The 219,576-nt window shown below is 52.1% G+C and carries 263 protein-coding genes, 5 tRNA genes, 1 other RNA gene, 2 pseudogenes and 1 CRISPR repeat array (2 of these 272 cut by a window edge); of the genes and pseudogenes, 137 read left to right on the top strand and 134 right to left on the bottom strand.

The window, feature by feature from the left end; translation table 11 throughout:
* The 8 genes from purL to purD all read right to left on the bottom strand — a co-directional run.
* Positions 1–1,224: the 5' portion of a phosphoribosylformylglycinamidine synthase subunit PurL gene (gene purL / locus TK_RS00970; RefSeq protein WP_011249152.1), read on the bottom strand. Its footprint begins 918 nt before the window's first position; the window shows 1,224 of its 2,142 coding nt (coding positions 1–1,224); its start codon is at positions 1,222–1,224; the stop codon falls past the left edge of the window.
* Between the two features lie 89 nt (positions 1,225–1,313).
* Positions 1,314–1,835, bottom strand: a complete 522-nt coding sequence (locus TK_RS12275; protein WP_011249153.1) for an MFS transporter — start codon at positions 1,833–1,835, stop codon at positions 1,314–1,316.
* A complete protein-coding gene (locus TK_RS12280; protein ID WP_048053637.1) occupies positions 1,832–2,545 on the bottom strand; it encodes an MFS transporter in 714 nt (237 codons plus the stop codon). The genes TK_RS12275 and TK_RS12280 overlap by 4 nt, the downstream gene beginning before the upstream one ends.
* Before the next feature lie 28 nt (positions 2,546–2,573).
* Positions 2,574–4,070, bottom strand: coding sequence for a PEP/pyruvate-binding domain-containing protein (locus TK_RS00985; protein ID WP_011249155.1), 1,497 nt, complete (start codon positions 4,068–4,070; stop codon positions 2,574–2,576).
* 79 nt (positions 4,071–4,149) lie between these two features.
* Complete coding sequence (gene purQ / locus TK_RS00990) at positions 4,150–4,821, bottom strand: phosphoribosylformylglycinamidine synthase I (protein WP_011249156.1); 672 nt, start codon at positions 4,819–4,821, stop codon at positions 4,150–4,152.
* Between the two features lies 1 nt (position 4,822).
* A complete protein-coding gene (gene purS, locus TK_RS00995) occupies positions 4,823–5,065 on the bottom strand; it encodes a phosphoribosylformylglycinamidine synthase subunit PurS (protein WP_011249157.1) in 243 nt (80 codons plus the stop codon).
* Between the two features lie 10 nt (positions 5,066–5,075).
* Complete coding sequence (locus TK_RS01000; protein ID WP_011249158.1) at positions 5,076–6,218, bottom strand: formate--phosphoribosylaminoimidazolecarboxamide ligase family protein; 1,143 nt, start codon at positions 6,216–6,218, stop codon at positions 5,076–5,078.
* Between the two features lies 1 nt (position 6,219).
* Positions 6,220–7,515 (bottom strand): phosphoribosylamine--glycine ligase, encoded by a 1,296-nt coding sequence (gene purD / locus TK_RS01005; protein ID WP_011249159.1) that lies wholly within the window; start codon positions 7,513–7,515, stop codon positions 6,220–6,222.
* Between the two features lie 113 nt (positions 7,516–7,628).
* Here purD and TK_RS01010 point away from each other — a divergent pair, with 113 nt between their 5' ends.
* Positions 7,629–8,294, top strand: a complete 666-nt coding sequence (locus tag TK_RS01010; RefSeq protein WP_011249160.1) for a hypothetical protein — start codon at positions 7,629–7,631, stop codon at positions 8,292–8,294.
* Complete coding sequence (locus TK_RS01015; RefSeq protein ID WP_232500589.1) at positions 8,281–9,042, top strand: hypothetical protein; 762 nt, start codon at positions 8,281–8,283, stop codon at positions 9,040–9,042. Before TK_RS01010 ends, TK_RS01015 begins: the two co-directional genes overlap by 14 nt.
* 390 nt (positions 9,043–9,432) lie before the next feature.
* Here the strand turns inward: TK_RS01015 and purT are convergent, their stop codons facing one another.
* A complete protein-coding gene (purT, locus tag TK_RS01020; protein WP_011249162.1) occupies positions 9,433–10,722 on the bottom strand; it encodes a phosphoribosylglycinamide formyltransferase 2 in 1,290 nt (429 codons plus the stop codon).
* 117 nt (positions 10,723–10,839) lie between these two features.
* On the opposite strand from purT, the gene purM reads away from it, so the two are divergent.
* A complete protein-coding gene (purM, locus tag TK_RS01025; RefSeq protein ID WP_011249163.1) occupies positions 10,840–11,844 on the top strand; it encodes a phosphoribosylformylglycinamidine cyclo-ligase in 1,005 nt (334 codons plus the stop codon).
* Between the two features lie 32 nt (positions 11,845–11,876).
* Positions 11,877–12,041 carry a hypothetical protein gene (locus TK_RS12090; protein WP_011249164.1) on the top strand — a complete coding sequence of 55 codons (165 nt, stop codon included), beginning with the start codon at positions 11,877–11,879 and terminating at the stop codon, positions 12,039–12,041.
* Here the strand turns inward: TK_RS12090 and purC are convergent.
* Positions 12,013–12,720, bottom strand: coding sequence for a phosphoribosylaminoimidazolesuccinocarboxamide synthase (gene purC / locus TK_RS01030; RefSeq protein WP_011249165.1), 708 nt, complete (start codon positions 12,718–12,720; stop codon positions 12,013–12,015). The two genes, TK_RS12090 and purC, sit on opposite strands and share 29 nt — an antisense overlap.
* Before the next feature lie 176 nt (positions 12,721–12,896).
* On the opposite strand from purC, the gene purF reads away from it, so the two are divergent.
* Positions 12,897–14,246, top strand: a complete 1,350-nt coding sequence (gene purF, locus TK_RS01035) for an amidophosphoribosyltransferase (RefSeq protein ID WP_011249166.1) — start codon at positions 12,897–12,899, stop codon at positions 14,244–14,246.
* Here purF and TK_RS01040 read toward each other — a convergent pair.
* The 7 genes from TK_RS01040 to nadC form a co-directional block, all read right to left on the bottom strand.
* Positions 14,236–14,724 carry a DUF3368 domain-containing protein gene (locus TK_RS01040; protein ID WP_011249167.1) on the bottom strand — a complete coding sequence of 163 codons (489 nt, stop codon included), beginning with the start codon at positions 14,722–14,724 and terminating at the stop codon, positions 14,236–14,238. The genes purF and TK_RS01040 overlap by 11 nt on opposite strands.
* Entirely contained in the window at positions 14,721–14,981 is a 261-nt protein-coding gene (locus TK_RS01045; protein ID WP_011249168.1) for a UPF0175 family protein, read from the bottom strand. Before TK_RS01045 ends, TK_RS01040 begins: the two co-directional genes overlap by 4 nt.
* A 56-nt stretch (positions 14,982–15,037) precedes the next feature.
* On the bottom strand, positions 15,038–17,017 hold the full coding sequence (fdhF, locus tag TK_RS01050; RefSeq protein ID WP_011249169.1) for a formate dehydrogenase subunit alpha: 1,980 nt from the start codon (positions 17,015–17,017) through the stop codon (positions 15,038–15,040).
* Between the two features lie 111 nt (positions 17,018–17,128).
* Complete coding sequence (locus TK_RS01055; RefSeq protein WP_011249170.1) at positions 17,129–18,859, bottom strand: DUF4932 domain-containing protein; 1,731 nt, start codon at positions 18,857–18,859, stop codon at positions 17,129–17,131.
* A 195-nt stretch (positions 18,860–19,054) separates the two neighbouring features.
* Positions 19,055–19,648 (bottom strand): pyridoxal 5'-phosphate synthase glutaminase subunit PdxT, encoded by a 594-nt coding sequence (pdxT, locus tag TK_RS01060; RefSeq protein ID WP_011249171.1) that lies wholly within the window; start codon positions 19,646–19,648, stop codon positions 19,055–19,057.
* A gap of 32 nt (positions 19,649–19,680) precedes the next feature.
* The gene (pdxS, locus tag TK_RS01065; RefSeq protein WP_011249172.1) at positions 19,681–20,688 is read right to left on the bottom strand and encodes a pyridoxal 5'-phosphate synthase lyase subunit PdxS; all 1,008 of its coding nucleotides are present in this window, start codon (positions 20,686–20,688) and stop codon (positions 19,681–19,683) included.
* Between the two features lie 115 nt (positions 20,689–20,803).
* Positions 20,804–21,637, bottom strand: a complete 834-nt coding sequence (nadC, locus tag TK_RS01070) for a carboxylating nicotinate-nucleotide diphosphorylase (RefSeq protein WP_011249173.1) — start codon at positions 21,635–21,637, stop codon at positions 20,804–20,806.
* 129 nt (positions 21,638–21,766) lie between these two features.
* Between nadC and TK_RS01075 the strand changes: the two genes are divergently transcribed.
* The 4 genes from TK_RS01075 to TK_RS01090 all read left to right on the top strand — a co-directional run bounded on the left by TK_RS01075 (position 21,767) and on the right by TK_RS01090 (position 24,314).
* Positions 21,767–23,008 (top strand): nucleotidyltransferase family protein, encoded by a 1,242-nt coding sequence (locus TK_RS01075; RefSeq protein ID WP_011249174.1) that lies wholly within the window; start codon positions 21,767–21,769, stop codon positions 23,006–23,008.
* The gene (locus TK_RS01080) at positions 23,005–23,481 is read left to right on the top strand and encodes a hypothetical protein (RefSeq protein WP_011249175.1); all 477 of its coding nucleotides are present in this window, start codon (positions 23,005–23,007) and stop codon (positions 23,479–23,481) included. Before TK_RS01075 ends, TK_RS01080 begins: the two co-directional genes overlap by 4 nt.
* Positions 23,482–23,557: 76 nt before the next feature.
* Positions 23,558–23,971 (top strand): HEPN domain-containing protein, encoded by a 414-nt coding sequence (locus tag TK_RS01085; protein WP_011249176.1) that lies wholly within the window; start codon positions 23,558–23,560, stop codon positions 23,969–23,971.
* Positions 23,946–24,314 (top strand): nucleotidyltransferase domain-containing protein, encoded by a 369-nt coding sequence (locus TK_RS01090; protein WP_011249177.1) that lies wholly within the window; start codon positions 23,946–23,948, stop codon positions 24,312–24,314. The genes TK_RS01085 and TK_RS01090 overlap by 26 nt, the downstream gene beginning before the upstream one ends.
* A gap of 8 nt (positions 24,315–24,322) precedes the next feature.
* Here the strand turns inward: TK_RS01090 and TK_RS01095 are convergent, their stop codons facing one another.
* The gene (locus tag TK_RS01095) at positions 24,323–25,492 is read right to left on the bottom strand and encodes an MFS transporter (protein ID WP_011249178.1); all 1,170 of its coding nucleotides are present in this window, start codon (positions 25,490–25,492) and stop codon (positions 24,323–24,325) included.
* Positions 25,493–25,578: 86 nt separating this feature from the next.
* Between TK_RS01095 and TK_RS01100 the strand changes: the two genes are divergently transcribed.
* Genes TK_RS01100 through TK_RS01115 form a run of 4 tightly spaced genes read left to right on the top strand, consistent with a single transcriptional unit; the run spans position 25,579 to position 27,397 of the window.
* Positions 25,579–26,202, top strand: a complete 624-nt coding sequence (locus TK_RS01100) for a class I SAM-dependent methyltransferase (protein ID WP_011249179.1) — start codon at positions 25,579–25,581, stop codon at positions 26,200–26,202.
* 25 nt (positions 26,203–26,227) lie between these two features.
* The gene (locus TK_RS01105; RefSeq protein WP_011249180.1) at positions 26,228–26,674 is read left to right on the top strand and encodes an ArsR family transcriptional regulator; all 447 of its coding nucleotides are present in this window, start codon (positions 26,228–26,230) and stop codon (positions 26,672–26,674) included.
* Positions 26,675–26,684: 10 nt separating this feature from the next.
* Positions 26,685–27,179 (top strand): hypothetical protein, encoded by a 495-nt coding sequence (locus tag TK_RS01110; RefSeq protein ID WP_011249181.1) that lies wholly within the window; start codon positions 26,685–26,687, stop codon positions 27,177–27,179.
* Positions 27,176–27,397, top strand: coding sequence for a hypothetical protein (locus TK_RS01115; protein WP_011249182.1), 222 nt, complete (start codon positions 27,176–27,178; stop codon positions 27,395–27,397). Before TK_RS01110 ends, TK_RS01115 begins: the two co-directional genes overlap by 4 nt.
* Here TK_RS01115 and TK_RS12130 read toward each other — a convergent pair.
* Both TK_RS12130 and TK_RS12135 read right to left on the bottom strand, forming a co-directional pair.
* Entirely contained in the window at positions 27,394–27,726 is a 333-nt protein-coding gene (locus TK_RS12130; protein ID WP_011249183.1) for a hypothetical protein, read from the bottom strand. The two genes, TK_RS01115 and TK_RS12130, sit on opposite strands and share 4 nt — an antisense overlap.
* A gap of 118 nt (positions 27,727–27,844) precedes the next feature.
* Positions 27,845–28,051: a GNAT family N-acetyltransferase gene (locus tag TK_RS12135; RefSeq protein WP_011249184.1), complete on the bottom strand. Its 207-nt coding sequence runs from the start codon at positions 28,049–28,051 to the stop codon at positions 27,845–27,847.
* A 180-nt stretch (positions 28,052–28,231) separates the two neighbouring features.
* Between TK_RS12135 and TK_RS01130 the strand changes: the two genes are divergently transcribed.
* Both TK_RS01130 and TK_RS01135 read left to right on the top strand, forming a co-directional pair.
* Positions 28,232–29,098 (top strand): ABC transporter ATP-binding protein, encoded by an 867-nt coding sequence (locus TK_RS01130; RefSeq protein WP_048053639.1) that lies wholly within the window; start codon positions 28,232–28,234, stop codon positions 29,096–29,098.
* Entirely contained in the window at positions 29,088–29,804 is a 717-nt protein-coding gene (locus TK_RS01135; protein ID WP_011249186.1) for an ABC transporter permease, read from the top strand. The genes TK_RS01130 and TK_RS01135 overlap by 11 nt, the downstream gene beginning before the upstream one ends.
* Before the next feature lie 26 nt (positions 29,805–29,830).
* On the opposite strand, the gene TK_RS01140 is transcribed toward TK_RS01135, so the two are convergent.
* Entirely contained in the window at positions 29,831–30,652 is an 822-nt protein-coding gene (locus TK_RS01140; RefSeq protein WP_011249187.1) for a GNAT family N-acetyltransferase, read from the bottom strand.
* 72 nt (positions 30,653–30,724) lie between these two features.
* Positions 30,725–31,312 carry a GNAT family N-acetyltransferase gene (locus TK_RS01145; protein WP_232500630.1) on the bottom strand — a complete coding sequence of 196 codons (588 nt, stop codon included), beginning with the start codon at positions 31,310–31,312 and terminating at the stop codon, positions 30,725–30,727.
* A gap of 127 nt (positions 31,313–31,439) precedes the next feature.
* Between TK_RS01145 and TK_RS01150 the strand changes: the two genes are divergently transcribed.
* Entirely contained in the window at positions 31,440–32,060 is a 621-nt protein-coding gene (locus TK_RS01150) for a class I SAM-dependent methyltransferase (protein ID WP_011249189.1), read from the top strand.
* A gap of 127 nt (positions 32,061–32,187) precedes the next feature.
* On the opposite strand, the gene TK_RS01155 is transcribed toward TK_RS01150, so the two are convergent.
* On the bottom strand, positions 32,188–33,399 hold the full coding sequence (locus TK_RS01155) for an MFS transporter (RefSeq protein ID WP_011249190.1): 1,212 nt from the start codon (positions 33,397–33,399) through the stop codon (positions 32,188–32,190).
* Positions 33,400–33,440: 41 nt separating this feature from the next.
* Complete coding sequence (locus TK_RS01160) at positions 33,441–34,379, bottom strand: hypothetical protein (RefSeq protein WP_011249191.1); 939 nt, start codon at positions 34,377–34,379, stop codon at positions 33,441–33,443.
* A gap of 73 nt (positions 34,380–34,452) precedes the next feature.
* Between TK_RS01160 and TK_RS01165 the strand changes: the two genes are divergently transcribed.
* The 22 genes from TK_RS01165 (at position 34,453) to trpA (ending at position 51,036) form a co-directional block, all read left to right on the top strand.
* Entirely contained in the window at positions 34,453–34,791 is a 339-nt protein-coding gene (locus tag TK_RS01165) for a hypothetical protein (RefSeq protein ID WP_011249192.1), read from the top strand.
* Positions 34,760–35,431 carry a carbon-nitrogen hydrolase family protein gene (locus TK_RS01170; RefSeq protein WP_011249193.1) on the top strand — a complete coding sequence of 224 codons (672 nt, stop codon included), beginning with the start codon at positions 34,760–34,762 and terminating at the stop codon, positions 35,429–35,431. The genes TK_RS01165 and TK_RS01170 overlap by 32 nt, the downstream gene beginning before the upstream one ends.
* Before the next feature lie 34 nt (positions 35,432–35,465).
* The gene (metG, locus tag TK_RS01175; protein ID WP_011249194.1) at positions 35,466–35,795 is read left to right on the top strand and encodes a methionine--tRNA ligase subunit beta; all 330 of its coding nucleotides are present in this window, start codon (positions 35,466–35,468) and stop codon (positions 35,793–35,795) included.
* A complete protein-coding gene (gene speB / locus TK_RS01180; RefSeq protein WP_011249195.1) occupies positions 35,796–36,617 on the top strand; it encodes an agmatinase in 822 nt (273 codons plus the stop codon).
* A gap of 4 nt (positions 36,618–36,621) precedes the next feature.
* Positions 36,622–37,065 carry a protein-tyrosine phosphatase family protein gene (locus tag TK_RS01185; RefSeq protein WP_011249196.1) on the top strand — a complete coding sequence of 148 codons (444 nt, stop codon included), beginning with the start codon at positions 36,622–36,624 and terminating at the stop codon, positions 37,063–37,065.
* 221 nt (positions 37,066–37,286) lie between these two features.
* A complete protein-coding gene (locus tag TK_RS01190; RefSeq protein WP_011249197.1) occupies positions 37,287–38,168 on the top strand; it encodes an ATP phosphoribosyltransferase regulatory subunit in 882 nt (293 codons plus the stop codon).
* Positions 38,165–38,776: an ATP phosphoribosyltransferase gene (gene hisG, locus TK_RS01195; protein WP_011249198.1), complete on the top strand. Its 612-nt coding sequence runs from the start codon at positions 38,165–38,167 to the stop codon at positions 38,774–38,776. Before TK_RS01190 ends, hisG begins: the two co-directional genes overlap by 4 nt.
* Entirely contained in the window at positions 38,763–39,893 is a 1,131-nt protein-coding gene (gene hisD, locus TK_RS01200; RefSeq protein WP_011249199.1) for a histidinol dehydrogenase, read from the top strand. Before hisG ends, hisD begins: the two co-directional genes overlap by 14 nt.
* Positions 39,894–39,972: 79 nt before the next feature.
* Positions 39,973–40,506: an imidazoleglycerol-phosphate dehydratase HisB gene (gene hisB, locus TK_RS01205; RefSeq protein ID WP_011249200.1), complete on the top strand. Its 534-nt coding sequence runs from the start codon at positions 39,973–39,975 to the stop codon at positions 40,504–40,506.
* Positions 40,503–41,090, top strand: coding sequence for an imidazole glycerol phosphate synthase subunit HisH (gene hisH / locus TK_RS01210; protein WP_011249201.1), 588 nt, complete (start codon positions 40,503–40,505; stop codon positions 41,088–41,090). Before hisB ends, hisH begins: the two co-directional genes overlap by 4 nt.
* A 1-nt stretch (position 41,091) precedes the next feature.
* A complete protein-coding gene (hisA, locus tag TK_RS01215) occupies positions 41,092–41,793 on the top strand; it encodes a 1-(5-phosphoribosyl)-5-((5-phosphoribosylamino)methylideneamino)imidazole-4-carboxamide isomerase (RefSeq protein WP_011249202.1) in 702 nt (233 codons plus the stop codon).
* The gene (hisF, locus tag TK_RS01220) at positions 41,775–42,533 is read left to right on the top strand and encodes an imidazole glycerol phosphate synthase subunit HisF (RefSeq protein WP_011249203.1); all 759 of its coding nucleotides are present in this window, start codon (positions 41,775–41,777) and stop codon (positions 42,531–42,533) included. Before hisA ends, hisF begins: the two co-directional genes overlap by 19 nt.
* A gap of 9 nt (positions 42,534–42,542) precedes the next feature.
* Entirely contained in the window at positions 42,543–43,172 is a 630-nt protein-coding gene (hisIE, locus tag TK_RS01225) for a bifunctional phosphoribosyl-AMP cyclohydrolase/phosphoribosyl-ATP diphosphatase HisIE (protein ID WP_011249204.1), read from the top strand.
* Positions 43,169–44,179: a histidinol-phosphate transaminase gene (hisC, locus tag TK_RS01230; RefSeq protein WP_011249205.1), complete on the top strand. Its 1,011-nt coding sequence runs from the start codon at positions 43,169–43,171 to the stop codon at positions 44,177–44,179. Before hisIE ends, hisC begins: the two co-directional genes overlap by 4 nt.
* Positions 44,163–44,891 carry an HAD family hydrolase gene (locus TK_RS01235; RefSeq protein WP_011249206.1) on the top strand — a complete coding sequence of 243 codons (729 nt, stop codon included), beginning with the start codon at positions 44,163–44,165 and terminating at the stop codon, positions 44,889–44,891. The genes hisC and TK_RS01235 overlap by 17 nt, the downstream gene beginning before the upstream one ends.
* A gap of 97 nt (positions 44,892–44,988) precedes the next feature.
* Complete coding sequence (trpC, locus tag TK_RS01240; RefSeq protein ID WP_048053642.1) at positions 44,989–45,675, top strand: indole-3-glycerol phosphate synthase TrpC; 687 nt, start codon at positions 44,989–44,991, stop codon at positions 45,673–45,675.
* Positions 45,672–46,649, top strand: a complete 978-nt coding sequence (gene trpD / locus TK_RS01245) for an anthranilate phosphoribosyltransferase (RefSeq protein ID WP_011249208.1) — start codon at positions 45,672–45,674, stop codon at positions 46,647–46,649. Before trpC ends, trpD begins: the two co-directional genes overlap by 4 nt.
* Positions 46,631–47,932: an anthranilate synthase component I gene (locus TK_RS01250; protein WP_011249209.1), complete on the top strand. Its 1,302-nt coding sequence runs from the start codon at positions 46,631–46,633 to the stop codon at positions 47,930–47,932. The genes trpD and TK_RS01250 overlap by 19 nt, the downstream gene beginning before the upstream one ends.
* Entirely contained in the window at positions 47,929–48,507 is a 579-nt protein-coding gene (locus tag TK_RS01255) for an aminodeoxychorismate/anthranilate synthase component II (RefSeq protein WP_011249210.1), read from the top strand. Before TK_RS01250 ends, TK_RS01255 begins: the two co-directional genes overlap by 4 nt.
* On the top strand, positions 48,500–49,126 hold the full coding sequence (locus TK_RS01260; RefSeq protein WP_011249211.1) for a phosphoribosylanthranilate isomerase: 627 nt from the start codon (positions 48,500–48,502) through the stop codon (positions 49,124–49,126). The genes TK_RS01255 and TK_RS01260 overlap by 8 nt, the downstream gene beginning before the upstream one ends.
* Before the next feature lies 1 nt (position 49,127).
* The gene (gene trpB / locus TK_RS01265; protein WP_048053798.1) at positions 49,128–50,288 is read left to right on the top strand and encodes a tryptophan synthase subunit beta; all 1,161 of its coding nucleotides are present in this window, start codon (positions 49,128–49,130) and stop codon (positions 50,286–50,288) included.
* Entirely contained in the window at positions 50,281–51,036 is a 756-nt protein-coding gene (gene trpA, locus TK_RS01270) for a tryptophan synthase subunit alpha (RefSeq protein WP_011249213.1), read from the top strand. The genes trpB and trpA overlap by 8 nt, the downstream gene beginning before the upstream one ends.
* Here the strand turns inward: trpA and TK_RS01275 are convergent.
* Genes TK_RS01275 through TK_RS01330 form a run of 13 tightly spaced genes read right to left on the bottom strand, consistent with a single transcriptional unit; the run spans position 51,018 to position 61,378 of the window.
* Positions 51,018–51,788, bottom strand: coding sequence for a prephenate dehydrogenase/arogenate dehydrogenase family protein (locus TK_RS01275; RefSeq protein ID WP_011249214.1), 771 nt, complete (start codon positions 51,786–51,788; stop codon positions 51,018–51,020). The genes trpA and TK_RS01275 overlap by 19 nt on opposite strands.
* Positions 51,713–52,807: a pyridoxal phosphate-dependent aminotransferase gene (locus tag TK_RS01280; RefSeq protein ID WP_011249215.1), complete on the bottom strand. Its 1,095-nt coding sequence runs from the start codon at positions 52,805–52,807 to the stop codon at positions 51,713–51,715. The genes TK_RS01275 and TK_RS01280 overlap by 76 nt, the downstream gene beginning before the upstream one ends.
* Positions 52,770–53,081 (bottom strand): chorismate mutase, encoded by a 312-nt coding sequence (locus TK_RS12315; RefSeq protein ID WP_332370039.1) that lies wholly within the window; start codon positions 53,079–53,081, stop codon positions 52,770–52,772. The genes TK_RS01280 and TK_RS12315 overlap by 38 nt, the downstream gene beginning before the upstream one ends.
* An 18-nt stretch (positions 53,082–53,099) precedes the next feature.
* The gene (aroC, locus tag TK_RS01285) at positions 53,100–54,167 is read right to left on the bottom strand and encodes a chorismate synthase (RefSeq protein WP_011249217.1); all 1,068 of its coding nucleotides are present in this window, start codon (positions 54,165–54,167) and stop codon (positions 53,100–53,102) included.
* Positions 54,164–55,363, bottom strand: coding sequence for a 3-phosphoshikimate 1-carboxyvinyltransferase (aroA, locus tag TK_RS01290; RefSeq protein WP_011249218.1), 1,200 nt, complete (start codon positions 55,361–55,363; stop codon positions 54,164–54,166). The genes aroC and aroA overlap by 4 nt, the downstream gene beginning before the upstream one ends.
* 5 nt (positions 55,364–55,368) lie before the next feature.
* The gene (locus TK_RS01295; protein WP_394295118.1) at positions 55,369–56,190 is read right to left on the bottom strand and encodes a shikimate kinase; all 822 of its coding nucleotides are present in this window, start codon (positions 56,188–56,190) and stop codon (positions 55,369–55,371) included.
* Positions 56,165–56,983 carry a shikimate dehydrogenase gene (locus TK_RS01300; RefSeq protein ID WP_011249220.1) on the bottom strand — a complete coding sequence of 273 codons (819 nt, stop codon included), beginning with the start codon at positions 56,981–56,983 and terminating at the stop codon, positions 56,165–56,167. Before TK_RS01300 ends, TK_RS01295 begins: the two co-directional genes overlap by 26 nt.
* The gene (locus TK_RS01305; protein ID WP_011249221.1) at positions 56,976–57,617 is read right to left on the bottom strand and encodes a 3-dehydroquinate dehydratase; all 642 of its coding nucleotides are present in this window, start codon (positions 57,615–57,617) and stop codon (positions 56,976–56,978) included. Before TK_RS01305 ends, TK_RS01300 begins: the two co-directional genes overlap by 8 nt.
* Complete coding sequence (gene aroB, locus TK_RS01310; RefSeq protein ID WP_011249222.1) at positions 57,571–58,596, bottom strand: 3-dehydroquinate synthase; 1,026 nt, start codon at positions 58,594–58,596, stop codon at positions 57,571–57,573. Before aroB ends, TK_RS01305 begins: the two co-directional genes overlap by 47 nt.
* A complete protein-coding gene (gene aroF, locus TK_RS01315) occupies positions 58,584–59,498 on the bottom strand; it encodes a 3-deoxy-7-phosphoheptulonate synthase (protein WP_011249223.1) in 915 nt (304 codons plus the stop codon). Before aroF ends, aroB begins: the two co-directional genes overlap by 13 nt.
* On the bottom strand, positions 59,495–60,415 hold the full coding sequence (locus tag TK_RS01320) for a transketolase family protein (protein WP_011249224.1): 921 nt from the start codon (positions 60,413–60,415) through the stop codon (positions 59,495–59,497). Before TK_RS01320 ends, aroF begins: the two co-directional genes overlap by 4 nt.
* Positions 60,412–61,071 carry a thiamine pyrophosphate-dependent enzyme gene (locus TK_RS01325; RefSeq protein WP_011249225.1) on the bottom strand — a complete coding sequence of 220 codons (660 nt, stop codon included), beginning with the start codon at positions 61,069–61,071 and terminating at the stop codon, positions 60,412–60,414. The genes TK_RS01320 and TK_RS01325 overlap by 4 nt, the downstream gene beginning before the upstream one ends.
* Positions 61,064–61,378: a hypothetical protein gene (locus tag TK_RS01330; protein ID WP_011249226.1), complete on the bottom strand. Its 315-nt coding sequence runs from the start codon at positions 61,376–61,378 to the stop codon at positions 61,064–61,066. The genes TK_RS01325 and TK_RS01330 overlap by 8 nt, the downstream gene beginning before the upstream one ends.
* 246 nt (positions 61,379–61,624) lie before the next feature.
* On the opposite strand from TK_RS01330, the pseudogene proC reads away from it, so the two are divergent.
* Positions 61,625–62,412: pseudogene (gene proC, locus TK_RS01335) on the top strand (pyrroline-5-carboxylate reductase).
* Here proC and TK_RS01340 read toward each other — a convergent pair.
* The 11 genes from TK_RS01340 to TK_RS01390 form a co-directional block, all read right to left on the bottom strand.
* The gene (locus TK_RS01340; protein WP_011249229.1) at positions 62,404–63,438 is read right to left on the bottom strand and encodes a [LysW]-lysine hydrolase; all 1,035 of its coding nucleotides are present in this window, start codon (positions 63,436–63,438) and stop codon (positions 62,404–62,406) included. The pseudogene proC and the gene TK_RS01340 overlap by 9 nt on opposite strands.
* Entirely contained in the window at positions 63,425–64,513 is a 1,089-nt protein-coding gene (locus tag TK_RS01345) for an acetylornithine/succinylornithine family transaminase (RefSeq protein ID WP_011249230.1), read from the bottom strand. The genes TK_RS01340 and TK_RS01345 overlap by 14 nt, the downstream gene beginning before the upstream one ends.
* 5 nt (positions 64,514–64,518) lie before the next feature.
* Positions 64,519–65,274 (bottom strand): [LysW]-aminoadipate/[LysW]-glutamate kinase, encoded by a 756-nt coding sequence (locus TK_RS12140; RefSeq protein WP_011249231.1) that lies wholly within the window; start codon positions 65,272–65,274, stop codon positions 64,519–64,521.
* A 9-nt stretch (positions 65,275–65,283) separates the two neighbouring features.
* A complete protein-coding gene (gene argC / locus TK_RS12145) occupies positions 65,284–66,276 on the bottom strand; it encodes an N-acetyl-gamma-glutamyl-phosphate reductase (RefSeq protein ID WP_011249232.1) in 993 nt (330 codons plus the stop codon).
* A complete protein-coding gene (gene lysX / locus TK_RS01360; RefSeq protein WP_011249233.1) occupies positions 66,273–67,094 on the bottom strand; it encodes a lysine biosynthesis protein LysX in 822 nt (273 codons plus the stop codon). Before lysX ends, argC begins: the two co-directional genes overlap by 4 nt.
* A 26-nt stretch (positions 67,095–67,120) precedes the next feature.
* Positions 67,121–67,282: a lysine biosynthesis protein LysW gene (gene lysW / locus TK_RS01365; RefSeq protein ID WP_011249234.1), complete on the bottom strand. Its 162-nt coding sequence runs from the start codon at positions 67,280–67,282 to the stop codon at positions 67,121–67,123.
* A gap of 94 nt (positions 67,283–67,376) precedes the next feature.
* The gene (locus tag TK_RS01370; RefSeq protein WP_011249235.1) at positions 67,377–68,420 is read right to left on the bottom strand and encodes an isocitrate/isopropylmalate family dehydrogenase; all 1,044 of its coding nucleotides are present in this window, start codon (positions 68,418–68,420) and stop codon (positions 67,377–67,379) included.
* Positions 68,408–68,899, bottom strand: a complete 492-nt coding sequence (locus TK_RS01375; RefSeq protein WP_011249236.1) for a 3-isopropylmalate dehydratase small subunit — start codon at positions 68,897–68,899, stop codon at positions 68,408–68,410. Before TK_RS01375 ends, TK_RS01370 begins: the two co-directional genes overlap by 13 nt.
* The gene (locus tag TK_RS01380; protein ID WP_011249237.1) at positions 68,896–70,038 is read right to left on the bottom strand and encodes a 3-isopropylmalate dehydratase large subunit; all 1,143 of its coding nucleotides are present in this window, start codon (positions 70,036–70,038) and stop codon (positions 68,896–68,898) included. Before TK_RS01380 ends, TK_RS01375 begins: the two co-directional genes overlap by 4 nt.
* A complete protein-coding gene (gene lysS, locus TK_RS01385; RefSeq protein ID WP_011249238.1) occupies positions 70,035–71,120 on the bottom strand; it encodes a homocitrate synthase in 1,086 nt (361 codons plus the stop codon). Before lysS ends, TK_RS01380 begins: the two co-directional genes overlap by 4 nt.
* 225 nt (positions 71,121–71,345) lie before the next feature.
* Positions 71,346–71,909, bottom strand: a complete 564-nt coding sequence (locus TK_RS01390) for a nitroreductase family protein (RefSeq protein ID WP_011249239.1) — start codon at positions 71,907–71,909, stop codon at positions 71,346–71,348.
* Positions 71,910–72,009: 100 nt separating this feature from the next.
* On the opposite strand from TK_RS01390, the gene TK_RS12170 reads away from it, so the two are divergent.
* The 3 genes from TK_RS12170 to TK_RS12175 all read left to right on the top strand — a co-directional run bounded on the left by TK_RS12170 (position 72,010) and on the right by TK_RS12175 (position 73,379).
* Complete coding sequence (locus tag TK_RS12170; RefSeq protein ID WP_232500590.1) at positions 72,010–72,126, top strand: ATP-binding protein; 117 nt, start codon at positions 72,010–72,012, stop codon at positions 72,124–72,126.
* A gap of 75 nt (positions 72,127–72,201) precedes the next feature.
* Positions 72,202–73,221 carry an ATP-binding protein gene (locus TK_RS11795; protein ID WP_232500591.1) on the top strand — a complete coding sequence of 340 codons (1,020 nt, stop codon included), beginning with the start codon at positions 72,202–72,204 and terminating at the stop codon, positions 73,219–73,221.
* The gene (locus tag TK_RS12175) at positions 73,182–73,379 is read left to right on the top strand and encodes a hypothetical protein (protein WP_232500592.1); all 198 of its coding nucleotides are present in this window, start codon (positions 73,182–73,184) and stop codon (positions 73,377–73,379) included. The genes TK_RS11795 and TK_RS12175 overlap by 40 nt, the downstream gene beginning before the upstream one ends.
* Here the strand turns inward: TK_RS12175 and TK_RS01400 are convergent.
* Entirely contained in the window at positions 73,370–74,119 is a 750-nt protein-coding gene (locus tag TK_RS01400; protein WP_011249243.1) for an MBL fold metallo-hydrolase, read from the bottom strand. The genes TK_RS12175 and TK_RS01400 overlap by 10 nt on opposite strands.
* A gap of 142 nt (positions 74,120–74,261) precedes the next feature.
* Here TK_RS01400 and hypD point away from each other — a divergent pair, with 142 nt between their 5' ends.
* The 5 genes from hypD to TK_RS01425 all read left to right on the top strand — a co-directional run bounded on the left by hypD (position 74,262) and on the right by TK_RS01425 (position 79,440).
* Positions 74,262–76,721: a trans-4-hydroxy-L-proline dehydratase gene (hypD, locus tag TK_RS01405; protein WP_011249244.1), complete on the top strand. Its 2,460-nt coding sequence runs from the start codon at positions 74,262–74,264 to the stop codon at positions 76,719–76,721.
* Between the two features lie 35 nt (positions 76,722–76,756).
* Positions 76,757–77,677, top strand: coding sequence for a glycyl-radical enzyme activating protein (locus tag TK_RS01410; protein WP_011249245.1), 921 nt, complete (start codon positions 76,757–76,759; stop codon positions 77,675–77,677).
* Positions 77,670–78,218, top strand: a complete 549-nt coding sequence (locus TK_RS01415) for a DUF4125 family protein (protein WP_011249246.1) — start codon at positions 77,670–77,672, stop codon at positions 78,216–78,218. The genes TK_RS01410 and TK_RS01415 overlap by 8 nt, the downstream gene beginning before the upstream one ends.
* 65 nt (positions 78,219–78,283) lie before the next feature.
* On the top strand, positions 78,284–78,748 hold the full coding sequence (locus tag TK_RS01420; protein WP_011249247.1) for a Mut7-C RNAse domain-containing protein: 465 nt from the start codon (positions 78,284–78,286) through the stop codon (positions 78,746–78,748).
* Positions 78,745–79,440, top strand: a complete 696-nt coding sequence (locus TK_RS01425) for a 6-hydroxymethylpterin diphosphokinase MptE-like protein (RefSeq protein ID WP_011249248.1) — start codon at positions 78,745–78,747, stop codon at positions 79,438–79,440. The genes TK_RS01420 and TK_RS01425 overlap by 4 nt, the downstream gene beginning before the upstream one ends.
* Here TK_RS01425 and TK_RS12180 read toward each other — a convergent pair.
* The 3 genes and pseudogenes from TK_RS12180 to TK_RS01445 all read right to left on the bottom strand — a co-directional run bounded on the left by TK_RS12180 (position 79,431) and on the right by TK_RS01445 (position 83,290).
* Positions 79,431–80,756: pseudogene (locus TK_RS12180) on the bottom strand (sodium-dependent transporter). The gene TK_RS01425 and the pseudogene TK_RS12180 sit on opposite strands and share 10 nt — an antisense overlap.
* 162 nt (positions 80,757–80,918) lie before the next feature.
* Entirely contained in the window at positions 80,919–81,827 is a 909-nt protein-coding gene (gene nadA, locus TK_RS01440) for a quinolinate synthase NadA (RefSeq protein WP_011249251.1), read from the bottom strand.
* A gap of 62 nt (positions 81,828–81,889) precedes the next feature.
* Entirely contained in the window at positions 81,890–83,290 is a 1,401-nt protein-coding gene (locus TK_RS01445) for an L-aspartate oxidase (RefSeq protein WP_011249252.1), read from the bottom strand.
* 205 nt (positions 83,291–83,495) lie between these two features.
* On the opposite strand from TK_RS01445, the gene TK_RS01450 reads away from it, so the two are divergent.
* The gene (locus TK_RS01450) at positions 83,496–84,791 is read left to right on the top strand and encodes an RNA-guided endonuclease InsQ/TnpB family protein (protein WP_011249253.1); all 1,296 of its coding nucleotides are present in this window, start codon (positions 83,496–83,498) and stop codon (positions 84,789–84,791) included.
* A gap of 347 nt (positions 84,792–85,138) precedes the next feature.
* A complete protein-coding gene (locus TK_RS01460) occupies positions 85,139–85,453 on the top strand; it encodes a hypothetical protein (RefSeq protein ID WP_011249254.1) in 315 nt (104 codons plus the stop codon).
* Positions 85,454–85,474: 21 nt separating this feature from the next.
* Here the strand turns inward: TK_RS01460 and TK_RS01465 are convergent, their stop codons facing one another.
* From TK_RS01465 to pyrH, 6 genes are all read right to left on the bottom strand, one after another.
* Positions 85,475–86,803, bottom strand: a complete 1,329-nt coding sequence (locus TK_RS01465) for a hypothetical protein (RefSeq protein ID WP_011249255.1) — start codon at positions 86,801–86,803, stop codon at positions 85,475–85,477.
* 12 nt (positions 86,804–86,815) lie between these two features.
* Entirely contained in the window at positions 86,816–88,135 is a 1,320-nt protein-coding gene (locus TK_RS01470) for a hypothetical protein (RefSeq protein ID WP_011249256.1), read from the bottom strand.
* Between the two features lie 210 nt (positions 88,136–88,345).
* On the bottom strand, positions 88,346–88,888 hold the full coding sequence (locus TK_RS01475) for an RNA 2'-phosphotransferase (RefSeq protein ID WP_011249257.1): 543 nt from the start codon (positions 88,886–88,888) through the stop codon (positions 88,346–88,348).
* Between the two features lie 31 nt (positions 88,889–88,919).
* Positions 88,920–90,671, bottom strand: a complete 1,752-nt coding sequence (locus tag TK_RS01480; RefSeq protein WP_011249258.1) for an endonuclease/exonuclease/phosphatase family protein — start codon at positions 90,669–90,671, stop codon at positions 88,920–88,922.
* A 145-nt stretch (positions 90,672–90,816) separates the two neighbouring features.
* Positions 90,817–92,136 (bottom strand): NAD(P)/FAD-dependent oxidoreductase, encoded by a 1,320-nt coding sequence (locus TK_RS01485; RefSeq protein ID WP_011249259.1) that lies wholly within the window; start codon positions 92,134–92,136, stop codon positions 90,817–90,819.
* A gap of 112 nt (positions 92,137–92,248) precedes the next feature.
* Entirely contained in the window at positions 92,249–92,926 is a 678-nt protein-coding gene (gene pyrH / locus TK_RS01490; RefSeq protein ID WP_011249260.1) for a UMP kinase, read from the bottom strand.
* 122 nt (positions 92,927–93,048) lie between these two features.
* On the opposite strand from pyrH, the gene ffs reads away from it, so the two are divergent.
* An RNA gene (gene ffs / locus TK_RS11730) (signal recognition particle sRNA) lies at positions 93,049–93,362 on the top strand.
* A 685-nt stretch (positions 93,363–94,047) separates the two neighbouring features.
* On the opposite strand, the gene TK_RS01495 is transcribed toward ffs, so the two are convergent.
* Positions 94,048–94,135, bottom strand: a tRNA-Leu gene (locus tag TK_RS01495).
* A gap of 110 nt (positions 94,136–94,245) precedes the next feature.
* Between TK_RS01495 and TK_RS01500 the strand changes: the two genes are divergently transcribed.
* Both TK_RS01500 and TK_RS01505 read left to right on the top strand, forming a co-directional pair.
* Positions 94,246–94,323, top strand: a tRNA-Lys gene (locus TK_RS01500).
* Between the two features lie 72 nt (positions 94,324–94,395).
* A complete protein-coding gene (locus TK_RS01505) occupies positions 94,396–95,616 on the top strand; it encodes a DEAD/DEAH box helicase (RefSeq protein WP_011249261.1) in 1,221 nt (406 codons plus the stop codon).
* A gap of 149 nt (positions 95,617–95,765) precedes the next feature.
* Here the strand turns inward: TK_RS01505 and TK_RS01510 are convergent.
* The 8 genes from TK_RS01510 to TK_RS01545 all read right to left on the bottom strand — a co-directional run bounded on the left by TK_RS01510 (position 95,766) and on the right by TK_RS01545 (position 102,882).
* Positions 95,766–95,852 (bottom strand) — tRNA-Ser (locus TK_RS01510).
* Positions 95,853–95,868: 16 nt separating this feature from the next.
* Positions 95,869–96,177, bottom strand: coding sequence for a 30S ribosomal protein S10 (gene rpsJ / locus TK_RS01515; protein WP_011249262.1), 309 nt, complete (start codon positions 96,175–96,177; stop codon positions 95,869–95,871).
* Positions 96,178–96,236: 59 nt separating this feature from the next.
* On the bottom strand, positions 96,237–97,523 hold the full coding sequence (gene tuf / locus TK_RS01520) for a translation elongation factor EF-1 subunit alpha (RefSeq protein ID WP_011249263.1): 1,287 nt from the start codon (positions 97,521–97,523) through the stop codon (positions 96,237–96,239).
* 234 nt (positions 97,524–97,757) lie between these two features.
* Positions 97,758–99,956: an elongation factor EF-2 gene (locus tag TK_RS01525; protein ID WP_011249264.1), complete on the bottom strand. Its 2,199-nt coding sequence runs from the start codon at positions 99,954–99,956 to the stop codon at positions 97,758–97,760.
* Between the two features lie 108 nt (positions 99,957–100,064).
* Positions 100,065–100,415, bottom strand: coding sequence for a toxin-antitoxin system TumE family protein (locus tag TK_RS01530; protein WP_048053649.1), 351 nt, complete (start codon positions 100,413–100,415; stop codon positions 100,065–100,067).
* The gene (locus tag TK_RS01535) at positions 100,390–100,662 is read right to left on the bottom strand and encodes a hypothetical protein (RefSeq protein WP_011249266.1); all 273 of its coding nucleotides are present in this window, start codon (positions 100,660–100,662) and stop codon (positions 100,390–100,392) included. Before TK_RS01535 ends, TK_RS01530 begins: the two co-directional genes overlap by 26 nt.
* Before the next feature lie 33 nt (positions 100,663–100,695).
* A complete protein-coding gene (locus tag TK_RS01540; RefSeq protein WP_011249267.1) occupies positions 100,696–101,769 on the bottom strand; it encodes an HD domain-containing protein in 1,074 nt (357 codons plus the stop codon).
* A 33-nt stretch (positions 101,770–101,802) separates the two neighbouring features.
* Positions 101,803–102,882, bottom strand: coding sequence for a M20/M25/M40 family metallo-hydrolase (locus tag TK_RS01545; protein WP_048053650.1), 1,080 nt, complete (start codon positions 102,880–102,882; stop codon positions 101,803–101,805).
* A gap of 153 nt (positions 102,883–103,035) precedes the next feature.
* Here TK_RS01545 and TK_RS01550 point away from each other — a divergent pair, with 153 nt between their 5' ends.
* Together TK_RS01550 and TK_RS01555 are read left to right on the top strand one after the other, a co-directional pair.
* Entirely contained in the window at positions 103,036–103,758 is a 723-nt protein-coding gene (locus tag TK_RS01550) for an MBL fold metallo-hydrolase (RefSeq protein WP_011249269.1), read from the top strand.
* On the top strand, positions 103,755–104,000 hold the full coding sequence (locus TK_RS01555) for a DUF504 domain-containing protein (RefSeq protein ID WP_011249270.1): 246 nt from the start codon (positions 103,755–103,757) through the stop codon (positions 103,998–104,000). The genes TK_RS01550 and TK_RS01555 overlap by 4 nt, the downstream gene beginning before the upstream one ends.
* On the opposite strand, the gene TK_RS01560 is transcribed toward TK_RS01555, so the two are convergent.
* A complete protein-coding gene (locus TK_RS01560; protein WP_011249271.1) occupies positions 103,995–104,972 on the bottom strand; it encodes a DUF835 domain-containing protein in 978 nt (325 codons plus the stop codon). The two genes, TK_RS01555 and TK_RS01560, sit on opposite strands and share 6 nt — an antisense overlap.
* A gap of 82 nt (positions 104,973–105,054) precedes the next feature.
* Between TK_RS01560 and TK_RS01565 the strand changes: the two genes are divergently transcribed.
* Together TK_RS01565 and TK_RS01570 are read left to right on the top strand one after the other, a co-directional pair.
* Positions 105,055–105,813, top strand: coding sequence for a YchF/TatD family DNA exonuclease (locus TK_RS01565; RefSeq protein WP_011249272.1), 759 nt, complete (start codon positions 105,055–105,057; stop codon positions 105,811–105,813).
* A gap of 10 nt (positions 105,814–105,823) precedes the next feature.
* Positions 105,824–106,123, top strand: coding sequence for a DUF3216 domain-containing protein (locus TK_RS01570; protein ID WP_011249273.1), 300 nt, complete (start codon positions 105,824–105,826; stop codon positions 106,121–106,123).
* Positions 106,124–106,218: 95 nt separating this feature from the next.
* Here the strand turns inward: TK_RS01570 and TK_RS01575 are convergent, their stop codons facing one another.
* Positions 106,219–107,751 carry a dihydropteroate synthase-like protein gene (locus TK_RS01575; protein WP_011249274.1) on the bottom strand — a complete coding sequence of 511 codons (1,533 nt, stop codon included), beginning with the start codon at positions 107,749–107,751 and terminating at the stop codon, positions 106,219–106,221.
* Positions 107,752–107,937: 186 nt separating this feature from the next.
* On the opposite strand from TK_RS01575, the gene TK_RS01580 reads away from it, so the two are divergent.
* The 7 genes from TK_RS01580 to TK_RS01610 all read left to right on the top strand — a co-directional run bounded on the left by TK_RS01580 (position 107,938) and on the right by TK_RS01610 (position 113,430).
* Positions 107,938–108,657, top strand: a complete 720-nt coding sequence (locus TK_RS01580; RefSeq protein WP_011249275.1) for a DUF72 domain-containing protein — start codon at positions 107,938–107,940, stop codon at positions 108,655–108,657.
* 247 nt (positions 108,658–108,904) lie between these two features.
* Entirely contained in the window at positions 108,905–109,258 is a 354-nt protein-coding gene (locus TK_RS01585; protein WP_011249276.1) for a hypothetical protein, read from the top strand.
* 47 nt (positions 109,259–109,305) lie between these two features.
* Complete coding sequence (locus TK_RS01590) at positions 109,306–110,385, top strand: hypothetical protein (RefSeq protein WP_011249277.1); 1,080 nt, start codon at positions 109,306–109,308, stop codon at positions 110,383–110,385.
* Complete coding sequence (locus TK_RS01595) at positions 110,382–111,452, top strand: hypothetical protein (protein WP_011249278.1); 1,071 nt, start codon at positions 110,382–110,384, stop codon at positions 111,450–111,452. The genes TK_RS01590 and TK_RS01595 overlap by 4 nt, the downstream gene beginning before the upstream one ends.
* Positions 111,453–112,220 (top strand): hypothetical protein, encoded by a 768-nt coding sequence (locus TK_RS01600; RefSeq protein WP_011249279.1) that lies wholly within the window; start codon positions 111,453–111,455, stop codon positions 112,218–112,220. It begins immediately after the preceding gene.
* Positions 112,217–112,675: a hypothetical protein gene (locus TK_RS01605; protein WP_011249280.1), complete on the top strand. Its 459-nt coding sequence runs from the start codon at positions 112,217–112,219 to the stop codon at positions 112,673–112,675. The genes TK_RS01600 and TK_RS01605 overlap by 4 nt, the downstream gene beginning before the upstream one ends.
* On the top strand, positions 112,672–113,430 hold the full coding sequence (locus TK_RS01610; protein WP_011249281.1) for an ABC transporter ATP-binding protein: 759 nt from the start codon (positions 112,672–112,674) through the stop codon (positions 113,428–113,430). The genes TK_RS01605 and TK_RS01610 overlap by 4 nt, the downstream gene beginning before the upstream one ends.
* A 122-nt stretch (positions 113,431–113,552) precedes the next feature.
* Here the strand turns inward: TK_RS01610 and TK_RS01615 are convergent, their stop codons facing one another.
* A complete protein-coding gene (locus TK_RS01615) occupies positions 113,553–114,209 on the bottom strand; it encodes a PHP domain-containing protein (protein WP_011249282.1) in 657 nt (218 codons plus the stop codon).
* Positions 114,210–114,331: 122 nt separating this feature from the next.
* Between TK_RS01615 and TK_RS01620 the strand changes: the two genes are divergently transcribed.
* From TK_RS01620 to mce, 3 genes are read left to right on the top strand one after another with little or no spacing between them, the layout of a single operon-like run.
* Positions 114,332–114,766: a cobalamin B12-binding domain-containing protein gene (locus TK_RS01620; RefSeq protein WP_011249283.1), complete on the top strand. Its 435-nt coding sequence runs from the start codon at positions 114,332–114,334 to the stop codon at positions 114,764–114,766.
* A 40-nt stretch (positions 114,767–114,806) separates the two neighbouring features.
* Positions 114,807–115,766 (top strand): methylmalonyl Co-A mutase-associated GTPase MeaB, encoded by a 960-nt coding sequence (gene meaB / locus TK_RS01625; RefSeq protein ID WP_011249284.1) that lies wholly within the window; start codon positions 114,807–114,809, stop codon positions 115,764–115,766.
* Complete coding sequence (mce, locus tag TK_RS01630; protein WP_011249285.1) at positions 115,763–116,161, top strand: methylmalonyl-CoA epimerase; 399 nt, start codon at positions 115,763–115,765, stop codon at positions 116,159–116,161. Before meaB ends, mce begins: the two co-directional genes overlap by 4 nt.
* Before the next feature lie 76 nt (positions 116,162–116,237).
* Here mce and TK_RS01635 read toward each other — a convergent pair whose 3' ends face one another.
* From TK_RS01635 to TK_RS01660, 6 genes are read right to left on the bottom strand one after another with little or no spacing between them, the layout of a single operon-like run.
* On the bottom strand, positions 116,238–117,089 hold the full coding sequence (locus TK_RS01635) for a GNAT family N-acetyltransferase (RefSeq protein ID WP_011249286.1): 852 nt from the start codon (positions 117,087–117,089) through the stop codon (positions 116,238–116,240).
* Between the two features lie 25 nt (positions 117,090–117,114).
* On the bottom strand, positions 117,115–118,110 hold the full coding sequence (locus TK_RS01640) for a biotin-dependent carboxyltransferase family protein (protein ID WP_011249287.1): 996 nt from the start codon (positions 118,108–118,110) through the stop codon (positions 117,115–117,117).
* Complete coding sequence (gene pxpB / locus TK_RS01645) at positions 118,107–118,793, bottom strand: 5-oxoprolinase subunit PxpB (protein ID WP_011249288.1); 687 nt, start codon at positions 118,791–118,793, stop codon at positions 118,107–118,109. Before pxpB ends, TK_RS01640 begins: the two co-directional genes overlap by 4 nt.
* A gap of 4 nt (positions 118,794–118,797) precedes the next feature.
* On the bottom strand, positions 118,798–119,187 hold the full coding sequence (locus TK_RS01650) for a type II toxin-antitoxin system VapC family toxin (protein WP_011249289.1): 390 nt from the start codon (positions 119,185–119,187) through the stop codon (positions 118,798–118,800).
* Positions 119,168–119,371 carry an antitoxin family protein gene (locus TK_RS01655; RefSeq protein ID WP_011249290.1) on the bottom strand — a complete coding sequence of 68 codons (204 nt, stop codon included), beginning with the start codon at positions 119,369–119,371 and terminating at the stop codon, positions 119,168–119,170. The genes TK_RS01650 and TK_RS01655 overlap by 20 nt, the downstream gene beginning before the upstream one ends.
* Before the next feature lie 38 nt (positions 119,372–119,409).
* Positions 119,410–120,177 carry a LamB/YcsF family protein gene (locus tag TK_RS01660; RefSeq protein WP_011249291.1) on the bottom strand — a complete coding sequence of 256 codons (768 nt, stop codon included), beginning with the start codon at positions 120,175–120,177 and terminating at the stop codon, positions 119,410–119,412.
* A gap of 59 nt (positions 120,178–120,236) precedes the next feature.
* Between TK_RS01660 and TK_RS01665 the strand changes: the two genes are divergently transcribed.
* Entirely contained in the window at positions 120,237–120,773 is a 537-nt protein-coding gene (locus TK_RS01665; protein ID WP_011249292.1) for a type II toxin-antitoxin system VapC family toxin, read from the top strand.
* On the opposite strand, the gene TK_RS01670 is transcribed toward TK_RS01665, so the two are convergent.
* The 9 genes from TK_RS01670 to TK_RS01705 form a co-directional block, all read right to left on the bottom strand.
* A complete protein-coding gene (locus TK_RS01670; RefSeq protein ID WP_011249293.1) occupies positions 120,740–121,273 on the bottom strand; it encodes an adenylate kinase family protein in 534 nt (177 codons plus the stop codon). The genes TK_RS01665 and TK_RS01670 overlap by 34 nt on opposite strands.
* A 178-nt stretch (positions 121,274–121,451) precedes the next feature.
* Positions 121,452–121,847 (bottom strand): hypothetical protein, encoded by a 396-nt coding sequence (locus TK_RS01675; RefSeq protein WP_011249294.1) that lies wholly within the window; start codon positions 121,845–121,847, stop codon positions 121,452–121,454.
* Positions 121,844–122,212 carry a HEPN domain-containing protein gene (locus TK_RS01680; RefSeq protein WP_011249295.1) on the bottom strand — a complete coding sequence of 123 codons (369 nt, stop codon included), beginning with the start codon at positions 122,210–122,212 and terminating at the stop codon, positions 121,844–121,846. Before TK_RS01680 ends, TK_RS01675 begins: the two co-directional genes overlap by 4 nt.
* Entirely contained in the window at positions 122,199–122,807 is a 609-nt protein-coding gene (locus TK_RS01685; protein WP_011249296.1) for a nucleotidyltransferase domain-containing protein, read from the bottom strand. Before TK_RS01685 ends, TK_RS01680 begins: the two co-directional genes overlap by 14 nt.
* A 59-nt stretch (positions 122,808–122,866) precedes the next feature.
* Complete coding sequence (locus TK_RS01690; RefSeq protein WP_011249297.1) at positions 122,867–123,187, bottom strand: hypothetical protein; 321 nt, start codon at positions 123,185–123,187, stop codon at positions 122,867–122,869.
* Entirely contained in the window at positions 123,184–123,642 is a 459-nt protein-coding gene (locus TK_RS01695; protein ID WP_011249298.1) for a type II toxin-antitoxin system VapC family toxin, read from the bottom strand. Before TK_RS01695 ends, TK_RS01690 begins: the two co-directional genes overlap by 4 nt.
* Positions 123,635–123,799, bottom strand: coding sequence for a hypothetical protein (locus TK_RS12100; RefSeq protein ID WP_011249299.1), 165 nt, complete (start codon positions 123,797–123,799; stop codon positions 123,635–123,637). The genes TK_RS01695 and TK_RS12100 overlap by 8 nt, the downstream gene beginning before the upstream one ends.
* A gap of 30 nt (positions 123,800–123,829) precedes the next feature.
* The gene (locus tag TK_RS01700) at positions 123,830–124,672 is read right to left on the bottom strand and encodes a DNA-3-methyladenine glycosylase family protein (RefSeq protein ID WP_011249300.1); all 843 of its coding nucleotides are present in this window, start codon (positions 124,670–124,672) and stop codon (positions 123,830–123,832) included.
* A complete protein-coding gene (locus tag TK_RS01705; protein WP_011249301.1) occupies positions 124,633–124,950 on the bottom strand; it encodes a hypothetical protein in 318 nt (105 codons plus the stop codon). Before TK_RS01705 ends, TK_RS01700 begins: the two co-directional genes overlap by 40 nt.
* A gap of 96 nt (positions 124,951–125,046) precedes the next feature.
* On the opposite strand from TK_RS01705, the gene TK_RS01710 reads away from it, so the two are divergent.
* From TK_RS01710 to TK_RS01735, 6 genes are all read left to right on the top strand, one after another.
* Positions 125,047–126,390, top strand: coding sequence for an NfeD family protein (locus TK_RS01710; protein WP_011249302.1), 1,344 nt, complete (start codon positions 125,047–125,049; stop codon positions 126,388–126,390).
* Positions 126,391–126,396: 6 nt separating this feature from the next.
* Complete coding sequence (locus TK_RS01715; protein ID WP_011249303.1) at positions 126,397–127,203, top strand: slipin family protein; 807 nt, start codon at positions 126,397–126,399, stop codon at positions 127,201–127,203.
* Positions 127,204–127,329: 126 nt separating this feature from the next.
* On the top strand, positions 127,330–128,109 hold the full coding sequence (gene minD / locus TK_RS01720) for a cell division ATPase MinD (protein ID WP_011249304.1): 780 nt from the start codon (positions 127,330–127,332) through the stop codon (positions 128,107–128,109).
* Positions 128,109–128,357: a hypothetical protein gene (locus TK_RS01725; protein ID WP_011249305.1), complete on the top strand. Its 249-nt coding sequence runs from the start codon at positions 128,109–128,111 to the stop codon at positions 128,355–128,357. The genes minD and TK_RS01725 overlap by 1 nt, the downstream gene beginning before the upstream one ends.
* A gap of 86 nt (positions 128,358–128,443) precedes the next feature.
* Positions 128,444–128,695, top strand: coding sequence for a hypothetical protein (locus TK_RS01730; protein WP_011249306.1), 252 nt, complete (start codon positions 128,444–128,446; stop codon positions 128,693–128,695).
* A gap of 113 nt (positions 128,696–128,808) precedes the next feature.
* The gene (locus tag TK_RS01735; protein ID WP_011249307.1) at positions 128,809–130,320 is read left to right on the top strand and encodes an AMP phosphorylase; all 1,512 of its coding nucleotides are present in this window, start codon (positions 128,809–128,811) and stop codon (positions 130,318–130,320) included.
* Here the strand turns inward: TK_RS01735 and TK_RS01740 are convergent, their stop codons facing one another.
* Together TK_RS01740 and moaC are read right to left on the bottom strand one after the other, a co-directional pair.
* A complete protein-coding gene (locus TK_RS01740) occupies positions 130,321–130,833 on the bottom strand; it encodes a hypothetical protein (protein ID WP_011249308.1) in 513 nt (170 codons plus the stop codon).
* A 64-nt stretch (positions 130,834–130,897) separates the two neighbouring features.
* The gene (gene moaC / locus TK_RS01745; RefSeq protein ID WP_011249309.1) at positions 130,898–131,368 is read right to left on the bottom strand and encodes a cyclic pyranopterin monophosphate synthase MoaC; all 471 of its coding nucleotides are present in this window, start codon (positions 131,366–131,368) and stop codon (positions 130,898–130,900) included.
* Positions 131,369–131,466: 98 nt separating this feature from the next.
* Between moaC and TK_RS01750 the strand changes: the two genes are divergently transcribed.
* Genes TK_RS01750 through TK_RS01760 form a run of 3 tightly spaced genes read left to right on the top strand, consistent with a single transcriptional unit; the run spans position 131,467 to position 135,442 of the window.
* The gene (locus TK_RS01750) at positions 131,467–132,396 is read left to right on the top strand and encodes an ABC transporter ATP-binding protein (RefSeq protein WP_011249310.1); all 930 of its coding nucleotides are present in this window, start codon (positions 131,467–131,469) and stop codon (positions 132,394–132,396) included.
* The gene (locus TK_RS01755; RefSeq protein ID WP_011249311.1) at positions 132,393–134,519 is read left to right on the top strand and encodes a COG1470 family protein; all 2,127 of its coding nucleotides are present in this window, start codon (positions 132,393–132,395) and stop codon (positions 134,517–134,519) included. The genes TK_RS01750 and TK_RS01755 overlap by 4 nt, the downstream gene beginning before the upstream one ends.
* Positions 134,489–135,442 carry an ABC transporter permease gene (locus TK_RS01760; RefSeq protein ID WP_232500594.1) on the top strand — a complete coding sequence of 318 codons (954 nt, stop codon included), beginning with the start codon at positions 134,489–134,491 and terminating at the stop codon, positions 135,440–135,442. Before TK_RS01755 ends, TK_RS01760 begins: the two co-directional genes overlap by 31 nt.
* A gap of 54 nt (positions 135,443–135,496) precedes the next feature.
* Here the strand turns inward: TK_RS01760 and TK_RS01765 are convergent, their stop codons facing one another.
* The 5 genes from TK_RS01765 to TK_RS12285 all read right to left on the bottom strand — a co-directional run bounded on the left by TK_RS01765 (position 135,497) and on the right by TK_RS12285 (position 138,939).
* Positions 135,497–136,936, bottom strand: a complete 1,440-nt coding sequence (locus tag TK_RS01765) for an RtcB family protein (protein ID WP_048053651.1) — start codon at positions 136,934–136,936, stop codon at positions 135,497–135,499.
* Positions 136,937–136,998: 62 nt separating this feature from the next.
* Positions 136,999–137,457, bottom strand: coding sequence for a methyltransferase RsmF C-terminal domain-like protein (locus tag TK_RS01770; RefSeq protein ID WP_083755798.1), 459 nt, complete (start codon positions 137,455–137,457; stop codon positions 136,999–137,001).
* Positions 137,444–138,382 (bottom strand): tRNA (cytosine(49)-C(5))-methyltransferase, encoded by a 939-nt coding sequence (locus tag TK_RS01775; RefSeq protein WP_011249315.1) that lies wholly within the window; start codon positions 138,380–138,382, stop codon positions 137,444–137,446. The genes TK_RS01770 and TK_RS01775 overlap by 14 nt, the downstream gene beginning before the upstream one ends.
* 9 nt (positions 138,383–138,391) lie before the next feature.
* The gene (locus TK_RS01780; protein WP_011249316.1) at positions 138,392–138,820 is read right to left on the bottom strand and encodes an archease; all 429 of its coding nucleotides are present in this window, start codon (positions 138,818–138,820) and stop codon (positions 138,392–138,394) included.
* Positions 138,817–138,939: a hypothetical protein gene (locus tag TK_RS12285; RefSeq protein WP_011249317.1), complete on the bottom strand. Its 123-nt coding sequence runs from the start codon at positions 138,937–138,939 to the stop codon at positions 138,817–138,819. The genes TK_RS01780 and TK_RS12285 overlap by 4 nt, the downstream gene beginning before the upstream one ends.
* Before the next feature lie 93 nt (positions 138,940–139,032).
* On the opposite strand from TK_RS12285, the gene panB reads away from it, so the two are divergent.
* On the top strand, positions 139,033–139,887 hold the full coding sequence (gene panB, locus TK_RS01785; RefSeq protein ID WP_011249318.1) for a 3-methyl-2-oxobutanoate hydroxymethyltransferase: 855 nt from the start codon (positions 139,033–139,035) through the stop codon (positions 139,885–139,887).
* Entirely contained in the window at positions 139,887–140,552 is a 666-nt protein-coding gene (locus tag TK_RS01790) for a glycosyltransferase family 2 protein (RefSeq protein WP_011249319.1), read from the top strand. The genes panB and TK_RS01790 overlap by 1 nt, the downstream gene beginning before the upstream one ends.
* Before the next feature lie 399 nt (positions 140,553–140,951).
* On the opposite strand, the gene TK_RS01795 is transcribed toward TK_RS01790, so the two are convergent.
* From TK_RS01795 to TK_RS01835, 9 genes are all read right to left on the bottom strand, one after another.
* A tRNA-Thr gene (locus TK_RS01795) sits at positions 140,952–141,028 on the bottom strand.
* A gap of 41 nt (positions 141,029–141,069) precedes the next feature.
* Positions 141,070–141,894, bottom strand: a complete 825-nt coding sequence (locus TK_RS01800) for a phosphatase PAP2 family protein (protein ID WP_048053652.1) — start codon at positions 141,892–141,894, stop codon at positions 141,070–141,072.
* A gap of 110 nt (positions 141,895–142,004) precedes the next feature.
* Complete coding sequence (locus TK_RS01805) at positions 142,005–142,580, bottom strand: 7-cyano-7-deazaguanine synthase (protein WP_011249321.1); 576 nt, start codon at positions 142,578–142,580, stop codon at positions 142,005–142,007.
* Between the two features lie 43 nt (positions 142,581–142,623).
* Positions 142,624–143,100 (bottom strand): DUF998 domain-containing protein, encoded by a 477-nt coding sequence (locus tag TK_RS01810; RefSeq protein ID WP_011249322.1) that lies wholly within the window; start codon positions 143,098–143,100, stop codon positions 142,624–142,626.
* Between the two features lie 85 nt (positions 143,101–143,185).
* Positions 143,186–144,331: a tRNA uracil 4-sulfurtransferase ThiI gene (gene thiI / locus TK_RS01815; protein ID WP_011249323.1), complete on the bottom strand. Its 1,146-nt coding sequence runs from the start codon at positions 144,329–144,331 to the stop codon at positions 143,186–143,188.
* 4 nt (positions 144,332–144,335) lie between these two features.
* Positions 144,336–144,656 (bottom strand): hypothetical protein, encoded by a 321-nt coding sequence (locus TK_RS01820; protein ID WP_048053654.1) that lies wholly within the window; start codon positions 144,654–144,656, stop codon positions 144,336–144,338.
* A 54-nt stretch (positions 144,657–144,710) separates the two neighbouring features.
* The gene (locus TK_RS01825; protein ID WP_011249325.1) at positions 144,711–145,319 is read right to left on the bottom strand and encodes a nitroreductase family protein; all 609 of its coding nucleotides are present in this window, start codon (positions 145,317–145,319) and stop codon (positions 144,711–144,713) included.
* Between the two features lie 196 nt (positions 145,320–145,515).
* Complete coding sequence (locus tag TK_RS01830; RefSeq protein WP_011249326.1) at positions 145,516–145,797, bottom strand: type II toxin-antitoxin system HicA family toxin; 282 nt, start codon at positions 145,795–145,797, stop codon at positions 145,516–145,518.
* A gap of 4 nt (positions 145,798–145,801) precedes the next feature.
* Positions 145,802–146,185, bottom strand: a complete 384-nt coding sequence (locus TK_RS01835) for a hypothetical protein (protein WP_011249327.1) — start codon at positions 146,183–146,185, stop codon at positions 145,802–145,804.
* Between the two features lie 181 nt (positions 146,186–146,366).
* Between TK_RS01835 and TK_RS01840 the strand changes: the two genes are divergently transcribed.
* From TK_RS01840 to pfkC, 4 genes are all read left to right on the top strand, one after another.
* A complete protein-coding gene (locus tag TK_RS01840; RefSeq protein WP_011249328.1) occupies positions 146,367–146,597 on the top strand; it encodes a type II toxin-antitoxin system VapB family antitoxin in 231 nt (76 codons plus the stop codon).
* On the top strand, positions 146,578–147,000 hold the full coding sequence (locus TK_RS01845; RefSeq protein ID WP_394295116.1) for a type II toxin-antitoxin system VapC family toxin: 423 nt from the start codon (positions 146,578–146,580) through the stop codon (positions 146,998–147,000). The genes TK_RS01840 and TK_RS01845 overlap by 20 nt, the downstream gene beginning before the upstream one ends.
* 100 nt (positions 147,001–147,100) lie before the next feature.
* On the top strand, positions 147,101–147,814 hold the full coding sequence (locus TK_RS01850) for a maleate cis-trans isomerase family protein (RefSeq protein WP_011249330.1): 714 nt from the start codon (positions 147,101–147,103) through the stop codon (positions 147,812–147,814).
* Between the two features lie 84 nt (positions 147,815–147,898).
* A complete protein-coding gene (pfkC, locus tag TK_RS01855; protein WP_011249331.1) occupies positions 147,899–149,284 on the top strand; it encodes an ADP-specific phosphofructokinase in 1,386 nt (461 codons plus the stop codon).
* A gap of 28 nt (positions 149,285–149,312) precedes the next feature.
* Here the strand turns inward: pfkC and TK_RS01860 are convergent, their stop codons facing one another.
* Together TK_RS01860 and serK are read right to left on the bottom strand one after the other, a co-directional pair.
* Positions 149,313–149,753 (bottom strand): DUF835 domain-containing protein, encoded by a 441-nt coding sequence (locus TK_RS01860; protein WP_011249332.1) that lies wholly within the window; start codon positions 149,751–149,753, stop codon positions 149,313–149,315.
* A 186-nt stretch (positions 149,754–149,939) separates the two neighbouring features.
* Entirely contained in the window at positions 149,940–150,668 is a 729-nt protein-coding gene (gene serK, locus TK_RS01865) for an L-serine kinase SerK (RefSeq protein WP_011249333.1), read from the bottom strand.
* A gap of 153 nt (positions 150,669–150,821) precedes the next feature.
* Between serK and TK_RS01870 the strand changes: the two genes are divergently transcribed.
* Positions 150,822–151,967, top strand: coding sequence for a DUF763 domain-containing protein (locus TK_RS01870; protein ID WP_011249334.1), 1,146 nt, complete (start codon positions 150,822–150,824; stop codon positions 151,965–151,967).
* On the opposite strand, the gene TK_RS01875 is transcribed toward TK_RS01870, so the two are convergent.
* On the bottom strand, positions 151,960–152,811 hold the full coding sequence (locus TK_RS01875; protein ID WP_011249335.1) for a damage-control phosphatase: 852 nt from the start codon (positions 152,809–152,811) through the stop codon (positions 151,960–151,962). The genes TK_RS01870 and TK_RS01875 overlap by 8 nt on opposite strands.
* A 1,014-nt stretch (positions 152,812–153,825) precedes the next feature.
* Here TK_RS01875 and TK_RS01880 point away from each other — a divergent pair.
* The 18 genes from TK_RS01880 (at position 153,826) to TK_RS01955 (ending at position 166,431) form a co-directional block, all read left to right on the top strand.
* Positions 153,826–154,623: an integrase gene (locus TK_RS01880; protein WP_232500595.1), complete on the top strand. Its 798-nt coding sequence runs from the start codon at positions 153,826–153,828 to the stop codon at positions 154,621–154,623.
* Positions 154,620–154,904, top strand: coding sequence for a hypothetical protein (locus tag TK_RS01885; protein ID WP_011249337.1), 285 nt, complete (start codon positions 154,620–154,622; stop codon positions 154,902–154,904). The genes TK_RS01880 and TK_RS01885 overlap by 4 nt, the downstream gene beginning before the upstream one ends.
* On the top strand, positions 154,901–155,041 hold the full coding sequence (locus TK_RS11975; protein WP_158298043.1) for a hypothetical protein: 141 nt from the start codon (positions 154,901–154,903) through the stop codon (positions 155,039–155,041). The genes TK_RS01885 and TK_RS11975 overlap by 4 nt, the downstream gene beginning before the upstream one ends.
* 173 nt (positions 155,042–155,214) lie before the next feature.
* Positions 155,215–155,391 carry a hypothetical protein gene (locus tag TK_RS01890; protein WP_048053656.1) on the top strand — a complete coding sequence of 59 codons (177 nt, stop codon included), beginning with the start codon at positions 155,215–155,217 and terminating at the stop codon, positions 155,389–155,391.
* Between the two features lie 142 nt (positions 155,392–155,533).
* Positions 155,534–155,710 carry a hypothetical protein gene (locus TK_RS11980; protein ID WP_158298044.1) on the top strand — a complete coding sequence of 59 codons (177 nt, stop codon included), beginning with the start codon at positions 155,534–155,536 and terminating at the stop codon, positions 155,708–155,710.
* Positions 155,707–156,060 (top strand): hypothetical protein, encoded by a 354-nt coding sequence (locus tag TK_RS01895; protein WP_011249339.1) that lies wholly within the window; start codon positions 155,707–155,709, stop codon positions 156,058–156,060. The genes TK_RS11980 and TK_RS01895 overlap by 4 nt, the downstream gene beginning before the upstream one ends.
* A complete protein-coding gene (locus TK_RS01900; RefSeq protein ID WP_232500596.1) occupies positions 156,038–157,951 on the top strand; it encodes a carboxypeptidase-like regulatory domain-containing protein in 1,914 nt (637 codons plus the stop codon). The genes TK_RS01895 and TK_RS01900 overlap by 23 nt, the downstream gene beginning before the upstream one ends.
* A 208-nt stretch (positions 157,952–158,159) precedes the next feature.
* Positions 158,160–160,094 (top strand): hypothetical protein, encoded by a 1,935-nt coding sequence (locus TK_RS01905; RefSeq protein WP_143598659.1) that lies wholly within the window; start codon positions 158,160–158,162, stop codon positions 160,092–160,094.
* Between the two features lie 152 nt (positions 160,095–160,246).
* Complete coding sequence (locus tag TK_RS01910) at positions 160,247–160,630, top strand: hypothetical protein (RefSeq protein ID WP_232500597.1); 384 nt, start codon at positions 160,247–160,249, stop codon at positions 160,628–160,630.
* 11 nt (positions 160,631–160,641) lie between these two features.
* The gene (locus TK_RS01915; protein WP_011249343.1) at positions 160,642–160,977 is read left to right on the top strand and encodes a hypothetical protein; all 336 of its coding nucleotides are present in this window, start codon (positions 160,642–160,644) and stop codon (positions 160,975–160,977) included.
* A 1-nt stretch (position 160,978) separates the two neighbouring features.
* Positions 160,979–161,209: a hypothetical protein gene (locus TK_RS01920; RefSeq protein WP_011249344.1), complete on the top strand. Its 231-nt coding sequence runs from the start codon at positions 160,979–160,981 to the stop codon at positions 161,207–161,209.
* Between the two features lie 3 nt (positions 161,210–161,212).
* On the top strand, positions 161,213–162,016 hold the full coding sequence (locus TK_RS01925; RefSeq protein ID WP_011249345.1) for a hypothetical protein: 804 nt from the start codon (positions 161,213–161,215) through the stop codon (positions 162,014–162,016).
* A gap of 11 nt (positions 162,017–162,027) precedes the next feature.
* Positions 162,028–162,510, top strand: coding sequence for a hypothetical protein (locus TK_RS01930; RefSeq protein WP_011249346.1), 483 nt, complete (start codon positions 162,028–162,030; stop codon positions 162,508–162,510).
* A gap of 5 nt (positions 162,511–162,515) precedes the next feature.
* Positions 162,516–162,983 (top strand): hypothetical protein, encoded by a 468-nt coding sequence (locus TK_RS01935; RefSeq protein ID WP_011249347.1) that lies wholly within the window; start codon positions 162,516–162,518, stop codon positions 162,981–162,983.
* Between the two features lies 1 nt (position 162,984).
* Complete coding sequence (locus tag TK_RS01940; RefSeq protein WP_011249348.1) at positions 162,985–163,785, top strand: hypothetical protein; 801 nt, start codon at positions 162,985–162,987, stop codon at positions 163,783–163,785.
* 133 nt (positions 163,786–163,918) lie between these two features.
* Positions 163,919–165,382, top strand: a complete 1,464-nt coding sequence (locus tag TK_RS01945; RefSeq protein WP_011249349.1) for a helicase HerA domain-containing protein — start codon at positions 163,919–163,921, stop codon at positions 165,380–165,382.
* A gap of 6 nt (positions 165,383–165,388) precedes the next feature.
* The gene (locus TK_RS01950) at positions 165,389–166,147 is read left to right on the top strand and encodes a hypothetical protein (protein WP_143598660.1); all 759 of its coding nucleotides are present in this window, start codon (positions 165,389–165,391) and stop codon (positions 166,145–166,147) included.
* Positions 166,147–166,431 (top strand): hypothetical protein, encoded by a 285-nt coding sequence (locus TK_RS01955; RefSeq protein WP_011249351.1) that lies wholly within the window; start codon positions 166,147–166,149, stop codon positions 166,429–166,431. Before TK_RS01950 ends, TK_RS01955 begins: the two co-directional genes overlap by 1 nt.
* 8 nt (positions 166,432–166,439) lie before the next feature.
* Here the strand turns inward: TK_RS01955 and TK_RS01960 are convergent, their stop codons facing one another.
* A complete protein-coding gene (locus tag TK_RS01960; protein ID WP_011249352.1) occupies positions 166,440–167,411 on the bottom strand; it encodes a hypothetical protein in 972 nt (323 codons plus the stop codon).
* Between the two features lie 86 nt (positions 167,412–167,497).
* Between TK_RS01960 and TK_RS01965 the strand changes: the two genes are divergently transcribed.
* The 5 genes from TK_RS01965 (at position 167,498) to TK_RS01985 (ending at position 170,955) form a co-directional block, all read left to right on the top strand.
* The gene (locus TK_RS01965) at positions 167,498–168,640 is read left to right on the top strand and encodes a hypothetical protein (protein ID WP_011249353.1); all 1,143 of its coding nucleotides are present in this window, start codon (positions 167,498–167,500) and stop codon (positions 168,638–168,640) included.
* A 134-nt stretch (positions 168,641–168,774) separates the two neighbouring features.
* Complete coding sequence (locus tag TK_RS01970; RefSeq protein ID WP_048053657.1) at positions 168,775–169,359, top strand: hypothetical protein; 585 nt, start codon at positions 168,775–168,777, stop codon at positions 169,357–169,359.
* Positions 169,328–169,807, top strand: coding sequence for a hypothetical protein (locus TK_RS01975; RefSeq protein ID WP_011249355.1), 480 nt, complete (start codon positions 169,328–169,330; stop codon positions 169,805–169,807). The genes TK_RS01970 and TK_RS01975 overlap by 32 nt, the downstream gene beginning before the upstream one ends.
* A gap of 21 nt (positions 169,808–169,828) precedes the next feature.
* Entirely contained in the window at positions 169,829–170,407 is a 579-nt protein-coding gene (locus TK_RS01980) for a hypothetical protein (protein WP_011249356.1), read from the top strand.
* 173 nt (positions 170,408–170,580) lie between these two features.
* Positions 170,581–170,955, top strand: a complete 375-nt coding sequence (locus tag TK_RS01985) for an AbrB/MazE/SpoVT family DNA-binding domain-containing protein (protein ID WP_011249357.1) — start codon at positions 170,581–170,583, stop codon at positions 170,953–170,955.
* On the opposite strand, the gene TK_RS01990 is transcribed toward TK_RS01985, so the two are convergent.
* Positions 170,948–171,388: a hypothetical protein gene (locus tag TK_RS01990; protein ID WP_232500598.1), complete on the bottom strand. Its 441-nt coding sequence runs from the start codon at positions 171,386–171,388 to the stop codon at positions 170,948–170,950. The genes TK_RS01985 and TK_RS01990 overlap by 8 nt on opposite strands.
* A gap of 17 nt (positions 171,389–171,405) precedes the next feature.
* Complete coding sequence (locus TK_RS01995) at positions 171,406–172,419, bottom strand: hypothetical protein (RefSeq protein WP_011249359.1); 1,014 nt, start codon at positions 172,417–172,419, stop codon at positions 171,406–171,408.
* Positions 172,420–172,641: 222 nt separating this feature from the next.
* Between TK_RS01995 and TK_RS02000 the strand changes: the two genes are divergently transcribed.
* From TK_RS02000 to TK_RS11990, 4 genes are all read left to right on the top strand, one after another.
* Positions 172,642–173,061, top strand: a complete 420-nt coding sequence (locus tag TK_RS02000; protein WP_011249360.1) for a hypothetical protein — start codon at positions 172,642–172,644, stop codon at positions 173,059–173,061.
* Positions 173,058–173,483, top strand: a complete 426-nt coding sequence (locus tag TK_RS02005; RefSeq protein ID WP_011249361.1) for an AbrB/MazE/SpoVT family DNA-binding domain-containing protein — start codon at positions 173,058–173,060, stop codon at positions 173,481–173,483. The genes TK_RS02000 and TK_RS02005 overlap by 4 nt, the downstream gene beginning before the upstream one ends.
* A gap of 408 nt (positions 173,484–173,891) precedes the next feature.
* Entirely contained in the window at positions 173,892–174,053 is a 162-nt protein-coding gene (locus TK_RS11985; RefSeq protein WP_158298045.1) for a hypothetical protein, read from the top strand.
* A gap of 219 nt (positions 174,054–174,272) precedes the next feature.
* A complete protein-coding gene (locus TK_RS11990; RefSeq protein ID WP_158298046.1) occupies positions 174,273–174,422 on the top strand; it encodes a hypothetical protein in 150 nt (49 codons plus the stop codon).
* Here TK_RS11990 and TK_RS02010 read toward each other — a convergent pair.
* Entirely contained in the window at positions 174,415–174,999 is a 585-nt protein-coding gene (locus TK_RS02010) for a hypothetical protein (RefSeq protein WP_011249363.1), read from the bottom strand. The two genes, TK_RS11990 and TK_RS02010, sit on opposite strands and share 8 nt — an antisense overlap.
* 253 nt (positions 175,000–175,252) lie before the next feature.
* On the opposite strand from TK_RS02010, the gene TK_RS02015 reads away from it, so the two are divergent.
* The 13 genes from TK_RS02015 to TK_RS02070 all read left to right on the top strand — a co-directional run bounded on the left by TK_RS02015 (position 175,253) and on the right by TK_RS02070 (position 180,576).
* Positions 175,253–175,690 carry an AbrB/MazE/SpoVT family DNA-binding domain-containing protein gene (locus TK_RS02015; protein WP_011249364.1) on the top strand — a complete coding sequence of 146 codons (438 nt, stop codon included), beginning with the start codon at positions 175,253–175,255 and terminating at the stop codon, positions 175,688–175,690.
* A 264-nt stretch (positions 175,691–175,954) separates the two neighbouring features.
* Positions 175,955–176,122: a hypothetical protein gene (locus tag TK_RS11995; protein WP_158298047.1), complete on the top strand. Its 168-nt coding sequence runs from the start codon at positions 175,955–175,957 to the stop codon at positions 176,120–176,122.
* Positions 176,123–176,244: 122 nt separating this feature from the next.
* Positions 176,245–177,156, top strand: a complete 912-nt coding sequence (locus tag TK_RS02020; RefSeq protein WP_158298048.1) for a hypothetical protein — start codon at positions 176,245–176,247, stop codon at positions 177,154–177,156.
* A complete protein-coding gene (locus TK_RS12185; protein ID WP_011249366.1) occupies positions 177,149–177,586 on the top strand; it encodes a hypothetical protein in 438 nt (145 codons plus the stop codon). The genes TK_RS02020 and TK_RS12185 overlap by 8 nt, the downstream gene beginning before the upstream one ends.
* The gene (locus tag TK_RS02030) at positions 177,583–177,771 is read left to right on the top strand and encodes a hypothetical protein (protein WP_011249367.1); all 189 of its coding nucleotides are present in this window, start codon (positions 177,583–177,585) and stop codon (positions 177,769–177,771) included. The genes TK_RS12185 and TK_RS02030 overlap by 4 nt, the downstream gene beginning before the upstream one ends.
* A 4-nt stretch (positions 177,772–177,775) precedes the next feature.
* Positions 177,776–178,096 carry a hypothetical protein gene (locus TK_RS02035; RefSeq protein ID WP_011249368.1) on the top strand — a complete coding sequence of 107 codons (321 nt, stop codon included), beginning with the start codon at positions 177,776–177,778 and terminating at the stop codon, positions 178,094–178,096.
* Positions 178,093–178,284, top strand: coding sequence for a hypothetical protein (locus tag TK_RS02040; protein WP_011249369.1), 192 nt, complete (start codon positions 178,093–178,095; stop codon positions 178,282–178,284). Before TK_RS02035 ends, TK_RS02040 begins: the two co-directional genes overlap by 4 nt.
* Positions 178,281–178,592 (top strand): hypothetical protein, encoded by a 312-nt coding sequence (locus TK_RS02045; protein WP_011249370.1) that lies wholly within the window; start codon positions 178,281–178,283, stop codon positions 178,590–178,592. Before TK_RS02040 ends, TK_RS02045 begins: the two co-directional genes overlap by 4 nt.
* A complete protein-coding gene (locus tag TK_RS02050; protein ID WP_011249371.1) occupies positions 178,592–179,167 on the top strand; it encodes a hypothetical protein in 576 nt (191 codons plus the stop codon). The genes TK_RS02045 and TK_RS02050 overlap by 1 nt, the downstream gene beginning before the upstream one ends.
* Positions 179,168–179,174: 7 nt before the next feature.
* Entirely contained in the window at positions 179,175–179,435 is a 261-nt protein-coding gene (locus tag TK_RS02055) for a hypothetical protein (RefSeq protein ID WP_011249372.1), read from the top strand.
* Positions 179,432–179,686 carry a hypothetical protein gene (locus tag TK_RS02060; RefSeq protein WP_011249373.1) on the top strand — a complete coding sequence of 85 codons (255 nt, stop codon included), beginning with the start codon at positions 179,432–179,434 and terminating at the stop codon, positions 179,684–179,686. The genes TK_RS02055 and TK_RS02060 overlap by 4 nt, the downstream gene beginning before the upstream one ends.
* Before the next feature lie 14 nt (positions 179,687–179,700).
* Positions 179,701–180,051 (top strand): hypothetical protein, encoded by a 351-nt coding sequence (locus TK_RS02065; RefSeq protein ID WP_011249374.1) that lies wholly within the window; start codon positions 179,701–179,703, stop codon positions 180,049–180,051.
* Positions 180,052–180,222: 171 nt separating this feature from the next.
* The gene (locus TK_RS02070; RefSeq protein WP_011249375.1) at positions 180,223–180,576 is read left to right on the top strand and encodes a hypothetical protein; all 354 of its coding nucleotides are present in this window, start codon (positions 180,223–180,225) and stop codon (positions 180,574–180,576) included.
* A gap of 254 nt (positions 180,577–180,830) precedes the next feature.
* Here the strand turns inward: TK_RS02070 and TK_RS02075 are convergent.
* Positions 180,831–180,908: transfer RNA gene (locus TK_RS02075), tRNA-Glu, on the bottom strand.
* Between the two features lie 137 nt (positions 180,909–181,045).
* Between TK_RS02075 and trm10 the strand changes: the two genes are divergently transcribed.
* Complete coding sequence (gene trm10, locus TK_RS02080) at positions 181,046–182,158, top strand: tRNA (guanine(9)-/adenine(9)-N1)-methyltransferase (RefSeq protein WP_011249377.1); 1,113 nt, start codon at positions 181,046–181,048, stop codon at positions 182,156–182,158.
* A 103-nt stretch (positions 182,159–182,261) separates the two neighbouring features.
* Here the strand turns inward: trm10 and TK_RS02085 are convergent, their stop codons facing one another.
* Positions 182,262–184,112: a prolyl oligopeptidase family serine peptidase gene (locus tag TK_RS02085; RefSeq protein WP_011249378.1), complete on the bottom strand. Its 1,851-nt coding sequence runs from the start codon at positions 184,110–184,112 to the stop codon at positions 182,262–182,264.
* 119 nt (positions 184,113–184,231) lie between these two features.
* Between TK_RS02085 and ribD the strand changes: the two genes are divergently transcribed.
* The 6 genes from ribD to ribH all read left to right on the top strand — a co-directional run bounded on the left by ribD (position 184,232) and on the right by ribH (position 189,567).
* Positions 184,232–185,293, top strand: coding sequence for a bifunctional diaminohydroxyphosphoribosylaminopyrimidine deaminase/5-amino-6-(5-phosphoribosylamino)uracil reductase RibD (ribD, locus tag TK_RS02090; RefSeq protein WP_011249379.1), 1,062 nt, complete (start codon positions 184,232–184,234; stop codon positions 185,291–185,293).
* Positions 185,294–185,295: 2 nt separating this feature from the next.
* The gene (locus tag TK_RS02095) at positions 185,296–185,850 is read left to right on the top strand and encodes a riboflavin synthase (protein ID WP_011249380.1); all 555 of its coding nucleotides are present in this window, start codon (positions 185,296–185,298) and stop codon (positions 185,848–185,850) included.
* 62 nt (positions 185,851–185,912) lie between these two features.
* Positions 185,913–186,680: a hypothetical protein gene (locus TK_RS02100; protein ID WP_011249381.1), complete on the top strand. Its 768-nt coding sequence runs from the start codon at positions 185,913–185,915 to the stop codon at positions 186,678–186,680.
* Between the two features lies 1 nt (position 186,681).
* A complete protein-coding gene (locus TK_RS02105; RefSeq protein ID WP_011249382.1) occupies positions 186,682–187,797 on the top strand; it encodes a hypothetical protein in 1,116 nt (371 codons plus the stop codon).
* 71 nt (positions 187,798–187,868) lie between these two features.
* Positions 187,869–189,029, top strand: a complete 1,161-nt coding sequence (locus tag TK_RS02110; RefSeq protein ID WP_011249383.1) for a bifunctional 3,4-dihydroxy-2-butanone-4-phosphate synthase/GTP cyclohydrolase II — start codon at positions 187,869–187,871, stop codon at positions 189,027–189,029.
* A 67-nt stretch (positions 189,030–189,096) separates the two neighbouring features.
* Positions 189,097–189,567: a 6,7-dimethyl-8-ribityllumazine synthase gene (gene ribH / locus TK_RS02115; protein ID WP_011249384.1), complete on the top strand. Its 471-nt coding sequence runs from the start codon at positions 189,097–189,099 to the stop codon at positions 189,565–189,567.
* On the opposite strand, the gene TK_RS02120 is transcribed toward ribH, so the two are convergent.
* Genes TK_RS02120 through thiC form a run of 4 tightly spaced genes read right to left on the bottom strand, consistent with a single transcriptional unit; the run spans position 189,551 to position 193,015 of the window.
* A complete protein-coding gene (locus tag TK_RS02120) occupies positions 189,551–190,147 on the bottom strand; it encodes an IMP cyclohydrolase (RefSeq protein WP_011249385.1) in 597 nt (198 codons plus the stop codon). The two genes, ribH and TK_RS02120, sit on opposite strands and share 17 nt — an antisense overlap.
* Positions 190,144–191,076 carry a formate--phosphoribosylaminoimidazolecarboxamide ligase gene (locus TK_RS02125; protein ID WP_011249386.1) on the bottom strand — a complete coding sequence of 311 codons (933 nt, stop codon included), beginning with the start codon at positions 191,074–191,076 and terminating at the stop codon, positions 190,144–190,146. Before TK_RS02125 ends, TK_RS02120 begins: the two co-directional genes overlap by 4 nt.
* Positions 191,073–191,732, bottom strand: a complete 660-nt coding sequence (locus tag TK_RS02130; RefSeq protein WP_011249387.1) for a phosphoribosylaminoimidazolesuccinocarboxamide synthase — start codon at positions 191,730–191,732, stop codon at positions 191,073–191,075. Before TK_RS02130 ends, TK_RS02125 begins: the two co-directional genes overlap by 4 nt.
* Complete coding sequence (thiC, locus tag TK_RS02135) at positions 191,729–193,015, bottom strand: phosphomethylpyrimidine synthase ThiC (RefSeq protein WP_011249388.1); 1,287 nt, start codon at positions 193,013–193,015, stop codon at positions 191,729–191,731. The genes TK_RS02130 and thiC overlap by 4 nt, the downstream gene beginning before the upstream one ends.
* A 95-nt stretch (positions 193,016–193,110) precedes the next feature.
* On the opposite strand from thiC, the gene TK_RS02140 reads away from it, so the two are divergent.
* From TK_RS02140 to TK_RS02150, 3 genes are read left to right on the top strand one after another with little or no spacing between them, the layout of a single operon-like run.
* The gene (locus TK_RS02140) at positions 193,111–193,866 is read left to right on the top strand and encodes a sulfide-dependent adenosine diphosphate thiazole synthase (protein ID WP_011249389.1); all 756 of its coding nucleotides are present in this window, start codon (positions 193,111–193,113) and stop codon (positions 193,864–193,866) included.
* Positions 193,866–195,161 (top strand): bifunctional hydroxymethylpyrimidine kinase/phosphomethylpyrimidine kinase, encoded by a 1,296-nt coding sequence (thiD, locus tag TK_RS02145; RefSeq protein ID WP_011249390.1) that lies wholly within the window; start codon positions 193,866–193,868, stop codon positions 195,159–195,161. Before TK_RS02140 ends, thiD begins: the two co-directional genes overlap by 1 nt.
* 39 nt (positions 195,162–195,200) lie before the next feature.
* Positions 195,201–197,102, top strand: coding sequence for a GNAT family N-acetyltransferase (locus tag TK_RS02150; RefSeq protein WP_011249391.1), 1,902 nt, complete (start codon positions 195,201–195,203; stop codon positions 197,100–197,102).
* 12 nt (positions 197,103–197,114) lie between these two features.
* On the opposite strand, the gene TK_RS02155 is transcribed toward TK_RS02150, so the two are convergent.
* The 5 genes from TK_RS02155 to TK_RS02175 all read right to left on the bottom strand — a co-directional run bounded on the left by TK_RS02155 (position 197,115) and on the right by TK_RS02175 (position 202,984).
* The gene (locus tag TK_RS02155) at positions 197,115–199,061 is read right to left on the bottom strand and encodes a hypothetical protein (protein WP_011249392.1); all 1,947 of its coding nucleotides are present in this window, start codon (positions 199,059–199,061) and stop codon (positions 197,115–197,117) included.
* A gap of 8 nt (positions 199,062–199,069) precedes the next feature.
* Complete coding sequence (locus tag TK_RS02160; RefSeq protein ID WP_143598662.1) at positions 199,070–200,317, bottom strand: hypothetical protein; 1,248 nt, start codon at positions 200,315–200,317, stop codon at positions 199,070–199,072.
* 76 nt (positions 200,318–200,393) lie between these two features.
* The gene (mrtA, locus tag TK_RS02165) at positions 200,394–200,981 is read right to left on the bottom strand and encodes a CPBP family archaeomyxosortase MrtA (protein ID WP_011249394.1); all 588 of its coding nucleotides are present in this window, start codon (positions 200,979–200,981) and stop codon (positions 200,394–200,396) included.
* 3 nt (positions 200,982–200,984) lie between these two features.
* Positions 200,985–201,887, bottom strand: coding sequence for a hypothetical protein (locus TK_RS02170; protein ID WP_011249395.1), 903 nt, complete (start codon positions 201,885–201,887; stop codon positions 200,985–200,987).
* A gap of 44 nt (positions 201,888–201,931) precedes the next feature.
* A complete protein-coding gene (locus TK_RS02175) occupies positions 201,932–202,984 on the bottom strand; it encodes an FKBP-type peptidyl-prolyl cis-trans isomerase (RefSeq protein WP_011249396.1) in 1,053 nt (350 codons plus the stop codon).
* Positions 202,985–203,152: 168 nt separating this feature from the next.
* On the opposite strand from TK_RS02175, the gene TK_RS02180 reads away from it, so the two are divergent.
* The gene (locus tag TK_RS02180; protein WP_011249397.1) at positions 203,153–204,058 is read left to right on the top strand and encodes a DUF4855 domain-containing protein; all 906 of its coding nucleotides are present in this window, start codon (positions 203,153–203,155) and stop codon (positions 204,056–204,058) included.
* Between the two features lie 26 nt (positions 204,059–204,084).
* On the opposite strand, the gene TK_RS12290 is transcribed toward TK_RS02180, so the two are convergent.
* Positions 204,085–204,207: a hypothetical protein gene (locus TK_RS12290; protein WP_269763428.1), complete on the bottom strand. Its 123-nt coding sequence runs from the start codon at positions 204,205–204,207 to the stop codon at positions 204,085–204,087.
* Position 204,208: 1 nt separating this feature from the next.
* Here TK_RS12290 and TK_RS02185 point away from each other — a divergent pair, with 1 nt between their 5' ends.
* The 3 genes from TK_RS02185 to cas2 all read left to right on the top strand — a co-directional run bounded on the left by TK_RS02185 (position 204,209) and on the right by cas2 (position 208,535).
* Positions 204,209–205,144 carry a hypothetical protein gene (locus tag TK_RS02185; protein ID WP_048053658.1) on the top strand — a complete coding sequence of 312 codons (936 nt, stop codon included), beginning with the start codon at positions 204,209–204,211 and terminating at the stop codon, positions 205,142–205,144.
* Positions 205,145–205,184: 40 nt separating this feature from the next.
* Positions 205,185–206,615 (top strand): cysteine--tRNA ligase, encoded by a 1,431-nt coding sequence (gene cysS, locus TK_RS02190; protein ID WP_011249399.1) that lies wholly within the window; start codon positions 205,185–205,187, stop codon positions 206,613–206,615.
* A gap of 38 nt (positions 206,616–206,653) precedes the next feature.
* A CRISPR array of direct repeats spans positions 206,654–207,761; the repeat unit is 29 nt; unit sequence TTTCAATTCTCCTAGAGTCTTATTGCAAC.
* A gap of 516 nt (positions 207,762–208,277) precedes the next feature.
* Entirely contained in the window at positions 208,278–208,535 is a 258-nt protein-coding gene (gene cas2 / locus TK_RS02195; protein ID WP_011249400.1) for a CRISPR-associated endonuclease Cas2, read from the top strand.
* Here cas2 and TK_RS02200 read toward each other — a convergent pair.
* The 14 genes from TK_RS02200 to TK_RS02265 form a co-directional block, all read right to left on the bottom strand.
* Entirely contained in the window at positions 208,528–209,229 is a 702-nt protein-coding gene (locus TK_RS02200; protein WP_011249401.1) for a CRISPR-associated protein Cas4, read from the bottom strand. The genes cas2 and TK_RS02200 overlap by 8 nt on opposite strands.
* The gene (gene cas6, locus TK_RS02205) at positions 209,230–210,003 is read right to left on the bottom strand and encodes a CRISPR-associated endoribonuclease Cas6 (protein WP_011249402.1); all 774 of its coding nucleotides are present in this window, start codon (positions 210,001–210,003) and stop codon (positions 209,230–209,232) included. It abuts the gene before it with no gap.
* Positions 209,993–210,670 carry a CRISPR-associated CARF protein Csa3 gene (gene csa3, locus TK_RS02210; RefSeq protein ID WP_011249403.1) on the bottom strand — a complete coding sequence of 226 codons (678 nt, stop codon included), beginning with the start codon at positions 210,668–210,670 and terminating at the stop codon, positions 209,993–209,995. The genes cas6 and csa3 overlap by 11 nt, the downstream gene beginning before the upstream one ends.
* On the bottom strand, positions 210,642–211,259 hold the full coding sequence (locus tag TK_RS02215; protein ID WP_232500632.1) for a CRISPR-associated endonuclease Cas3'': 618 nt from the start codon (positions 211,257–211,259) through the stop codon (positions 210,642–210,644). The genes csa3 and TK_RS02215 overlap by 29 nt, the downstream gene beginning before the upstream one ends.
* 41 nt (positions 211,260–211,300) lie before the next feature.
* Entirely contained in the window at positions 211,301–212,875 is a 1,575-nt protein-coding gene (gene cas3, locus TK_RS02220) for a CRISPR-associated helicase Cas3' (protein WP_048053659.1), read from the bottom strand.
* Positions 212,872–214,071: a type I-A CRISPR-associated protein Cas8a2/Csx9 gene (gene cas8a2, locus TK_RS02225; RefSeq protein WP_011249406.1), complete on the bottom strand. Its 1,200-nt coding sequence runs from the start codon at positions 214,069–214,071 to the stop codon at positions 212,872–212,874. The genes cas3 and cas8a2 overlap by 4 nt, the downstream gene beginning before the upstream one ends.
* Positions 214,061–214,783, bottom strand: coding sequence for a type I-A CRISPR-associated protein Cas5a (cas5a, locus tag TK_RS02230; RefSeq protein ID WP_232500599.1), 723 nt, complete (start codon positions 214,781–214,783; stop codon positions 214,061–214,063). The genes cas8a2 and cas5a overlap by 11 nt, the downstream gene beginning before the upstream one ends.
* 22 nt (positions 214,784–214,805) lie before the next feature.
* Positions 214,806–215,954 carry a DevR family CRISPR-associated autoregulator gene (locus TK_RS02235; protein ID WP_394295119.1) on the bottom strand — a complete coding sequence of 383 codons (1,149 nt, stop codon included), beginning with the start codon at positions 215,952–215,954 and terminating at the stop codon, positions 214,806–214,808.
* A 50-nt stretch (positions 215,955–216,004) separates the two neighbouring features.
* A complete protein-coding gene (gene csa5 / locus TK_RS02240; protein WP_048053662.1) occupies positions 216,005–216,361 on the bottom strand; it encodes a type I-A CRISPR-associated protein Csa5 in 357 nt (118 codons plus the stop codon).
* Between the two features lie 183 nt (positions 216,362–216,544).
* Positions 216,545–217,525, bottom strand: coding sequence for a type I-B CRISPR-associated endonuclease Cas1b (cas1b, locus tag TK_RS02245; RefSeq protein ID WP_011249410.1), 981 nt, complete (start codon positions 217,523–217,525; stop codon positions 216,545–216,547).
* A gap of 12 nt (positions 217,526–217,537) precedes the next feature.
* Entirely contained in the window at positions 217,538–217,927 is a 390-nt protein-coding gene (locus tag TK_RS02250; RefSeq protein WP_232500600.1) for a PIN domain-containing protein, read from the bottom strand.
* Between the two features lie 11 nt (positions 217,928–217,938).
* Positions 217,939–218,166, bottom strand: a complete 228-nt coding sequence (locus tag TK_RS02255) for an AbrB/MazE/SpoVT family DNA-binding domain-containing protein (protein ID WP_011249412.1) — start codon at positions 218,164–218,166, stop codon at positions 217,939–217,941.
* A 56-nt stretch (positions 218,167–218,222) separates the two neighbouring features.
* Entirely contained in the window at positions 218,223–218,735 is a 513-nt protein-coding gene (cas4, locus tag TK_RS02260; RefSeq protein ID WP_011249413.1) for a CRISPR-associated protein Cas4, read from the bottom strand.
* Positions 218,725–219,576: the 3' portion of an AAA family ATPase gene (locus TK_RS02265; RefSeq protein WP_011249414.1), read on the bottom strand. 258 nt of this gene lie beyond the right edge of the window; 852 of the gene's 1,110 nt are visible here — the last part of the coding sequence; its start codon lies beyond the right edge, outside the window; it ends in the stop codon at positions 218,725–218,727. The genes cas4 and TK_RS02265 overlap by 11 nt, the downstream gene beginning before the upstream one ends.

Raw genomic sequence — 219,576 nt, forward strand, 5'->3', positions numbered from 1 at the left:
GCCCTGAACCTCGTGGTCGTACTGCTCCCATACCCAGCGCTTGTTCAGAACGTTCGGACTGCTCCAGACGAGCTCGAAGGCGTCAGAAAAGCTTATCTTGGGTGTCTCAACGTCCCTTTCGAGGCTGTAGGGCCTCGTCTCCCACTCGATCGTTGGAACTTCCGTAAGGAGATCTATTGGGAGGTCAGCAACCTTCTCGCCCTTCCAGTAAACGATGTAGCGCGGTTCTTTTATAATCTCTCCAACGACCGTCCATTCGAGGCCGTACTTCTCGAAAATTTTCCCGATTTCTTCAACGTCCTCTTCCCTGACTGCAAAGAGCATCCTTTCCTGGCTCTCGGATATCATTACCTCCGTCGGTGTCATGTTTGGCTCCCTTAGGGGGACGCGGTCGGCGTAGATAACGGCACCGAAGCCCTTCTTCCCGGCCATCTCCGAGGAAGCGCAGGTAAGTCCGCCGCCGCCGAGGTCTTTGAGCGCTCTAACTTTCCCTGTGTAGACGGCCTCAAGCGTGGCTTCAATTAGAAGCTTCTCGGTGAAGGGGTCGGGAATTTGGACCGCCGAGCGGTCTTCCTCCTCCGCGTTCTCGCTCAGTTCCTCGCTTGCGAAGGTCACGCCGTGGATTCCGTCCCTGCCGGTCCTGTTACCGACGAGGACGAGCTTTAACCCGGCTTCCTCAACGTAGCTGTGGACGAAGTGCTCCGGCCTCATTATCCCAACGCAGGCAACATTCACGAGCGTGTAGTTATCCAGGCTCTCGTCGAACTCTGTCTCGCCGCCAACCGTCGGAACTCCTATCCTGTTGCCGTAGTCCGCTATGCCCTTCACGACGCCCTGGAGGAGGTAGCGGTTGCGCTCCTTCTCAAGCGGCCCGAAGCGTATCGGGTCGAGGAGGGCTATCGGACGGGCGCCCATACAGAGTATATCCCTGACAATTCCGCCGACACCCGTGGCGGCACCGCCGTAGGGCTCAACGGCTGAAGGGTGGTTGTGGCTCTCGATTCCAACCGCTATCCAGGTTTCATCGTCGAACTTCACTATTCCAGCATCCTCTCCCGGGCCCAGAACCACGTGCTCGTTCTCCGTTGGAAGGAGCTTAAGGAACGGCCTGCTAGACTTGTACGAGGCGTGCTCGCTCCACATTACTTCGAGCATGGCCTTTTCCACTTCGTTCGGCTCCCTCCCGAGCCTCTCCCGGATGAGCTTCTCCTCGTGGGGGAACATCGTGACACCTCCTTTATTATCAGAAAAATGTAAAAATTTTGAGTTTTTAAGGTTTATTTTGACGAAAAAATGTCAATACACGTTTGCTTCTAAACTCTTAAATCACGTTTAAAATAGGCTACAAGCCAGAATGCAGAGACCGCTATGGCCAATTCCATGATGCCTGCCGTGAGGAGCACGAAACTGACCCCCATTTTGTCTGCGAGCACTCCTCCCCCTGCCATTGAAACAAGGGAGAATGCCGAAGTCAGAAAGTACTCAAAGGACAAGACCCTCCCTAAAAGATCAGAGGGAACCGTCTTTTGGAACAGCGTCTGTAGGGAAATGTTGAGAACGCTGTTAGCGGCGCCGTTAAAGACTCCTATCGCTGCCGCCAGGGACAGATAACCCACCTGGCTCCACATTATTGGGGCGAGTGCCGTCATAAAGAGGCCAGCGATGAACGTCGTCTCATCAGAGAACCTGTCCCCAAGGAGGCTCATCAGAAAACTTCCTATGAAGAATCCCGCACCGAGGGCCGTGAGCAGGACGCCGTAGCCGACCTCGGCCGAAGCTGACAAGCCCGCCGAGTAGGGAACCAAAAGCACGTTTATTATTCCCCCGCCTATCATAAGCCCCCGGAGATTAAAAGAAGAGTTAGCACAGGCCTGGACGTTTTAACGAATGCCAGGCCTAATTTAACCTCCTCCAGAAAGCTGTCCTCCATGTCGGAGGACGGCTCTTCAACCACATCAAGCTTCTTTAGGAGTATCACCGAGATCCCAAAGATTATGGCCGCTAAGAGGGGCGTGCGTTCCCTACCAATCGCAAGGATCATGAGGGAAGCGAGCGTGGGGCCCAGAGTATCTATCAGGTCATCGGCTAATGTCAACAGCGAATTGGCTGTTTTAAGCTGGTCAGTTTTGACTATTGAGGGGATTATTGCGGAGCGGGCAGTTCCAAAAAACAGCGAACAGGCATCGAGCAGGAAGGTGACAAAGTACAGATACAGGAGAAGATAGATGCTGATGGAGGAGTTAAAAACCGCGGCGAGAGACAGCACGAAAACCGCTTTGAGAAGGGTTGAGGTTACCATAACCTTTTTTCTGCCGTGTCTGTCCACGATCACTCCAACTACTGGCGAGAGTAGTAAAAGCGCCAGTGTTTTTGCAATGAACACCCCCGAAGTGTCCGCTGTGGAAGACTGGTTGTAAATGTAGAAGACTACGCCGATGAAGAAGAGGTATTCGGCGATTCTTGAGATTAGCTGGTTGATAAGCAGATAGGGGAAGTTCTTCCGCGTAAGGAGGTCTTTTTTGGAGTTTAGGCTTGGAACTTCCATAATCAGCACCACACGCTCCAACCCTGCCTTAGACTCCGAACAGCAACCTTGGAATGTCCCTAACCCTCTCGTCCGTGTAGTTTATGAATGCCTTGAGGAGCCGGTAGATTTCGAAGAGCCTCTCCTCCTCATTGGTTCTTGGCTTTTCTCCCCTATCCGCGCGCGAAAAGATGTCTATAACATCGAAGCGCTTAGCTAAAAGCCTCGGCGTTTCCTCCTCCATAAGCCAGTTTATGAAGTAGTAGACGTTGAAGGCCTTTTCTCTGTCCATTAGATAATGCTCTCTAACGAGTGAAAAAGCCCCCACAATGACGTTCTCCAGTTCCTCCGACGAGAGTTTTTCCAGGGCCTTCAGGTACTCCTCTTTTAGCTCCCTCACGGTTTCATCCTCGCGGTAGCTTGATTTCCAGAGTTCAACACCCTTTAGCACCCTCTTTGGGTTCCTGACGTAAACAGCACCTTTATTTCCGTCGACGATTACCTCATCGCCGTCCCTTATCGCTTCAACGTCAACCCCGACCACGCAGGGAATTCCGAGCTCCCTCGCTATTATCGCCGGGTGGGAGAGAATGCTATCCACCTTCGTCACTATTCCTGCGGCCTTCGCGAAGAGGTTGTAGTGCTCGGCGTGGAGAACGTAGGTAACGAGAACCTCGCCTTCCCCAAAAATCATCTCGGCCTCTTCTGGGGGCTGGTCGTCCAGCACAAACCGCGCCCTACCTCTCGCCACTCCAGGGCTCGCCGGGATGCCCTTTAGAGCGTACCAGTTCTCGGTTTTTATATCTCCTGCTTCTCTGTTTTGCCCGAGCACCGTTATGTCCCTCGACTGGAGTATCCAGAGCGTCCCGTCGTAGGCCCACTCTATATCCTGCGGCCTTCCGAAGAGGGACTCAACTTCAAGACCCACGGTGAGAAGCTCCCTCATAAGCTCGTCATTAACCTCTTCCGGGTTTCTTGGAAGCAAAACCCGCTCAGCGCTTTTTCTACCACCCACAAGCTCCTCGCCGCTTCCTCTTACGAACTCGACTAAAGCTTTTTCCGGTTCTGTGGACGAGCGTGTAAAGAGCACACCAGCGAACTCGGGTGTTATCTCCCTCTGGACTATCGCCGCCATCCTCGACTGTCCACTTAGGCCCATCCGCTCCATGTAAGTCCTAACTCTCTTCGAACTGGCGCTCTTAAAGACCCTCTCTATTCCTTCGATTAAGTCGTTGAAGGAGTTTATCCCCGTAACGCTCTCGAAAACCCCTGCAAAGCTTGCCTTGGAGCTATCCTCGACTGTCGCGGAACTGCGCACGACTACTGGAAACTCTCCTTCGAGGAGGTAGGGAGAGGTGAAGTAGTCCTTCACTTCTTCCACGACTTCTTGGGGGAGCTTTCCTTCCTCTTTCCAGAGGTCGTAAGCCCTCGTGGTCACCACGAAGCCAGTGGGGACGTTGAAGTACCTTGCGAGGATCGAAAGACGGTGGGCCTTGTTCCCAATTTCATTCACGCTGCCCCCAGCGGAAAGCGAGCGGACGAACATTTATAATCCCCTTTAGTGAAGGGAACACTACACTAAAAAGGTTTTTGGCAAAGAGTGCAAAGAAGGAGAATTTGAGAAGTTACTTCCTCGCCCACTCCACCATGCTCCTGAACAGCTTCAGCCCGTCCTCACTGCCCAAAAAGCGGTCGCTCGCCCTCTCTGGGTGAGGCATCGTTCCGAGGACGTTGCCATTCTCGTTTGCTATCGCCGCTATGTTGAGGAGCGAGCCGTTCGGGTTCGCTTCCTCCGTGATGTTGCCTTCCTCGTCGCTGTACTGGAAGGCGATTCTGACCTTTGAGGGGTCGTCAGCGTAGTAGTTGCCCTCGGCGTGGGCTATCGGCATCCTGATGACCTCTCCGGGTTCGTAGAACTGGGTAAATGGGGTTTCGGTATCGGCGACCCTGAGGTGCACCCACCTGCAGATGAACCTCGGAACTTTGTTCGGCCTCAACGCCCCGGGTAAAAGGCCGGCCTCAGTCAGAACCTGAAAGCCGTTACATATCCCGAGGACGGGCTTCCCATCTCGGGCGAACTCCTTCACTTCCTCAATTATCTCCTGACGAGCTGCTATAGCCCCTGCCCTTAGGTAGTCGGCGTAGCTGAAGCCCCCGGGAAGGACGACGCCGTCAAAGTCCTTAAGCGAGGTCTTGTACCACACTCGCTCAGCTTCCGCCCCAGCCTTCCGTATAGCTCTCTCAGTCTCGAAGTCGCAGTTCGTTCCCGGAAAGACAACGACGGCAAACTTGACCATGTCAGCTCACCGGCTCTATGCTGTACTCCCACTCGTGGATGAGGGGATTGGCGAGTAGCTTCCTGCACATCTCCTCGACCTCTTCCTCCGGCCTTTCGCTCTCAAGCTCGAACTCGAAGTACTTGGGAACGCGCAGGTTCTCCACGCTGAACCCGAGGTTCTTCAGGGCGTTTCCTATGACCCTTCCCTCTGGGTCGTTGAGACCTTCCTTGAGCCTTACGATGACCTTAACCTTCCACTTCATCCTCATCACCTCACGTAACGACCTTCTCAAGCTCGTCCAGCTCAATTGCCCTCTTGATTTCGAGCGCAACCCTTCTTCCCGTGCTCATCTCCTTCCGCCAGAGGGCGTTGCCGTAGGGATGTCCCATCGCCATGTGGATGTTAGTTCCTCCCCCAGTTCTTGGTGCCACATCGTAGATGTAGAAGTTCAGATCCTTGTCCACAGCGGTCTGGAGCGTGAACGGCCCGATTATTCCGGGTGGATAGTATCTCTTTGTTGCCTCGACGTACTTCTCGGCCATGTCGAATACCTTCTCCAGAAGGGACTCACGGAGAGTTGAGGATGCATGACCTGTGACGGTATATTCGGGCTCGAACTGCCACTCTGGAAGTGTGAGCTGCTGGCTCGCTGGAAGCCTAACGTGGCCGTCAAGGCTCGTCTCGAAGCGCCAGTCTATTCCGAGGAGCTCTATCTCCTCATCGAGCGGCGAGTAGAAGAAGTCGAAGTTGAAGACCGGGCCGATTATGTAGCGCTCTATTCTAGCCTTGGCGAGATCTTCCTCTGTGATGACGCCAAGCTTCATTAAGCGCTCTGACTTCTCCCTGAACTCCCTGTAGGAAGCGGCCGTGAAGAAGCCCCTCTCAAGCCTCTTCTTTGCGTGGGGGAGCTTGACTATGACGAGGCCTACCTCGTCGATTTCTTCCGGCTTAACGGGTTCTGGGTAAGGCAGCCCTGCCTTCTCAAGGAGCCAGTAGTAACTCTTCTCCTCGCTCCTCTCCTCGCTTCTCAGAAGGTTTCTGCTCCCGAAGAGAGGCACAAGGAACTCGTTCTCAACCCTGTCAATGCCAGTGTAGACAACAAAGGAGCGGTTCGGAACGAAGATAACGTTCCTCTTCCTCAGCTCTTCCTGAACCTCGATTATCTGACCGAACTTCTCAAGAACGATTACATCATCAATGAAGCCCTTAGTCAGGCCGTCTCTCGTCTTCTTCTCCTTAAAGTACTCCGCATAAGTCCTGTGCCGCCCCCTCTGGGCAACCACGATTGTCTTAAAACCTTCGGCCTTGGCGCCATCGGCTATGTCAAGGGCCGAGTGGCTCCCGATGACGCCCACCTTTATCTTATCCTTCTCATACCCTTCAAGAACCTCAAGAATTTGCTTCCGTTCGATCATTTCACTCACCCCTCATAGCCCTAACAAGCTCTATTCTCCTTGCTATGCTCTCCCTCGTCCCCACGTCCTTCCTGTAGAAAATTTCCCCCCTTACGTGCCTTATTCCAGCTGAGGCTATTCTCTCGGCCTCCTCCAGCGAGTCAGCAATTCCAACAACGGCCAAAGCCCTTGAGCCGAGCATCCTGAAGTTCTCGTCGAGGGAAGCGTAGTAGACTCTAGCCCCTTCCTCCCTAATTTTGGCCTCATCCACGTGAAGCTTTATTCCCCTTACCGGGTTGGTTGGGTAGCCTTTTGGAGCGATGTACTTCACAACCGTTGCCTTCCGCTCAAATTCTGCTCCCTTCAGGTTGCCGTCCACTATTTCCTCGCCGATCTCAACGAGAGAACGCTTCAGAATCGGCAGGACGTTCATTGCCTCTGGATCGCCGAAGCGGGCGTTGAACTCTATTATCTTCGGCTCGTCCTTGGCGAGCATGAACTGGCCGTAGAGGATGCCCTTGTAGGGGGTTCCGTTCTTCCTCATGGCTTCCACAGTGGCTTTGAGTGTCTCAAGAGCTTTCTCGTAGTCTTCTTTAGTTATAAACGGTAGTCGGTGGTCTTCGCAGGAGTAAGAACCCATACCCCCTGTTATCGGTCCTACGTCGCCCTCGTATGCGTGGGGGTAGTCCTGTGCGAGGGGCATTGGGACGACTCTCTTCCCGTCGGTGAAGACCTGGAAGGTAAACTCCACGCCGTCGGTGCGCTCCTCGATGAGGACTTTTCCGTCCCTCTTTATCAGCTCCTCGGCGTAGGCTTTAGCCTCCTCGTTGTCCTTCAGCTGGTAGCCGACGACCTTGACACCCTTTCCACCCGTGAGGCCAAGGGGCTTGACGACAACTGGCCTTCCAAAGTCGTCGATCCAGGATTTCATCTCTGAAACGTCGTCGAAGACCTTGAAGAGCTTCCTTCCGGGAATCTTGTACTCTTCCATCAGCCACCTCGCGAAGGCCTTGTTGGTCTCGAGCATGGCCGCTTCCCTTGTGGGTCCTACCGTTGGAACCCCGTTCTCTTCCAGAACGTTGACGATGCCCTTCTCAAGGGGCGCCTCCGGACCGATGAAGGCCATATCTACTCCCCACTTGAGGGCAAAGTCGAGGACTCTCGGGACGTCGGTTTCCTTCGCGAGGGCGTAGTCCTTTGCGAGCCTCGCGATTCCGGGGTTTTTGTGGCCTGCCACAACGTAAAGCTCAGCATCTCTGGCAAGGACTTCAGCGATCGCGTTTTCTCTCCCACCTGCACCCACGAGCAGAACGCGCATGAGTTTCACCATTTTTGTGTAAAAAATTGAGGTTTTTAAGCTTTATTTTTACATTTAATTGGCAAAAAACTGTTTAATAGAAGTTGCTCCTAACTACTGGAGAGGGGACACCTATGGGGCTTTCAAGGTTGGTTGATTCTGTTCCTGAAAACGGAGTACTCACAGTTATTGCGAGGGGGCCCGATTCCAACGGGGACGTTATTGGGGTAAGGCTTCTCAAAGAGCTTATAAGGCGTGAAGAGCCTGTCTTTGTGGTTCTCTACGAGCCACTCCTCGTTTTCAGGTCTAACCTGGAAAGAGTAGGGATTTCTCTGGAAGATGTGCTTGGGGAGAAGTTTGTAGTTTTTGATGTCTTCGGGAGCTTTAAGGGGATAGATCGGAATCTCCCCCACGTTTATCAGCTGAGCGGGTACCTTGACGACGGTGTTTTTGTCACCAAGTACAGTGATTTTGTAAGAACTCTATCCGAGAAAATATCGGCCAGCCGTATCTGGCTCTTTACGTATTTGAGTTCTGGGACCTGCAAGCTCTTCAAGAACCCCAGGAAGACCTACCAGTTGGTATGGAGTACAAAAACTGAAGTGACGAGTAAAATCCCAGACATTAGGGCCATACTGGTCTATGACAGTACAGACTGCCCCGAGATAGAGGACTTTATCTACACGTTCTCCGATATTGTGGTCGAGGTTACGAGAGAGATGTTTAAGAGAAAGGCATACGTAACGAAGGGACTTGAACCCGAGGTTTTCGATCCTTTTGAGGGTGATGAACATGATTAAACTCGGGATAAAGCCTCTAGACGAGGCCCTTGGTGGGGTTAAGGAGCACTCATACATACTGCTTCACGAGGAAGACCCTCGCTCCCTCGGCCGTGAGCTAGTCTTTGAGTTCATGAAGAATAAGCTTGAGAACGATAACCTGGTAGGGTTCTTCAACATCAGCCATGCTCTTCCAATCCTCATTGAGATCATGAAAAAGAGGGGCATTAATGTTGATGAGTACCTTGATTCGCTCAACCTAGCAATAGTGGATACCTTTGGAAGTCTTTACGGCCCGAGGATAGAGAGGCGCGGTGTCTGGTACCTTTCAGGTTCCCTCTCCTATGAGCTTCTGTCCAGGAAATACGCTGAGGTCGTCAGGGCACACAAGGAGCTCTGGAAGAAGGAGAACATGTTTGAGGGCAGGGAGCTATGGGGAGTGGCTATGGACCTTTCGGAGTATTCAAATATTTTCGGGGAAGCCAACGCCCTGAGCTACTTCGAGGTCTCTGCTGAGATTAGGAGACGCCACAGGGCCTACAGAGAATACCCAACGGGCACTAACATATGGGTCTTTTCTGGAAAGCCCGATCGTGTGTTCTCGTCCCTTTACAGGAGGGTCGATTACGTTGTGAGAACGAGGAGCGAGCTCACCGAAGAGGGGGTAAAGCGCTATATGTGCATACTCAAGGCCCCGGGGGTGTCTGATGTTATATCATTCGAGTACTCATTCACCCGGAATGGCATTGAGATGAAGAGGACTGATTAGGATTTTGAATTTTTATCTCGAGCCTTTTAATCGGCAAAAACAAAGAAGAATTAAGAGTGGGGGAGGATCCCCATTCTCAATTTTACCTTCCTCTCCCATTCCACTCTCTTATTCGAACTTGATTCCTGGTTACATCCCCTTTACTTAACCCTGCTGATTTTAGTACACCCACGTAACTTACCAGCGTGTAGTGCTATTCTCCGGACTATTTAAATTTTTCGGATATTGTCCAAATCATTGGACTAATCAGCATATATGCTCATTTTGTTAATGGCCAGAACCGTATCTAAGGAATGCCCACATCACTTAATTTTTGCCATAGGTGTTCATAACTTTGTAATAACATTCAACAGTTCGAAGCGGAAGAAAATTGAAGAATCAAAACAGGCGTCAGAGTAAGTGCTTTCTCTTCTCGTAGTCCTGGGAGTGCCAGTTAGCTGATCTCGTCCTCAGCTCTATCGAGTGGGCCACCATTTCGGCCTTCCTCTTTGCCTCTCCCACGTCTTTGTCCCACGCTATTGCAACGCCGAGCCTCCTTCCAGGGTAGGCCTCGGGCTTGCCGAAGAGCCTCACTGTGGCGTTCGGGACGCTGAGAGCCTTTGCCAGCCCCCTAAAGCGCGGTGAATAACCGGAAACGTTGGCCTTTATGACGTGAGTGGCCGCTGGAGTAAGCATAGGGAAGAGCCTGTAACCGTCTACCCACTCGCCTGGAATCGGGAGTCCGAGAACTGCCCTAAGGTGAAGTCCAAACTCCGAAAATCCAGTGGGGTGAGATGCCAGAGTCACCATGCCGGTGTCGTGGGGCCTCGGGGAGACCTCGTTTGCCCATACCTTATCGCCTTTCACGAACATCTCGACGCCAAAGATGCCCAGTCCGCCGAGAACGTCCGTTATGCGCTTCGCTATCCTGTAAACTTCCCTCTCGGCCCTTTCGCTTATCTCGGCTGGCTGCCAGCTCGAGTGGTAGTCGCCGTCAATCTGATAGTGGCCAACGGGCTTGGGGAAAGTAGTTACTACCTCACCGTTTTCGTCGTAGTGCCTCACAGCTAACTCCGTAATCTCCACATCGAAGTCTATGTGCTCCTCCACGATGAGTTTCTCGGCACTTCCCCTGGCTTTCTTCTTGGCCTCCTCCCAGGCTTTCGGGACGTCCTCAGGGCCTTTGACGAAGTAGGAGCCCTTCCCCGAGGAGCTCATTATGGCCTTGGTGTGGCAGGGGTAGCCTATCTTTTCACAGGCCTCGTAGAGCTCGTCGAGAGTTGAGGCATAAGTGTATCTGGAAGTTGGAACCTTCGCTTCCCTTGCCAGGGTCTCCCTCGTCCTCTCGCGGTGCATTGCTATCCACGTTGCTTTGGCGTTCGGAACTACGAAGTAGCCGTCTTTCTCAAGCTCGAAGAGGGCATCTAGATTTATAGCCTCGATCTCTGGAATTATCGCATCCGGTTTCTCCCTCTCGACGACTGAAAAGAGAAAGTCTGCTTTCCTCATGTCTCCCACGTAGGAGCGGTGGGCAATCTGCATAGCTGGGGCGTTGGCGTAGCGGTCAACGGCGATGACCTCAACTCCCAGCCTTTGGGCCTCGATCGCTATCTCCTTCCCGAGCTCTCCGCTCCCGAGGAGGACTATCTTCTGAGCGGAATCAGTCGTGGCAGTTCCAAGTTCATCGCGGGGCCTTATCATGAGCACCACCCCTTGTTTTAACGTTTAAATGTTAAAAACTTAAGATATTTAAGCCTTTTTAGTCATGAAAATGGCAAACTTTTTAAGCCGTTTCTCCAACTCTCCCCGGTGGTGCTCATGCTGACCTACGCTCAGGCGGGAGTCGATGATGAAAAGACTTCGAGGGCCTTGAAAAGCATAATCTCTCTTGCCAAGGGGACTTTCGAGTTCAGAAGGGGTAAGCTCGGAGAGCCGGCCGAAGACCTCGGCCACTACGCGGCCTTAATGGACTTTGGTGACTTCTATCTTGCCATTACTACGGACGGAGTTGGGACGAAGGTTTTGGTGGCTGAGGCCGTCGGGAAGTTCGACACGATAGGAATAGACATGATAGCGATGAACGTAAACGACCTGCTCTGCGTTGGGGCCGAGCCGGTCGCTTTGGTTGACTATCTTGCCGTTAAAGAGCCGGATGAAAGAGTGTTCGAGGGGATAGCGCAGGGCCTATACGAGGGGGCAAGGCAGGCTGGAATAGCTATCGTCGGAGGCGAGACCGCTGTGATGCCTGATCTAATCAACGGCTTTGATCTGGCTGGAACGGCCATCGGAGTCGTTGAGAAGAGGAAGGTGATTACCGGGAAGAAAATCAGGCCGGGGGATGCTGTGATTGGAATAAAGAGCTCGGGAATACACTCCAACGGTCTTACTCTTGCTAGAAAGCTCCTCATCCCCAAGTACGGTCTCGACTACGAGTACGAGGGGAAAAAGCTCTGGGAGTGGCTCCTCGAACCTACGAGGATTTACGTCAAGGCCGTCCTTGAGCTTATCGAGAACGTTAAGGTGCACGGCTTGGCACACATAACAGGAGGGGGCCTTCTCAACCTCAAGCGCCTTACTTCCTTCGGCTTCTCCATTGAGATGCCGCCTATTGAGGGAATCTTCAGGCTAATCTATGAGAACGGCGTCCCTCTTGAGGAGATGTTCCGCGTTTTCAACATGGGCGTCGGGATGGTTGCCGTTGTCCCGCGGGAGGAGAAGGAAGAGGCCCTCCAGCTCCTAAACAGACACTTCGAGAGCTTCGAGCTCGGAAAGGTTGTGGGAGAGCCTGGAATAAGGGTCGAGAATTATGGGATAAAACTTTAACGTCTCATTCCTCTTTTTTCTTCGGTGATATCATGGAGCTGACGGTTAGGAAGAAGGCATTCCTTGAGGAGCTTCCGGACGTTGTTAAAACGGCCGTTGAGGAGTACGGCACTGCCCTGAAAGGCATAGAAATAAAAGAGGACGATAAGGGCTGCTACACCGTCATGATTACCTACGAACGGGAGCTTCGCCTGTGATCCTCTCATAGAGCCTCTCGTAGGCGGAGATGAGATCGCCCTTGCCGAAGCGGAAGACGTCCTTGTCGAGGCTCTCCTTGGTTTCGGCATCCCAGAAGCGGCAGGTGTCGGGGCTTATCTCGTCGCCGAGGACTATTTCGCCCCTCGTGTTCTTTCCGAACTCCAGCTTGAAGTCAACCAGGATTATCCCCCTCTCCGCGAAGTACTTTCTCAGGACATCGTTCACCTGAAGGGCAATTTTTTCCATCTCTTTAAGTTCGCTCTCACCCACACCCAGGACTCTGGCGTGGTACTGGTTTATCATGGGGTCCCCAAGGTCATCGTTCTTGTAATAAAACTCTATTATCGGCTCTGGGAGTTCAGTGCCCTCCTCAAGCGGGAGGCGCTTCTTTAGACTTCCAGCAACGACGTTCCGCACCACAACCTCAAGGGGATACATCTTCAGCCTCTCGACTATGAGCCTGTTGTCTCCGGCAACCCCAATGAAGTGTGTCTTTATGCCGCTCGCCTCAAGAACCCTGAAAAGATGGGCGCTTATCTGGGCGTTGAGCCAGCCCTTTCCTCTGAATTGGGCCTTCTTCTCGCCATTAAAAGCGGTCGCATCGTCCTTGAACTCCATAATGACCTTACCGTCATCGAGAGGGATTATTTTCTTGGCCTTTCCTTCGTAGACGTCCACGCTAATCACCATTTTTATGTAAAAACTTTGTTCTTTTTAAGAATTTTTTTGCCATTAGAATGTCAATCACTGGGCAAAGTTTTTAAACTTGAATCTGCAAAAGACTATCGCATGAAACGTTTAAATTAGCATGTTTAAATCAAAAACCCCTTTCAAGAAGGTGCCCGGTGAGAGCAATGCGCGAAAAGTGCGGGGTCTTTGCAGCACTCTCAGAGAACGCGCCGAAGAAAGCATACTACGCCCTGATAGCCCTCCAGCACCGCGGCCAGGAGAGCGCCGGAATAAGTGTATGGAAGCACAGGATAAGAACCGTCGCTGGCAGGGGGCTTATCCAGGACGTTTTCAATGGGAAAACCCTCTCATCCCTTCGCTCCAACCTCGCGATCGGTCACGTCCGCTACTCCACATCCGGCTCTCTCAGCGAGACTCAGCCTCTTGAAACGGAGTGCTGTGGAAAGAGGATAGCAGTTGCCCACAACGGCACCCTCACGAACTTTCTCCCTCTGAGAAAGAGTTATGAGAATAGGGGGGTTAGGTTTCACCACTCCGTTGATTCTGAACTTCTTGGGATTTCGTTTCTCTGGCACCTGAATGAGACCGGCGACGAGTTTGAGGCCATGAGAGAAGTCTTTAACGAGGTTAAGGGCGCTTATTCGGTTGCTCTGCTCTTCGACGGCAAAATCCTCGTAGCGAGAGATTCCGTAGGGTTCAGGCCCCTGAGCTATGGGATTGGAGACGGCCACTACTTTGCGAGCGAGGATTCGGCTTTGAGGCTTTTCGTTGACGAGACTGAGGGCGGGGAAATAAGGGACGTTCGGCCGGGTGAGGTCTTTCTACTCTCGGAAGGGAGTGTGGAGAGTAGAGTTCTGGCGAGGGAGAAGCACCACCACTGCGTCTTCGAGTACATCTACTTCGCCCGGCCAGACAGCACAATAGACGGCGTGAACGTCTATCATGCGAGGGTGAAGATGGGAAGGGAACTTGCTAGGGAGAGTCCCGCCGATGCAGATGTTGTGATAGCGGTTCCCGACTCTGGGAGGGCAGCAGCGTTGGGCTTTTCGATGGAAAGCGGGATACCCTACTCGGAGGGGCTGATAAAGAACCGCTACATCGGGAGGACTTTCATAACCCCCGGCCAGTTCTACAGGGAGCTTAAGGTAAAGCTCAAGCTCTCGCCCGTGAGGGAGGTCATCAACGGAAAGAGAGTCGTTCTCGTTGATGATTCCATAGTCAGGGGGACGACCATGAGGAGACTAGTCTCCCTTCTGAGGAAAGCGGGAGCGAAGGAAGTGCACGTGAGAATAGCGTCGCCGCCTATAAGGCACCCCTGCTACATGGGTATAGACATCCCGACGAGGCACGAACTTATAGCTGCCTTCGGGAGCGTTGAGAAGGTGAGGGGAGCGATAGGTGCTGACAGCCTGGCATATTTAAGCGTTGAGGGCCTTATCAGGGCTGTTGGCAAGAAAGACCTATGCCTGGCGTGCCTCACAGGGGAGTACCCTGAGTGGGCCTTCAGGTTTTAATGAACCGCTTCCTCAAAGCTTCAACAACCTTATCGCTGAAGCGGACTCCTTTGGTCCTGAGCTCAAGCAACAGGGGTTCGAGGTCTTCTTTTAGGAGGCCCCTTTCTTTGGCGATGAAAAGCAGCGCCAGGGTTCCCGCAACCTTTATTCCGAGGGACTTCGCTATGATCCTCGGGATCCTCTCATCGAGAACCAGCAAATCCGCGTTCAGCTCCCTGGCGAGCACTATGGCCTCGGCCTCTCCAATCTCGATCTCCTTCATGAGGATTTCAACGCTCAACCTGTCGTTTACGTCCTGAACCTTTATCCATTCTGCTTCGCTCACTTCCCGGGAGCCAGGACGGCCTCTGCCCTTCTCTACTACCTCTGCCCATACGGCTCGGGGGATGACAATCTCACCAAACAGCTCTCGTAGAAGTTCCAGTTTTTCAATCTTTGCAAGGGCTATTAGCGGTCCGGAGTCGGATACAACTATCATAGTAACCTCTCCAGGGTTTCTATGTCCTCCTGGAGATCTTCCTCAGTGTAGTTCAAAGGAACGCCCTTGGAGGCCAGAATTTCCATCATCTCTGCTTTGGTGACCCCAGCAATCTCTGCCGCCTTTCCAAGGCTAACTACGCCCTCCCGATAGAGTTCAACGGCGAGGTATATCCTGACAAGCTTTGGTAGCTGTTTCTCATCGACTCTGAGGATTCGCGAGAGGTCTGAGGGAATGACAACGGTGACTTCTCCCATCTTCCCACCATATCCAGTTGTTTTTGAGCCCTAAAAATATGTCGGCGACGGGGCGATTAGACTTTCCTAACCCTAGCCGCCGCGAACTTAAATTCTGGCGTTCCGGCCTTGTTTAGCGCATGGCTCGTCAGCTTGTTGGCCTTGAAGTGGAAGGGGACGGCGATAACTCCTTGGGGCACGTCCCCAATCTCCGCCGTCATTCTGATCTTCCCGCGCCTCGTCTCCACCTCTACCCAGTCCCCGTTCTGTATCCCGAGTCTCTCAGCATCTTCACGGCTTATCAGTGCTTTTGGCTCGCCCATGAGTCTGACAAGTGACGGGCTCCTCAGCGTCATCTCCCCGGTGTTGTAGTGACCTATAAGCCTGACCGTCGTGAGGACAAAGGGGTACTTATCGTCTGGGCCCTCCCAGGGAGGTATCCACTCAACTGCCATGAAGCGGGCTTTTCCATCCGGCGTTGCAAACTCCCAGGTGTGAAGCCTCTTCTTCGGCAGGAAGATTCCGTCCGAGTTCTTCAGCTCCTCTACGCTCTTCTCCTCAAGCTCCGGGAATAACCTGAAGTACTCGGCGGTTATTTCCTCAACTGAGGTGTAGTTAAAGCCAGGCAGACCGAGTGCCTTTCCGAGCATCGTCAGTATCTCCCAGTCGGGCTTTGAGTCGTATGCTGGCTCGCAGACTTTCTCGCTCCATTGAATTCTCCTCTCGCTGTTCATGTAGCTTCCAGCTTTCTCACAGAAGGCCGAAGCTGGAAGGAGATAGTGGGCATAGCGGGCCGTCCTCGTGGGGAAGATGTCCTGGACGACGAGTAAGTCAAGATTCCTTAAGGCCCTTCTAACCCTCATGAAGTCGGCCTCGCTGACAGCCGGGTTCTCGCCGACGATGTAGAGTGCCCTAACGTCGCCCTTCTCTATCGCATCCCACAGCTCGGTGAGGTAGAGGCCCCTCTCCGTCGGGAGGTCATCAACGCCCCAGAGCCCTGCAACTCTCTTCCTGAACTTCCCGTCAGTGAGCGGGACGTAGCCGGGTAAAAACTCGCTCAGAGCGCCCATATAAGCGGCCCCCTGCACGTTGTTCTGGCCGCGCATCGGGTAGAGGCCTCCCCTCTCGCCGATGTAACCGAGAAGCAGTGCGAGGTTTATGAGCGCGAGCACGTTCTCTACACCTGAAACGTGCTGGGTTAACCCCATCCCCCACATCTCTGCCCCGCTTCCGGCCAGGGAGAAATCCCTCGCCACTTCCTTGATCTTTTCTGCAGGAACTCCAGTTGCCCTCTCGGCGTACTCTGGAGTGTACTTTTTGACCGCCATTCTTACCTCAGAGAAGCCAGTTGTCCTGCTCCGGATGAACTCCTCGTTGTAGAGCTCCTCCTCGATTATGACATGAGCGAGAGCGTTGGCTAGGACTATGTCAGTCCCGGGCCTTATTATGAGCCTATGGTCAGCGAAGGCCATCGTCCTCGTTTCCCTCACGTCAACGACTATAATCTTGGCACCGCTCTTCTTTGCTCTCAGAATATAGTCCATGACGACTGGGTGGGTCTCGGCTGGGTTGTATCCCCAGATCAGGACGGATTTGAACTTCGGTATGTCCTCGTAGGGGTTGGTCTGCGCCCCCGTACCAACGGCCAGCTTGAGGGCATGAACGGAGGCCTCGTGGCACAGCCTTGCACAGTTGTCTATGTTGTTCGTGCCGAAGAGGCGCGCTATCTTCTGGAGCAGGTAGTTCTCCTCGTTGGAGACCTTGGAAGACGCCAGAAAGGCAACCGCATCGGGGCCGTAAAGTTCCCTTACCTCCAAAAGCTTATTCGATATCTCCTCCATCGCCTGCCCCCAGCTTATTGGAACTATTTTTGAGCCGACGCGCTTGAGCGGTCTTTTGAGTCTGTCTCTGGATTTGACGATCTCAGTAGAATATAAGCCCTTGGGACAGAGCTTTCCTTTGTTTGGCTCGCCCTTGTATGGCTTTACTTTAAGTGTGGCGGGATCAATGAGAAGTTTGCAGCCAAAGCCGCAGTAAGGACAGACGACCTTCTTCACGCTACCACCTGTTTGGCAAGAAAAAGTCAAAACTAAAAAGTTTTTTGGTAAAAATTGAAAAAGAATTGCTAATTAATTTCACGACTAAAAAATTGAGAAAGCTTCGCTGTGCTATCCTCCTTGTATGTAGAACCCAACCTCAAAGTAGTTGTCCCCAACCAGGACATAGCTTGGAAACCCCCGCCAAAATGCCTGCATTATTAAGGATTCGTTTGTCCCAGCTAATACTGTGATGTAAGTCCTGTCGTTCCAGGGGTTTCTTATGGTCTCTATAACTCCCCAGGGGGAGGGTGTTGGATACTCCAGTGGCAACTGCTTCACGGACTGGTTTGTAATTTCAAACGAGAAAAACTCTTTCACTGATGCGCTGTCTCTCTGGAGAATCCACGATCCATTGAAAACGAACTTCACCGGAAGTCCGTCGTTGAGCTCTTTCACTAGGTCGTTTGTCTGCGGCGTTCCAATGAGGATCAAGTTGGCCTTGGTATCCTCGGGAGTCAGCTCATCGTAGGCTTTTATCTCTATTGATGGTGCTTGGCCAAACTCCTCATTGTAAGAGTCCTCGAGGGCATCCTTAATGGTTTTAGCGGCTTCTCTTTCTTGTTCACTCGATCCGGGGACTATAACCACCCGACCGTAATGGAAGGCAGTGTTCCACTCATGGTCCCATGTTACTGGAGAGAGCTCCCAGTAGAGGGTGCTTATGTTGGTTGGAGTCGCCCACGTTCTCATGTGTTCGGCCAATGTGGGTGCGTACTGAGGCAAAGTGCTGTTGGTCTTCCACACAACATCGTACTCTTCGAGGAGTTTGGATAGTGGAGGGAAATACATTGACATCAGCAACGTTGAGTAAGTCATGTAGTCTTTGGGTATGCCACACTTTAGAGCCGCGTACTTTGCTATGCTTTCGGTTAATAACTCATTAAGATACCTAGAGAAGGAACCGTAATGGGGTGTATCGTAGGTGGTCAACGCTGGCAGTTCTTTTTTGATTTCGTCTAAGTAGTAGTCCATGCCCTCAAAAAGCTGGAAGTTTTCATCCAGGAACTCCCCCACGAAGGGATGTGCAAACTCATGGAACATCCTGCGAACCTGACCGTAAAGTCTGCGGGGAGTCGTATTATGCGAGATCCATCCGATGTAATAACTGGTTTCATTCTCCCAACTGGCGTGGGGGTGTATCCATACTGAGTACGAAGCTTCAATCCTGAACTTGGTGTACCACTTTCCGAAAAAACGCCAGTATATAGGGATTGCACAGTTTATGTATGCTGAGATATTGGAAGTCGCCTTTGAATATTCTTTCAGATGTGCCCGATAAAATGCACTGAAGTTGCTCTCTCTGGCAAACTCTGATAAGAGCCTCAAATCTACTGCCAACACACTATCGTTGGTTATGTTCCCAAGGTATTCTAACTTCGCCAATTTGTTGCCAAATTTCATTATTGAATAGTCCCTAGTGTAATACGGGAGTGACGGGCCAAATACATCACGAACATATCCAACGACTACACTGTCATTGTACGGGCCAAAATAAGTTAAAACATCCTGTATGTACTCCTTGGGGGCCATTATGAAAGGATCGCTTCCATTGAAAGCGAGAATGTACACGACCGAGAACAGCTCCAGATTTGGATTAATCTCGACAGTTATATCTGCGGTGTGGTTTGCTGTTGCGTAGCTCGCCGTATTTGTTGTGGAGTTGGAATCCCTCCCAAGTTCCGTGGTGCTGGTAGTACCAGTTTCGGTAGAAGGCTGGGTAGTGTTCGAAGAAATACATCCTGCTGCCACAACGATTCCAACGAGGAAAAACACCAACAGCGTCTCTATTTTGGGCTTCACTTTTATTCATCAGTATCTTATTTGAGCTGTTGTCTTTAATAGATTTTCTTATTTGGTTAAATAGTTGTTTAAAAAGAGTGCACGTAATTTTTGGAAACTCTTCTTGTAAACTGTTCGGGGGATGAGATCTTTGTTTAAAAGCTATGCAGTAAATGATGGCCTTCAAAAATTAAGTGAACGATCTAAAAAGCGAAATCAAACTGCCTTCCTCAAGAAGTACTCGTGCACCCTCGTGTCGTCGGTCAGCTCTGGGTGGAACTCAAGGCCGATGATGTTGTCCTGCTCAACTCCAACGACCCTGTCCCCAAGCCAGGCTATCGGCTTCACCCTCTCGCTGAGGAGCTCCACTATTCTCGGGGCGCGAATGAAGACACCCGGGAATGGTTCGCCGCTGAAGGCGAGCTTTATTGGGGCCTCGAAGCTGTCCACCTGCCTGCCGTAGGCGTTCCTGTTAACCTTCACGTCGAGAAGTTCGAGGAACTTCTGCTCCGGGGTAGCGCCGATAACCTCCTTTGAGAGCATTATCAGACCTGCACAGGTGCCCATGATGGGAAGACCTTCCTCGCCGAGCTTCTTTACAGGTTCGAAGAGGCCGTTCTTCACCATGAGTCTTGAGATTGTGGTGCTCTCTCCTCCAGGGATTATGATGGCCGAGATGTTCTCAAGCTGCTCCGGCTTCTTTAGCCAGATAACATCTCCAGAGACGCCGAGGTTTTCAAGGGCTCTCCTAGCAGCCCAGATATGCTCCTCCACGTCTCCCTGAAGGCCAATGACACCTACCTTGACCATACTACCACCCCAAAAGAGTGAAAGAAAAAGGCTCAGACGCCCCTCTCCTCAAGTCTTACCTCAAGCTCCTCGATGTCCTGGCCGCGCATTGGTTCGCCTATCTCCTTGCTGATCTCGACGAGAACGTCAGGCTCGTCCCAGTGGTTGACGGCTTCAACGATAGCCTTCGCCATCTTCGGCGGGTTGGAGCTCTTGAAGATTCCAGAGCCGACGAAGACACCGTCCATTCCCATCTGCATCATCAACGCGGCATCGGCGGGGGTTGCGACACCTCCTGCCGCGAAGTTGACAACCGGAAGCCTTCCAAGCTTCTTTATCTCAAGGAGTATCTTGTAGAGCCCGTCAACGATCTCGCGGTAGGTGTAGTGGCCGTAGATCGGCTCGTTGTCGAGGACTCTCTGCGGAAGTCCAGCTATCTCCTTGACGTTGAGCGAGAGCCTGAGGTAGGGTTCCGCGAACTTTTCAGCAACGGCGTAGACCTGATCGTCGGTCATGGCCTGGATCTGCCTGATGCCCTCAGCCACGAGGCGGACGTGCCTGACGGCTTCAACTATGTTTCCGGTTCCGGCCTCGCCCTTGGTTCTGATCATAGCGGCGCCTTCCCATATTCTCCTGACGGCCTCACCGAGGTTTCTCGCACCGCAGACGAAGGGTACTGTGAACTCGCGCTTGTCTATGTGGAAGAACGGGTCTGAGGGAGTAAGAACCTCGCTCTCGTCTATCATGTCCACGCCAAGGGCCTCGAGTATCTTCGCCTCGGCGACGTGGCCAATCCTGACCTTCGCCATCACCGGAATGGTTACCGCGTCCATAATCTCCTGTATCTTCTCGATAGGAGCCATCCTGGCGACACCGCCGGCCTTCCTGATGTCAGCGGGAACGCGGTGGAGGGCCATGACGGAAACGGCTCCTGCCTCTTCGGCAATTCTCGCCTGCTCGGCGTTGGTGACGTCCATTATGACGCCGCCCTTCACCATCTTGGCGAATCCCCTCTTCAGCCTCTCGGTACCCTTAGCCTGAATAACGTCCAGCTTTCCCATATCCCACACCTCGGTTATGAGAATTCTAAACTCTATAATATAAGTCTTCCCTTAACGAACGGTGAGTGATGTCGAAAGATGTTTAAAAAGTATTGGCGAAGAGCGAAAAAGTTCATCAAAGCCTGCCAATTATCTCAAGGCTTACATCAAAGTTCTTGACCGAGTGCGTGAGATACCCAAGGCTGATGACGTCAACGTCGAGCTTCGCGTATTCAGTTATGTTCTCGGGGGTTATCCCACCGGAAACTTCTATTTTGACCTTCTCCCTCAGGCCTTCGCGCTTGAGGGCTTCGATAACCTCCGCTATTTCAGCAGGCTTCATGTTGTCGAGCATTACCACATCGGCCCCTGCTCTCGCTGCTTTCAGGGCATCTTCAAGGCTCTCGACCTCAACCTCGACAACCTTGTAGACGGAGAACTCCTTGGCGCGTTTTATAGCCTCTTCAAGGGGAACTAAGGCAAGGTGGTTGTCCTTTATGAGTATCGCGTCGCTGAGAGAGAAGCGATGAGTCTCTCCGCCTCCAATGAGGAGTGCACGCTTGTCTATGGGTTTGAGGAGGGTCTTTCTCGTCCCGGCGACTCTGACTTTGGGGTTCACGCTCTTGACTTTCTCCACGAGCTTCCTGACCTCAGTTGCAATTCCGCTCATCCTCCCCATTACGTTCAGGGCGGTCCTCTCCACCAGGAGAATCGCCCTCGCGTTGCCCTCAAGCTCGAGTATAACGTCTCTCTTCCCAACTAACTCTCCGTCCCGTTTTTTAACCTCTACTTTGACCCCAAAGTGTTCGAAAAGCGCTTTGGCCTCTTCCACGCCGGCTATGACACCATTCTGCTTTGCTATGATGACTGCCCTTGCCTTCATATCTTCAGGAATCACGGCCTCACTTGTGACGTCTCCAAAGGGCGCGTCTTCCTCGATGAACCTGAGCAGATACTCGAGCGGAACCATCACTCTCACCAGTTCTCACTCTAGTTCTCTCTTTATTTTGTTTTCTGATTTTGCCTTAATCACTGCCATTTTCCCTTCGGAGGGGATACTTTTTTATTTACTTGTGACAAAGTTAAACGGTGGGCCACCATGATAAAGAAAGCCGTCATCCCCATAGGTGGAGACGCCACGAGGCTCCGCCCTCTCACGATAGAGACTTCTAAGGGCTTGGTCAGGCTTTTGAACAAGCCCATTCTGGAGCACTCCATTCTCAGTCTCGCGAAGGACGGAATTGAGGAGGTCTACCTTGGGGTTAGGGGCTATGTGAACTACACGACGCTCTTTGACTACTTTCGAGAGGGCTACTGGCTGCAGAAGAAATATGGCCTTGAAAAAGAAATTAGAATCCGCTACATGCCGCGCTATGAGAGCACCACCAACGGCGACGCTGTCTGGTACACAATGGAGTACTACGGGATAAAAGAACCTGTGGTAGTTATCCAGGGCGACAACATCTACCAGCTCAACATCCAGGACATGTACAAGTGGCACAGGAAGAAAAACGCCTTCATGACGATTGCCCTCCAGCCGGTTGAAGACGTCACAGGCTTTGGTGTGGCAAAGATAGACGATGACTACCGGATTGAATACTTCGTCGAGAAGCCAAGGCCGGAGCAGGCACCCAGCAACCTCGCCAACACAGGGATTTACATCCTCTCTGAGAACTTCTGGGAGTTCCTCAACGAGGGATGGGCAAAGGAGATGAAGGAAACTCGGAGGCTGGACTTTGGAGGTGACATAATCCCTGCCCTCATAGAGCACGGCTACGAGGTTTACGGCTATCCGATGGAGGGCTACTGGTTTGACGTAGGTACGCCTGAGAGGTATCTCAACGCCGCCATGTACCTGCTCCGTCACCTTTCACCCGAGGATATGGAGGCCGTTGAAATAACCCACGACGTTTACATGCAGGGCAAATCGGAGATGTCCGAAGACCTCCGGAGGAAGTTCCGGGAGATGATAAAGACTGGGAAGCTCATCGTGGAGGGTAAGGTGCTCCTGGGCAGGCACATCAGCATCGGAAAGGGGACTGCACTTGAGGACGCTGTTATAGACAACTACACGATCGTTGGGAGGAACTGCGAGATCCTCCACTCCGTTGTCATGGACAGGGTGAAGCTCGGAGACAACGTTAGGATAGTGAACTCCATAATAGGTCGCCACGTCGAGATTGGGAACAACGTGAGAATCGTAAACTCCGTAATCGGCGACAACGCCGTCATAGAGGACAACGTGAGGATGTACAACGTCAAAATCTGGCCACACGAGTTCGTGGAGAGGGGGGCAACGCTTGAGCACTACACCGTTAGGACGGGTGTGCCGAGAAGATGATTAAGATTGGAGTAAAGCCAGTCTTATTAGTGGCGTATTCCTTTTTCGTCTTTCTTGTTGAGGCATCCCTCGGAATCCACAGGAAGGTCGCTGACCTCTACCTGACTACCCAAAGGGTTGGCGGGATCCCCTGCGTTAAGTTTTACTGCGTTACCTCCACCTGGATTCTCGCCCTAGCCATTTTGATAGCCCCTCTCCTCCTCGGCTATCTCCTCCTTGAGCGCTACGAAGCCCTGAGAGAGCACGCGAAGAGCCACTTGCTTTTCGGTCTCCTCCTCGTCCCGGTCGGCCTCTGCAAGACTCTTTATGCTGGAGGCTTTGTAACGATGCTCTACTTCCTCTCCCTCGCAACCGACCTGTCGTATCTCCTTCAGCAAGACTACTACGAAAAACGCCTTCACGAGCTCGCTCTGGTTGTCTTCACGTGGTTTTTAACCACATCGGCACTGATGCTCAAGCCCTGGGTGTGCTGAGGGACTTGCATCCCCAGCTTTGACTCTCAATCGAAAGGTATTAATTTCTGGTACTCAAACTAACTTCGGTGGGACGATGCACTACGAAGAAGTTGAGGTTCTCCTTCAAAGATCAGAGGACTACATGGAGCTTGCTGATTCTGCTTTTGATGAAGAGAAGTACGACGCCGCGATTTTTCTGACAGAACAAGCGATTCAGTTTTACCTCAAAGCCCTTCTGATTAAATACGCTGACGTGAGACTCAGAACTCACTCGGTAAGGGAGCTTCTGGCGGCCCTTGGGAAAGCCCTTGAAGCGGAAGAGAAGGTAGCTGACTTCATAAGGTCGCACCGGAGCCTTCTCAGAGAGCTTGAGGATGCATACATAGGGGCGAGGTATGAGCCGCGGCGCTACTACCGCGAGGACGCGGAGGAGCTTATGGAGTTCGTGAGGGAAGTTAGGGACTTCGTGGAGGGTCTAGCGGATGAGTTCGAAAGGAAGAGCCATTGAGGCAATGATCGAGCGCGGGAGGAAGAGGTACCTAATGATAAAGAACTACAAGCGCTACCTTCCAGCGATAAAGAGGGCTTGCGAGGAAGTCTTTGGTAAGTGCGAGCTCTACGTCTTTGGCAGCGTCCTGACCGGGAAGTTCACCGCTGGGAGTGACGTTGATCTGATGATAAAGGTTCAAAAAGTCCCAAAAAGCCTCCGCGAGAGGGCTGAACTTGAGGCGAGGATCGAAGAGCTCGCAGGCCTGCCCGATTATCACCCCTTTGAATTCCACATCGTTGATGAAGAGGGATTCGAGCGGTACGTAAAACTGCTGAAAGCCGAGCTGAAAAAAGTGGAATGAAGCAAAACTTAAGGTCTTCCTCTCTTCTTTGCGATCCACAGGAGGAACAATCCAGCCACTATGAATCCAGCAAGGCTTGCACCGTAGGGCAGCGTGGGGTGAATGCTCGCAAGGAAACCGGCTGTGATCGGAGTTATGAGTCCAAGAACTTTCCGGTAGCTCGAAAGGGCCGCATGGAACTCTGTTGTCCTCTCCTTTGGAATGAGCTTGAAGAGCCACGAGCGGTAGAACGGGAACCAGAGCGCGTTGCCGAAGTCTCCGATGGCGTAAACGACCAGGGCGAGCCAGAAAGGTGGGGCAAGGGCCATCACGAAGGCGTAGAGGGCGTTTAGGAACATTCCCAAAGCTATCGCGTGGAAGCCCTTATTCTTTGGAACCCTCTCGCTGGCGTATGTGCCTGCTATTCTAAGAAGACTGCTCGCAACCGCTATCAGCGTTATCTCGAAGACCGTCTTGTGAAGAACGAAGACGACGTAGTTTATGAGGACGAACTCAGGAGCTAGCCCCCACGCCAGCGTTAATAGCGTTTCAAATGCAAGGAGGCGCTTAAACTCACCCGCTTTGAACGTGAACCCCTCCGGGGTTATCCTCTCCTCCTTGCCCACAGGGGGCAGGAAGAGCCAGAGGTAAGCGACAGTTACAACCGAGAAGAGGCCGAAGAAGAGGAAGGTCAGGCGGTAGTGCTCCGGCCTATTGTACACATATCCGAGGAGGTAGCCCATTATCGGAAAGCTCACCAAAGTAGCTATCTCGGGCAATCTTAGATGCCAGGCGAATATCTCCTCGTATTTGTCCTCAGGGTAGATTATCTGCTCGTAGGCCTGGTAGAGAGGGTATAACAGAGTGGAAAGCTTGTCGATCACCTTGCCGCCGAAGAGCATCAGCGGCGCTATCGCTCCCTTGGCGAGGCCGTACATGACGTAGGCTATTCCATCGAGGATGTCTATCACTATGAGGCCCTTTTTGATATCCCAGCGGTTGAAGAGCCTGCCGAAGAGGTAGGTGAGCGGGATCGAGGCGATGTTCACTATCGTGAAGAACACCCCGACCTCAAGGATGGAGTAGCCCGTCATCATAAGGTAGAGCGGGAAGAGAGTCCACGTTATTAGTCCCGGGGCTATGAGGGTGTGGTAGATCATATAGGCCTTGGCTTCCCTGGGAATTTCGCTCCAGCGCATAAAGAACCCTCCGAAGGCCTAAAGTGTCGTGCTTTGAGTGAAAAAACTTTAAATAATTTTCGGCGGGAGTAACGATGGTGCCATGGATGGAAGAAAGGTGGGACTTTGACTCGTGGGCGGAGAGCTATGACGAGGACGTTATGAGCGACGGCTGGATACACAGCGATTATGAGAGAGTCCTTCGGCTTGTCGCGGAGAGGGCTAAGGGAGTGGTCGTTGATGTGGGCTGTGGCACGGGCAACATCCTCCGCTTCCTCCGCTGTGAGCGCTACATCGGCGTCGAGCCCTCGGAGGGGATGCGGAAGGCTTTTCGCGAGAAGTGGGGCTTTGAGCCCATTGACGGCCACTTTCTCGAAATCCCTCTTCCGGAGGGGAGCGCGGATACAGTGGTGAGCACCTACGCCTTCCACCACGTTCCTGACGAGGAGAAGGGGGAAGCGATAAGGGAAATGCTCCGCGTGCTGAGACCGGGAGGGATCCTAATCATAGCCGACGTCATGTTTGAGTCGGAAGACGAGAAAAGGCGCATAGGCGAGGAGGACGGCATACTGGAAGAGGTTCTGGAAGAGTACTTCGCGACCCTCGACCACTTGGGGGCGATTTTTGAAAGGCTGGGGGTATATTGGGAGGCCGAGAGGGTGAACAGGTACGTCTGGGTGGTGGCGGTGGAAAAGCACTCCAACCTGCTCACCCCTGACCACAACCCCTAAATGGTTGAGCACCCAACTAACGAACATGCCCGACGAAGACCTAGCCAGGGAAGTCCAGGAGCTCAGGGAGGCCCTTGAAACGCTGAGGAAGAGCTTCGAGATAGTCTCCCAGATGGCCCAGTCCTACCTCCGGCTCCTCAACCTCTACGCGGAATACGGCGGGCTTAGCATAGACGTTGTTATTCCAGAGATAAAGCATGACCCGATAGCGAGGGAGATTGTGAAGATTCTCTTCGACCTGAGGAGGGCAAACGTGAGCCAAATAGCGCGGGAGCTCAAGGGGAGGCGTGGAAAGGCCTCGCGGAACACAGTCAGGGCAAAGCTTGAGGAGCTGGAGGAGCTGGGCGTCGTTAGAGAGGTGTCCTCCGAGGACAACAGAGGCAGGATATATACCCTCTCCCGCGATGTGGTCAGGAAGTGGTTAGAGCTGATCGGAATGCCGATTAGGTTTGAGCACGCTAATGATTATTGAGGTGATTGGTATGGTGAACGCGGAGAAGATTGAGAGGTTGATTGACGAGATCGTTGAGGAGATGAGGAACGCCAAGACACCGGAGGAGCTCGAAGCCCTCCAAAGGAAGGTGGAGATGCTCGAAGACCTCATAGAGGCCGTCGAGGGCGACAAGGACATCGAGAAAGCAGCAATTCTGATGGACAAGATCGGTCCCATAATGGAGGACATAATAGAGCCTATAAAGGAGCTCCTCAAGGAGCTATATAACCCTGAGAAGATGGCGGCAATGGGGAAGAGCGTCGCCGATTTCTACAAGAACCTCGTCGAGGCGGGAATGGACAAGGAGGCTGCTCTTGAGCTGACGAAGGAGTACATGGCCAGCATAAACGTCGTCAAGACCCTGACTGAGACCTTCGCAAACATGATGGCAAGCAAGGGCGGCAACGTGAGCGTTAACATCCCCCTCGGCCACAAGAAGGTCAGGGAAATAGAGATCGAGGAAGAGGAGGAGAAGGAGGAGTGAGCTTAGTCAGCTCTCTCCTTAAGCTTCTCTTTTTACATATTCCAAGGTCTCTATTCCAAATTGCGGGGTTAGTTAGGATTGTCCGCAGGGGAAGGAGGGCCTTTAGAAAGGCTTTGAAGAAGGAAGGCCTACCAGAAGAGGTTGTGGATGCTCTCACGGAGGAATTTTTCGTTGAGGTTGACTGGAAAGGGATGATTTTTAGAAAAGAAAGAGACTAAGTAAGGTCTTTTCTGAACACCAGCACGTTCGGCTCGTCGGTCTCGTCCCATAGGGACAGACCGAGCCGCTTGAGGCCGGGTAAAACTTCCCTCATGCTCGCAGGGAGCATGAGGTCAAAGGCTTCGTCCCTATCCTTCGCGACCCACGCCATAGCTGGAAGCATTGCCTTTATACAACCAAGCCCGAAGGAGAGCGGCGTGAACGTGGCCCTTCCTTTCTCAACCAGGAACTTGAAGCCGGCTATCTCGTAAACCTCGGCCTTCCTTCTCACCCACTCAAGGGCCTCCTCGCCCCACTCGGGGTAAGGGTCTATGAGGGCAACACTCACGAAGCCTTTCTTCTCGTAAAACCGCCTCGTCTCATCGTAGGGCCGGTAGGGAGGTCGCCAGAAGTCTTGGCGACGAGGACTTCAAAGCCCCACTCTCTTGCCAGGCTCTCGACGAACTTCAGGAGGGTGGAGCCAATATCTTCCTCCGGTGTTCCCTCTTTACGGCCATCCAGAGGATTTCGAGGGCCTTCTCGTTGGTGGGCTTTACCGTTATGGAGCCTAGAACGTTTCCGTTTTCAGCAGTCAGGTAAGTCTCCTCCTTCCTAAGGTCGCGTTCGATGAACCACTCCGGAAGGCCTTTCGCTATCTCGATGCATGCTTGCATCTATGTTTCCGTTTCGAAGGGGTTTGATTCTCATACCTGCATCTCACTTATGGTTCTCAGAAAGAGTTATAACTGCAGGTTAGTATTATTAAAACATGCCATTTAGCCCTTTCCACTCAGCTATGGAAATTACGCTCAATACTTCTCTGAATCAGGGTTAGTTTGGGGGAGGTGTTTCTGTTGATAGTTCTTGAGAACCTGTTTCACCGCTATGATTCGACCGTTGCTCTTAATCGAGTTAACCTAGAGGTTTTGGAAAAGGACAACATATTCTGCTTGATGGGTCCCAATGGTGCTGGAAAGACGACTTTGGTCAGGATACTCTCCACACAGCTGAAGCCGACAAGTGGAAAAGCTTATGTTTTAGGTTTTGACGTCATCAAAGAAGCTAATGAAATTAGAAAAAGGATAGCAATTCTACCCCAAGAGGCAAGACCCCTAAACGAAGCCACGCCATGGGAAATGGTCTATTGGTACTTGGTTTCAAGGGGAGAAAGCTTTTCCGAGGCAAAGAGGAGGACGGAGAGTGTTTTAAAAGAACTTAATCTGTGGGAATATAAAGATAAACCATGTCTCAGCCTGTCTGGAGGACTAAAGAGGAGAGTTCTCTTAGCTTTGACAGTTGCAACAAGTGCTGAGCTCATCTTCCTCGATGAACCCACTTTAGGATTGGATCCACTCTCAAAGCGTGAAACTTGGAGGCTGATTTCAGAGCTTAGGGAAGAAACATTCTTCTTTGTGACAACGAACGTCGGTTTAGAAGCAGAAAGTCTGGCCAAAACAGTTGCAATAATCAACAGAGGACGAATAATAGCCAAGGGGAATCCTGAGGAACTAAAAGGGGAGACTTACAAGCACAAGCTAATTTTCACAGACGATGTGCAGATTAAAGGGGCCATAAAGTTTGGGGACAAGAAAATTCTATACTTCAACGAATTTGATGAAATACATGAAATTTTGCGAAAATTAAACTCCTATTCAATTCAGCCAACGGATTTGGAAGATGTTTTTATAGCTTTTTTGGAGGGAGAGCGGAATGAAAGCTAGAGCTATAATTTCAATAGCCTATCTAAACATTACGGGACTTTTAAGAAGCCCCCTCTGGATTGTTCCACAAATTTTAACGCCGATAGCAATGGTTTTGATCCTGTTCATCTTTGGTGGAAAGGATTTAGCATTATACGCTTTGGTCGGTGCTCTGGTTGCTTTGACAGTATCAACGAGTATAAGCCTGTCCCGATTAGTGGTCTTACTCAAGTTTATAGGCTTTCAGGATATTTTTGTTGCCTCCCCCGTGAGCCCTGTAGAATACATGCTTGGCTTGGCTCTTTCACGGCTTTTGGGTGCTTTGCCATCGCTGTTAATCTTCATGGGAGTCTTAGCTTATTTGGGGGTTTTAACATTCTCGAATTTGGCTTTTGTAGTTGGAATTATAATATTTTCATGGCTTTTATCCTCTCTGCTGGCTTTCACGATATCGACAAACATCAAAAATGTTGTCCACGTTGATGCGCTATCAAGCTTGCTCTCAATGACTTTGGTTTTAATTCCTCCCGTTTATTATCCACTGAGCAGATTACCGGCCATATTCCAAAAGCTGGCTTTATTGATTCCAACGACATACATCGCTGAACTTATGAGGATTGTCTTTGGACTATCAAACTCCAGTGCTTCACTCTATGCAACCGGGGCAGCAATATACACACTTGCTTTCTTTGCACTGGTAGCAAAAAACATGAAATGGAGGGAGTGAATTAGGCCATTATCTTTGTGTAACTTTTATTCAAAGCGCCTCCTGAACACCAGTACATTGGGCTCTTTGGGGTTATCCCAGACCTCAAAGCCAAGCTCTTTTAGGGGTTCAAGCAATTCCTTCCTTTCTTCGGGCACCATAATTTCAATGTATTTTTGATTCGCGTTCAAAGCTTCTTGTGCCATGCAGGGGAGTAGTTGTTCTACATATGACTTTGAAAGGCGAAACGGTACAAAAGCACTCTCAGAGTCTTTGGGCATCATGAACTTGGCTCCATTGCATTCTTTGATAATAGCTTTCTCTTTGAGCCATTCTAAAGCTTCCGGGACTTTATGAACGAACTTCCATCCTACAGGAATATATTTCTCGTATTCAAGCTCTTCTAAAGAGGCTATTGTGCTGTCGGATGGCTTTGAAGGTTTAATTTCTTCTACAGCTTTCCCCATAATGTAGTAGCGCTTCACAATCTTGAATCCATTCTTCTTGGCCATTGCTATGCTCTCCCTGTTGAGGAAGTAGGTCGCGAACTCAAGGGCGTCTATCTTGCCTTCCTCTGCCAGCTCCTTTCCTTTTGAGACTATGAAGTTGTGGAGCATTCTTCCAAAGCCCCTGCCGCGGTAGTCAGGGTGTACCCTTAACCCTTCCATCCAGCCGACTCTCTTGGGCAGGAGGGTGAGCTTCGCCGTCCCGATTACCTTTCCTTCGAGCTCAAGGACGTAGAAGTTCCCGTCTCTGACCCACTCGTCGAAAACGCGCGCAAGGTAATCCTCCCCGCCCCAAGTAAGGCGCGCTATCTCCTCGATGAAGGGTTTATCCTCGGGTTTAGCCTCGCGGATGATGGGTTCCATTGTGGTTCACCTGATAGGACTTATCCCGCTTCAGGTTTTAGAGCTTTGGGCTTCTCTTCCACTCTTCTCGAATTAACTCGTAAAACAGCTCGTCCACGTATTTCCCATCGCTTCAGCCAAGGCCTGCCACTCTTCCCTCATTATGTCATAGAACAATACATCAACGTACCCCTCCGGCGTCCACGCATGTTTCCTTAATTTTCCCGTCAGCTTGAATCCGTTCTTCTCAAGAACCTTTATTGAGGCGGCGTTGTTCTCATAGGTTCTCGCAAAGACCTTGCGCAGGTTCATGTATTGAAAGCAAAATCTCAAGGCCAGCTTTACGGCCTCACTCGCGTAGCCTTTCCCCCAGTGTTCTTTTCCGATGAAATAACCTATCTCTGCCGTTCCGTTCCTGAGGTCTATCCCGCTCAAGATAACTGTCCCAACAAGTTCGCCATCATCATTAAGTACTGCAAAGGCCCTCTTGGTTAGCTTTTTAGCCGTCAGATTCTCGTACCACCTCATCCACTCTTCAAGCGTTGAAACATCGGATGGATCGGCGAGACTTTTGGCGACCTCTCTGTCGTTATTCCATTCCCATATTTTCTGAACGTCCTCCTTGATAATCACACCTAAGGCGACTTTCTCCCCCTTAAGGATGATGGGCCTCATAGCCATCCCCACGGTTACAACGCAAAAGAGTTTTTAAAAAGTTTTCATGCAAAGTTATTTTGGAGATGTGGGATGGAACGGTGGAGAAGGGGCGTTAGTTTGACACTGATTTCAGCTTACTAGGTGGTTCAAGATGAACATTCTAAAGCTCTACTATGAAGAGGCCCTCAGAACGTTTCGGGAATCGGGAGGGGGCGAGGAAGATTTCTACTGGCTCGTCGGCAGCTTACTAGCCAGATATCCCTCCTATAGAGAAGAGCTGGAGATCAGAAAGAGGCTCATGGAGATGATAACCGATGAAGTTAAGGGGAAGGTTCTCGACGTCGGCTGCGGGACTGGAGTTCTAACGTTCAAGATGGCCTTAAAAAACGGGGTTGAGATGGTCGTTGGCGTTGATAGGAAAGAGGAGGTAATCGAGTTCTGCAACCGCTTGGGGGATAGAGTTACGAAAAATGCCAAGTTCGTTCAGGGAAACTTTTTGGAAATGGGCCTTGATGAAAAGTTCGACTCCGTCGTGTTCTCGTACGTTCTGCACGACTTTGAGCCGGAGCCGTTTCTTGAGAGGGCCCTCGAAGTGCTCGAAGAAGGAGGGCGCGTCATCGTTGGGGACTTCGACATTAACGACCTGAGGAAGAGAATAAGGGAATTCGCAAGATGGAAGGGGGTGAAAATAGTCAAGGGCGTTACCGTTGGCCGGGCGGAGAGCCACGGCGATCTACGGGAGGCGTTTTTGATGGTTGTTGAGAGGTTGTGAGTTGAGACTTTGCAGCCATCACGGGAGTTAATGGTATCGATCGCCCAATAGTTGGCCACTTCAGAAGGCTTTCTAGATGTATGAGTTTGTGTCTGGCTTTCGATGTTGAACGGGGAAAAGATGTGAGCTAGTCTCCGCTTTCCTCCAGGTGGTGCAGCTTTAGATGCTCTCCCAGGAATCCCAGAACTTCTCCAGCCTTGAAGCCGGCACCGAGCACCAGCAGAGCTATTGCGAACATCAGTCTGGCCCCAGACAGACCCAGCTTGTCCACAGCAAAGCCGTAGACGGCATAGAAAACCGCCATCACCAATCCGGCGAGCATCCTGTCGAGGGAAAGGATGGTTGCCCTCTTCTCGCTCGGTATCCTGTGCTGGAACTCCACGTTCAGGTTGAAGCCGAAAGCCGCCGTTATGATGGTGAGGGCTATTCCAAGGGCGACTATCCAGAGAGGGTTGGTGTAAACCACGGAGAGAACCGTTAACAGTGGGAGGAGAACTGGGGCGAGGGAGTAGGCTTTCCTGCTCCAGGAGTCGCGGAGGCGGACGCCGATGAGCCTTGGAACCGTCCTGACTGTGACCTCGACGACACCGAGAAGTCCTAAAGTGCCCATGAGTGTTGTCCCGAGGCTTTTGGCCAGTACCCCTCCAAGGTAGGGCTCGAAGAACTTCCTGAACTGATTGGTTTGCATGCCAACGATTATAGATAGCAAAACCAGCCAGAAGAGCCTCGGCTGGAAGAGCTCCCTTAGTGAAGAGAGAGTGTGACCTAGGTAATTTCTCTCCGTTTTCTTGAACTCGTACTCCGGGATCGAGAGGATGAGGACTACCGCCAAAAGCTCAACTATGAGGCCCAGGACGATGGGCAGGGTGAAGCCGTAGAACTGCGCCAGAAAAGCCCCCACAACGAGGGTTGTCGCAGAGAGAGGAATCGTTATGCTTTTAGCTTCGCGCATAACCTTTCTGTATTCCCTCTCCCTCCCTATGTGCTTCAGGTCGTCGAAGAGCCACGCCTCAAAGCTTCCACTGACGAAGGAGGCGCCCAGGGCGGATATGAGCGCATATAGGAGAAGCATGGGGAAGTTGTGAAGGAAGAGGAGAACAACACTTCCAAATGCATGGATGGTAAAGCCGAGGAGGACGCTCAGCTTCCTGCTTATTTTGTCGCCGACGACCCCAGTTGGAACCTCGAAGAGAAAGCCACCAAGAACCATCACCGAGGTCTCAAGGCCTATCTGGGCGTAGCTGAACCCCTTGGAGAGGAAGTAGATGACGAGCAAGTTACCGAGGAAGCCAGTGCTCATCAGGGCCATCAGGAGCTTAAACTTCTTGATTAAATCCATACTTAATCCCTCCAAACGTTTTAAAGCATGCAACTTTGTTTTCACCATTCGCCTATCGATTCAACCATCATAACAGTCTTCCCGTCCTCCTCTTTCACACCCGCAGCGAGGTCTTTGCCCAGAACCTCCACCCAGCCGCGCTCCCAGAGGGACTTTTTCCAGAGGACTTCCCCGTTTGGGCTGAGCTCCATAACGGAGGCCGTTCCTTCGACCTCTCCTCCGACGAGAAGGCCATCTCCAAGCGGAAGGGGTGAGGTGGCGGCGCCGTTTGGAAGGGTTACTTCCCACTCCTTGCTCCAGACCCAGAGGTCATTTTCCTTGTAGCCGGCGAGGATAAGTTTGTCGTTCCAGAGGGCAGCGGTGAGCGCTATTCCTTCTTCCGTTATTGTTGCCCTATCCAGAAAGTTCCCGTCGGAATCAAAGTCAAAGGCGACGACTTTCCAGCGCTCCTCTTTAACGCTCCCGATGAGCCTCGGCCTTTCTCTGGAGAGAAGGGATGCCGTGACAACCTCCTCCCAGTTGCCAAAGTCCTTCAGCCACTCCAGCTCGCCCTCCATCGAGAACTTTCCAGAGAAAAAGCCCATGTTCCTGGGCCGTCCCGTGTCGCCGGCTATGAAAATTGAATCCCCCGCGGGAAGGATGGAGTAGGTAGCCTCGTTGCCCCTTATCTCAATCTTCCTCTCCCAGAGGACGTTTAAATCCTCATCGAGCCTCGCAACGTAGGCCTTCCACCCAACACCGCCGTCGGACGTTGCTTTCCCCTCGGCGGCACCCCCTATCATGTAGCCTCCCTCTATCCTCGCTATCGAATGCCCCTCCCAGTCGTTTTTTCCACTCAAGAAGTGAGTTTCGAGGATTTCTTCGCCCATAACTCTGGCCAGCAGGATTTTATAGTTCCTTCCGTCGTGGACGCTCCCGATGAGCAGGTCATCCACCAGAGCGACTGGAACTGTCTCAAAGCCGAAGGAATACCTCTTCATTTGAAGTCCTCCCGTTTAGCTAACCGTTTTTAAAGATAAAAGTTTTAAGGTTTTTGTGGGCGGTAGTAATTGTGTGGTCATAATGGGAAAGAACAGCTTCAACAGTGGAATCCTCACCCTCCTCGTGGTAATCATGATAATCCTCGCCTTTGTTCCTGCCTACTTCATCGGATACCTCTACTTTGGCCTGGTGGTCGTTTATCTTGCCATCCTCTACGTTGTCGAGAGGAGAGGGCACAGGAAGCTCTCTATGGTGATTTCCTACCTCTTTGGCCTTGTTGTGGTGTACCTCGTCATGAAAAAAGCCGAAAAGTGGGATGTCAGGCTTTTCACTTTGGTAGCGGTTCTGGGCGCGCTTTCACTCATCAGGAGGGTGAAGAATGAGGGTAGCACTAATCCCGATGCAGGTTGAGGACGGAAACTTCGGGGCCAACTGGAGGGAGTTCAAAAGGCGCTTTAATGAGGCCTTAGAGCACAGACCCGACTTCATCGTTTTTCCCGAGTACTGTCTGACTGGCTTCAGGGAATGGGACTTCAGCGGTGCAGAGCTCTACGACGAGATAACCGCAAGGGTGAGCGAGCTGGCGAGGAAAAACAACGTCTACGTCGTCTTTGGCCTGCTTGAGCCATACAAGAACTGCGTTTACAATTCCGCCTTACTCATCGGGCGGAACGGCGAAGTCCTCCTCAAGCACCGCAAGTTCCAGGAACCTTACAAGTTCTGCACGGGCAACACGGTTAGGACTGCCAGAACGGAGTTCGGGAAGGTTGCCATTATCATCTGCGGCGACCTCTACAACAGGCGCATAGCCAAGTGGGTGAGGAGGAAAAGGCCAGATTTTCTCTTCGTGCCCATGGAGTATTCGCCCGAATACGGAGAACCAAACGAAGAGGACATCGCGGCCATGTCGGAGCGCGTCGGACTCCTAGGGGTTAAGACTTTCATCGTGAACAGCTTTCCGCCCGGCGGTGCATGGGTCTTTGATGGAGACGGGACGCTAATCGGTGAGAGCAGGGGAGAGGAGCTCCTCCTCTGGGAGGGGCAACCCTAAAATACCCCCACTCCAACTTTTTTCGGTGGTTCCCATGGAGCTCTACGACGTTGATGAGTTCTGGAAGTTCGACCTCCGCGTCGGGCTGGTTAAGAGGGCCGAGAAGCTGAAGCGTACGAGGAAGCTCATAAAGCTCGATGTGGACTTTGGGGGCGAGGAGAGGACGGTAATAACGGGCATAGCCGACCAGTACTCCCCGGAGGAGCTCGAGGGTAAGAAGTTCGTTTTCGTCCTCAACCTCAAGCCGAAAAAGTTGAGCGGTGTTGAGAGTCAGGGGATGCTCATAGTTGCGGAAACCGAGGACGGTAAGGTCTACCTCCTGCCGGTTCCGGAAGAGGTACCGGTCGGGACGAGGGTGTGGTGAATGCTCTTCGGAATTCCAGAATCCAAAAACCCGAACCTCCTGCTCCTTGGAATCCGCTGGGACGGCTCTTCCTCCTACAGAAAGGGCGCGAGGGACGGCCCAAAGGCCATAAGGGAGGCAACATCAAGCGAGCTATACAACAGCTACACAGAGAATCTCGTCAACCTTGCGGAGAGATGGCGGTACAGAGACCTTGGCGACGTGGAGGGGAAATCCTTCGCGGAGGTTCTTGAGAGGGTGAGGAAGCTCGTGGGGGAGAACTACAGTGGTGAGAGGTTTCTCTTCCTCGGCGGCGACCACTCCATAACCTACGCCACCTTCAGGGCCCTCAGGGAGGCGAGCGGGAAAGAGTTTGGGCTGATATACTTCGACGCCCACCCCGACCTCTATCCCCATTATGAGGGCGACCCCTACTCCCACGCCTGCCCCGTGAGGCGCCTCGTGGAGGAGGGCTGGGTTAGGGGCGAAAACGTTGTTCAGGTGGGGATAAGGGCCCCAACTCCTGAACAGCTTGACTTCGCTGAGAGAGAAGGCATACTGATTTACTCCGCCTCGGAAGTGTGGAAGGGGGCCGAGGTGGAGGTTCCCTTCGAGAGGGCCTACCTCTCCTTCGACCTCGACGTCCTCGACCCGGCGTTTGCCCCCGGCGTTGGAAACCCGGAGCCTGGAGGCCTCAGCACGAGGGAGCTCATTGAGCTCATAAAAAGCATTGACGCCGAGGTTGTGGCCTTCGACGTGGTAGAGCTCAACCCGCGCTATGACGTGAGCAACGTAACGGCCTTCGCAGCTGCTAAGATAATCAGAGAAGTCCTCGGGAGGTGAGAGGATGTGGCCCTCCGCGAAGTTCATTGATGGGAGAGTGGCATTTTCGCGGATGCCGGCGGAGAGGGAGCTCGACGAAGTGGCTAGAGACTTTGACGCAGTGGTTGTCCTCGTTGAAGATTACGAGCTCCCCTATTCCCTCGACGAGTGGGAAAAGAGAGGCGTAGAAGTCCTTCACGGCCCCATTCCAGACTTCACGGCTCCAAGCGTTGAGCAGCTCCTCGAAATCCTCCGGTGGATCGAAGAGCGAGTTAGAGAAGGCAAGAAAGTTCTAATCCACTGCATGGGCGGCCTGGGAAGGAGCGGAACGGTGGGGGTTGCGTGGCTCATGTACTCGAGGGGTCTTTCTCTCCGCGAGGCCCTCATGGAAGTCAGGAGAAAGAGACCTGGAGCGGTTGAAACACAGGAGCAGATGGAGGTTTTGAAGGAGCTTGAGGAGAGAATCTAACGCCTGGATTTTTGCTTTTGTGGACAGCCTTTCCTGGCGACAGGTTTATATACTTTCACCATCACCCGGCCCCGGTGAGTACCATGGTAGAGAGAAGCATTAAATCCCGGGTTTTATCTATGGGCGCATCACTGCTTTTCAAGGTGACTTACTGCCATCATCTCTTCTGAAGATGTCCCTGGCCTAAAGGTTAGTGCAGACTTTTTCGGGGGGTGTTCTTCTTGAGGTACACACTCCGGGACTATTTGAGGCTAGCCGAGATTGGGAACCGGCTCAGAGGGGTCTTCGACCTCTGGAACTACCGCGAAATAGTGTTTCCCGCAGTAGAGGAGTACTCTGAGTCAATAAGGAAGGGAACGAAGTTCGCCCACAACAACGAGTTTTACGTGATATGCCCAGACGCCACGTCCAGGATAATAAGGGATTTCAACAACGGGGAAGCGAGGATCTACTACATAAGCGAGGTTCTCGATGGAGAAATCCACGGGGTCTGGGAGGCTGGAGTGGAGCTGATCGGCGGCAGAGAGCCGGATATGTACGTTGAGGTCCCGAGCGTTCTGATAACTGCCCTCGAATCACTCGGAATCGAGGACTTCTACATAGACGTTGGGAGCGTTAAGGTCTGGGAGGAGGCAACGAGGGGCATTGAACCCTTCAGGGAAGAAGTCAGGAGGGCCCTTTTAACCAGAAACTTCGGGATCATAGAATCCCTGCCGATATCCGCGGGCAGGAAAAGGGCTTTGTGGAGACTCTTCAACTTCAGGGGGAAGAGGTCGGGCGTCGAAAAGCTCGACGCGATAGCGGAGCTCCTCGGCGATGAGAGGGTTTTCCTGGACTTCGGGACCGTGAGGCCGCTCCCCTACTACACAGACGTCATCTTTGAGGTCTATTCTCCGAGGCTCGGGAAGCCCCTTGGCGGCGGCGGGGAGTACCTGGTGGGGAATAAAAAGGCCATAGGCTTTGCCCTCGACTTAGGAGCCCTCTTGAAGCTCTACAGGGGGCGGGAAAGGAAGAGGCAGGTGCTCACGGGAGAGCCTGGGGAAGTCTACAGGAGGGCCAGGGAGCTCGTGAAAATGGGCATTCCCGTGGAGGTGAGGCCATGAGGTTCGTTCTCCCGAAAGGAAGGCTCCTAAAGCCCAGCATAGAGTTCCTGAGGAAAGCTGGAGTTGAGCTGGAGCTCCCGAACGGGAGGGAGCTTGTTTCGGCCGATGGTAGGGTTCTCCTCGCGAGGGCCTTCGACGTTCCCGTTTACGTCGAACACGGGGTTGAGGTGGGGATAGCTGGCAGCGACGTGGTTTTGGAGAGGGGGAGCGACGTTTTCATTCCCCTGGAACTGCCCTTCGGAAAGTGCAGGATAAGCGTGGCCGTTCCCGGGGAGAGGAAAAGGTATCCTGAGGACATGGACTGCTTCAGGATAGCCACGAAATACCCACGGATAGCAAGCTCTTATTTCGACTCGATTGGCGTTGACGTTGAGGTTATGAAGCTCCACGGGAGCGTTGAGCTCTCCGTCAGGACGGGGATAGCCGATGCCATAGTTGACATCGTCGAGACCGGCCAGACGCTGAGGGAGAACGGCCTCGTCGAGGTTGCCAAGGTTATGGACGTTTCCGCGCTCCTTCTCGTCAACAGGATAGCGCAGAAGGTTCTGTTCGATGAGATAAACGAGCTTGTGATGAAGCTTAGGGGGGTTTTGGATGAAGGGGCTTGAAGAATACGTTAGGGAAATCCTGGAGGACATCAGGAGAAGGGGCCTTGAGGCCCTGAGGGAGTACTCGGAAAGGTTCGACAACTACTCGGGCCCGTTCAGGGTTTCGGAGGGGGAGTTCGAGGAGGCAGAGGAACTCGTGCCAGAGGAGGACAAGAGGGTAATCGAGGAGACGATGGAGCGCCTCTGGGAGTACCACGCGAGGCAGTTCAGGGATGTAGAGCTCTACATCAAGAGGGGCTCTCTCTACGGCCTTATATATCGCCCGATAGGGAGGATAGGGATATACGTTCCCGGGGGAAAGCCGCTCCCGTCGACGCTCATGATGGTCGGGATTCCAGCCAGAATAGCCGGGGTCAGGGAGATAGCAGTCACGACGCCGCCCAAAGACGGGAAGGTGAACCCCTACGTTCTCTACGTGGCAAAACTGCTCGGGATCGAGGAGGTCTACAAGCTCGGCGGGGTGGGGGCAATAGCGGCGATGGCCTACGGGGTTGGCATGAGGAGGGTTGACAAGATATTCGGGCCCGGGAACAGGTTCGTCAACGAGGCCAAGAGGCAGGTGTTCGGCATTGTTGGAATAGACAGCCTCGCAGGGCCTTCTGAGATAGCCGTGATAGCCGATGAGAGTGCAGATAAGGATTACGTGCTCGCCGATCTCCTCAGTCAGCTCGAGCACGGGAAGGACAGTAAGGCATGGCTCCTGACCACCTCCAGGGAGCTCGCAGATTACTGCTCAAGGGAGGGGATAGAGGTTCTCCTATGCAGGAACCTGGAGGAATGCGCCGAGAAGGCCAACGAGATAGCCCCCGAGCACCTTGAGATAATAACCGAAAACCCTGAGGAGCTCGTTGACCTCATCGAGAACGCTGGAGCCATCTACCTCGGCCCCTACACTCCCGTCCCAGCAGCCGACTACTTCCTCGGCGTTAACCACGTCCTCCCAACAGGAGGAGCGGCCAGGTTCAGCGGGGTTCTGACGGTGATGGACTTCATGAAGCCCATAACCCTCGCGAGGGTGAGCAGGGAGGAGTTTTTGGCCTACAGAAGGCTCGGGATGAGGCTGGCTGAGATAGAGGGAATGGAAGCCCACAGGAGGAGCCTGGAGGTGAGGAGATGAAGAGCAGCCCTTGCCTCGCAAGCGCTGGCGGAAATGGTTGGGACTATCTGATTGAAGAATCTATCCGGAGGGCCCTGCCATGAGGAGGACTACGAAGGAGACCGATATAGAGGTTGAGCTTGACGTCGAGGGAACCGTAGAGACGGGCGATCCAGTCCTGAATCACCTCCTGATGGCCCTCTTCCACTACATGGGAAGGAATGCCCGGGTTAAAGCGAACTACGACCTCAGGCACCACCTCTGGGAGGACGTGGGGATAACCCTGGGGCTGGAGCTGAGGGAGAAGCTCCCAGGGAAGTTCGCCCGCTTCGGGAGCGCTGTAATGCCGATGGACGACGCGCTCATTCTGGTTGCCCTTGACATCTCTGGGAGGCCCTACCTGAACCTTGAGCTCTTCCCGCTGGAGGAAGAGGAGGGATTCAGCGTAACACTCGTCAGGGAGTTCCTCTGGGGGCTGGCGCGCTCGCTCAGGGCAACGATACACGTCAAACAGCTTGGGGGAGTAAACGCGCACCACATAATAGAGGCCGCCTTCAAAGGGCTAGGAATAGCCCTCGCCCAGGCTATAGCGGAGAGCGAAAGGCTGGAGAGCACCAAGGGGGTCCTGGAATGATAGCCGTAGTTGACCTCGGGATAGGGAACCTCGCCAACGTGAGGAAGGCCCTCGGAGGGGTGATCACGAGCGACCCCTACGCGATAGAGGGGGCCGAGAAGATAGTCCTCCCGGGGGTCGGGAACTTCGGGGCGGTGATGGAAAAGCTGGAACCGCTCAGGGGAGTTATAATCGATGCGATAAACGACGGAAAGCCCCTGCTGGGTATCTGCCTCGGCCTCCAGCTTCTCTTCGAGGGGAGCGAGGAGAGCCCCGGAAAGCCTGGTCTGGGGGTCTTCAGGGGAAATGTCGTGCGCTTCCAGGGCGTTAGGGTGCCCCACATCGGCTGGAACCAGGTGTGGCAGAGGAAGGAGTGCCCGCTCTTCGAGGGCATAAAGGACGGTGCCTACTTCTACTTCGTCCACTCCTACTATGCTCTCCCCGAGGAGGACGTAACGGTGGGAGTGACGGACTACGAGTCGAAGGGGGCCAAGGTGGTCTTCACCTCGGCCGTCTGCAGGGACAACGTTTACGCCGTCCAGTTCCACCCCGAGAAGAGCGGGAGGAACGGGCTGAGGCTTTTGGAGAACTTCAGGAGGCTGTGAGATGGAGGTTTATCCTGCTATAGACCTGATGAAAGGAAGGGCCGTGAGGCTCTACAGGGGGAGGAGGGAGAGCGTTAAGGTCTATGGAGATCCAGTGAAGATCGCCCAGGGCTTTTCGGAGCTCGTGGACAAGATCCACGTCGTTGACCTCGACGGGGCGTTCGAGGGGCGGCCTAGGAACCTCGAAGTGGTGGAGAGGATAATCGAGGAGACCGGCCTGAGGGTTCAGGTCGGGGGAGGCTTCAGAACCTACGAAGCCGTGGGGAGGGCTTACGAGGTCGGCGTGGAGAACGTCATACTCGGCACGAAGGCCCTCGATACGGCTTTCCTCGAAAGGCTCACCGATGAGTTCGGCGGGATAACCGTAAGTCTGGACGTCAAAGACGGAAGGATAGCGGTGAAGGGCTGGGTCGAGGAGGGCTCGATAAAAGTGAGAGATGCCTTCGAGATCCTCAGGAACTACGTGAACCGCTTTGTGTACACTTCCATCGAAAGGGACGGTACTCTGACTGGAGTTGACGAGATAGGGCGCTTCTGGGGGGACGAGGAGTTCATATACGCTGGTGGAGTTTCCAGCGCTGAGGACATCGTTAGGCTTGCCGAGAGGGGCTTTTCTGGGGTTATTGTGGGGAAGGCCCTTTATGAGGGAGTTGTTAAGCTGGAAGACCTCCTGGAGGTGGCCAAATGCTTGCGAAGAGGATAATAGCGGCCCTGGACATAAGGGCGGGAAGGGTGGTCAAGGGGATAAAGTTCAGGAACATCCGGGATGCGGGCGATCCCGTTGAGCTGGCAAGGAGGTACGAGAGCGAGGGGATAGACGAGATAGTCTTCCTTGACATAACGGCATCGCACGAGAAGAGGGGGATCCTCTTAGACCTCGTTGAGAGGGTCGCCGAGGAGATATACGTCCCCTTCACCGTTGGCGGCGGAATCAAGAGCGCCGAGGAAGCGGGGGAGATAATCAAGCGAGGAGCTGATAAGGTCTTTGTGAACACTGCAGCGGTCGAGAGGCCCGAGCTGGTGGGGGAGATAGCCGAGCTCGTAGGGAGCGCGAACCTCGTGGTTGCCATAGACGCCAAGTGGAACGGCTCCTTCTGGGAGGTCTACACCCACGGAGGGAGGAAACCGCGGGGAATCGACGCGGTTGAGTGGGCCAGGAAGGTGGAGGAGCTGGGGGCCGGAGAGATACTCCTGACGAGCATGGACACCGACGGGACGAAGGAGGGCTTCGACATCCCGCTGACGCGGGCGGTGGCGAATGCCGTTGATATACCCGTCATAGCCTCCGGGGGAGCCGGAAGGCCGGAGCACTTCTACGAGGCCTTCAAGGCTGGAGCGGAGGCGGCATTAGCCGCTTCGATATTCCACTACGGAGAATACACGGTCGGTCAGCTTAAGGGGTTCCTGGCCGAGAGGGGGATTCCAGTTAGACTGGACTACTGAGGTGGGAGCATGAGCATCGAGGAGCTGGTAGAGAAGGTTGACTGGGAAAAGAACGGAGGGGTCGTTCCCGTTGTTGTCCAGGACACGGAGGGGGAGGTACTAACCCTCGCCTACATGGACAGAGAAGCGCTGAGGAGAACGCTCGAGACGGGCTACGCCCACTACTACTCCCGCTCCCAGGGAAGGGTGAGGATGAAGGGGGAGGTGAGCGGAAACCTCCAGGTCGTCAGGGAGATAAGGGTAGACTGCGACAGCGACGCCCTTCTCCTGAAGGTCGAGCCCAAAGGCCCGGCCTGCCACACGGGGAACTACTCCTGCTTTTACCGAAAGCTCGGGGAGCCCGAGAGGGTTCTCCCGATGGATTACTCGCTCACAATCCTCAGGGAGCTCGAGGAGCTGATAAGGAAGAGGAAGGAAAGCCCCGTCGAGGGTTCTTACACGTCGAGGCTCTTCAGGGAGGGCAGGGAGAGGATATACAAGAAGTTCGGGGAGGAGGCAGTTGAGGTTCTCGTGGCGGAAAACAGGGAGGCCTTGATCTACGAAACTGCAGACATGCTGTACCACCTCCTCGTTCTCCTGGCCTACAACGATGTTTCCCTCGGGGAGGTCATGGCCGAGCTCAGGAGGCGGCGGAAATGATAAGGAATGAGGTAAAGGCCTTCAAGCCCTACCGCGTCATAGAGGGGAACTACAGGATATGGCTGGACAAGAACGAGAGCCCCTACGACCTTCCCGAGGAGCTAAAGGAGGAGATATTTGAAGAGCTGAAGAGCGTTCCCTTCAACCGCTACCCCCACATAACCTCCATGCCGGCGAGGGAAGCGATAGGAGAGTTCTACGGGCTCCCGGCTGAAAACGTGGCCGTTGGGAAGGGAGGCGACGAGCTTATCGGCTATCTCGTCCGCCTCTTCGAGGGGGACTACATCGTAACCACTCCCCCCACCTTCGGGATGTACTCCTTCTACGCCAGGCTGAACGGGATTCCTGTGATTGAGGTGCCTCTGAGAGAGGACTTCACGATAGATGGAGATACCATAGCAGAGAAGGCGAAAAAAGCGTCGGCTGTCTTCATAGCATCGCCCAACAACCCGACCGGGAACCTCCAGCCGGTTGAGGAGGTCCTCAAAGTCCTGGAGACAGGGAAGGCCGTTGTGGTTGACGAGGCCTACGTCGAGTTCGCGGGGAAAGACCTCCTCGGCCTCCTGGATGAGTATCCCAACCTCGTCCTCCTGAGAACCTTCTCAAAGGCCTTCAGCTTAGCTGGAGCGAGGGTAGGCTACGCCCTCGCTAGCGAGGAGATAATTGAGGCACTCTACCGGATAAAGTCGCCCTTCAGCGTGGACATCTTCGCCCAGGCTGTCGTTAAAGTCGTGCTGAGGCACCCAGGGCTCTTCAGGGAGAGGATTAGGGAAATAGTGAGGGAGCGCGAGAGGGTGAGGAGATCGCTCGGAGAGCTGGCCTATCCGAGCGACGCCAACTTCCTCCTGGTTAAGGCGGACGCGCACTCCTTCCTCCTGGAGAGGGGAATAGTTGTGAGGAAGCTCTCGGGGAGGCTGAAGGGACACATAAGGGTCACGATAGGGAGGAGGGAGAACGACGCCTTCCTGAAGGCGATGGAGGAGTGGAAGGATGTGGCTGGTCTTTGACGTTGACGGGACGCTCATAGACGTGGGTGAAAGCTACGACATGGCAGTGAAGCTTACCGTCGAGTACCTCCTGGAGGAGCTTGGAAAGCCCTCGGAGGTTGAAATCGAGCTGGTAAGGGAGCTGAGGAGGAAGGGAGTCTTTGGAGACGACTTTAAGCTCAGCGAGGCCCTGGTGAGGGCGGTTTTCTCCGGCCTGAATGACTGGGAACAAATTCCAGAGGGAGTTGGGGTTGAGTACTTCAGGAGAAACTTCCCGCTTGGAATTGACCCGGGTCACGTTGAGAGGGTCTTCAACACCTTCTACCTGGGAGAGCTCTACGAGGACAGGCTCTTTGACTTCGAGGGCCTCTGGAGGCTTGAAAAGCCGCTCGTAGATGTCGAGCTCCTCCGGGAGGCGGGGGAGAGGTTCAAGCTGGGCGTTGTGACGGGGAGGAACAGACTGGAGATGGAGCTTGCAGAGAGGATCATCGGCTTCAGGTTTCCGAAGGTTGTGACGAGGGAAAGCGGTTTGAAGCCCGACCCCGAGCTCCTCCGATGCCTCGTAGGGGGTGAGGAGGGGGTTTACATCGGCGACACGGCAGGGGACGAGCTGTTCATCGAGAACTACAGGAAAAAATACGGGGACTTCGGCTTTCTGATGGTCGGAAGGGACGTGGAAAATGCGAACGAAGCGATAAAAATGTTTTTGGAGGAGGTTAAACGAGGGCCTTAACGCCCTCTCGGTCTTTTTAGCTACTCCCTTGGACACCTCAGCATGTCCAAAGCCTTATATCCCAACTCCCCCTTTTGACACCGGTGAGTTCAAATGGGTGATGGTTTTTGGATTAAGCAGGGCTATTAGAAAAGCCGAAAAGAACGCCATAATAGCCGAGCTGAAGGTCTATTCTCCGAAGTACGGGGATCTTCTGAAGGGCAGGAACCCCTTTGAGATCCTTAGGGCCTACGAAAGGGCAGGAGCGGTTGGAATCTCTTACATAACCGACCCGAAGTACTTCAGGGGAAGCTTTGAGTTCCTCAGGAAACTCTGCAGGGAAACGGAACTGCCAGTTTTGCGGAAGGACTTCATAGCCAGCAAGGAGGAAGTCGAAAGGACTGCTGAAGCAGGAGCTTCGGCGGTTCTCCTGATAACGCGGCTTCTGAAAGAGGAACTGCCCGAGTTCGTGGACTTCGCGAAGGAGCACGGCTTGGACACCCTCGTGGAGGTGCACAGCGAGGAGGAGCTGGCGATAGCACTCCAGACGGACTCAACGATGATAGGGATAAACAACCGCGACATAGGGAAGCTTGAGCTCGACGATGGCAACGTGAGCCTAACGGAAAAGCTGGCGCCGCTCATACCGAAAAGATACGTGAAGGTCAGCGAGAGCGGCATAGCGGGCACGGAAGACCTGAAGAGGGCTTTAAGACATGCGGATGCCGCTCTGATAGGCACCGCGCTCATGAAGACCCCGGATCCTGAGGAGTTTCTCAGGAAGCTCGTGGAGGTGGAAGTATGAGCCTTCTTGCGAAGATCGTCGATGGAAAGAACCTGAGCTTTGAGGAGGCCTACGAGCTCTTCAACGAGCTGAAGGGGAGCGATGGAGTGCTTATAGGGGCCTACCTGGCTGCACTCCAGACCAAGGGCTACACCGGCGAAGAGCTCGCGGGTCTGGCGAGGGCAATGAGGGACAGCGCAGTCAAGCTCGACCTCGGGAAGGTGGCCGATACAGCCGGGACGGGGGGAGACGGCAGCTCGACCATAAACGTCAGCACGGCCTCGGCTTTGATACTCTCGGCCTTCACGAGGGTCGCTAAACACGGAAACGTTTCCATAACATCGAAGAGCGGCTCAGCCAACGTACTTGAGGCGCTTGGCTTAAACATACGGGTTTCCCCGGAGAGGGCCAGGGAGATGGTCGAAAGCACGAACTTCACGTTCATCTTCGCTCCCGCCTATCACCCGGCACTCAGACCAATAATGCCCGTGAGAAAGGCCCTCGGGATAAAGACAGTCTTCAACGTCATCGGGCCGCTTGCGAATCCAGCGGATCCAGCATACCAGGTAGTCGGAGTCAACTCTCCAGAGCTTCTGGAACCCGTGGCAGAGGCCCTGGAGTTCCTTGGGGTTGAGAGGGCCCTGGTTGTCCACGGTTCGGGCATGGATGAGGTGTCCCCACACAGAGAGACCCTCGTCCTGGAGGTTGGCAATGGAGTTGAGAGGTACACGCTCTCACCTGAGGACTTCGGAATCGAGCCTGTGAAGCCCCTGCCGTGCTCCTCCCCGGAAGAGAGCGCCGCGAGGATAAAGGCGGTTCTAGGGGGTTCGGGAAGGCGGGAGGACAGGGACTTCATCCTCGTCAACGCTTCGGCGGCTCTCTACGCGTCAGGGGTTGCGGAGGACTTTAGGGAGGGCCTTGAGATGGCCAGGGAAGCCCTGGGCCAGGGAATGCTTGAAAAACTGGAGGAGATAGCATGCCTCTCAAAAAGCTGAAGCCCGTTGACCCTTTGAAGCTCTACAGCGCCCTTAGAGACTTTGGGATGCCATTCATGCTCCGCTCTGCCGAGAAGGACTCCAGGAAGGCCAGATTCACCTACATATCGGCCGAGCCGGAGTTCGTCGTGGAGGTCGGCGAGGGGACTGAGATCGACGGGGAGCGAGTTTCCGACGAGAGGAACCCCCTCAGAGCTCTTAAAGGGCTCATGGGGGAGAGGGTCGAGGGCAGGAGGTTCATGGGTGGCTTCGTTGGCTACGTCTCCTACGATTCGGTACACTCCATCATCGGGGGGAAGATCGAAGAGCCCTCGGTCTTCGGCTACTACCCCTGGACCTTCATCTACGACCACTCTACCGGCGCTCTTTCCTTCTTTTACCTCAGAGAGGCTCCTTTCGACCCCGAGGCCTTAGTTGAAAGGGCCAGGAGGGAAGAGTCACGGCTTGAAGACGGCGGTTCGGAGGTCATATCCACCGACGCGGGCATGGAAGAGTTCGTTGAAATCGTCAGGGCTGGGAAGGAGTACATCTACTCGGGGGACGTCTTCCAGGTGGTTCTGTCGCGCGAGTACAGGGTTAGAACGGATCTCGATGCCCTCGAAATCTACAAGCGGCTCGTGGAGCTCAACCCCTCCCCGTACACCTTCATCCTGGAGTTCGAGAAGACCGTCGTAGGGGCCTCACCCGAAACCATGGGTTCCGTCGAGGGGAGAACCTTCAAGATAAACCCCATAGCAGGAACAGCGCCGAGGGGAAGGACGGGGGAGGAAGACCGGGAGCTGGAAAAGGCCCTACTCTCCGACGAGAAAGAGCGAGCTGAGCACGTCATGCTCGTTGACCTTGCTAGAAACGACGTCAGGAGGGTTTCAAAGCCCGGGAGCGTTAGGCTAACCCGCTTCTTCGACGTCCTGAAGTACAGCCACGTCCAGCACATAGAGAGCGAGGTGGTCGGTGAACTCGATGAGGGGAAAAACGCGTTCGACGCCATGGAGGCGGCTTTTCCGGCGGGAACACTAACCGGAGCCCCGAAGATAAGGGCGATGGAGATCATAGACGAGCTGGAGAGGAGCAGGAGAAAGGTCTACGGGGGAGCAGTGGGTTACTTCTCCCTCACCGGGGACGCCGACATGGCGATAGCGATAAGGATGGCCGAGATCGAGGGCAGGAAAGCGAGCGTTAGGGCCGGGGCAGGAATAGTGGCGGATTCAGTTCCAGAGAAGGAGTTCTTCGAGACCGAGAACAAAATGAGAGCAGTTCTGAAGGCGCTGGGGGTGAGGGAATGATAGTCCTCGTCAACAACAGGGACTCCTTCGTCTGGAATTTAGCCGAGTACGCCTCCCTCTTCGACAGAGTGAAGGTCGTTCCGAACACTATAACCGTTGGGGAGCTCAGAAGGCTCGACCCCGATGGAGTGATAATCTCCCCCGGCCCGGGGCACCCGCTCGAGAGGAGGGAAGTGGGAAACTCGCCGGAGATAGTCCTCGAGGCGGGGGTACCTATCCTCGGGGTCTGCCTCGGCCACCAGATAATAGCGACGGCATTCGGCGGGAAGGTGGGGAGGGTAAAGCCCAGGCACGGGAAGGCCAGCCCCGTGAAGCACGACGGGAAGGGCGTTTTGAGGGGAATCAAGAACCCGCTGACCGCTGGAAGGTACCACTCCCTCGCCGTTCTGGAGGTTCCAAGGGAGTTTGATGTGAGCGCCGTTTCCCTCGACGATAACGTGGTCATGGGGATAAGGCACAGGAAGCTCCCGATAGAGGGCCTTCAGTTCCACCCTGAAAGCGTTCTGACCGAATGGGAGAGGAAAGAAGGCTTGAGGATCATCAAAAACTTCGTGGAGATGAGCAGAAATGGTTGAGTTCGTTAAGATATGCGGCGTAAAAACAATGGATGAGCTCAGGCTTGTCGAGAGGTACGCCGATGCAACGGGAGTGGTGGTGAACTCAAGGTCGAAGAGGAAGGTGCCGCTGAAGACGGCCGCGGAGCTGATTGAGATGGCAGAGATCCCAATCTACCTCGTTTCCACCATGAAGACCTTCCCAGAGTGGGCCAACGCGGTAGAGAAGACCGGGGCCGAGTACATACAGGTGCACTCGGACATGCACCCCAAGGCCGTCAACAGGCTGAAGGATGAGTACGGGGTGAGCGTTATGAAGGCCTTCATGGTCCCAAGGGAGAGCGACGACCCCGCGGAAGATGCGGAAAGGCTCCTCGAGCTCATAGGGCAGTACGAGGTTGACAAGATACTCCTCGACACAGGGGTGGGGAGCGGGAGGAGGCACGACTACAGGGTGAGCGCGATAATAGCCAAGGAGTACCCGATAGTCCTGGCCGGAGGTTTGACCCCGGAGAACGTTGGGGAAGCGATAAGGTGGGTTAAACCAGCTGGAGTCGACGTTTCGAGCGGCGTTGAGAGGAACGGCGTCAAGGACAGGGTTTTGATAGAGGCCTTCATGGCGGTGGTGAGGAATGGATGATATGTTCTTCGGAAGGTTTGGGGGCCAGTTCGTCCCCGAGACGCTTATAGAACCTTTGAAGAAGCTTGAAAGGGCTTACAAAAAGTTCAAGGACGACCCTGAGTTCAACGAAACCCTCGAGTACTACCTGCGGAACTGGGCGGGAAGGCCGACGCCCCTCTACTACGCGGAGAGGCTTAGCAAAAAGCTGGGAGGGGCGAAGATATACCTCAAGAGGGAGGACCTCCTCCACGGCGGGGCCCACAAGACGAACAACGGCATAGGGCAGGCCCTCCTCGCCAAGTTCATGGGCAAGGAGAGGCTCATAGCCGAGACCGGGGCGGGCCAGCACGGCGTCGCCACGGCCATGGCGGGGGCGCTCCTCGGGATGAAGGTAGACGTTTACATGGGCGCCGAAGACGTCGAGAGGCAGAAGATGAACGTCTTCCGCATGGGGCTGCTCGGCGCGAGGGTTATTCCCGTCGAAAGCGGCTCAAGAACCCTGAAGGATGCCATAAACGAGGCCCTCCGCGACTGGGTTGCCACCTTCGAGTACTCCCACTACCTAATAGGCTCGGTTGTCGGGCCCTACCCATACCCGGTCATCGTGAGGGACTTCCAGTCGGTAATAGGCAGGGAGGCCAGGGAGCAGATACTCGAAGCCGAGGGGACGCTACCGGATGCGGTAGTGGCATGTGTCGGGGGCGGGAGCAACGCAATGGGCATCTTCTACCCCTTCGTGAACGATAGGGTCAGGCTCATAGGCGTCGAAGCCGGGGGAAAGGGCCTCGAAACGGGCCTCCACGCGGCCTCGCTGAACGCCGGCGAGCTCGGCGTTTTCCACGGCATGCTCAGCTACTTCCTCCAGAACGAGGAGGGCCAGATAACTCCTACCCACAGCGTTTCGGCGGGGCTCGACTACCCGGGAGTTGGTCCCGAGCACGCCTACCTCAAGGATAGCGGAAGGGCCGAGTACGTCACGGTGACCGACGAGGAGGCTCTGAGAGCCTTCCACGAGCTTTCCAGGACGGAGGGAATACTTCCAGCGCTCGAATCGGCCCACGCGGTAGCCTACGCGATGAAAATAGCCCCAGAGATGGATAAAGACGAGATAATCATAGTCAACCTCTCTGGGAGGGGCGACAAGGACCTGGATATAGTCAGGAGGGTCGGGAATGTTTGAGAAGGGCTCGCTGATTCCCTATCTCACGGCCGGCGACCCGAGTGTCGAAAAGACCCTTGAGTTTTTACTAGCGGTCGAAGAGTTCGCCGGTCTAATAGAGCTCGGAATCCCCTTCAGCGACCCGATGGCGGACGGGAAGACGATCCAGGAGTCCCACTACCGCGCCCTGAGGAACGGCTTCAAACTCGATGATACCTTCAGGATCCTCCGCGAGTTCAGGAGGCACTCCTCTACCCCAGTAATTCTGATGACCTACTACAACCCGGTTTTCAGGACGGGCGTTAAGAAGTTCCTCGGAGAGGCTAAGGCCAGCGGGGCCGACGGGATCCTCGTGGTTGACCTTCCTGTGAGCCATGCAGGGGAATTCCTCGATGCGGCCAAGGAAGAGGGGCTAAAGACAGTATTTCTTGCAGCCCCAAACACTCCCGATGAAAGGCTTAGGGAGATAGATAAAGCCTCTACCGGCTTCGTCTACCTTATCTCCCTGTACGGGACCACTGGAGCCCGCGACAGACTTCCCGAGACGGCTTTCGAGTTCGTGAGGCGCGCCAGAAAGATATGCAACAACAAGCTGGCAGTCGGCTTCGGTGTTTCGAGGAGGGAGCAGGTGGAGGAGCTTTTGAAGGCTGGAGCCGACGGGGTTGTCGTTGGAAGCGCGCTTATAGAGCTAATATCCCGCAGTGAGAACCCCGTGGAGGAGCTGAGGAGAAAGGTGGCGGAGCTCTCGGGCTACTCCAGAGCTCTGTAGAACCTTTCGTAGGCCTCTTCTATTTCTTCCCATTCCAGTTTTTCCCTGAGTCTCTCCGGGTCCGGCGGGTTTTTCCTCATGAAGTCTAGGAACTCCTCTATCTGCTCCCTGGACATGCTGAGGACTTCCCTTATGAAATCGGGAGAATCGTGGAGCACCGCCTTTCCGTAGGTCTCCAGGAAGGCCCAGGAGGTTCCGCCAAACTCCTCCAGTCCGAGCTCCCTGGAGAGCGAGAGGTAGCTTAATCCGATGAAGTAGGGGACGCCTATGACGAAGCCCATGAGCCTGTCGTGGGTCTTCCAGTCGAGGAAGGACACGTTCCCCCCGATGGAGCGTATAAAGTCGGCGACTTCCTCCGCATCCTTCTCCCTTCCTGGAATGGGGACCGTTATGAACCTCTTCCCCTCGATGGTCTTCGCCCCGGGCCCGAACATCGGGTGAACGCTCGCAACTCTTGTTTCCTCGCCAAAGCCCGCGTAGGCTTCAACAACGCGGGACTTGAAAGTGGCTATGTCGAAGACGATCTTTTTCCCGCCGTGCTCCCTCGATATTTCCGCGAGCCTCTCCAGCCTTTTCGGGACAGTGTCGAGGGATGAGGCTACCATTATCACGTCCGACTTCAGGTAGAGTTCCTCCAGCGATCCAACGTCGCTCCGCCCGTGTTCGGAGTAGAAGATCACCTCGAACCTTCCGCCGAGACACCTCTCGAAGAGCCTTCCCATCCTTCCGTAGCCCGCGATTCCAATGCGCATTCCAACTCCTCCCTAATGACCCTTAATCCCCTCTCAAGCCCCTTCCCTGAGAGGGATATCCTTATGAAGTTGGGGTAGTCGCCAAAGGCCATTCCTGGAAAAACGGCAACTCCCCTTGAGAGCAGCCTCTCGGCGAAGGCCATCCCGTCCTGGGGCGTTCTGAGGAAGATGTAGAAAGCTCCCTCCGGCTCAACGAAGTCGAAACCCCTGAGCATCTTTGAGGCCATCCTGACCCTCTCAAGGTATGCCCTCCTGACTTCTTTGATGAGTTCATCCCTGAGTTCGAGTGCCTTTACTCCAGCCCTCTGAACGAAGGGAGGGACACATGTTACCGTGCTCTCTATGAACCTCTGTATCCTCCTGATCTCGTTCCGCTCTCCTATTGCGTAGCCGAGCCTGAAGCCGGTCATGGAGTAGAGCTTTGAAAAGCCCTTAACTGTAACGACGTTTTCGTAGAGCTCTCTCGCTGGCGTAAAGCGGGTGAAGCTGAGCTCAGCGTAAACCTCGTCCGAGAGCACCTTAACACCGTTCTCCTCGGCGACATCGAGCAGTCCCCTGATCTCCTTACCAGACAGAACCCTCCCCGTCGGGTTGTTGGGGTAGTTGATTATGATGAGGTCAGCTTTTATCTCCTCAACCCTCGGAATCCACCTCTCATCCAGGGTCGTTTTTATAACCTCTACCTCCCTCCAGAACTGGCGGGCTATCAGCGAATAGGCGTTCCAGCGGGGAGAAACGACGGCCACTTTTTTAGCAGACGCTATCTCCGCCGCTATGAGGATCTTCGCACCTGGGGCGACGATGACTTCATCGGCCGAAACCCCCTCGAACTCGGCTATCCTCTCCCTCAGCTCCCTTATTCCGCCGGTACTCGTGTAACCGGTTTCTCCCCTCCTGAGCGACTCTACAGCCTCCTCGATTATCTCCCTCCTGACCGGTATGTCCGGCTGACCGGCGTCGAGCCTCGACTCAGGCCTAACCTCATTTATCCTGTTGAAAAACTCGTAAACGTTGAACATCCCTGCTCACCTCAAGGATGGCTTCGAAAACCCTCCTAAATTCGCCTGCCCTGGATAGAACTTCTCTCTCCCTGTCCGGGTCGTAAACTGGCATTTCGAGCTTTAGCTTGGCTTCCCCTATGGCCTTTGCTACTTCCATCCTCCTCTGGAGAAGCTGGAGAATTTCCCGGTCAATCTCGTCTATCCTTCTCCTCAGAATGGCAAGTTCTACAAGATCAGGACTCGATATTGGCGGGACATCACCGTCACCGTTTTGAGCTTGAAGTTCGAAGATTTAACCTTTTGGACAGGTTCACCTAACCATCCCCTCCCAGGCCCTCCTCCTCAGGAGGTGGTCGGCTATTACGAAGGCAACAGAGCTTTCCACAACTGGGAGGGCCTTTGGGACTATGCAGGAATCGAAGCGTCCCCTAAGCTTGAGCGTGACTTCCTCCATCCTCCCCAGGTCAACCGTTCTCTGGGGGAGGTAGATGGATGGTGTCGGCTTGAAGGCAGCCCTCACCACGAGCGGCATTCCAGTCGTCATGCCCCCCAGAACACCGCCGTGGTTGTTGGTCTCGGTCACAACCTTTCCGTCCTTCAGGACGAAGGGGTCATTGGCCTGGCTCCCCCTGAGCTCCGCTAACCCGAAGCCCAGGCCGAACTCAACGCCTTTGACGGCCGGGATCCTGAAGAGGGCCGAGGCTATATCCGCCTCGATGTCCTCCTCCCAAGGCCCGCCTAGGCCCGGAGGAACGTTGAAGGCGACGGCCTCAACAATTCCTCCAACACTATCGCCGGCCTTTCTGGCCCTTTCCATCTCCTCAACCATGGCCTCGAAGGCCCCCTCGTCGGGGCAGTAGGGGTTTTCAGAGCTCAACAGCTCCTCGGGAGAAACATGAGCCTCCACGCGCCCTATCCGCTTGAGGTAAGCTCTCACCTTGATTCCTTCCCTTTCCAGGAGCTTCTTGGCGAAGTAGCCCGCTATAACGACCCCAACCGTCAGCCTCCCCGAGAAGTGGCCCCCGCCCCTGTAGTCGTTGTATCCGAAGTACTTTATCCCCGCTGGATAGTCCGCATGCCCCGGTCTCGGCGTGTTCCTTATCTCCTCGTAGTACGAGGAATCCACGTCCCTGTTCTCCACGATGACGGCGACAGGTGTCCCAGTTGTCCTCCCCCTGAAGACTCCTGAAAGGATCTTCGGCTCGTCAGTTTCTTTCCTCTTGGTTGCAAACCTCTCTATGCCCTTCCTCCTCTCAAGCTCCCGCTTGAGCTCCTCAACGCTGACCTCTATTCCAGGGGGGAGCCCCTCTACAAGGACTCCAACAGCTTTTCCGTGGCTCTCGCCAAACAGGGAAAAGCTCAGCAGTTTCCCCCTCATTCCAGGAGCCTCCTCAGGTCGTCGAAAAACCCCGGGTGCGACTTGGAGACGCTCTCCGTGTCCTCGATGATAGATGGCCCAGTAGCGCCGAGAGCCGCTATGCTCATCGCCATGGCTATCCTGTGGTCGTTGAAGGTCTCTACCTTAGCTCCCCTCGGCCGTCCGCCCTCTATCTCAAGCCCGTCCTCAAGCTCCCTCACCTTAACCCCCATCCTCGACAGGTTGACCGCCATCGCCCTCACCCTGTCGCTCTCCTTGAACCTTAGCTGTCTCGCCCTTATCACGCTCCTGCCCTCTGCGTAGGCCGCAACAACGGCCAGTATGGGGAACGAATCTGGAAAATCGGAGCAGTCGAGTGCAACAGCTTTAAGCTCGCCCCCCTCGACCTTCACGTAATCCCTCCCCCTCTTCACCCTCGCCCCGAACTCCTCAAGCGCATCCAGGAAGGCCATATCCGCCTGCACATCTTCCCTCAGGAGGTTGTTCACCCTAACTTTACCGTACAGGGCCCCAGCTGCCAGGAAGAAGGAGGCAGTTGAGTAATCTCCCGGAACCTTATACCTTGTCCCCTTAACTCCAGGATATACCTCGAAGGAGAAGCCCTCCCTCTCAAATTCCACTCCAAAGGCCTCCATCGTCCTGAGCGTCATCTCGATGTAGGGCTTTGAAACGGGGTTCCTGGCCTCGACCTTCAGCCCGACCTCCGCCCCCAGGAGGAGCAGGCCGCTGACGAACTGGGAGGACTTGGATGCGTCGACCGAGACCCTCCCGGACTTTACGGGGCCCTTCACGGTAAGCGGGAGGCTAAAACCATCAACCTCCGCCCCAAGGCCCTTCAGGGCTTTCACGAGCCCGTCCATCGGTCTCTCCCTCAGCCTTCTCGCCCCATCTATGAGGGTTTTCCCCCCAATACCCCCAGCGAGAGCAGTCGAAAACCTCGCCGTTGTCCCGGATTCCCTGGCGTAGACAAAGCCGGGGGAGGGCTCTTCTGGGGGCACAACGGTTTTTCCATCAACACCAGCACCGAAGGATCTGATGGCTTCTATAGTTGCAAGGGTGTCGTCGCAGACCAGGGGGTTCTCTATGGTGCTCTCCCCCTCAGCCAGCAGGGCAAGGAAGTAGGCCCTGTGAGTGTAGCTCTTCGAGGGAGGGGCGTTGAGTTCTCCCCTGACTTCATCAACGGGCCTGATTATCAACGCGATCACCTCAGCTCTGTTGTCAGGACTTTCCCAAACTGCTCCCACTCCTCGGCAAGCTCCTCTGGCTCATTCGTGACGGCAAAAACCGCCGGTCCCTTCCCGCTCAGCCCAACCACGGCCCCCCTCTCTAGGGCAATCCTGAAGGGCTCGATGGGGTGGCCGAGATACGTCGAGTAAACCAGACCGTTTATGAGGGCCGCTTTCCTCCACTCACCCTCAAGGGCCAGCCTCACGGCCTCCTCCACGTAAGGTCTGATTGGGGAGAAGTCCCTTCCGCCTAGACTCTCTGTTAGGAGGGTTTTTCCAGGGAGTAAGAGCACAACGGGAAGGGGCTCGACTTTGGAACTGTGGAGAACCCTCATCCCGAGGTTGTCGGTGACCCAGAGCGAACCGAAGTAGGAGGCGCAGGCGTCGTCAAAGGCCCCTGTTAGGGTAACGCCAGCCCTCTTAGCGGCCTCGACCCCGGCTTTAACCACTTCCATTTCGCTCATATCAAGCCCGAGGGCATCGGCCAGGGCCTTTGAGAGGGCGTTAGCCGCTGCGGAGCTGCTCTTGAGGCCCATCGCAATTGGTATCTCCGACTCTATCCTGAACTTGATACCGAACTCCTCGCCTGTTTTCTCCCTGAAAACATCAGCGACCGCTTTAACGAGTCTGAAATCCCTAACCTGCTCCCCTCTAACCCTGATCTCTCCCTCTATTCCATCACCCTTTAGCTTGACCTCCGCCCTCGTCCAGAGGTCTATCCCGATAGCTGAACCTACTCCCGTTGCGAAGGCGTTGACAACGGTAACGGCGCTACTCGCTGATGCCCTCAAGCGCAGCCCCCCTCATAAGCCCTTCATCTGGCTTAAATCCCGTCCAAAGCCTGAAGCTCTCGATGCCCTGATAGACGAGCATCCAGAGACCGTCAACTGTTTTACAGCCCCTCAGCTCGGCCTCGGTGAGGAGGCGCGTCTTCAGGGGCTTGTAAACTATGTCCATGACGACGAGGTCTCTCCTCAGCAGCTCGGCGGGAACAGGAGTTTCCCAGGAGTTCATTCCGACGGAGGTGGCGTTTATCAAAACCTCGGCCCATTCCAGGTACTCCCCAAGGTTCTCTCTGTTCAGAGCGTCCCCCGTTATTCCAAAGCGCTCCAGGGCCTTCGCCTTTTCGGGGGTTCTGTTGAGGACGACCACCTCGTTGTCCCTGGAAAGTTCGTAGGCTATTGCCTTCCCCGCACCGCCCGCTCCGATGATGAGTATCCTCCTTCCCCCCAGCTCGATGGCCCTTTCGAGGGCCCTCCTCGCGCCCAAGCCGTCGGTTGTGTGGCCTTCCAGCCTCCCTTTCCTGTTAACGACCGTGTTAACGCTCCCGATTTCTCCCGAATCCTCGGAGAGTGAGTCGAGGAAATGAATCACCGCCTCCTTGTGGGGCATTGTGACGTTCAATCCGGATATTCCGAGGGCTTTGGCGCCCCCAATAGCCTCCCCAAGCTCCTCCGGGGGGACTTCGAAGGCCAGGTATACCGCGTTGATTCCGAGGGCTCTGAAAGCTGCGTTGTGCATTACCGGGCTGAGCGAGTGTCTCGCCGGAAAGCCGATCACCCCGTAGAGCCTCGTTTCCGCGTCAGCCAAAGAGCATCACCCTCAGTCTGTCCAGTTCCTCCGCCCGGAGCTGTCCTGGGGCCACCTCCCCCTCAAGGGGGGCGTACGTGAACGGCGCCAGCTGGGCCGAAAAGACCCTGGAGATTCTCCCGAGGGGCCCCATGCAGAAGGCGATGAGGTTCTCAGCATGCTCGTAAAGCCTCAGAACCCTCAGGTTGTCGAGGGGGGAGTTTGCTGTGGTGACTATCTTTATTATCTCAGGCTCCAGCTCCTCCATGTCCTCGAGGAGCGTCAGGAGCTTCCCAAAATCCGGGGTTCCATTGAAGTCGTGGTAGGAGAGAATAACACCAACCCCCTTCTCTTTCGCAAGCTCCATAACTTCCTGGGCTATATCCGAGGCGAATTCCACGTCAACGTAGGCCGGTTTGAGCTCCATAACCCTTCTGTAGAGGCTCAGTCTTGTCCCGTCATCGAGGGGCCTGATTCCCCCTTCTTCCCTCCTCCTCGGCGTGAAGATGAGCTTTTTAGAATATTCCCCCAGCACTTCCAGTCCCTCAAAGCTCTCAAAGGAGTCGAGCCTGACCTCGTAGAGGTTAAACTTCGAGGTTTTTATCTTCTCAAGCGCTTCCCCCGGGTTTCTGGCAGTCACCACTCCCGCTATCATCCCTCGTTGCCTCCAGGGCCCTTTTCAAAACAGCCTCATCGACTTCCTCAACGACGACATCGCCTATTTCAACCGGGATGACGAAGGTTATCCTCCCGTACCAGGCCTTCTTGTCGAGCCTCATCTCCTCCAGTATCTCCTCCGCCCTAAAGGGGTGCCCCGTGGGGAGCCCGAGCTTCTTCAGGAGCTCTTCGGTCTTTCCAGAATCGAAGCCGTAGAGCTCTTCCCCGACCTTCGAGGCCACCATGAGTCCCATCGAAACCGCAAGCCCGTGCTTTATTCTGTAATTCGACAGCTTCTCGATCGCGTGTCCGGCTGTATGCCCGAGGTTGAGTATCCTCCTCAGCCCGCTCTCCCCCAGGTCCTTCTCAACTACCTCCACCTTGAAGAGGGCGCATTCCCTGATGAGGGTCTCGCTTATCCCTTCAAAGTTCCTGGCGAGGGCGTAGACCTTCCTGTCGAGCAGAGCATACTTTGCAACTTCCCCAAGGCCGTTCCTTATCTCCTCCTCTGGGAGCGTGGAGAGGGTTTCATGGGCTATCAGGACGAAGTTTGGAAGGTAAAACGTCCCTATCATGTTCTTCCCGTTGAAGTTCACCCCTGTCTTGCCCCCTATGGCCGCGTCCACCTGGGCCAAAAGCGTCGTTGGGACGAGGCCGAGGAGGGTTCCCCTCATGTAGGTCGAGGCCACGAAGCCCGCTATGTCTGTCACGACTCCCCCACCGAGGCCTATAAGGAGGGACTTCCTCGTGAAGCCCTCCTCCTGGAGCCTCTTCCAGATGGCTACGGCAGTCTCAAGGCTCTTGTACTTCTCGCCGTCTGGGATGACTATCCTTATCGGCTCCTCTATCCCTTCGGCGGCCTTTTCAAGCCAGAGCCTCTCCACCGTCGTGTTCGTCAGAAAGGCGACTCTGTGGGGGTTGAGCTCCTCCGCGAGGGAGGGAAGGATGGAGAGGGGGCCGAAGCTCAGGCCCTCCATCCGAGCCCCCCCAGCTCCATGAGGAAGACCTCGGTGTACCAGTCGTTCTCCTCGACCCTCTCCGAGAGCACGTACCTCGGAACGCCCTCTGCGGCCTCTCTCGATGTTGTCCCTTTCCATCCGAGCCCTTCAAGCTCCCCCAAAAGCCTCTCGAAGTCCTCGAAGGTCAGCTGCTGGGCAGAGTCCGAGAGGGCCTTATCCGGCTCGGGGTGAACCTCGACCATTATCCCGTCGGCCCCGACTGCATAAGCCGCTTTTGCCAGGGGTATCACGAGCTCCCTCCTGCCCGCTGGATGCGAGGGGTCAACTATTATCGGCAGGTGTGAGAGCTCCTTGACGACTGGGACGGCCGAGATGTCCAGGGTGAACCTTGTGGAGGTTTCGAAGGTTCTTATGCCCCTCTCGCAGAGGATAACGTTCTCGTTGCCCCCGCTTAGTATGTACTCGGCCGAGTAGAGGAGCTCCTGGACGGTGTTTGCCATGCCCCTCTTCAGAACCACGGGGTTGTCGACCTTTCCCACTGCCTTAAGCAGCTCGAAGTTCTGGGAGTTCCTGGCGCCGATCTGGAGCATGTCGGAGTACTTCGCAACCAGCTCCACCTGCGAAACGTCCATAACTTCCGTAACGGTTACGAGGCCGTATTCATCGGCTGCTCTCCTCATCCACTTCAGGGCCTCTTCCCCGTGCCCCTGGAAGGAGTATGGACTCGTCCTCGGCTTGAAAGCCCCTCCGCGGAGCACTTTAACGCCCATCTCGGCCAGGAACTCTGCAACCTTCATTATTTGCTCCTGGCTCTCCACCGCGCAGGGACCTGCTATTACCGTGAATCCGTCGCCGATTTTAACCCCTCCGACCTTAACGACAGTTTTCGGCTTGGAGCCCTTCTCGAATTTGAACCTCATGTCAGCATCACCTCAACCTTCTTCACGACGCTTTCCGCAGTCAGACCATAGCGCTCCAGGAGTGAGAAGTAGTCCCTGCTCGACCTGCCGAACTCCGTCGTCCCGATCCTGATGAGCCTCTTCGGCATCTTTTCCGAGAGAACCTCCGCTACCGCTCCCCCGAGGCCGCCGTGAATGCTGTGCTCCTCAAGGGTAACGACCAGGTCTACCTTAGCGGCCAATCTCAGCAGCGTTTCCTCGTCGAGGGGCTTTATCGTGTGCATGTCAACGACTCCAGCGCTTATTCCCCTCTCCTCAAGCTTCCTCGCCGTTTCGAGGGCCACCGACACCATAACGCCAGCGGCCACAAGGAGAACGTCGCTTCCCTTTCTGAGGACACTTGCCTTTCCCAGCTTCAGCTTTGGACTATCATAGACCCTTGGAGCGTGGTCCCTGCCGAGGCGCATGTAGACGGGCCCCTCGAGCTCGATGACCTGTTTGAGGAGGACGGGAACTGAGGGGGCGTCCGCCGGAACAACTACCGTCATGTTCGGGAGGACGCGCATGAGGGCTATGTCCTCAAGGCACTGGTGTGATGAGCCGTCCATGTGGTCTGAAAAGCCAGAGTGCGTTGGAATGAGCTTGACGTTGAGGTTGTCCCTGGCTATCGTGTTCCTTATCTGCTCCCAGGCCCGCATCAGGAAAGCCGCAAAGGCCGAAACAACTGGGATTTTGCCCCCTATGGCCAGACCCCCAGCCATCGAGACCATGTCCTGCTCGCTTATACCCACCTGGATGAACCTCTCGGGAAAGGCCCTCTCGAAGTAGGCCGTTTTCGTCGAGCTCTTGACGTCCGCATCTAGGACAACGATGTTCGGGTTCTCCTCCCCTAGCTCAACCAAAGCCCTCCCAAAGGCTTCCCTGAAGCTTTCTATCACACTTCCCACCTCGCTATGATGACCTTCGGCCTTCCCCCGAGTTTTTTGGCCGTTTCGAGGGCCTTCTTGAGCTCCTCCTTCCTGTTGGGAACCCCCATAACCTCCCAGCCGAAGGCCCTCCACTTGTCCGCCAGCGGTTCCTTGCTCAGTATCTCCTCTGTTCCTCCCGTGAGCTGGAAGTAGTTCCTGTCGACTATCGCTATCACTCTATCGAGCCTGTGGTGCGATGCTGTCATAGCAGCTTCCCAGACCTGGCCCTCGTCCAGCTCGCCGTCGCCGAGAATGACGTAAACGTATCCCTCTTCCCCGTCCATACGCTTGGCCATCGCTATACCGTTGGCCACCGAGAGTCCCTGGCCGAGGGAACCGCTGGAGACCTCTATGAAGGGCAGCCCCCTGATTACGTGGCTCGGGAGGCCGTCTATGTCCGCGAAGCTGTAGAGCTCCTCGTCGCTGAGAAGACCCATTTCGTGGAGCATCACGTAGAAAGCTGGAGCCGAGTGGCCTTTGCTGAGTATTACGACGTCTTTCTCTCCCTTCTCCTCGAGCACTGCTGAGAGAATTTCGAGGCAGGTCTCCGAGGACTCGAGGTGGAAGTTGTTGACGGGCTGGAGCATGCTCTGGAGCTTTGTCCTCGGATCGAGGGCCTCACTCATGGCCGTCCACCTCCAGAAGGCTGAGAATCATTCTCCCGTGCTCGGTAAGCCTAACGGGCCTGGGGTTTTCCTTAGTGCCGTAGTCTATGAGCCCGAGTTCCTTCAGAATTCTGGCGTTCAGCTTCAGCGTCGAGAGGGCTTTTCTTTCCTTTCTGCTGAGCTCCTCAAGGAGAGAATTCAGGGAGCGGTGTCTGCCGCTTATGCTCCTCAGTATCAGTCTCTGGTTCTCGTTCAAAGCCCTCAGAACGAGCTTCCTGATTACCTCTTCCCCGCCGGGGGTTACTAATATTGGCGGGGCATCACCCATTGGCGGGACATCACCTGGTTTGAAGACTTCATAAATTGGCGGGACATCACCGATCACCGGAGACGGATGAATCAGCAACCCTATTTAAACTATTCGCCAGGTTTGCCTGTCCAATTCCCAAAAAAGGACGTCCATCTCATCAATCTGTTAAAAATCAGTGTGAAAACTGGCGTATTTTTGTCGATTTGACAAACAGGCGTCCAAAAATGTTATCATACGGTTCAAAAATCGACACGCGGTGGTTAAATGCGGATAGCGGTGATTGGAGCTGGGATGATCGGTGGGGCTGTCGCGAGGGCCCTCGCCGAGAAGGGCCACGAAGTTATCGCCACGAGGAGGAACGTTGAGAAGGCAAAATGGCTTGGGGAATACGGGGTTAAGGTCATCAGGAACAACCTGGAGGCAGCGGATTGGGCCGAGGTTGTTTTTCTGGCGGTGAAGCCCAACAAGGTAGCGAAGGTGCTAGGAGAGATAAGAGAGGCACTTAACGGCAAGATACTCGTATCTTTGGCCGCTGAAGTTCCAATAAAGGCCCTAAAGGGGCTTGCCCCGGGGTAAAGGTAGTTAGGGCGATGCCCAACATAGCCATACTCGTGGGGGAGGCCTTTACAGGCTACGCCACGATCGATCTTGAGCCCGATGAGAGGGAGAAGGTCGAATCCCTTCTCAGGGCCTTCGGCGAGTGTCTTCTCGTCGATGAGGAGCACATGGACGCGATAACCGGGCTCAGCGGCTCCGGGCCGGCCTACGTTTCGGTGTTCGTTGAGTCGATGATCTACGGCGGTTTGAGAGTCGGTCTTCTGAGGGAGGTGGCAAAAATAGCCGCCCTCCAGACCCTCCTCGGCACTGCAAAGCTCCTGCTGAACTACGAGGGCCATCCAGCTGAGATAAGGGACATGGTGACGACCCCGGGAGGGACTACGATAGACGGCATCTTCGAGCTTGAGGAGGGAAAGATAAGAACGGCGATAATGAAGGCCATAGATGCTGCAACTAAGAAGTCCAGGATCCTCTCAACGAGAACTTTACCCTGAGAGGGCCTTTCCCGCTTCCCTCTCCCCGCTTTCTTCAGCGGCCCTTTCCTTGGCTCCTTTGAGTTCCTCGATGACGTCCACCAGAACGTCTATTGCCAGGAGGTATTCGCTGAGGCTGATGCGCTCGTGGGGTGTGTGGTCCAGCCTGGAATCGCCCGGACCGTAGGCGACGGCATCAACGCCGAACCTCGGGCCCAGGATGTTCATGTCGGCTGTTCCGGTCTTCTTCTTCAGTCTCGGCCTCATGCCGTTCCTCCTTATGCCCCTGACGAAGGCCCTGACGAGTGGACTCCTCCTGTCGACCTGGTAGGCGGGAACGAAGTCGAGGATCTCCCAACCCTTGGGCGGATTGTAGCCTGGGGGAGTGCGGAGGTTTATCACCATCTCGCCGTAGAAGTCGAAGTCCCTCTCGTAGGCGTGGAGCTCCACTATCCTGCCGCTCAAGGCGTCGAAGCCCTCTCCAAAGGAGGACTTTATCTCGAGCCATCTGTTTATCAGCCTCTCAGCGGCGTCAACCCCTAAACTCCCGTGAACTTTCTCGACGCTCTCAACGAATTTTGCAGTCAAACTGCCCTTGTATCCTATCGTGACGCCGTCGACGCCGCTCGGCTCGCCGATGATGATGTAGTCAGGTCTGGGAACGTCGAGGTTCTTGGCGCCCTTGGAAAAGCCCTCCTCGTCTACCAAACCGGCGAAGATTATGTTTGCGTTGCTCTCCAGCGTGGCGAAGAAGAAAGTCGCAAGCGGGCCCTTGGCATCGACGCTCCCCCTGCCCCAGAGGACCCCGTCCTCTATCCTGACCGGGATTATCCCCGGGACGGTATCGACGTGGCCGGCGAGTAGTATCCTCGGACCCTTCCCTTCCCTTATCGCTATCGCGTTTCCCACCTCATCGACGTAAGCATCAACCCCAAAGCTCTCAAAGGACTCGACGATGAACTTTACTGCCTCACTCTCCCTTCCGGTGGGGGAGTAAATCTCCACGAGCTTCCTCAGGAATTCAACCTTCTCCTCAGAGGATATCATTCAGAACACCCTCTATCTCTTTCCTTGCTTCCTCCAGCGTGTCCCCCTCGATTATCAGCGGCGGGAGGAGTCTTATCACCCTGTTTCCTGCCGTGTTGACGAGGATTCCCCTCTCCTGGAGGGCCTTAACGTAGTTCCCCGCGGGCCTTCTGAGGACTATCCCGATCATGAGCCCCCTTCCCCTGGTCTTGACCACCCTTTCGCCCGAGAACTCCATGAACTTTTCACCGGCCTTCTCAACGAGCCTGTCTCTCCTTAGTATCCTCAGCGTTGTCGCCACGGCCCTGCAGGCGAGCGGGTTGCCTCCAAAGGTGGAGCCGTGCTTTCCCCTCGGTATCTCCAGGTCGGTTAGAGTAAGGCTCACGGGGAAGCCGTTGCCTATTCCCTTTCCCATCGTCACTATGTCCGGCCTCACCCCGTAGTGCTCTATTGCAAGGAACTTCCCCGTTCTGAGGCCGCTCTGGACTTCATCCGCTATCAAAAGGGCCCCCACATCCTCCGTGAGGTCCCTGAGGGTTTTAACGAACTCCTCATCTGCCGGAACGATGCCGCCCTCTCCCTGGATGGGCTCGAAGATAACAGCGGCAGTTTCCTTTGTTATGGCCTCCTTAGCAGCTTCGACGTTGTTGAAGGGTATATGCTTGAATCCGGGGACGAGGGGTCCAAAGCCCTCGCGGTACTTCTTCTTCCAGGTGGCGCTGAGGGAACCGAGTGTTCTTCCGTGGAAGGCGTTGGTCATGGCCACTATCTCCGAACGCCCAGTTGCGAGGCGGGCGAACTTTATGGCGGCTTCAACGGCTTCGGTTCCCGAGTTGCCCATGTAGACGTACTCGTAGTCTACCCAGTGGGAGAGCTCCTCGAGCATCTCCTCCCTCTCGTCGTGCTCGAACATTGGACCAGCAACGACTATCTTCTCCAGCTGGCGGCTCATATCGAGTACCCACTCCGGGTGGGCATGGCCAAGGACGTTCACGCCTATTCCGGCTATGAGATCCAGGTAGCGTCTTCCCTTCTCGTCCCAGACGTAGACACCTTCGCCCCTTACGAGCCTGAGCCTCTTCCTGTAGAGCGGCATCTCCCTCAAGTTATCACCGTCCTTCCGTTGAGGCCCTGGATGACCACCCTTTCAACGCCGCTCTCAACTGCCTTTGCGGCCATCATGAGCTTCTTCCTCATCCCCCCTTTAGCGTATCCGAGGAGCTCTGGGAGCTCGTTCAGGTTCACCCTTTCTACGACGCTCCCATCCGCCATAAAGGCCGAATCTGAGACGAAGACGAGCTCCCTCGCCTTGGTGGCCAGGGCCATGTGGTAGGCCACTTTATCCCCGTCGACGTTCAGTGGGACGTTCTCAACGGGATCGTAGGCCACCGAGGCTATAACTGGCAGCCCGAGCTTCCTGAGCTCCATCAAAGCCCCAACGTTTATCCTCTCCACGGTTCCCGAGTAGTCGTCTCTTATTGCAACCGTTTTTCCGTTGATTACTGCCTTTACGAGCTTCTTCCTCCTCCCAATCACCAGCTCGTGCTCAATTCCCATAACGCCCACCGCGTTTATTCCCCTGACCTGAAGGAACTCCACGAGCTCCCTGTTCGCCCTCATCATAGCTGCCAGATAAACGTCGAGGACTTCCTTAGTTGTCCTCCTGAAGGTCACTCCGGAGGGGCTGGTGAGCCTTTTGATCTTCACCCCGAGCTTCCTTGAGAGCTCGTCGACGTGCCTCGAGCCACCGTGCACAACGACCGTGTCAGGGCTCCTCAGCGAGCTTGAGAGGCCGTCGCTTGCCCAGACCTCCTCAAACCTCACCAGTGCGGCCCCACCTATCTTAACGATCCTCATGGTACCACCTCACACGGGGTAGACCGGGTAGTAGTTCAGACCGGTCCTCTCGTCGAGTCCGAACATGAGGTTCATGTTCTGAACCGCCTGCCCGGAACCACCTTTGATGAGGTTGTCTATGGCCGAGAGGACTATCGCCCTGGAGTTCTCCTCGTCGTGGGCAAAGCCTATGTCCGCGAAGTTGCTCCCTATCACGTACTTCGGATCCGGAAAGCGCTGGAGGCCGCCTTTGTCGGTAACGAGCCTCACGAAGGGTTCATCCTTGTACACCAAAAGCTTCCTCAAGAGCTCCCTCGTGCTCCCCTCGAAGCGGAAGTAGATGGTGGCAAGAAGTCCCCTGATGATGTCAACGGAGTGGACGGTGAAGGCCGCCTTAACCCCGGTCTCCTGGATCACCTCGCCCTCGTGCCTGTGGTGGTAGGGCTTGTATACCCTGACGACGTGGCTCCTCTCCGGATGTATGCTCGCCACGTTCTCCCTCCTTCCCCCCGCAGACGAGCTAACCTTGAGATCGACTATCGCCTCATCCGTGAGCTCCCTGAAGGGGTAGAGCGCGAGGATCGTGGCGGTCGCGTTGCAGCCTGGGTTTGCGACCAGCTCGGCCTTCCTTATCTCCTTCCTGTGGAGCTCGGGGAGACCGTAGACGAACTCTTCTATGAGCTCCGGCCTCTTGTGCTCGCCGTAGTACTCCCTGTATAGATCTTCCCTCAGCCTGAAGTCCGCGCTCATGTCTATGATCTTCGCGCTCCCGAGGTAGTCGTCTATTATCTCCATCGAGGTCCCGTGGGGGACCGCTAAGAAGATAACGTCGGCATCGAACTCCTTGGTGTTGGTGAAGCGTAAGTCGAGTCCCCTGAGGTTGGGATGAACCTTGTGTACCTTCTGGCCGGCGAAGCGCCTCGATGTTATAGCCGTGATCTCGACCTCGGGGTGCATGGCCAAAAGCCTGACTAGTTCCCCACCAATGTAGCCGCTGGCACCGACAACCGCGGCCTTTATCATGTCTTAGCCACCTCCACAGCGTATTCCACCAGCTTTCCGGCCATGTCAGCGCCGGTGACCCTGGCGGCGTTCTTGAACTCCATGTTGGGGTTGACCTCGTTCACAAGGAGACCTTTTTCGCTCTCGAAGATGTCTATAGCCAAAGCTCCCTCGCCGAAGGCCTCCCAGGCCTTAACCGAGAGCTCCTCGACCTCGGGATCGCTGCAGGGCTCCGCTTTGCCGCCCCTCGCTGTGTTCGTTATCCAGTGGTTGGAATAGCGATAAATCGCCCCGACGAACTCCCCTCCTATGACGTAGCTCCTTATGTCCCTTCCGGGCTTCTCCACGAACTCCTGGAAGTAGTGGATTCCGTAGAGAGGGTTCTTCATCCACTTCCTGTGCTCCAGGACGGCCTCCAGCGAGTCCCTGTCGTTCACCTTCGCGAGGAGCCTTCCCCAGCTTCCAAAAACCGGCTTTGAAACGAGCGGATAGCCGAGGGAATCCGGAACTCTCAGGGCTCCTCCCTCGCTCAAAGCGGCCTTCCACTCGGGAACGGGAACCTTCCCGGCCAGCCTCAGAGTGGCGAACAGTTTATCACCTGCCTCGAAGATGAGCCTGGAGGAGTTAACTGTCGGAATCCCCTCGCTCTCGAAGAGCCTGGCTGTGTAGAGGGCCTTGAAGTGGCTTACGTTCCTTATTATGACGACGTCGAGGTCGTAGTTCCCGGGGAAGAGCAGGTCGTCCTCGTGGAGCATAACCACTTCCCCAAACTCGCCGGCCCTCTCCTTTATGGCCATTTCCTCCCTTCTGAGAACCGTGTAGGTGATCCCTATCCTCATCACCACCACCAAAAAAATTGAAGGGGTTACTCCCCCCAGTCCTCCTCGACCTCGGGGAGCTCCTCTAATGTTAGGGGCTCGAGGCTCACAACCTCAAGCTCCGCTCCGCAAACCGGGCATTCGACTATCTGGTGCAGTTCGACCTCTCCGATCTCTATTTCACTTCCGCATACAGGGCATTCCACCATTCTTCCCCACCTCCATTCTTCGCCGCATATCGGGAACTTAAAGGCTTCGTAACAAATGAAATCCGCTTTAAAGCTCAAGTTACGGATGCAACACTCACCCCGCCATTCGGCTTATGTCGCTCTCCAGTCTGCTCAGCCTGATCTCATCCCGCCAGACCTCATCCATAGACAGAAGGTCCTCTATCTCGCCGATTATTCCCCTGACGACGTCCTCAGTCCTCGCCCTTCCGCCCATGTCCGGCGTTAGCTCTCCGTTCACAACGTAGCCCCTCACAGCCGCCCTGATGAGCGAGCCGTCAAGTCCGAGGTAGTCGAGGAGCATCGCACCGCTCAGTATGGCCCCTATGGGGTTGGCTATCCCCTTTCCAGCTATGTCGGGGGCAGAACCGTGGACCGGCTCGAAGAGCGCTATTCCGTCCCCATAGTTCCCGCTGGGAACGATACCTATACTGCCCGCGTGAACTGTGGCGAGGTCGCTCAGTATGTCGCCAAAGAGGTTCTCGCTGAGAATTACTCCGTGCTCCCAGGGGTTCCTGACGAGCTTTATAGTGAAGGAGTCGATTATGGCATCCCTGACTTCAACGCCCTCCTCCCCCGCCACTTCCCTGACTATCCTCCTGAAGAACTTGTCGCCTGTGAGGACGTTGGCCTTGTGGACGAAGGTTATGAAGCTCCCCCTGGCCTTGGCCTGCTCCACGGCAAAGCGGGCTATTCTTTCGGCACCTTCCCTCGTGATGAGCCTGACGTCTACAGCTCTCCCGTTCACAACCGCGCCTATTCCGAAGTAGAGGCCCTCGCTGTTCTCCCTGACTATGACGATTTCCCTTCCCGTTCTAAGGTCGGGGATTATTCTCAGGTTGGCGTAGAGGCCGAGCTCCTTCCTGAGGGTGAGTATTAAACTCCTGTATCCAGGAAGGTCGAAGGGAGTCGTGGTAGCTCCAAATAGAACCGCGTCGCTCCTCCTTATCTCCTCAAGGTCCTCCTCCCTGATTGGGCTCCCGCACTCCTGGAAAACATCCACGCCGCCCTCGTAGTACTCGAACCTTACCCTGCCCGTTACGGCTTTCAAGACCCTCACCGCACCATCTATGACCTCTGGCCCTATTCCATCGCCGGGGATCACGGCTACTCTATACACAGGTCACCCCTCCTCGCTATGAAGCTCAGTATTCCTCCCTCCTCGACGATCCTGAGCAGGAAGCCGTCGAGCGGTTTGAAGTGGAAAACTCCGTTCTCGGTTCTCACCTCACCGGTCCGCCAGTTCACCTCGACTACCTCTCCGTCCCTGAGCCCGCTCGTGTCGCCGACGAGCAGGGGGAGGCCGAGGTTCACGGCGTTGCGGTAGAATATCCTTCCGAATGACTCCGCTATAACCCCCGCAACTCCCGCCGCTTTGAGCGAGAGGGCAGCGGATTCCCTGGAGGAGCCTATCCCGAAGTTCCTCCCGCCTACAACAACGTCCCCCGGCTTTACCTCCCTTGAAAACTCGGGGCGGGCCTCTATGAAGGCTATCCTTGCCAGCTCCTCCGGATCCTTCGTGAGGTTGTACCTCCCGGGGGTTATCGTGTCGGTCGAAACGTTGTCCCCGAAGCGCCACACTCTTCCCCTCGTTATCATGCCCCTCCCTCCGGGGTTGTTATCTCTCCATAGAGGGCGCTGAGGGCAGCGGTTACCGGACTGGCAAGATAGATCTCGGAGTTGGGCGAGCCCATCCTTCCCCTGAAGTTCCTGTTTGTAGTGCTCAGAATAACGTCGCCATCACCTGCAACACCCATGTGCCTTCCGAGGCACGGGCCGCAGCCCGGTGGGAGTATGACCGCCCCAGCATCTATCAGAACCTTTGCAATGCCTGTCTCGATCATCCTGCGGTAGACGTTGGCCGATGCTGGCCCTATTATCGTCCTGACCGCGACTTCCTCCCCGGCGAGTATCTCTGCTGCCCTCTCAATCTGCTCGAAGCGGCCGTTGGTGCACGAGCCGATGAAAACCTGGTCTATCTTCGTCCCCTCGACCTCTTCAACGGGAACGCCGTTCGAGGGATGGTGTGGTTTCGCCACCATCGGCGGGAGGGATGAGAGGTCAATCCCGAGCTCCAGGACGTAGCCGTCCCCGCTGTACTCCTCCCCGATGATTCCGGTCTTGGCGTTGGCCTCGACGCTGAAGTTGGTGAGAGTTAGTCTCTCGTCAAAGCTGAAGGGGACGTTGAAGAACTCGATAGCTTTGTAGTTCATCTCGAAGTCCCTCAAAGCGGTGATGATGTGTATCATCGCATCGGCCGCCATGACGTTTTTTCCGGGCCTTCCCTCGAAGACCACCGAAACGCTCTCGGGAACGCGGAACCAGGTTTTTCCGAGCCCCATGACGACGGCTGTATCCGTGGCCCCTATCCCAACGGCGAAAACCCCAAGGGCCCCCAATGTGGGCGTGTGGCTGTCGGCGCCCACAACTATCCTGGCGTTATCTGCCAGGCCCATCTCGACGGCAAGCTGGTGCGATATCCCCTGACCTTGAATCACCGGAATCCCCTGCTCCCCCGCGAACTCCAGGATTTCCTTCTGGAGGTTGGCTATCTTGACCGTTGGGGCTGGAAATACGTGGTCGAAGAAAACGTACGTTCTCGGCACAACCCTTGTGAAGTTCCTCCTGAAGGCCTCTATTATGAGGGGCATCGTGCCGTCGTGCGCGTAAACGAGGTCAACTTCCCTGACGACGACCTCACCGGTTTTGGCTCCGAGAAGTTCCTCAACGAGCGTCATGTCATCATCCTCCTCGCTTCTTCGGCCAGCATCTCGGGTGTGAAGGGCCTCCTTGAGGCCTTTACCCTCCTGAGGAGCTCTTCGATTATCTCCTCGTCGTGGATTCCGAATCTGGATAGATGGAAGCGTATCGTCTCCCTGCCTGCGAAGCGGTCGACGTAGATGGTCCTCTCCCTGCCGAATGTTTCAGCCGGAAGGAACTCGTAGAAAGACGGATCCCTGACGACCGCCGAAACGTGCAGGCCGGCCTTGTGTGTGAAGGCGTTCTGGCCGACTATGGGGTAGTTGACCTGGACCTGAAGGCCGGTTATCTCGCTCACGAGTCTGCTCAGCGAGTAGAGCTTCTCCAGCCTGTACTTTTTGACCCCGTAGTGGTAGTAGAGCGCCGCCAGAAGATGGGACAGGTCGACTATCCCTGCCCTCTCCCCAATTCCGTTAACGGTGGCATCCACCAGCGTAGCCCCGGCCTCGATTCCCATTATCGCGTTTGCCAGGGCCAATCCCAGGTCGTTGTGGCAGTGCACATTTACGGGAATCCCGAACTCGACGACGCGCTTGACGAGGTCGTAGAACTCGAGGGGATGAGCGGCTCCGGTTGTGTCCGCTATGCTCACCCTGTCGACCTTGAGCTCCCTGGCGAGGTTCAGAGCTGCTGTGAGGTTCTTCCACTCCGTCCTCGTGGTGTCCTCCGGTGTGAAGCGGATCTTCAGCCCGTGGTCCTTGGCGTATAGAATAGCATCCTCGACCCTGGTGAGGGCTCCGCTGAGATCCGTCCTGAACCTCCTTTCCAGGCACCTCTGAGAGAGGCACATGAAGATACCTATCCATTCTGCTTCGGCCTTCAGAACGAGGTCGATATCGCTCCTCAGGGCCCTTGAGTGCGCCAGAATGTTCGCGTTGAGGCCATGGGAAGCGAGAAGGCGTATCCCCTCAAGGATCTCCCCGCTTACTGCCGGATGGCCGGCCTCTATAAAATCGACTCCGACCTCATCGAGGGCGATTCCTATTCTAAGCCTGTCCTCCGGGCTGAAGTTTACCCCGGGTGTCTGCTCCCCTTCCCTGAGCGTTGAATCCAGCACCATTATTCCACCGCTTAATATGCATCACCCACTCAGCCGTGTGAGGGAGGGTATATAAATCTTTCGGCAATTTTGAAGTTTTGTCGAACAAATTTTTCAAAAATCGAAAAAATAGAAAAATTTTTCTCTAAAAACTTGTTTTAGTCGATTAAATTTCGGCAAAATTCAGAAATGTTGGCATTGTGCAAATTGCTAACTTTACAAATATCAAGGAGAAAAGAGAAAGACTCAGAACCCGTTGAAGCTCACTACATCTTCCAGCTTTTTCCTCTCGTACTTTGGCTTTGGATCGGCGGGATAACCTACCGGGAGTATAGTCTGGAGCTTGTAGTCCTTTGGGACATTTAGAAGCTCCTCCACCGGCTTGGGGTTCGGTGGTGTATAAGTCACCGTTCCCAGGCCGAGCTCCTCAAGCGCTAAAAGGAGGTATCCAATGGCTGTCCACGTCGACTGGAGCCAGTAGGGAGCTTTAGTGTGTCCGAAGACGAGTATCAGATACGGTGCCTCGCTCAGGAAAGGTTTTTCGGGAGTAAACCCTTTCTCTTTTAGCCACTCTCCCAGCTCACCGGAGACTTTCTCGTGGAACTTCTTCTCTACCTCCTCACAGACCTCGCGGATTTTAGCCTTCAGCCAGTGGTCGTCTATGATTACGAACTTCCAGGGCTGGGCGTTCATTCCCGAAGGGGCTTCCTTGGCAGCTTCTATGGCCTTGAGGATGTCTTCCTTTGGCGGTTTATCGGGTAGGAACTTTCTTACGGTTTTTCTATTTTTAGCCAGCTCGAGGACGCGCATTTGATCACCATACCATCTTAAGTGTTCTGCAAAAAAGCTTTGCGGGGTAGTGTGAGGGCTCTTAAAACCTTTAAATTTTATGCCAACAAAGATTATCCTGATGAGGATAATGTTTGTCAACCGCAGGGAAGAGCTGGCTTTTCTGGAGAGACTCCCTCGCTCCGGCAAAAAAGAAGTGCTGATAATTTACGGGCGCATGCGCGTTGGAAAGACCTAACTGATAAAGCGGTTTATTGCCGGGAAGAAGGCAGTCTATTTTTTAGCGGACAGGGGAGGGCTCGAAACTAACGCGATGCGATTCTACAGAGAGGCTGCCGAGATGCTCGGTCTCCCCGATGTTGAGGTGGGGGGCTTCAGAAGGGCCTTTGAGTTGATAAAGCTGAAGGCGCCCCGAAGGCTGGTGGTCGTCATAGACGAGTTTTCATACCTGCTACTGGCAGACAAAAACACTCCTGCCGTTTTTCAAGCGATAATAGATGAGAAACTCGATGACAGGTTCTTTCTGATACTGGGCGGCTCCCTCCTGGGTCTGATGGAGGGTCTGATGGGGTACACCAATCCGCTCTACGGGAGAAGAACGGCCCAGCTAAAGCTGAAACCCCTCGGCTTCTTCCACGTGGCAGAATACTTCAGGGATAAGCCCGTTGAGACAGTTGTTAAGATTTACTCCGTCACAGGCGGCGTTCCAATGTACTTCAGACTCTTCCGAGGCGATGACTTTGGGAGGGAGCTTTTAGAGACTGCGTTTTCGTCGACTTCCATCTTGTATGAAGAGCCTGAATTCATTCTCCGGGAGGAGCTTAGGGAAGTACACCGCTACTACATAATCCTTGAAGCAATGGCGAGCGGGAAGCACAGGTTGAGCGAGATCGCCCATTGGGCTGGGATAGAAGCAAAGGACATGCCCAAGTACCTGAGGACTCTCATTTCTCTTGACCTTGTGAGGCGGGAAGTTCCAGTAACTGAGAGCGAGAGGAGCAGAAAAGCGCGCTACTACCTCAAAGACCGCTTCTTTGAGTTCTGGTTCCGCTTTGTAAAACCAAACAGGGGAAGGGTAGAGATTGGAACTTTTGAAATGGACTGGGAGGCTTTCAACACCTACGTTGGGAAGGCCTTTGAAGAGATATCAAGGCAGTTTTTGCTCGAGCTGAACAAAACCAACGGGCTCCCGTTCAGATTCACCAAAATCGGCCGCTGGTGGCACAAGAAAGAGGAGGTTGACCTCGTTGCCCTCAACGAAAGGGAGAAGAAGGCGCTTTTCATCGAGGTGAAGTGGAAGGAACTGGGGAAAGGGAAGCGAAGGGAATTCTGAAAGACCTTGTGAGAAAGTCAACACTGGTGGGTCTGGACGGCTGGGAGACGGACTACGGGCTTATCGCCAGGAAGGTAGCTGGAAAGGAGGAACTAAGGAAAGAGGGATATCCAACCTGGGATCTTGGAGATTTCAAAAACCTCCGCTCTCAGACGTAGAACACCATCCCGTCGTACGCTACCAGAACCTTGTTCCCCCACCTTTTTCTCACATATTCAACGAGCTCAAGGAAAGGCAGGTTCTTATGGGAGATGTGGCTCAGAACGGTTCTCTCCGCCAGCTGAAGGCCTATTTCTGCTGCTTCATCCACGTTGTTGTGGTAGGGGTCATTAAAGCCCGGCGGATAGGTGGCGTCCACAACTACTCCCCTCAAGGGGGCTTTCTTCCTCAAAACCTGCCAGGTCTCTTCCGGAAGGCCTTTAGTATCATAGAGCAGGGCAAAACTCTTTCCGTCCTCTTCTATTAGGTAACCGAGGGTTTCTACCTGGTGGTTGAGCTTCAAGGCGGTGATTTTTAGAGTGTCGATTTTTATCCTGTCCATGGGCTTCAGAGTCTTTGGTTTCAGGTTCTTTGGCTCGTTGAGAATCAGCGCGTCGGCCTGCCCCTCAGGCGCGTAGAGTTCGGTCTCCATCGCCATCCAGCGGAGCTTGTAGAGGCCGTAGATGTGATCGTGGTGCCAGTGGGTCAGGAAAATAGCCTCAAGGGGGACGTTGAGGAAGTCTCTTATGTCCGTCCCAACGTCGAAGAGAACTGTTTTTCGATTTTCAGTGACTACGGCGAGCGTTGAGGGCCTTCTCTGGGCGAAGCCGAACTTTCGAGCTTCGTTGCAGGAGGAGCAGGTGCAGAGATGGGCAGGAATTCCCTCGCTACCGCCGGTGCCGATGAAGTAGACTAGCATCTCCCATCACCCATATTTTATGGCTATAAAACTTTGCCCCTCCTTATAAACATTGCTTACATCTTTGTGCACTAAAGTACCACTTCAGGTGAATCACTACTTTTATTAACACTGAGCATCAGTTTTGTTCGAGGTGTTGTTAATGAGTGAGGCTATTGAGACATGTTGTACAAACAGCCATGGCAAAATAGAGAAGGAGCTCGAGAGGAGGCGCTCCTCCATAAGGCCCATAAACGAGAGGGTCGCTAAACTCAGAGAAGAAAGCGTGAACACTGAGGTGAGAATCTCTTCTGAGAGGGCGAGGCTGATAACCGAGTTCTACAAGAGCGACCTGGCGAAGGGAAAATCGATCCCAGTTCAGAGGGCGCTTGCCTTCAAGTACCTCCTCGAGCACTGTAGCCTACCTGTTGAAGACGGGCAGCTCATCGTCGGGATTAGGGGCACTGGCGTTAAAGAGGTTCCAACTTATCCTGAAATCACCGTTCACAGCATAGAGGACCTTGAAATTTTGAACTCAAGGGAGAACATGCCATACAGGGTTGATGAGGAGACTAAAGAACTCTACGAGAGGGAGATAATCCCCTTCTGGAAAGGAAGGGCGATGAGGGATATAATTTTCGAGAACCTGCCCCAGGAGTGGATTGATGCTTACGAAGCCGGCGTCTGGACGGAGTTCATGGAGCAGAGGGCTCCGGGACACACTGCGGGTGGCGAGAGAATTTTCAAGATGGGCGTTCTCGACATCAAAGAGGAGATCAGGAGGAAGATGGAGGAACTCGACCCGAGCGACCCTGAGTATTACGAGAAGATGGAAGAGCTTAAGGCAATGGACATCGTTGCAGATGCGATTTTAATCTACGCCCGGAGATACGCTGAAAAGCTGGAGAAAATGGCGGAGGAGGAGACCGACCCCAAGAGAAAAGAAGAGCTGAAGCAGATGGCCGAGATATGCAGGTGGGTGCCCGCTCATCCCCCCAGAACCTTCTGGGAGGCCTTACAGCACTACTGGTTCATACACGTGGGAGTCACCTATGAGACCAACCCGTGGGACTCATTCAACCCCGGCAGGATAGACCAGCACCTCTACCCCTTCTACAAGAAGGACATAGAGGAGGGAAGGCTTACGAGGGAGAAAGCGAAAGAGCTCCTCCAGTGCTTCTGGCTCAAGTTCAACAACCAGCCTGCCGTTCCGAAGGTTGGGGTGACTGCGGAGGAGAGCTTCACATACAACGACTTCTCAAAGCTCAACGTTGGCGGACTGAAGGAGGACGGCTCCGATGGAGTTAATGAGCTCTCCTATCTGATTCTTGAAGTCCTCGGCGAGATGAGGACTTTGCAGCCAAACACTGCCGTGCTGGTGAGCGAGAAGAACCCTGACTGCCTCCTCATTGAAGCCCTGAAGGTGGTTGGGCCGGGATTCGGCGAGCCGCCGTTCTTCAACTTCGACGGCGTCATAGTGAAGATGCTCAGGCAGGGTAAGAGCCTTGAGGATGCGAGAACTTCGGGAGTGAGCGGCTGCGTGGAGAGCGGAGCCTTCGGGAAGGAAGCCTACATACTCACCGGCTACTTCAACCTGCCAAAAATCCTCGAGATAACCCTCAACAACGGCGTTGATCCAAGAACTGGCAAGAAGATTGGCCTTGAAACCGGCGACCCGAGGGACTTCAAGAGCTTTGAGGAGCTCTGGGAGGCCTTCATGAAGCAGGTCAAGCACTTCCTCGACATAAAGATGAAGGGCAACGACATAATAGAGGCCCTCTATGCCAAGTACCTTCCGGTCCCGTTCCTATCTCTGTGGATAGAGGACTGCGTTGAGAAGGCTAAGGACTACAACTGTGGGGGAGCGAGGTACAACACCCAGTACATCCAGGTTGTTGGTCTGGGAACTATCGCGGACAGCCTCGCTGCAATAAAGTACCACGTATTTGACAAGAAGACTTTCACAATGGACGCGCTTCTCAAGGCGCTGAAGAACAACTGGAAGGGCTATGAGATTATGAGGGAAATACTCCGCAACCCCGATAAAACTCCCAAGTTTGGAAACGACGATGACTACGTCGACGAGATAGCCAAGAGAGTCGTGGATGAGGTTGTTGACCTCATCGAGAGCTATCCACCTTCTCCGGTTAGGAAAGCATCAAAGAGGGCTTACTTCCTCCCGACGACTGTTCACGTTTACTTTGGGAAGGTCACGGGAGCAACGCCCGATGGCAGGGAGGCGGGGTTCCCGGTTTCAGAGGGAGTCTCACCGGTCCAGGGGATGGACAGGAAGGGTATAGCTGCAGTGTTCAGGAGCGTTGCCAAGTGCGACTGGGACAAGACAGGGGGAGCGTTGCTCAACCAGAAGCTGACGCCCGACATCTTTGACAGTGAGGAGAACATCAAGAAGCTGGCGCAGCTGATAAGGACGTTCTTTAGGCTTGGTGGCCACCATGTGCAGTTCAACGTTGTGAGTGCTGAGCTCCTCAGGGAGGCCCAGAGGAAGCCTCAGGACTTCCAGGATTTGATGGTGAGGGTGGCGGGCTACAGTGATTACTTCGTCAACCTTCCGGAGGGGCTGCAGGAGGAGATAGTTCAGAGAACCGAGCAGGAGCTCCTTTGATCCTTTAACTTTTTGAGTGTAACAGCTCATTAGGGGTGTTCAAATTGGTAAAGGGGATTATATTCGACATAAAGCGTTATGCAATCCACGATGGCCCTGGAATCAGGACGACGGTTTTCATGAAGGGCTGCCCATTGAGGTGCTGGTGGTGCCATAACCCCGAGGGGATATCACCGAGGCCCCAGCTGATGTACCTTGAGTACAAATGCATCCACTGCCACACTTGCGTTAACGTCTGTCCCCTCAGAGCCATCACCTTCGACGAGAACGAGGTTCAGCACATAGACCGGGAAAAATGCGACGTATGCGGTGTGTGTGCGGAGTTCTGTCCAACGAGTGCTTTGAAGCTCGTAGGAAGGACAATCACTGTCGATGAACTCATGAAGGAAGTTGAGAGGGATGTCAACCTCTACGACAGTTCTGGTGGGGGGGTTACATTCTCGGGAGGAGAGCCGCTTTTCCAGCCAAAGTTCCTGGTGGAGGCCTTGAAGGCATCTAAGGAGCGTCACATCAACACCGCACTGGATACTTCGGGATATGCACCTTTGGACGTTTTAAAGAAAGTTGAGCCACTTGTGGATGTGTTTCTCTACGACCTCAAGCTCTTTGATGAGGAAGAGCACATAAAGTATACTGGCGTAAGCAACAAAATCATCAAGAGGAACCTCGAATTTCTCGTTAAAATCGGGCGAGCCAAAGATGTGCTTCTGCGCTTCCCAGTGATTCCTGGAATCACTGACACGGAGAGGAACGTCAGCGGCTGGGCCCGTTTCGTCTCCTCCCTTGGCGGATTCGAGCGGATTCACCTTCTCCCATTCCATGATGTAAGTGAGAAATACAGACGACTGGGGATGGAATACAGGATGCCCACCCGTGAGAAGCCTTCGGAGGAGACCATGAAACGCATCGCCGAAGAGTTTGAGGAAATAGGCCTGGAGGTGGTGAGGGGTGGATGATAAAATGGAAGTTCTCAAGGAGATAGCGGAGAGGGAGTACCGGTTTTTTGAAAGGCTGCAGCCCACGAACCCCGAGTGCAAGAGGGAGAAGACGTTCAAGTTCATGCGCATATCCCGCTTTTACCCGTATTCCCTGGAGACCCTGCTTTCCTATCTGGACGATCTAATAGAGGCGGAAAAAGAGGGGAGGAATCCGCTATACGAGAAATACGCGTGCATGGAGGGCAGGATGGGAATCCCCGAGGATAAGAGGGGGTTGATAGAGAGGATAGTCCAGATAGAAAAGTCCTGGATTGAAGAGCTGCATGGGAAATATCCCCATGCTATAGAAAACAAGCCGGAGTTTCAGAGGTATCTCGCCTGTGAGCTCTCCACGTTTTCAGTTCAAACCCTGGAGCGATACCTTGAGGATGTGGAGAGGGCGAAGGAAGCTGGAAGAAACCTCGCTCTGGAGAGCTATCTTTACACCTTCTCAAGGCTGGGCTACTCCTCACTGGAGGAGGTTGAGGAGAAATTCAAAAAGCGCGCTCTTCAGAAGTGATTTTTAAAGGGGGTCCCGATCGAAAACTCCTTATTTTTCCTTTCTAACATTTCAGGGGAAGGTGAATGAAGTTCATCGCCGACATGATGCTCGGTCGCCTGGCGAGATGGCTCCGCCTCTACGGCTATGACACCCTCTACGGGATAGTTGAGGATGAGGTAATCATTAGGAAAGCGCTTGAAGATGACAGGATAATACTCACCCGCGACTCTGGCCTTGCCGAGAGGGCGAGGACTGCTGGGGCGAGGGTCTTTCTACTCTCCTCGAACTCTCTTGAGGGTCAGGTTGAGGAGCTGAAAAAGCTTGGAGTCGAGTTTAGAGAGCTCTTTCCAGCCAATGCTCGATGCCCCAAGTGTAACGGCCTGATAGTGAGGATTCCAAAGGAAGAGGTAAAGGGCAAAGTTCCGGAGAGCGTTTATGAGCGGTACGAGGAGTTCTACGTCTGCAAAAACTGCGGGCAGATTTACTGGCCCGGGAGGCAGTGGAGGGAGATGCTTAGAATTGACAGGAAGCTGAGGGGATTGAAATGAGGTGGGAAGACTGGAAGCCGTTCTATCTTCGGATTGTTCGCGAGATGGGCTACTCAATCGAGGAGGACAGAAAAGCCGCCCAAATACTCCGTGCTCTGCTCCTTGAAGGTGATGAATACATCCTTCGGGATGAGCTTGAAGCCATCGTTGAAAAAAAGGCCTACGTCTTCGGGGCTGGCCCGAGCCTTGAAAAAGCTTTGAAAGAGTTCGATTTCTCGGATGGAACTCTGATAGCGGCCGACGGGGCTACCTCCGCACTCCTTGAAAACGACCTCGTGCCCGATATTATAGTTACCGACCTCGACGGCAGAATTCCGGACCTAAGAATAGCTAACGACAGGGGTTCCTTCATGGTCGTCCATGCCCATGGAGACAACGTTGATAAGATGACGTCATACGTTCCGCTCTTTTCCAGAGTGCTCGGCACGACCCAGACCGAGCCGCTCGACATAGTTTACAACTTTGGCGGCTTCACCGACGGGGACAGGGCCGCGTTTTTAGCTGAAGAACTTGGGGCTAGGGAGGTTGTGCTTGTTGGCTTTGACTTTGGGAACGTTGTCGGAAGATGGAGCAAGCCGCACCTCAAAGAGCACTCCCCAGTCTGGGAGAGCAAGAGGAAAAAGTTCGAGTTCGCGAAGGAACTCCTCGAGTGGCTGGAAAAAAATGGAAGAGCCAGGCTGGTTTATCTGTAGTTAAAATACTGCCGCCTCCTAGTTATTCTCATCCTGTTTTTGATGGGCTTATTGCTTGCTATGACCAGCAGGAAGATGGCCAGAACAACAATGATAGAGACGTAGTTATGCTCCTTTATTGATACTGCAAGATAATAGACTCCAAACAATCCTACAATCCAAGAAACGATGTATCCACTGTATTTCCAGATCGGGGACACGTTGCTCCGCATAATTCCAAACGCTTCTATCACTGTCCCGAAGAACAGGAGTACTGCAACGGTTTTGTCAAGAATCCGAACAGCGTCTATGTTGTAGCTCAAGAGGAGTACGTTCAGGGTACCAAAGAATATCGTCATGATAGAAACTGCTATCATCCCATCGATTCTGTGCAACCCGGTTATTTTTGCGTAAACCGTTCCCGCTACTTCTCCCAGGGGCACCATGCTGGTTATCGCCACCAAAAGCACCGTCAAATTGAACCCGATCTTCAGGAGGGGCATCTGGAGGTACTAGCTCAGGATTAAGGGAGTTAGTTCAAATATTATGCCCGTGCTTGTGATGAGGGCGGTTGGAAGAATGGCCGAAACCAGAAGAAACAGGGCAAGCCCCATAAAGGATGCTAAGGTGTCAATAACAGCACCAGCAACCGCTATTAAGCCTGGAGATGCTTTTTTGGGTAGGAAAGACCCGAAAATGAGGTAAAAACCCAGGCCAACTCCCAGCGAGTAGGCGGCCTGAGCCATCATGTCCGTGATCATCTCAATTGTAAACCCTTTCCATGTGAACAGACTCTTAAGTGGGCCAAGGATTTCGCCCCCACTTCCGAGGTATGAGTACATCTCGAATATGACAAAACCCGCAAGGGCAAGAAATACGAGGAGTGAAATCGCCATGATGTCGAATACCCTTTTCTTCCCGGCTATCAGGATGACAAAGACTATGAGGATAAATGCCAACGAGCTTAGAAGCTTCCACAGGATGTTTTCTGGAGCGCTGTTGGTGATGAGACCGGATAGTGCTAATCCTCCCACTGTGGAGTAGTAGCTCATAAACAGTACGTTGAGCACGAGGAAGAAAAGGGTAAACGCCGGGAAGTTGAGTCTCTCGTAGTGCTCCAGGATACCTCCGACTTCGACGTGGGCCACTTTCAATACTGATGCTATCAAGATCGTCAAGAGTGCCACGGAAATCAAATATGTGATGAGTCCGCTTCCACCGTATTTCATGAGAAGAGCTGGAAATCTCCATATATTCCCGAGGCCCACCATGTAGGCGCCAACGACTATGGCTAAGTAAGCTGTGGTTAGTCTTACCCCCATCGTTAATCCCGACATTTTGTTGTTATAAATTAACCTCTCTAAAAGGGTATTTTTAAAACAATCGGTTGCTCGTTGTTCGAGAATACTCCCCTCAGTCTCCCGATTATTAAAACATTGTGGTTTAATTACATGGATACTGTTCCACTTTGGTAAATGTGAAATCAAAAAGAAGTGAGATTAGCTCATCTCCAGCATCCTCTCTATTGCCTTTCTCGCCTTCTCTGCGATCTCCGCCGGGACTTCTACCCTGTATTTCATGTCTCTCAGTGATTCGTAAATGTGGTTGAGGGTTATCGCCTTCATCCCAATGCATGTGGCGTCTTCCCTTGCGGGATAGAACTTCTTGCTCGGATAGAGCTTCTGGAGACGGCAAACCATCTCCCTCTCCGTGAAGACAACCCACTCGTCGTGCTCGCAGGCCCTCTTTATCATCCCGCCGGTGGAGACGATTATATCCGCCTGTTCCTGCACTTCTGGCTCACACTCAGGGTGAACCATGAGCTTGGCGTTTGGGTAAAGTTTTCTCGCACGTTCAACGTCCTCCAGCGTAAACTTCCTGTGAACGTAGCAGTGGCCGTTGGGAGGGACGGGGATGACTTTCTTTCCAGTGACTTTAGCGACGTAGTGGGCGAGGTTCTTGTCCGGGCCGAAGATAACAACGTCGGAGTCAAGCTTCCCAACGATTTTAGCAGCGTTTGCGGAGGTAACGGTAACGTCGGCGTAGGCCTTCGCCTCCGCTGAACTGTTCACGTAGAGGACGACGGGAGCATCTGGATACTTTTTCTTGGCCTCAATGATGTGTTTTATGGTGAGCATGTTGGCCATCGCGCAGGTCGCCCTTGGGGTGGGCAGGAGAACCGTCTTTTCGGGGTTGAGTATCTTCGCGGTTTCAGCCATGAAGTCAACGCCCGCGAAGACTATCACGTCAGCGTCAATGTTTACCGCCTTCCTCGCGAGCTCAAGGCTGTCTCCGAGGAAGTCCGCTATGTCCTGTATCTCCGGCAGCTGGTAGTTGTGGGCCATAATTATCGCGTTCCGTTCCTCCTTCAGCCGGTTTATCTCCTCGATGAGCTTTTCCTTCTCCATTTTCTCACCCCTACAGTGGGGGCATGGAAAAGGACATTAAAAGGGTTTTTGGACACCTTTGGTTATAGCCTGCACTTGCCGTCGAAGAAGCTCGGCCTCTCGAACTCCTTTCTCATAGCCGGAAAGTCCTCACGGTAGTGGGCACCACGGCTCTCTTCTCTGGCCAGAGCGCACTCAAGGACACCCCTAACCAGGAGCTTGAGCCTCGGGTCGGCTTCAACATCTCTCAGTTTTTTCAAGCCCTCCTTGAGTGTCCTCTCGTTCCTAACTATGCCCGCGTGCCCCCAGAGGATTTCCCTCAGTGATTCAATGTCTCCAGTCTCGTATCCGTGATAAGGAGGTTCTTTCACTTCTCTGCCCTTCGGTTTGTCCCTCACTATCGTCCTGGCTACTTCAAGGCCTGAAACAATGCACTCAAGCAGGGAGTTGCTCGCGAGCCTGTTGGCCCCGTGAAAACCGTTACTTGCCGCTTCACCGATTGCATAGAGATTCTTGATTCCAGTTCTGTACCATGTGTCAACTGCTATCCCGCCTATCGTGTAGTGGGCTATCGGCGCAATGGGTATCAAATCCCTTGAAGGGTCGATTCCTTCCTTTCTGAGAAAGGCATAAATCTGGGGAAACTTCTTTTTGAAGTCCGCTATTCCAGTAGCATCGAGGAATACTCTCTCTCCTTCCTGCATTTTCAGGTAGATCGCCCTCGCCACGATGTCCCTCGTGGAAAGCTCGTTTACGAAGCGCTTCCCATCTTCGGTTACGAGCCTCGCACCCGCTCCCCTAACCGCCTCGCTGATAAGCTTAACTCCATCTTCTCCAATGAACCCAGTTGGATGGAACTGGATGAACTCAAGGTCTCTCGCAAAAGCACCTTTCATTACGGCGTCTCCGATGAGCGTTCCGAGGTTCGTCGGCGAACCTGCTGTGTACTTAAAAAGCCCTGTGAACCCGCCAGAGGCAATAATCGTCGCGTCGAACTTTAGGAACTCTCCGTTCACGAAGACCCCGTAGGCTTTTCCGTGCTTAACTGCCAGCTCTTCGGCTTCGCCTTTGATGAAGTTAACTCCCCCCTCCTTTGCGTGGAGGTAGAGTATCTTGGTGAGGTGCTTTCCGGTCTCGTTTTTTATCGTGAAAACCCTCGGAAAAGAGTGTCCGCCTTCCGTCTCGTTGGTCTCGAACTTCACGCCCAGGGAGAGGAGGAAGTCGTAAGCCTCGCTGGCTTTTGATATCACGTTCCAGACTGTCTCCTTATCGTTGATGTATTTTCCTCCTCTCATTGTGTCTATCACGTGAGCAGTTATTGAATCCCCTTCGAGGAGGGGGAAGGCAATCCCTGCCTGAGCCAGGTAGGAATTGGTCGTGTTTATACCCGTGTGGATGAGCGTTACCTCGTAACCCAGTTTCGCCAAGGAAAGCGCGGCCGTAAGCCCCGCGATACCGCCGCCGATGATTCCAACCGAGGTCATTGATCCCACCTGAATCGAGTTTGAGTGTTAGCTTAAAAACATCTTGGAAGGGCAGAAATCAAACCATCTGGCTTGAGGTCATTGGGTTTACTTTTTTCTTTCGAAAGCCTCATCATTTGGGGTGGGGATGCAGTAATCGAGAAATCAACCTGAAAGCAGGAAAGCAAAACTATTTTAAAGCTCAAAAAACATACTATACTTCAAGATGAAACGGGCAGTAACCGTTAAACTACAACCCTCAAAAGCCCAAGAGAAAGCTCTTTCCGAGTTAGCCCAAATCAGCTCCAAAGTTTGGAACAAGGTGAACTACCTCCGCAGGCAGGAATTCTTTGAGGGGAAACCAATAGACTTCAACAAAACCGAGAAAACAGTTTATGAAGAGTTCAAATCCGAGATAGGCTCGGCAACAGTTCAGCAAATAGCGAGAAAGAACGCCGAAAGCTGGCGTTCCTTCTTCTCACTCATCAGGAACAAACGGAACGGAGAACTACCCAAATGGCTCAAACCAGAACCACCAAACTACATCAAGGGAGAGGGCTTAATAGTCCTCAGGAACGACCAATACAGGATTGAAGGGAACAACCTAATCCTCAAGGGCCTTGGGAAGTTCAAGAGGCTGGAAGTTCAATTCAAGGGGAGGATTCACTTGAAGGGCAAGCAGGGAAGGTTAGAAATAACTTACGACCCCATAAGGCGGAAATGGTATGCTCACATCAGCATAAGCGTTGAGAAGAAACTTCAGGGTGGAGAATGGGTAGAAGTTCCAAGAGAACCTTTGGGGAACTTTTCCGCTGGAATAGACCTCGGAGTGAACAATTTAATGGCTGTCTATGTGGAAAACGGGGAAAGTTTCTTAGTAAATGGCAGACCTTTGAAGTCAATAGCCTTCTACTGGCAAAAACAGATTGCCGAGTATCAGTCGAAACTCAACAAGTCTGGAGCCAAGAAGAGCAGAAAGCTCACAAGAATGCACCAGAAGGCTAAACTTCAGGCTAAGCACTACATTAACACGGCAGTAAGGCAAACCGTTGAGAGGCTCTACCGCCTTGGAGTTTCCAGAATTGTAATTGGTTATCCAAAGGGAATAGCGAGGAACTCTGATAAGGGCAAAAGGCAGAATTATCTCCTCTTCCACGTCTGGAGGTTCAACACGGTAATAAAACGCCTGAAAGAGGTTGCAGAAGAGTATGGTATTAGTGTTATCGTCGTTGATGAGGCTTTTACTTCTAAGACTTGTCCCGTTTGCGGGAAGCCCCACGAAGGGGCTCGCTTCGTTCGTGGATTGTTTAAGTGTCCCGCAACGGGGCTTATCTTCAACGCTGACTTGGTTGGTGCTTTCAATATTTTGAAGAAGGTGGTGAAAACCATAACCCCAAGCTTGCCAGTTTTGTCGGCAAGTAGGGGTAACTGGCCGAAGGCCCGGCCAGAGGGGCTGAAAGCCCACTTTGAATTGGGATTTAATGAAGCCCCTCAAACCTCTCCGCCATTGGCGAGGGGTTAGCTCGTTGGAACCCTCGCCGTTCACGGCGGGGAGAAGGTCAGAAACGTAAAGCTTTCAAACAGATGCATACATCCGTGCACGGTGATCACATGAAGAGGAAGCTCCTGATAGCCCTCTCCTACGCCGCCCCAATCCTGGTGGTGATAGGTATCCTGCTAATCGCATGATAGAGTGTCAGGATTTAGGCTTACAGCGGGCATATGTTCAAAAAGTCTGCCCATTTTTTACCCAATTTTGCCATATCTTCAGGTTTTCTTCCGAAAAAGTCAAATACCTCAAGGCTTATTTTGGTGCGGTGATGTCCATGGCTGGTGCAGGCGAAGTAGCAAGGAAAGTCCCCGGAAAGCTTGGAAGGGGGGAGGGAGAAACCGTCCGTTAGGGCAGGTTCCGAGGAACTCCTGTTCGAGGTTCTTAAGGAAGGTCTCTTCTGGGCCGCACTCGGCCGTCCGTCGGAAGTCATGCCGTTTCTGAGGGGCAAGCTTTTGGGCAACGGCTTCAGTCCAAAGGCGAAGGAAGAGCTCCAGTGGCTCCTCGACCAGCTTGAGAAGTACTACAGCCACGTTGCCGCGTCGGGCAGAGTTGAAGAGAGGCACCTCCGGGCAATAAAGTCCTTCTACCGCGACATCGTCGTTGTCCTGTCGGTAGAGAGGGCTGAATTTTGATTCTTTTCATTTAGTTTTGGCTTAATCTCTAGCCCATTTTACGGCAAATACAATCAGCATGGCCGCGAAAACCAGTCCTAAGACCACAATAATGCCCGTTCCAATGGTGTTCTTTTTGGGAAATTCAACGAGTTGGACGCCGCTACCGTTAAAATACACCAGTTCTCTCCCGTCCGAGAAAAGGCAACCGTTGCCACAATCACCCATTTTTGGGCTGAAATGAAGCTCAAAGCTCCTCCCCTGGTATGTCAGGATGCTCTCGTTTATGTTGACTTCACAGCCGTTTAGGAGTGGGGTGTTATCAACAGGACTCCTACCCCTGAAGACCAGGAGAGGCCAGTTCTGCTCGCAGATGGGAGTCACGTTGAGTGATTTGCTTACCTCAATACCACCGCTAGGCGAGACGATTAAATAGCCCAGCGTTTCCTCTCCACTGTTTCTTCCCGTGGTGGGGTTCCACGAGTACCAGTACCTATACTTTCGAACGATCCATCTTCCATCGTAGCTCCCTAGGAGGGACAGGGAGATGTTCTTCCCTTTTGGTACTGAATCTAGGGGGATCAGGGTGTAGCCCCCAGTGGTGTTGATGATTCCCAGGTAGAATCTCCAGACGGTTTCGTTATAAAAGGCAATATCTGCGTAGTTGTCAACCAAAACGCCAAAATGGGTTCCGTTGAAACAGCTTCCACCCCATTCTGCGGACAGGTTTCCGAAGGTTATGTTCTCAATCTTAATTCCCGAAGGAGTGAAAACAACGGCGCGGAGATTCGTTATTTCGGTGTAGAAATTGGTGTAGCCAACGAGATAACCGTTGGGGATCATCTGGATGTTCCCGACGTAGCATTTTGAGCCTGTGCAAACTGTGGAGCGGCCCCTGTCGTCATCCAGGAGGGGATAAACGGTTGTGTTCACGAGGGCGTACCAGTTGTACCCTGTCATCTGGCAGGCTTCCCAGGGCTGGAATATCATGTAGAACTTCCCGTTCCAGTACATCGAGAGCTCATCCCAGCAGTCTGTCACCCCATTGAAACCACCCGCGAAATGAAGCGCGCCGTCATAGACGTAGAACTGGATGTCGGGAGCTGAGTAAACATCGGATACGTTTCGGTAGAGAAGAACTTCTTTTCCGCTTGAATGGACGAAGGTGAGGTTTGGGAGGGTTTCGTTCAGGAGCTTGAAGCCTTTTCCTGGCTCGTAGAGCCAGAGCTGGGTAGTGTTGCTTGAGGAGCCCTCTGTTAAAACGAGAAAACCGTCACGATAGTGCGCTATTCCAGCAATTTGGGGGTGGTATGCTATGGTTTGAGGCGTGATTAGAGAGATTATGAGTAGCAATGACACTAACCTCTTCATTCTATCACCCAGTTAGTCAGGATTCCCACCAGACTTCCTTCTTCTCTCGAGCATTGTTTTTATTGTGTACACCGCGAGAAGACAACTTAGAGCCACTATTCCCACAGTTAGCAATTTTTTCGTTGTGTTTTCCTCTGGAAGGTTGATGGGTTTGATATTTTTGCCGTCAAAATACACTAGCTCTCTCCCGTCCGAGAACAGACAGCCGTTGCCACAATCACCCATTTTCGGGCTAAATGGCAGTTTAATCACCATTTTCCCGTAGTGGAGAGCCGTTCCATTGATGACGACTCTCTTTCCATTCAATTCCATTGGTATCTCGACGGGTTGCCCCCAGTCGAAGACTTTTTGAGGCTTGACCATTTTGCATACGGGTTTGAAGATTGTACTATTAGGGAACTCAACAATACCTCCTGAAGAAACGGTTATGTAACCTAGAGTCCTGTGGTGAGCTCTAAGCTCGGAAACATTCCACCACGAATAAACTCTCTCGAGTATCCATTTTCCATCAGTGTATCCCAATAACTCAAGGGTAACGTTTTCTTTGCTATCAAAAGCCGCAAGGGGAACCAGTTCAGACTCTTCGCTCATGTTGATTATCTGAAGGTAGTACTTAATTGTGGAAACGTTGTCGGAGATCAGCCTGAATCTGTTGCTGACCAGGGACGCGATGTGAGTGCCGTTAAAACACAATCCCTCCACCGAGAGATTACTGGGGGTTAAATCCATTAATGAGGGATGAGAATTTTGGAGCGTGATAAAGAAAAGCTCCCTTCGATAGCTCTCGGGATCCCAGCTCATTATAACATATCCGTGGGGAATTTGCCAAACCCCTGAAAAATACATGCCTTCCTTTTCATTAGGCAAGAGCCTGTGGATACTGCCATTGATTATGGCATACCAGCTGTAACTGCTCCCCTCCTGCGTGGTCCATCTAATCTCAAGGAGCAGGTAGAATTCTCCGTTCCAGTATATTCTGCTGCCCACTCCATAATCGTCAAACTCTAGGTAATCTCCGAGGTATTCCAGCTCTCTGTTATACACGTATAGACGGAAACGTTGCAAATAATGATGATCTGGGGAATTCTGGTAGAGAAGAACTTCTTTTCCGCTTGAATGGACGAAGGTTAGGTTTGGGAAGGTTTCGTTCAGGAGCTTGAAGCCTTTTCCTGGCTCGTAGAGCCAGAGCTGGGTAGTGTTGCTTGAGGAACCAGCTGTCAAAACGAGAAAACCGTCACGATAGTGCGCTATTCCCCTGACCTGAAGGGGGCTTGCCAGGAGGTACGGAGAGAAGAGGAGTGAAAGAACGAGAAGCCCCACGAGCCTCTTCATTGAGTCACCATCCTGGGGATTAATTCACACTCATAGTTGTTGTTAAATTATATAAGACTTTCGTTTTTATTGAAAACTTGATAATAGTAAAACAATGCTTTGATTAGCGCACCCTATCTCAGGGCTACCTTTTTAACCCTGTTCTCACACTCACCCCGGGATGATGAGGGAAGTTTCGTCCGAGTGATGAGGAAACTCGCATGGGCTGACCTAAACCGCCAGGGTTATACAATCCGGCGGCACCCTCTCAACTATTCTCACGTTCTTCCCGGCCTTGTATATTTTAAAGCCTCTTTTCCTCAGGCATTCGGCGTCTATCACCAGGAGGACTACTTCTCTTCCGTGCCGCCTTCCCGTTTCCAGGGCCTCGATCTTGTCGGTGCTTACGTGAACGTACTGGCGTTTCATTGGCTTCAGGCCTTCTTTTAGAATCGAGGGCAGGTTCCTCCGGGGAGTACCGTGGTACAGAAAGCGGCTCTCGGTGTCCTCTTCGTGGTCGAGACTGACTGGAAAGCTGTGGCCGTAGCGGGCCCTTATTCTATCTCCCCGGATTTCGTAGCGGCCCTTCGGATCATTCTCGACGATTTCCCTAACGAATTCCTCCGTGACCTCGGGATAAACCGTCTTTAGTGCATTGACGAGCTCGTTGAGAGAAACGAACCCTTCAACGTCCGGCCGGAGGCCGAACTCCTCTGGCGAGTGTCGCAGGATGTACGCCATAAGCTTGCTTACTCGCTTCCGCTCTGGCTTCATGTGGAAAAATTATGAAGAAAAGCTAAAAACCTCACGGGAGCTCTATCAGCGCCCACACCGGTCTGTGGTCGGAAACCTCAACCTCGCAGAGACATCCGTAGTCTTTTACCTTCGCTGGCCAGCCCCTCCTCAGAAGGATGTAGTCTATGTTCTCGATGTCGATGTCGCCCCAGTTGAAGGTGTAGGGCGGCCTCTCCTCAAAAGCATCCTTGTACTCCTGGGTTATTATCTGGATGGCCTTCTCATCGGGCTCTGCGTTCGTGTCCCCCAAAATTACGTGCGCTGCTGGTTCGCTTTCGGCGAAGCTCAGGAGCTCCTCCGCCTGCATAGCGCGTTCTTCTTCGCTCAGCCCCATGTGGACGTTCACAAGCGTTATTCCAAGCTCTTCAATCATTACCTTCTGCGCGGGCCTCGCCTGGCCGACGCTCTTGAGGTTGAGCTCTCCCTCGGTATTCATGCGCCAGTGGGAGAAGATTGCTATTCCGTACGTACCCTCAACTGCGGGCTTGTACTCGTAGGCGTAGCCGAGATATGCAGAGAGCATAAGTGGAACGTCCTGGTAACCGTTAGCTATCATTCCTCCAACGACTTCTTGAGAGGCGATGATGTCAGGTTCATGCTCCCTCAGGAGTTTCACAAGTTCATACCCATTGAAAGTTCCCCGATACGGGCCGAAGCCCTGATGGATGTTGTAGCTCCAGATGAGGACATCCTTCTTGCTCTCCGCATAGCTCGGTCCCGTGTTGAAGAGCGCTAGAACGATCACTGAAACGAGAGCGAGACCAGCGAGCACACTCACTACCTCTTTCCTGTTTGGAGTACTGATAGGGGCATTCTTGCCATAAGTTACGACTGCATAAACTATAGAGGCAACAACTATTAGGGCCTCCAGCTTGTCCTCCATGAAGGCCAATCCAATGTCCCTGCCGATGTAGGCGCCCAAGGCGAGGGTCACCACCAAGAAGAGATAAATAGCACCCAGCTCCCCTTTGCGGATGGTCTTGGCACTCTCAACGAGAGCAACGGCAGATGTGAGGGCCAGGGGAAGACCTATCAAACTCAGTGGTTTAACGAAGAGGGTCGCCGTGCCCAGGATCAGAAGAACCGGGGCAATCTTAGGCTTCCTGGCGAGGTAAGGCCCCCCGAGGAGTGCAAGGGCTATTATGAAAGAGTAGCCGACGAAGGTAGGAAGATAATAAGAGTTAATTCCGGAGTACCTCAAGACTGCGTTTGGATACATGAGACCGAGTTCCAGGAGGGCGGCAAAAGCGTAGAGGCCGAAGCCAGGCTTTGGCAGTTTCCCTTCATCTTTCCAGAGGGCGTATGCTCCGAAGAGAACGACGAGGCTCAGGATAATCCTGGTGTGTGGGAAGTCGAGCGGCTCCCCGCCAACGGCGAGAACCCTCAGCCCCAAATCCGCCACAAGCCCCATCGTCACGTACTTTATGTCGAGTTCACTGAGGAGTGCCAGTGCAACTGGGATGGCAAGGGCCGCTATCAGGTGGGTGTATTCAGTCGCATCCGTGAGGAGAGAAACCAGCGCGTAGGCCGCCACTATTGCAGCTCCTATCCTCCTGTTGAGTTTGCCCACAACAGCGGATGCAATTATGAACAGCACCACGCCGAGCACGGAGGGGAACATGACGTTGTAAAAGAACGTCTTCTCGACGCTTGAATATGCCCCCGCGACGAAAACCCTCATGGAAGAAGCTAGGAGAACACCCGTACTTATCCCGATTAAGAGTTCTCTATTAGCAATAGGTCCTTTCAATCTGTCTTTCATTGGATTCACCTCTCACAGGGTTGTTAGTTGGTATTTAGCTGGTTGTGGAGGATTATTTAAATTTTCGTGAATTCTGATGTGCAGAAATTCAGTGTACATCTATGTTGATTCAGGAGTGGGAAGAAAAGTGAAAGGGGATAGAGGTTCAGCGGAGCTTTCTCTGGGCCATCTCTGCCGCGACCGTTATCGGGTCTATGGTCGGACTTATCGGCGGGGCGTAGGCCGTTTCCAGGTAGGCAACGTCCTCAACCGTTGCGCCTTTTTGAGCGAGGGCAGAAAGCGTCATTATCCTGCCCCAGACCCTCTCGCCGCCGACTATCTGGCCGCCGATAAGCTTTCTGTCTGACTTTCTGAAGATGAGCTTTACGGTTATGGGCTTGCCTCCGGGATAGTACTCTGGCTTGGTCGAGCCTTTGAACTTTCCGACCGCTACCTCGATGTCCTCCTTCTTTGCCCTCTCCTCGGTGATTCCGAAGGTGCCGATTTCAAGGCCAAACAGCTCGGTTATAGCGGTGTTGAAGACTGGTCTGAAGGAGACGTCCTTACCCGCTATGTGCTCCGCGGCCACCTTGGCCATCCTAACGGCGGAAGTTCCGAGCTGACTGAGAGTTCTTTTTCCAGTTACGGCGTCTATAACTTCAGCACAGTCGCCTATTGCGTAGACCTCCGGGTCGCTCGTCTGGAGGTGCTCATTAACCACTATGCCCCTGTTCACTTCAAGCCCTGCCTGTTTGGCGAGGTCGGTGTTGGCTCTCACCCCGGTTGCAACCAAGACGAGGTCTGCGGGAACTTCTTCGTCGCCTATTTTGACAGCCCTGACGGGGCTTCCGATGATCTCACTCACGCCGACGCCGAAGCGGAAGGAAACGCCGTACTTCTCCATCTCAGCCTGGACGAGCTTTGCCGTGTCCTTGTCGAGCATTGTGGGCATAAGCCTGTCCATCAGCTCTACAATCAGAACTTCCATTCCAAGTTTTGCAAAGGCCTCGGCGCCCTCAAGGCCGATGAGACCAGCTCCGATAACGACGGCCTTCTTCGGCTTTCTCTCGGCTATGTAGGCTTTTATCCTCCTAACGTCGTCGAGGCTCTTGAGTGTGAAGACCCCCTCGTTCTCAACTCCCTTAATCGGCGGAATGAATGCCTTTGAACCAACGGCCAAAACAAGCTTGTCGTACGGGACTTCGCCCTTATCCGTGACTACAACCTTCCTTTCTCTGTCTATCGCCTTTGCTTCCGTGTTCAGCATGAGGTTTATCTTCTGCTTCTCGTAGAACTCGTTGGGAAAGACTATAATGTCCTCAGGCTTCTCGATAGTGCCGCTTACCACGTGCGGCAGGGCGCAGGGGGAGTACTGCATCGTTGGTTCCTTTCCTATGACGGTTATCTCGGCCTTCCTGTCAAGCTTGCGCATGAAGAGGGCGAAGTTGCTTCCGGCTGTTCCAGAACCGACCACGACGATTTTCATGGGTGTCACCAAGAGAAGAAGGGGAAGGGGGTATAAAAAGTTGGCTTTAGTTAAATCCGGAAATACTCGAAGAGTAAGCGGACAAACAAAGACATAAGTAAAGGCAAAGAAATTACGGCTCCACAACGGTTCCGCTGTGCTTGCCCTTTATCACGTCAAAGAGATGGTAAGCGTCCTTCTTGCCGACGATGTAAGTCTTTATCTTCCCCCTCTGGATGAACTTTGCTGCTAGGGCATCAACGACGCCGCTTCCTCCTGCCTTGCTCTCCTCCTGCATCGCTATCTCAACGAGCTGGTCAACGGTGATTCTGTCGAGCTTTTTCGCGTTGGGGTTCTTCTTCGGGTCTGAATCATAGACTCCGTCAACGTTGGTTACAACGACGAGAAGATCCGCCTGCAGGTATTCAGCGAGAAGAGCAGCTACCGCGTCGGTCGTGTGGCCGGGGTGGGTTCCACCCATTATCGGAATCTTCTTGAGCTGGATGACCTCCCAGGCCTTACGGAAGTCCTGGACGACGAAGGGATATGCCTTTTCTCCAAGGGCAGCGATGAGAAGCATCGCGTTTGCCCTCGTGATGTGGATTCCTATGTAGTCCTTGAAGGTCTCGTTGAGCGTGAATTCCTTCGCGGCCTGTATGTACTTCCTGGCGACCTTTCCACCGCCGACAACAACCGCTACCTCGTGGTCCTCGCTTATCTTGACGAGCTCGTATGCTATCGCCTTGATAAAGTCGATGTCCGGATCTTCGGGAACGAGAACAGAGCCGCCTATATCGAAGACTATCCTCATGATGACCCTCCTTCTGCTAATCGGAGGGCCTTTATAACCTTTTCTTAACTGGAAAATGGCAAACTTCAGGGCTTTCGTACCTACCAAACCTTTATATATCCAGCTCTGTTAACTATTCCCGGCGGCGGGCTAGGCCGGGGGGTTCGGCGTCCCCTGTAACCGGAAACCGTCGATATGCCGGGGCCGAAGCCCGGGGGGCGGTTCCCAAAACCGCGCCCGGAAGCCGGGGCACAACGGTGATCCCTCGTCCCGGGGGGCCGGCGGTGGGCGAGGTCCGGCTGGAGGGCCGGGCTAACGCCCTTTGCCCGCCGAACCCCGCCAGGCCCGGAAGGGAGCAGCGGTAGGCGGGACGTGCGGCGCTCCCGGGGTAGCGGGGGTGAGCGAGCCCCGGTGGAAGGGCGCGGCGGAGGGTTCCCACCCCCGGGCGCGCCCGCCGCCACTAGACTTTGAAGCTTTTTGGGAGAGGCTACACTAATGAAACTTTTCTAGCAAGCTTTTGGGAAAAGCTTGACCAAAGAAACTTTGCAAGCAAAGTTTCATCAAAGTTCGTGGTTCTTGATTAGAAGGTTGTTCTGGGGAGATTTTTCATTCAGGAGCTCGCTGTATGAGTGCGAATTCGATTTTAGTAAGAGTTCTCGGTGTGAGTTTGCTTTTAATCGACACCCGTAGGGCGTCGGGATGTTGGAAACTTCTTTTAGAGGGCTGAAATTGGGGAATTCACTAATGCTAGCTTGTGTATCTTGAAAATCCTTGTAGTGGGGCAATTCTAAGAAGAACCACGAGCCTCGATCAAACTCAACGGGGCTATCGTCCCGTGCGTTGAAGCGAAGCTTCAACGTCGCGCAGCAAGCTTTTAGAAAACGCTTGACCAAAAGTGCGCCCTTTCTTTTGACTTTGCTGTTAGAGAGGGTATGCTTGCTCAGAAAGCAAGTTCACGCGGGTTTAACCTCAAAATATCACACTAATTGTGATTTCAAACTTTCTTTTTAGCGCTCGACGAGCGCTATACGGTGAGGAAATCCTGTAAGTCTGGCTACTCGATAAGTAAACCCACTCAAAAGCTAGCTCGTTAAGAACGCATACTTTTCTTCCGCCAGCGCTTTCGCAAGAAAGGGCTGTTGTGGTGCGGGGGCGGGGATTTGAACCCCGGAACCCCTGCGGGACGGGACCCTCAATCCCGCGCCTTTGACCAGGCTCGGCAACCCCCGCGTTGCCAAATATAGGGCAGTGCAGTGCTTTATAAACTTTACGGTGCTTCTCGGCACTCCAGAAGACCGAAAAATTTATAAAGGCAATCCATCTCTATGGTTTCGGGTCGTGGGCCGGTAGCTTAGCCTGGTTAGAGCGGCGGACTCTTAATCCGCAGGTCGGGGGTTCGAATCCCCCCCGGCCCGCCAAAGCGCGTTTCTCCTCAGCGCGTTCTGAGCAGGAGCGCGTTGGAATTACTAGACATTAAGGAGTAATGAAAAATGAGTTTTAGAGAACTTGGACTATCCAGTGCTTCAGTTGAAGCAGTTGAAAGAAAGGGTTTTTCAATCCCAACAGACATTCAGAGGGAGGTCATCCCCCTTCTGCTGTCCGCTGAGAGCGATATTGTGGGTCAATCAAAAACGGGAAGCGGAAAAACAGCAGCTTTTGGACTTCCGATTCTGGATTCGATAGATGAATCCATAAGGGAAGTTCAAGCGTTGATTCTAACCCCCACAAGGGAGCTTGCCATACAGGTCACTGATGAGCTCAGGTCGCTCAGGGGCAAAAGGAGGATTTACGTTTACTCCGTTTACGGCGGACAGCCGATCGGACCTCAAATAAGGGCCCTTGAGGGGGGCGTCCACATAGTAGTTGGAACTCCTGGACGGGTTCTCGACCACATAAACAGAGGTACTCTGAACCTCGATGGGGTCAGGTTCTTCGTCCTCGATGAGGCCGACAGGATGCTGGACATGGGCTTCCAGGAGGACATCGAAGCAATCTTCAGGGCAACCCCCAAGGAGAAGAGGGTCCTGATGTTCTCAGCCACGATGCCGATGGATGTCCTCCTGCTGGCAAAGAAGTACATGAGAAACCCCGAGGTAGTCATCGTCAGCAGGGACGAGCTTGTCCCAGGAGAGGTTGAGCAGGAGTACATCGAAGCTGTTCCCCACAGAAGGTTCGACCTTCTCACCAAGATACTCTCAGATGAGTCTAATGAGTTTTACGGCATAGTGTTCTGTCAGACTAAAGCCGAGACGAGGGAACTCTCTATGAGGCTTAGGGCGGCTGGATTCAGGGCAGAGGCCCTCAACGGCGATATGAGCCAGCCGGCTAGAGAGAAGACGTTCAATCGCTTTAAGGCCAGGAAAACTAAGATACTCGTTGCGACCGATGTAGCAGCGAGGGGACTTGACGTTCCAGAGATAACCCACGTTATCAACTATTCAATCCCAATGAACCCCGAACAGTACATCCACAGGATTGGAAGGACAGGGAGAATGGGTAAGAAAGGAAAGGCCATAACTTTCATCGCCCCAGGAGAACTGAGGCGCTTTAGGTACATCACAAAGCAGGCCGGCGTTGAGGTCAAGAAGTCCGAACTCAGCGAGGGTATTCCCAAAGAATACCGGGAGAGGTTGAGGCAGGAGGAGCTTGAAGGTGAGTACCGCGGCAGGTGGGGGTCAATGAAGCCCCGCCAGAGAAGGAGGAGATATTGAGGATTTTTCTTTTCCCCCTCTTGTTGATTTCTGATTGCTCTTATATCTGAGTATGAATTCTGAAAAATTCTCTAAAGTCGCTTCTGTGGTGCTTAATCAAAACAAGCAGTTAAGAAGGAAGCAACTAAGAAGGTTAGAAGGTTAAGAGCTGGCGCCGGGGCAGGGATTTGAACCCTGGCGGGCAAACGCCCACGGACTCTCCAGGCCCGCGCCTTCCCAGGCTAGGCTACCCCGGCGCATAAATGAGAGGAATCAAGAGATGAGTTCGATCTCGATGGTAACATCCTCGGGAACGCGGATGCGCATGATCTGGCGCATGGCCCTTTCGTCGGCCTCGATGTCAACGAGCCTCTTGTGAACGCGGAGCTCGAACCTGTCAAAGGTGGCGGAACCCTCTCCATCTGGGCTCTTCCTGGTGGTGATCCTGATCCTCTTTGTCGGAAGCGGTATCGGACCGCTCATCCTGACGCCGGTTCTCTCTGCTATCTGCTTGATCTGGTCGGTGACCTCGTTGAGGGCCTTTATGTTGGTGCTCGCCAGCTTAATCCTCGCCTTCTGCATTTCCGTCCCTCCTAAAAGGTTCAGGAAGATTTCAAAGGAAGGAAAGATTGAGAAGGCCTTCAGTCGGCCTTCTGGATGGAGATGACCATACCGGCAGCGACGGTCTGGCCCATGTCACGGATGGCGAACCTGCCCATCTGCGGGATCTCCTTGACCGGCTCGATGACCATTGCCTTGGTCGGCCTGAGGATGACGATGGCTGAGTCACCGGTCTTGATGAACTGCGGGTTCTCCTCGACGATGTTACCGGTCCTCGGGTCGAGCTTAGCGAGGAGCTGCTCGAACCTAACTGCGACCTGGGTGGTGTGGGCGTGGAGGACTGGGGTGTAGCCGACGGTGATAGCGGTCGGGTGGTTGAGGACGATGATCTGGGCCTTGAAGGTGTCCTTCGGCCTGACGACGGTCGGCGGGTTGGTGGTGTGTCCGGCAACGTCACCGCGCTTTATGTCGTTCTTACCGACACCACGGACGTTGAAACCGATGTTGTCACCTGGGTAGGCTTCCTGGAGCGGCTCGTGGTGCATCTCGATGCTCTTGACTTCACCCTGGATCGGCTTGTGGAAGATGGTGCTGGCCGGCTCGAAGATGACAACGTCACCGACGCGGAGGACACCGGTCTCAACACGGCCGACTGGAACGGTACCAACACCCTTGATTGAGTAGACGTCCTGGATCGGGATGCGGAGCGGCTTGTCAACCGGCTTCGGCGGCTCGGGTATCTGGTCGAGGGCCTCGAGGAGGGTCGGGCCGTTGTACCAGGGCATCTTGTCGCTCTTCTTAACGACGTTGTCGCCCTCCCAAGCGCTGATCGGGATGATCGGGAAGTCCTTGTAGCCGAGCATCTGAAGGAGCTTCTTAACCTGCTCGGCGACCTGCTTGAACTTCTTCTCGTCGTAGTTGACCATGTCCATCTTGTTGATGGCAACTATGATGTGGTTGATACCGAGGGTCCTGGCAAGGAAGGCGTGCTCCTTGGTCTGTGGCATGACACCGTCGGTAGCGGCGACGACGAGGACAGCCGCGTCGGCCTGGCTGGCACCGGTGATCATGTTCTTAACGAAGTCCCTGTGACCCGGAGCGTCGATGATGGTGATGTACCTGTGCGGGGTCTCGAACTTGGTGTGGGCGACGTCGATGGTGATACCGCGCTCCCTCTCCTCCTTGAGCCTGTCCATGACCCAAGCGAACTTGAAGGACTTACCCTTCTCACCCATCTCCTCGAACTTCTTGATGATGTTCTCCGGGATGTTCGCTGTGTCGAAGAGCAGCCTACCGATGGTAGTGCTCTTTCCGTGGTCGACGTGGCCTATAAACACAATGTTAACGTGTGGCTTCTCCTTAGCCATTTTCAAACACCTCCATATTTTGGTCTAGTCTCGTTGACTAGGATGGCTTTTTAAATCTTTCGAACCTCGGCCCCCTCGGGCGGGAAACCCGCCGTTTTCGGGGGGACCTCATGAGTTCTGGGTTTAACTCAAGAACGGGGTTTAAAAAGTTAACTAATGACGGATTTAGACTTTCACGTGATAAAACAGAGTTCTTGAGAAAAGGTCAAAGAGAGAACAAGAAGAAAGCCCGCATCACTGCTGCGGGCAGACGTCCTGCTCCTTCGGCGGGTTGGGGTCGAGACCCTTCCTCTGGCGTATCTGTCTGATTATCTGCTGGGCAAGCTCGTTTGGAACGCGCTTGAAGCCAGCGTGCTCCGTTGTCCAGAGGGCCTTACCGCTGGTGGCTCCACGGATGGCTCCAGCGAATCCGAACATCTCCGCAACTGGAGCCTCGCCGATGATGATCATGACCTCGCCCTCCTGCCTCATGTCAATGAGCTGACCGCGCCTCTGGTTGAGCTCCCTGCTGACGGCACCCATGTACTCGTAGGGCACGTTGATGATGACCTTCTGGTACGGCTCGTAGAGGACAGGTCCAGCCTTCATCATGGCGCAGTGGATAGCGCTTCTGATGGCCGGGTAGATCTGGGCCGGACCGCGGTGGACGTTGTCCTCGTGGATCTTGGCGTCGTGGAGCCTGACGATGACCTTCATGACGGGCTCCTTGGCGAGCGGTCCCTCATCCATGGCCTGGTGGAAACCGTCGACGAGGAGGTCCATGACCTCGTTGAGGTACTGGATACCCTTGGTGTTGTCAAGGAACATGTTGCCGTTGTAAATGTCGACGATACCCTTGGCAATTTCGTAGTCCATGCCGAGCTCGGCGAGCTTCTTGGCGACGGCCTTCGGGTCCTTCGGCCTGCCCTCGGGAATCTCGCCCTCCCTGATCGCCTGGTAGATTTCATCCGGCATCGGCTCGACTGTGATGTAGAACCTGTTGTGCTTGTTCGGGGACTTGCCCTCGACGATCGGGCTCTGCTTGGTGACGCTCTCGCGGTAGACGACGATCGGCGGTGAAACTTCTACATCGAGCTTCCATTCGGTCTTGAGCCTGTGGAGCTTGACCTCAAGGTGGAGCTCACCCATACCGCTGAGGAGGTGCTGGCCGGTCTCCTCGTCGATCTTGACGTGGAGCGTCGGGTCCTCCTTGGCGAGCTGCCTGAGGGCCTCAACGAGCTTCGGAAGGTCCTTAACGTTCTTGGCCTCGATAGCAACGGTAACAACCGGCTCGCTGGTGTAGTGGAGGGCCTCAAACGGCTCGATCTGCTGGACTGAAACGGTCTCACCGGCCATAGCATCGCGGAGGCCAGTAACGGCGACGATGTTTCCAGCGGGAACGGCCTCCATGTTGATCCTCTCGGGACCCATGTAGATACCGACCTGCTGGATCCTGGCCTTCCTCTTGCTGTTGATGAGGTAGACCTCCTGACCGGTCTTAACGGTACCGCTCCAGACACGGCCGGTAGCGACCTCACCGGCGTGCTTGTCGAGGATGATCTTGGTAACGACCATGGTCATCGGGCCCTTCGGGTCGCAGTTCATCATGGCCTGGCCGACGTCGCTGTTGATGTCGCCCCTCCAGAGGTGCGGGATCCTGTACTTCTGGGCCTCGAGCGGGTTCGGGAGGTGCTTAACGACCATATCCAGGACGACGACGTGGAGCGGGGCCTTCTTCCTGAGGGTCTTGAGGTCACCGGCGTTGGTGAGGTCGATGATGTCCTTGAAAGAAACACCTGTCTTCTTCATGTAGGGAACGCTGAGGGCCCAGTTGTAGTAAGCGCTACCGAAGGCGACACTACCGTCCTCGACCTTAACGAGCCACTTGTCCTTGAACTCTGGCGGAGCGTACCTCCTGATAAGCCTGTTCACGTCGGTGATGACCTTGACGAAGCGCTCCTGCATCTGCTGGGGAGTAAGCTTGAGCTCCTTGATGAGTCTGTCAACCTTGTTGATGAAGAGAACCGGCTTGACGTACTCCCTGAGGGCCTGCCTGAGAACGGTCTCGGTCTGGGGCATGACACCCTCAACGGCGTCGACAACTATAATCGCACCGTCTATGGCACGCATGGCCCTGGTAACGTCACCACCAAAGTCGACGTGACCCGGAGTGTCAATGAGGTTGATGAGGTAGTCGTTGCCCTCGTAGTTGTGAACCATCGAAACGTTTGCCGCGTTGATGGTGATACCCCTCGCCTGCTCCTGCTCGTCGAAGTCAAGGACGAGCTGCTTTCCGGCGAGCTCCTCGCTGATCATTCCAGCACCGGCGAGCAGGTTGTCGCTCAGAGTGGTCTTACCGTGGTCAATGTGAGCGGCGATACCCATGTTCCTGATCCTCTCAGGCTGGGTCATCAATTCCTTAATCTTCGCAATCATCTCTTCCCTTCTTCCCATAATACACCACCTACTCTCTTGAATGAGCTTGTCGGCTTAACTTAAAAGGCCCAGTTATAAAGCTTTTCCCAGTTGAGAATTGAGAGTGACGTGGTGATTTTGGATCACTTAAGGGTTTTGGATGTAAGAAGAGATGACTCCCAGTACTTCCTCTAAAGTGATTTCTGATGATGGAAGCACGTTCTTCTCACTACCGACGTGTTTATGGTGTGGGAACGTGGGAAGATCCTTGTGGTGCGGTGCATTGTCCCACCTTATTATCAGCTCACTGTCCCTCTGCCATTGAAAGGAGTAGTTGTACTCCTCGTTGGATACGAACTCTCGAATATGGAGAACACTTCCATCAATTAGCTCCGCGCGTATCTTCAGAAAATAGAAATCTGAACCTTCTTTGTAGTCGAGTATCTCATAGGATCTAACCATCTCGCTTTTCTCAAGCAATTCTAACTCTCTGAGCATTCTCAATCTCCCGCAGCTTCTTTTGAAGCTCTCTGAACTTTCTAACGTAAGCCTTCCACTCTATGTAATCGTCCCACGCTTCAAAACTCTCGTTCTCTTCTCTTATCCTTCTCTCGAACTCTTCAAAACTCACACCGTACTTTCTCTCGAACTCTGATATTCTCTCTCGTATCGGGGCCAACTCAGAAATCAGCTTGAGCTTCTCATACATGAGTATCTCATCTTTGGTAACCACTACCTCACTCATACTTCTCACCCGAACGAGTATTGAGGCACTGGTCTAAAAAAGCTTTTTCGGGAACGCTTCCACGTCCTCTCTTACGTCCTCCCTCGCGTAGACGCACCATCTCCAGTACACGTCCTTCATCTCCACGAGGGATCTGACGAGGGGAGAGACCTCACTGAGCCTCTTCGTCTCGCTTCCAATCTTCACGAAGGCGTTCCTTTCCTCGTACTTGGGTTTTGGCGGGTAGTCTAAGAGGGCAGAATAACCAAACTCTTCTTGAAGCTCTCTTTTCAGGGTTGAAATTGTCTTTTCATCAAGCTCCCTATTTGAGCAGTAAGCCCTCTTGTAGAGCTTCCTGTCGTCTATGGCCCTTATAAGCTCCCTAACTTCCGGCTTTTCGCTACTTCTGAGCCTCGAAACTAGGTCTATCTCATCCATGATACGGATCTCCTCTAAGGATATCCCTTCAATCTCGACGGCCTTTCTCAGCATGGCCTCCGCTATCTTCGCCGTATGGTGGAAGTAAACGGTCGGGTACATCATGGCCCTCGAAAGCAGGAGGTTCTGGGCCGCCATTATTCCTTTTTCCTCAACCACGAGCATTTTCCCATCGAACTTCAGGTTCCTCACGAGCCGTTCGAGGTCAACGACGCCGTAGGCTGCCCCGGTGTAGTAAGCGTCCCTGACCAGATAATCCATCCTGTCTGCGTCTATGTCACCGCTGACGATTGGATGCTTTAAGAGCTTCTTAAACTCCTGGGTCGAATAGTTCTCCTTGATTACGTCTCCGACGCTTCCATGTTCTATAACCCAGAGCGTGTTTTCCTCGTGCCTCGGGTAGAGGCCCTCAAGGGTGTGCGAGAACGGGTAGTGTCCTATGTCGTGGAGGAGCGCCGCGTATAATGCCCCTTCCTCTATTTCCGGATTGTGAGCGCGAATCTTCTTTGCGAGGTGGAAGGTTCCAAGTGAATGCTCAAAACGGGTGTGCCTCGCTGAGGGGTACGCCAAAAAAGCGAAGCCGAGCTGGGTTATCCTCCTAAGCCTCTGAAACTCTGGGGTGTCCACGAGCTTCCTCGCGAACTCATCGAGCTCGATGTAGCCGTGAACCGGGTCGTGGACAAGCTTCATCTCGTGGCCTCCTGGAAAAATAAGGGAAAGAGGTCAACTCAGCTCTTTTTCAACTTTCTCCAGTCCTTCAGCGTAAACGTCGTTGAGCACCTTCAGGAACTCGCTCGCGGTAACGACGTCCCTTACGTCTATCCTCTCGTACTTTGTGTGGGAGATGTCGAGGTTGCCGGGACCGAAGACTATTGTTCTGGTTCCGTTGTACATGAAGTTGATCGCATCGGTCCAGCTCCTCATGCCGCCGAACTCATCGAGGCCGACCTTCTTCATCGCGGCTTTGGCCAGCTGGACTATCTCCTCATCTGGATCAAGCTCGTAGCCGTCCCATATCTCCGTGTACTCATACTTCAGCGTGTACTCGTCGAGGATTGGATCCATGAGGTCGAGAACGTCCTCGACTTCCTGATCCGGTAAAAGCCTTGCCTCAAGGCGGCCTTTACACAGGGCCGGGATGAGATAAACCGGGTTCTCGCAGAGGAGCTCCTGAATGCCGATATGGGGATCGAAGTACTTGCCCTTCTGCTTGAAGGGTTCAAGGTTCTTCAGCTCGTTGAGCATCTTGTAGGTCTCTTCAATAGCGTTGACACCGCTCTCTGGACAGGCACCGTGGGCTTCCTTGCCGTCAACCTCAAAGTAGGCCTCGATGTTGCCTGCGTGGGCTATATGGACTTCAAGGTCGGTGGGCTCGAGAACAACCGCCATCTTCGGCCTATACCTCTCCATGAAGAGAGCCGAACCCCTACCGCCGAGCTCTTCGTCACTGACGAAGACGACGCCGACGTTCAGGTCTTTGCCCTCTTTCTTCAGGCTCTCCATCATGAGGAGTATTGCAGCCGCTCCACCCTTGATGTCGCTCGCGCCGGTTCCGTAGATGATGTTGCCCCTCACGAAGGGCTCAGCCCTTATCGGGATCGTGTCGACGTGAACCTCGTAGAAAAGCTCAGCATCTGGATTCACGACGAGGTCAATTATCTCGCCGTCGCTCTCGATGTGAACGTCGTAGTCAAGCCTGTGGAGAAACTCCATGATGTGGAGCATTATCCTGTCCTCCTGCCCGGAGGGAGAGGGTATCTTCAAGAGCTGAAGGAGGATCTCCTTCGCGCGTTCAGTCTTCATTTGGGTCACCTAATCAGATTGGGGGGCTGGGTTTATAAACGTCTCTTTGTAACATCTTAGGGCGATGAAGAGATTCATCCCTCCTGACGGGGACTCGCTCCCCCCGAGATGAAGACGCGGTCCCCCCTCGAGCCCCTTTCTGGAGGTGAAATAATGGGTGCAAGTCCCGGCAGGGGCTTTCCCAGCAAGCTCATCCCGATTGAGGTTCCGCCCCACGTTGTTATGCTCCGTGGAATAGGGCGGGACTCCAACATCTACCTAGTCAGAGACGAAGAGGAAGCCCTTATAATTGACACTGGGACTGGAATAAACTGGCACCTTTACACTGAAATCTGGGAGAGAGAGGGCTACCTTACCGATGTGGAGCACGTAACGATTTTCAACACGCACGAGCACTTTGACCACGTTGGGGGAAACAAGGTTCTGCAACGCTGGCTGGAAGAGCGTGGAATTGAGGTGTCTTTTGCCGCACACAAGATAACAGCAAACGTGCTCGAACGCGGTGACGAAGGTGTGATCCTGTCGTACTTTTACGGCAGGCGGTTTGAGCCACATCAAGTAGACTTCAAGCTTGAAGATGGAGACAAACTGAATGTCAGCTCGCTTGAGCTTTTGGTTGTCCACACTCCCGGCCACACCGCTGGAAGCTCCTGCCTTTACCTCGACGACGGAAAGCACAGGGTCATGTTCACGGGCGACACGGTCTTCAAGGGGACAGTCGGCAGGACGGATCTCCCGACTGGAGATGGCTGGGCGCTCAGGGAGAGCCTGGAGAGATTGGCTGAGTTTGACGTTGACTTCGGCTTCCCAGGGCACGGCGACTACATAAGGGACTGGAAAGAGAACTTAAGGGAAGTCTTGAGGTGGCTCCCATGAGAAAGGGCTCCGTTAAGGAAGTGCTGGCGAAGATAAAGTACGACCCGCGGGAGAAGGAGGAGGACTACTACGTTGTCATCGAGCACAGGGGGGCTTATGGTGGGGAAAAGAAAATACCGGTCGAGCTTATCGAGCTCGGACACGGCTACTTCTTCGTTGGAGAAGCCCAGATACCCTACCACAGAATCCTGCGCGTCGTTAGAAAGGATGGAAAAGTCATCTGGGAGACGAAGAAGCTATAGTATAACTTCAAACTCAGACGTGAGCAGGCCCCACTCCTTCTTCTCAAAGGCATCCGGATTGGCGCTTACTATGATGTACCCATTGTAGACCATGGCAGCGTCCTTTACGTAGAGCAGAAAATCCATTGCATCCTTGAAGCCAAGTTCAACAACCAGGTAACCAACATTCTGGACAAACACAACTCCCTGCTTTCCGTTTTCTTTTGCAGATTTGAGGAACTTAAGGAGCTCGCCTTTGAGTTCGGGGACGAACTTTGGGGGCACTACCTTCCCGGGGTATTCCTCTGAGATTTTTGAGACCCATATCACGTTGTCTATCTCAGTGAGCTCTCTAAACTTGTCCGGGTGCTCCCTTATAACTGCTATCACTTCCCTGTTTTCCGTCAGCATATCTAAGAGAATGTACTTTGCTTTCTCGTCGTCGGTTACCAGATAAGCACCCGATCCTAGCCTCTCTATAAAGACGTGCCTGCGCTCAAAGGAGATAACGATATCGTAGACCTTCTTTATCTCTTCGTAGTGTTTCTGCTCAATCTGTGAAAGCTCGAAGGCTATTCCCCGGACATCTTCGTTCTCGGCAACGCCAGCCAATATTTCATAAGTCCTCTTTGCGAAGAGCTCGCTCTCCATGCAGTACTCCAGCGCCCTTATGTAGTCCTCAACCTTTTCAAACTCAGGATAGAATGGATAGACCTCCACTGGGGGAACATCTACCTTAACGGGCTCCTCTCCTGGAAAGAGCCGCTCAAACGTCCTTCTGAGGAGGAGTTCATGCCCCTTGCTCTCCCTGCTCATCTTTTTAAACAGGGCTCTCACACTCTTTCTTTTCGCCTTCTCGGCAAGTTCGGCATAGTATTTTGCCTCGTCCTCCTCATTGAAGATAGCATAGCTCAGAAGCTCCTTTGGGCTGAGTCTCTTTAACCTCTCAATTATCTCGTTCATGATAACCTGGGGGTTGGGGTGAGAAGTCATTGATCACACCTACCATTCTTAATATTCACAAACTAACAGAAAAGCTTTTCTGTGGAGGGCGATTCTGGGAACGGGAGAGAAGATGATAGACGCCCACTGCCACATTGAGATGTTCAAGGGGAGAGCAGGCGAGGTGGTCGAGGAGAGCAAAAAGCACCTTAAGGCGGTCGTGGACTCGATAACTGAATACAGGAAGTTCCACGTCTGGAAGAGCTGGGAACTGCTGGAGCCATACTTTGGCTTCGTCTTCCCAACGCTCGGCTACGCGCCCAACGAAGCTAGGAGGGGCAACTGGGAGAAAGTTAAAAGGGTCGAGGAGTTCATACGTGAGCACGCCGATGAGATAGTGGCCGTTGGGGAGATAGGCCTCGACTTCTACTACGCTAAAACCGAGGAAGAAAGGAAGAACCAGCGGGAGATATTCCACCACTTCCTGAATCTTGCCGTCGAACTCGACAAACCCGTCGTCCTGCACGCGAGGGATGCTGAGAGGGAGGTTTTTGAAGCGATCCAGAGGGCTGGAGTTAAAGCCTACTTCCACTCCTACAGCGGGCCTGCGGAGCTTGCCCTGGAGATAGTTGGGAACGGCCACATCATCGGGATAAACACGGGGATAGACTTCATTCCAGAGGTGAGAAAGGCCGCCGAAGTGCTCCCTCTTGAAAGCATCGTCGTTGAAACGGACGCTCCTTACATGAGCCCCTACAAGGGTGAGAAGAACTACCCTTGGAACGTGGAGTACGCGGTGAGAAGGATAGCGGAGATAAAGGGTCTGGAGTTTGAAGAGGTTGAGAAGGTGACCGAGAAGAACACTATCCAGTTCTTCGACTTAAAGCTCTGAGGTGAGGGGAATGGTTGAGATTCCAGAGGTTGAGGAGCTTAAGGCGCTTTTGAATGAACTCGGTGAGGAGGGACTTCTGGAAAGGCTTGATGCCTTCGTGAGGATGAACGGGGGGCTCGAGAGCAAGCGCGGGGAGGACTTCATCAAAGTCTCCATCCTTGGCTTTGCCGAGGGCCTCCTCACTGTTTTGAAAGAGAAGTACGATGAACCGAGGGTGAAGGAGCTCTACGAGAAGATAAAGGCGAAGAGGGCCGAGCTGGACGAGCAGTTCAGGAAGCCGAGGATACCCTACCTTGAGGAAGAAGGTTAGAACTTGAAGTTTTTTCAATCGTACCAAACCTTTGTCTTTGCCCTGAACTGGGGGATATAGGGGACTTTGTTAGAGTTCGAAGGTTTGGGCTATTTTCATTCCGTATAGAACTCTCGAAACAGCTTAACCTCCTGGACGTAGCTCCTCCTCAGCTTTAAAGCCGTGTAAGCCCTCTCCAGCTCCCTGCCGAGGTAGAAAGCGTGCCTCGGGCTTATCTCGAAGCGCTCAAGAACCGTGTCGATTATTGCGTTCGGCTCATCGCCGACTATTGTAAGAACAGCTTCGGTTCCCTTATGGGCGTTCACCCATATCTTGCCTCTCTCCACCCAGATACGGAAGTAAACTGGCTCAAGCTCGACGGGTCTATTCTGTGCCTCCACAACCTCATTGGCAGGCTCGAAGCGCCACTCGGCTTCTTTCTTCTCCTTGAGGATTAGCAGGTCGAAGCCAAGGTCTTTTGGGAGGTCGAAGAGGTTCATGTCTACCGCACGCTTCAGCTCCCTAACCGAACCCTTCGCCTTCGCGCTTACCTCCGTTGTCAGGAGGAGGTTTATGGAAAGCTCCTTTGCAATCCCCGCAAGAAGGGCGTTCATTCCAACGCTGTCGGCGTCGTAGAGTTCTACCACGTTCCCAACTCCCGCGAGGAGGACATCGTCCGGGTTTCTCTCGCGGTAGAGCTGGAAGGCCGTAACCGAGCGCGCTAGGTGGGGAACGTGTTCGAGAATCAGGTCGGGGATGATAGTTTTGTAGCCGAGGTCTAGGGCTTTCTCCTTGAGCTTTTCGAGGTACTTAACCCTTTCAGCAGGCTTGGTGGGGAAGTAGCCCTCCCTTTGGTTTGTTGGTATTAAAACGACGGGCTTTTCCGTTACAAGGGCCTCAAGGTTGCTCTCATCGACGCTCAAAAAGAGGTCGGCGTAGTCAAGCGCCCCCTCGATTTCGGACGTGTTGAGAGAGTCAAAGCTGATGGGAGCTTCAAAACCAGCCTCTTTCAGCTTTTCTCGGATTTCAGGTATCGCGTCTACAAACTCGAGGTTCCTCTCCCCTGCAACCATGCCGATGTCAATTATGTCCGCACCTTCACGGAGGTAGTAGAGGGCCCTCTCGACGGTTTTCTCAACGCCGAGCGTGGGGGCATCGACTACCTCAGCGAGAATCCTCGCGGGAAAGTCCCTTCCCGCTGGAAGGTTGCCGATGAGGGCGTTCCAGGGCTTTTTCAGGGCCTCTTCAATATAGTTCTTGTTCTTCGTCCTGTTTCTGATGTCCTCAACTCTCTTAAGCGCATCGAAGGAAAAGAGGTCATCTGCAGGAACTTCCTTGCTGAGCTTGAAGCCCTCTTCAAGAGCCTTCAGAACCTGTGGCAGATCCATCGCGTTCCTCGGCCCTTTGAAGGCCGGAATCCCAAGTTCGTCCTCGATGATTTGAGCAGAGCCCCTTACAAGGCCAGGGATGAGGATAAAATCGTAGTCTTCGCTTTTTATCCCGGCTTTTTTCAGGTATCTAACGATCAGCTCAGGGGTGAGGAAGGCGGCGACGCTCACAGGGGCTACGAAAACATCACATCCTCTCCCGTACTTCCTCACGAGCGGCTCTGCCAGCTTCCCAGTCACGAGGAGGATTCTCCTAGGCATGGAGAAAAGTTGGATGCTGTGGTTAAAAGCCCTCCGCCGGTAGGTGGCTCATCACACTTCAGGCGGGAGTAGTTCTTCATCGGGCCTCAGATCCTCCCCCCAGGCCTCACCGGTCGGGGAGTGCCCACCCTCCTCATCGGCCCGATAGTATTTTAGACCTTTCCGCTAAAAGCTCTCGGTGGTGGCATGATAAAGGTTGGAACCTGCGGCTTCTGTGAGGCTCGGAGTAAGTACTTTAGAGACTTTGACGCAGTCGAGGTGCAGCAGACTTTCTACCGGATTCTCCAGGAGAAGACGCTGGAGCGCTGGAGGAAAGAAGCTCCCGAGGGCTTCACATTCTCGATAAAGGCCTTTCAGGGAGTAACCCATCCAGCGAACAGCCCGACCTGGAGGAGGAGCAACGTAAAACCCGGAAAAGACGTGGGTCTGCTCAGGCCAACGAGCGACGTCCTTCACTTCTGGAGGGTAACGCTGAAGGAGGCCGAAACCCTTGGCGCAAGGTTCATTCTCATCCAGCTACCGAAGAGCTTCAGGGAGAGTGATGAGAGCTTTGCCAACGCGGAGAAGTTCTTCGAGATGATAGACAGGGGAAACTTTGAGATAGCCGTCGAGCTGAGGGGATGGAGCGAGAAGGGAATTAAGCGCTTCGTGAGGGAGTTCGACGTCATAGATGTCACAGACCCGCTCGTCAGGATTCCACTTCACACGGGGGATGTCAGCTACTACCGCCTGCACGGTCGCTATGAAAACGGGAGAATAATATACAGCCACTCCTACAGCGACGAGGAGCTTCAAAAGGCCAGGGAGAGGGTGATTGGCTGGAATAGGGGTGAAAGCTTCGTATTCTTCAACAACTCGGACATGTGCAAAGACGCGAAGAGGTTCAAGACTCTGCTAGCCGGTTAACCATTTGGGGTCTGATAGCATTCTTTCACTATTATTGATTTTGAAAAATTAAAGTTCTTACAACTGGATTATATAACTTTGCGAATGTCTAGTTATCTGTAAAGGATATTTTATCCATCCAGTTATAGATCGATTTATTTTTCATTTTTTTTAACTAAGAGTCCAAGCAATACTTAAATATGGGTTTAGTATTCATGATACTGCCTGGTAGAATGTATAATCTCTCCCGGGCAGGAGGGTCGGCGCCATGAAGAAGCTTGTTGCCGTGCTGTTCGGTCTCTTGGTAGTGACAGCAGGGTTCGCAGCAGCGACTCAGTGGAGAGTCACTTCAGTGCATCAGAGACATGCTGGAAGATATGGCTGGGCCTATGCAGAGGTGCATGTTAAGTACGACTTGCAGCACCCGTACACTAACTATAAGATAACCCACAGAATCGGAAGAGGCGGACTTACTAGTGCCGGTCGGAGTGCCGGGTACATCTCTCACCATTACAACATTCCCGACAGAGATGGCATTGAGTCCGTGACTAACGTTGTGGACCCCACGACGGATAATCTTGTGGAACAGGACATAGCCTCTGCAGGATGGCTGTGCATTTGAATTCTAACATGTCTGTCTGTTTTTTATTTCGTTTGGAGGGTATACCAATGACGCTAAAAAGAAAAGGTTTCGTTCTACTAACAGCTTTTCTGCTGGCTATGCTTCCCCTGTCCCTATCGAGCGCAGCACCCTACTGGGTCAAGCCTGGAGTTTACATAGAGTACGCGGCCATGCGGTACGACCCGTACATCCAGTACAAGATTTCCCAGGGGACTTCTCCAAAGTTAATTAGAACCGCATACATTACTTATATCCACAACGGCACGTTATACCGAATCAGGGTCTACGATGATGTCCACGTCAGGTTCAGGGTACTGGAAGAAAAGAACGGCTACTTAACGGTAGGGGTTCGTATCGAGATGAGAAACGTAACCCTGGGAGTCAGCGTCCCCAAGGGAAAAAATCTGACTCCGATATGGGGCGATGGGGCGGTTATAAAGATTGAGACCTCTCCAAGCTCAATAGACTCGGAGACAGATTATTACAAAGTGTACCTTCGCAGTCTTAGGATCATCAGAGTTTACAGGATAAGGGAAATCGACGGTGCCGTCTTTGACATGAACGGAACTTATTACGGCCACACCTTCCTGTGGGTGGACATCGACCCGAGCACAGCTCCCCAGGAAAACGAGACCTTCTTTGTTCTCCCAGACTTGAACTGGACGATGAGAGTAAACAGAATCTCCTCCATGGACAAAGCTTTAAAAACGTACTACGGAGAATTCGGGCCTCCCGTGGACACTCTCTCCCTGGTGGGCCCCCCGCTTGTAATAAAAGGCATTGTAGAATTCACAAGTCCAACAGGGGGAGGTATACGTTACGATCCTGCCACTGGACTCGTGCTTGCTCCGACAACTCTCTCAGTAATGATTTCTCCCGATCTTTCGGCAATAGGAATACCCTTTGCAATGTTCATGGACGAGCATGTGGCTTACGACCAGTTTGTAAAGAACAGTTTCACATGGGCAGGCACATTGCTACTTTACGATACTAACGCCCAGTTTCAAAAGGCCGAAGAAGTTCCTTTCCCTAAACCAGGGACGCCTGCCAAGTATGTTTTCTACGGTTCCCTAATCTTAGTTGGGGCAGTTCTGGGAATTAAAAGCTCACGGAGAGTGAAAAAGTGAAAAGAGACTTCTTAGCCTTCCCTTTGGTTTTAATACTTACACTTCCGGCAGTCTCCGCAGCACCCTACTGGACCAAACCGGGAGTTTACATCGAGTATGCCGCTATGAGATATGAGCCGTACATCCAGTACCGGCTTTCACAGGGAGACAGGCCGGAGTGGATTCAGACCTCGCTGATGGTTTACAATTATTCAGGGGTTCTATACATACTGAGGACGTTCAACGACACGATTGTAGAGTTCCGCCTCAAAAAGGAGAGGGATTACATACGCTCAAACGTACAGGTAACCCTTTACAACGTCAGCATAAGCACGACCCTCCCAAAGGATATATCGCCACCCGTATTCTGGAACGAGTCAGAGGTAATAGAGACCGAGGTCGAAAACAGCCACGATTTGGGGTTTGAAGACTGGAAATGGTACCGATTCCATGTGAAGAAAGTTGTCATCAGTGGAGAGTACCTAATCCGCGTGAAGGATTACCATGTCATAAAGGGAAATATGGACTACGGGCACACGATGCTTTTTGATGACCCTGCGAACCCGTTAAACAAGGGGAACAGCTTCAGCTTATACCCGATAAGCATAAAGATTCAAGACGCCAGAATTGACAACGAGAGAGTCCTAAAAGGAAGATACACCAAGTTCTATCCCCCCACAAAAACCGTAGTGACGGGGGCCTATGCTCTCAACATCACCCAGCCGTTTGGGAAGGGCTACAACATCCTCTCAATTCTGATGGGGACACTAATATACACCTTCGACGCATCCGACGGAAAGCTAATCGCCACTTACAACGATGGACCTGATCTATGGGCAGTCGGCATCTTGGACGCTCAGTTCACAGACGAATACGGTCAGTATAAGATGGAGGTCGAGCATGAAGAGTCATACGCCAGTGGTCTCGTCCTTAGATCGTTCAAAATTGCTAGAGAAAATGTCAAAGGAGAGGTCTCATTCAACAAGCCAATAGCAAAAGCCGCCTATCTCTTTTACGCTTCCCTCGTACTACTGGGCCTAGGCCTCGTGCTAAATATCAAGGCGAGTGACAAGAGAGGGGGTGATTGAATGGGAAGGCTCTACACCCTTTTTAGATGGGAAATGAACGACCTGATAAAGGTCGTTCTGCTGTTTTTTGGAATACTGCTTGTTGGAATGTCAATGAAACAGGAACTAATGGGGGTTAGCAATTCTATGGGTTTCATCTCCGGAACGGATCTACAGCTCTTTGGAGCTTCCCAGGCCAGTGGAGTATCAACGTCCATTCAAGGCATGCTCAGTCTCGAAGACGTCTGGACCCTCGCAGGTTTTCTGATACTGTTGCTCGGCGCGCTGACCTTCCGCTATGACCGTGACAGCGGCGTTGCAAAGTCTGTCTACTCCCTCCCGTACTCCAACGACGAAATATTCGGCATCAAGCTCATCTCGTTGTTAATCTACGGGTCCCTGATGCTCCTTCTGCCCTTCGCTTACGTTGCCATAACAACATACGCCAGCATAGCCGGCTACCTCCCGGAGATAACCTCAAGATTCCTCAGCGATGCACTGCTCCTCGTTGCTTTCCTCGTGCTCTACCTAATAGCGGTCGCCACTCTGGTTTCCCTTGCCTTCCCCAACGCCTTCCTCGCCTTCATGGCAGGGTTTGCAGTCATATACGCGCCCAAAATACTCGGAAACTCGAGCATGCCACCAGCGCTCTTCATAAACGCCTTACACCTCTGTGGAAGTACCGACTTCAATGTGTTCAAGGCCGCCTACCTTGAGTGGGGGATTGTCGTCCCAATAGTGATCTTCCTCCTCTCGTGGGTTCTCATCAGAAGGAGGGATGTCGTATGAGGTTCTGGGCGGCCCTCCTTGCGGCCATGCTGATGCTCACCGTCGGCTCACTATGGGTCTACAGCTCCTACGAGGGCAGGATAGGCTCCGCTGGGCCGGCCTTCCTCACGACATCAAAGGATGGAAACCGAACCGACATGAGCCAGGTTACGATCTACACCCCCACGAGTTCGCTCGTAAATGTCTCCTGCAACGGCAACGGAATAGTTGAGGTCTACGACATCATCACAGGGAAGTTGGTGGACAGGCACACCGTCTACGGCCATGCGAGGTACCAGATCGTTCTTCCAAGGGAAGGGGACTACCTGGTCATCAACAACCACACCGACGAGGTCTCATGTTCATTCCGCTTCGTCAAAAACTATCCGACCAGAGAAGTCCAGAACGCCCTCTACGTTAGCGGGTCAATTTTTGCGCTACTCCTTGCCCTTATCATCTGGAGGTGGGGGAGATGAAGACCATAATAGAGGCCAGAGACCTTAAAAAGCACTTCAGGAGCATCAAGGCCCTTGACGGGATTACCGTTGAGATTCTTGAAGGTGTAACGCTCATTCTCGGTCCCAACGGTGGCGGAAAGAGCACGTTCCTCAAGCTCGCCACAGGCGTTTACAGGCCGACCTCGGGAGAAATCCTCGTGTTCGGAGAGAGACCGTGGAACAACAGGAGTGTCAAGGAGCGTTTCAGCGTTGCCTATGACCCTCCTGCGTTTCCGCAGTTCGTGACGGGAAGGGAGTGGCTGAAGTTCTTCGCAGAGAGCAGGGGAGTTGGTGAGGAGTCCATAATTAAAGCTGCAGAGCTCTTCGATGCGACCTCCTTCCTGGACAAAAGGATAAGCGAGTACTCGTCTGGGATGCTGAAGAGGATTTCACTCGCTCAGGCCTTTGTGGGGGAGCCAGAGCTGGTTTTTCTCGACGAGCCGCTGGCCAACATTGACTTCGACAGCATGGAGAAAGTCGTCGAAGTCATCGAGGGCATGAAAGGCAAGAGAAGCTTCGTGATAATCAGCCACATCTGGGAGCCATTGATGCCTGTAGTGGACTGGGTCGTCGTGATTGGGAACGGGAAGCTCGTGTTGAGCGGAAGGGCCGAAGAAGTGCAGGAAGATGTCGAGAAGCTCTTTAAACCGCGCATAAGACGTTCAAAAGAGGGAGGAGCCAAGGAAAGCCCCTCCCCCGGGCAGGAGGGTCGGCAAACTCCCACCAGCGTTTGAAAAATCATATTTTGGATTTATTAATTTTTTGCCGTATGAAGATATGAAGATTGTTATGTCTGCTCAGGCACGGGTCCAGGTCATCACGTTTCAGCCGGGGAGACCTGAACTCATCATCGCCCTCAGAGGAACTCCTCGAAGAGGAGGTCTTCTTTCTTTCCGCCAGCCTTCTTAAAGACCTTTTCGCTCCAGCCCACGTTTCCAACTCCCTCGGGAAAGTGAGCGTCGCTCGCGAAGGTAAGCTTTATCCCCCTCTTTATGCACTCCCGGATAAAATCCAGCTCGGGAACGCGATAGCGGGAGCTTATCTCGAAAGCCTTTCCTTTGGCTTCAGCTAGCTCGAGGACTTCATTAAGTTCCTCCACCGAGGGAAATCCGACGTAGGGGAAGTTTGCCCCAAAGTGGCCTATCACGTCCACGTTCTCATCCATCAGGGCGAGCTTCACAAGGTCGAGGTACTCATTTGGAGTATCAACCCACTCGTGGACGCTAGCTATAACGTAATCGAGCTTTTCAGCAACGAAATCAGGAACGTCGACGCCGTTGGGGGTTATGTTCCCCTCTATGCCAGTGAGAACCGTTATCTCGGACTCATTTCCCCACCGCCTTATCTCCCTGATGTAGCGGTTGAACGTTTTGCCAACTACGTAGTGGCTGTGGTCGGTTATTCCAAGAAGTTTGAGACCTTTTTCCTCGGCTGAGGCTATGTTGTCAGCTATCGAGCCAATCCCGTCCGAATATACGGTGTGCGTGTGGGTATCGTGCGGGAATTCGAGCATGTTCATGGTAAATGCACTCGGGCTTTAAAACGCTTCTGGACAAAATATCCAAAGTAAAGGAAGACCTTGAAGTTTGACAAAGGTTTAAATAGGCCTGCGCCTAAGTTAGGACGGTGGTGCTCATGGTCGAACGCTCAAAGGTTAGGGTTCTCATCGCCAAGCCGGGTCTGGACGGCCACGACAGGGGCGCAAAGGTCATAGCCAGAGCCCTCAGGGATGCGGGTTTTGAGGTCATCTACACCGGCATCAGGCAGACTCCGGAGCAGATAGTCGAGAGCGTTATCCAGGAAGACGTTGATGTCCTTGGTATAAGCATCCTTTCTGGGGCCCACATGGTCCTGATACCGAAGATACTCAAGCTTCTTGAGGAGAGGGGAATAAAGCCCAACGAGGACATTCTCGTGCTCGCTGGGGGTATAATCCCGCCCGACGACGCCGAGCAGCTCGAGAAGATGGGTGTCGCCAAGGTCTTCGGCCCGGGAAGCCCGATAAGCGAGATAATCAAGTTCATAGACGAGAACGTGCCAAAGCTCAAGAAGTTCAGGGAGAACGCATAACTTTTTATCTTTTCTGGATGATTAATCCAGCGTGGTGAAGATGATAGACGGGCTTATTGAGAGGATGCTCAAGGGAGACAAGAGGGCCGCCGCGAGGCTTATAACCCTCGTCGAGAACGACGAGGAAAAGGCCCGGGAGATCGTCTCGAAGATTTATCCATACACCGGAAAAGCCTACATAGTCGGAATAACCGGGCCACCGGGGGCAGGAAAGTCAACACTACTCGACAAGCTGATCAGGGTGGCCAGGGAAGAGGGTAAAGTCGTAGGCGTTATAGCGATAGACCCGACTTCTCCCTTCACAGGCGGTGCCCTCCTTGGGGACAGGATACGGATGCAGAGGCACTCAACTGATCCGGGAGTCTTCATAAGGAGCATGGCAACGAGGGGTTCTCTGGGTGGACTGGCCAAGGCCACCAACGACGCGATAAAGGTCCTCGACGCCTACGGCTGTGACGTGATCTTCGTTGAAACCGTCGGAGTCGGACAGATAGAAGTTGACATCGTAAAAACAGCAGATACGGTTGTCCTTGTCACCGTTCCCGGCCTCGGGGATGACATCCAGGCAATAAAGGCCGGTCTCATGGAGATAGCAGACATCTTCGTCATCAACAAGGCCGACAAGGAGGGGGCCGACGCCACCTACTTCGAGCTTAACCTGATGCTCGACCTCGAAAAGGAACGCTGGGAGAAGCGTGGCTGGCGGCCGCCGATAGTCGAGACCGTCGCTACCACGATGAGGGGCATCCGCGACCTCTGGAAGGCAATAAACGACCACAAGGCTTTTCTTGAGAAGAGCGGCGAGCTTGAGAAGAAGAGGCGCTTCAGGGCAGAAGAGGAGATAAAAACAATTGTGTCGGACAGGATAGCGAGAACCGTTGGCAAAAAGCTCTCCGAGGATGAAATCTCCACACTGATTGAACGGGTTGTTAAGAGAGAGATTGACCCGTACTCTGCCGCGGATCAGGTTATTGAAAAGGCACTGGGGGTGAAGGTATGATAAAGAAGATTGACCATGTTGGTATTGCCGTTAAGAACCTTGAGGAGGCCATAAAAGTCTGGGAGGGCCTTGGGCTTAAGGTTGATGAGATCGAGGAAGTTCCCGACCAGAAGGTCAGGACGGCCATAATCCACGTTGGGGAGAGCAGGATTGAGCTTCTTGAGGCCACTTCGGAGGACTCTCCGATAGCCAAGTTCATTGAGAAGCGCGGTGAAGGGATACACCACATAGCCCTCGGCGTTGACAACATCGAGGAGCACCTCGAAAAGCTGAAGGAAGCCGGCTACCGCCTCATAGACGAGAAGCCGAGGATCGGAGCTGGCGGGGCCAAGATAGCCTTCGTCCACCCGAAGTCCGTCACCGGTGTCCTCCTGGAGCTCTGCCAGAGGGACTGAACTTCTTTTTAATTTCTCTAGGCTTCTGGAAGTTTTTTGCGGTTTTTAACTCAAATGGTTTTAGAGGCTGAAAAAACTAAAGCCGCTTCGCTATTATCGGTACCTTTCCTTTCTTTTCCGTGCTTAAAGCGTTGGCTGTCTTCTCGTCTAGCACCGTCAGGACACTCTTAAACCCTATCTCTCCAGCCCGTCCTATCGCTCCGGGGATGTCTTTCTCATCTCCCCAGAGGAAGAGGCTTGCCTTTCTAGGCCTACCTGGCAAAGGCTTCAGGACGTAGTAGGAGTTGCCTACCTTCCCAGCTTCCGCGAGCTCGTGTACTCCAGCGAAGATGTCTTTAAAGCTTGAGAACCACATGTCATAGGAACTCTGAAATCTGCCGGCGACCAGTTCAAGGCCTTTCACCTTCTCCCAGGGAAAAAACTTAAGGGGCCGAACATTGTCCCCGCTGGATTTGGCAGTGGGGACTTCCACAAGCCAGTTCTCGTAGAGAACTTCGTGGAAGCCTAGCTTCCTGTAAAATCCAATTGCTTCCTCGTCCGGCTGGGTTGTTAGGAGCTCCGCTTTTCCTGCGAAGCTGCCCTCAATGTACTCGATAATCGCCCTGCCGATTCCTTTTCCTCTAAAGTCGGGGTGAACCTCTATGACATCCAGGTGGGCTATTCTCATCATCTCCCCGTTTATCTGCTCTTCCGAGAGAAAGACCTCCGCCTCACCAACGATCCTCCCGTCCAGCTCGGCTACTATGGGGTACTGACCCTCAAGAAGGAGGGCATTGATGTGGACGGCGCACGTTTCTACGCTCATCCAGGGGCCGCCGCGGAGGTATCTTTCACGAACGGAAAATCCCGAGAGCTCTTCCCCAGCAGTGTGAACATCAACTATTCCCTTAACATCATCCAGGGTTGCGACTCTTATTTCGAGGTTCAATTTAACACCCCCTAGCAACTCCTTCTCAGATCTTCCCGGCGAACAGGAGAAATTCTTTTCCGAGCGCCCTCACCGAGTAAGCCCTCATCTCTCCATCAAGAAACTTCCGAATCGCTTCAAGGGTTTTCTCACGCCTTTTTAGTATCTCCCGTGCTTCCTCCGGAGCTACTCTCTTGAACATGATTTCAGTACCGGGCCTGCTCTGGGCCAGAAACGGAAGGTCGGCCGTTATCACGGTCGCTATCTTCGCGTAGCCGCCAGTAGTCTGAGCATCGCGCATCATAACTATCGGCCTTCCGCTTCCCGGAACCTGGATGCTTCCGGGGACTAAAGGACTGGTAACGATGTCGGGCCCTTTTTCGGAGTGCTCAATAACCGGCCCCTCCAGCCGGTAGCCCATCCTGTCGCTCTCTGGCGTTATTACGTAGGCAGAGCTCAGAAAGGTCTCGATACCGTTCTCGGTGAAGTGTTCCAAATCTGGGCCGAGGACGACCCGGATTTCCACGCTATCGCCCGAATAGTCCGGCTTCAGCTTTCGAGGCAGAGAGCAACCTTCCCTGCCCGTTAAGAGAGCGTAGCCAACACTAAGCCTATCGCCCGCTTTAAGCGGCCTCCCGAGGCCGGCCCTTGGATAGGCCGAACAGCTCCCCAAAAGTTTCTCGCACTTTACTCCGCCCGCAAAGGCAATATAGCCGTAGAGGCCGCTCCTCAAAGTCCCAACTTCGAGGATATCCCCCCTCTTCGCCCAGTAGCTCGTCCAGGGTTCGATTGGTGTTCCGTTGATCCTTACATCAACGTCCCCAGCCACCGCAAAAACCACCGAGGCGTTGAACCTCATCTTTGGCCCCGCTAGAAGGAACTCAAGGAGCGGAAAATCGCCGGGGTTTCCGACGAGGTAGTTGGCTACCCTGGCCGAGAAGTCGTCCATGAAGCCCGAGACCGGAACGCCGAGCTTTCGGTAGCCAGTTCTTCCCGCATCCTGAACGGTTAAGAGTGATGGGACGCTGAGGAGCTCAATCATTGCTTACTCCTCCATTCGCCCCTGTAAAGCTCCACGAACTCCTCCTCGCTGATTGGTACAAACCTCACTTCATCGCCTGGCTGGAGCAGGGTCGGCGGTTCTCTGCTTGGATCGAAGAGCCTCAGCGGAGTCCTCCCTATGAGCCGCCAGCCGCCGGGGCTTTCGATTGGATAGATGCCGGTCTGCCTTCCAGCTATCCCAACCGAACCTGCAGGAACTTTTAGACGCGGTCTCTCCAGCCTTGGGGTTGCTATCCTTTCATCGACGGGACTTAAGTATGCAAATCCCGGCAGGAAGCCGAGGAAATGGACGCGGTAGGTCTTTCCGGAGTGTATCTCGATGACATCGTCAACGCCCAGCCCGTTGTATTCCGCTACGAACTCAATATCAGGGCCGTATTCACCGCCGTAGAGGACGGGTATCTCGATTTTCCGACCCTTGAAGGCTCCAGTGCTTACATCAAGCAACGGCTCAACGGCCTTCTTAACGTCCTCAAAGGTAACCTTCAGCGGGTCGAAGATCACCGCCAGAGAAGAGTAAGCAGGAACGACTTCAACCAGCCACCCGAAGTCTTTTCCCTCAATTGCCCTCGCAACGGCGTGGACTCTCGCGTTCACTTCGTCGTCTATGACCTCGCCGAAGGAAATGAGAAGGGCGGAGTCTCCGAGGGGCTTTATATTCACAGTATCACCCTTTGGAATTCCTGTACGGTGGGACCAAAACTGGAAGGTCTTTAATCCTACCAAAGTGTTTTACATTTCCCGTAGCGACCGTGAGACCGTAAACTGTTGCAGTAGCCGCTATTATCGCATCTCCGAGGGAAAGTCCGTAGTCCCTCCTAAGTTCTCCGGCTAGAACCGCGATTTCAGTTGTCACCGATAAAGCTTCAAAATGAGACAAAAAGCGAAGGAGTTTTTCACGTTTTATAGGGTCTCTTGTGTCTCTACCAGAAAACAGCTCTGCAATCGTTACTGTTGAAATAAAAGCCCCCTCCTTGACCAGTTCGAGGATGAACTCCCTTGAGCCCTCGACCTTTCGAAGAACGTCGATTATTACGTCAGTGTCTATTAGATACATCCCTGTCCCACTCCTTCCGGAGCTTCTCAAGGTCGATGTCTTCTTCAAACAGCCCAAATACGTCGTTTAAGTCCCGTATGAATTCGTCGAGTATTATTATCTTGACCCTTTTCTTTTCTGGAAGTGTCAGTTTCTTCAGAGGCTTCAACACGCCATTTTCATAAACAGCCTCAATGACACCCATTTTCTCACCATGTATACTTTCGCTACATATCCATAAATCTAACGGATTATCTCCTTCATCGGCACTATCTTAACACCTTCTTCCTCCAGCACTTTCCTGATGTGCGCGGCTATCTCTACAGCTTTCGGGTTGTCTCCGTGGAGGCAGATGGTATCTACCTTCAGCTCGACCCACTCACCGTTGATTGCCCTAACGCCGCCGTCCTTGACCATCGAAATCACGCGCTCGGCTATTTCTTCTTTGTCTTCTATCACCGCTCCGGGCTTCGAGCGCGGGACGAGGGTTCCATCAGGGTTGTAGGCCCTGTCTGCGAAAACCTCGTGGGCAACCTTAACGCCCATCTCCTCAGCAATCTCCGCAGGTCTCGACCCGGAGAGGGTCACGAAGATCAGGTTTTTGTCGAAGTCCGCTATTCCCTCGATTACCCCGCGGGCGAGCTCTTCTTCCTTCACGAGGGCGTTGTAGAGAGCACCGTGAGGTTTAACGTGCTGGAGCTCTATGCCTTCTGCTCTTACAAAGGCGTAGAGCGCCCCCACCTGGTAGAGGATGTAGTTCCTTGCTTCATCGTAAGTGAGCTTCATATATCTCCTGCCGAAGCCGAGAAGGTCTGGGTAGCCCGGATGAGCGCCAACGGCTACACCATTCTCCTTCGCGAGCTTTACCGTCTTCCTCATGACGAGGGGGTCTCCCGCATGCCAGCCCGTCGCGACGTTCGCCGAGGTGATGTACTTCATAACTTCCTCGTCGAGGCCGAGCCTATACCTCCCAAAGCTCTCGCCGAGGTCAGCGTTGAGGTCGACCTTCACATTCCTCACCGACTTCGTTTCGACGCAAATCTAAAAAAGCCTTTCTCCAAGGTTTCCTCATGGACGATGAAAAGGAAGGGAGGAAAAAAGCGGTCATAGACTCTGCCTTCTTCATCCAGGGGGCTGATGTGGAAGGTTTAACCACCCCTGGTGTCGTTGAGGAAGTCAAAGACCCAGAGTCTAGGCTCTTTCTTGAGGGGCTCATCAGCGCGGGCAAGGTTAAGGTGGTTCTTCCGTCGAGGGAGAGCATAGAAGCCGTTAGGGAAGCGGCAAAGAAGACGGGCGAGCTCGGAGAGCTGAGCGAGGCCGACATTGAAGTCCTCGCGCTGGCCTACGAGGTTGATGGAGTTCTCCTCACCGACGACTACAACCTCCAGAACATCGCGAGAACGCTGAGAATCGAGTTCAGAACCCTAAAGCGTGGGATAAAAAAGGTCATCCGCTGGAACTACGTCTGCATCGGCTGTGGGAAAAAGTTCGAGGAGATGCCGCCGGGAGAGGTATGCCCCGACTGCGGAAGTCCCGTGAGGTTGATACCAAAGAGAAAGCGGAAGAGAAGACCTCAAAGGCGCAGGTATGGAAGAACTTCGTCGTAAACCTCGCTCCAGTCCACGATGCCAACCCTTCTCTTAACGCCCCTTCGTATGAGGTTCAGTATCTCCTCGACGACTTCCTCTGGCGTTTTTCCTGTTGTGTCCACCTCAATCACGTTCTCGTTCTCCTCAAGCGCCTCGACGAGGATTACATCCACCAGCTCGGCCTCGACGTTCTCCCCAAGCTTCTCCCTGCCGTAGCCCCTCTCCTTCAGCCTTTCCGCTATCAGCTTCGGGTTCGCCCTGAGGACTATCACAAGGTCAGCCTTGAGGAAGTGGCTCAGGTGTCCATCCGCGACGACGTTTTTGCCCTTGAAGTCCCTTCCAAAGGCCTCCCTAAGTTCATCAACGTCGATTTCAAGCTCATTCTCTTTCATCTCGCCTATACCCTTCTCAAGGGCGTAGTCTCTCAGGTTGACGTACTCGTAGCCTAGTTTCTCAGCCAAGAGCTTTGATATAGTCGTTTTTCCAACACCTGGTGTTCCGGTTACCGCTATTATCATTATCACACCCCCATATGAATTTAAAATCACGCCCCGGACGGGCTCGGCGCTCATAGGGTACGTCATCGCCCCTGCTCAGCCCGTCTTGGATTCTTCACTGCCCGCCCGGGACGGCGTCAGGGCCAGTCCTCGTCATCACAAACGCTCGGTGCAATTCGCTGTCATCATCCGCAGGTTTTCATCTCATATAATAGGATATAAGCTTTCTCAGCTCCAGGTCTCGCCTCAGTGGAAGCTTCAAAAAACGCCTTAGCTGGTTGTTCTCGGCCATCAAGCCGGTGAGTTCAATGGCGAGGATTTTGTTGTCCTCGCTCAGTCCGTAGGCCTTGAAACGAAGCGGTGCATACTCCTTCTCCAGCTCCCAGACTTTTTCTTCGAGTTCCTTAACCTTTCCCTCAAGCTCTTCAAGGTCTCCCCTCGGCTTCCTGAACTCGCTGGTGAGGGTAATCTCGATAATCTTCTCTGGAGGGACTCCGTAGCGCTCGCTAAGTTGCTCTATCTCTCTCCAAACCTCTTCAGAAAGCTCGACCTCTATCTTTCCTAGGCCTTTTTCGGGTTTGATTATGAGCTTCATTGTTCCTCACCAATGAGAGACTTTATGACTTCAATAAACTTCTCAGCGACTTTCAGGGCATCTTTAACTTCATCGGGCTCGGGAGTGTACGAGACGTCGTATTGATCTTCATGCCTGAGTTCTCTCATCCTGTCGAGGAGCTCTACCCAGTACCCCTCAAGCTTTCCAGTTTTAACGTAGAACTCCTCAAGGTACCTTGCGACGCAGTAGTGGCTTTTCTCCCGCCACCCGTCGCGGAAAAGCACTGCTCTGGCAGCATGAAACATCGCGAGGTAGGAGGCCATTAGGGAAGTCCTGTATGAGCCGAACTCTCTGTTCCTCTTGGCCTCTTCCAGCCACTCTTCGGCCCTCTTAATGCTCAGCAACGCTTTCTCTCTGGAAGGCGGAACTCTTCTCAGCAGACCCCGCTCTAAGCAAAGACTGAATCCTGTCAAGTCTCTCACCCCATATAACAATCGAGCCGTAGACGAGGGAATAGTAAAAGATAGGGTCTTCTTTTTGGAGCCTTGATAGCCTCGACGGCGTTAAAACTATCAGATCAACTTCTCTGTCCGTCAGCTCGGAGATTTTTCTCTTTAGCCTCGCGGACTTTAATAGTTCCTCCTTCCTAGCGAACACCCAAACGTCAATATCACTGTCTTCCCTGTTCTCTCCGGAGGCAAAGCTTCCGTAAACACCAAGACCGAGCATCCAGTCTTCTTTGAGTCCTTTGAGCCTTTCCGAAAGCACAATGAAGTTCAGAAACCTCTTAAGCTCCCGAGTTTTAGGAGTGTCAAGGATGTGGAACTTTCTCCCTTTTTTCGCGGCGATCCCGTGCTTTACGAGAAGGTGAAGGGTCTTTGAGACCAGACCCTTGCTGACGTCGAGTTTTCTCGCGACTTCTTCTACCCCCACCGTACTCTTCGGCAGAACTTCTTCGAGGATCCTCACACGTTCGGGTGTTGAGAGCAGCTCGTGCATGATAGTGCCTCTCGTTCATGATTTATGAACTTTTCGTTCACGCTCCATGAACGATTCGTTCACGTTTTGTGAACTTTCTTTTCCTCCAGCTCCCTTCTCAGCCTCTCGTTCTCCTCTCTAAGCTCGTTTCTCACGGTCAGGAACTTCTCCTTATCTGCTTTTGCCTTTTCGTAGAACTCTCTCAGTTCATCCAGCTGGCCCTCTATCTCGGACAGCTTCTCTTCGAGCTTTTTGATCTTCTCACGCAGATGCTCTTCCCTCTCCGCCTTGAGAGTTTCCTCGGCCTTCGGGAGGTTTTCTCTGATAAGTTCCTCTATATCTCGCCCTTTTAGGGCTTTGAACTTTCCTTTCGGAAGGGAGATCACTATTTCTTCACTCACAGAAGCCCACGCTCCTCGAGATAAGAGAGAAATTCCTCGGGACTCACTATTTTGATCACACCCTTTCCCCTCTTTTTAAATTCTTCGTCTCTGGCAATCAGAACGTCACAGTTGGAATTAACTGCCGAGGAAAGAGCAACGGCATCGTAAGGGTCAACCCCGAGCTCAAGCTGGTATGTAAGGGCGTCTAGCAATGCAGGAATTTCAGGGATGTACACCTCAAGACCAAGGTCTTGAATATCGCTCTGGGCTATTTTTGGGTCTGCACCTTTCCTCCTAAAAACGTGCACCGACTCCATGATTGTAAAGATGGAAACTATACCCTTAATGTTACCTTCCTCGACGAGTTTAAGAACCCGAAGTGAGGCCTTCCAGAGTGGTCTTGATGTTCTAGGATCGATTTCCTTGAACCACACATTGAGGAGAACGTTGGTGTCTATAAACGCTCTAATCATAACCCTCCTCCCGCAGTCTTTTGAGTAAGGAAACGCTGTCTTCCCCCTTCAACAGACCCTCAAGACGGCCGAGCATCCTCTCAGCTGTTCCAGGAACGGATTTTCTCTTTCCCTTCATCCCGATTAGGGTGTTTAACGTCCGCATGTCAACAAGCATTCTCCCACCACCAACGAGTAACTTTGAACACTATTTAATCCTTCTCCTCTCCAGCTCGGTCTTCCTGTCGTAGCAGGTGATGTAAAAGGCCAGCAGACCCTTCCACTTCCCGTACGGCTCAAGGATTTCCCTGACGTCTTTCTCTTTAACCTCTTTCACGCTCTTCCCGAATATCTTAGCTATACCTCTCCTCAGTCCAAGATCTCCCGCTGGATAGGTATTTTTCCTCAGCCCATAGGCAAGGAAGAGCTCTGCAGTCCACTTCCCTATCCCGCGGAAGGCCGTAAGATACTTTATGGCCTCTTTCTCGTCCATCTCCCACAGGTCAAGCTTCAGCTCGCCCTTCAGGTAAAGCTCCGTAACGTGTTTTATATATTCTGCGCGGTAGCCGAGCTTCGCTCTTTTAAGCTCGTCAGGAGATAGAGAGGCTATTTTCTCGGCCGTAGGAAAGACGTATATGTTCCCAGCTTTTTCTCCGGCCATTTCTACGAGGTTTCTTATCGTCCTCTGAGCGAACTCGAAGTTAACCTGCTGTTGTGCTATCACCTCAACGAGGGCTTGATAGGGTGAGGGTGCGGCGGGAACGGTCAAGCCTTTGAACTCCTCCACAAGGAAAGAGAACGGCGAATCACTTATCTCTGAATAGAAAGAGTCGAGGTCAGTGTCGAGGCCGAGAATGAAGGAGAGCTTTTCCCTAGCCTCTTTTTTCTCCTTCCTTCCCCATGTCTCTGGAAAGAGGAAGTCCCCGTTGTAGGCCACAATTCCGACTACGCCGCTTTTCAGTCGGAGTGCCTGGTAGAAAGTATCCCCTTTGAGCTTCCAGGTGCCGTTCTTTACCATTTCGTGGGCGGTCTTTCTGATGTCGACAGCCATCGGTCGAGCTTTACTGGGTTCCTCTTTATATCCCTTAGGGTCATTACCCACAGTCTCTTTCCGTCTGCGGAGCGCTTTATCTCGAGCTCTCCAATCTCTTCGAGGAACCTCATGGCATCTTTGATGTGGCTGGGATTTACCCCGAATTCACCGCGAATGAATTCCCAGTATGGTTCCACCGTTGAGAAGCGTGCCGCCTCCCTTACGATTGTCCAGGCAACCTTTCTTTTCTTCTCTCCGCGGGCAACCTTGTACTTCTTCACGAGCTCTCCCAGCATGGGCTAGGATACCACCAAGTTATATATAGACATTTCCCGTCCCTTAACCAACGTCCGAGCAAAAGGTTTAAACCATGAAAGTTGTAGCACTAATTGATGAAGCCTATGAAGCGACCGATGGTCTTGACAATACTCCTAGTTGTTCTCATCCTTCTCCCTTCGGTAAGCGCGGAGAAGAGAGTCGTCTACGTTGGAACTATCGAGGGCACTATCACTCAGTATACGGTCGACCAGTTTGAGAGCTATATCCGGACTGCAGAAAAGAACAGCGCGGAAGCGCTTATCATCGAACTGAACACGCCCGGCGGTCAGGGAGACGCGATGATGGAGATAGTTTCATTAATTCAGAACTCCACTGTACCGGTTATAATCTATGTATATCCAAGAGGCGCCATAGCGGCTTCTGCTGGTACCTACATAGCGATGGCCTCCCACCTGATAGCTATGGCTCCCGGAACTAGCATCGGCGCCTGTGAGCCGATCTTGGGCTATTCCGCCAACGGGAGCATAGTAAGAGCACCCGACAAGATTCGAAACTTCTACGCCGCCTACATGCGCTCCCTGGCTGAGGCGAGCGGAAGAAACGAGACGGCGGCCGTTAAGTTTGTCCTCGAAGACCTCAGCCTCACCCCAGAAGAGGCCCTGAAGGCCAACGTTATTGAGGTCATCGCGAATGACCTTCCAGATCTGCTCAAAAAGGCCAACGGGATGAGGACGAAAGTTCCTGTGGCTGGAAAGGGTTACGTTACGTTCAACTTTACCAATGTGGAGGTGAAAAGGCTCAGTCCATCCCTGAGCTACCAGATAGTAACGTTCCTTGCAAATCCGGGGATAGCGTACATTCTCTTAACTGTTGGGATGCTCGGGCTGGTCTTCGGTTTCCTCACCCCAGGCTGGCACGTTCCGGAGACTCTGGGAGCTATACTGCTCGTCCTTGGGGTTATAGGCATGGGCTACTTCGGCTACGACGCTGCTGGGCTCGTGCTCATGATACTTGGCGTGATATTCTTCATAGCGGAGGCTCTGACCCCGACGTTCGGCCTCTTCACGATAGCCGGACTGGTCAGCTTCATACTGGGAGGTCTGATAATGTTCGGAAAGGGTGGGGAGGTATACCTCGTTAACAGCGAAACTTTCTCTACCTTGAGAGTCATCATAATAGTAACAGGAGTCCTGCTGGCACTGTTCTTCCTCTTCGGGATGGCCGCTGTGATACGGGCGCACCGCAGAAGGCCAGAAACTGGTAAAGAGGAGATGATCGGTGCCGTTGGTAAAGTTGTTGAAGACCTTGATCCCGAGGGCCTCATAAAAGTCCGCGGAGAGCTCTGGAAAGCCGTCTCCAAAGACGGAAGTCTGATTAAGGTCGGAGAAAAAGTAAGGGTAGTTGGAATGGACGGGCTGACGCTCATAGTTGAAAAAGTCGATGAAAAGGAGGTATGATATCCGATGGCAGGTTTTGGCACCTTAGTCTTGGGAATCGTTTTGCTTTTTGTTTTGATTCTGCTGGCAAGTGCCATAAAGATAGTGAAGGAGTACGAAAGGGCAGTGATCTTCAGGCTTGGTAGGGTCGTTGGAGCTAGAGGTCCCGGACTGTTCTTCATAATCCCGATATTCGAAAAGGCCGTTATCGTTGACCTCCGTACGAGGGTTCTTGACGTTCCAGTTCAGGAGACCATAACGAAGGACAACGTTCCAGTTAAGGTCAACGCCGTTGTTTACTTCCGCGTCGTTGACCCTGTAAAGGCTGTTACTCAGGTCGCCAACTACATAGTGGCCACGAGCCAGATAGCCCAGACCACGCTGAGGAGCGTCATCGGTCAGGCTCATCTCGACGAGCTCTTGAGCGAGAGGGAGAAGCTCAACAGGGAGCTCCAGAAGATAATTGACGAAGCAACAGACCCATGGGGAATAAAGGTCACTACCGTCGAGATAAAGGACGTCGAACTCCCAGCTGGTATGCAGAGGGCGATGGCCAAGCAGGCAGAGGCCGAGCGTGAGAGAAGGGCTAGGATTACCCTGGCGGAGGCGGAGAGGCAGGCTGCTGAGAAGCTCAGGGAGGCCGCGGAGATCATAAGCGAGCACCCGATGGCGCTCCAGCTCAGAACCCTTCAGACCATAAGCGACGTCGCCAGCGACAAGAGCAACGTCATCGTCCTCCCGCTCCCGATGGAGATGCTCAAGCTTTTCAAGAGCTTCGCTGAAGCGGGTCAAGCAGTAAAGAAGAAACTTGAAGCAGAGGAACAATCAGAATGATTAGATGTGTCCTTGGACACATTTTATTTTTTTGGATATCACCACAAAGGCTAAAAAGACTTTTATGTAGGTTCCGATAGGCATAATCAAATTCAGATGCCATAGTTTTGATCGGGGGTGCTGAGTTTGGAAGGCAGATCAATAGTCTTTGCATCTGGAAAGGGTGGAACCGGTAAGACCACCACAGTCGCCAACCTGGGTGTGGCCCTAGCACAGTTTGGCAAAGAAGTGATTCTGCTGGACGCAGACCTGACGATGGCAAACCTAAGTCTTGTTCTCGGAATGGAAGACATCCCAGTTACACTGCACGATGTACTTGCGAGGGAAGCAGACCTCAAGGATGCAATATACGAAGGTCCGGCGGGAGTTAAGGTCATCCCAGGTGGGCTCAGCCTGGAGAAGGTCAAGAAGGCCAAGCCCGAGAGGCTCAGGGAGCTCATGAGGGAGATAAGCCAGCTCGCAGATTTCATTCTCATCGACGCTCCGGCGGGCCTTGAGATGACGTCCGTTACGGCGCTCCTCATTGGAAAGGAGCTCATAGTCGTCACCAACCCTGAGATTTCAGCTATCACTGACTCCCTGAAGACAAAGCTCATAGCGGAGAAGCTCGGAACGCTCCCGCTCGGTGTCATCCTCAACAGAGTCACCAATGAAAAGACAGAACTTACGCAGGATGAGATTGAGGCCATCCTTGAGGTTCCAGTTCTGGCTATGATCCCAGAAGACCCTGAGGTCAAGCGTGCAAGTGCATACGGCGTCCCGCTCGTCATCAAGAACCCAACCAGCCCCGCCGCTATAGCTATCAAGCAGCTGGCCGCCAAACTTGCGGGAATCAAGTGGCAGCCGCCCGAGCCGGAGAGCCCGATAAAGAGGGTCTTCAAAGCAATCTTCGGAGGGAAGAGGTAATGGCGGCGGCAGTGTTGTACGTCCTGCTGGTGATTCTCCTCATCCTAGTGATAGTCCTCACAATGCTCTACCTCTCAGCTAAGAACAATCCCTATTACGTTGTTTACGACGAGGAAACGAAGACGGCCCTCAAACGTCGTGTTCTCAACCTCAAGGAGGAGCTGGAGGGCGAGCTTGAGCAGTTCGACGTTGAAGACTGGGAGAAAGCCCTGGAAGAGTCAATAGACGAGGAAGTTAAAAACCTTTGAACTTTTCTTTCACTTCTGTTATTAAACATTTCTGTGGCGTTAAATTTTAAAATCTCTTTTTGGATACTTTAGTTGGGTGGGGCGCCATGGTGGCCAGGTTGGGATACAAAAACAAGCTTGTTGAGGTTAGGAATGGCGTTGTATACCTGTTCGATGGAAAGCTCTGGAGCGCCCCACTCGAGAGGGTTGTTGAATACTACCGGGAGGGCCAGGGGGCTATCCCGGGGCCAATTCGGGAAATCGCCAGCGACCTTTATCGCGTTCTTCTTGGAGAAAACCTCGTTAGGGAAATGTTGACCAATTCAGGTGGGCGGTACGGCGAGACGACAGCCAGCTGATATACAGGAACGAGCCTCAATCCTAGCTTTTTTTAAGTGGATTTTTCCAGGGGAATATTCAAAAATCTTAAGAACTGTTTTTCTTTAATATACCAATCCCAGGGGGTGGTAGAGTGAAAGCCAAGATCCGCATACTCGATATGTTCAGTGGGAGGTACACTGTTCTAATAAACGAGGAAGATGCCAAGGAGGCAAAGCTTCACCCGGACGACCTCGTTAAGATAGAGGCAGGTAAGAAGGCCGTCTATGGCAGCGTTGCCCTCAGCAACCTCGTCGGAAAGGGTGAGGTCGGTATAAGCAGGGACGTACTTGACCTTCACAACTTCTCGGAGGGCGAAACCGTCAGCGTTATCCCTGCCGGGACTCCAGAGAGCGTCCGCTACATCAAGAAGAAGATGCACGGCGAGAAGCTCAGGAAGGTCGAGATAGAGGCCATCGTGAGGGACATCGTTGACAGGAAGCTCAGGGACATCGAGATAAGCTCCTTCGTGACGGCCCTTGAGATAAACGGCCTCGACATGGACGAGATAGCGGCTCTGACCATAGCGATGGCAGAGACGGGGGACATGCTCGATATTGATCGGAAGCCGATAATGGACGTCCACAGCATCGGCGGCGTCCCGGGAAACAAAACCAACATTCTCGTCGTCCCGATAGTGGCGGCGGCAGGTTTAACTATTCCAAAGACCAGCTCAAGGGCTATCACCAGCGCCGCGGGAACTGCCGACGTTGTCGAGGTTTTTGCGGACGTCAGCTTCTCCCTCGACGAGATAAAGCGCATCGTCGAGAAGGTCGGGGCATGTCTGGTCTGGGGCGGTGCGCTCAACCTGGCACCCGCGGATGACATAACGATAAAGGCCGAGCGTGCGCTGAGCATCGACCCCACTGGCCTGATGCTGGCCAGCATAATGTCAAAGAAGTACGCTATGGGCAGTCAGTACGTTCTCATTGACATCCCGACTGGAAAGGGTGTTAAGGTGGAGACTGTCGAGGAGGCCAGGAGCCTTGCCAGGGACTTCATAGAGCTTGGAAAGAGGCTCGGCCAGTACGTTGAGGTTGCAATAACCTACGGTGGTCAGCCAATAGGACACACCGTCGGCCCTGCCCTCGAAGCCAGGGAGGCCCTCTCCGCTCTCATGACTGGCAAAGGCCCTGGAAGCCTAATAGAAAAGGCCACAGGACTGGCCGGAATACTCCTTGAGATGGGTGGCGTTGCACCCGCCGGAACTGGCAAGAAAATGGCCAAAGAAATCCTCGAGAGCGGCAAGGCCTGGGAAAAGATGAAGGAAATCATCGAGGCCCAGGGCGGAGACCCGAACATCAAGCCCGAGGAGATACCCATCGGCGACAAGACCTACACCTTCACCGCCGCCACGAGCGGTTACGTCACAGCAATAGACAACAGGGCGATAACTGCCATAGCGAGGGCCGCTGGAGCGCCTGAGGACAAGGGAGCTGGAATCGAGCTCTACGTCAAGGTCGGGGAAAAGGTCAAGGAGGGCGACCCGCTCTTCACGATACACGCCGAGCACGAGGCGAGGCTCGACCAGGCGATAGTCCTCGCCAGAAGGACTGAACCGATAAGAATAGAAGGAATGGTTCTCCAGCGAATCGGCAACATCTGATCACTTTCTGCATTCTTCTACCTTTTTCAGGAATTCTTCCCTGGTAAGGCACGGTTCATTCCTCTTCAGCTTGACCGCCGCCACCTTGTAGTTTCCTTTCCCTGCGAAGCGGCAGACCTTCCCGGGTTCGTCTATCAGCCTCGCAACCGCTAAAGTTTCGCCGTTGCACTCCACGTAGTCTATCACCGTATCCTGGAAGCCTGTAAAGATTATCACGCACTTTCTATTCGGGTTCAGTTGGGCAAGGCCCTTATCAATGGGGGGCAGTTCTTTGACGACGCAGTTTTCAGGATATTTCCCAGCCTTCACTCTCTTGATGAGCTCCGGCGGTTCTCCCGTTCTTTCAAACTCCTCAAGTTCCTCTCTCGATACATCAACGGGTTTCAGTGAGTAGCAGAGAATTCTCCCATCGTGGTACATGAAGTAGGTGCCGTCCTTCAGGAACATGAAGGCAATCCTCTCCCGCGGCTTATCGAAGATGTAGCCAGATTTGCTCTTCTTAACCGAGTACATTTTTACTCACCACTACCCTATCTTTGGGGACGCTTATAGCCCTTTCTGGGCAGAGTTGTCCAATTCATTCTTCTCCCTTGACTTTCTCCACGACTCTTATGTCCTCAATCCTTGTGAAGGGGTACTGTCCGTTCTCATCCTTCTCGACGGCCTTCACCATGTCCCATATCGTCAGGAGGGCGACGCTGACGCCCGTGAGGGCCTCCATCTCAACGCCGGTCTTGTAGTAGGCCCTGACCTCGCAGGTGGCCTCTATGTAGTCGTCTCCAAACTCAAAGGTTATGTCAACACCCGTGAGTGGTATTGGGTGGCAGAGCGGGATCAGCTCGGGGGTCTTTTTCACGGCCAGGATGCCAGCTATCTGGGCAGCCGCTATAACGTTGCCCTTCTTGGTCTTTCCAGCTTTAATCAGCTCTATTGTCTCGGGCTTCAGCCTTATCCTGCCTTTGGCAACGGCTTTTCTGAAAACAACGTCCTTGTGCCCAACTTCCACCATCTTAACACCCTTTTCGTCAACGTGTGTCAAATCCTTCATTTCAATCCCCATTTCAAGTGGAAGAGCAAAGTTTAAAACCCTGACCCTTAGCCACACTTAGAAGCGGCAAGATTTTTACTATTAAATGGGGTGTTATTATGTCATCACAGGCTATCCTGATCGAAAACCTTACAAAATCATACGGTACGTTCAGGGCCGTGGACGGCCTTACTTTCGACGTGAAAGTGGGGGAAGTTTTTGGATTTCTGGGACCGAATGGAGCTGGAAAGACCACAACGATTCTCAGCATGCTCGGCATCATCATCCCCGACGATGGGAGAATAGAGATACTGGGAATGGACATGTCGAGGGAGCCGATAAAAATCAAGGAGCGCATCGGCTACCTCCCTGAAAACGCCACTATCTACGGCGAACTTACCGCCTGGAAAAACCTGGAGTTCTTTGCCAACTTTTACAGGATGAGCAATTCCGAGAGGGAAAAGCGGATAACTGAACTTCTCAAGAGGGTTGGTCTCTGGGATGCCCGCTATCGGAAGGCCAAGACGTTTTCAAAGGGCATGAAGCAGCGCCTTCTCCTTGCACAGGCTCTTATCAACGACCCGGAGCTGTTGATACTCGACGAACCAACGAGCGGGCTCGATCCAGAGGGAGCGCATTTGGTTAAGGAAGTAATTCGGGAGGCGAAGGCTGAGGGAAGGACCGTCTTCTTCTCAAGCCACATCCTCAGCGAGGTCGAGGAGCTGAGCGACCGCGTCGGCATAATCGTCCGCGGAAGGCTAAAAGCAGTTGGCCCTATACGGGAAATAAAGCGTCAGTTCATGGAGCTTGAGGGCTACGAGATAAAGGTGGAGACGAAAGAGCCCATACCTGAGCTTCGGCATGAGGAAATCACCAGGGTTGAGCGCCTCGCCCCAAATAGGATTATCCTTTTTGCCCGCTCGGATATAAGGGAGTGGCTCTCCCAGTACCTCACTTCGAAGGGAGTCACTATCTTGAGCCTTGAGGTTGAAGAACCAAGCCTTGAGGATGTTTTCATGAAGACGATCTACGGGAGGGATGAGGAATGAGGAAAGCCTTTCTCCTTTTGCTGTCCATGCTCCTTCTTTTGCCCCTAGCGAGCGCCCAGCCGTACGTGACGGTCTTTGAAGGACGGATTGCACCGGAACATGCGATAACCGTGGGCGACTACACCGTTACGGTGGTCAAATCAGCAGTGGGGACACCGTATCTCATGCTGAAGAAAGGAGCTGAAATTCTTGAACTCATGCCCTTTGACTTCGGGCGCGAAATAGAGCGCGATGGCATCAGAGTGGTTATGGGAAGCTACACCCCACAGGGCGGTTTTGTGGTTGTCTCCGTTAAGCCAAAGTTAGTAGCTTCCCTTAAACCGAAGGTTGGGGAGAGGGTCTCGTTCAACGGCACAACGGTCGAAGTTACCTCGGTTGGCGCTGAAACCGTTGATGTTTCAGTAAACGGGGTGACCAAAACGCTTGAAGTCAACGGAAGCGCTGTGGTTGATCTAGTGGCACTCGAATACAATGGAAAGGAGATAAGGGTTTACGTCGCTGACCCCGCCTCGGAGATCGTGAACCTGGAGTACGCGGTCTTCTACCCGTATCGGAAGGTTAGAGCTTCTGGACCCGTTGACGTGCCGATCACTATTACCAGCTCCAGCGACGTTGAGCTGAACCTGAAGCTCGGCATTCTCTCCCTGCCCTCTGGCTGGAAGGCGAACTTCATCTACGGGGGCGTTGAGGTGGGTGAAATATCGGTTCCACCGAAGGGAACGGTCAGCCTGACCCTCCACATTGAGCCGACTGGAAGCGGCGTGGTGAAGTTTACCGTTGGGAATTTCACAGGCAGCCTGGAAGTTGAGAGTGCTGGAATCGAAGTTTCAATTCCCTACCTAAGCCTGGAAGCGGAAGCGGGAACCAGCCTGAGCGTGCCGGTTGCCTTCGCAGGGACGGGAAGGGTTGAGTTCACCCCTGGAAGCGTTCCACAGGGGTGGGGGGTATATTTAACGGACGGCAGGTACAGGCTGAGGAGCTTCGATGTCGATGGAAGCTTCACCGCGGAGCTGGTGGTGGAGATACCGAGAAACGCGACCCTTGGAGACCACAGGATAGAGTTCGAGGTTAACGGGCAGAGCTATGCTCTGAACGTTTACGTGTACAAGACGTACCTCGGAGAGCCTGCAAAGCTCACTGTAATCCTCACTGATGAGAGCGGAAACCCCATTCGGGGATGGGTTTCGGTCGGCGGTGAGAACGTTACAGTTTCCCCCGCGGGATCCGCAAACTTTGAGCTCAAGCCAGGGGAGTACACCGTGCTGGCTGGCGCAGAGGGCTGTTCCCCAGTCGAAGAGGACGTTAAGCTCTCCGATGGGGAGGAGAGAACCCTGACCATAAAGCTCAGGCGCGCGGAGTACTACTTCAAGGCTTCCCTAGAGAGGGATGTCCTAACCGTAACATCAGGAAGTGGGGGGAGCGTCGCGATAACTATCAAGAACCTCGGATCCAAGGACGACGATTACAGGGTCACTGTTGAAGGGCTCCCCGAGGGCTGGAGCTACATCCTCAGCCAGGACCCCAAAGGCACCGTTCCAATAGCGAGCATTAAAGTCCCGAGCGGAGAAAGTGGAAGCGCATATCTAGTCATCCTTCCGCCGTTCAACGTAGAATCCGGGGACTTAAACGCCACGGTGGTCGTTTCAGGCTCAAACTCAAGAGTTGAGCTTCCCCTCAAGATTCATGTCGAGAACCCTGCGTCCCTCCGCGTAAACGTGGACAATCCAACCCTGACGGTTAAAGCGGGTGGAAGCACCGCCACTGCACTCTGGCTGGATGCGATGGGAACAGTTACCAACGTCAAGTTCACAGTACAGGCCCCGAGCGGCTGGGACGTTGAAGTTGTCCCATCAACGATTCCCCGCGTTGGGATGGGGGGAAGAGGCGGTGTTTACTGGTCAACGGGGCCGGCCCAGGCCGAACTCAGGATCCGCGTTCCAAAATCAGCTCCCGCAGGTACGTACACTATAACCGTGACGGCTGCGGGTGATCAGGCAAAGGCCGAGACCGTGGTAACCGTCAGGGTTGCTCAGAGCTCAAGCGGCACCTGGATCGGCATCCTCCTCCTTGTGGTGGCGTTCGGCGTGGTGATATGGCTTATGAGGAGGGTAGGCAGGAGATGAACCCCATCTGGAACCTGGCTCTCAAGGAGCTCTACGTCTCTGTAAAGAGCAGAAGGTTCATCGTTATCGTTGTCCTCTACTTTATCATTTTTGGACTGGCCGTCTACTCTATCAAGGATTACCTTGTGCAGATGGGCGTTCCGAGCGTCGACTCCAACGAGCTTGGCCTCTGGGGTGTCAGCGCCGAGATTTACACAACACCCCTCGCGATGCTTTTCACCGTCAACATGACGATAATAACCGTCCTCGGTGCCGTCTTAGGTGTTGCCCTCGGCGCGGACGCGATAAACAGGGAAGTCGAGAGCGGTACAGTGAGGGTACTGCTCGGCCACCCCGTCTACCGCGACGAGATCATAAACGGAAAGTTCCTCGGCATGGGTTTGCTGATAGCCGTGACTTACATGGTCTCTTACATAGTCATGATAGCCGTAATGCTCATCCTTGGAATACCCCTCGACGGAGAATCACTTTTTAGGAGCTTCCTGGCGATTCTGGTGACAATGCTCTACACGATGGTCTTCTTATCCCTGGGAATCCTCCTCTCTACGCTCTCAAAGAAGCCCGAAACCTCAATGCTGGCGGGAGTCGGTCTTGCCATCTTCCTGACGGTGTTCTATGGCATAGTAGTAGGCATAGTCGCTCCAAAGCTCGCTGGCCCCGAACCTCCAATAGGCACAAGTGCCTACCAGATATGGGCCGATGAGCTCCACGTCTGGATGAACAGGCTTCACTCCATAAACCCCGCCCACCACTATGTTCAGCTGGTCAGCTACATCTTCGCAGGCGACAGGTTCTTCAACTACTACATCCCGCTGAGCGATTCACTCATCTACGGCTTCAACAACCTCGCAGCCCTGCTTGTAATGCTGCTCCTGCCCTTTGCCCTGGCTTATGCCAGGTTCCTCACAAGCGATCTGAACTGACTCCTCTCTTTTTAATGTCGAAGAATCAGAAGAACAAAAAACAGAGAAGTTACATCATCCCTTCGCAACGCCCATCGGCCTCATTCTCGCAACGAGGTTCGCTATTCCGGCCTCATGGACGACCTGGACGACGTTGTCCACGCTCTTGTACGCACCTGGGGCCTCCTCGGCAACGACGCGGAGGGAAGCGGCCCTCACGTAGATGCCCCTCTGGAGGAGTTCGTTCCTGAGTCTGTCGCCGCGGTACTGTCTGGTGGCAGCTTTCCTGCTCAGGAGCCTTCCAGCGCCGTGGCAGGAGCTTCCGAAGGTCTCTCTCATCGAGCCCTCCGCTCCAGCGAGGACGTAGCTGGCGGTACCCATCGAGCCTGGAATTAGAACCGGCTGGCCGACGTCCCTGTATGCCCTCGGAACATCCGGGTGGCCAGCGGGGAAGGCCCTCGTAGCGCCCTTCCTGTGCACGACGACCTTCACCTTCTTCCCGTCAACCTCGTGCTCCTCAAGCTTAGCTATGTTGTGGGCGACGTCATAGACGATCTCCATCTCCATGTCTTCTGCTTTCCTCTTGAAGACTTCCTCAAAGCTCTCCCTGACCCAGTGGGTTATCATCTGCCTGTTGGCCCAGGCGAAGTTGGCGGCCGCTTTCATCGCGCTGAAATACTGCTGTCCTTCCTCGCTCTGGAACGGGACGCTCACAAGCTCCCTGTCCGGCCACGGGACTCCATACTTCCTGTTGGCCTTCTCCATTATCCTCAGGTAGTCGCTCGCAACCTGGTGGCCGAGTCCTCTGCTTCCCGTGTGTACCATGACCACAACTTGGCCCTCGAAGAGGCCGTAGGCCTTGGCTATCTCCTCGTTGTATACCTTGTCAACGTACTGAACCTCAAGGAAGTGGTTTCCGGAGCCAAGGGAACCGAGCTGTGGTGCACCCCTCTGCTTCGCCTTCTGGCTGACGGCATCTGGATCCGCCCCTTCCATCCTTCCTCCTTCTTCGAGATGCTCAAGGTCTCTCTCCCAGCCGTAGCCGTTGTCAACCGCCCACTTGGCACCGTCGGCCAATACATCGTCAAGCTGTGTCCAGTGAAGCCTCACGCGGCCCTTGCTTCCAAGTCCGCTCGGGACGTTCTTGAAGAGGGTGTCAACGAGCTCCTTGATTTTCGGTCTAACTTCATCCTTTGTCAAGTTAGTTCTGATGAGCCTGACACCACAGTTAATGTCGTATCCAACACCCCCTGGGCTTATTACGCCCTCCTTTGCGTCAAAGGCAGCCACTCCACCGATTGGGAAGCCGTAACCCTGGTGTCCATCTGGCATTACGATGGAGTACTTGTAGATGCCCGGGAGCATGGCAACGTTCGCGGCCTGCTCAAGCGTCCTGTCCTGCTTCATCTTCTCGATGAGCTGGTCATCAGCGTAGACCCTGCCCGGTACTCTCATTCTCTTGTCGAACTTCGGTATCTCCCAGCGAATCTTGTCTATCCTCTTCAGTGGCACCATCTCTCTCACCCCACCCCTTAGGTAGCCCTAAAGTTATTTTAAGGTTTCGAGGAACAAAACCGTTACTCCGCCCTAAGCCTCCTCTCCTTCGGGACGTAGTTTAGGAGTCTCCCGTCTTTAGCCTTCGCTGAACCGAGGTAGTAGGAACGCCACTTCAGGATGAACCAGCCGTAGAGATTTTCATCGACCTCGATGCTCTCACCGGCCAGATACCTTCTCGCCCGTTCGTCGTCCAGCTCTACCACGTTCTTCGTCGCCTTCGGCCCGACAAGAAAGCTTCCCTCGATGGTCAGCCTTATCCCGTCGCTCTCGATCCTTCCGAAGTAGAGCCAGCCGTCGTTCCTGCCGACGTCTAGGGGGCAGGGCTTCCTCGCATAGACCTTCTGGTGGTTGCCCCTGATGAGGTATATCAGGTCTAGAGCGTAGCCGTAGTTCTCGATGAGAAGTCTCTTTACAAGCTCTGCATCGTTCGTCTTCCCTATCTCATTCCTCGGGTTCGCCTTCTCCTCACTCACCGCCATCACCCGGCTTGACTATCTTAGCTATGAAGAACGCCTCGGTGTCGTTGTCGTTCGGGTGGATCCTCAAAGCTTTCTTCAGCTCCTCCGAGTACTCCTTCCCCTCCCATTCAAGCACCGGCTCGCTGGTCTTAACGGGGAGGTCTATTCTCTCAAGCCTCGCGTCCGTCTTCCTGAGGAGATAATCCACGACCTCCTCGTTTTCTAGGGGGTCTATCGTGCAGGTTGAGTACACCATAACTCCCCCGGGCTTTAAGGCCCTGTAGCCGGCCAAGATGAGCCTCTTCTGAACGTTCATGTACTTAACCACGGCTTTCTCGCGCCACTCCCTCAGGAAGCGCCAGCTCTTCCTTATCATCCCCACCGAGGAGCAGGGAGCATCGAGGAGAACCCTGTCAAAGGTGTTTTCGAAGCGGGCAAAGCTTGCCCCGTCTCTGGTTGTTACCCTCGCTATGAGAACTCCCATCCTGTTGAGGTTGGCTATCAGAACGTTCGCTCTGTCCCTGTTTGGGTCGTTTGCTATTATGCAACCCTCGTTCTGCATGTATTGCGCTATCTGTCCAGTTTTTGACCCCGGTGCCGCAGCCATGTCTAGAACGAGTTCTCCCGGCTTCGGGTCGAGAACGACCGGAGGTATCATCGAGCTGGCCTCCTGGCCGAAGACCAGGCCGAGGCCGTGCTCCGGAACCCTAGCGAGGTTGTCCACGTTTATGAAGAAGCCCTCGCGAACCCAGGGGATCGGCTCAAGCTCAAACTCCTCTTTAAGCCTCTCAACGATGACCTCTAGAGGTGCCTTTAGGGTATTTACCCTGATGCTCTGCCTGAGCGGCCTTATCAGGAACTCCCAGAACTCGTCGCTGTCCTCTAACTTCGAATACCTCTCGTAAAAGGCTGGATTCGCCTCCTTAACAACGTCCCTCGCGCTCATGGTGATCCCTCACAGGTCTGGAACGAACTGCGCCATCCATCTTCCATCGGGGAGCTTTTCAATCTTCATGTCGTGGTACGTTATTGCCTTGACTTCTTCCTTCGGCTCGTGCTTTTCTGGGTTGAGAACTTCTCCACAGGCCTTGGCTTTGAGTTTGTAGCCGTTCTCGGTCTTCTCTATCCGAACCTTAACGTCCCCGAAAACCAGCCCTTCCATGTCGTGGAGAACCAAAAGCTCCTCAAGGAAGCTGTATAGAAGTGCCTCAAGGTCTTCCTCCTCAACTTCAACTTCCCTGCACTCCTTAGGCTCGACTTTCTTAACGTTCACCATGACGTCGAAGAGACCGAGTGCAACGGCCTCAAAGGCCTCCTCCAGCGTTGAGCCGTAACCGCGAACGCCTATATCAGCAGTGTGCTCGTAGTGTTCCCATTTCCTCATACTCTCACCCCCTCACCCATTATTCTCTTTTCTCTATCGTCTCGCATCTCCCTCACGAGCTTTCCGCTGTCCTCTCTTGGAACATCCAGAGGTTTAAAGAACTCCCATTCCTCTTCCACGTTTCCACCTGAAGAGAATTCGAGTGAGTTTTTATAAATCCCACTAATCGAAACCGTTAATTAGACCGCCGTCTAAATGGTAGGGGTGGTGACATGAGGGAGATAACGCCGAGGAAGATAATCGAGATGAAGGGGAAGGAAAAGATAGCGATGGTAACGGCTTACGATTATCCCTCCGCTCTTCTCGCCGACAAGGCTGGCATGGACATAGTCTTCGTCGGAGACTCGCTCGGGATGGTTGTCTACGGCGAGCCTAACACTCTCAACGTCAGCATGGAACAGATGGTCTTCCACACGCGGGCAGTTGCCAAGGCCGTAAAGAGGGCTCTAGTTCTCGCGGACATGCCCTTCGGAAGCTACGAGGTCAGCGTCGAAGAAGGCGTTAAGAACGCGATGAGGCTAATTCGGGCTGGAGCTGATGCGGTAAAGATAGAAGGCGGCTACGATCACAAAAAGCTCGTTAAAAAGCTCGTCCGCATGGGAATCCCAGTCATGGGCCATACGGGGCTTACTCCACAGCGCTACCTCCGCCTTGGGGGCTACAGACTGATGGGTGAGACTGAGGAAGAGATCGAGGAGATTCTGCGCGATGCCAAGGCCCTTGAAAAGGCCGGCGCCTTCGCTGTGGTTCTTGAGTTCGTTCTTGCAGATGTGGCAAAGCTCGTGACGGAGGAGGTTTCAATCCCGACCATAGGCATCGGGGCGGGGCCTCACGTTGACGGCCAGGTCTTGGTGTGGCACGACCTCCTCGGAATCTACGAGAACGTTCCCCCATTTGTCAAGAAGTATGCCGATTTAGCCAGCATAATTCAGCTCGCCCTCGAGAACTACCGCGGGGAAGTCAAAGAGGGTAGATTCCCGGCTAAAGAGCACTACTGGGAGTTCCTCGACAAGGACGACTTCGAGAGAAAGAAGATGAAGGCCCTTGAACGCCTGGAGGACGAATGATGCTCGGTGGTATGAGGATAAGCGTGGTAATTCCTGCATACAACGAGGAGAAGCGGCTTCCAAAAGTCCTTGAGAGGATTCCTGAGTTCGTTGACGAGGTTATTGTCGTTGATGACGGCTCGTCTGATAATACTTATTCCTCTGCCCTCTCCTTTTCCGAAAAAGATCCTCGGGTTAAGGCCTTCAGGCTTGAAAAGAACTGCGGCAAGGGCTGTGCTATGAGAGAGGGCATAAAGCACACCACAGGAGACATCGTGGTCTTCATGGACGCCGACGGCCAACACCTTCCAGAAGAGATTGGAAAGCTTGTGAGGCCAATAGTTGAGGGGAGGGCAGACCTCGTAATCGGTGCAAGGAAGGTCGAGGTGCAGGGTAAGAGACCACTCCACAGGAGGCTGAGCAACATAATAACGACGAGGCTCATCAGGCTGAAGCTTGGGACTTACGTCTACGACACCCAGAGCGGCTTTAGAGCTTACAGGCGGGGGTTTCTACCCGAGATAGAGAGCGACCGCTACGAGGTAGAAACCGAGATGCTGATAAAAGCTGCAAAAATGGGGGCGAAAATAGTCGAGGTTCCTGTCAGTATGATATACGGTGTGGAGACAGGACATTTTAGGGCTGAGGATGTATTCAGATTCCTGCTGGCCCTGTTGAGAGGGTGATTGCCTTTTTAGGGGCTCTTGAATTAGCGTTTGTTGTGTCTCTTATTGTTCAGCAGTGGTCCATCAAACTCTTCAGCTCTTTTGAGAACTCATTGGATTTTCTACCCAAAATCCAAAGGTTTATAAGAAGTTTTTGCAATCCCTATAATAAGGGTTGCATAATACTCAACGGATTCATTGGTGCAAGGGGATACGAGCGGCTTGTTGCAGTTGTGCTCCCGGGTGACAGGGATTGTATCAGTGTTTGCAGTGGCTTTTCTACTAAATTTTTGACCCTTTTAGCGTTAGGGCACACATTGTAGATAACTGGTGAGAAATAGTCCAGACATCAAAAGGGAGCTACTCAGCGGCAATGATGAGCAGGTGTTGGAAGTGAGAATGGCCTTCCGATAATAATAATGGAGCCGGGACCGGGATTTGAACCCGGGACCTGCGGATTACGAGTCCGCCGCCCTGCCGAGCTAGGCTACCCCGGCACGTTTAAAAGTGGGGGGAGAGCGATTTATAAGCTTTTTCCTCATGGCTGGTTCAGTAGCGCCCTGAACAGCAGTATCCACTTCTGGGGTTCTAGCGAAAACAGCAGCAAAAGAGCCGCCAGCAGAAAATTCAGTAAGGTGACGGCACTCAGGGATCTAATCTCCAGCTGGTACAGGGTTCTTGGTATTTTTGCCATCCACCCATCGGTCAGCGATGAAATTGCCCACGCAAGGAGGAACCCAGCCAGGACATCGTATATCCAGTGGTGTATTAGTAAGACCGTTGCAAAGGGGATCAGGGTGTTGATAGTCAAAAGCACCTTTCCACCAAGCCTTTTCCGGTATTTCCATATGGTAATTATGTGAATCGCCGCAAACGTGTTGTGGAGTGAAGGGAGTACGAACTCCTGCCTCGTAAAAAGGTTGTCAGTGTCGTATCCTGGAACGTTGTAAACGTAGTGCGGCGCATAAATGTGGAACGTTAAATATATCGCTCCCGCCGTGGCATAGGCGATGAAGTATCTGGCGAGCAGTTCATCCGACGTTTGGAAGTCCTTGAGGTAGATAAGGACGTAGAGAACCATGAACGCTATGGATCCAGCGAATCCAATGTAATAAACTGCGTTTAGGAGATGGTATACGGGAGGAATGCTTTTAGTTGTGTTTAACAGTGTTAGAATGAAATCACGAGAGTTGAACGGGAGCTTGATAAATTGCTCCGTTACGTCAACACTCCACCGCCCGATGTATATGTACAGAATACTGAAAAACATCCACCCAAAGTAACTCAAAAGAAACGCGTTTAGTCTAACTAGGACGTCTTTTGCGATCCTTGATTTGATGTCATCACAAAGATGGCCGTTCACTTCTCATCACCAGGAGTCAATGATTTAACTTTCAGTAGTATCATCCCCAGATTTTGGACATTGGCTTATAAAATTTTTTGGTAGTATCCACGTCAAAAGTTGAAACTAACTCAGATCAAGTCCTGGAGGATCTTTTGGAACTCCCCCAAAGAGGCACGGACAACCGGGTATTTGGGCGTAAACGGACATGGGGGCTCTTTCCTTGAACTTATCTCGAACGTCCCTATTTCTTTTGCTATTCTCACTATCTCCTCCTTGTCCAGTCCTATGAGTGGCCTTAAGATTGGCAGGTCGCTGGCAGTGCTCACAACCATCAGGTTGTCGAGGGTCTGGGAAGCGACCTGTCCCAGAGAGTCGCCCGTTATTATTGCACTCGCCCCGATTTCGTGGCCGATCCTGCAGGCTTTTCTCAGCATCAGCCACTTGCACAGGACGCAGGTGTATTTGATTTTCCCGAGTTCTCTAAGTTTCTCAAAGGCTGGAACGTGTTCCTCGGAGAAGTTCACAATGATTGGGTCGCTGAGCTTCCCGTAGCGCTTCAGGATCTCGACTATCTCCGAGGCCTTTTCTTCCTTGATGGAGTCCTGCCTGAAGTGGATGGGCGTTATCTCTACGCCCCTCCTAAGCATTAGGTAAATGGCCACGGGCGAATCAATACCAGAGCTGAGCAGGGCGACGGCTTTCATGGTCTATCCTCTCTGGAGACCCCTTTAAGGCTCTTTCCAGAACCTAAAGTTTGAAACCTTTAAGGAGTAAGAGGCCAATGTAAGCGAACCACGCTAATATCGTGGCAGCCCCAACCAGCTCAGGGATTGCGAGTCCCTTGAAGACCCTCGTGAGGTAGAGCATCGCGAAGAAAGTTAGGACGGCTAGAGCGCTCCACAGGTAGCCAAACTTCACTCCGGAGCGCCAGAGCTTGATACCTATTATCGCTATGTCAGTCAGCGCCAGCAGGTAGAAGAGAACCGCCGATGGCGCGTGGAGCGCCTTTTCCTCGGGAAAGACGCCGACAAGGAACAGGAAGATCGCCGCCGCTGGCATCAAGTAGCTGAGCCCGTTTCTGAATGCCGCTATCGATGGAACCAGTGTTATCAGCGCGTAAACCATCAGGAAGCCGTTGAACCACCACCGGGCAGGATTTTTGAGAGAGCCCATGTCGCTGAGGGCGTTGTCGGTGAAGGAGAACCAGGGGTTCTGATGTATCACTATTGAAAGTCCGACTGCAAAGATGATGGGAAGAGAAAGCGCGACGTAACCCCCAAACTTCGCAAGTTCACGTGCTCTTCCCTCCTCAGCAATCCCGCTTTCTCGGCTCCTCCCCGAATATCGCCATGTAAATCTTCCTGAACTCTTCCCATGAACCTCTAATCACGGGATGCTTGGGGATGAACGGTATCTCGTCCTCAGGGAGAGTTGAAAGCTCAAACGTGCCTATCTTCTTCGCTATGTCGACTATTTCCTCCTTGTCGAGCCCTATGAGCGGACGGTAGATGGGCAGGTCGCTCGCCTGGCTGACGATGTACATGTTCTCGAGGGTCTGGCTTGCCACCTGTCCGAGCGAGTCGCCCATGACTATTCCCTTCGCCCCGAACTCCTTCGCTATCCTGTCCGCGTGCTTAACCATCATGAACTTGCACAGTACGCAGGTGTACTTCTCCTTCCCGAGCTCTTTGATCTTCTTTAGCATCTCCTCTCTGTTCTGCGGTTTTACGACAATAAGCTCAGCCTTTCCGCCATAGTGGTACTTCTTGAGCTGGTTCCATATCTTGCGCACCTTTTCAAGGGTCTTTTCGCCCATGTATATGTGAACCGGGATGACCTCGACCCCGCGCTTCATCATCAGGAAGGCTGCAACTGGCGAATCTATACCGCCGCTGAGCAGTGCAACGACCTTGCCCTGCGTCCCTATCGGGAGTCCTCCCCAGGCCCTGATTTTGTCAACGAAGATGTAGGCCTTCCCCTCCATCAGCTCAACGCCGACCTCGATGTCGTATTCGTGCAGATTGACCTCGCTCTCCTCGTTTTCGAGGATGTACTCACCTACCTTGGCCTGGATTTCGGGGCTCTTCAGCGGGAACTCCTTGGTTATCCTCCTCGCGGTGACCCTGAACTTCGGTTTTTCAAGGTTGAGCTCCCTCTTTTTCTTCCTGAAGAGTTTGAGGGCGGTCTTGTTAATCTTCTCAAGCTCTGCATCGACTTCCATCGCCGGTGAAAGCGATACTATTCCAAAGACCCTCGTGAGGACTTCCGTTGCTTCCCTGGCCCTGTTTGTCCTCACAAGGACTCTGCCGTGCTTTGCCTCCACTTTCTTGAAGTCGATCCCCTCGCTCACGAGAGCCTCCCTGATGTTGTTCATGAGTATGTTCTCAAACCACCTTCTCGTCTGCCGGGACTTCGTTCCAATCTCGCCGTACCTAACTATGACCACGTTGAACATAACCTCACCCCACTGGAGCCTTTATCACTATCTCAACGTACTTCTGGATGACCTCATAGAGGACGAGGCCGAGGACGTAGGATGAGAGCAGTATCAGCTCGTTCATCTCGAATATGTGCCTGGCGAGCTCCTTGGCCCTCGGCGTGGCATTAACTATCGTCTGCATGTACTTTCTCTTCAGTTTTTGATTGATCAGGATGAAGCCCACGAGAATCAGAACACCAGCTAACCCCCACATCTTCCCAAATCCGAGCATCAGGAAGAGCGTTGAAGTCATTGTTAGCCAGCCGCCTACGAGACCGAGGGCTATGACGAACTCTATCATCCTTTCACCTGGAGACGTAGAAGAAAAAGAGGATAAAAAAGTTTGCTTGTTCATTCAGAGTATCCGCGTAACCTCTTCCACGCCCTTCTTTCTTCTCCGCGGTTTCACCTCATCCCTCGGCCTTCCAACGGGAATGAGGCCCACGAGGTAGTAGTTCTCATCCAGACCGGCGAGCTCTCTGACCTTCTCCTCGATCCCTCTGAAGTTCGTCACGCCGATGTACACCGTCCCGAGGCCGAGCTCCACTGCCTTAAGCATGAGGTTCTGGATGGCCATCGCCGCGCTCTCCACGCTCCAGATGAACTCGACCTCGTCGAACTCCCGCCCCTTGAGGAAGCGAACCCTCCTGTCTATGAAGACCGCGATGTAGGCCGGCGCCCGGTACATTCCCTCCTCATAAATTCTCTTCATAAGCTTCTTAATCTTCTCCTCCGGCAAGTTCACTGCGCGGTAGTACTCTACCATGCCCTCTCCGATAAGGTCGTAGATTTCCTTCCGCACTTCCTCGCTCTTGAATACAACGAAAAGCCAGTTCTCGAGTCCGCTGGCCGTGGGCGCCCTTATCGCGGCCTCTATGAGCGCCCTTATCTCCTCGTCGCTTACTGGGTCATCTTTGAAGTACCTCACGGATGCACGCTTCATAATAGCTTCGTCGAGCTTCATTGTTCTTCCCCTAAGGAGAAATGGGTGGGGGGCTTATTTGTTTTTGCCTAAATTTTTCACTCTCATGAGACTCCTTTATGGGGTCGATTGGAATAAAAAGGTTATCTACACTAACTAAAATAGAGCCAAGAGAGCGACCTATAAGCGTTAATCCTCCAGTATCTTTGAGAGGATTTTGCTTTGGAAATCAAGGGGATTATATAACCCCTTTCTGCCTCAGAACACTCAAGTAGTCCTCATAGGTCAATGGACACTCCACGAAGTCTTGAAACATATCATCCTCTTCAAGATGCAGCTGTTTCTTTATTCTCCTTAAAAGGTCGTTCCCGAGCTCTTTCTTATCCCTACCTCTGCTGAACACCGTTATTACCCTGGTCTTCTTCCCTTCAACGTAAAGAATGTACTTCGTGTGCCTCCCACCCTCCTTTTTCTGGAAGCCCTTCTTTTCCAGTGCCCGCTGGACATCTCTTGCCTTCATGTCCCTAAACCTCCACGAGCTGAAGGAGAGCTTTTCTCAGTTCTTTGGCGCTCTCGTCGAGAATTTCTTCGTCTTCCAAGACGTATTCCTCGATCAGGGCTTCGAAAACTTTCTCGGCATCATGAAGGGCATCGTTCAGCGTGGGGCCGCATCCGTAAACTTCAAGCTCCCTGTTCTCGACACACCAGGTTCCAGCCTCTCTCTCCACGTTCAGCGTGAGGGGTTTTCTAAGCTTATAACCCCCAAACTCGCCCCTTATCTCAATGACTCTGGGAATGAAATGGATTAGCTTCTTGGGATTCTGAAGTTCAAGCTTTATCTCCTTCAGTTCTCTCTCGATCTCCTCTATTTTCTTGAGGAAGTAGGTGTAATCTACGGCCTCAGCCATCCATAAACCTCCTTGCTCTCTGAATGGATATCGTCCTAAAAACATTAAAACATTTTGGAATCATCCCTGATACTTCAACCACTTGAAAGCCGTTGCTTTTAGCCCGCTTTCTACGAATTGGAGGGGGTGTATACAAAATGTTTATATGTTTGTACTACAAATTTTTCCCTGGGTGAATTACGTGGGAAGCGTTGTTAGTGTCCGCGTCCCGCCAGATGTCAAGCGGGAAATGGACGAGTTAAAAGGCGAGATCAACTGGAGCGAGGAGATTCGGGAGTTCATAAAGAAGAAAATCAAAGAGTACAGAAAGAAAAAAGCCCTTCAGGAGGTTGTTTCCTACATCCAAACCCTTCCAGAGGCTCCAAAGGGGACGGCACAAAAGCTCGTGAGGGATGACCGTGATAGTCATTGACTCCTCAGCATTCTCAAAGTTTCTTCTAAAGGAGGAGGGCTGGGAGAACGTGATTCCTTACTTGGAGCCAGACCTTGAGCCTCACGCCGTTGACATGCTGGCCCTTGAGACTGCGAACGTGATATGGAAGTACGCCAGAAAGTACGGGTTGATAACAGAGGAGCAGGCTTTTGGGCTCTACGAAGGCATGATGAAGCTCGTAAGGGAGGAAGTGATAATCCTGGAGTCTAGCGGAAAATACCTGGGGGAAGCGTTGGAAATCGCGATGAGATACGACATTCCTATTTACGACAGCCTTTTCATAGCCCAAGCAAAAAGCCTCAGGGCGAAACTCGCCACGAGTGATAAAAGGCAAGCTGAAGTCGCAAAGGTACTTGGACTGGAAGCTGTCTATATTGGCTGATTAGAAATGTGGAAGAGATTGTGCCTTGTATGGATTTATGTATTTCTTTTTATCCCAAAGGTTTAATAGCTCCATTTCTGAACTCCCTAAGGTGAAAGACATGTACGGATGGCGCGGAAGGCTCGGCCTTATAGTTCCATCATCCAACACGACGATGGAGATGGAGCTTCATAATTACCTGCCTGAGGGTGTTTCACTTCACACATCGAGGATGCCCTTGAGGAACGTCACGGAAGAGGAGCTCGTCAAGATGAGCTCCCTCGCCGTGGAGAGCGCGAAGCTGTTGAGGGATGCAGACGTTGAGCTCATCCTATACGGGTGCACGAGCGGCTCGTTCATCGGCGGAAAGGACTACGAGAAGGAGCTTGAAGCGAAGATAGAGGATGAAGTCAAGGTTCCAGTCATAAGCACGAGCACCGCGGTGATCGAGGCGCTCAAAATCCTCGATGCGCAGTCAATACTCGTCATAACCCCCTACACCGACGAGATAAACGCCAGAGAAAAGGAGTTCCTGGAGGCCAACGAGTTTGAGGTTCTGGACATCAGAGGTCTCGGCATAGAGGACAACCTAAAAATCGGCAGGCTTGAGCCCTACGAGGCATACCGCCTGGCCAAGGCGAGCTTCATAGACGAGGCCGATGCAATCTTTATCAGCTGCACCAACTGGAGAACCTTCGAAATAATTGAGGCCCTTGAGGAAGACCTCGGCGTCCCAGTTGTGACCAGCAACCAGGCATCCCTCTGGCTCGCCCTGAGAGAGATGGACATCATGGAGAAGATTCCAGAGCTGGGAAGGCTTTTCACGGAGTACTGACTTTTCCATTTCTCCCCATACTTCCCGAAATCCTTTTAAGACCTACCACCATTTCAACAACGTTAGTCACTGAGGGTGATACACATGGTCAGGGAGCTCCTGGAGAAGGCAAGGGGACTTTCGATGTTCACAGCCTACAACACAAACGTTGACGCGATAGTTTATCTGAACGGCGAGACAGTCCAGAGGCTGATAGACGAGTTCGGCGCCGAAGCCGTGAAGAGAAGGATGGAAGAGTATCCGAGGGAGATAAACGAGCCCCTGGACTTCGTCGCGAGGCTTGTTCACGCACTTAAGACAGGAAAACCGATGGCAGTGCCCCTCGTAAACGAGGAGCTCCAGGCATGGTTTGATTCTCACTTCAAGTACGACGTTGAGAGGATGGGCGGCCAGGCGGGAATTATAGCCAACCTTCTGGCCAACCTCGACTTCAGGGAGGTTCTCGTCTATACTCCCCACCTGGCCAAGAGGCAGGCCGAGATGTTTGTTAAGAAGCCAAACCTTTTCTACCCCGTCGTTGAGGGTGGAAAGCTGGTTCTTAAGCACCCGTGGGAGGCCTACCGCGAGAACGACCCTGTTAAGGTAAACAGAATTTTTGAGTTCAGGGCCGGGACGACTTTCAGGCTCGGAAACGAGACGATAACCGTCCCCTTCTCGGGCAGGTTCATTGTTTCGGCCCGCTTCGAGAGCATAAGGATATACACCGAGCCCGAGCTGAAGCCATTCCTCCCCGAGATCGGCCAGCGCGTTGACGGTGCGATTCTGTCGGGCTATCAGGGTATAAAGCTCCGCTATTCGGACGGGAAAGACGCCAACTACTACCTCAGGGAAGCGAAAAAGGACATACTCCTGCTCAAGCGCGAGAAGGACGTCAAAGTTCACCTTGAGTTCGCATCGATTCAAAACCGCGAGCTGAGAAAGAAGGTAATATACAATCTCTTCCCGCTCGTGGACAGCGTTGGAATGGACGAGGCAGAGATAGCATACGTCCTCAGCGCTTTGGGCTACGACAAGCTTGCGGAGAGGATATTCACTTACAACCGCATTGAGGACACGGTCCTTGGAGGAAAGATACTCATCGATGAGATGAACCTAGAGCTCCTCCAGATACACACGATATACTACATCATGTACATCGCCCACGCCAACAACCCGCTGAGCGAGGCGGAGCTCAGACAGAGCCTTGAGCTTGCAACAACTCTCGCCGCTTCGAGGGCTTCTCTTGGCGACATAGCGTCCCCAGACCAGATAAGCGTTGGAATGAACGTTCCTTACAACGAGCGTGGTGAATACGTAAAGCTCCGCTTCGAAGAGGCCAAGAGGAGGCTGAGGACGAAGGAGTACAAGCTCGTCATCATTCCGACGAGGCTCGTTCAGAACCCTGTCTCAACCGTTGGCCTCGGCGACACAATCTCAACAGGAGCGTTCACGAGCTACCTGGCGATGCTTAAGGAAAAAGGTGAGCTCTGATTTTCTTTTCAGGTTTTTGTTTGTTCGTTTAGGCTTCTAGCCCGCGGAGGAGGGCCATTTGCTTGGGATCCCATGCCATTGGATCTGTTACCAGATAAACCCGTCCGCTGGTTAGTATGGCATAATCCCTAACAAGATGGAGGAACTTGAGGACACTCTCAAAACCATTGTAAACGGTAAGGTATTCAAGGCAGTCGATTATCACGGGCACGTCTGGGTTGTGTTTGAGGTGCTCGACTATTCCTTCAAGGATTCTGTGCAGTTCCCTCGGCCCAAAATAGCCCTTAACCGAGCTAACGGGTATCAGCTTCCATCTTCTTGGGACCTCTGTGCCCGCCCTGCCTATTACCACGGCCCTCTTTTCAGGGATATCCCTAATCGATTGGACTATCCTGAAGTGGTACTTTTCTCCGGGGGAAGACGCGTCCTCATTCGAGAGCAATGCTCTGTGTTTAAACACACTGAACATCCCTATCCCCTATCACAGTCTTTGCGGCGGGCTTTAAATCCCTTTTTTGTAAGTACCTGTGTAGGTGTCCCTCAGACAAGACCGATGTCGTCACCGTTCGGCCGGTTGATCCGTCATCATCGGACGGCATATACCTAAGGGTGTGGGTTTATAGACTTTCTGTTAATAAGATGGAAGAAAGAGACATCAGAACAGCTCTTCGAGCTTCACGTCGATCTTGTCGGGGTTGAACGGAAGGACGTGTCTGGTTGTCTTCGGTGAATAAACCTCACCGCGCTTGACGAGCTCCATGACTTCCTCCTTCGTCGGGGCCTTCCTGATGAATACGTAGTCTATCTCACCTTTGGCCATGTCCTCTCTCGCGTCCTCTTTGAGGCCGTAGTAAATGAGCTCTATCTTCCCCTCAACGCTCATCTCGTCGAGAACCTTGCTGACTTTCTTCTGCTCCTCAAGGCCACCAGGAATGGCGAAGCTCTTCTCGCCGACGAGGGCAAAGGCTATCTCGCCCCTCTCGGCCTTCTCTTCAGCCTCTGGATCCTCGATGACCTCAAGGCCTTCCTTCTTGAGCCTCTCAACCACCTCGTTGAGGTCGCCCTTGAAGGCAGGGTACCAGGTGTACACCTTGACGTCGTCACTGAAGTAGTCGAGGATAACCGAGGGAGCCCTCTTCGCGCCGAGCTTCTGGAGGCCGGCCCAGCGGTGGTGGCCGTCAACGATGAGGTACATGTCCTCACCGGGAACCTTCGCGAGGAGCATCGGCTTCCAGAAGATTCCGGAGCCAGTGACGCTCTCAATAAAAGCTTCAAGCTCCTTCTGAACGAGCTGTTCGTGGGGCTTCATCTTGTCCAGCTCGATAAAAACGTAGTCAACCTTCTTCGTGGGTATATCGTACTTCGGAACCTTCTCAACTCCCATTCCTGACCCTCCGTAACCTTAACCTGCAGACGGGAATCGAAACGAGGGGATAAAAGGCTTTCCATCGAGAACATGGGGAAATTTACGGCCATTGGTGAACACTTCAGCTCATCCTAGCAAAGGTTAAAACACCAAACGTACAAAGCGGAGGTGATGAGGAACGTTGCTGATTTGCCCCTCCACGGCGGGCACGTCCCTCAATGGCTCGCACGAAGAATGGGGAAGCTAACAAGGCTAGTTCTCAAGCTCGCTGTTGAAGAGTACGGAACAAGAGGTCTCCTCGAGAGGCTCTCCGATCCAGTGTGGTTTCAAGCCTTCAACAACGTCATCGGTATGGACTGGGACTCCTCCGGTTCGACGACGGTAACTGCGGGAATGATAAAAGAAGCCCTCTGGAAGGAGGAACTCGGAGTTAAAGTGGCTGGGGGGAAGGGGAAGAAAAGCAGGGCAACACCGGAGGAGCTGAAGAGGATAGCCTCTCTTTACGACCTTGATCCAGAGCCATACGTGAGGACTTCCCGTCTGGTGGCCAAGGTCGACACCGTTGCCCTCCAAACGGGCTACCAGCTCTATCACCACGTCTTCCTCCTCGACGAGGAGGGCAACTGGGCGGTCATCCAGCAGGGAATGAACAAGAGGGAGAGAATGGCAAGGCGCTTCCACTGGTTCAACAGCGAAACCTTCACCCTCAACCCCCATAAGGCCATCGCCGGTCTGGAGAAGGAGTTCGCACTTAACACCGTCTCAAGGGAGGCGAAGGAGTACCAGAAGACGCTCCTCGACGTTGTTCAGGAGAGTCCCATGAAAATCGAGAGAGAGCTTGAAAGCCTGAAGGCAATAGCGAATGGCTACCGTCCGCTCGTCTACTACAAGCCGAGGGAGCCGTGGGAGAAGGACGTTATAAAGCGCTACGAGAGCCTTGGAAAGTTTGAGCTTAACAAGAGAGCCCTTGAATTTGCAAGGGAGCTGAGCGTCAGCAACTATGAGGAGTTTCTGCTTTTGAAGGGCCTCGGGCCGAGCACTTTAAGGGCGCTCTCGCTGGTTCTTGAGCTCGTCTACGACGTCCATCCGAGCTGGAAGGATCCGGTAACCCATCCACCTGATCCGTTCAAGTTCACCTACGCTGTCGGTGGCAAAGATAAGATTCCATTTCCAATAGACAAGCCCGCCTACGACGAGCTGATTTCATTCCTCGAGGAGCTCGTGTCGAAGCATCCCAAAGAAAAGGCCCTCGTGAGGAACGTGACAAAGATAACTAAGAACTGGAAGTTCCCGAAGTGGGAGAAGAGACCTACCTAGCCCGCAGACAAACCATAGCTCCCTGCGGGACCTCCAGCTCCCTCGCTATCGGCCTGCACTTCGCCTTGAGCAGGTAGAAGACCCTTTCATCGTTTATCTCGCTCAGGGTTTCAAAGTTGCCCTGACCCTTAGCGATTATCACGTCGACTTTCTCAAAGATTGCCCTGAACTCATCCGAAACTCTATCAAAAGGAACCCCCACGATCCTCGTGCCCGTTGAGACAACCCTCCCAAGCTTCTCAAAGCCAGCATTCTGTAGATCTTCAACGGTTGCGTCGTTTATTATTGGACCTTCCTTACCCGCTATGTAGATTTCAAGGCGCGGGAAGGCCTCCTTAAGCTTTTTCAGGAACAGCCTGTCAAAGTAAATCTCCCCGCAGTTGTCGGTTAGATAGAGAAGGGTCTTTGCGCTTTTGAGGACCTTGAAAAGCTCTTCCGAATGGTCGATGTAGAGCTCCTCCCCGAGCATCTCCCTAACGTCCTCCTCTATTTTCTCTGGAGAGTAGCCGACCGCGAAGTCTATCACGTTCCCAATGATGGCGAGCTTTAGGGCCGTTCTGAGGTCTATCTCCTCCTTTTCAAGATCACTAACTACTCTCTCCGCGAGCCTGTTGGAGAGCTCCTTGTACTCTCTAAACGGGTCGTCATTGCCTATAACCCTATAAACCCCGAGGAAGACATCGCTCCCGAAGATTGCTGGAATAGAGTCTTCACTGATGGTTGCCATCAGCCTGGCCGCCTCGACCACGCCCTTCTTTCTGAGTTCGAGGTCATCGGTCCCCATCTCGACTATCCTCTGGCACTGGTTGGCGGCGCAGGCAAAGCACTCGTAGTGGATCTTCATTTTCCCACCCCCCGCATTTTGTCCAGGAGGATTAAATTTTTTGTGTATATCGGAACTGTCATCCCTACTGGGAAAGAGCCTCTTTCTGGAAAAAGCTTCCCAGAGAAACCCATTTTTATTCACTCGTTATCCATGAGTTTGCTTTGTAATCGACGTCCGAAGTGTGTCAAGGTAAGAGAAACTACTTTCCAATTGAGCAATTGCAAGGAATTCATCCACTTTTTAACTCGTGATACGTGGAATCCTTGTAGATTGTGTTTCTCCTTTTTTAACGCCCGAAGGGCGTTATACTACGAATAAACCCTCTAAAACCGCTAATTGGGCATTGAGAATCATTGAAAAGCAAGATGCTCAAAAGGACATTCCCTCTTTGATGAAACTTTGCCCTTCAAGCTTTTGGAAAAAGCTTGACCAAAAGGGTTCCCTTCTCCTCGAGCTTGCCTGTTAGGGAAGTATATGCTCCTATAGAAGGCAAGCTCGCACGGGTTTAACTCCAAGATTTCCTCGCTAATTGAGATTTTAACTTCCTTTTTTAGTGTCCTTTGGACACTATACGGTGAGAAAATCCCGTAAGTTTGGCAGATTGGCGAGTAAACCCGCTTAAAAGCTAGCTTGTTAGAATTGCATACTTTTCTTCCGCCAGCGCTGAAACTTTGCCAGCAAAGTTTCATCAAAGTTTGTGGTTCTTGATTAGAGGGCTGTTTTGATTAGGATTTTCTTTTTGAATACTGTCATGGTTGTGAATTCTATTTTTAATTTGCCCGATCTGTGTGAGTTTGCTTTGTAATAGACGCCCGTAGGGCGTCAAGGGGAAGAAACTCCTTTTTACAGGTCGAAACTTAGGGGATTCACTAAATTGTGGCTAATTTATCATGAAAATCCTCTTAGAAGAGCAATTTTAGAAGGAACCACGAGCCTTGATCAAACTTCGCGCAGGAGAAGTTTGTATTGCTGGCGGGCCCGGCGGGATTCGAACCCGCGACCTCCGGCTTAGAAGGCCGTTCCCTTAATGAATTGTGGGCTGCTGAAAGGGCCAATTTTGCAGAATGGCTCTCTGCTGAAGTTGGCGAAGAAACAAGGAAAGACTACGTTAGAGCGCTCGACAGGCTGTTTGGTCGGCACGTGATAAGAACACTCGAAGATCTAGAGAAGGCCCTCCGCGCTGAAGGATACAAGCGGAATGTTTCAAAAGCACTCAGAAGGCTCGCAAAATACCTCGTTGAGCGCGACATCATCGACTCCAACAGTTATGAGAAGATCAAGAACATCGCGAAGCTCAAGGCGACGGGAGTTAGGGAAGTCTTCATCACGAACGAGGATGTGAGGACAGCTTACAATGAGGTACAAAAACGCGGAAAGCCCGCTGAAACACTCTTCCTCTTGCTGGTGTTCTCTGGCATCAGGCTCAAGCAGGCTGTTGAATTGCTGAGAACCTACGATCCGACAAAGCTTTACCTCATTGATGACAAAGCGGCGCGGTACCCAATTTTTTCAACAAGCAAAGGCAAGAAGAAGGCCTTTTGGGCTTACGGGCCGCGAGACTTTTTCGAGAGACTCGAACCCCTGGAGGTAAAGTACAACACTGCAAAGGATCTCGTAGCTTTTGGAAAAGTCTCGGCTAACAGTATCAGGAAGTGGCATTATACGTTCCTCATTCAGAAAGGCATGCCGTCGGAGATTGCAGACTTTATTCAGGGCCGTGTGAGCGGGAGCGTTGGAGCGACACACTACCTAAATAAGGCTGTTTTGGCCGACGAGTGGTATTCTGCAGTCGTGGACGATTTAAAGAGGGTTCTGGAGGGTGGAGAATGAGCGTTTGGGGCTGGCTTCTTGGGTTTCTCCTGCTCGGAGCGATACTCTCAATACTCTATGACATACTCTTCAGGCCATGGAAGCTTGTCAGAGAAGGCATCAATGACTTGGAGAGGCAACTCAAGCTCTTGGACGGTCGCTTTGCGCGCCTACGCTCGTTCATCATCGCTCCTTGGCTTTGGGGTGACGTGGAGCGGACGCGCACTTTCGTTTCTCACAAGCTCGCTCTGAAGCGGGCCGAGTTGGAGCTTTTTGAAAAGCTGAAGGGGGGTGGAGAATGAACCCGATTCAACTTATCTGGCTGTTTTTCGGCGGAGCGTTCGTAGTAGTGCTCTCCGCATTTGCCTATGAAGCCTTTATGGAGTGGCGGGAGGCTCGGAAATGGGCCGAGCGGTACAGCAAAGTCATGAAGAAATGAAAGGAGGATGAGGTAGTGATTGACCTCATGCCTGCCCTCGACAAGGCCCTCTATCAAGCAAGTTGCTACACGATTTGTCTCACATTGACTTTCTTTTTCGTGCTGACACTTGTTATGGTTGCCCTCGTGTTCGTGCTGATCTATTTGAAAAAATGTAGGAGGTGAGCGGAGGAATGGCCCAATCTAAGTTTGTTCGTGGAATATATATTGATTCGGAGGTTGAGAAAAGGGCAAAAGCCCTTGCCAAGGCCAAGGGAACGAGCATCAACCAGGTATTCAGAGAGGCGGTTCTGAAACTCTATCGGCTGGAACTAGGTAACACAAGGCCGGAGGAAATTCTTGAGGGCTGACTTCTTTTTTACGCTTAATTTAAGCTTAAAATGTTCTTATTTGCTTTTAAACTCCTCCTGCGACTTTTCTCTGGCGCCTTTGGGCCTTCCTCCGCTTAAATCAGTTCTCGTCAAATTGGCAAAGCCCTCCGGAGGCGGTAGTATGGACGACCTAGATGGGATTTCTCGGGAGATTGAAACTCTCGATCGGTACGCTGAGCGTTTGAGGAGACAGATTGAGGCAGCGCAGAGGGAGCTCGCGCGAGTCACGAGGAAGAAGCAACAGCTCCTCGCAGAGGTTTCTAAGCTCAAAAAGGCGCGCAAGGTGATGGCAGTATGAAGACAAAGAGCCTCATCCAGCTAATCATCTTCTTTGTGCTCGCGGGAGCGTGGTACTACATCGCTTGGCCCATGATGACAAAGGAGGCTCTAGCGGTCGGAGCTGTTGGCGGCGTGCTCATGCATTGGGCGCTCACGAACAAGGGAAACAAGGCTTTAGTAATCATCGAGCCCTTTACATCAAGCTGGCGCGTGCTCCTCTATGACATGATGCTCTTGAGCTTCCTGGCGGCACTCTGGCAGGCGAACGGTGCAGCTCTTCTCGACGCGCTCAAGGACTCTGTTGAGAACCTCGCGCTTCTGCTGGCCTTGCTCGGCGGCATTGGTGTTGACTACGGAGTGGAGGGATGAAGAGATGAAGAAACTCGGTGTTTTGCTCGCTCTGTTGGTGCTGTTCGGAACGCTGGCAACGGGCACGGTTGGGGCTGTTTATATTCCGTCTAGTGGAGATTTCGGGGTGTATATCTTTGGGTCTTCGTCTAATGTAACAATATCGGACGGTCGGTTGGTCTTAGATGCTACGGGGTCTGAGTACGTCAGGGCTTGGCTTAATGTTACTGAGTTTCAGGCTATCGAGTTTGATTATCAGGCGTACGCAAATAACGTTTTATCTGGTGTGTCTTTTATGTCAGGGAGTTCAGGGGTTGGCTTAACTTTCATTGAGTATGATACGGGTTCAATCGAGGTTAGGAAAATCTCAGGGGCTAATTATCCTCAGTATGATGGGAGTAGCGACACTATAGGTGGTTCTATTGATGCAGGGACGAGCTTTAGGAATAAGTACGTACATTTTAGAATTGAGTTTCAGCAGAGGGGCACGGAGTGGGATTTACTGGTATATAAGGACGGTTTCTTATTGTATAATCTGACGAATGTTCAGCAGCATATTGACCCGTTGTCAATCGAGAAGGTAGTTTTTGGTGTTCCGGCTGTAGGCATTGGTAATAACTTGGGCTGGCAGGGGAAGGTCGAGTTTAATAATATACAGATTTATGAGGTTGAGTATCATATTCAGCTCTCGCTCAAGGATGCTCTGAGTAATCAACCCCTCACGGGCGTTACGGTGAAGGAGAACGGTAACGTTATCGGCACGCTGGTCGATGGTGGAAGTTTAGATTTAACTAAGGGCACTCATACACTCACTTTCGAGAAAAGCGGGTACTGGAGCGTCACGAAGACGATAGACGTCCAGGGTGACATGACTGTCAGTGTCGAGATGTACCCTGACAGCGCCGCCTTCAAGTTTGAAAACTTCCCGTCTGACATCAGCATTCCCGAGAACACGATTTACACGCTCACTTTCACTCTCTCGCCGATCAGCACCGACGCGGCTTACAACACTTACCTGAGCCTGAGCGGCCTCTCCAACGTCCTCGAAGTCCAGAAAGACGGCCAGGCCGTCTCTCCCGAGTCGGGCAAGTACTATCTCGGCGACATTTCAGGCCCGACACAGATTTCCATCAAGTTCAAGGCGGGCGCGGTCGGCCAGCACGGGTTCACTCTGAGCTTTGAGAGTCATGACGCAATAATGAGCAAGACCTACACGACGACAAAGAGTGTCACCTACACCGTCGAGCCGCTCCCGTTTTCGGTTCAGATGCCCTCTGAATGGCAGGTCGGCCAGAATGAGCTTCGCATCTCGGAAAGCAGTGGCCAGAGTTACCTCATCACGGCGGTTCTGAAGGACAGCCAGGGCAACGAGGTTTGGAGTGATTCCCACGCCTTCAGCCCCTACGAGGCGTACTCCTTCAGCGTCAACGTGCCGAGTGAGGGCCAGTACACGCTCGAACTCCAGTGGAACGGCCAGGTCGCGACCTATGACGTCACCGTGAATCCTGCAATCACGCTCACCACGAAGCAGCTGACAGTCGAGAAGGGTGGCGAGGGCACGATTGTCCTCCACTTCAAGAACCCGTCGAGCGATGTGCAGTATTACACGATCAAGGTCTCGGGCGGCTTCCTGCCGAGCGAGATCAACCAGAGCATTTCGGTCGGCCCGCTCACCGAGAAGGATGTTAGCATAGCCTTCGCCGTGCCAGAAGACCTGACTTACGACGCCTACGAGCTCCAGGTGCAGGTTCTTCAGGGCAACGCGACGGTCTTCCAGGACAAGGTTGCCGTTAGCATTGGAGATTCTGGAGGGTTCACGCTCTTCGGCGGCTCAAGTGGGAACACCTGGCTCTGGCTCGGTGTTGGCGGGCTTGGGCTTCTCGCCTTAGTTGGACTTGCCAGGAGGAGGTGAGGTAATGAGGCTCTTCTTTTCACTTTTTGAGCAGAAAGGAGGCGAGGAAGAAGAGCAGGAAAGGAAAACCTGTAATAGAAAAAAGCGCCTGTCAGGGTTACTGTTACTCCTCATTTTTACCACAAGCATCTATGCACAGCCAGCCCTAGCGTTTGACTTCGGCAGCTGGTGGAATGGTGTCAAAGAGAGGGCGAGCAACACCGGCAAAATGGTCGTCTCGACAGTAGTGGGTGTTGTCGTTGGCGGAGCATGCATGGCAGGGACCATGGGTTTCGGTACAGGTGCATGCGTTGCAATGGGAATGGCAGCCGCAGGTTTGACATATTCAGCGCTAGAACTAGCGTTTGGAGGGTCTCGGGGTGGAGATAGTGACAGTGGTGCAACAATAACTTACGAGCGCCAAGCAAATGGAACTACCGTCAAAAACGATGACGATGAACTCAATAAAGTCATAGACGACGCTAACCAGCAGACATATGAAGGGATTGCAGAGCTTACCGCGAAGCTCCGCTCTGATCTGGTGAGGTATGACACTAAGGAAGATGGAGCAACTGGCGACCTCTGGATTGAGATCTATGCTCCCTCAAAGATCTATGGCTTTTCAGCTTTCCCCGTCCAGGCTAAACTCTACACAAAAGAGAGCAACATACCATTTAACGTCATACACCTTCGCAGTGTTGAGATCTATCTTCAGAAGGAGAACAGTAGCGTCCCGCTCTGGAAGCGCGTTTGGGATTACGGAACTGGTAGCGAGGGCCTAAACGGCCAAAGTGTGGTTTATTCAACAATTCTCAAGGTTCCGGACGATTGGGTCTACCAGGTGCAGAACGCTATTCAAACCGGTCAGGTCACTAGAGACTTGATCGAACAGATATTCAGCGCGAACACTTCAACGTGGGAGATCTTCGTTAAGGTTGACGCTTACCGTGAGGTCTGGCAGAACGACCCGCAGTACACTGATCAGTCATCCTGTACTGCTCAACCTAACCATAAGTGGGACTCAAACACCTCTACGTGCTACGTCTTCGTTAGGAATGATGACATTAAGTATACTGCTTACACCACCAGCGCCTGGCGGCACGTGAGCATGGCCCACGACATCGCCGATCTTGCAGATGGTTTCTATGCATCTCTACCAGTTAAGTTCCTCAATACTGAAGCCTCAACGAAATGGGCGCTTTATCAGGAGAAGTACGCTGGAGCGCTCTCAAACTTCATTATACTGACCTTTGCGACTCCAGTTCATGTCATTGGTTCAACAGCAGACTACAAGTTCTATATTGTGCCTAATCCAGGCTATTTTGAGCCTCTTAATCCGTCCTTCAATGACGACTTCAGGTTCGTAGCAGTGAGAGAGTACAAGGATCTAAGCTGGACAGTTGCAGATTCAATATTTGGAAACCTCGGCACGATGAGTCCGGACACTCCAACTCAAAAGCTCCTGACAGCCCACTACACTGAAGACCTGAGCACGTTAACCTATAAGGTCTATGGACTGGCTTACTTCACGATCACGAGAGATGACAATATCACAATACCGCTCTGGCTTGTTGTCAATCCGAAGGTCTCTGTTATCCCGAACACAAGGACAGTGTTGGCGGATAATCAGATAGACCAGCTCGTTCAGTTTACTGACGATGGCAAGCTCGAAGCGAGTGAGATCAATCAGACTAAAGCGATCGCAGCCAGCCTCATTAACGGTCTCCAGGAGAAGATCACTGCCGCCGAGGATCTCAAGAAGAAGGCAGACGCCGAGGGCAATGAAAAGGCTTCCCTCTACGCTGAGAAAGCGATACAGGCATACCAGGATGCCATTGAGGCTCTCAACAAAATTACACAGACCGATGCTGTCCAAGAGTACCTCAACTGGCTAAACGTTGCCAAAAAGCTTGAGCAGGCCGGAGACTTCTACATGAGCGCGGCTGAGAAGGCGCTCTACGGCGAGTACGAACAGGCCGAACTTGACGCACAGAAGGGTGATGAGCTGAGTCAGCTTGCCGATGAGTACAAGCCACACATTGACATCCTAACAACTGCAAAGAGCATGCTGAGTAAGAAGATTCTCGGAATTCCACTTTGGGCGCTTCTCGCAATAGTGTTCGTGTTAGTTGGCGCTTTCGTGGTTTGGAGAAAACTGCTTTGAGGTGGTGATTGAAGATGGGGGAGGAACAACAACCAAAAAAACTGAAGGCCGGGCAATGGGCCTTAAAGACGGCCCTAGCCTCGGGCTTTCTTGGTTTACTTTTGTGGTATGCAGGACAACACAGCATAACAGTACAGCAGACAACAGAAGCAATGGCATCGGTGCCGCTGGCATTCGTAGTGCTCGTTGAACTCTTCGATAAGCTCGCAGATAAGAACGACTACTACAACAAGCTCTACGCGGGAATCTACGGCTCAATAGGCAAAAAGAAGAGCAGAGTAGGTGCAATCCTCATCAGTTTGCTCTTCGCAGCGCTCGGAATGCTAGGGGTCATGTGGGCAATCACAGGAACCATGACGCTCAACATCGGCGATGTCGGGCCAGCAAATCTTTTCGTCTCCGGATTGATCGGCCTATACATCTTCGCTCCAGAGACTGGCAACAATGAGCTGATACTTTGGTTCTGGACCGCCGCAACGATCGCCACAAAAGGTGCATTCATTTCAATACTTCCACACATCCCCGGGCTGATCTGAGGTGACTGACAATGCTCGGCAGGGTTGCAGCAGCTCTCATCGCTTACCTCCTTTGCATTTTCCACTTCCAGAACAGCATGGTTACAGCAGGCAACCTCCTCGGCCTCAGTGGCTTTTGGGCGCTCTTCATTCCCTCGGCCCTCATAGGGCTCGCAGTGTACAGAATCAGCGACCTAGACAGTTGGGGACTTTGGGACGCGGCGGCATTCCTTATCCTCGGCGGAATCTTCATGCTGGCGATTACCGGCGATCCAACAGCAACGGCCCTGGAATTCATTAAGGGAGTCACGGGCTTCGGCTTAGCTGGCGTTCTGGCAGGATTAGCAGCAAAGAACAGGAGGGATTGACATGGACGCGAACAGCATCATTGATCAGCTCCACAACCTTGCAGGAAGCCACCCATACCTCGCGCTCGGCCTAATCCTCATCCTCATCGGCGTACTGACAAAAGGCAAGGTGAGCCTGGTGTTCTACGCTCTCGGCGCTCTCGCGCTCCTCAAAGAGTTTGGCCTCGTGGACACTTTCTTTTCTTTCCTGAAACAGATTCCAGAACTTGTTAAGTCGTTTGGAGGTGTTTGAGAAATGAGAAAGAAAGAGAGACAGATCATAACCGTTGGCCTGATACTACTCTTCGCCGCCATCGGCTGGTGGGCCTATCACGGCGGCGGAGGCGGCTTCGTTGACATAACCAACGCTCTGAGTGGCAACAGTACCAGCACCACGACCTATGAGCTCGCCGTCAGCAACCTTCTGGCTACAGTTGACCAGGCGACCGGCCACGTCCTCGTGAGCTTCCAGTTAGCAAACGAGGAGCACTTCAACATATCCAGCGTTCAGATCCTCTACGCGCTCAACGTCGCCGATCCAAATAACGCGACCTACACTGCCCTGAACGCTACAGCCGAGAACGGCACTTACAAGGCAGAAATCCCCTCTAAGTTCGGAGATGTGGTTTACTACAAGATCAAAGTTTCCTACAACGCTGGAAAGACCCTCGAAAGCGATGTCAAGAGCATAACTGTCAAGGACACGGCCGCTCCAACTCTGAATTCAGTTAGCATCAACTATAACAGTACGGCTGGAACTTTCAGCATTGACTTCAACGCGACCGATAACGACGCCATAGCGACCTACTACGTCTATTATGCTGATCTCGGTACTAGCAGCACCGTGAGCAATACTACCACCTTCACCGCAGTCAACGCGACCAGCCTTCCAGTTGTCATCAGCAACGTCACGGCGAACAACTACTATGCGTTCTACTTCGTGGTCGAGGACATCAGCGGCAACAAGGCCATGCTCTACAACGAGACCAGCCCGTACATCGTCCAGGCCAATGCGACCGCTACTTGGCCGGTTGTTGTGACCGAGCAGAGCTCTAGTTGAGGTGGGCTGAAATGTACGCCCACCACTCTTCCCCATCTTTTTCAAAAGTCGTTTTGAGACTCTTCGCAGTGGTTAGCCTAATTTTTTTGGCTTATTTCAGCTATTCGACGTTCGCCGAGCACGACCCACTAAAAGAAAGACTGTATAAGCTAGGTTATCCGACTGAGGGATTCATCTTCAGCAACAACACAATACGGTGGGCTGACGGACACCTCACGATAGTCCAGGGGGCCTATGTTGAGGACTATCCAATCACTGCCGAGCAGGCGTACGAGATCGCTCGGCAGTATCTAGCCAGCTACAACAAGAAGCTGGAGAAGTACAACTACAAGCTCTACCCTGACAAGAAGACGCTGACAGAGAAGGAAAAGAACGGTCAAAAATATTGGGTTTTCGAGCTGAAGCTCGATACTGGTGGTTCTAAGCTCTTTGCTGGCTTCATTTGGGTGAACCGGAAGACGGGAGCGGTTTCAGTGAAGGGCCTCTTGGGGTGAGAAGAATGAAGTTCATGGGTATGAAGTCATATATTCATATATTATATATGATAGTAGTCCTCGCGGCGGTTGTGAGTACCGCAGGGTGCATTGGTTGGGGTGGCGGTGGAATCATAATCGGCTTTGGCAACGAGACCTACACAATCCCACTTAACACCTCTAACAGCACAAACTCCACAATCCCAACTTCGGAACTCACCATACACAGGTACGAGGAGCTGGTTTACGTTGGCGGAAACCTGACGATCCAGGAGCTGAACCTGACAATTAGGCCCGACTACGACCCCAACAAGGGCAAGTTCTTCTTCATATTCCCGGATACGATCTATTGGGAGCCGATGAACGTCACTATCAACAACATAACAATAATTGGGACTGGCTACTTCACGGGCACGACGTACTACATCGCCAACATCACGATTCTGAGTCCTGAAAAGTTGACGGTCATCGTAAACAACCCGGAGGGACAGTGATATGAAGCGGCTGGTTTTCGCCTTTATCCTGTTCCTGCTGACTGCCAGCCTCGCGTCAGCAGGGACTCTCTACGACTGGAGCGGGAGCCTCGAAGTTGGCCAGGCCGTTTACGTCAATGACCTCACCCTGTTCGTTGACCAACACGCCAAGACGAACGAGATCGTTCTCGTTGTTAAACAGGCCCGTCAGATACTGAAGGTTCTCCACAATGGTGAGAACTATACCGCTGAGGGCCTGGAGGTTATTTTTACGACCTTCAACGACAGGGCATACATTCAGGTTCAGGGGAGTGATCCCTTCTCGGTGAGTTTCAACGGACCGGATAAGGCCGCTGAACTGAGGAAAGAGAATATAGAATTGAGAGAAAAGCTGGCGAACCTTACCGTTCAGAACAACAAGCTCGCGAAAGAAAACGAACAGCTCAAGCAGCAGGTTTCAGAGCTTCAGAGCAAGCTCAAGAACCAGCCCAACACAGCCGAGCTGAACGCAAAGATTCTGAACCTGACGAGGGAAAATCGCGAGCTCAAGGCACAGTTAGCGAACCTGACAAATCAATACAACACCGTAAAGGCCAGGGCTGATTTTCTCGAACAGCAGAACGACGAGTACAGGAAGATGATTCAGACCCTTCTTGAGGGGGCCTCGCAGAAGAGCGAGCAGAGCTACATAGAGAAGGCGAAAAAAGAGAAGCTAATCGGTTCAGTTCTCTTGAAAACGCTCCTCTTCGGCGGGATAATCGTCGGGCTGGTGGGGTATGGCCTGTACAGGGCAAAGAGGAGGCATGACTTTGCAGGCCTCTAACTCACTCAATTGTAAAAGGAAGTATGGGGGGCTGATGGAAAAATAAAGCTCGCTGAGTTGAGCTTTTACGGGAGATAGTAGTTTTTTGTTGTAATCAAAGAAAATCGGGAACAAAAAAGGAGGTTCGGGATAGATGGCAGTCTCGACGCGAGCCGCGTCCCCTGCAGAGGTGAACATTCCCCACTTCAACCCAGCCAGCGGGCCGTACCTCGGCAGGCTCATGAGCACGAACAGGAAAGAGAAGCTCTACCTGCCGCTCAAGGTCGGTGAGGCAAACCACATCTTCATCCTCGGAAAGACAGGCTACGGGAAGACCAGCTTCATGAAAGCCCTCGCCGAGGCCCTGTGGGAGTACTACACCAGCAGGGGACAGGAAGTCCTCATTGTGATCTTTGAGAGAAAATATGACTACTCAAAGTTCCAGCGCCTGAAGGCGTTTTGGAACAAGCGCGTTGAAGAGCTCGGGAAAGAAGAAGCCACCAGAGTGCACCCGTACCTCGCGGCATACTTCGGAACCCTTGAGAAGTACCCACAGCTCAAAAGCCAGCTCGGCTTTCCCGGCGACTTTGCAATGAGCATTCCCAACTACATCCTCGCCGAGACGTACGTGACTAGAAAGCCGTATCCAATTGACGTCTTTACCTGGCACGGCCTACAACCCGACAGCTTCCCGACCAGGAGGATAGTCTTCAGGCCGACCAGGGCACCAGAAGCAATCAAGCTCGACAACGGTGGTGGAAAGGTCGAGGTTGCAATCGGCAGGATTCACCTGAGAGACATCAGCTTTGAGATGCTCGCGCGGAAGTTTGACATCCCAAAGGGCACGGCCTACGGCAGGATCCTGAGGAAGTACTGGAAAGTGTACAAGATCCACGACCCTGACGAGATTCTGAGGAGAGTCAAAGCTGAAGAGCCCTCAATGCGCGAGAGCACTTACGAGAGCCTCAAGAGCATCCTCGACGAGATCAGAGCTGACCCGCTCTACCTGAAAGGCTCAGTCCTCAAGCCGAAGGCTGAGCAGGTCACTAGAAGCGGAAATGGCATCTATGATGAGCCTAAGCCCTTCACGGACTACCTCACGACCAAAGCCATCAACATCATTGATTTTTCAGATAACTCCGAGCTAGACCTCGAGGAGCAGCGCCTAATCATGTACCTGCTCTGGCAGAAGATTAAGCTCATCGCTGGCAGGAAGCGCGTTGATGTGTGGCTCTTCTTCGACGAGATTCAGGACCTCATAGGCACGGCAGGCGAGGCCAGCCGCCACAACCTTGCCTGGAAGGCAATGGAGGAAATCTATAGGAAGGGCCGCTCCCTCTCGGTGAACGTCGTCGCGGGCACACAGTACCTCTACAAGCTGCCAATGAGCCTCATAATGGGTGCCGCCCACATTGCGGTAATCGGAGCCCTAGCCAGTCCAAAGGATCTCGACATTCTTCGCGTTGCGATAATGGACGGCGAGCGGCTGAGGATTCCAGTCGAGCACGACAGCTTTGAGGAGTTTCTGAAGCGCCGCAAGAAGAAAGGCCGCGGCTGGTTCTCGTTTGACCGCGAGTTTACCGTCAAGATGTATTTTCGCCCTAATCAAAGCTTTTGAGAGGTGATGAAGATGGTGTGGCCGTTTGGAAGGAAAAAGAAGAAGGCCGAACCGAGGCCCGGGATAGTAATGACAGATGACCAGTTCGCCGAACTCGTCCGCCTGGACGACTTCAGCCTTGAGGAGAAAGTAGAGCAGAGAGTCGAGGAGCGCCTGAGGCAACAGAGAATACTCGCGCAGAGAATGAGCCAGATTAAGGAAACCTATCAGAAACTCCTTGTCGCAGTCACGCCCGAGGAGGGGAGCATTATACTTGGCTTCCCCGAGGCTTACCTCATAAACTACGATGAGTACTGGATTTACTATCAGGAGCGCCCGCCGAGCTGGCTTGATTCAGTCTGGTGGAGTCTCGCCAGGTTCTTCGGCAAGAGGCCACCACACAAAGTCCTCAAGGCAAACAAGAAGATCGTCCAGTTCAACAACGAAACAATAACCGTGTACTGCAAGACGATTGAAGAGATCGTCGGCACCGGCCAGCAAGAAGCCATCCCTATGGTCGTTCATCCAGCGATCTCCCGCGGTTGGGAGGCCTACGAGGCCGTCAAGGCCGAGCGGGACAAGTACCGCCAGAAATACTTTGACCTGCTCCACGAGGCCAAAAGAGAAGTCGAGCTCGCCCTACAGATCAACCCGCGCGTCAAGGTATACTGGAAGGAGAAAGAACAGCAGGGCAAGAAGCAGGAAGAGCGCTTCGGCGGCACAGAGATGGCTTTCGAAGAGAATCCCGTAAAGCGGGAGCTGAAGAGCGTCCTCGGTGAGGGATGATGGAAGTGGTCGAAGACGTAGGGATTCCAGAGGACATTCTAAAGGACCTCGCCAGCAAGGACATTGCAGAGGAACCGCAGGCGAAGCCAAAGCAGAAGAAGGAAGAGAAGTCTTCAGCATGGGGACTGAAGAAAAAGAAGGAACTGAACGAAGAGATACTGAAGGAGATCCAGAAGAAGCTCGCAGAAGCGTGGGAGCTCATGGGAACTGAATACGGGAGAAAATTAATAGAAGACGTGGCGGTCGAGGTGAAGAAGCTGTGCATAATCAATGATCTGCCTTAACTACCCCTTCATAGCTCCAATAGTTTTTTCTCTAATTTTTCTTCGTCTTGAAAGAGTTCATCTTCTATCCTTTTAATCTTCTCTAATAACTCTCTTGTCAGTGTTTTTAATTCCTTTAGCTTCTTTTCCCTTTCTACGAGTTTATTGTATATCTCCGGCTTTTTCTCAAGGAGAAACTCGTAGAATACTTTTTTTGCCTTATTCCACACTTCTAGTCCATAAAGGCGTTTTTGCTCTGTATTCAGTCCTAATCTACCATAAGGGGGGGCAGACAATTGGTTAGATTCTCTAGTTTCTGTATTGGATAGTGTAACGAGCTCCTCTAAAAGAGTATCGGCTTTAATAATATGTGCTTCTTTTATGTAGAATCTCTCAGCCTCTTCTTGGGATATCCGCTGTAGAGATTCTACGAGCTTAAATTCTCCCTTTAGTGCGTCTATGACCTCTCTTCTCAACCTATTCGTATCCGTAACAAGTGAGTTATATTTCTCCAAATTAATATCATACTCCTTCAACAGCCTTTTGATTTTTCTTTTGAGCCTCTCTTCCAAACCTCGTTCTTGGTAACTCTTCGCCCATCCTGGAGTCTCCGGAGTCTCGGGAGTTAAGTTAGAATATTGAGGAAGCTCATAATAAATAGGCACCTCGTTATGTAGAGCATCATTAAGCATATCTTCAAGTTTCTTAATGTATCCAATCACTTCATTTTTCATATATTCAATGTTCATACGTTCTTTTTTCATTTCTATCAGGCTCTTGTTCATAAGTTCAGCTTGCTTTTTAGTTTGCTCAGCTGCCTCTGCAGTAGTAATTGCTTGGACTGCTATAATACCGGCCATAACAATATTCGCTAGAACCTCTGTAAATTGTAGGAGTATAGAATTTTGTGTATTAGCTCCAACTAAGGCACCAAATCCGGCAATTAAAACAAAAGCCATTATAATAACCATTACAATCATTACTTTTCTATTGCTCTCCAATCTTATTCCCTCCTACAAGGGGCAGTCTCAGTATCTGTCAAATTAAACTTTATATTGCTGTACTTTTTACTTTTTCTGGTGATTACATGCGGAGGAAGGCCCTAGTCCTAAGCCTAGTAGTGATCTTCCTAGCCGCATTTATCAGCGGATGTATCAACAACGGAGAACCAAAGACAGTGACAGTCACTAAAACAGTCAGGCCAGAAAAGGAAAGTAATGCTCCAGCGACTACAAGTGCCTCACCGAACACGGCATCACAGTTCACACAAACTACATCCTCACAGAAAACACCCAAGATAAACTGCAATGACGACTCTTGGAGAGATAACTTTAGCCAAGCCTTGACCTGCGCACTTGATCCCAAGATCAACCACAATTTTGATCCAGTATATTCCCTCTCCCTAACGGGCAACAAGACCAAAGACGCTCTCATCATTACAGACTTCCTCGTTAACTATGTGCATCTAGATGAGTTTGTAGAGAACCTGAGCATGAAGAAAGGCCATTATTACAACATTAAAACGCCCTACGAGCTTTTCCAGACGAGACAAGGAACTTATGCAGATATGGCTCTGTTCGGGGCTTATGCTCTAGCCAAGAACGGCTTTGAGACGTACCTCTTTGAAATAGCAACAACAAACGGCTTTGGAGTACTACCTGGCTTTAAGCTTATAGTTAATCATCCATGGGTGCCGAACAACGACCCGCTAGTAATATTCTGGCCATTTAGAATACCAATGCGCCTCTCAGCGGCTTTAAAGCTCTTAAACCTCTCTGGAGAGACCCCTAAAAATGTAACTGTATACACAGTATCCTATAACTCAGGCAAATATAAAGTTGAGAAAGTTGGGACATATCCAGCCAGTGAATTCAAGTTTAATATTATGGAGTGGGTTCTTTTCGGATTCCCTGACTCAGAGACTATGAACAGGTTGCTTAGTAGAGACTTCCCCGGCTGTAAGTACACTACAAACCTCTCGGCAATATCCTCGAACCAAGAAGATGTAAAAAATATCAAAGTAGTGTTTCCATATGGAATCCTATTCTACAACGTTCCATTCAAACAGAGGTACACAGAAATCTTATACACTCTAATGATCTCAAACCAGGAAATCGCCAAAGATCTTCAGAATTGTAGAGTACTGCTCCTCGGTCCGGAGACTGACTTTGACTTCAACAACCCACCAGCAAACTACACAGCAACATACAGCGGTTGGGTGAGCAGATAACCCTTTCCTTTTCCCTAATAAGTCCAGTCGTTACCTTTAATATTTAGATGAGCAATAATAACCGTACCGTAATATATTTAAGGGCCCCTGACATGTTCCATATTAGAGCCAAGAAATAGATCATGGTGACTAGGATGTCCTATGAGAGCTTTGCTGAAAAAATAAAGTTTAGATCTGGAGAATTCGACAAAGAACTCTTCAAAAGGATCGTTGAATACATTATAGAAAAGGAATTAGTAACTCCTAAAAGCATAGAAGTATATAGGAGCGGTGTCGAAGTCAAGATACGAGCAATTGCAGAGATGATGTTAGTCGATGAATTTGATCTAGATATAGTCCAAGCAGTTGATTATCTAAGTATTGCTTCATTTGTAATCTCAATGACCATACTTTCAAAAATAGAGGGGAACGAACCATCTGATGAGCTAGAAAAGTACATTATCGAAAAATTATATACCCCACAGATTAAGGAAATGTTCCTTACCAGAAAATTCATGACGAACCCTATCTTGGAAGAATTTGAAGTCATTAAATTTGTTAAAGATACTCCTGAAGGGCCCCTTGAAAGCTATGGGGTAAGAATACTAATAGATAAATCAGGAGACAGAGATTTTGACGAGGTATTCCTCGAAACGACAAAAGGCACTCTCCAAGAGATTGTTAATTACATCAGCGAGGTGATCTCTGATGATGCCCGCAAGAATAGTGAAAAAGAATAAAACCTTTTACCATCCCTTTGAAAAGGTATTCTCTTACAGTAACGTTCGTGAGGTACGCTCTGACCTCATCATAGCTGAAAAGGAAACCTTATTAGATGACATTATCAATGAACTCAGAGAACATTATGGACACGTATTCCATGAATCAGTATACACAGAGGATATCTCTGAGAATAAAGCAAAACGTGAAGACAAAATCAAGGCCATTGCTGAGGGTATATTAAAAACAATAAAAGAAGTTCCTCACTTAAAGAGACTAGTGCCTATGATTAAAGTTGCTATAGACTTAAACGAAGATTACAACACGAACTTCTTCTATATTATCGTATCTCTACGGAAGGACAAGATAGAAGAAGCCGCTGATGCTTTTGATAAGCTAGAGGAGAACATCCTTTCTAAGTACCCTGATAAAGATATACGCATTCTCTATACACTCCAAAGTGCTTAAATCCTGGAGGGATCCCCCGCAATGGAACCCGAAGAATTCAAGGAACTTGCAAGATATTTAGAGGGACTCCTTAACGAACGCAATATTACAAAAGAGATCTCAAATGAGGCCATCGTAAGAACTACAATTGGAAGATACTATTATTACATTTTTCTGAAACTCAGAAATGAGATTATTGATGCAATAGACAATACAATAGACGTGTATAAAAAGGAAAATCCCAAATATGTAGTTTCACTCACTCAGCTGAAAAAAGCTATAGAGCCTGTTTTACCTGGCACTAGCAAGTCATCAAAAACCAGTGTCCACCAAGTTATCCAACTGTTCCTGGATGAATTCGCAGACTTAACCGTAGCGGATGCCTTGTATAGACTCAGATGGCGTCGCAATTTTGCAGATTATCACTTAAAAACACCAATAGAAACCAAACTCCGTGGAGAAGAAATAACTATAAAATTCCAACGTGAAGAACTTGTAATGATACGGCGCGATATCGCAAAGATAGAGAAATGGTTGCAAGAAAAAAGATTTCCAATACATAGCGCACTAAACTCAGAAGAAGCTCCAGAAAAAATTGAAAGCATACTAAAAACCAAATGAAAATAATTTTTCATATCCTACTCATCTGTCAACACCTCTCAATGAGACGACCGTTTAATGGTAAACCCATAGGCATTAATTCTCGAAAAATAAACAAGGTCGGACAACGTCCGACATAGTTATAAAATATATGACCTCAATAATTACGATAATTATACTAGGAGTTGAGGCCAATGCCCGACCAGGACGCCAGCGAAGCAAGGGTAGTCGAGCCACTAGCCAAGTTTCATGCGAAAGTCACTAGGGGTGGTCAGTTCACATTTCCATTATACACCCGGCTTTATCATAACCTCGACGTTGGGGACTACGTTGAATTAATCATAAGAACCAAAGTGGATGGCGAAGTGCTCAGAGGGATGTTCATAGCCAGACTCGTTGATAAGGGCAATATTACAATACCCAAGGGCCTTAGGAGCGAGATGAAAATTGACCAGAATTCGATTATAGAAGTCATAGTTGTCAGGGCATACCGGCTGAAAGACTTATTGGGAGACAAAGCCAAGTTTATACGTCAATTAGCCCTCAAAAAATACAAGATTCTCACTTGAATCTTAGCTCTGTAAGCTTTTTGAGAATCCAAAAGCAAGAATAGACCATACCCAAAGATACCATAAAACTGGCAAGAACTAAGTACCCAAAAATTCTGTTGTGCGGTAAGCTTGCCCCACCAATTATTGAAAGTGTTAAGACAACAAGCAGAAACATGAACGTAACATAATATATGGTATAACTCTGTTTAAAGGACTTAAACTGTTGTAGTTCTCTATATATCTCTACATCGGGGAGGGCATGTAATATTGTAACTCCCACTAATACGAATCCCGCGAGGGCGCCTGAGATTGATGCCATTGTCCAGTAGAAATCGGGAGTAGGATCTAACACTTTCAGAGGTCCATGAATGGTTAGAACTATCACACATATAAATGCAATAAGCCCCCCAACAATGCCCCTGCGAAGTATCTTGGGAAGCATTACACTCATGATTTAGAGCTACAATTTTAACCTTTTAAAGACTTTTCAATTTTGTCATATAGGTCATTGTAAGCCTCAATGATTTTATTATACATATATTCTGTGTCCACTCTTGATAGCTCTTCCTTAGCACGGATAACCTTTTTAGTAGAAATCAGTTTGTCCTCAAAAATATGCTTTTCTTTTAGTTCGTGCGTTTTAGGATCTTCGTATTTTATAATGATATTCTCCACAACCCCTAATTTATCGTTTATCCTCATCAAGTCATTCAAAAGCGAAATTACGGTGTCTTTTGAGAGTCTCTTCTTTTTATACCGTCCATCCACTACTGCTTTTATTTCAACTAAGTCAGGCTCTAAGAGATAAATATAATCTCCTAACAAATCTGTTATGTCTTCTTCCATTTTCTTTTCATGTTTCATATAATAGGCATACTTTGTTGCTGCCATTTTTATATGCATTGAAACTACGCGAGGCGATCTTAAAAGTTCCTCAATAAACTCTCTATAGTATACCTCATCGAGATCAATTATATTTGGCTGTCCAAATAGATACTTGCTAAGGAAATATTTTAACTGATATACTGTAGGCCCCTCTTTATATCTCTCCATCCCAACTATGCCATTAGGAAAAACAACAAAGTGGGTCGGATAATACAGTCTCTCCTTTCGGCTTTTATCTAACTGTATACCATCTTCATGACCAGCTTCATCAATTTTTGTGGGAAGATCTCTCTCCTTCCCATACCCAATTCTCGCTGTGATAAGCCCTCTCTCAGGCCCACCCACCCATGGAATCAGATTGAATCTCGATGGATCGTCCCTAATTAGGATTAGATCTTGCCCTGGTGTATACCGAGTTTCTAAAATGCTATTCATGGATAGGTTACTATCAAGAAAATCAAATGGATCATTTAGGAAATCTTCAAACTTTTTTCGAAACCTTGGGTCGAGTATTTTCCCCTGCTTGTAATTCTTCAAAATAGCGTCCCCTGGAATTAATCTGTAAAAGTATATCTTACGCTCCAGATACTCTTTCATATTAGTCCCCCATCTAAGTTTACACACCCACTTAAATAATTTCCGTACGTAATCCTTACGCCCTACCTTAGTGTTTCAGTTTTACCCTTCTCATACCGCTTAGAATCCAGAGAGGTCAAGGTAAAGCCTGAGAAGGCTACTGAATCAGTCGCTTAACGGTAAACCTTATGAGGATTTCAACCATAAGAATAATTCGTAAAATCAGCACACTGAGGTGAGCCAATGAAAGAAACCAAAGAACCACTAGCGAAGTTTCAAGCAAAGATGAACAAGGATGGAAGGGTTAGCCTCCCAAAGCAAATAAAGGATGTTCTAGAACTTGAATCAGATGATTACCTAAAGGTTATAATCCGCAAGATAAAAGCAAAAAAAGATGAGGGAATTATCTATGTTTATGGGCAAGAATTTGCCATCCTAAGGGTTGGAGTCAGAGGATACGTTGTGGTTCCACAGAAGGTTCGTAGACAGCTCAAACTCAAACCAGATGATAGTGTTGAAATAGTAATCCTCGATTATTATCCATCAACCACCGATCCTCAAAACATTGGAAAGCTAACTGAAGCTACAAGATTCAAATATCTTTTTTCACCAGAAACAGGAGATCCAAACGGAACTAGAAAATATGCAGAGGTGGTCTCATGAAAGAAACCAAAGAACCACTAGCGAAATTTCAAGCAAGGGTTAACAAAGACAACCGCGTAACTATCCCTCGGCCAATCCTCGAAGCATTCGGCCTAAAACAAAACGACTACGTCAAAGTTCTAATCAGAAAAATCGAAATATCAGACAAAACAGTTACGGTAATCGCTCAAGCCCTTCTGGCAGTGAAAATCGGAAAGTATGGAGCCATAACACTCCCAAAAAAACTCGTAAAAGAGTTTGAGTTGAGAGAAAACGAGCCGGTTGAAGTCATCATTTTGGATTATTACAAATTCGAGGAGTTAGTAAGTGAAAAAGGCAAAGAGCTTTTATCCAAGCTTCAGTCAAGAAACAACTACTGGATTCTTCCGGCCGATTCTCAATATCTGTCTGAGATAGGTATCAAATACAAATATCTTTTTTGAGCGTTTAATATATACATATATATAATAATTCTTGAAAAAGAAGAAAGAAGAGAAGAGATAAGGCATGTTTTCTGTCCGCTGATGGCTTCTTTTCTGAAGGTTAAATTTTTGTATCCAAAAATTCTGGCTGATTCAACTAGGAAAAGTAACGGCTCTTTGGATGAATAAGACGTTTTTAGAGCTTTGCACTTCTGTGCACTTAACTACTTTTGAACGTTGCAAAATTGAGACCTCTAAATTATTACTTATTGTGGTATTTCAGCAGAATTTTTGTATCCAAAAATTAGACGTAACAACTCTGCCCAACGTTGAACTTCTCCAGCCACACAAAACTTATAAACTTTCCATCCGTACGATTTATGTGGAAATTCCACTTAAGTGAAATATCCACAATAAGGTGGTGATGGGATGCCGAAGAGGAGGAAGTGGAGGGCTGTGAGAAGGATCGAGGTTCAGCTTCCGCCGGAGAAGGCGGATGAGCTTGAGCAGGCTAAGGGAAAGCTCTCTTGGGGCGACTTCGTTTGGAAACTTTGGGAGTTCTGGAAGCTTCACCACCCTGAAACATCTTGAAGGTGTTATGAATGCCAGCGAAGAGATACCAGCGACGTTCAGCAGGCCCTGGACGGCCACGAAAATACGGGGAAGACTTAAAGAAGTTCCAATCTCCAGTTCCCGAATCAACATACGACGGGCTGGTCCCATTATACTCGTTGTGCACTGTGCATAATGATTATGCAAGATGCATAACACTTATATAGTTTCTTCCGTACGGAATTATGGTGAGAGAAGATGGCAAAATTTAATGGGTACGAACTGACCCTAGAAACTCCAGAAGAGCTCCAAAACTTTGTCATGGCATTCGAAAAAGCCAACAAACGCAACCCAAAAGAAGTAGAAGACACCGTTAAGAGAGCCCTGGCTATCGCCGGCCTTATCTGAGTTCTTTACCTCCCAAATGTTTTATTAAAGCCCTTCTAACTTCCATCGCTTCATTAACAAACGGATAGAATAATTCATATGTGCCACCCTTAGAAACAACCTGGAATCCACTTGCTAGAGGGTCTCTTTCAGGATTCAAATAAAACCTCTTTGCCACTTTCTTATCAGCGTGAAGAGACAACCCTACACCACCAATTTGAGCCGCATAAAGAACCGCATAAGGCTTAATTACCTTTGCTAGTAGTTCTCCGCCAATTCTCTTTCCCCGATATTCCTTCTGAAGACAGAACTGGCCAAGAAGAATAGTGGGCACAGAAGAATACTTGATGTCCATTCCCACCAACTTTACGAGCTTCTTCCTCAAGTCTTCAATAAGTTCCTTTTTAGATTCTTCCATATCCTTACGGATTTTAAGGCTAACTATAAACGGAGAAAGAGTAAAATAAGAGATGAGTTGACCTTCCTCACCAAGAACAACAAAAACCGTTGAAAGGCATCTCCTATGAACATCCCACGCTTCTCGCCTAGCAAACTTCGTCTGCTCTTCTCCACCCTCACCACAATCAACACCCCTCATTACTCTGCATTATCCTCTCTCAAAAATTCTACCCGAACCTTCTCTCCAAGAGTATCCAATGTAACTTCGTAGGGTTTTATCATCCCGACACCAAACCCAAGTCCCGATGCAGGCTTTAAGTAAATTACGGATGGAAAGATTACTTCGCACTGTCTTGTGAATCAGTCACCTAACGGTAAACCTTATGTATGCCCGAGGGCATACAAAAAACAAGCAATACACCATTAACTAAAATCCAAAAGAGGGTGAGCCAATGAAAGAAACCAAAGAACCACTAGCAAAATTCCACGCACGGCTCGATAAGGAAGGGAGGATAGCTATCCCCAAGACAATTAGAGAAGCGTTGAACATAGAGAAGAACGATTACGTTGAGGTTATTGTTCGTAAAATTGAGATCAATCCTGAGAAATCAATAATCAAAGTTCTTAAGCAAGGGTATTTGGTAGCCAGGGTAGGAGCTAAAGGGTTAATTTTCCTTCCAGCCGATCTCAAACGTGATTTCGACCTCCACGAGAAAGATATCATTGAAGTTTTGCTGCTTGGATATCACAAATTTGACGAATTGGTCAGTGAAAAAGGCAAAAAACTGCTCTCAAAGGTTCAAACATCGGGCAAATGGATTGAGGTCAAGCAGGATGAACTCATTCCAGAGGATAAAGTAATGAAACATTTCACTTATGTTTTTGTTTGAGTTTAATATTAAGTACTTAAAATTAAAGAAAGAGAAAAGAGAAGAATAGAGAAGAGTGTTGGTCTTTTGGCGTATTCTCATGGCTTCTTTAGAACCTCTCAAATTAATATGCAGGAAAAATATTTCTAATTACTACTATAAAGCGTCATAAGTTGAACTCTTTTGGAGACCCTTATACACTGTTGTCCACGAAATCTTTTTAAGGAAATCTTCCGTACTATCTTACGAGAAATATTCTCGTATGAGAAAAAATCTCGTAAGGTGATGGCAGTGGGAAGGCGGGGGAAGTATGATGGACCTGTCAAACGCTTCGAAGCGTGGATACCATATGAAGTCTACAAGGAGATGGAGGCTGTAAAACAGCGGTTAGGTGCTTCTTGGTCAGAACTTGTTCAGAGCATGTGGGAAGTATACAAAGCTACGAGAAGGTGAATCTTATGAGAATACCCGCGAGAGGTCCAGGCCGACCAAGAAAATGGAAGAGCCCGCTAATACAATGGAGAAGCGATGTACCTTTAGAGGATTTTGAATTTGCTGAGGAGAAAAGGACTGAATTGGGCCTCTCGCGGGCAGAATTCTTCCATGCTCTCTTACACCACACCAACTGGAGTGTGGTAGAGCTTCATGCAGAAAATAAAAAGAAAGACGAGCTTCTCGAAGAGAAAGACCGCTACATTGAGGAGCTGGTGAAACTTCTTGAAAAAGAGCGTCAGGCCCGTGAAAGGGCCGAGAAAGAGGCCGAAGCCTGGAAGCAAAAGTACTACGAGCTTAAGGGCGAGAAGCCAGCCCACACCTACAACGAGGGCAAGCTCCTCCGCCAGCTTGCTGAGAACGCGAAGGAAGACGTCTCGTGGGCCGACCTCTGCGCTGAGGTTCTTGACCTAAGAGATGAGAAGAAGATGCGCCGGCTCATGAGCCTTGCCTTCAACATCGAGAAGTCGGACAAGAACAACTACAAGAGCATTTTCTACCCGAAGAGGACAGCTCCAGAGTTCAAGGGTTGGGTTCTCAAGCGTCCGGAGCGCGACGGCCCGGTTCTGCTGGTCGACTACGTCCTCTACAAGGAAGACACCCTCAAGGCGGCTAAGGGCCTCGCTGTGGGGGAGGCCGCGGCCGAGAAGGTTCCTGAGGTCAAGCCTTTGAAGACCGGAAAGGCGGCCGAGCGCTGGCTTGAGATGTTCTTCGAGGTCGTCCACCGCAATTACATGGACTTGATCAACCAGAAGCGCGGCAAGGACGCGGTGAAGTACCTGGAAGAGGCCGTGCCGGAGAAGCTTGAGCAGGTCCTCCAGGACATTGATCCAGCAGACTGGCGCCGCGCAGTGCTGGCAGTGCTCGATGAGCTTGAGGCCAGGGCTGAAGGGGATGAGAGGTATGAAGTTTTCGTTTCTAACCTGCGGCGCGTTGTTCTGCGCGCCCTGAACGAGTTTTACGCAAAACCTGCCGAGGTGAAGGCCGATGTCTGAGTTTTCTGGAAGGGAGATTGACTGGAGGGCATCTAAGCCCCGACTAAGTGAGAGACTCCCGATTTCCAAGAAGACCAAGGAGTACCTCCTGGAGTTCGTCAGAAGCCACAGGAAGGAAGTTGAGACCGTGGATGAGGCGATCTTGTTCCTTCTGAGGTTCTACTACCAGCACAGGGGAAAGACCATGAGTGAGGCCGACTTCTGGTCTTGGGTCGCTTCGGAGAAGCGCCGCCTTGACGCGGTGCTTGAGCAGGTCGAGGAAGTGCCGACCCTGCTGGAGTACATCGAGCGCGAGCTCCAGGTAGCTCGCGACACGGCGTTCTCACTCTCCGCTCGCGGTGAGAAGGAGAACGCGGCATACTGGACAGGGTACGCCGATGCCTTGGAAGACCTGCTGAAGAAGATTGAAAGAAGGGAGGTGAGGGCATGAGAGAGTATTCGTTTGTTTTCGTGAAGATAGATGGGGAATGGATAGATGAGGACGATGCGATAGAGGAGTATGGCATGAGTTACGTGGACATGGTTGAGGACTCTTTCGAGCTGAAAGTCGAGGCAGAGAATTGGAAGGATGCTGAGGAGAAGATCCGCATCGCCGCGGAGGCGCTGAGGAGGTGAGGGCATGACTACGATGATTGCGACCGTTGATGAGTTGATAGACTTTCTCAAGAAGCACAAAAAGAAGGGCTTCAAGTACGCCATAATTGCGATGGATCCTATTGGTGGGTGGAGGGCCCCATCAGGGAAAAAGAAGTACTACCAAGCCAATTTCGCCATATCGAGAGGTGTTTTCGCGAAGGACGATCTCACAAACCTCATGAAGGCCGCAGGCTTTGCAGTCTTCCTATACAAGGACACCGACCCCTTTGACGAGGACACGAAGGCCTACTTCGAGGAGGCCGATTCAGCTTCTTCATCACCTTCCGAGGAGGGTCGCTCATGATCGCGCGAGTTCCTTCTGCTTTCCTCGTTCAGCAGGCTTTGGAAGACAGCCCGGCCACTTTTTCAGAGCTGGTCAGGAAAACCGGCCTTCCAGCCAAGGAGGTCGCTTCAGCCCTGGACGAGCTCGGGCGCAAGGGCGCGGTTGTGAAGGACGAGTATGTCTTTGAGCTTAGGGGGGTGAGGGGATGAACTATCTCATCATCATCGACGGCGAGCAGTTCATGGTCGAGGCTCCTCACGTCTTGGCCGCTTGGGGGGTCGCGATAGCTCAGGCCGCTCTGATGCTCCATGAGGGTCGGCTCCGCTCGGAAGATGTCGAAATCTATGTTTTCTCAGAGCGCGAGGCAAAGCGCGAGGGGGTTCCCGTCATCTTCCCAAAGCGCCTGAACAGGCTTGAGGTCCTTCAGAAGGTCGAGAGCTTGAGGGATGAGCTCCGCAGGGTGAGGCCGCACGAGGGTCAGGCGACGCTTGAGCAGTTCGTCGGGGTGAGGGCGTGATGGTCGCAGCCCGGGCTGAAATGATCCGCCAGGCGGCCAAATACGGCCGCCACGTTTACAAGCCTTTCTTTGACTATATGCAAAGAGAAATTAGGAGCGCGGAGAACAAGTATTTGTTCAGCACTCTGATAGAAGGGGCCCTTCCTGGTCAGTTCTCGCTCTATGACCTCGATGCCCTTGTGTTCAGGAAGCATTCTGAGGTTCCTTTAGCGGCTTTTGAACTCAAATTCATCAGTTGGCGCGTGGCTAAGGATTCATGGGCAAAGGGGGAGCTTCTCGTGAATGGCTGGCAGTTTCAGCGGCTCAGGGCGCTTTCAGAAGTCCTCACTCTCCCGCTCTATTACTTCATTCAAGTGGGCCAGGAGCGGTTCGTGATGTTCAACGTGCAGCATGTTGAGCCTTCTTTTGAGTACCGGCGCGGCGGTTCAGCGAGGGATTATTACGCCGTCATCCCACTGGAGGACGTGATCGTCAGCAGGAGCTTTGAGGAGTTCGCGGATGACCTCGGCCTCCTGCTCGGTGTGAACTTGTCGAAGCCGGCTCAGGTGCCAGCCTACGCCGTTGGAGGGAGGTGACGGGGCGATGAAATCTCTCATCTCATTGTATGCTTTTTCGGCGATGATAGCACCAGTTCTGACGTGGTTCATATTAGGGGCAGTGATTGTGAATTATGGGACTGGTGCTCTCATGAAAGTTTCGGGGTTGGTCTCGATTGTCATGGGCATGCTCTCCTTGTTTGGATTTAGAGAGTATTACAATTACAAGAACGCGGCGCTCATTATAGTTAATATGGAGGACATCCCGAGGCTTGCCAAAGCTTTGAAGGAGCGTGAGGGGCGATGAGCGAGGAGTGGTATTATTGGGATATTGACCTTCGTGATGGGTGGGCTATTGTCTTGGCAAGAACTGAAGAGGAAGCCATTGAAACTCTTCGCAAGGAGGTACAAGACCTCTACTGTGATGAGATAGGTGAGTGGGTTGAAGAGGTCCTAACTAAGGAGAAACCACGTCCCGTCAAATTTGCGAGACCCCTTGAAGGCAAGAAAATCACAGAGCCTGAGCTCTATGAATTAGCTGTCTCTCCGTACTGCTGAGAGGGGTGAGGAACATGGTTGAGGCTAGGTCTTTCCAAGACTTGCATGAAGATATGGTAGAAGTATGGAAACTGTGCTATATGATAGCTCGTTATAAAACAATGCCAGAGGGCGCCAGGCTACTCCTCGAGGAGGCATGGGGTATTATCGAGGATTGGAAAGATTGGGCTCGGGAGGCTCAGATGGTTCTCGAGAGGCTTGACGACCTTGCTAGGGCCGAGATTGAGGCTCACTATGAGAAGTACTTCAGTATCGCTCAGGAGGATGAGAATGGTTGCGTGTGGGTTCCTCTGGATGAGGTGTATGCTGCAGTCATGAGGGCAAGAGACGAGGTGAAAGAGAATGCTGGTCTTGAAGAATACTAACACTTCCCGTATAGTATCATTCTTTCCAAACTATCTTTCACCAACAACCAAGGTCAATCACCACCAAACCCCGAATAATAACAAAAACTGTTACTATAACCCTCAACTCCGCGAGGGGAACTCTGAGAATAATATTTTTGGCATGTTGGCCAACTAAATGGAGGTGTTGTTATGCCGAGGAGAAGGAAGCTTCCTGACTATGTTGCCCTGAAGATCCCAACTTACGAGCCTGCAGACAATCCACTCGAGCTAATCTTCGATGGCAGAAGCCTTGAAGTGGCCCTCAAGGTTCTTGAGTATATCAAAGAGCACGGTCGCCTTTATCCTGACGACTACAAAGAGTTATTCCCTGAGAAGACCGACCAGGTGCTCTACTTCCGCGTCATCAAGAAAATGCTCGCCCTCAAAATGCTCCGTGTCAGCTCTGACAAGTCATACATCCTCAGCGATGGCTTTTCTAACCGCATGGAGACAATCGCCAAGCTCTGGAAGTTCCAGATTGGCGACCTGAAGGACTTATGGTGAGGAATATGACCGCAACAGCAATAACTTGGTGGGGCGCAGGTCAGAATTGGTGGAGTTTTATGGATAAATATGGAGGAAAGCGCCATAAAAAGACAGATGTGCACATTACTCTTGACCAGGACGTCCTTCAAGAACTGGACAGATTGGACGTCGTGAGGTCTCGTTTTATCAACAGCCTGCTAAGGGCGGCTCTCTTTGGAGATGAGCCGACTGTAGTCGTGAAATTGCTTTTAGAAAAGCGTGCGGTAGAATTCTGGTGCCCCGGCCGGGATTTGAACCCGGGGCGCGGGCTCGAAAGGCCCGCATGTTTGACCGGGCTACACCACCGGGGCTCGATATTAGGGAAGGAAGACCGTTTAAAAATCTTTCGGGTCTGGTACCACTGATTGAGCACCACTGCATTAGAGGCAGTAATCCCAAGCTGGACGGAAATCTTTTTAACCGTTCTCATAAGCCGAAAGCGATGCCCATGAAGACCCTCGCAGATGTTTTCAGAGAGGCGCTTAAGGAAAAAGGCATATCCAGCATAGGAACGCTGTCAAAGCGCTTCAGGAAATCAAAAAACAAGCTCCAGGATATAGCGATTGAGATAGTCCACGGGAAGGGTGCCGTCTTCAGGGTTCCGGAGAAGACAGCCGTTGCATGGGATTTAAACGGAAACAGGGTTGATGGCTCTTACTATGCCTACGCCCCCCTCTGCATGAGGGAGAAGTTTGAACCCGTTCTCACACCCGAGGAGCTGAGGGAAAAGCTCCCGGACTGGCCGTACTTCATAATCGACCTCTACCACTGGGACAAGCACACCCAGAAGGAAAAGGGCAAAATCTGCCTCCAGGTGAACCAGAGCTACGGCCTTTTGAGGGACTACTTCACGGGAAGTGAACTGGCCGTCACCTGGGCGAACGAAGAGTTCAGGGAGATGTTCCACGGCCCGCTGGACAGGATAACGACCTATGGGGGCCCTACTTCGGAGTTTCTCAAGGAGAATGGCATCAATGAAGTTGTTCTGCTCGATCCCTGGGCGGAAGAAGTCCTGAGCGAGAAGGACTTTGACGTTAAGGCGTTCATAATCGGTGGCATCGTCGATACCGGCGGGAACAAGAAGAAGACGACCCCAAAAATCGGCGAAGAGCTGGAGAGTGCTGGCATTAAGGTTAGGAGAAGGAAAATAGTCCTGAGGGGAGACGTCGTTGGTGTCCCCGACAGGATAAACAGAATCCTCGGGATAATCCTCAAGATGATGGTGGAGGGCAAGTCCATGGACGAGGCCGTCTATGAGATGCAGGAGCCTCTCCACGCCCGCTGGCGCCTGAGGAAGGAACTGCCGAAGAGGGCCACCCGCTACATGGTGGAAGGGAAAGTTTACAGGGTAGTCGAGAAGGAGCTTTTCGACGAGTACTCAAAATGGTTAAAAATCCGCTGGGAGGACTTCGTGAAGGTTCTCCGCGAGCTCGATCTGGTGGCGCTTGAGAGGAAGCGGATTCATCACCTGAATAAAATATCCAATGCCAGGATAATCAACGGCAAGCTCCACCGTGTCATACTGCTGAAGAGGGCGGCAATGCTCTGCTACAACTGCTGAACGTTGCATTAGGATAGTTTTTACAAGTTTTTCCACTGTTTTACAGCACTTTAGAAGTGGAAAAGAAAAACAAAGATCAGGCAACTTAAGTTTGCACCGCAGTTCATCTGAGCGTCTTAACGACAAAGGCCAGCAAATCCGTAAGCTCCCTCGCCCTCGTCTCCGGCGATGCGCCCATGTGCCCGCTCTTCGTCTCAACTCTGAGATAGACCGGTGCTCCAACTTCTCTCAGCTTCATGAAGAACTTGAGGGCGTGAGCAGGATGGACTCTGTCGTCGTGTAAACCTGTGTAGATGAGCGTTGGCGGGTAGCGCTTGTTCGGGTCAACGTTGTGGTAGGGAGAGTACTTCAGCAGGAACTCCCTGTCCTTCGGGTCGTCTGGGTTTCCGTATTCTGGGATCCAAACGCTGCCGATGTAGAGCTTGTGGAAACGGAGCATGTCAATGACGGGATACCCAATCAGGGCCGCGTCCATTACGTCTGGCCTCTGAGTGAGAGTAGCTGAGACGAGCAGACCGCCGTTGCTCCTACCCCATGCGGCGATACGGTAGCCCTCTTTCTTGAGCTTCTCAAGGACGGCTATGAAATCATCGAAGACGTTCTGCTTGTTCTCCCTCATTCCCGCCCTGTGCCACTCCTCGCCGTATTCACTACCCCCACGCAGGTTGGCCATTGCAAAGGTTCCGCCGCGCCTTATGAAAGGAATCGCCTGCGGGAAGAAGCGGGGTGTAAGCGAGATGTTGAATCCGCCGTATCCGAAGACCCAGACCTTTTTATCGTCCTTCTCACCCTTGACGTGGAAGTAGTGAATCTTCGTCCCGTCCTTTGAGGTTGCAAAGTCCTCTTCAACCGTGAACTTCCCTTCGACCTCTTGCGTCCCAATGAGCTTCAGCTCGCCGTCAAACTGATAGAGTCTGTAGGGAACCGTAAAGCTCTCGTAGCGGAGGAGGGCTTTTTTGCCATCAGAATCGAGGGGATATACACTCCCGGGAAGATCAAAGGCTATCTCATCGAGCTTCTCACCGTTGAGCGAATAAACTTCAAGCCTGTGGCTCGCGTGGACGAGCCTACCCGCGAGGATTCTGTCACCAACAATAACGGCCCACTCGAGCGGGAACTCGCCCTCTGGAACGACTTCGATGGTTTTCTCGCCCTCTATCGCAATAACCTTGCCTAAACCTTTCCCTTCCCTCGTTAGGATGTAGAGTCTGCCGTTTACGACGTCAATGGGCTCCGCCGGAACGTCCGCGGAGTAAACCTTCTCCCAGCGGTCTGGGGCTTCAATTGGCCCTATGTAGATATCGGCCCTGTTCCAGCCAAAGGTCACTGTTAGCATCGCCCACTTCCCGTCGGTGCTCTTTCTGAGCCCCATGAAGTAGCCCGAACCGAGACCCTGGCCAAAAACCATTCTCTCTCCTGATTCGTCCTTCCAGAAAAGCCTTACAGCTGGAGCTTTGACTCCGTCTGGAGTCTCCCCGTGCCTGTAAAAGCGCGAGAAGTAGTAGCCGTTCTCTAGGAAGGTCACGTTCCACACAGAGGGCCTGAGTTCATCTATGAGCTCGCCACTCTCGAGGTCAATTATCCTCGTGACGCCCTCGTCCGCCCCGCCGATTGAGAAGCTGTATGCGAGCCTTTTGCCCTTCCCGTCGGCAGTAAATCCCTGAAGAAGAACTTCATCGCCGATTTCAGCCTCAAGGGCCTTCGAGTCAACTATGACATCGCCATTAAGCCACCTTATTACCTGCCTATCCCTCTCCTTGAACACCGCAATGATGCCTTTCTCCGTGAGTCTGGCACTGTGAAGAGTTGGAAGTGAATACAGCCCCCATACCTCCGGGAACAGCTCGTCGCTCAGCTTCCCGATGAATTCCCTAAAACGCCTGTTTTCTTCCTCGACGAGCTTCAGAACGCGCTCATCCTGAAGGTTCTCCATCCAGATGTAGGGGTCTTCCATGAAAAATCACCATTTTAACGTTGAGTTTCCAGCAATAAAAAGGTTATCCAAAGTCGGCAAATGCCCGTTGTTCCAACCTTGGAACAAATTCTTATAAAATTCGGTATAAATCTGCGAACATGAGGGACGAAGACGAGAAGTTCATGAGGCTCGCCCTCGAGCTGGCGAAGCGCGGAGAAGGTTGGACAAACCCGAACCCGATGGTAGGGGCGGTTATAGTCAAGGATGGGAAGATAATAGGCGTGGGCTGGCACAGGAAGTTCGGCGAGAAGCACGCCGAGATAAACGCCATAGAGGATGCAAAGGCAAAGGGTTACGACGTTAGAGGGGCCACGATGTACGTAACGCTCGAACCCTGCTCCCACTGGGGGAAGCAGCCGCCCTGCGCGGATAGAATAATCCAAGAGGGCTTTAAAAGGGTTGTCGTGGCCATGGAGGACCCAAACCCGCTTGTTGCTGGCCAAGGAATAGAGAAGATGAGAAAGGCTGGAATAGAAGTAGAAGTTGGTCTTCTGGAGGAGGAAGCGAGGAAGCTCAATGAAATCTTCCTCAAATACATCACAACTAAACTCCCCTTCGTCTCGATAAAACTCGCCCTCACGCTCGACGGCTTCATAGCCACTGAAACTGGTTCCTCAAAGTGGATAACTGGTGAAAAAGCCCGCCAGAGGGTTCAGGAGCTCAGAAGAAAGCATATGGCGATAATGGTCGGTTCTGGGACGGTTTTAGCTGACAACCCGAGGCTCAACTGCAGGCTTGAGAACTGTCCCGAGAAGGTTAAGGTTATCCTCGACCGCTCCGGCAGGGTGGCAGATGAGATGAGAAAGGGACGGAAGTTCCGCCTCTTCGAGGACGGAAGGGTTATCTTCTTCACGGAAAAGCCGGAGAAGTTCAAGGGAATAGCAGAGGCATACCCGATAACCGAGCCAGCCAAGATCCTGAAGAAGCTCGGCGAGCTGGGGATAGACAGTGTCCTGGTCGAGGGCGGCAGAATAGCCTGCCAGTTCCTGTCCCTGGCCGACAAGTTATACCTCTTCTACGGGCCAAAGCTCTTCGGGAGAGGGATAAAGCCCTTCGAGTGCCTCAAGGTCGAGAACACCAAGGAGGCTCCCCTGCTGAGAATTGAGTCGATCGAGAGGCTCGGCGAGAGCTTCCTCGTTACCGCTTACCCAGGGTGGTGAGTATGTTCACGGGGATAGTTGAGGGAACCGGGAAGGCCCGCTATTCAGCTGGAAAGCTCTACGTGGAGCTTCCCTTCGAAGTGAAGGAAGGGGACAGCGTGGCAGTAAACGGGGCCTGCCTTACCGTCGTCTCCTTCGACGGGAAGACGGCAGTCTTCGACGTTGGTGAGGAGACTCTCGCGAGGACAAACCTGAGGGAGGCGAAGGTTGTCAACCTGGAGAGAGCCCTACCCGCCAACGGCCGCTTCGACGGGCACATAGTTACCGGTCACGTTGACGGGACGATAAGGTTCATAGCGAAGAGAAAGAGTGGAAACACGACCTGGATGGCCTTTGAGATGCCGAGGGAGAAATGGGGAATTGCGGAGAAGGGTTCAATAGCCCTCAACGGTGTCTCCCTTACCGTCGCTAAGGTCGAGGCAACCCGCTTCTGGATTCAGGTTATCCCCTATACCCTTGAAAAGACGAACCTGGGTCTCCTTCGGCCTGGGGAAAAAGTCAACTACGAGATAGACGTCCTAGCGAGGTACATGAAGATGATTCTAGATAAATCATAGTAATTGGTTATAAAATCCAAAAAGTTTTTAAAATAACTGTGTACTATATTAGCGGTGATTGAATGGCCAAGACTGGATACGCCTTGTTTGGCCTGTTTCTTATTTTGCTTTTCAGCAGCCAGTACGCCCTCGGTTCCCCTGAAAAAATTGCCGAAGATGTTGCACTACCCTCGTGGACCGCTCCCCATGGATTTCCCTACCACAGCAAAATGATTCATCCAACAGCGGTTTGGCCAGGGTATGGTGGTGGCTCCGACTCCGCGGTGATACACTATGTCAGGGACTCAGACGAGAATTATTATCATTCTGACTTAGTAATGGGCATCCTGGCCAAACATGGGTATTCAGTGTATTACTGGGACGCCTATTACCATGGATCGCACGGGGATCCGATTCAGAGCTATTACAACCTGTTCCGCGGAAAGAAGATTAAGGTGTTCTACTACTACGGCCATACAGCTAAAATCCTGCCGTCCACTGAGGTGAACGGTTTTATGATACTCCAGAACCCCAACTTTGGGGATACGGCCAAGGTGTTCTGGGGCAGGATAACGGGAGATGCAGACATGCACGACGCGCTAATATTTGTACTGGGATGTGATTCGTTCAGACTCAGGGTGGGAGCAACATACAGGACCTACATAGGAACAGACAGGCCGATAGACGTTAGACTGATAAAAGACAAAGGAACAACTTTCTGGAAGAAGCTTGATGAGGGCAAAACCGCTTATCAGGCCATGGAGAGCATCCAACCAAGCTTCTGGGAAAAGCTAACCCATAGATATTGGGCCAACCTCCAAATCGATGGGGACAAGAACTGGAGGCTCTGACATGCCCGACGGTAATCGGGCCGGTTTTATTTCCGCGTTTCTACTTTTTTTAGTTCTTGGAGTGCTCATTCTTTCCCATAACCCCCACAGGAACCAAACACCCCCTGACACAGCCAGGTTCGCAACGTTCAACGGCAACATGAGGGTCTTCTCTGTTGAACGGCTTGATAACACTGGGTATTCAGCGGAGTTCCTAGTCTGCTCCTTAGCAGAGCAGAGGTTGCACATTGAGCTAGAGGTTCCAGACTGGATTGACTCAAACGTCTCCTTCTACATAATCTATCCTGAGCTGGACTACTTCAACCTGCAGTGGAGGGGGATAAAGGAAAACATCCTCAACTCCACGGAGGGACTCTACAACGTTCAAGATCTAAAGTTGGTTGCACCCAACCCAAAGGCGGTTCACAGCTCCAGCAGGAAGTTCACGTACGAACCAGAACTTGCGGCAGGCCAATGTACAGGTCTGTCTGTTAAAGGGGTCTTCAAAAGATCTCCAAGAGTTATTTATCTACGTAACGGAACCCCCATGGAGTTCGAGTCTAAAATGACAAAAATTTCCGATGAACAGTGGGTCTTCACCCTTAAGGTTCCCGAAGGCTTTAGAGCCTGGAACGCCTCCGTTCTAGTACCAGAAAAGCTGGGAAGAGACAACGAATTTCTCAAGGCGTGCCAAGAATACAGAGAGAGTCTCTTTTCCTTCGTGAAGAAAAGAGTGCTGACACTCGAAGAACTCTCTGGACTCAAGATTCCTGCGGAACCCATCCCCCCAGAGAAATACTGTTCCGAACTGAAAGCAAATGGAGAGAGGATATCCTCAACGAGACTTCTGGGCGGTTCATGCCTATATGGAAATGGGAACTACTACATCAGGGATTACCAGGGAGGCACATCAAGAACTATAGAGACCAACTTTAACTCAACCGGCTGCAAGCCGGCTGTGTGGGTTGTTTTTAACGGACTTCTAGAGGGATCGAGCGACCGCGTTGAGGTTAATGATCATTCAAGGGCCGTGTTTGGTGTCTTCGGGAACATGTCCGTTTACAATGGGGAAGGTGAGGGGCCGCTGGCCGTTGATTCAGCCGGGTATATTACCCTCGACATAACAACCGAGCCTTAGGCGTTTCTTTGATTCCATTTTTGGAACAAATTTTTTAAAAATTTAGAACATTTCTTTGGTGGGGAGGATAAATGAACTGGGACAGAGTTAGGGGTCTAGTCCTTGAAGGAAAGCCAGTTGTTCTCATAGACAATCGAAGGGAGTTCGAGGCTGATCTAATTTATCCAGCCGAGATAGCTTCTCCCGAGATCGTCAACTTCATGCTCTCCATGAAAGGCCTCCTCTGCCTCACGATGGACATGGACGAGGCGTTGAAGAGGGGCTTCTTCCCGCTTCCCAGCAAGGAAGGAGAGACGAACTTCTTGGTTCCCGTTGATTACAAAGAAACTTTCACGGGAATAACCGCTGAAGAGAGGGCCTTAACGGCCCGGAAGATTGCTGAAGGGCTTGGTGTGGGGGCCTTCCGCTATCCTGGACATCTCCACCTCCTTGGCGGCATCGGCCTCAACAGGAGGAGGGGGCACACGGAGAGCTCTCTTGAGCTGATGGAGATACTCGGCTTCAAGAGGTACGCCCTGATGGTTGAGATACTCGACGAAAAGGGCGACTCTCACAACAGGGAGTACGCCTTGAAGCTCGCGGAGGAGCACGGCCTTCCAGTCCTCACCACGGACGATGTCTGGAAGGAATTCGTGAGGAGAAAACAGCTGATGAGAATCTACGCCAGCGCGAGGCTCCCGACGAGGTACGGCGACTTTAGAATAATAGCCTTCGACAACGAGCTGGACTTTAAGGAGCATGTGGCAATAGTCAAGGAGCCCTATGGTGAGGTCCCACTTGTCAGGGTTCACTCAAAGTGCCTCACAGGAGACACATTCGCTTCACTCAAGTGCGACTGCGGGAGCCAGCTCGCCAACGCCCTCAGGATGATAGCCCAGGAGGGCGGGATACTCCTCTACATGGACCAGGAAGGCAGGGGAATCGGCCTGAAGGAGAAGATAAAGGCCTACGAGCTCCAGGACAAAGGCTTTGACACCGTTGAGGCCAACAAAGCCCTCGGCCGCGGTGAGGACGAGAGGACTTACGAGGCCGCCTTCCAGATGCTTCGTGCTCTGGGAGTTTCAAAGATCAGGCTGATAACCAACAACCCGAGGAAGGCAAAGGCCCTTGAGGAGTTCGGGATAGAGGTCGTTGAGACGGTTCCGGCTCCGGGGGAGGTTACTGAACACAACAAGCCCTACCTGAAGGTCAAAGCCGAGAAGCTCGGTCACAAGCTCCCCTTTAAAGTTTAGGGAATTGTTTAATTGTTCTATTGATGAATTACACAATTAAATAATTACAGAAAACGGGGTGAATGGTATGGAGGTTCGCGTGATTGAGGGCGAATTTAAGGGAGAAGGTGTAAAGATTGGCGTCGTCGTCGCCAGGTTCAACGACCTCTTAACCAACGAGCTCCTCAGCGGTGCCCTCGACTGCTTCGAGAGGCACAGCGTTGAGGAGGTTGACGTCGTAAAGGTGCCCGGAAGCTTTGAGATACCTCTGGTCGCCAAAAAGCTCGCCGAGAGCGGGAAGTACGACGCGGTTCTTGCCCTCGGAGCAGTCGTCAGGGGTGAGACAAAGCACTTTGACCTGGTTGCCAACGAGGTCGCAAAGGGTGTCGCAAAGGTCTCCCTCGACAGCGGCGTTCCGGTTATCTTCGGCGTGATAACAGTCGAGGACGAGCTCCAGGGCTTCAACAGGGCAGGGGTTAAGAGCAACAAGGGCTTTGAGTACGCGATGGCCGCGCTGGAGATGGCGAATCTGATGAAAAAACTCAGAGAGAAGGAGTGAAAGAAAGCTCCCACCCTTTCTCATTTTCCACTATCCCAATCGCGAGCACCTTGTGCTCGAAGGGAAGTTCCATAACTTTTTCAGCGAGCTCTTCTGGAGTAGAGAAGGCCAGCTCAATGCTCTCAAAGCCCTCCATGTTGTACGTCGCCGTCAGGAAGGCTTTGCCCTCCTCAAGCTCAAGTTCCCTCATCCAGAGCATATCTCTTCCCACAAAGCCGAGCCAGCCCCTCCTTCCCCCGTGCTGGATTATCCCCGCTATCCTCGGAGTGCTGTAATCGTCCCTTTCGTAATCGAGGGCATCCAGGACATGAACGAGGGCCTTCCTTGGCCTCTCCCACTCAAGGGCCTGGGCTATGAAGTCCGTGTGGAGGCCGTTGGTGACGACCGCGTAGTCTTCCATCAGCCTCACGACGGGATAGCTCACGTAGGGGTTCTCCGTCTCCGTCTGATTGAGGATGTAGACCCCGTTTCCCTTCACCACTGCCCTCCTGTTTGGGAAGGATCTGGAGCAGAGGAGGTAGAAGGCGAATGGCTTCCCATTGTTCAGCCCTATTCCGAGCGTCCTTCCCACGTACCTCACGTTACCACCTCCTCAAGCCTGTCTTCCTCCTCGGCAAGCCTGAGCTCCCTCGCTATTCTCCTCCCCATGCTGAGTCTCTCGCCCCAGTAGAGCTCCGAGTACCAGTGGTCAGCGTTACTTCCCCCGTCTATGCGCGAAGCTATGCCGATAGCTTTGAAAGAACCGTCGTAGGCGAAGTGGAGGGCGAACGGCCCGATAACCCCCGGCGGCTCAAGCTCCCTCATGGTCCTGACGAAAGCCAGCCCGTAGTCGTAGAGCTGCGGGAGGAGCGATTCTCTAAGGGCAATCGCCCTGTTGCCAACTATTGTGTACGGGAGAGGCTTCACTGGCCAGCGGGCGTTGCCGTCGGCTATTAGAACCCTCTCGTCAACGCCGAGGAGCTCAAGCCTCTCCAGGATGGGCGAGTAGAAGAAGTGGACGTAGAGGTAAACGCCCGGGATGAAGCGCTCAACTCTGTAAGGTTCTTCAAGCGTTGAAAGCCTCTCCTCGAGCTCACTGCCCTCTACAATGAAGTGGCCGCTCCCTCCCCTAGGCCCTTCAATCCTGACGAAGTATAGCTCGTCCGGCTTGGCATCCTCGGGCTCGACAACCTCAACCCTCGGAATTCCAGCCCCCTCAAGGGCCTTATCCTGGAGCTCAAAGGTCGTCTCCCACTTGAGGAAGCGCCTGTTGCCGAAGAACCTAGCTTTTGCCTTTTCTATTGCCTCAATTCCGAGGTAGGCGACGAAAGAGCCATGAGGAACAACTATTCCGTCATCGTTCAGGATGGAGGTCATCTCCTCTGCAACTACGAGATCATCAACAATCGGAAGTGAAGAGTAGAAGGGCCTTCTCTTAGGCGAAACGTAGAGCCTCGTCTTAAATCCTTCTTTCTTCGCCCCGAGGAGTATCTGGAGCGAGGAGTGGGACGCTATGGTTGAAACGATCATTTTATCACCTCCCTAAGCTCCTCCTGGCTCAGGAGCTTCCCGTCCTTTATAACGCGCATCGTGTCGCCGCTCAGCTCGTCTATGACGATGAGCTCGCCGTTTCTCCGGCCGAACTCCAGCTTGAAATCAACGAGCTGAAGGCCCTTCGAGGAGAAGAACTCCCTTAAAATCTCGGCGACCTTCCTGGTTTTCTCCTTCATCTCTCTAACTTCCCCTTCGCTTGCTATCCCGAGTTTTACTACGGCTTCTTCCGTTATCAGCGGGTCTTTAAGGGAGTCGTCCTTCAGCGTGAACTCCACTATCCCGAGCGGCTTCAGCTCCTTTACCCAACCTTGATAGCGCCTCAGAAAGCTCCCGTAGGCAAGCTCGCGGTAGATGACCTCTAGCGGTATCCTCTCCGCCCTCAGGAAGCGCGCCCTCCTCTCGTCAATCCGCTCGACGAAGTGCGTCCTTATTCCCTTCTCTTCGAGGAGGCGAAAGAAGAACTCAGTCTCATCAAGAACGATACTCCCCTTACCCCTCCTCTCACCTACGATCTCGTTGCCTCCAGTGTCTTCCCTTCCATCCTCGCCAAGGACTGAGTCTTTGAAGTAAAAGACAAGGTAAGGCCCGTCCTCGTACACATCTTTGGTCTTTCCGCGGTAGATGGGCCTCACTTCCGCTCACCCGCGAGCATGTCGTTGATGAGCTTTATCGCGCAGAGGTCACCGCACATCGAGCAGGCCTCGGTCTTCGTCGGCCTCTCCTTCCTTATCTCAACAAAGCGTTCCTTGTCCATCGAAAGCTCGAACTGCCTGGCCCAGTTGAGCTTCCCCCTCGCCAGCGCCATGAGATAATCCTTCTTGAAGTCGGCCTCGAAGCGGGTCAGGTTGACCGCGTGGGCTGCAATCTTCGCCGCTATTACCCCCTGCCTAACGTGCTCCACGTCTGGAAGGCCGAGGTGTTCAGCGGGGGTCACGTAGCAGAGGAAGTCAGCCCCATTGAGGGCCGCTATTGCCCCACCTATCGCGGCCGTTATGTGGTCGTAGCCCGGGAAGATGTCCGTAACTATCGGGCCGAGCACGTAGAAGGGCGCGTTGTCCGTTGCGACTTTGGCCAGCTTCACCTGGGCCGCTATCTGGTCTATGGGGACGTGGCCAGGCCCCTCAACCATGGTTTGAACTCCAGCCTCTCTAGCTCTCCTCACGAGCCTTCCGAGCGTGTAAAGTTCAGCTATCTGGAGTTCGTCCCCAGCGTCAGGAAGGCCGCCGGGCCTAAGTCCGTCGCCGAGGCTCAGGACAACGTCGTACTCCCTGGCCAGCTCAAGAAGGTAGTCGTAGTCCTTGTAGAACGGATTCTCCTCGCCCCAGTGGAGTATCCAAGCTGCCAGAAACGTCCCGCCGCGCGAGACCATTCCGACGGCCCTCTTAGTTCTCTTCATTTTTTCGACGACTTCTTTGGTGACGCCGACGTGGATGGTCGTGTAGTCAACGCCGTCCTTGAAGTGCTTCTCAACTGCCCTCCACATGTCCTCCTCGCTCATCTCGATGATGGCCTTGCCCTTAGCGAGCATCTCCTCCGCGGCCTGGTAGATGGGAACCGTACCCACTGGGACGTCCACGGCGTGCATTATGGTCTTCCTTATCTCGTCGAGGTCTCCTCCTGTGGAGAGATCCATTATCGTGTCGGCGCCGTACTTTACTGCCACCTTCGCCTTTTCTATCTCGGCCTTAACGTCAACGATGTCCCTTGAGGTGCCTATGTTAGCGTTCACCTTGACTCTAACTCCCGCACCCACGGCAACCGGCTTAACCCAGTCGTGGCGGACGTTGCGGAAGATGACGGTGTATCCCTTGGCGACGTTCCTCCTCAGCTTCTCGGCGTCTATCCCTTCCCTCTCGGCTATGAACTTCATTTCTTCCGTTACGACGCCCTTCCGAGCTTCCTCAAGCTGGGTCATGTCCATCACCCGGTTTTATAACCCATTTCATAACAAAGTTTTTAAATCTCAAAACTTAGTTTTGAGCGCGGTTTAAAAGGTTTTAGGTGGTGGGCATGAGGGAGATCGAGATAAGCAGGGCGATAGTTGAAGCCTACTTCAACGACCTCCTCCAGAACCTTCAGCTTGATATTGCCATAGTCGGTGCCGGTCCTTCGGGAATGGTAGCTGGCTACTACCTCGCCAAGGGCGGCGCTAAGGTGGCCATCTTTGAGAAGAAGCTCTCCGTGGGAGGAGGAATCTGGGGCGGGGCGATGGGATTCAACCGCGTCGTCGTCCAGGAGAGCGCGAGGGAGATCCTCGACGAATTTGGGGTGGACTACAGCCAGGTTGGAAACGGCCTCTACGTTCTCGACTCGATAGAGCTTGCCTCGACGCTCGCGAGCAAGGCGGTGAAAGCAGGGGCAAAGATATTCAACATGGTGGAAGTGGAAGACCTCGTGGTTAAGGACGGCAGGGTCTCGGGACTCGTAATAAACTGGACTCCAGTTATGATGACCGGCCTTCATGTTGATCCGCTCACGGTCGAGGCGAAGTTCGTGGTGGATTCAACGGGCCACGGGGCGCAAATCAGCCAGCACCTCCTAAAGCGTGGACTCATAAAGGCCATCCCCGGAGAAGGGCCGATGTGGGCCGAAAAGGGTGAGGAGCTTACCGTTGAGCACACGAGGGAGGTCTTTCCGGGGCTGTACGCAACTGGAATGGCGGCCAACGCCCTGGCTGGAGCTCCGAGGATGGGTCCGATATTCGGCGGCATGCTCCTGAGCGGGAGGAAGGCGGCACTTGAGATTCTCCAGAAGCTCGGAAAGTGATGCCCATGGCCGTGCTTATAATAGCGGGCCTCGACACGGGCGGTGGGGCGGGGCTGAAGGCGGACATCGAGACGGTTTCCGCTTTGAACGAGCACCCGCTCCCAGTAGTTTCCGCGATAACATATCAGAACCCCAACGAGGTTAGGGGCGTCTTTATAGCACCACCAGAAACTATCAGAGAGCAGATAAGGGCCGTCAGGGATGCCTTTGACATCAGGGCCGTTAAAATCGGCCTCATCCATGGCGGTGCGATAGAGGCCATAGCCGAGGAGACGAAAGGGCTGAGGAAGATTCTCGATCCGGTTATGGCTTCTACCTCTGGCTTCCAGTTTTTAAGCCCGGAAGATGTTGGGAGGCTGAAGAAAAGGCTCGTTCCGGGCTCGATAGTCACCCCGAACGTCCCTGAGGCAGAGGTTCTAACGGGAATTAAGATAAACTCGGTAGAGGACATGAGAAAAGCCGCGAGGGTTCTCGTGGAAGAGCTGAGCGCGGAAGCGGCGGTCGTCAAGGGCGGGCACTTGAACTTTACCGACGTCCTCTACTGGAATGGAGAGGTCTTCGAGATTCCGGGAGAGCACGCTGAGGGCTTCACACACGGGACTGGTTGTGCCTTCTCGACGGCCCTTGCCGCTTTCATTGCCAAAGGCCTAAGGCTTCCAGAGGCCGTCGAGAAGGCAAAACGCTTCGTCGAGGGGGCGATAAGGTTCTCGAGGGGAGAAGGAAAAGCAATCAATCCTATCTGGGAGCTTCAGAGGGATGCTCAGAGATGGAGATCTAAGGAAGAGCTTGGAGATGCAGTGAACAGGCTTGTGAAAATGGGCGAGCTTCTGAATCGGCATGTGGCTGAAGTAGGCACGAACTTCGCCCTAGCAACGGATTTCAACGAGGTCTTTGCAGTTAAGGGCCGGATAGTCCGCTACGATAAAACGGTGAAGCCAGTAGGTCCAGTTGAGCTCAACGCCAGCGACCATCTGAGAAGGGCCCTCCTGAAGATGAGGGAGTTCTACCCAGAGGTCAAAGCAGTACTCAATCTCCGCTATTCAGAAGAACTCGTCGAGAAGGCGAAAAAGCTCGGGCTCAAGGTTTCCTTCTACGACCGCAGGGAGGAGCCGGAGGAAGTCAAGAGGGCCGAGAGGGGCACGATGGAGTGGGGCATTGAGACCGCAGTCAAAAGGCTTGGAGAGAGGCCAGACATAGTTTACCACCTCGGAGACTGGGGAAAGGAACCGATGATACTCGTGTTTGGCAGTAATGCAGAAGAAGTCGTCGAAAGGGTGAGGCTCCTCATTAGCTAACGTTATAACCTCTCCTCCCTATTTTTATTGGTGGCTCTCATGATAGTGCGGGGAAAAGTGACAGGAAACGAAATCCCGCGGTTCAAGCACCGGTGGTTCGGCGTTCTTGAGGTTGATGCCGGGGAAAAGTACAGGCTCTATATGACGGGCAACGCGGCCCAGTGGTTTCTGACTGGGGACGAGGTTGAGATTGAGATTCTGAGCAAGCCAAAGGAGAAGAACGGCTTTAAGGTTCTCGACTTTGATGACTACCGCCTGTGGAAGTTCTACAACGGTGAAAAGATCCCGGTCTGGCCCCTCTGGGAAAAGGAGCTTGAGGCAAAGCGCTACTCTCCGCTGACGGGTGAGCTCCTCTACACATACAAAATCCAGGCGAGGGAGGCCAAATACGAGTCCGACTTCGAGGCGATAGCGGAGCTTGAGCAGTACCATTACGCGAGCCAGAAGGAGAAGGTGGCGCTGTGGCGCTGTGAGAACGGCCACATCTTCGAGGCCAACACGAAGGGGGCCTGTCCCGTCTGCGGGAGCGAGGACGTCCACATACTCGAAATCAAGGGCTCAACTCCGGCCTCGCGCTTCCTGATCCTTGAGCTAGTTGAGAGGGAGGAGTACGAGCCGAGGATTCTCAGCTACGTCCGCGTTGACCCGCCTATACCCCTGATGCACCGCAGACTGCCGAACGGAGAAATCGAGAAGAACATCCGCGAGAAAGTCTTCCCAGAGGACTGGTTCCACCCCGCATTCTGGCCGGAGAGGATAATGCGCGAGCTTTACGAGGAGCTGAAGAAGAAGTACAAGAAGAGGGTTGCCCGCTCGTACCTCTGGGAGGAGGCCAAGTGGAAGGCCCTAAAGGAGACGAACACAGCTGGGGCGAGGATAGCCAGGGTTGTGGTTCACCCCGACTACCGCTCCGACGGCCTCGGTCAGCTGAGCGTTAAGGCCGCGCTCGAGTGGATAGCCGAGCGCAGAATTCCGGAGATGAGGAAGAGAAAGCACATAGTAGAGACCATAGCCCAGATGGCCCGCTACAACCCGTTCTTCGAGAAGGTGGGCTTCAAGTTCCTCTGGGAGACTGCAAGCGGGAGGCCCGTTCTCTTCTACCCTCTGACCGAGGAGGCGAAGGAGTACATAGAGCGCTTCCTTAAGGAGGATCCGTACGCCCCAAAGGACGGAAGGCTCTGGCGCCCGAGCTACGGAAAGGTCGAGCCTCTCAGCGGGCCGATAGTATTCAAGGATGTGAGCAAGGTCTTCGAAAGCGAGCTCGACGTGAAGGGCCTTCCGGATGAGATAAGGGAACTCCTGGAGGCGTTCGGCGTCAGGCACCGCGTCATCCAGAGGCCCGTCCTTAGGAACCTCAACTTCGAGATAAAACCCGGCGAGCTCATAGCGGTCGTGGGTGCGAGCGGAGCTGGGAAGACCACCCTCCTGAGGCTAATTTTGGGGGCGGCCAACGGCTGGTGGGAGGAGCGCTTCAGGCCGACGACTGGAGAGATAGAAGTTCCCAAGAACGTTAAGGTCTCCGTTATGATACCCGGCGAGTTCGAGCCGAGCTTTGGGACTGAGAGCATACTTGAGCACGTTTACAGGAAGATAGGCGACCTTAACGCGGCAGTTGAAGTTCTCAACAGGGCTGGACTGAGTGACGCAGTCCTTTACAGGGCAAAGTACTCGGAGCTCAGCACGGGTCAGAAGGAGAGGGCCAGGATAGCCTCGCTCCTCGCTGAGAAACCAAATCTGCTCCTCATAGACGAGTTCGCGGCACACCTTGACACTCTAACGGCCATGAGGGTCGCCAGAAAGGTTGCCGAGATAATCCGCGAGGCAGGGATTACCGCGCTCATAATAACCCACCGGCCGGAGGTCCTAAAGGCCCTTGATCCGGACAGGGTGCTCTTCGTCGGCTACGGAACCGCGAGGGTTCAAGGTAAAGAAAAGAGTTAGTTCCAAGGTGTTTCAAAGCTTAATTTTGGCTATATTTTTTATATCTTCAACGAATTCACCAAGATCCACAAGGTTCCAGCCATTTTCCCACACGAGAACTTTGAACTTTATCGGGACTTCCCCAAACAGCTTATGCCATATCTTCTGGCGTAATTTGATTTTATGGTGGTGTATGAGTGCGGACACCGGTCTAAGGACTATCCAGAGTTCATTTTCAGGAAGTTGCAACTTTCCACTGACTACGTACTTTTCAACGGTGTGGTCAATTTTCTTTAAGGGATTCTCTGTTCCGATCAGAGTCTCGATTTCAATCACTGAGTGGTCTGCCCATTGAATATCAGGAATTATGCCTGTTTCTAGAGGTTCTTCTATCTTGACAATTTGGTTTGAGATAAGTTCAATAGCCTTGTCTAGTATCTCCGACTCTGCGTACTCTTCGATCTCCTGAGAAAGAATATAAGAGAGAACTGCACACTTCAGCTTATAGTGGGTTCCCTCCGAGGAAGTTTTTGGCACCAGTGGAGAGAACACTTTGGTGGTCTCGATTAAATACTCGTCCATCTTTTCCTCAGCTTTTAGGAAATCTTCGTCCCGAATTCCAGTTACCCCATAAACAAGTGCCCTATATCTCGGCAAAATCTCTGAGCTTTCCGTTTCTGGAAGGATTATCGTATGCATTATCCCTCTAAAGCTGGACATTACATCTTCCAAGTTCTCCACACTAAGCCTATCAGTTATCGTTACTAAAAAGCCGAGACCTGTTAAATAACTGGTCTGGAGCCTGCCTGCAACTTTGTATATGAACGTCTTGAGCTTATTAAGTGAAACTCCTCTTGAGTCAATGACCTCTATCTTTGATGCGGGTGAAAAGGATGTCATTAGATAAACATCCTTAGTGGAATCAACTCTCTCAATACCGTCCATGTATTCCTTGAGGGTTCTATATGTCGGTCTAGGTCTTTCTCCCTTATACTCGAGGTATATCTCCGAAAGAATGCGCAGGAGTGGCCATTGCCACTCTCCTAGTTCTTGACCGAGTAGAATGAAAACGGGTTTGTCAGTGATTTCGTCTGCCCCATGGGGGAATTTTCCCCTCACTCCAAGCAGGGTATCTAAAACGTTGCTCATCTTTCGTACCTCCCACTCAACGAATCCGGAGATATCTGCCAAGTAGGGATTTATTTCAAAATTCAAATCCAGCTGTAAGGGGGCAATAGCGTTTCTTTTTAGGTCAATGAGCTGTATTGACCTTTGATCATAATAAGGCAAAGAGACTTTGAATTCAGCTTTTGGAAAAGTCTCGGATTTTAAGGGGAACTCCATTCTACCAACATTTGAGCTCTTGGACACTCTCAAAGAGACTTTAAGCTCCTTTGGAACCTCTGTATTGGATAGAGGAATCTCTGTAATTGTCCTAACTTGATGTTGAGTAAATTCGAGGGACAGGGAAAGACTATGTGAGACCATATCGGCGGGGACTCCACGTCCAAACGGGGGTGGATTAGAGTGTTTGCTGGGAATTTTTGAATGAACAGTGATTCTAAGCTCCTGTGGGGGCGAAAGGGTAAACCTAAAAGAAGGTTCTTCCCCGGTTTCGGATGTTCTAATGTCTATACTTAAATCTCGTGGAAAGTTCTCTTCTTGGAAGAGTAGAGAAATCTCGTGTGGAGCCGTTACAGGATTTACATCGCTTTCCAGTGAAATACCCTCCATTGCTGAATAAGGAGAGATCAGTTTAATCTCGCTAAACTTTCTCTCAGAAGTTTTTCTCTTTGGAGAAATTGGTGTTCTGGCAATTTGTTCCTCATTTTTTGACGTTTTGCGGGTATCCATTGAGCGAGGAACATTCCCACTAGAGCTTGGTTGTTTTATAGTGCTTGGAATTTTCTTGACTTTGAGTTTTTCATCTTCCTCAGGGGCCTCTTGGATCAGCGGCTTTTTCTTTTGAATTCTCCTCATATTCCCACCTAAAGAAGCCCTTTGATGACCCAAGACCCACCATCGTAATAAAACTGCTTTCCATACCTGCTTTCGGTTCTGTTGACCTTTATCTTGAGATATCTCTTCTCTAAAGGAGTCCCCGACTCATTGCCCACCCAATTGGGTGTCCTGATGTACCCCGCGGAGATGAGGGGGAATATCTCCTCGATGAACCTTGAGAGAGGAATAGTGGCTGTATAGGTCTTATAACCAGCATTGTCCACAAGTACAAATGAAGTGCCTGAAGTGGGGACTAAACTGTATTCATCACCATTTTGAATGTATCTTAATATCCCCCTGGTATCTTCCGATATGTCCCAACCTTCCAAGTTATACGTCCTTGTTACAAAGTTGTACTTGTCCTTCCACCACTCTTTAAAGGCGCTCCTTACATCTCTTGAGAGCCTTGAAAGAATCGCAGAGACATCTCCAAACTCCCCAAAGAGAGCGTTTATTAAGGCTGGAATGCTCGGTGGGGAAGGGTTAAAATGACTTAGCCAGAAGAAATCATCCACATCTTCTTCACTGGCCTTCTCAAGATCAACCTTTTCGAGCTTTGAGTTGTAAATGTACCCAATGCGCCATAACGAGGAGAGTTCTCTTAGGCTGTGGATGTCTCCATTGAGTATCTCCTCAATGTGTAACAAGGGAGCGGTGTCAAGATAGTACGAAATTGCGGAGTATGGGTTAAACATGGGCAGCAGAGCGCATCCGGTTCTTAGAAGATGATTGAATTTCTCCACAAGCTTCGGCTCATCTGGAGAGACCCATGAGAGAAACTCTTCCTTGGGAATCTCTGGTACTTGGCCCCCGAGACTGAGAATAAGATCCTTAAGCTGGTTTAGGATTTGTTCAAAGTTATCATGCGAGGTACCCAGTACTAGATCACCAACGACGAACGCCACTCTATCACCTCTTCTTTTGTAGAGGGTTAGTGTATCATCATAGTCGTTCGCCCCAAGGGCGCGAACCCCGAACAAAGAATACATAAATCTTCCTATGGCATTTGGAGAGTCTTCTCCACCTATTAGAAGCATTCTTGCGGAATTCTTTAGGTGATCATCAAGAAAGGCTATTCTTTTTCCATGAAGTTCAGTTTTCGTCCACTTCCAGAAGTTCTCGAACTGATAAAGAGCCACATAGAGCTCAGAAAGCTGGTTGGTGTATTCTCCCCAGTTCTTTCTGTTCCATAGTGCTTTTTCACGAGCCCACGATGTTAAATCCATAATCCTCACCGTTTATAATTTTGCTTAGGAGTGTTATAAAGCTTTGTTGTGGAGAGTCGCTCGTCAAACTATATTCTGTTGGGATTTAGAGCGCGCAGAGCACGTCGAAGAAAGCCGAACCGAGCCAGTGAAGGAGGAAGCTTGGGACGAAGCTCTCTCCTTTTAAGTCCATTTTTGCAAAGACTATCCCGGCTATGAAAGCGTAGGGAACTTCTATTCCGGGCTTTCCGATGTGGACTATTGTATAGGGGATGTCCTGAAGGATTACGGCCAGCCACTCGTTCTTTTTTGCCAGAGGGAAAAGAAGAAAGCCTCGATAAAAAGCCTCGTGGGCCAGCATTGTAATCCCCATGGCAAGCTCACCCAGAACGAAGTCAAAGGCGCTTGAATACGGAAAAACCGGATAGTAAGACCTCATCTCGGGGATGCTTCTCCCGTAGATGCTCAGTGGAATTGAAGCCAGAAAGAGAACGGCAAAGAGCTTTAGACCAGTCCTGTTTGGTAGGCTTATGCCGACTTCTCCCCACTGGAAGCCCATAAGTCTTGAGACTACCGCCGGAATTAGGAGGTAAAAGAGGCCGACTATGGCAACGTGGTCCCAGAAAGAGGTATGAATAAGCCATGGGACGAAGCTAAGGGGCAGTAAAAGTATGAAGAGCAAAACTTCCCTCAAGGCTCACACCATGAAGCTTATGTGCGCCGTTCTGACGTACCTTCCAATCTGAATGCCGCGGTTTGTGAACGCTATCTCTATCTCAAGCGGCCGGTGGGGGTTTCCCCTTCTGACAACCCTGATTCCGACAAAATCACCAAGTCTGTCCTTGTTGAGTCTGTTCACGTGGGAGTATAGAAGCCTGAGGAAATTGCGGTAGTCCTGCATCTCCTCGAAGAACTCCCTCTGCTCGGGGTTCAGATTGGGATAGACGTATTTGTGGAAGAACCAGTCGAAGGAGCCATACGTGCTCGTTGCATACGTGAAGAGAACCTTGTAAAACTCGATGTTCTTGTTCCCAAAGGCCGAGTCCATGTATTCAACGGCCTTTCCAAGGTAGCTAGCAGCCTCGCTGAGCTTCATTCTGATAAGCCCGAGCTCAATGTCGTTGCCTCTAAGGGTTACGAGTATATACCTGCCGCCGCCGTAGTCCAGATAGACGGAGCTGTAAAACAGGACGAGCTTTCTCGGCCTAACGCTCATGTACTGGGCTATTCTCCTGAGGGCGTCCCCCATTCTGTTCAGGGTTCTCGGGTCGCCGATAAGCACGGCATCAACCCCGAGAAGGCTTTCGTGGACGGCTATATCGTTGTCCAGCCAGAACTCCACGACCCTCTTCCAGCCGGGCATGTTGTAGCGGTTGAGGATCTTCAGCTCAAGCAGGGAAACCGGGACTTCCTTGACTACCCGCCCAAAGCGCTTTTTGAACACGACAACAGGATGGTAGCCGCTCGAGGGATTTAGATACGAAACGGGGAGCTCCATCACTTGTCTGAGAGCGAGTACGGCGTCGCGTATCTTAGGCACGTCATCTTTCGTGAACCTTCCGCCGAGGTCTTCAAGGAGAACGTCAAAGCGAGACTTCATAACCTCTCCCCACAGTATAATAAAAAGAACGGGGGTTAAAAACCTCACTCAGAGGCCTCGGCGTTTTCAGCCTCGGCTTCACCATTCTCTTCGGCTGCTTTGGCTTTCTTCTTGGTTGTGCTCTTCTTCCTTGTGGTTCTCCTAGTCTTCCTGCTCTTGGTGCTCTTCTTGGGCTTTTTCTCCTCAGTCTCTTCAGCCTTTTCTGAGGCCTCCTCAGCTTCCGACTCCTCCGCACTCTCCTCGGTCTCCCCTTTCTCCTCGCTCTCTTCCTCAGGGGCCTCCTTGATTGCTTCCTGTTCAGCTGCCTTTTCGGTTTCAGTTTCCTCAGGAGCTTCGGTTGTCTCACTGGCCTCCTCCTCAGAGGCCTCGCCCTCCTCGGCTTCCGGCGGCTTGAGAAGCTCGTCAACGCTGGGCCTGAACTTGACTTCCTCGTAACCAAGGAACTTGAGGTCGCCCTCGAGGAGGAGCTCGCCGAGAACGAGGGTGCCCTTGTCAACCTCCTCCCTAACCGGGGTGAAGTCAACGACGACGTCCTTCTCGCCGACCTCTATGACGACCTTGTTCGCGTCAAGCCTGGGCAGGCGAAGCTCGATGAGGGCCTTAACCTTCTCAATCGGGTCGTCAATCTTCTCAACGACCTCGACCTCGTAAACGAGGTGCTTGCCTGCGTAGGGGTGGTTGAAGTCAACCCTGACACGGCCTCCGCTAACGGTGAGAACCCTGCCCCTGAGTTTCCTGCCACCCTCGGTCTCTATCTCGACGGGCATCCCAGGGAAGGGTATGAGCCCCTGCCTCCTGAACTGGCCGAGGGTGAAGGTCTTGATGAGCTTGGGATCGCGCTTTCCGAAGCCCTTCTCGGGTGGAACCTCGATCTCGTACTTCTTTCCGACTTCAAGACCCTCAAGCTGCTCGTCAAGGCCCTGAATCACGTGACCAGCACCGACGGCTATCGGGACGGGCCCGTAAACGCCGTTCTCCTTGTAGATTCCAGCCTGCTTCGCGATCTCTTCATCGGTTGTGTCGAATATCTCACCGGTCTCCTTTATCCTTCCGGTGTACTTGAGCCTGATAACGTCACCCTTCTGAACCTTGGTCATTTTCGTGACCTCCTTTCCTTTTCCAGACCCAGTTGGGTGGTCGGTTTTTAAGCTTTTGCAGATTTTCAGAAATAGTGCCTACTGAAGAATTTTAATACTAAGAAGTTATATAAATAATATCAAAAAGTTTATAAGTAGAATATTGATATTGAATAATGATGATGCTACATGAAATTCGGATTATGGTATATCAAGTGGGATAGTTCGACTGGCAAGTACATCTCAAGGATACGAACACTAAGCAAGAATCCTGCAACAGTTTATGATTTTAAAGAGAGATTCGATATTGCAATCTTTACAACTCGAGAGGGACTAGATGCAAATTACAGCGGTAATGGATATAGGGATGGAAAAGAGCTTGCAAGTTTCACAAAGTTAATGGCCAAAAGGGAGATAGAATATTACGTTTCAATACCATATTACATGCCCTCAAAGGATATTCTACTGGGAAGAGGGAATATTCAGACTGGGGATTATTGGCTTAGTTGGGTTGATGGGGTTCTATCAGTGGAAGAAGATAACCTTTTGGGGTTTTACTGGGATCTAGAATATGCATGGATGTTCAAAGATTACTGGAAGGGGAAACAGAACTCAGTGATAAATCCAGAGGCACTTTTGAGAATAGCCGAAAAAATTCACGATCACGGATTAAAATTCATCTGGATACCATCAGCACATACATACGCGTTAAGCAATACTGACATTTGGTCACCTCAATCTCTTGACGCCTTTGATCTCATTTTCGTGCAACCAAATTACTATATGAACAATTCAGGAAGGTATCCTTTCTCATTTTACGAATTTAAAGAGTGGTTAAGGACTTTAAAAAATATGAGTTCCTCTAAAGTACACATGGTGATGGAAGCCGATGAATGTATATTAACAAAGGGCAATGGAAATTGTAGGACCTGCGGCAATCATGAGCAATGTCTTAAACTTGCCAGTGATTATTACCTCGTTCAAAGAGAAGTTCTTCGTAGACTGGACACCAATTTAGCATACTATTTCGGGATAACTCTAGATGTAGTTGATATCGTATTTGATTACTATCTAAAAAGAATGGGGGTGCTATAGGCAGTGAAAAGTTATCCCAGAAATACTCACTCAAATTTTATTGAATTGATGCTAGTGCTTTCTTTGTTTTTCCTGATTTTTATCCCTTCCTCAAAGGCAGACCCCACTCTAACCATTAGTTTCTGCTCCTCGGGCTTCAGAATAATCATAATGCCCACCAGTGAAGGTTTCATCTACGTATCAACTGGATACTACGGATTAAAACCCCACTCATTGGGACAGTGCACCGTTGAGTATGACCCGACAACCCAGTACGACAGGTTCTACCTCGTGAACTCGAGCGGAGCCCACTACATCGGCGGCTACTACGAGTACGAAGGCCAAAACGAGAGCCTCACCAAAATCCTGAATTCGATCTCAGAACGGAAGACGACCAACCCAGTGCGAGGGAAGGTAGAAGGGGACAGTGTGGTGTTCCAATTTAAAAATCGGACTTACGCTATAAAAATAAGAGAGATAGCTCCGTATCTGTGGGATGAGAAGGAGCTAAGCAACCTGATCGCGTTCTCCCGCGGAAACGACATCGTCATAGTTCCAGCCATTGAGATGGACGTGATAGAGAACAATTTTACCCTGAACGCAGTTCCAGGGGAAAAAACAGGGACGACTCGGATTGAGCTCAATTTCACCTATAAGCTCTACCTGGGGTATCCCTTCCTTCTAAATGGCTCCACTACAGGTATTATCGAATGGGCAAACACCTCAATGGACTATGACCAGATACCCTGGGAGAAGCTCAAGGATATGTTTGAGAAACCCCTCTACGTCTTTTACTTCAATGAGACATCAATAATTCCGCTACCCATTCTGAAAGTGACGCCAGACATGGTGCTAAAAGACTTCGAGCTTTCTCCAGAGTACGGTTTTGAGAACCTGGCGGACGTCTACATCCTCAAAGATAAAGCATCCTCAACGAGCCCGACGTTCAACGTCTCCGAGGGCACACATTCCTCACTGACGGCATCGTCCATGGTCTCCAAAGGATCGCAATTCAATGAGAACACTGAGCTCTTAAAAGAGTTCTTCCTGGTTGCGCTCATAGTTAGTATGGCGGTTATGGCACTCCACCGACACCTGCGGCGATAAGCTAATAAAAAGCCACTCCCAAAAGCGCCCGGTGGTAGGAATGGGGATCAAAATCTACAACACCCTGACGAGGCAGAAGGAGGAGTTCAAGCCCCTGAGAGAAGGCGAGGTCAGGATGTACGTCTGCGGGCCAACGGTTTACGATTACACACACATCGGTCACGCGAGGACTTACATCGCCTTCGACGTTATAAGGCGCTACCTTGAGCACAAGGGGTATACCGTTCTCATGGTCATGAACTTCACAGACATAGACGATAAAATCATCAAGAGGGCCAATGAGACCGGCGAAGACCCGAAGGAGCTGGCCGAAAAATTCCTGAAATACTTCCTTGAGGACATGAAAGCTTTGAAGGTCAAGCCGGCGGACATCTACCCGCGCGTCACCGAGCACATCCAGGACATCATAGACTTCATAAGGAAGCTCCAGGAGAAAGGCTACGCCTACGAGGGGAGCGATGGCGTCTATTTTGAAGTCAGGAAGTTCAAAGACTACGGAAAGCTCAGCAAGGTAAAGCTGGAAGACCTCGTCAAGGGCGCGCGCGTTGAGCCAGGAGAGGGCAAGAAGAACCCCGAAGACTTTGCCCTCTGGAAGAAGGCCAAGCCAGGGGAGCCCAAATGGGAGAGTCCCTGGGGCGAGGGAAGGCCCGGCTGGCATATAGAGTGCTCCACGATGAGCACCAAGTACCTCGGCGAGAGTTTTGACATCCACGGCGGGGGAAGCGACCTCATCTTCCCTCACCACGAGAACGAAATAGCCCAGACGGAAGCGTGCACCGGCCACGAGTGGGTTCGCTACTGGATGCACACGGGCTTTCTCATGGTGAATGGCGAGAAGATGAGCAAGAGCCTCGGCAACTTCGTGACGATTAGGGAAGCACTGGAGCGCTACGACCCGGAGGTAATAAGGCTCTTCGTCCTGCAGAGACACTACAGGTCGCCGCTCGACTACACCGAGGAGGGCCTCGAGCACGCCAAGAACAACCTTGAGAGGCTCTACAACACCCTCGAGAACATCCGCGTGGCGATGGAGAGAGCGGAGATATCCTTCAAGTGGGGCGAGGAGGAGTTTGAGGCCTACGAGGCCATAAGGGACGGCAGGAAGAAGTTCTACGATGCAATGGACGACGACTTCAACACGGCCGAGGCACTCAAAGCGGTCTTCGAGGTCAGCAACGCGATTAACCGCTACCTAACGCAGGTCGAAAAGCCCAAGGAGAGCATTCTCAGGAAGGCCTGGGAGTTCTTTAAGATGGTGAGCGAGGTCTTCGGCATCTTTGAGGACTACTTCAGGGAGCAGAAGGCTGGAGAAGAAGAGGCCCTGATAAAGCTCCTCATCGATGTTCGCGCCCAGCTCAGGAAGGAGAGGAAGTTCGACCTCGCCGATAAGATAAGGGACGAGCTGAGAAACCTCGGAATCCAGCTTGAGGACACGCCGCAGGGAACTGTTTGGAAGAGGATCAAGGTCTGAGGATCTTTTTCTCGGACTTTCTCTTTCTGAATTCATTTTGAATTTTTCTCAGAGTTTTTATTGCAACTGTGCGGGATGCATTCAGGGAAGCCGTGGCCATGACGTACTTTCAATTCTCTTAGAGTCTTATTGCAACGGGCGCTCCGTGACGTCACCGAGGCACCTAACACCTAATTTCAATTCTCCTAGAGTCTTATTGCAACACGGCACCACCCCTGCAAACACCACCAGCCAAAGCACGGATTTCAATTCTCCTAGAGTCTTATTGCAACTTTTCCGAAGTTCACTCCTGAGGCCGAGAGGAGGATTGATTTCAATTCTCCTAGAGTCTTATTGCAACACATAGATATAGAGAAGCCCGCAGACATCAAGAAGGCGATTTCAATTCTCCTAGAGTCTTATTGCAACGTGATGGAGGTGAAAGCCGATGTCTGATGTCCAGATTCATTTCAATTCTCCTAGAGTCTTATTGCAACGAATGGCGATGAAGAGCAGGCGAAGATTGACGCTCAAAATTTCAATTCTCCTAGAGTCTTATTGCAACTATCCTCCTCACCGCTGGCCTCTGCGCCGTACCCTTATTTCAATTCTCCTAGAGTCTTATTGCAACCAAAGAACCCGAACCCTACCACCCTCGCGGAATTGATTTCAATTCTCCTAGAGTCTTATTGCAACTTTCGCGGAGTATTTGCCTTAAATCCTCCTTGATAATATTTCAATTCTCCTAGAGTCTTATTGCAACTTTCACGTTACCTCACTCAGAAAGCCCTCGCAAACTCGTTTCAATTCTCCTAGAGTCTTATTGCAACAGAAAGCACCAGTATGAGATAGCTCCAATGAAAAACCTGTTTCAATTCTCCTAGAGTCTTATTGCAACTCGTTGAACCCGTTAAAAGCCATCTCCCCATCTTCGTGTTTCAATTCTCCTAGAGTCTTATTGCAACTTCTCGACATGAAAAGGGAGATGGGCAGAGTCATTGAGTTTCAATTCTCCTAGAGTCTTATTGCAACTTGAGTTTGAAGAGCTTTACCTTTTTCTTTGCGTGGACGTTTCAATTCTCCTAGAGTCTTATTGCAACTACCCGAAGCAGAACATGAAACATTTATCGCCTTAACGTTTCAATTCTCCTAGAGTCTTATTGCAACAGGGCGGTTTTTTCCTCCTTTCTCCCTACAAACTACTAAGAACGCTCGGATCTTATAAGCTTTTCCGCAAAGGGTGCTCTAAAAAGCCCCTAACGGTCCCCAATTAAAAAGCTTTTGAGCGGTTTTTTTCAGCCAGAAACAAGTTCTCCTCCTTCCGTTAAGAGCATGCACAACAACGTTCAGAAGACTTCCCAGGCATCTTTAGAGTCTTAAAAAGAACTTTAGTGGTTTTCAGACGCTTTTTGCCAAAAATATCGTGTCAGAATTAGGAACGGGCACAAAAAGGCCCTAAAGTGCCCCCATTCAGAATTCCGAAAAAATTTCGTCACGATTTTTGCTGAATATATAACTTTTCGTTTGATAGTAACCAAACGTTACTAAAGACTTCCCGAGGCTGATCAGCAAATATTTTGAAAATTCAATGGCTAATACACCTCAGTTCAGACAACTGGACGATTTAAACGTGATAGGACCGAAAATATAAAAGGAACTAACCGGAGTTTGTACGGTGGTGGCATGTACATCATAGTGGTCTACGACGTCTCGGTCGAGCGCGTGAACAGAGTCAAGAAGTTTCTCCGCCAGCACCTTCACTGGGTCCAGAACAGCGTTTTTGAAGGCGAGGTTACTCTAGCAGAGTTTGAGCGCATAAAAGCCGGAATAGGAGAACTCATAGACGGGGATGAGGATTCGGTTGTCATATACAAACTTCGCTCGATGCCAAAAAGAGAAGTAATGGGAGTGGAGAAGAACCCGATTGAGGACATTATCTAGACTTCTCCCATGGCCTATCTATCGCGGCGCATATGGGTCTGAATGGACAGTGGTTGCAAACCCACGTCTTGTTGCCGACGGTGGATATCCACTTTGGGAACTCCCCCCTCTCCAAGTCCTCAACTGCCTCTATAACTTTCTCCGCCCTCTTGATGAATCTCCTGAAGAGTCTTTCGTTAAAGGTCACCTCAAAGACCCTGAAGTCAAGCCCGTTCCTGTCGAAAATGTAAATGTACCCTTTTTCCTTCCCGAGGATGCCCATGTATGCGTTTATCTGCTCAATCGATTCTTTGGACGGCTCGGCGTGATCTAAGTCGATGTTTTTCTTTGATTTTTTCGAATTCTTCTTCGAATCGTTGTTCTCGAAACCCCTGAACTTAAACTCCAGGAGGTAATCGCCTTTCACGGCATCGACCTTTCCAACGAGCTTCCAGCCGTCTTTGAGGTCGTGCTCAACGGGAATCTCGAACTCCGCGCCCCTAACGACTTCCCCGAGCCAGCCGTGGAGGGCAGTACCTATCCTAGCCTCCCAGCTTCTGGAGGGATTGTACGTGTTGAGGTATATCGAGAGCGCCGTCTTCCTAAGGCAGTGGCTCAGCGAGGTCACCCATATCTTCCTCTCCACTATAGGGCTTCCACTCACGGCGCGGCGGATTCCCTCGTTGAACTCCTCTATTTCTGCAGGGAGGGACATTTAAATCACCTCAACCATACCAAACCCGTGAGGGTTCCTCATTCCGATTCCAAGCTCATACGCAACCCGAAGGAGCTCTTCCTCGCCCCACATCTTGAAATCAAACTCCCAGACGCGGGCGTAGATTGGCTTTCCTGTTCTCTCATCTATCTTGACGAGAAGCCTGCGGCTCTTCGGCTTCTTTGTGAGGACTCTAATGTCAAAGCTCCCCTCATAAGGCTCGCCGTAAACCATCATGTACTTTGACTTAAGGTTTTCAAAGAGAAGCTCCTTCCAAACCTTAGGCTCGTTCTCAAAGGGGCTGTTTGGCGGACCAACTGGAGAAAGATCCCACTGCCGAAATCCATTTGGAGGATTGTTGTGGTAAACACTGACGGGCGAGAGGGTTTTAAAGCGCTTTCCAGAGAGGTGTTTAGGGATCTCTTCGAGCTCGGCCTCGTAGCTCAGGAGTCTCTGACCCCTTACGTGGAGCATTCCTACTCCCTGCCCGAGGCCTCTAACAAGAGATTCAAGGATGATGTCCTCCGTGGAACCCACGTAAAGCTCCACGGTTCCTGACTCGACAAGAAGGCCCTGTTCAAGCCTTTTTGTGCTCCCAATAGGCATGAACTTAGAGGCCACGAACTTGATGTCTCTCTTGTTGTTGTGAATCCTGCCCGCGACTTCCTTATCGGCGAGCTCAATGGCACGGAGGAGGAAGGAGTAGAGGTAGCGCGGGTAGTTGTAGGGGATAAGAAAGGGAGGCTTGAAGCGGAGGAGCAGTTTAATCCTCATGGCAGTTTTCCCCCTTGATCTTCAGGTAGAGCCTCCCGGCATTGGTTGCTTTATATCTTGGAGCCCTTCCATCGAGCTTTTCGGCTTTAACAAGGCCGTATTTTGTCATTTCTTTCAGCTCGTTGCTGATAGTTGCTGGAGAAACCCCAAGCTCCTCGGAAATCTTCCTCACACTTTTACCCTCAAGGAAGCCGCAGATTATCTTTGCCCATCTTCTGTTGGAAGGCGCCAGAAAGAGCCCCAGTTCAAGAGAAATATGTCCTGAGAGGTTCTCGAAGTCACTTTCCACTATAACCCTAACATCCTCAATGTTCAAAAGTGCCAGGAGCGTGGATACGATGAGTGGCCTCATACCACCTGAGAGAACCGCTAGGATGAGACGGTCGTCGGTTAGGTTGTCCTTTATGGCTTGGGATATCCTGGTTACTATCTCCTCGCCGTTAAGAGGAACTTCCAGAATCATGATGTGCTCTTCTCCAATTATAGGGGAGGCTATGTTTTTTATTGCATTGATTGCGTTTGTGGTTCTTTGCTCACTCCGATAACCTTCTGGAACGATTGCCAAAAGCGTATCTCCCGGTTCGAGTCCATCAACATCCTCTCTCTTCCTCACTAATGCCCTAATGATAAATCTCTCATCAAAGCCCACAGGAAAGACCACCAGCAACGTCCCACCCCCTAACTTTTAAGACTTCAAAAATTTCTTCTACAAGTGTGCTGCCCTTTCCACCCCTATTTAAGTGCGCGGCGTAGTTGTCTGCAACAACCAGAGGAAGAAGGAGTGAATAAACGCTTCTGAGATTTCGTCTCATAACTTCTTTTGTTTCTTGCATAAATTCATTCCACTCCTTCCATTGGATTTCCCTAGGTAGCTTTTCTCCTGAAAGCTCCTCAAGCACGGCTATACAGTCATCACAAAGCCTAAGATTCCCTGGTCTTTTGGGACTTTTACCTCTAATCCAATCGTGATGGTGAAGTAGTATCGCAACGGACATCACATTCCCTATGGCCCCATATTTTCCAAAAACGTTTCTCGCCACAAGCGCGGAGTAGAACTCATGGAAACCAAAGCTTGCCCTTCTTTTCTGGAATTCTTCAAGGCACTTTCCAACGTCGTGAAGGATGTAGGCCTTTCTTAGAAGCTCTCCCGCAAGCTTGGGATCTACGTCCAAAATTCTGGACAGGAAGCGAGCATAGCCCCTACGAAGGTATAACCCGTCGATAATCTCAAGGCCCTTTCTTATGTGGGCTTCCATCGGTTCCACGCAGGCTCCATTCTCAAAAAATGCGCACGTACTCATGGGATACCACGCTCCCAGTCATACTCGCCTATAAAAACGACCTCAACATTTTTTCCGAGTGCAACGGATTTCGCCACGTTGTAGGCATCGTTTAAGCTCCGTATATTCCCCTTCCAACCTCTTATCTCCACGACTCCTCTGTAGTAAAGCTCCACCAGCTTGGAGGGGCTTATCAGCACGGCTTCTCCCCCTACTGAAAGCGGAATTAGGAAACCTCTCATGATCGGAGTGCCACTAGCTGTTAACCGCTCTATCGAGCTTAAAACATGGGGTGCTCTTTTAGTAGGATCTGACATAAGCTTGAGAAGCGTTCTCTTGAGCTCTCTATTAACGTTCTTTTTGACAGATATTGGCTTTTTCCCGTGAACCTCAGTAACTATTGCCTGATATGTGTCTGGCACCCGTGGGAGGATCTGGTGTTCCTTCATCAAGTTCACAGTCTTTTCGACTTTATCCTTTGGATATGGCCCACAAGGTGCATCTTCAAGGACAAATATATTAGCTTTCATGTCACTGCCATATCTGGCCACTCTCCCAAAACGCTGGAGGAGGGAATTTATGGGCGCCCTATCCGTTATCATAAGGTCAACTGAAAAGTCAACGCCGGCTTCGACTGCCTGTGTTCCGATGAGGAGGAAATTTTCCTTCTTTGTCCACTCTCTTAAGCGTTTGATAAGCTCCCGCTTGTGACTTGGAGTCATCCTGCCATGGATCAGCATAATTCTCTCGCTTTCAGGCCAGATTTCTGGATTGTTTTTGGCTTCGTTAAACAGATCAACGGCTCGTTTAACTGAGTTTACTATAATTGCGTTTCTTCTCCCAGGCTCTATAAAATCAAGGGGATTTCCTTCCCTAAACTCAATTTCAACTTCTTTTTTCAGCTCTCTCTCGATGAACGGATCATCTTCTTGGGGACATAAAACATAAAAGTTATAGCCGTTTTTCTTTGCATATTTCTCGAAGATTCCTCTGTGGGCTTCCGATAAGGTGGCTGTCATAACCACGATGGGAACTTTCTGGGATGTGAGGAACTCAATAGCTGATAGAAATGCGGTCACCATTGATTCATCCTCAAGAAGGAAGTGGGCCTCATCAAAGATTACCAGCGAGGTCAGTATTGAGGCCTGGGTCAAGTAATCGTAGCCGAACTCTAAGCCAGCTTTAATCCTGTGCCTCTTCTTTGTGTTGAGCTTTAGCAAATCCCACGTGAATGTGTCCGCGGTGGTTATGTTGAGCGGAAAGAGGTGAAGGAATTCACCGCTCGAACCCATCATCTTGGTTCTGGAGAATCCGAATGCATCCTCCGCTGTTTTCTGGATGTCCTCTATGATTGAACGCATCGGGAGAACATGAATCACCCTGTCAAAGATGGAGGCATCCCAAAGGGAGTGAACAGCCAGGGCAAAGCTTAGGAGAGTTTTTCCGTAGCCTGTTGGTGCCTGGAGGATTAAAAAAGGCGGATTCTCGGAGGGGGTGATAAAATGAAAAGCCTCCTCTAGTAGGGGCCTTTTTTCTGGCTTAAACCCCTTTGCCTCCGCGAGCTTCTGGAGTGCCTTCTTGAATGCCCTCAAAGAAGCACCTCCAGGTGTTCCTGCCACATGAAGGTTTTCATGACCTTCCGAAACTCTCCGCTCGCCCTACCGCTTCCCTCCAGAAGGGCCCTGCCCTGACGGAACAGTCTGAAAACGGCGTCTCTGATTAACTCTCTCCTTCCGCTGTTAATGGCCCTGTACAGGTCTTTGACAAAGATATATGCTAGCATCTCGCCGTCACCGTTAACACCCTTCCAGAGTTCTCTTTCTGCAATATCCACAAGGGCCCAGAGGGGGTACTTCTGAATCGTGGCGTTTCCCGCTTTAAGTTCCACGAGAATGGGCAAACCACCCATACTAGCAGACTCTATTCTATTCACGTATTCTTCCATATACTCGCTCAATCCAGTCAAATTGAGCTGTGTGGTCTTGAGCTCGGTGTAAACCTGCCCCTCAAGGCTTATCAGATGTAGTGTCACGGGATAGACTTCCTCAATGACGTCGCGTCCCTCCTCGGCGAGCTTCATTGCCAACTTCATCTCATAGAGCTCCTCCGTGCTCAGAGAAATTCTACCCGATGCTCCTGCACCTGTTAGCGGCAGGATGCCCTTCTCGATGATCTCTTCAACCTCGTATGGCCAGAAAACCTCAATTCCAGGCTTCGTCATTAGGTAATACTTCCCCCCTATGAATCCCGCAAAGCTCGTGAAGAAACCGAGGGCCATGAAAGAGAACCAGAGGGGATCCATGCGTATCTGGGCTTTCTGGCCGGTAGTCGGACTTAGAAAACCGCTCTGGCGCTCGTAATACTCTGGTTGCTTGATTATTGCTGGCAGGATGGCTTGCTCCCCGTTGTACGCTATTCCGAGATAGGTTCCGTTTTTGTCTGTTTTTATTGTGGATAAAGACTCCCCAGGGTCTATATTCCCGTCTCTGAGCAGCTTTATGGTCTCAGTGACCACAAGTTCAAAGAGTTCACCGTAAGTTTCAGGGGCACTCCTCCCGAACCATGCCTTTAGAACCTTGTCAAAGGAACTCCTGTCGTTTCTGCCCATTTTTGATGTGTGAATCTTCACCCTACTACCGAGGGATTTCAATGCCCCTTCCAATGTATCGGCGAGTTCTTCTTCGTCAGGCTCAATACCTGCGTCCATTACAACCCACGACATGCCTAGGGAGAGCAGTTCCTTGGTCAAACCTTCGTATGGATAGCTTGAGAGAGCCTCAAGGAGCAAGGATAACCACCTCCCCGTCGAGCTCCACAATCGACAGTCCCCCCTCGACTTCAACTGTTTCTTCCGGATAAAACATTACCATGCGCTTGGCATTGGAGTAGTCGCCGATTCCTAAGCGCCAGTCTACAACTGCCTGGAGGGTTCCTTTTCCATGCACGTTGACTCCCTTAAAGGGAAACGCGTACGCTGTTCTAACCTTATTCGCCTCCCGAAATACGGCCTTTCCCATCTTAACATCCTCAACGCTGACTATGGATTCCCTTGAGCCGAGCCTCGTTATTCCCCATGCGGCTCTCTCTAAGTCTTTTGCACTGTAGGTACTCTCAGAGAGAGCGTCCTCGTCAACAAAATAAGCGGCTGTGAGTGAGTTGGTAGACTCTCCATAGAAAACTGCAAATGGGAACGAAGTCACTGCGCTCTGAACTTTTCCGCGGTAAATTGTGTTGATCTTCAGTAGAGACCCATAGAGCTTTGGTCTGCCCTCTGTCTTAATGGTGACCCATTTGAAGAGGCCAATTACTGATTCTGCTTTGCTCTTGAAAGTTTTCTTTTCGTAAATTGTCTCTCCTCTGTCGTCGCTGATGTGGAGAAGGGGGTATGATATTGCCCCTATTAGCGTAGTTGGTGGAACGTAGCGTAGGGCAGTGCGCATCTTGCTCTGGGGGAGGGCACGGAGGGCTATTATTCCCGTGGGTCTTAGCTGAACCTTCAAAAATAAAGTCAAGGGAACCACCTCAAAAGGCTTCCTTCTCGTGGAGGTAGTCAATTGCCTCCTTCAGAGCCTCTTCTGGGACTTTCTCCTCTCCCGCCACGACGAGAAAGCTCTCCTCCCCAAAGCTCTTAAGGACTTTCAGCCGTCTCTGAGTTTTCTCAATGTAGTCGTCGTAAATCGGGGAGGTAACGACAAAAGGATGATCCGTGACTGCCACAATAAGCTCCGTTATTCCCCCAACCGGGAAGAAGCGGGAGAGTTTGGCTCCAAACTGGCTCGAAGAAAGCATTCTGAAGAGCGCCTTTAGAGACGCCTCACGTCTCTTCTTTATCTCATTCTCATCGAGTATTGGCTTCGATGTTATCGCGCTCACACCTATTGCGTCAAGGTCGAGGTTGAACGTGAAACCGTAGAGTGCGGTGCCAGTTTCAACGTAGTATATCATCTGCTCGGAGGCGTTGCCCTTCTTGCTCGATGCATCCATCTGAGCGTGCCTAGCGTGGAGTTGCGGCTCGGAAGTGGCGAAGAGGGCGACCGACTTGACTGGGAGGGCGTAGCTTACTTGGAAGGCTGAACTCCGTCTTATGGGTGCTGAACCAGTATATAGGAACCCTCCAACATCTTCTACGACACAGCTCTTGACAATTATGTCTTCTATCTTGACAGGAGGCAAATCTAAGATGCCTTTTTTGATTACATAATTGCCAAAGACCTGTGAAGCGAGTGAGAGGTTTTTGAGGATATAGTCTCGAGGCTTCTCGGACTTCACTAAGTTCTCCATGAACCCTCTGAATTTCTCAAGTTCTTTGATCTTATCTTCGTTCTGTTTCTTCTTATTGCGCTCTTTTTCAATCTCTGAAGATAAAACGGAGATTGTGATATCCACTACTTCTGACAAGTTGGCCAGAACACTCTCAAATACTTCTTCTCTATTGAATAGCTTGGGGGCGAAGTGGACCTCGTCCATGGACTTGTAGAACTCGCCTCTCTGACAGTCATCACAGACAGGTAGACCTGCCGAGAGGGCCTCCCTAACGAGGTGCTCCTGGTATGCGTGGGCTAGGCTTTCGCCGCTCATGGCGGGCACGTAGACCGTTTTCAGCTTTCCGTCTTCCTCGACTAGGTAGGGAACACGCCTGTGCTTGCCGTAGTTTCCGGCTGTTTCGACCATGTTGAGGGCCTCAACATTGGCCTCAAACCTAACTCCAACGCTCAAAAACATCACTCATCACCTCCAGAGTTTTCTTTCTTTGAGGGATACGCGAGGGCAAGGGTAGCCACGAGTTTTGCAACTCCCATATCCGAGCGAACATCGTCGAGGAATATCTTTACTTCCTCATCGCTTGGAATTCCCGGCATGGGGATTTTATTCCCATCCTTCTCCACGTACCTCCTTCCATCTCCTTCAATGGAAGCACTTTCTCTGATCGATCTAAAGGCCCTGAGAGCCTCGAGAAGGGCCACTTCAACAGGTTCCGGGTTCAGTGCGTTTCCAATCCTGTCCACATAGCTGAAGTTCTTCGTCTGGACAAAGAACCTCAGCATTTTTACGATACCTTCATACTCAGTCTTTACCATACGGTTCACCTCGATTGTAGTAAATGCATTACAAGAATTTAAAGTTTACGTTTAGTTAGTGTTTAGCTAGGATTAAAAAGATGTTTAGAAAAAGTCAAACACAGATCCCTCTCCTACAGGGTGATATATCTACCATTTTGCGGGCGGCATCTAACTATGTCTGTTTAAAGATTATCAATCACCTCAAAACCATGCCACCAGTGGCTCGTAGTCCTTAACCCCAACGAGATGCTTAATCAGCTTGTACGCCTCAAGGCGGATAAGTCTCTGCTTTGTAACGTTCTTCTTAAGTCCTGGGTGCTTAACGCTTCTGCCCAGCTCTTCGTTGTAGGCCTTCAAAACAACCTTCATACCCTCCTTTGTAAGCAGGACGCCGTTCAGCTCACCCCTGAAGTGCTCCCTCTTTATTATTCCCTGCTTCACGAGTCTGTTCGCTATCCTGTCCGCTATTATCGGCTTGAATATCTCGCTCAAATCGAGCGCGAGCGAAAACCTCCTCTCGCCGGGCTCGTGGAGGTAGCTCACCGTCGGGGCAAGCTGGGTGTTGTAGAGCTCGCTCACGATGGTGGCGTAAAGGCGAGAATTGAGAAAGCTTATCAGGGCGTTCATCTCGTTCTCCGGTGGTCTTCTAGTCCTTTTCACGATCTTAAAGCCTTCAGGCAGGGCGTTGTCCCAGCGGGTGTAGTATTCCCCCCTTATCCTTGCCTCGACGTTCATGACCTCAGTTATCTTCCTCGCGCTCTCAAGCTCTTCGAAGAGTTCATCTAAAAGCCCCGAAAACCCATCGGCAACCTTCCAGCGCTTCAAGTTCTTCTCCATATTGAGAGCGGAACCTCTCACGAAGAGTTTGGCAAGGATGAGGCGTTTTTCTTGATCGAGGTAGTGTTTGGCCTGCTTGATTATCAAGTCCCCCGAAAGGAGGCTTTCCCGCGGATAAAATGAGCCATCGTAGTGACCGTAGTGGTTGAAGAAGTGGACGGGTATCCCCTTCTGGGCCAGAAAATGGAGGGCCTGCGAGCTTATGTTGACGTGGCCGTAGACGTAGATATCGTAGATGCCCTCAACGGCGAGGGGCTTTCTTCCCTGCGCGTTCTCGAAGTAGAGTGTGTTCTCCCGCCGGAAGAGGTTCCCGTCGGAAAAGAGGGTGAGAGAGCGCTTTCTCATTCTCACCACCAATTATACTTTCGCTGGGAGAACCTCCACGCCATTTTTAACTGCCAGTTTTCTGAATTTTTTGTCAAACGTGGCAAGGGGATAGCTCCTTTGGAGAGCGTGATACAGGATTATAGCATCGTTAAAACGAGATAGTGACAAGGAGTTCTTTTCTATAAGCTCAAGTGCGTAGACTATAGACTCCCCGTTATCGTTCAACCTGTTAAAGCGAGGATCATCTAAATACTCACTAAGCATGGACCTTGCAAGCTTCACGGGTAGGTTTTTTCTCCTGAAGAACCAAACGTATTCCTGCAGAACTATTGGGGGTACGTACCAGCGATCCAGCGAATCCAAAAGCCGTCGGGCTTTGTGATGAAATGGGAGATCTTCAAATGTGTCGTACAGGAGCACGTTGGTATCTATCACTGCATGCATTCTTCCATGCCCTCCTCAATGACCTTCTCAATCTCCTCGGGCGTGAGCCTCTCTCCTAGTTTGAGGGTTTTCCTCCTTCTCTTCAGCCTCTTGACTACGATTTTTTCCCCTTCAAGCTCAACCTCCAGCAACTCTCCCTCCTCAATTCCGAGGGCTTTTCTGATCTCCGCGGGGAGCGTTATCTGATAGTTCCGGGTTACCTTTGTCACAGGCATAGTATCACCTCCTTGTTAGTAAGTTAGAGTATCTACTATATTAGAGTTTCTACTACTCAAACCCAGCACAGCTCGTAGTAGGCGCACTTTTTGCACCTCTTTGATTTCACCGGCTCGGGTGGAGCCTGGAGTGATTTTATCCTCTGGACTTCTCCAATTGCCGCCTCTACTTCTTCCTCCCTGCCGTCGAGGGTTATCACCTTCGTCTCGTTGAGCTTTGGATAGTGAAGAACTGCTTTGGCTTCGATACCGAGCCTCTTGAGGTAGTAAAGGTAGTAGAGCGCCTGCATCTCGTGAGCCTTCTCCATGCTCTTGCCGAGCTTGACCTCGTGGACTTCTATGTAGTCCTTTTTCCTGATGAAGTCTATCTTTATGCTCCCGATCTGGACTTCCTTCTCCTCGCTGGCATAGCGCCTCTCGTGGAGGAACTTTCCGAGATCAACCCACTCGTTCTCCTGCTCCATCGTGATGCCCCTGGAGAAGTACCAGAGCTTGGTCGGGCAGATGAAGAGGTAGTTGACCTCGGTGCCGCCGATGAGGAGCTCGTCGAGAGAATACTTATCTTCCACTTCCAAACCTCCAGAGAAGCCAGTGATGGAGGAAGGGGTCGCTGATCTCAAATTCTCCGTTAATGCGGTGTATCAGCTCCTTCTCCCTGAGGGCCTTGATTGAGTATTGAACTGAGGAAGCCGAGCTAAACCTGTACCTTATAAGGAACTCAGAAGAGTACAGATCCTTTTCTCCCCGGGCTATAGCTAAGAGAACCTTCCTCTGGGAGAGCGGCAGGGAGTCCCATATCTCTATGTAGCTGGCTTCGCTTTCTTTAACGAGTTCTTCAAACGTCTTTTCGACGTCTTCCATCTCGAGGCTTCCTTTGAGCTTTCCGACGTACCAGAGCCGGTGGCAGAACTTTTGAGTGTAATAGGGATGGCCCCCAGTTAGCTCAAGAACCATATCCACGATGTTCTCCCTGACCTCGATCCCCGTTTCCTTGAATTTCTCCAGTATAAACTCTTTGAACTCGTCCTTCGGGATCTTTCCAAGAACCATGTGCCTCCCGAAGTTGTAGAACGGGCTCTGGGCCGAGCGGAATATTCTCTCCATCATGCTCCTCCTGCTCCCAATGAACACGAAGGCCACATCCCTCTGCCACTGGAACTTCGAGCGCATTTTTTTCAGGACGTCCTCCCCAAGTTCAGCAACTTCCTGGAACTCATCGAAAACAACCACTACCCTCTTCTCAAGATGCTCTGCCAGCCGCTGGGGGAGTTCGAGAGACTCCTCAAAGGCAGTTTCCTCTTCCCCAAAGGTGAACTCGACCTCAAGTGCATCTCCGAGACGGATTTTTGGAGTAACTTTTTTGAACAGCCTTTTGGCACTCTTCAGAAGGTTTTGGAACTTTAAATGCTT

It is taken from the genome of Thermococcus kodakarensis KOD1, assembly GCF_000009965.1.
Taxonomy (GTDB): Archaea; Methanobacteriota_B; Thermococci; order Thermococcales; family Thermococcaceae; genus Thermococcus; species Thermococcus kodakarensis.

Coding starts and splice junctions, on each gene's coding strand:
- TK_RS12275 (WP_011249153.1), bottom strand. CDS start 1,835: ATGATAGGCGGGGGAATAATAAACGTGCTTTTGGTTCCCTACTCGGCG.
- TK_RS12280 (WP_048053637.1), bottom strand. CDS start 2,545: ATGGAAGTTCCAAGCCTAAACTCCAAAAAAGACCTCCTTACGCGGAAG.
- TK_RS00985 (WP_011249155.1), bottom strand. CDS start 4,070: ATGTTCGTCCGCTCGCTTTCCGCTGGGGGCAGCGTGAATGAAATTGGG.
- purQ (WP_011249156.1), bottom strand. CDS start 4,821: ATGGTCAAGTTTGCCGTCGTTGTCTTTCCGGGAACGAACTGCGACTTC.
- purS (WP_011249157.1), bottom strand. CDS start 5,065: ATGAAGTGGAAGGTTAAGGTCATCGTAAGGCTCAAGGAAGGTCTCAAC.
- TK_RS01000 (WP_011249158.1), bottom strand. CDS start 6,218: ATGATCGAACGGAAGCAAATTCTTGAGGTTCTTGAAGGGTATGAGAAG.
- purD (WP_011249159.1), bottom strand. CDS start 7,515: ATGCGCGTTCTGCTCGTGGGTGCAGGTGGGAGAGAAAACGCGATCGCT.
- TK_RS01010 (WP_011249160.1), top strand. CDS start 7,629: ATGGGGCTTTCAAGGTTGGTTGATTCTGTTCCTGAAAACGGAGTACTC.
- TK_RS01015 (WP_232500589.1), top strand. CDS start 8,281: ATGAACATGATTAAACTCGGGATAAAGCCTCTAGACGAGGCCCTTGGT.
- purT (WP_011249162.1), bottom strand. CDS start 10,722: ATGATAAGGCCCCGCGATGAACTTGGAACTGCCACGACTGATTCCGCT.
- purM (WP_011249163.1), top strand. CDS start 10,840: ATGCTGACCTACGCTCAGGCGGGAGTCGATGATGAAAAGACTTCGAGG.
- TK_RS12090 (WP_011249164.1), top strand. CDS start 11,877: ATGGAGCTGACGGTTAGGAAGAAGGCATTCCTTGAGGAGCTTCCGGAC.
- purF (WP_011249166.1), top strand. CDS start 12,897: ATGCGCGAAAAGTGCGGGGTCTTTGCAGCACTCTCAGAGAACGCGCCG.
- TK_RS01040 (WP_011249167.1), bottom strand. CDS start 14,724: ATGATAGTTGTATCCGACTCCGGACCGCTAATAGCCCTTGCAAAGATT.
- TK_RS01045 (WP_011249168.1), bottom strand. CDS start 14,981: ATGGGAGAAGTCACCGTTGTCATTCCCTCAGACCTCTCGCGAATCCTC.
- pdxT (WP_011249171.1), bottom strand. CDS start 19,648: ATGGTCAAGGTAGGTGTCATTGGCCTTCAGGGAGACGTGGAGGAGCAT.
- pdxS (WP_011249172.1), bottom strand. CDS start 20,688: ATGGGAAAGCTGGACGTTATTCAGGCTAAGGGTACCGAGAGGCTGAAG.
- nadC (WP_011249173.1), bottom strand. CDS start 21,637: ATGGTTCCGCTCGAGTATCTGCTCAGGTTCATCGAGGAAGACGCGCCC.
- TK_RS01075 (WP_011249174.1), top strand. CDS start 21,767: ATGATAAAGAAAGCCGTCATCCCCATAGGTGGAGACGCCACGAGGCTC.
- TK_RS01080 (WP_011249175.1), top strand. CDS start 23,005: ATGATTAAGATTGGAGTAAAGCCAGTCTTATTAGTGGCGTATTCCTTT.
- TK_RS01085 (WP_011249176.1), top strand. CDS start 23,558: ATGCACTACGAAGAAGTTGAGGTTCTCCTTCAAAGATCAGAGGACTAC.
- TK_RS01090 (WP_011249177.1), top strand. CDS start 23,946: ATGAGTTCGAAAGGAAGAGCCATTGAGGCAATGATCGAGCGCGGGAGG.
- TK_RS01095 (WP_011249178.1), bottom strand. CDS start 25,492: ATGCGCTGGAGCGAAATTCCCAGGGAAGCCAAGGCCTATATGATCTAC.
- TK_RS01100 (WP_011249179.1), top strand. CDS start 25,579: ATGGAAGAAAGGTGGGACTTTGACTCGTGGGCGGAGAGCTATGACGAG.
- TK_RS01105 (WP_011249180.1), top strand. CDS start 26,228: ATGCCCGACGAAGACCTAGCCAGGGAAGTCCAGGAGCTCAGGGAGGCC.
- TK_RS01110 (WP_011249181.1), top strand. CDS start 26,685: ATGGTGAACGCGGAGAAGATTGAGAGGTTGATTGACGAGATCGTTGAG.
- TK_RS12135 (WP_011249184.1), bottom strand. CDS start 28,051: ATGCAAGCATGCATCGAGATAGCGAAAGGCCTTCCGGAGTGGTTCATC.
- TK_RS01135 (WP_011249186.1), top strand. CDS start 29,088: ATGAAAGCTAGAGCTATAATTTCAATAGCCTATCTAAACATTACGGGA.
- TK_RS01140 (WP_011249187.1), bottom strand. CDS start 30,652: ATGGAACCCATCATCCGCGAGGCTAAACCCGAGGATAAACCCTTCATC.
- TK_RS01145 (WP_232500630.1), bottom strand. CDS start 31,312: ATGGCTATGAGGCCCATCATCCTTAAGGGGGAGAAAGTCGCCTTAGGT.
- TK_RS01150 (WP_011249189.1), top strand. CDS start 31,440: ATGAACATTCTAAAGCTCTACTATGAAGAGGCCCTCAGAACGTTTCGG.
- TK_RS01155 (WP_011249190.1), bottom strand. CDS start 33,399: ATGGATTTAATCAAGAAGTTTAAGCTCCTGATGGCCCTGATGAGCACT.
- TK_RS01160 (WP_011249191.1), bottom strand. CDS start 34,379: ATGAAGAGGTATTCCTTCGGCTTTGAGACAGTTCCAGTCGCTCTGGTG.
- TK_RS01170 (WP_011249193.1), top strand. CDS start 34,760: ATGAGGGTAGCACTAATCCCGATGCAGGTTGAGGACGGAAACTTCGGG.
- metG (WP_011249194.1), top strand. CDS start 35,466: ATGGAGCTCTACGACGTTGATGAGTTCTGGAAGTTCGACCTCCGCGTC.
- speB (WP_011249195.1), top strand. CDS start 35,796: ATGCTCTTCGGAATTCCAGAATCCAAAAACCCGAACCTCCTGCTCCTT.
- TK_RS01185 (WP_011249196.1), top strand. CDS start 36,622: ATGTGGCCCTCCGCGAAGTTCATTGATGGGAGAGTGGCATTTTCGCGG.
- hisG (WP_011249198.1), top strand. CDS start 38,165: ATGAGGTTCGTTCTCCCGAAAGGAAGGCTCCTAAAGCCCAGCATAGAG.
- hisD (WP_011249199.1), top strand. CDS start 38,763: ATGAAGGGGCTTGAAGAATACGTTAGGGAAATCCTGGAGGACATCAGG.
- hisB (WP_011249200.1), top strand. CDS start 39,973: ATGAGGAGGACTACGAAGGAGACCGATATAGAGGTTGAGCTTGACGTC.
- hisH (WP_011249201.1), top strand. CDS start 40,503: ATGATAGCCGTAGTTGACCTCGGGATAGGGAACCTCGCCAACGTGAGG.
- hisA (WP_011249202.1), top strand. CDS start 41,092: ATGGAGGTTTATCCTGCTATAGACCTGATGAAAGGAAGGGCCGTGAGG.
- hisF (WP_011249203.1), top strand. CDS start 41,775: ATGCTTGCGAAGAGGATAATAGCGGCCCTGGACATAAGGGCGGGAAGG.
- hisIE (WP_011249204.1), top strand. CDS start 42,543: ATGAGCATCGAGGAGCTGGTAGAGAAGGTTGACTGGGAAAAGAACGGA.
- hisC (WP_011249205.1), top strand. CDS start 43,169: ATGATAAGGAATGAGGTAAAGGCCTTCAAGCCCTACCGCGTCATAGAG.
- TK_RS01235 (WP_011249206.1), top strand. CDS start 44,163: ATGTGGCTGGTCTTTGACGTTGACGGGACGCTCATAGACGTGGGTGAA.
- trpD (WP_011249208.1), top strand. CDS start 45,672: ATGAGCCTTCTTGCGAAGATCGTCGATGGAAAGAACCTGAGCTTTGAG.
- TK_RS01250 (WP_011249209.1), top strand. CDS start 46,631: ATGCCTCTCAAAAAGCTGAAGCCCGTTGACCCTTTGAAGCTCTACAGC.
- TK_RS01255 (WP_011249210.1), top strand. CDS start 47,929: ATGATAGTCCTCGTCAACAACAGGGACTCCTTCGTCTGGAATTTAGCC.
- TK_RS01260 (WP_011249211.1), top strand. CDS start 48,500: ATGGTTGAGTTCGTTAAGATATGCGGCGTAAAAACAATGGATGAGCTC.
- trpB (WP_048053798.1), top strand. CDS start 49,128: ATGTTCTTCGGAAGGTTTGGGGGCCAGTTCGTCCCCGAGACGCTTATA.
- trpA (WP_011249213.1), top strand. CDS start 50,281: ATGTTTGAGAAGGGCTCGCTGATTCCCTATCTCACGGCCGGCGACCCG.
- TK_RS01275 (WP_011249214.1), bottom strand. CDS start 51,788: ATGCGCATTGGAATCGCGGGCTACGGAAGGATGGGAAGGCTCTTCGAG.
- TK_RS01280 (WP_011249215.1), bottom strand. CDS start 52,807: ATGTTCAACGTTTACGAGTTTTTCAACAGGATAAATGAGGTTAGGCCT.
- aroC (WP_011249217.1), bottom strand. CDS start 54,167: ATGAGGGGGAAACTGCTGAGCTTTTCCCTGTTTGGCGAGAGCCACGGA.
- TK_RS01305 (WP_011249221.1), bottom strand. CDS start 57,617: ATGATAGCGGGAGTGGTGACTGCCAGAAACCCGGGGGAAGCGCTTGAG.
- aroB (WP_011249222.1), bottom strand. CDS start 58,596: ATGGAGGGCCTGAGCTTCGGCCCCCTCTCCATCCTTCCCTCCCTCGCG.
- aroF (WP_011249223.1), bottom strand. CDS start 59,498: ATGAGGTTCAAATTCGAGAAGGGCTCCAAGCCGAAAACTGTCGTTAAG.
- TK_RS01325 (WP_011249225.1), bottom strand. CDS start 61,071: ATGAGTGAGGCCCTCGATCCGAGGACAAAGCTCCAGAGCATGCTCCAG.
- TK_RS01330 (WP_011249226.1), bottom strand. CDS start 61,378: ATGGGTGATGCCCCGCCAATATTAGTAACCCCCGGCGGGGAAGAGGTA.
- TK_RS01340 (WP_011249229.1), bottom strand. CDS start 63,438: ATGATATCCTCTGAGGAGAAGGTTGAATTCCTGAGGAAGCTCGTGGAG.
- TK_RS01345 (WP_011249230.1), bottom strand. CDS start 64,513: ATGCCGCTCTACAGGAAGAGGCTCAGGCTCGTAAGGGGCGAAGGTGTC.
- TK_RS12140 (WP_011249231.1), bottom strand. CDS start 65,274: ATGAGGATCGTTAAGATAGGTGGGGCCGCACTGGTGAGGTTTGAGGAG.
- argC (WP_011249232.1), bottom strand. CDS start 66,276: ATGATAAAGGCCGCGGTTGTCGGTGCCAGCGGCTACATTGGTGGGGAA.
- lysX (WP_011249233.1), bottom strand. CDS start 67,094: ATGAGGATAGGGATCACCTACACGGTTCTCAGAAGGGAGGAAATGGCC.
- lysW (WP_011249234.1), bottom strand. CDS start 67,282: ATGGTGGAATGCCCTGTATGCGGAAGTGAAATAGAGATCGGAGAGGTC.
- TK_RS01375 (WP_011249236.1), bottom strand. CDS start 68,899: ATGATAACGAGGGGAAGAGTGTGGCGCTTCGGGGACAACGTTTCGACC.
- TK_RS01380 (WP_011249237.1), bottom strand. CDS start 70,038: ATGACGCTCGTTGAGGAACTTCTCGGAGCCAAAACCGGTGAGGTCGTC.
- lysS (WP_011249238.1), bottom strand. CDS start 71,120: ATGGTGCTGGATTCAACGCTCAGGGAAGGGGAGCAGACACCCGGGGTA.
- TK_RS01390 (WP_011249239.1), bottom strand. CDS start 71,909: ATGCGCGTCCTCGAGCTGGCTAAAAATAGAAAAACCGTAAGAAAGTTC.
- TK_RS12170 (WP_232500590.1), top strand. CDS start 72,010: ATGAGGATAATGTTTGTCAACCGCAGGGAAGAGCTGGCTTTTCTGGAG.
- TK_RS11795 (WP_232500591.1), top strand. CDS start 72,202: ATGCGATTCTACAGAGAGGCTGCCGAGATGCTCGGTCTCCCCGATGTT.
- TK_RS01400 (WP_011249243.1), bottom strand. CDS start 74,119: ATGCTAGTCTACTTCATCGGCACCGGCGGTAGCGAGGGAATTCCTGCC.
- hypD (WP_011249244.1), top strand. CDS start 74,262: ATGAGTGAGGCTATTGAGACATGTTGTACAAACAGCCATGGCAAAATA.
- TK_RS01420 (WP_011249247.1), top strand. CDS start 78,284: ATGAAGTTCATCGCCGACATGATGCTCGGTCGCCTGGCGAGATGGCTC.
- TK_RS01425 (WP_011249248.1), top strand. CDS start 78,745: ATGAGGTGGGAAGACTGGAAGCCGTTCTATCTTCGGATTGTTCGCGAG.
- nadA (WP_011249251.1), bottom strand. CDS start 81,827: ATGGAGAAGGAAAAGCTCATCGAGGAGATAAACCGGCTGAAGGAGGAA.
- TK_RS01445 (WP_011249252.1), bottom strand. CDS start 83,290: ATGACCTCGGTTGGAATCATCGGCGGCGGTATCGCGGGGCTTACGGCC.
- TK_RS01450 (WP_011249253.1), top strand. CDS start 83,496: ATGAAACGGGCAGTAACCGTTAAACTACAACCCTCAAAAGCCCAAGAG.
- TK_RS01465 (WP_011249255.1), bottom strand. CDS start 86,803: ATGAAGAGGTTAGTGTCATTGCTACTCATAATCTCTCTAATCACGCCT.
- TK_RS01470 (WP_011249256.1), bottom strand. CDS start 88,135: ATGAAGAGGCTCGTGGGGCTTCTCGTTCTTTCACTCCTCTTCTCTCCG.
- TK_RS01475 (WP_011249257.1), bottom strand. CDS start 88,888: ATGAAGCCAGAGCGGAAGCGAGTAAGCAAGCTTATGGCGTACATCCTG.
- TK_RS01480 (WP_011249258.1), bottom strand. CDS start 90,671: ATGAAAGACAGATTGAAAGGACCTATTGCTAATAGAGAACTCTTAATC.
- TK_RS01485 (WP_011249259.1), bottom strand. CDS start 92,136: ATGAAAATCGTCGTGGTCGGTTCTGGAACAGCCGGAAGCAACTTCGCC.
- pyrH (WP_011249260.1), bottom strand. CDS start 92,926: ATGAGGATAGTCTTCGATATAGGCGGCTCTGTTCTCGTTCCCGAAGAT.
- TK_RS01505 (WP_011249261.1), top strand. CDS start 94,396: ATGAGTTTTAGAGAACTTGGACTATCCAGTGCTTCAGTTGAAGCAGTT.
- rpsJ (WP_011249262.1), bottom strand. CDS start 96,177: ATGCAGAAGGCGAGGATTAAGCTGGCGAGCACCAACATAAAGGCCCTC.
- tuf (WP_011249263.1), bottom strand. CDS start 97,523: ATGGCTAAGGAGAAGCCACACGTTAACATTGTGTTTATAGGCCACGTC.
- TK_RS01525 (WP_011249264.1), bottom strand. CDS start 99,956: ATGGGAAGAAGGGAAGAGATGATTGCGAAGATTAAGGAATTGATGACC.
- TK_RS01530 (WP_048053649.1), bottom strand. CDS start 100,415: ATGCTCAGAGAGTTAGAATTGCTTGAGAAAAGCGAGATGGTTAGATCC.
- TK_RS01535 (WP_011249266.1), bottom strand. CDS start 100,662: ATGAGTGAGGTAGTGGTTACCAAAGATGAGATACTCATGTATGAGAAG.
- TK_RS01540 (WP_011249267.1), bottom strand. CDS start 101,769: ATGAAGCTTGTCCACGACCCGGTTCACGGCTACATCGAGCTCGATGAG.
- TK_RS01545 (WP_048053650.1), bottom strand. CDS start 102,882: ATGAAGACTGAACGCGCGAAGGAGATCCTCCTTCAGCTCTTGAAGATA.
- TK_RS01550 (WP_011249269.1), top strand. CDS start 103,036: ATGGGTGCAAGTCCCGGCAGGGGCTTTCCCAGCAAGCTCATCCCGATT.
- TK_RS01555 (WP_011249270.1), top strand. CDS start 103,755: ATGAGAAAGGGCTCCGTTAAGGAAGTGCTGGCGAAGATAAAGTACGAC.
- TK_RS01560 (WP_011249271.1), bottom strand. CDS start 104,972: ATGACTTCTCACCCCAACCCCCAGGTTATCATGAACGAGATAATTGAG.
- TK_RS01565 (WP_011249272.1), top strand. CDS start 105,055: ATGATAGACGCCCACTGCCACATTGAGATGTTCAAGGGGAGAGCAGGC.
- TK_RS01570 (WP_011249273.1), top strand. CDS start 105,824: ATGGTTGAGATTCCAGAGGTTGAGGAGCTTAAGGCGCTTTTGAATGAA.
- TK_RS01575 (WP_011249274.1), bottom strand. CDS start 107,751: ATGCCTAGGAGAATCCTCCTCGTGACTGGGAAGCTGGCAGAGCCGCTC.
- TK_RS01580 (WP_011249275.1), top strand. CDS start 107,938: ATGATAAAGGTTGGAACCTGCGGCTTCTGTGAGGCTCGGAGTAAGTAC.
- TK_RS01585 (WP_011249276.1), top strand. CDS start 108,905: ATGAAGAAGCTTGTTGCCGTGCTGTTCGGTCTCTTGGTAGTGACAGCA.
- TK_RS01590 (WP_011249277.1), top strand. CDS start 109,306: ATGACGCTAAAAAGAAAAGGTTTCGTTCTACTAACAGCTTTTCTGCTG.
- TK_RS01600 (WP_011249279.1), top strand. CDS start 111,453: ATGGGAAGGCTCTACACCCTTTTTAGATGGGAAATGAACGACCTGATA.
- TK_RS01605 (WP_011249280.1), top strand. CDS start 112,217: ATGAGGTTCTGGGCGGCCCTCCTTGCGGCCATGCTGATGCTCACCGTC.
- TK_RS01610 (WP_011249281.1), top strand. CDS start 112,672: ATGAAGACCATAATAGAGGCCAGAGACCTTAAAAAGCACTTCAGGAGC.
- TK_RS01615 (WP_011249282.1), bottom strand. CDS start 114,209: ATGCTCGAATTCCCGCACGATACCCACACGCACACCGTATATTCGGAC.
- TK_RS01620 (WP_011249283.1), top strand. CDS start 114,332: ATGGTCGAACGCTCAAAGGTTAGGGTTCTCATCGCCAAGCCGGGTCTG.
- meaB (WP_011249284.1), top strand. CDS start 114,807: ATGATAGACGGGCTTATTGAGAGGATGCTCAAGGGAGACAAGAGGGCC.
- mce (WP_011249285.1), top strand. CDS start 115,763: ATGATAAAGAAGATTGACCATGTTGGTATTGCCGTTAAGAACCTTGAG.
- TK_RS01640 (WP_011249287.1), bottom strand. CDS start 118,110: ATGATTGAGCTCCTCAGCGTCCCATCACTCTTAACCGTTCAGGATGCG.
- TK_RS01650 (WP_011249289.1), bottom strand. CDS start 119,187: ATGTATCTAATAGACACTGACGTAATAATCGACGTTCTTCGAAAGGTC.
- TK_RS01655 (WP_011249290.1), bottom strand. CDS start 119,371: ATGGGTGTCATTGAGGCTGTTTATGAAAATGGCGTGTTGAAGCCTCTG.
- TK_RS01665 (WP_011249292.1), top strand. CDS start 120,237: ATGGACGATGAAAAGGAAGGGAGGAAAAAAGCGGTCATAGACTCTGCC.
- TK_RS01670 (WP_011249293.1), bottom strand. CDS start 121,273: ATGATAATAGCGGTAACCGGAACACCAGGTGTTGGAAAAACGACTATA.
- TK_RS01675 (WP_011249294.1), bottom strand. CDS start 121,847: ATGAAGCTCATAATCAAACCCGAAAAAGGCCTAGGAAAGATAGAGGTC.
- TK_RS01685 (WP_011249296.1), bottom strand. CDS start 122,807: ATGCACGAGCTGCTCTCAACACCCGAACGTGTGAGGATCCTCGAAGAA.
- TK_RS01695 (WP_011249298.1), bottom strand. CDS start 123,642: ATGATTAGAGCGTTTATAGACACCAACGTTCTCCTCAATGTGTGGTTC.
- TK_RS12100 (WP_011249299.1), bottom strand. CDS start 123,799: ATGCTTGTTGACATGCGGACGTTAAACACCCTAATCGGGATGAAGGGA.
- TK_RS01700 (WP_011249300.1), bottom strand. CDS start 124,672: ATGGCTGTCGACATCAGAAAGACCGCCCACGAAATGGTAAAGAACGGC.
- TK_RS01705 (WP_011249301.1), bottom strand. CDS start 124,950: ATGCTGGGAGAGCTCGTGAAGAAGTACAAGGTTGCCCGCGGAGAGAAG.
- TK_RS01710 (WP_011249302.1), top strand. CDS start 125,047: ATGAAGCCTATGAAGCGACCGATGGTCTTGACAATACTCCTAGTTGTT.
- TK_RS01715 (WP_011249303.1), top strand. CDS start 126,397: ATGGCAGGTTTTGGCACCTTAGTCTTGGGAATCGTTTTGCTTTTTGTT.
- TK_RS01725 (WP_011249305.1), top strand. CDS start 128,109: ATGGCGGCGGCAGTGTTGTACGTCCTGCTGGTGATTCTCCTCATCCTA.
- TK_RS01730 (WP_011249306.1), top strand. CDS start 128,444: ATGGTGGCCAGGTTGGGATACAAAAACAAGCTTGTTGAGGTTAGGAAT.
- TK_RS01740 (WP_011249308.1), bottom strand. CDS start 130,833: ATGTACTCGGTTAAGAAGAGCAAATCTGGCTACATCTTCGATAAGCCG.
- moaC (WP_011249309.1), bottom strand. CDS start 131,368: ATGAAGGATTTGACACACGTTGACGAAAAGGGTGTTAAGATGGTGGAA.
- TK_RS01750 (WP_011249310.1), top strand. CDS start 131,467: ATGTCATCACAGGCTATCCTGATCGAAAACCTTACAAAATCATACGGT.
- TK_RS01755 (WP_011249311.1), top strand. CDS start 132,393: ATGAGGAAAGCCTTTCTCCTTTTGCTGTCCATGCTCCTTCTTTTGCCC.
- TK_RS01760 (WP_232500594.1), top strand. CDS start 134,489: ATGGCTTATGAGGAGGGTAGGCAGGAGATGAACCCCATCTGGAACCTG.
- TK_RS01765 (WP_048053651.1), bottom strand. CDS start 136,936: ATGGTGCCACTGAAGAGGATAGACAAGATTCGCTGGGAGATACCGAAG.
- TK_RS01770 (WP_083755798.1), bottom strand. CDS start 137,457: ATGGCGGTGAGTGAGGAGAAGGCGAACCCGAGGAATGAGATAGGGAAG.
- TK_RS01775 (WP_011249315.1), bottom strand. CDS start 138,382: ATGAGCGCGAGGGACGTTGTTAAGGAGGCGAATCCAGCCTTTTACGAG.
- TK_RS01780 (WP_011249316.1), bottom strand. CDS start 138,820: ATGAGGAAATGGGAACACTACGAGCACACTGCTGATATAGGCGTTCGC.
- panB (WP_011249318.1), top strand. CDS start 139,033: ATGAGGGAGATAACGCCGAGGAAGATAATCGAGATGAAGGGGAAGGAA.
- TK_RS01790 (WP_011249319.1), top strand. CDS start 139,887: ATGCTCGGTGGTATGAGGATAAGCGTGGTAATTCCTGCATACAACGAG.
- TK_RS01805 (WP_011249321.1), bottom strand. CDS start 142,580: ATGAAAGCCGTCGCCCTGCTCAGCTCTGGTATTGATTCGCCCGTGGCC.
- thiI (WP_011249323.1), bottom strand. CDS start 144,331: ATGTTCAACGTGGTCATAGTTAGGTACGGCGAGATTGGAACGAAGTCC.
- TK_RS01820 (WP_048053654.1), bottom strand. CDS start 144,656: ATGATAGAGTTCGTCATAGCCCTCGGTCTCGTAGGCGGCTGGCTAACA.
- TK_RS01825 (WP_011249325.1), bottom strand. CDS start 145,319: ATGAAGCTCGACGAAGCTATTATGAAGCGTGCATCCGTGAGGTACTTC.
- TK_RS01830 (WP_011249326.1), bottom strand. CDS start 145,797: ATGAAGGCAAGAGATGTCCAGCGGGCACTGGAAAAGAAGGGCTTCCAG.
- TK_RS01835 (WP_011249327.1), bottom strand. CDS start 146,185: ATGGCTGAGGCCGTAGATTACACCTACTTCCTCAAGAAAATAGAGGAG.
- TK_RS01845 (WP_394295116.1), top strand. CDS start 146,578: ATGACCGTGATAGTCATTGACTCCTCAGCATTCTCAAAGTTTCTTCTA.
- TK_RS01850 (WP_011249330.1), top strand. CDS start 147,101: ATGTACGGATGGCGCGGAAGGCTCGGCCTTATAGTTCCATCATCCAAC.
- pfkC (WP_011249331.1), top strand. CDS start 147,899: ATGGTCAGGGAGCTCCTGGAGAAGGCAAGGGGACTTTCGATGTTCACA.
- TK_RS01860 (WP_011249332.1), bottom strand. CDS start 149,753: ATGTTCAGTGTGTTTAAACACAGAGCATTGCTCTCGAATGAGGACGCG.
- serK (WP_011249333.1), bottom strand. CDS start 150,668: ATGGGAGTTGAGAAGGTTCCGAAGTACGATATACCCACGAAGAAGGTT.
- TK_RS01870 (WP_011249334.1), top strand. CDS start 150,822: ATGAGGAACGTTGCTGATTTGCCCCTCCACGGCGGGCACGTCCCTCAA.
- TK_RS01875 (WP_011249335.1), bottom strand. CDS start 152,811: ATGAAGATCCACTACGAGTGCTTTGCCTGCGCCGCCAACCAGTGCCAG.
- TK_RS01885 (WP_011249337.1), top strand. CDS start 154,620: ATGAGCGTTTGGGGCTGGCTTCTTGGGTTTCTCCTGCTCGGAGCGATA.
- TK_RS11975 (WP_158298043.1), top strand. CDS start 154,901: ATGAACCCGATTCAACTTATCTGGCTGTTTTTCGGCGGAGCGTTCGTA.
- TK_RS01890 (WP_048053656.1), top strand. CDS start 155,215: ATGGCCCAATCTAAGTTTGTTCGTGGAATATATATTGATTCGGAGGTT.
- TK_RS11980 (WP_158298044.1), top strand. CDS start 155,534: ATGGACGACCTAGATGGGATTTCTCGGGAGATTGAAACTCTCGATCGG.
- TK_RS01895 (WP_011249339.1), top strand. CDS start 155,707: ATGAAGACAAAGAGCCTCATCCAGCTAATCATCTTCTTTGTGCTCGCG.
- TK_RS01905 (WP_143598659.1), top strand. CDS start 158,160: ATGGTCGTCTCGACAGTAGTGGGTGTTGTCGTTGGCGGAGCATGCATG.
- TK_RS01910 (WP_232500597.1), top strand. CDS start 160,247: ATGGCATCGGTGCCGCTGGCATTCGTAGTGCTCGTTGAACTCTTCGAT.
- TK_RS01915 (WP_011249343.1), top strand. CDS start 160,642: ATGCTCGGCAGGGTTGCAGCAGCTCTCATCGCTTACCTCCTTTGCATT.
- TK_RS01920 (WP_011249344.1), top strand. CDS start 160,979: ATGGACGCGAACAGCATCATTGATCAGCTCCACAACCTTGCAGGAAGC.
- TK_RS01925 (WP_011249345.1), top strand. CDS start 161,213: ATGAGAAAGAAAGAGAGACAGATCATAACCGTTGGCCTGATACTACTC.
- TK_RS01930 (WP_011249346.1), top strand. CDS start 162,028: ATGTACGCCCACCACTCTTCCCCATCTTTTTCAAAAGTCGTTTTGAGA.
- TK_RS01935 (WP_011249347.1), top strand. CDS start 162,516: ATGAAGTTCATGGGTATGAAGTCATATATTCATATATTATATATGATA.
- TK_RS01940 (WP_011249348.1), top strand. CDS start 162,985: ATGAAGCGGCTGGTTTTCGCCTTTATCCTGTTCCTGCTGACTGCCAGC.
- TK_RS01945 (WP_011249349.1), top strand. CDS start 163,919: ATGGCAGTCTCGACGCGAGCCGCGTCCCCTGCAGAGGTGAACATTCCC.
- TK_RS01950 (WP_143598660.1), top strand. CDS start 165,389: ATGAAGATGGTGTGGCCGTTTGGAAGGAAAAAGAAGAAGGCCGAACCG.
- TK_RS01955 (WP_011249351.1), top strand. CDS start 166,147: ATGGAAGTGGTCGAAGACGTAGGGATTCCAGAGGACATTCTAAAGGAC.
- TK_RS01965 (WP_011249353.1), top strand. CDS start 167,498: ATGCGGAGGAAGGCCCTAGTCCTAAGCCTAGTAGTGATCTTCCTAGCC.
- TK_RS01970 (WP_048053657.1), top strand. CDS start 168,775: ATGTCCTATGAGAGCTTTGCTGAAAAAATAAAGTTTAGATCTGGAGAA.
- TK_RS01975 (WP_011249355.1), top strand. CDS start 169,328: ATGATGCCCGCAAGAATAGTGAAAAAGAATAAAACCTTTTACCATCCC.
- TK_RS01980 (WP_011249356.1), top strand. CDS start 169,829: ATGGAACCCGAAGAATTCAAGGAACTTGCAAGATATTTAGAGGGACTC.
- TK_RS01985 (WP_011249357.1), top strand. CDS start 170,581: ATGCCCGACCAGGACGCCAGCGAAGCAAGGGTAGTCGAGCCACTAGCC.
- TK_RS01990 (WP_232500598.1), bottom strand. CDS start 171,388: ATGAGTGTAATGCTTCCCAAGATACTTCGCAGGGGCATTGTTGGGGGG.
- TK_RS01995 (WP_011249359.1), bottom strand. CDS start 172,419: ATGAAAGAGTATCTGGAGCGTAAGATATACTTTTACAGATTAATTCCA.
- TK_RS02000 (WP_011249360.1), top strand. CDS start 172,642: ATGAAAGAAACCAAAGAACCACTAGCGAAGTTTCAAGCAAAGATGAAC.
- TK_RS02005 (WP_011249361.1), top strand. CDS start 173,058: ATGAAAGAAACCAAAGAACCACTAGCGAAATTTCAAGCAAGGGTTAAC.
- TK_RS11985 (WP_158298045.1), top strand. CDS start 173,892: ATGCCGAAGAGGAGGAAGTGGAGGGCTGTGAGAAGGATCGAGGTTCAG.
- TK_RS11990 (WP_158298046.1), top strand. CDS start 174,273: ATGGCAAAATTTAATGGGTACGAACTGACCCTAGAAACTCCAGAAGAG.
- TK_RS02010 (WP_011249363.1), bottom strand. CDS start 174,999: ATGAGGGGTGTTGATTGTGGTGAGGGTGGAGAAGAGCAGACGAAGTTT.
- TK_RS02015 (WP_011249364.1), top strand. CDS start 175,253: ATGAAAGAAACCAAAGAACCACTAGCAAAATTCCACGCACGGCTCGAT.
- TK_RS11995 (WP_158298047.1), top strand. CDS start 175,955: ATGGCAGTGGGAAGGCGGGGGAAGTATGATGGACCTGTCAAACGCTTC.
- TK_RS12185 (WP_011249366.1), top strand. CDS start 177,149: ATGTCTGAGTTTTCTGGAAGGGAGATTGACTGGAGGGCATCTAAGCCC.
- TK_RS02030 (WP_011249367.1), top strand. CDS start 177,583: ATGAGAGAGTATTCGTTTGTTTTCGTGAAGATAGATGGGGAATGGATA.
- TK_RS02035 (WP_011249368.1), top strand. CDS start 177,776: ATGACTACGATGATTGCGACCGTTGATGAGTTGATAGACTTTCTCAAG.
- TK_RS02040 (WP_011249369.1), top strand. CDS start 178,093: ATGATCGCGCGAGTTCCTTCTGCTTTCCTCGTTCAGCAGGCTTTGGAA.
- TK_RS02045 (WP_011249370.1), top strand. CDS start 178,281: ATGAACTATCTCATCATCATCGACGGCGAGCAGTTCATGGTCGAGGCT.
- TK_RS02050 (WP_011249371.1), top strand. CDS start 178,592: ATGGTCGCAGCCCGGGCTGAAATGATCCGCCAGGCGGCCAAATACGGC.
- TK_RS02055 (WP_011249372.1), top strand. CDS start 179,175: ATGAAATCTCTCATCTCATTGTATGCTTTTTCGGCGATGATAGCACCA.
- TK_RS02060 (WP_011249373.1), top strand. CDS start 179,432: ATGAGCGAGGAGTGGTATTATTGGGATATTGACCTTCGTGATGGGTGG.
- TK_RS02065 (WP_011249374.1), top strand. CDS start 179,701: ATGGTTGAGGCTAGGTCTTTCCAAGACTTGCATGAAGATATGGTAGAA.
- TK_RS02070 (WP_011249375.1), top strand. CDS start 180,223: ATGCCGAGGAGAAGGAAGCTTCCTGACTATGTTGCCCTGAAGATCCCA.
- trm10 (WP_011249377.1), top strand. CDS start 181,046: ATGAAGACCCTCGCAGATGTTTTCAGAGAGGCGCTTAAGGAAAAAGGC.
- TK_RS02085 (WP_011249378.1), bottom strand. CDS start 184,112: ATGGAAGACCCCTACATCTGGATGGAGAACCTTCAGGATGAGCGCGTT.
- ribD (WP_011249379.1), top strand. CDS start 184,232: ATGAGGGACGAAGACGAGAAGTTCATGAGGCTCGCCCTCGAGCTGGCG.
- TK_RS02095 (WP_011249380.1), top strand. CDS start 185,296: ATGTTCACGGGGATAGTTGAGGGAACCGGGAAGGCCCGCTATTCAGCT.
- TK_RS02100 (WP_011249381.1), top strand. CDS start 185,913: ATGGCCAAGACTGGATACGCCTTGTTTGGCCTGTTTCTTATTTTGCTT.
- TK_RS02105 (WP_011249382.1), top strand. CDS start 186,682: ATGCCCGACGGTAATCGGGCCGGTTTTATTTCCGCGTTTCTACTTTTT.
- TK_RS02110 (WP_011249383.1), top strand. CDS start 187,869: ATGAACTGGGACAGAGTTAGGGGTCTAGTCCTTGAAGGAAAGCCAGTT.
- ribH (WP_011249384.1), top strand. CDS start 189,097: ATGGAGGTTCGCGTGATTGAGGGCGAATTTAAGGGAGAAGGTGTAAAG.
- TK_RS02125 (WP_011249386.1), bottom strand. CDS start 191,076: ATGATCGTTTCAACCATAGCGTCCCACTCCTCGCTCCAGATACTCCTC.
- thiC (WP_011249388.1), bottom strand. CDS start 193,015: ATGACCCAGCTTGAGGAAGCTCGGAAGGGCGTCGTAACGGAAGAAATG.
- TK_RS02140 (WP_011249389.1), top strand. CDS start 193,111: ATGAGGGAGATCGAGATAAGCAGGGCGATAGTTGAAGCCTACTTCAAC.
- thiD (WP_011249390.1), top strand. CDS start 193,866: ATGCCCATGGCCGTGCTTATAATAGCGGGCCTCGACACGGGCGGTGGG.
- TK_RS02150 (WP_011249391.1), top strand. CDS start 195,201: ATGATAGTGCGGGGAAAAGTGACAGGAAACGAAATCCCGCGGTTCAAG.
- TK_RS02155 (WP_011249392.1), bottom strand. CDS start 199,061: ATGAGGAGAATTCAAAAGAAAAAGCCGCTGATCCAAGAGGCCCCTGAG.
- TK_RS02170 (WP_011249395.1), bottom strand. CDS start 201,887: ATGAAGTCTCGCTTTGACGTTCTCCTTGAAGACCTCGGCGGAAGGTTC.
- TK_RS02175 (WP_011249396.1), bottom strand. CDS start 202,984: ATGACCAAGGTTCAGAAGGGTGACGTTATCAGGCTCAAGTACACCGGA.
- TK_RS02180 (WP_011249397.1), top strand. CDS start 203,153: ATGAAATTCGGATTATGGTATATCAAGTGGGATAGTTCGACTGGCAAG.
- TK_RS12290 (WP_269763428.1), bottom strand. CDS start 204,207: ATGATTATTCTGAAGCCCGAGGAGCAGAAACTAATGGTTAGAGTGGGG.
- TK_RS02185 (WP_048053658.1), top strand. CDS start 204,209: ATGCCCACCAGTGAAGGTTTCATCTACGTATCAACTGGATACTACGGA.
- cysS (WP_011249399.1), top strand. CDS start 205,185: ATGGGGATCAAAATCTACAACACCCTGACGAGGCAGAAGGAGGAGTTC.
- cas2 (WP_011249400.1), top strand. CDS start 208,278: ATGTACATCATAGTGGTCTACGACGTCTCGGTCGAGCGCGTGAACAGA.
- TK_RS02200 (WP_011249401.1), bottom strand. CDS start 209,229: ATGTCCCTCCCTGCAGAAATAGAGGAGTTCAACGAGGGAATCCGCCGC.
- cas6 (WP_011249402.1), bottom strand. CDS start 210,003: ATGAGGATTAAACTGCTCCTCCGCTTCAAGCCTCCCTTTCTTATCCCC.
- TK_RS02215 (WP_232500632.1), bottom strand. CDS start 211,259: ATGGAAGCCCACATAAGAAAGGGCCTTGAGATTATCGACGGGTTATAC.
- TK_RS02235 (WP_394295119.1), bottom strand. CDS start 215,954: ATGGTCGAAACAGCCGGAAACTACGGCAAGCACAGGCGTGTTCCCTAC.
- csa5 (WP_048053662.1), bottom strand. CDS start 216,361: ATGGTAAAGACTGAGTATGAAGGTATCGTAAAAATGCTGAGGTTCTTT.
- cas1b (WP_011249410.1), bottom strand. CDS start 217,525: ATGAGAAAGCGCTCTCTCACCCTCTTTTCCGACGGGAACCTCTTCCGG.
- TK_RS02255 (WP_011249412.1), bottom strand. CDS start 218,166: ATGCCTGTGACAAAGGTAACCCGGAACTATCAGATAACGCTCCCCGCG.